Below are 230,686 nucleotides of genomic sequence, written 5' to 3' on the forward strand. Positions count from 1 at the left end.
TTATCTTATAATTCTTTCGTTTATCTGATCCGCGGTTTAAGGCTTGAAAATTACTATTCATTAAGTCAGTACCGATTGCAAAATACTTGGCCCCATATAACTCATCTAAATAATTGCCCATCGATTTATAACCAGCTAATGAAGCCGACGTTTTTTCGATATGCCCATTATGTCCGGAGAAGAATACCTTATCATTACCACGAGCCGCTTCCATTTCAACAATCCATTGCAAATTGTCTGCTAAGAACTGATCACGTAGTTGTTGGTAATCCCCCTCATTTAAAAATAGCTCTGTTCTTTGTTTCATTAGTTGGGCGTATTGGAAAGCAAAGGCAAACATATCCGGCGATGAATATTCGATATATGCAACTTTATTTGATTGCAGTTCTGAAATGATATGATCTAGTACTTCATCAATTTCTTTCAGTTGCTTCGTTGATAATGTTCTCATCGTATCATTTGAAGCAAATTCTAGTTGAGTTGTATATTGTTGTTTAGCATCCTTGTTGACAACTTCGTAAAAGTCAAGCAGACCTTTTTTACTGTAATCATATCGCTGCATATCATTTCCGTAAAAATATAGTTTTTCATCGCTACTAGCCGTAGCGTTATAATCATGCATCCATTGAACAAGATCAATCATTTGCTCCGTTTTATAAATGCTATAATCAAGTGCGTTCACGGCTTCTTCTGCAGAACCTATTCCCTCTAAAATGAACTGATTAATCTCCTGTCCGCCACCAAAGTCCCCTTCTATTACAAAAACACGAACTTGTTCATTTTTAATTAGTGCTTCAAATACATCCTTTTTCAACTTCTGAAGCTCTACATTTCCATGTGTTGCCTCTCCCAAGCCGATTATTGTTACATCATCTGGAATATTAATTTCTTTTACAGATGAAATATATTTTTCGGCTTCATCAAACACTTTATCGTTATTGCTGCACGCCGATAAAACAATCATGAGACAAATACTAGCCAATAAGAAAGGTTTCTTTTTAGAAAAATACATCTTCAAATCCCCTTGTTTATTATTATTCTTTTAACATGGAATACTTTCGATAAGCTTTATAGAAACTGCTAGCAAAGAAAACAACCATAAGAGCGGGAAGTAACCTCAAAAGAGCAAATGGAGTTTCAAATAAAAATGCTTTCCAAAATAAGGAGCCTTCCATACTCCAAAGTCCTTCCGCTAAATATAAACCTGAATCCTTGTAAAGCGTATAAGAAAAAAACAAGAACACTATAGCTAAACTAGCTGAATAACCCATCCATCTTTTATAATAATTACTCGTTGACTCTCGATCTGAGAAGATTTCATTTTGGTTATCCTCTTCTTTTTGCCAATAACGAATTCCTCCTAGCCAAGGGCCATCTATATAACTCCAACCGAAGTCTTCGTATATCCCTCTATAATCTTTAAACTTTTGCTTTGATAAATAATCTTGATAATCCAGTCGCATCACATATCTCTTGTCGGTTTTTTCAAAAGTGTATATACCTAATCCACTAATATTTGTACAACGATAGCCCTTTTGTAATTGCTCGTTCAGCCATTGCTCTTCTTTTTCAATATCAAAAAACGTCTTAAGCTTCTTCATTTGATTCACTTCCTTCGTACAAGGATAAAATATGCAATAACCTGTTTTGTTCCATTTTTAAAGTGGCACTTCCTTCCTCAGTTATCATATAAACTTTTCTCCGACCTGACTCTCCAACAGGTTCTATCCAACCATGCTTATTCAAGTTTTCTATCGCACCGTATAATGTGCCAGCTGCTAAAATAACAGTACCGTTACTTATCTCCTCAATCTTCTGCATTACAGCATAGCCATGGAGCGGCTCACGCAAGGCCAGCAAAATATAATGCATCGTTTCAGACAACGGCAATAATTTATGTTTCATCTTCTCACCCTCTATTCAGTTCGACTATATAGTTCAACTTAATAAAAAGATAATACAGTTCAACTGAATAGTCAACAATATTTTCATAATTCATAAAAGAACTATACGTAAAAAGTTTGATAACAAGGAAGAACAATCTAAAAAGCCGCTTCTCTTATGTAAGGGAAAACGACTTTTTGGGTATTCTTATTTAATTAAATTCAAATGAAATCCATTTTTGAAAAGTGTGACAGATAGGTTTTTAATTAATAGGTCAGCGTCACAAAATTTTAAGTGAAGAAAAAGTGATAAATCATTCCTACAATAAATCCTAGTAATCCAGTTATTATATATGTATTACCGCTGCTTTTCTGTTTTTCTTGTTCCGCATATAAAGGCCTGCCATGATAAATCCAAGGCAATACACCAGTAAAATAAATAGTAAAATAGGCTTCATATTCTCACCCTACCTCTAATTTTAAGCTTCTTTCAGCCGATTAAGACAGTTATTGTTTCAAACTTTTCTTACTAATATTTTAGAGATCCCCATCATTAAATCCCGTTGACAATACAACGTTTAGTGGAAATTTTGTAGGATTTTCATCTAAATACGTATTGGCAAAAATAATAGTTGATGAGATTGCTAAAAACAATCCCAATTCAAAGTCTATTTCTAAAAAGTTATAACAGCGTTTTGGTCATGATAAAGTCAATTTGTTCTTCATCCCCCATAAAAAAAGAATGGGTTCCAGTTTGAACAAAGCCCATTTTTTTATAAAAAGCAATGGCATTGTCATTTTTCTCCCATACACCTAGCCAGATCTTCTTTTTTGTACTTTCCTGCGCAATTTCCAACGCTTTATTGAACAGGTATTTACCAAGCCCGTGTTTTTGAAATTGGTTCTTTATATAAATCCTCTCGATTTCAATTGAATCGTCACCCATTTTTTCTGACTGAGCATCATTCATATTGACCTTTAAATATCCTGCGATTTCATTATTGAAATAAACAAAGAAGAATTGGGAAGAAGTATTAGATAATTCTTTTTCTAATTGACATAGATTAAATGCTTTTTGCAAATAGGTGTTCATATTTTCTGGTGAATTCTGATGCTTAAACGTTTCATTAAATGTTTCATAACTAACTTCTTGTAATTTGCTAGAATCTTTAATTGTACATTTTTTAATATGTATCGTCATATAACTCGAGTGCCCCTTTATATATTCAATAGTTTCTCTTATTTCCCTTTTTAACAAATTCCCAGTCTTTTTCTATATTTCTTCTCACCCTTTGAAGGAGATGGAAAATAATTTCTGCTTCACTCTCGGAAAATCCCTCTAAAGCAATGGTATTCGAATAATCGTTTTCACTTTTTATAAAAGGATAAACATTTTTCCCTTTTTCTGTTGGAAAGAGTTTTTTAATTTTTTTGTTATGTTGATCTTCTCTTTTTTCAATAAAACCATTAAATTCTAGTTTTTTTATCGAGCGAGCTGCTGTTGTTCGATCTACCTTTATCATCTCAGCTAACTTTTCTTGAATGATTCCTGGGGATTCACATATTCGCACAAGATATAAATATTGTCCTTTTGTAAGCTCATATTCTTTAAATTCTATATTGCTTACCGAATCCAATGCCCTTGCTATCATACCAATTTCACGAAGAATATCCTTCATAATAAACTCCTTGCTTTGCTTTTTATTGTAAATACAACATTTATTATAGATTAAATTTACCCTATTTTTGTTGCATTTGCAACAAATAGAATTGTATACAATTCTATTTCTAAAGAATCACCTGAGCCCCCTCTACTTCTTCAATAGGATGTTAAAAAGACTTTCCCTCTAGATATTTTAGAAGATTCAACAGCATCCACCGCTTGTTTAATATTGGCTAGATCGTATTGAGAATCAAGGGACATCAAATGCATTTTTTTGTCTTCTATTAGTCTTATCAAACAGTTAAAGGTTTCTTGCCATTTATTTGCGCAGACATTTTTATTCCAATTTCGTAAATGAAATATATTAGCATTCACCTTTGCTCTTTTTACAATATCCGCCCAGTTCACTTGTACTCCTGATAGAAGACCAATAGTTAGAAAATGACCATTTGGTTGCACACAAAAAGCTAAGTCGTTTCCAGATGAGCCTCCAATAGAATCAATAGCAGCATCTGCACCTATGCCATTTGTCAAATCCATAACCGTTTCATATAGCGGATTTTGAGATGTATCAATCACAAAAGAAGCACCTAAATCAAGTAATTCCGCAGTATGATTGTCATTTCTAGTAACAGCAATCAATCGAAAACCTAAAACTTTTGATAATTGAGCAAAAATACGACCAATAGAAGAACCACATGCATTAACCAATAAAACATCAGCTGGTTTTAACTTTAATACTTCATAACAAACTACCATTGCTGTAATTGGATTAATATACATCTGTGCTGCGGTAATATCATCAATAGAGTCAGGTATAGGAACTGCAAATTCTGAAGATGTTTTAACATATTCCTGCCATGTGCCTTCTCCTCGCAATGGCAAAATACGTTTACCAATTAGATGACGAGAGACTAATGGTCCTACATCTTCTACAATACCCACACCTTCATATCCCGGGATATTCGGTAGAGTAATTCGATGAGCATATGCTCCTCTAATCGGTATCAAGTCAGAAGGATTTATAGGCCGTGTTAACATTCGAACTAGTACTTCTTGTTCCATTGGTGATTCAATGATTTTATTTTCAACTTTTAAGACGTCTTTAGGTCTACCAAATTCATGAAACTTAATACATTTTGCATCCAAAACTTTACTTCTCCTTCAATTAAATTTATTTAAATATTTATCTTCAACTTAACTTCTAGGTAAAAGGAAACCATTTATTACTTCTATGATTCTTTCTACTCCCTATCATTTATATTGGATAACGAGTTTTATTATATTGTTTCACAAAGAAATTGTTATTGTTTCAAAAATATCTTGCCTAATATCCTACGTAGTAAGACGGTCATTCTCCTTTACGGATTTTATTTTATTTCCAATAACAAATTTGAAGTTTATTGTTATCTAGATCATAAACATCAAAAAAGTTGTTTACACCATCATTATGTAATTCACTAATATTGACGCCTAGGTCTTTTAGTTTTCTATATGTTTCATTTATATCTTTTGAAAAAATATAGGATATGTTCCATTATTAGTAGACATTACATCACCTTCTTCAATCGTGAAAGGTACCGCACTGTTTCCAATACTCAAAATTCGATAACCCTCACCTTTATAAGTCTCTTTAAACCCCATAATATTTTGATACCACTTACTTGATTCTTCAACATTCATTACCTTTATACATACGGTGTCAATTCTTTCAATCATTTATGTCACTACTTTCATTTATACTATTTGTTCTTGATCAGTATGGGAATTTACTTTTTTACTTAACTGCTGCATTGGTTGAATATCAAGTTATTGATATTTACATAAGGAATTCCAGCTTCTATATAGCTTCTAACTAACTTCCATTCGTTCTTACTATTTTTTTGGAACGTCTGAAAGAACAAATTGGCTGTCTCTAAACTTTTACCTTGATTAACTAAAGTAGCTGATATAATAACCATGGTTTCACCTTCTCTTAAAGGAAGCATTGAAATTACATCAATCTTCCACTCGGCATTATTTTCTTTAGCAAATTTAAAACCTTGCTCCCATCCTTTTATTGACTCTTCATAACCAAAGTCAACTATCTCTTCACCTGTTATTTCTCTTGCTTTATAATCTTTTGATAAGATATTTTTCAAGTCCGCTAAAGAAGAATTTCTCCATATTTCTAAATAATTATCTAAAAAACTTGAAAATGAATTTTGCATAAAAAACTCCTTAAATGTGTTTATAGTTACCATTCTACATAAAAAGACTAATTCCTTTATTAAATTGCGCAAGTTCAAAAAATGATTAATATGCGCTATTCATCACAGTGGTATTCTGCACGTCATGGCGTCTTTTCATATCTCTCAATGATAAAGTCAATAAAATACTTACTTGCTATTGGCAATACCTTTTTATCCTGGTATGCAAGGCTAATTGTACGAATGACAGATGGCGAAATTTCTTTCGTGACAATATTATACGGACATCTACTTAGCACAAGCTTTGGTAGAATTGATATGCCAAGCCCCTGCTCAATCATGGACATAATCGTATAATCATCATGTACGCGGTATTGTATATTCGGTTCTAAGTTATTTTGTTTAAAAATAGTTAATGGCTCATTAATCTCTCCTTCATCTAAAAGGATATAAGGCCCTTCCGTTAATTCTTTTAATGTAACCTTTTCTGCTGTAGCGAGAGGATGATTTGCCGACAACACAGCAAGCAGATCATCTTCCTCCAAGGCAATGGTAGTCAAATTGGATACAGAGTTCGGATTCACAAAGCCGAAATCTACGGATCCCTCTTTGATCCAATTCGAAATATCTGTGTATTCACCCTGATGTAATTCAAATTGAACTGCAGGATACTTTTTCTTAAAATCCTTCATCAATACAGGTAGCCAATGACATGACACACTAGAAAAAGTTCCGATTCGTATAAGACCTCTATGTAACCCCACCATCTCCTTGTGCTTTTCTACCAATTTTCTATGTGAGTTATAAATGTTCTTAATATATGGTAAAAATTCCTCGCCATCAGGTGTCAATGTAATACCTGTACGTGAACGTAAAATAAGCGTTGTGGAGAGTTCTTGCTCCAATGAATGGACCATTTGGCTAATGGCAGATTGAGTATAACCTAGCTCTTCAGCAGCTTTCGTAAAACTGCCTGTTTCAATGGCTTTAATAAAAGCATAATATGAATTCATTCAAATCGCCCCCTTACATTAGAGTTTCTAATAGTTCTATTATAATTATTCGTTTTATTAATGCAAATATGGATGATACGATATTGGTTAGATTTATAGAAATTGAAGAAAGGAGGAATGCTAATAATGACACAACGACAAGCAAACTGGTTGTTAGCGTTGGTTTCAGCGACTTGGGGAGCATCATATATTTTTATGAAAGTTCTTGTAGATGATATCCCTCCACTAACCATTGTTGCTTTACGATTTGGCATTGCATTTATCGTGATGATAGCGATATTCTTCCGTAAAATTGTCCTGCTCAATGCTAAAACGTTGAAATACAGTGCATTAGTTGGTGTACTGCTCTTTAACATTTTCTTTGCACTCATATATGGCATGAAAAATACGACTGCTTCTACTGCGGGATTTCTGACGAGTACAACAGTAATTCTCGTTCCCATTTTACAAATTTTCATTACACGGAGGCTGCCTAGTAAAAAAATTGTATGGGGTGTTGTTATTGTAACTACCGGTTTAATATTTCTACTAGTTCGGGAGGATTTCAATATCGCAACTGGTGCATTTCTATGTTTAGTAGCAGCCTTCCTATATGCAATTCATATAATTGTGACAAACCGCTTTGTGCGTGAAGTAGATGCCTTACTGCTAGGGATATTTCAATTGGGGTTCGCAACCCTTTTTGCGACGATCGGAACTTTTTTGTTCGAAACTCCTGTCTTGCCCAAAAGCACTGTTCATTGGTTATCCATACTTGGCCTAGCACTTCTTTGTTCTGCTTTTGGCTTTGTCATGCAGTCCATCGCACAAAAGTACACGACCGCTGAAAGTGCAGGTTTTCTCTTCTCTCTTGAACCTCTTTTTTCAGCTATACTTGCATACATCTTCCTTCATGAAATTATGGGTCTACAAGGTTATTTTGGGGCTACGCTTATTATAGCTGGCGTTCTTATAGCAAATACTACATTCAAAACAAAACTCACTTAAATTATAGGACAAAATTAAAGCCTAATTCCTGACCCAAGAGGAATTAGGCATTTTTACATTGAAGCTTGTAATTTCAGTTAGCACTTAGCCATGATTTCAGAAAATCAATGAACTTTTTTGTAGCTGGAGCAAGGGATTTAAAAGAAGTAGCAGCAATCCCAAGTGTACGATAATTTTCTCCCTCCAACGCAAGCATTCGTACATTGTTTGGAACTCGATGTAAAACCATTTCAGGAAGGATACTGATCCCCATCCCCTTTTCCACCATCGAAATTATAGCTTGGTCATCTGAAAGTTCAAATTTAATATGCGGTGTGACATTGTTTTCTTTTAGTATTCGGATCAAATCGTTGTCACTGCCCTTTTTCGATTTAATGAGAGGCTCCTCTTTGATCATTGCAAAACTGATTTCCTCTTGTTCCGCGAGCAGATGGTCTTCTGAAAGGATACAAAGCATTCTATCTTTTTTTAATGGCATCACTTCAAATTGTTGCAAGGTCGGTAGTGATACAAAGCCAAAATCAACCGAACCTGTGGAGATCCATTGCTCCACATCATCATAATCCCCTTCCATTAGTTTAATTTCGATAGAAGGGTGATGTTCATTAAATGTTTTCATAATTTCAGGTAACCAGTGGATAGAAACACTCGAAATGGTTCCAATCCGTACAGTTCCAACTTCAAGACCTTTTATATTCGCTATTTCTTGAAACATTTCTTCATTCCACTTAAGTATTTCACGTATGTACTTTAAGATCCGTTCACCGTTACTTGTTAGTTGGATACCCGAACGACTTCGATTGAGTATTGTAAATCCACATTCTGATTCTAAGCTTGCAATTGCGTGACTTACTGCGGACTGAGTTAAACCAAGAGTTTCGCCCGCCTTTGTGAGGCTCCCTAATTCTACAACCGTACTAAATATTTCAAACTTGGCAAGAGACAAGTTTATCCCCTCCATTTACATTAAATTATTTCATATAAGGACTTAAAAACATTCATTTTATTAATCTACAGTTTACATTTATACTTATCAATAATCAATTTTGAAGAAGGAAGGTGAGCTAAAAATGGATGGGAATAAATTGTTCGGGATGATAAATGGAAGAGGATTAAACACTCAACTAAAAGCAGACTTCATGATGTTAATGGTGACCATGTTATGGGGTTCGTCCTACTTATTTATGAAGATGGGCCTCGATTCTCTACAAGAATTTAACTTAATAGCTTTACGTTTTGGCATAGCCTTTGTTTTAGCCGGGGCAGTATTTTACAAGCGTTTAATTCGTATTGATTTTAAAACGTTTTTTTATGGATTTATATTAGGGACCATCTTGTTTTTAGTAATTACTGTTGTCACTATTGGATTAAAGTTCACGTCTATTTCAAATGCGGGATTTTTATTTAGTCTCTCCGTCGTATTTGTTCCGTTGTTATTAGCGATATTATTTAAAATAAAACCAGAAAAAAAAGTGATCTTTGGCGTGTGTATCGCAATACTAGGGATTGCACTTTTAACATTGAACAATGGATTAAAGATTAATTCTGGCGACTATTTAATTATCTTAGGTGCAGTATTTTATGCAACACAGATCATTGTTACGGATAAGTTGACGAAAAATGTGGACTCGATCACACTCGGGATTATACAACTTGGGGTTGCAGGGACTTGGGGACTGCTATTTTCATTGTTTTTGGAAAAGCCACATCTTCCTAACACAACTGAATCCTGGGTTTCCATCATGGCTTTAAGTATCCTATGCAGTGCAATTGGATTTATCGGCCAAGCTGTAGCACAAAAACATACCACTCCCACGCACACGGGTCTTATATTTTCATTAGAACCAGTTTTCGCAGCCGGTTTCGCTTTTATGTTCGTTGGAGAAACACTTCCAGCTAAGGGTTACATAGGAGCAATCCTCATTTTTATAGGTGTCATAGCTGCAGAAATGAAGTTCAAGAATCCTTATATGAGAAAAAGATTTCACAAAACTGCTGAAGGCTCTAAAGCCTAGCTTGTATGGGGTGTTTTAGTTGATCCAAAAGAGAGCTGTATTATCACCTCTCTTTCCTTGTTCAACTAAAGTACTTTACTGATATTTAAAAGGAAAATCCTTTATGAGATCATGGAATTTACTTTCCCATTGTAAAAAATCCGTTGTAGGTATTTTACCCCAAAACTGCAGTCCAGACGGTTCAAAAGAAACAGTGATAAAGTATTTATCTCCTTTTTCCTCATCACCGAACCAACTAGGAAGCGTGGTTTGGTTGCCTGTGTAAGAAGGCAACATTTCATACACTTTCCCTAAAGCCTCATACGTTTTATCATTAAATTGGTATTCATCCACCATATAGACTCTTTCAAACTGTATGAAATCGGTAACAACTTCATATCTATTATTGTAGTAATGTTCGTCTTCTATAATCCTATTCAAAATATATACACTCCTTGCCGAAAGTCAATTATGCTTACTAATTTGCCTATCTGTAATTTATAGAGAGTTTCAGTATTAACATTTCAATGATAATCACTTCATTTTTTAAACAAAAACTGCCAAATGATTAGCAAATGATAATAAAGAAGTGAAGCAATTATTCCCAATAATAAAAAACTAAATGTTTCTGTATTTGATATAATTTTTCCATTTGAAATAATAAATAAAAAAATCACTGTACTACCTAGACCTGCTATTATATATAAAATAAATTTTGTAAAATATCTTTTACTTCTTGTTAGATATTTCCTACTTATTTTATCAAAAATAAAAGACCAAATAATACCAGCAATTACGAAGACTGGACCCGAAAATAAAGCATAGATAGTAAAAAGTCCTAACAGAGAATTATAGGAAGAATCTGGTTCTCTATTAGAAGCGGGTGTGTACACAAATATTGCAAGCGAAATAGAAAATAATACTGTCGAAATAACAGCTATTAATATTCGTTTAACTATTTCATGTGTCATTTGTTAAATCCCTTCTGAACCTTATCTAAAAAAGTCGTACATCTCTAGGAGACATTAAAATAATAACTTTTTTATCACTAGGCAGTTGTTCAAGCTTCCTTAATACAATCGGTTTCCTTGTTTTTTTATAATCCCAAACCCATTTTAAGAAATTAAAATCCAGCCTTTCATTGACACCCTCCGCCATATCTGGTCTCGTTTTTCCACGAAATTGAATCATCCGCTTCAAAACTCTATATACGCATATTACTCTATTAATATCTACAAAGACAACGGTATCTGCGGCATTGAGTCTTATATCCATCGTACCATTATAATTTCCGTCAATAATCCACTCTTCTTTGATTACCAACTCGTTTTGAATTTTTATTTGCTCCTCTTTAGATGATGATGTCCAATTTGGCTTCCATAACAATGCATCTAGGTGATAAACATTTATATTCAACTTTTGCCCTAACTTACGTGCCAGGGTAGACTTTCCTGACCCTCCCGAACCAATTAATGCAATCTTTTTCAACGTCTGCCACCTCTTTATGTACTTTTTATAGTAGCTTTAGAAACAAGTAAGTAGTGTAGTTTTTCTAACCAGTCAAATGAACTACTAAATTAAGTACACATATCTAAGTATATAAAATAAATATATATATATATACGATTAAAAAGCGATTGTTTTCAAATGATAAAGCCTGTTTCTTGAACAGCTTTAGCTTGTAGCCGAATCAATCTAGTTTTATAACTTTAAAAATACCCCATCTAAAAAATAAGATGAGGTTAACATAAAGTAGTTTGTTTTTTGATAAAAATTCCTAATAAAGCTACAAGTTTATTTCTGCACTATTTGAATAAGGTTACCACTAGTATCATTCAAGACAGCTATAGTGACTTCGCCCATTTTTGTCGGCTCCATAGTAAACTTTACACCTTTTTCCAATAGTCGTTTGTATTCCATTTGAATATCTTCTACGCCAAACATTGTTGCTGGGATACCATCGTTAAATATTTTCTTTTGATACTCTTGGGCAGCAGGATGGTCATTTGGTTCTAGTAAAAGCTCGGTACCTTCCTGATTATTAGGTGAAACAAGCGTAATCCATCTAAATTTCCCCATTGGAACGTCCTGTTTTTTAACAAACCCTAGCTTTTCGGTATAAAACTCCAGTGCCTTGTCTTGATCTTGTACAAATATACTCGTAACTATGATGTTCATACTGTAATTGCCTCCCTTGTTAATGATGACATATGGCAGTGTTGTGCTCCTATTCGCCATTGTTACCACTTTGACTTTAACTATAACATATCTTTTTTAAAATAATCCTTCTGGTTTCCACTTGCTACTACTTTCCTGGCCACCAACGCTAATAAGCAAAAGCCAAATGATCCTATCAACCCAACCGGACGAATCGAAGTTAACTCAGCTGCTAAACCGATCAAAACCGTTAATACAACAATAAAACCTGCTTCCACAACACTGAAGATGCTTTCAAACCTCCCCATTATTTTCACAGGAACATGATTTTGATAGAAAGTTAAATACCCTGTGTTTGCAAAGGTTACAGCAAATCCGATTAAAAATACACCAAGTGCAGCACTAAAAAACCCATTCGAACTGTAAAACACTATATACCCAATAGCGGTAAAAATGGTACCATACCCCATTAAAATATTGACTGCAAGCCGTTTAGAAAATACTGCATTAATGATGGATCCCATAATAATCCCTGCTCCAAAAACACTTAATAAAAACCCATAATTGGTATCGGATATGGAAAGTACACCTTTAGCAAATGCAGCCTCGAGAGAATCAATTGCAGTCATGCATATAGTAGCTCCGCAAAATAATAAATAGATTTTTGTGATATAAGCATGGTCCTTACTGAAATGTAAAACAACCTGCAAGTCTTTTTTAATCATATCCCAAGTAAATCTTTGCCCCTTTATCTCTTCGAGTCTTAAATCAACATCAGGTAGCATCAAAATAATAAGTGCCGAAAAAACTAAAGCCCCTGCATTCACATGGATAGCAGTATAAGGCGTGCCCATCCAAAACAAAATCCCTGCAATGGCAGGGCCTATTAGTGATCCACATGAATTGATAAAACCACGTAATGCATTAAAGCGCTGCCGGTCTTTTTCAGGTATTAGTTTAGTCATATAAACCATCGATGTCGGCTGAAAAATAGCACTTCCCATATTAATGATAAACGCTAATATATACACATAAAAAAGGGACGGTAAAAATGGAATAAACGCAATACATAGTGCTCGAAAAAAGTCTAATACCATCATAAGTCGCCTTGTATTAACGCGATCAATTAAACTTCCTGCCCAAATATTCGAACATATCGTTGCAATGGGACCAAGTATATACAATAAAGCAATTGCAAGGGGAGAGCCCGACTCATTCAATATAATTAAGTTTAATGCAATTAGGTAAACCCAAGCTCCCACATTTGAGATGCCTATTCCTCCCAGTAGCATTAAAGGATACTTCCAACTAGACATATGCACCACTCCATTTTATTTTTTGTAAAACAAAAATAAAAAGACTCACCCCCAAGATTTTCATCTTGGGGGCGAGTCATATCGCGGTGCCACCCCAGTTCACTTCCATATTTCTACGGAAGCCTTATCAAGTACGGCTTAGTGAATAGATCCACTAGCGATACTCTATCTCGTTAACGTGAGAATACGTTGCATCATCATTGTTCCAAGCAAACAAATCCCCTGCACAGCTCCAAGCCTTGTTTCAACACATTTCCTATCCCTCTTTTTCAGCTAACAGAGGTCTCTGTAGATAGTACGCATGTTTACTCTTCTCTTCATCGCTTTTTATATAGATTTTGTATATCCTATAATATTTTGAACTAAAACGCAATAGAGAAAAGAAATAATAATTAGTGAAATTATTTTTTAAGGTTCTGTAGTAAAGTAAACAATTATCATTGTTCCACTGTCATTGTTTAATCAAAATAATTTCTTTAGCTACTATTTCTCTGCTTTCTTTACTTTTTGAATATATTGGGGATTATCTAAAACAACTCTAATATTTGAATTTCGAATAAAATCTTGAGCACTTAATTGCTCTCCACTTTCGTTGCGAAATATTGTTTTATTTGTAATTTGGACAAAACAAAGGATTAGTAAGCATTGCCCTTCTGCACAGCTTCACGATTTCGATTAATTAGGCATTAAATAAATTATATCCTAACATGCATAAAAAACGGCTACTAAATCATCTGCAATCTAGTAGCGTTTTTTATTAGATTATAAAAGCTAGTGAAAAGATTCTTGTAAGTATGAACAGCTCTCTGTTTAGACCGACAATAAAGTACGATCACTCGTTAATTTTTCACCGCGGATTCGTTGGAACTCCTCCATAAGTTTTGCAATCGTTAAATCTTTCTTTTCTTCTTCCCCTACTTCTAAGATGATTTGCCCTTTATCCATCATGATTAATCGATTTCCAAGATCTAATGCCTGTTGCATATTATGTGTCACCATTAGTGTCGTTAATTGATCTTTTTCTACAAGCTGCTTCGTTAGATTGGATATCAATTCTGCTCTAGACGGATCTAGTGCTGCAGTATGTTCATCTAGTAATAAGATGGATGGCTTTGTAAATGTTGCCATCAATAGCGAAAGTGCTTGTCTTTCCCCGCCAGACAAAAGTCCAACTTTTGCATTTAATCGATTTTCTAGATTTAAATGCAGCGTCTCGAGCGATTGCAGAAAAAACTCTTTTCGCTGTTTATCTACACCACTTTTTAAGCTCCGTTTTTTATTTCTAGAAAAAGCAATTGCTAAATTTTCTTCAATCGTCATTGTTGGAGCGGTGCCTGCCATAGGATCTTGAAAGACACGCCCTATTAGCTGGGAGCGCTTAAATTCTGGCAGTCTTGTTACATCTTTATTGTCAATTATTATTTCTCCAAAATCAGGGGTAAGTGCTCCTGATATCATATTTAACATCGTTGATTTTCCTGCACCATTACTACCAATAACCGTGACAAAATCTCCTGCTTTTAGCTCGAGGTTTATGTGATCTAGTGCAATCTTTTCATCCGCTGTCGCTTCATTAAAAATTTTATTGATCGCCTGTAATTTAAGCAAGGTTTTTCCCCTCCTGCTCTGTTACAATAGTCGAACTTGCCATTCTTTCAGCATGTCGTTTTGCTTTTCTGCTTTTCTCTCGACGTTTATCAAAATAATTTGGTAGCACTAACGCAATAATTACAATCAAAGCCGTAATTAGTTTCATATCTCCTGTATCCAGTAAATCGATACGAAGTGCAAACGCAAGTATGATTCGATAAATAATCGCTCCTGCAATGACAGCAAGTGTTGTACGCACGATTGATTTTGTGCCAAATATTGCTTCTCCAATAATAACAGACGCTAAACCAATAACAATCATCCCAATACCCATTCCGATATCCGCGAACTTCGAATACTGTGCGAGTAATGCACCAGAAAACGCGACGAGTGCATTGGAAATCCCAAGCCCAACGATAACTAGATTATCTGTATTCGCTGAAAAACTGCGAATCATCTTTTTGTTATCACCTGTTGCACGAATGGCCAGACCTACTTCTGTTTTTAAGAACCAATCGAAAATCAATTTAATCAGTACAACTAAAATAAATACGATGATAATTGTTCCCCAAGTCTGCGGTAATGACTTCACACCAATTCCGCTTAAAGCATTATTAATTGCTTCATTGACCCCTAAACTTCCCCACCAATTGTTAAATTGACTAAACAAAGTTTCTGAATTCAATAAAGGAATATTCGGCCGTCCAACGGAATTCTCCACGGTGAATCCCATGATCCGTAAGTTAATCGAATATAAAGCAATCATCATTAAAATCCCAGACAATAAAGGATTGATTTTCCCTTTTGTATGTAATAATCCAGTAATACATCCTGCAATAAAACCAGCTAAAATTGCAACAAGCGTTGCAATGACCGGATGATATCCTAACACAATCATCATCGCTGCTGTTCCTGCACCCGTAACGAAACTTCCATCTACGGTTAAATCAGGAAAATCTAACACTCGGAATGTTAAATACACTCCGAGTGCCATAATTGCATAGATGATTCCTTGCTCTACAGATCCAAAAATAGCTGTAAACATAAAGAATCAAACTCCTATCTATTCAGCAAATTCTGCTTTCCACTCATCTTTTACTTCCAATCCAAGGGCATCTACAGTGTCTTTGTTTAGCACAAAGCGTAAATTTTGTGGATATTGAACTGGTAAATCAGCTGGTGTACTTTCACCATTTAAAATCTTTACCGCCATTTCTCCTGCTTCATAACCGATATCAAAGTATTCAAAACCGTAAGCCCCTAATCCTCCACGTTTAACAGAGTCAAATTCGCCTACCATCATAGGAAGCTTATTGTCATTTGCAACAGAGATAACGGATTCAAGTGCAGAAACAACTGTGTTGTCCGTAATAATATATAAGGAATCTACTTTTCCAATTAACGATTCAGTAGCCTGTTTTACTTCAGCTGAAGTAGATACAGACGCTTCTACTACATTTAATCCAACAGCACTCATTTGCTCTTTTACTGCATCTACTTGTGCTCGTGAGTTTTGTTCTCCTGCGTTAAACACCATACCTACATTTTTTGCACCTAGCTCATCTTTTAAAAAGGTGATTGTACTTGGAATTGCCTCTGGCTGCGTATCAACAGTTCCAGTGACATTTCCACCTGGTTGTTCCATTGACTGTACTAATTCAGCGCTTACTGCATCTGTAACAGATGTGAAAACGATTGGAATATCTTTTGTCACACTTGCAACTGCTTGAGCACTTGGTGTGGAGTTTGCAAAAATAAGATCTACTCCTGCGCTTACTAGGTTGTTTGCTATAGTTGTATTTTGGCTATTATCATTTTGGGCGTTTTGAACTTCATACTCAACGTCCAAACCGGCATCCTCTAAAGCTTTTTGAAACCCGTCATATGCTGCATTTAACGATGGGTGTTCGACAATTTGTGTGACACCTATTTTAAATGTTTTCTTGTCTTCCTTTGCATTAGCAGTAGAGCTTTGTTCACTCTCTCCTCCACATGCAGCTAAAAATAAAACAGCTGCCAATAAAATAAATGCTATTTTCTTCATCTCTATTATCCCCCCTATATCAATGGTCCACATCAGTGATTCAACTCGTTAAAGTATGGATTTAAAGATATGTTACACTGCAATTGATTGATAGTCAATAACATTATGAATTTTTTAATATTTTCCAATTAATAAAGAGTAAGGCATACACCTATACTTGTTCGGTTTACTTTGGACAAAGAACCCCTTTGGTGCTATGACACTGACTACAGAGCAACACATTTTAGGTGATTGGAGTGCAAGGCGGCGACTCCTGTGGGATTAGCGAGACTGGTGAGACCCCGCACGTAGCGTTAGCGGAGGAGGAGGCTCACCGCTCGCCCCACGGAAAGCGTCCGCCTGGAGCGGAAAACATGGCGAACATCTTAAGATCTTTACCGCGCAGTTTCCCTATAAGGTGAAGTATCTTGGCATACTATCATCCAGATAATGGTTAAAGGTAATTAATTCTATTCAAAAGCAACCAATTTAACTGGTGAAAAAAAGGATTGCTCAATTTTCATTGAACAATCCCTTTTCTTCATTTTAATCGTTTCTTGACATACCTGTGTAGATTAATACTAATCGCAATAATTCAAGTACAGCGACTGCTGTAGCTGCAACATATGTTAATGCGGCAGCACTTAATACTTTCTTCGCATGGCGCTCTTCTTCGTTCCGAATAATTCCTAACGAAACCATCTGGTCCATTGCACGATTCGATGCATTAAACTCAACTGGCAGGGTTACAATTTGGAATACTACACCAGCAGCTAATAACAAGATACCAAGTAACAGCAATCCACTCATGGAAGCAAATATCCCAATCATAACGAAAATCCATGATGCGTTAGAAGAAATGTTCGCAATCGGTACTAGTTTATGGCGTAAAGTTAAGAAGGAATAAGCTTCTTTATGTTGAATCGCATGTCCAACTTCATGTGCAGCGATAGCAGAACCTGCAACGGAAGCTTCATGAAAGTTATGGGAAGACAATGCGACAATCTTAGTCATCGGATTGTAATGATCACTTAAAAAACCGCTACTTTCCACTACCTTCACTTCATATAAACCATTTGCATCTAAAATAGTTCTTGCTACTTGTGCACCTGTCATACCTGAAGTGGAGCGTACTTTTGAATACTTTTTATACGTACTTTTTACTTTCATTTGTGCATATATCGGCAATAACAAAATTATTGCAAAATATATGATATAAGAAATCACGAAGCATTTCCCCTTTCTTATCTATACTTATTATTTTAATAGGTTATCCATTCTCATTCAACTAATTCGCTTTGACCTTTTTTGATAAACAACAATCGCAATGCTAATACATGCAATCGATAGCCAGAAAGTAAAATAGCCAATTTGGCTAGCATATTCGCTTAAACTACGATATACGGGCATCTGACCGAACACATAGTCTATAACATCGTTATGCAATGTCCAAACTGCCGCAATAAAAATATGTACGAATGTAAATCGGTAAAAAGGGATATAAAGAATAGCCTGTAATGCCATCGCAAAATGAGAAACGACAAGCATCCATCCCATCCATCCAATGGAACCAGTCTCCATATATGTCCAAATGTTCATGACAACTGCCCATACTCCGTATTTAACCAATGTAATAATCGCAAGCGCCTCTATTAACTTCCAATTTTTCTTCATTAACCAACCAAGTAATGCAATTGTAAAAAATAAGCTAGCTGTTGGACTGTCGGGAACGAAAAGAAGAAATTTAGGTTCTGTTACAGAGAGCTGGCTTTCATACCAAATATACCCGTAAATGGTTCCTAACAAATTCACTATGAACAATAACCACATAAACGACTTATTAAAAAGCACTAACTTCCCATACGCTATCAGCTCTTTCATCAAAACGCTCCTTTATTGGGTAAGTAAAAAAAGAGAGCCAGTTACCTGACTCTCTTAACTTTTATTATATCTAGCTTGCATGAATTATTATTCCGATGGTTGAAGCGTTGTAATAAACTCCGCTAATTTATGAAGCTCTTCTTCCGTACCTTGGTAAGTGCCACCTGGCATCCCACCTAAACCTTCATGTGCAATGTTAACAATTTCATCAGGAGTATATTCTAAACCGATTAACGGCTTACCTAAACCACCTTCGAATGCATTACCATGACAGCCAATACAAGACGATGCTTGGTATAACTGATAGCCTTCCGAAGTTTCATCAATCTCAACTGCAACTTCTTCTCTAATCTCACCATATGCTTTAGCTTTTTCCCAGTCATGATTAACAACAGATTCCCATGTCAAGAAAATCATTGCAGCGATTGCTAAAAGCATAAAACCAGTTGGTAAAGGACGTTTAAATGGACGTCTTTCTTTACTTGTGTCTAGGAATGGTACTAATAGAAGTGCACCAAAAGCTAAACCTGGCATGATAATTGCTCCGATAACGTTAAACGGACCTGAAGCAAACTCATATTTTAATAACTGGTATAAGAACAAGAAATACCAGTCTGGTACTGGAATATAGCCAGTGTCCGCTGGATCAGCAGGACGTTCCAGTGGAGACGGATGTGCTACAGTTAGAACTAGATAACCTACTAAGAAAACAGCACCGACTAACCATTCCTTCAATAAAAAGTCTGGCCAGAAAGCTTCTGTTTTACCCGGATACTCAGAATAGTCTTTCGGAGTTTTCTTTGGTCTGCTAGCTGGATCTGTGACACGTGAGTCACCAACAAATTTCATACCTTTACCGCGATGCATAATGTCCCCTCCTTTTAAGAATTATCTGTGCCACTTACCCATTATAGTGGTCCAGAAATACCTTGACGACGAATCATGATAAAGTGTGCTGCTAGTAAACCAAATAATGCAGCTGGTAAGAAGAACACATGAATCGCAAAGAATCTTGTTAAAGTTTGTGCACCGATGATATGCTCATCACCAGCAAGTAATGTTTTGATTATTCCACCGATAAATGGAACTGATGCAGCAATTTCGATACCTACTTTTGTTGCGAACAATGCTTTCATGTCCCAAGGTAGTAAGTATCCTGTAAAACCTAAACCTAACATAACAGCGAAGATTAATACTCCAACCATCCAGTTAAGTTCACGAGGTTTTTTATAAGAACCAGTAAAGAATACACGTAATGTATGTAAGAACATCATAACAATAACAAGCGATGCTCCCCAGTGATGCATCCCACGCACGATTTCACCGAATGCTACTTCATTTTGAAGGTAGTAAACAGATTCCCATGCATTTTCAATATCTGGTACATAATACATAGTTAAGAACATACCGGATAGAATTTGGATTACTGTAATGAAGAATGTTAATCCCCCGAAACAATAAACAAATGCAGAGAAATGGTGTGCAGGGTTTACGTGTTCTGGTACTTCGTGGTCTGCGATATCACGCCATATAGGTGTAATATCAAGACGTTCATCCACCCAATCATAGATTTTATTAAGCACTGATGTCGTACCCCCTTACTTTTAAACTAATGTGTTAGGTATAGCTTTTCCAATTTCTAAGAAACCGTCATTTTCACGAATTTCAAATTGATCCAACGGACCTAGAGGTGGTGTTTTTGGAACGTTCTCTCCATTTTTCTCATAACGACCATTGTGACATGGACAGAAGAATTGATTTTTGTGAGCTGGGTCACCTTCCCAGTTTACAGTACAACCTAAATGCTTACATACTGGAGAAAGTGCAATAATTTGATCTCCTTCTTTATAAACCCATGCAGCATTTGTTATATCAGACTTGTACCATGCATCCACTTGTTCAAAAGTGAAATCTACACGCTCAGGAACCTCCGTAATATCGGCAATTTTCTTCTCCGTTAATACGAAATCTCCACCTTCTGATTTTTGCAATACAGGATCAATTGCAAAACGTACCATTGGCATTAGCATCCCTGCCGCCATGAAACCGCCAACACCTGTTAATGTATAACTTAGAAATTGACGTCTTGATACTTTATTGTTACTCATCCTTTTCCCCCCTCTTACTTAAAGGTCAGTCCAATGGACATACTTGCTTGAAATAATAATACTAGGACATATCCATGATATATCAATAAAAAAGGAAGGTCAATATTCCTTTGACATGAATTATGAACTTTGTGAACATTTCATGCAACAATTTGTCACTAATTCGCCCATTTTTTTGCGAAAATTGGGATGAGCTGTCGTAGTTGATCTTCCAACACAGAAATTCTCATTTTTTGATCCATCGAATCTAGTGGGACGGATGGAGTCCAAATTACGTCATGCCCATCCCCCATTGTACTCCACTCACGATCTGAAGTAATGAAAAATATGTATTTAAACTCTGCTTTTAATAGTTCCTCTTTCCAAATTTCTAACAATGACTGCTTGTCCTGCCCTGCTGTATAAGAGAAGGAAGGAAATAATACAATCCTTCCTTTAAACTGATTTTCAATTAAGTTAGCCAAAGACAATGTATAATCTGCTGCAGAAGCAGCAAAGCCAAATCCATGCTCCGAACCATCTATAACGATTAGTGGGATGACTGCTGTATCTATATATTCTTTTTGTGCTTGAAATACTGCACTATCTTTTCCATTCCAATGCATGGTTATCTCTCTCCTAATTTCCTCTTTGTTGTAGTTGTTTCCACAATGCTGAAAGCTCTAGAAACCTTTCCTTGTTATTTTCATCAATCGCTTTATCGATTTGTTTTTTTAATTGCTCCACTTGAAAGGAATGAAGACTCTCTGCTACCATATCCTCCGCTATTCTTTTATCCTTTTCGCTTATATGCAAATACTTTGGCATAAAAGGATTTTCTTCCAACACAGCTAAATACTCCGGGCTAGGTGGCAGTGTTTGAAAATTCAATTGAATGTACATATCTTCTTCTGGGTGTAGACGTAGATCATGAAATGACTTTTCCGCATCTGCTGTCATCACACTGCCCTTATAAAAGCGAAATGGGATACCAGAGGATGTTGTAACTGACATAATCATCGCTCTAGGACAATAGTGAGCTTCCTCTACAAAATGGACATTATTCAACAGTGTTTCGTGACTTATCAAGTAATTCAAAATCCAGACGCACTCTCTTCTTTTCATTTGATATTTCTTTAAAAACCAGCGAACAAATTCTTTTTTCTCCCCAACTGAAACAGAAGCAGTCACGTAACCTCTCCTTCCTTTTTTTATTCCACTAAGTCTAACCAAGTACTATTCTCAGGCTGTAATTTTTGCAGTATCGCTACTACTTCCATTGCTTCGTCTCTTTTCCCTTCTTCTAGCAGGAAATAGACGTATGTTTCCAAAAATGCAGCATCCTCTTTATGTTCATTATATGCTAGTTTATAAAATGCATATGCTTCATCGTACAATTCTAAACGCTCATAGCTTTTCGCGATAAATGGATACATAGAAGACCACTCAAAGTGTTGTTCCTTCAACGTTTCATACAGTTCGATTAACTCCTCATCCATCTCTTCTGTCGAAAATAAGGAAGAAAGAATAAAAATGGCATCCATGTATTCAGGATCCAGAACAATTGCTTCTCGTAAAAATGATTCTGCTTCTTTCACTCTACCCAATTTAAGCGCAATTTTACCCGCAAATAAATAATATTCTTTCTCAAATTCATCTCTTGCTATCCCATCTGTGATTGCTTTCAAAGCTTCTTCATTTTTCTCGAGCATTGCATAAGTTTCCGCAAGCAGCATATACCCTGAGAAATAGTCTGGATCGATTTCAAGTAGGCTTTCTAAATGCTTTATAGCAGTTTCATAATGCTGTACTTGGAAGGAAGCATATGCTGCATGAAATAGGATATCCGGAGCTACTTCCTTTTCTAACGCTTTCGCGTAGTAAGGAATCGCTTCCTCATAAGCTGCTCCTGCACTATAGATTTCCGCAAGCTTGAGCGATAAGTCCACTGCAGGAATTGCTCCTGGCTGCGGAATTAAATCTTCCATGATCCTTGCTGCTTCTAAATATCTACCAGTTTCGAATAATAGTTCTCCTTTTGCATAAAGAAGTAATGGCTCATTTGGCATAATGCCGATTGCTTCATTAATCTTTTGCTCAGCGACTTCGTATAATCCAATCATTTGATAATAATCAGCTAGTGTTAGAAGTGCTTGTGGATATGCTTCACTCGATTTATCTACTTTTGTAAGTAGTTCTAGGGCAGCATCCTCCTTATCCATTTCTAAATAAAGCTGTGCCTGGTCAATTTTCAGCTGATTTTCTTCAGGAAATAAATAATGTAGATGTTCTAATACATGTACCGCTTGCTGTAAAAAACCATACTGAGCTAATAAATCCGCAAGTTCGTATTGCTCATCTGGATTACCTTCCAATAAAAAAGCTTCCAGCAGCTCTCCTAATTTTTCTAAGTCTCCCTCTTCCATTGCACGGATAAAAGGCATCATTTTTTCCATATCATCACCATACTTTCTCTATGTCTTTATCGTACAAGAACTATCGAATATGAACAAGAAAAAAACTCTCCTAATTGATGGAGAGCTTTTAAAAATTTCTTTAAAGTTAAATCCTAGTTGAACATTCTCCCTTTTTATGTAAATACAAGTGTAATTTTGCTACGCTTACATTCGCAAGGGAGATATGCTTTGTTATTTAATCCATTTAACAATCAATTATAACTTGAATTGTCTTACGATGGCTTGTAAATCCTCCGCCATTTTGGAGAGACTAGTTGCAGAAGCTGTAATCTCTTCCATTGAAGCAAGTTGCTCTTCTGAAGCGGAAGCTACATTTTGTGTATTAGAAGCGGAATATTGGGCAATTTTGGCCATTTCTTCTATGGAAGCATTCACCTCTTCTACTCCTGCAGACATTTCTTCAGAAATAGCGGAAACTTCTTGGATTTGAGCGGTAACTTGTTCGATGGAAAGTAAAATTTTCTCAAAGCGCATGCCAGTTTCATCTACTATTACTTTACCGGTAGCAACTTCTTTCGTTCCTATTTCCATTACGTTTACTGCTTCGCTAGTATCTGCTTGAATTTGGTTGATGATCCCTGCTATTTGGTCTGCAGAGTCTCTGGATTGTTCTGCAAGCTTACGAACTTCATCCGCTACTACTGCAAATCCTTGTCCATGTTCTCCAGCACGAGCGGCTTCTATCGCTGCATTTAAAGCCAGTAAATTTGTTTGGTCAGCTATTCCGGTAATAACCGCAATAATATTGCCAATTTCCTGTGAGAGGTTTCCTAATTTTTTTATACTTAAAGCAGACTCTTCTACTGCATTGTGGATGGTGTCCATTTGGTGAATCATTTGGCGAAGTGATTCATTTCCAAGGTTAGCTTCTTTATTTGTTTCAATTGCCGATTCGGAAACGGTGGATGAAGTCTCTGCTACTCGTTGAATTCCAACAGCCATTTCTTTCATAGCTTCGGATGATTCATTGGCAGTCACCACCTGTGTTTCCGATCCACTCGCTATATCCTGAATAGATGTTGCAATTTGTTCGGTTGCTTGAGAGGTCTGTTCCGCACTTGCCGTTAGTTCCTCTGCAGATGCTGCTACATGATTTGAGTTCATACCAACCTGTTCGATTACCATACGAAGATTTTCAGCCATAAGATTAAAGGAACCGACTAAATCTCCTATTTCATCTTTGTTTTTCACTTTAACCATTTCACCAGAAAGGTCCCCTTCTGCCATTTTTCTAGCTGAGTTCGCTAATGCTACAACTGGGTTGGAAATAAGACGACCTATAACAATAGCGATGGCAATTCCAACTAAAACTGCAATGACTCCTATAGCTAAGACAAGCATGATTGTATTTTTGACCAATAAGGTGTTGTTAGCTCCACCTTCGTGTAGCAAATCATTTTGAAAGTCTGAAAGTTTAGCAACTGCCTCGTCAAGTTTGACTACTATTTCTTTTCCTTCCGTAGAAACAAGTGCCTCATATTCCTCGAATTTCTTCTGTTTTCTTAAATCGAATACCTTTTCTGAGAACTGCTCATAATCAGCTTGTATCTGATTGATATCTTCTAGCATCTCAATTGCTACAGGAATTTTAAATTTAGATAATAAGGCATTGTATGCTGTTTTATAATTAGATACAGCAGTAGTATGCTCTTGGAGGGACCGCTCGTCTCCTAAAATTAAATACCCTCTCATCGCAATTATTTCTTGTTTGACCGCTACCTGCAATTCCCTTATTTCAACAGCTTTCATTGCTTTATCGTCCAATAAATCAGTATATGAATTATTTACAGCAGTAATTTGGCTGTAGCTAATCCCAATCATAATGATTAATAATAGTAAAACTGCAGAAAATCCCCCAATCAGTTTTTTGTTAATCGTCCATTTCATAGTAAAACTCCTTAATACTTATATATTTTTTCAACTGATTCAAACCTAATGTACACAACTAAGTCTAAAGTCTTGAAAATACACCTTTATCAAGTTAGCACAAAGAACTACAAAAGGGAAGTTCATTTACGATTTTTTAGTAGATTAACCCGTAAACTAGTATGTATTTAGACACAATTGCAGTAAAATTAGTGGATTTTGCAGGTAAATAGATAAATACAAGACCTTAAGTGGCAACATTTTGGAGAGGGCCAAACTAGACTTGCAGATTCATTATAGCGAGTTCAATAGAAATCCAACACGGCATCTAGCTTCACTATTACCCAATTAATGGTTAAGGGCAATCAAACATTCATTGAAAGCAACTAATTCTGTTCTTAAAGCAATCAAATCAGCATAAGAGCAACCAAATTACTAGTGAAAGCAACCAATCCCCAAAATAACAAGTTTCTTTGAATGAAACTAACAGGACTATAGTCCATTATTTATAAACATTGCGAGTACCGACTGAAACGTTGCGCTTATTATCAGGCAGTCTTCTCCAAACAAATAAAGTGGCTATAATTACCGTAATTCATCGAGCCGCAGTCACGAGATTGACTCGTGTGTAATACGAGGGGGCCCTGATTGTAGCAAAAGTGTAGGCTAGCAATTTACTTAGTGGCATCTCTGTTACTTTTCCAAACTAAAAAACTCTCCTATTTGAGGGAGAGTTTTGAATGATCTTTCACGTGCAGGTCCTAGTAAATAGAATGCAAATAGACCAAGGACCTTTTCTAGGTTCCTTGGTCTGAAAAGATTATCGTTTAACTGTTTCGCACACTTTCCAATTGTTCAAAAAAGGTCGGGTAAGAAACGGCAATGCATGCTGGATCATCTAATGTAACAGCACTTGATGTTATTAAAGAAGCAATAGCCCCCATCATTCCAATACGATGATCTCCATAAGAAGTCAGGTCGCCTCCATGAAGAGGGGTTGGCCCTTCGATAATCATTCCGTCCTCTGTTGCAGTGATGTTCGCTCCGAGCTTTTTCAGTTCATTGACAACCGCATCGATTCGGTTTGTTTCTTTTACTTTTAACTCTTCTGCATTTTTAATGACCGTTTTTCCTTCTGCCTGCGTTGCGAGTAAGGCAATGACGGGAATTTCGTCAATAAGTCGAGGAATCAAGTCTCCGCCTATTTCTGTTCCTTTTAGGGAAGAGGCTTCGATTTCAATAGTCCCCATTTCTTCATGGCTATTATTTTCGGAATCATTAATCGACATTTTTGCTCCCATTGCTTGAAGCACATCAATAATACCTGTTCTTGTCCCGTTTAGCCCAACATTCGTTAACGTTAGCTTACTATTAGGTACGATGGCTCCCGCAACTAAAAAGAAGGCTGCAGACGAAATATCGCCTGGTACAACGACATGCGTGCCAGTAAGCTTCTGTCCGCCTCGTAGTCGAATCGTTTTGTTATCAACCGAAATTTCCGCTCCAAAATGTTGTAGCATCTTTTCTGTGTGATCACGAGAGGTTTCCATTTCTTCTACGACTGTTTCCCCTTCTGCATGTAATGCAGCGAGCAAAATCGCAGACTTCACCTGTGCGCTTGCAACGGGCATTTGGTAGTGGATTGCTTTCAATTTTGTTCCTTCCACCGCAATTGGTGTAAATTGAGCATCCTCTCTGCCGATAAAATGAGCGCCCATCTGCTTTAACGGAGCTGTTACCCGCTTCATCGGACGTTTTTGAATAGACTCATCTCCGATTAACACAGACGAAACATTGGAGCCTGCTAAAATACCGAGCATGAGTCTAGTAGTTGTTCCTGAGTTACCTGTATACAAAATCTCACTCGGCTCTTTCCATGCACCAATTCCATCACTTTTGACTTGAACGCTTTCTCCATCTACCGTTATTTCTACACCAAGCTTAGAGAAGCAATCAATTGTTGCTAAGCAATCGTCACTTTGTAAAAAGCCTTCGACAGTTGTTGTCCCTTCGGCGATAGCCCCAAACATAATGGAGCGATGAGATACAGACTTATCACCAGGAATTCGCAACGTACCTTGTAATGATGGCTGTGTATAATCTAATATTTTTCCCATAACGATTACCTCCCTAAGAAATATATGTTTCAAATGTTGTATTGTTCGCAATACATTCGACTGCTTTTGCACGATCTTCCATCGTCTGAAAACTAATGACCAAAATACCAAAAACGTCCACACGTGTTTCGACAATTCGAATGTTTGTAATACTAATACGATCTTTCGCTAAATATCCTGTGACTTCTGAAATAACCCCTGGATAGTCAGGTACGTCCACATACAAATCATATACAGTGAACATTGCACCTTGCTCATTAATCGGCAACTCATCTCGCACTTTTTTAGCCGTCCGAAAATAAGTTTCAATATCTTCCGCATCTGATTGTAAAAGTAGGTTTTGCAGTTTTATCATTTCATCGATCCACGCTTGAAGCTGATGACTTAACTCATATCGGTTTTGAAGCGTGATGTCTCTCCACATAATAGGGTTTGACGAAGCGATTCTTGTTAAATCGCGGAAGCCCCCTGCTGCAAGCTGCTTAGTGAACGGAAATTGTTCATTTTCAAAAGCAAGCTGATGTACAAGTGATGCTGCTACTAAATGCGGGAAATGACTTACTACTGCCGTCATATGATCATGCTCCTCTGCACTCACTTGCACAACTTTTGCTTTTGTTACTTCCAACAAGCTCGATAGTCTGTTTACTTTATCTGTGCTCTCATTTGGAAAAGGAGTTAGCAAATAATACGCATTTTCAAATAGATGCGCTCTTGCTGCTTCTACCCCACTTTTATGTGAACCAGCCATAGGGTGTCCACCGATAAAAGTGATGCCTTGCTCTTTTAAAGTTTTAGCAGCTTTCATGATTTCATTTTTTGTACTACCAGTATCTGTTACAATGACCTGTTCTTTTAGTGGCCAACCTGCCAACTCGTTCATCAAGCGAATGGTTTCATTTACAGGAGTTGCGAATATAATGATATCTGCAAACGCTGCAGCGTCTTTCATATAAACTGCCATCTCATCGATGACACCAATCCTTTTCGCTGTTCGAAGTGCATGCGTGTTGGCGTCATAACCAATAATTTTTACATCGTTATTTCTTTTTAAACCAAGCGCTAGTGATCCGCCTATTAAACCAAGTCCTATGATGAAAACCGTTTGTTTCATTATAAAATGCCTTCCTCGTGTAAAACTTCGTCTAATTTTTGCAATAACTCTGCGTTTTGCTCTTCCGTTCCAATCGTAATTCGAAGATATCCAGGTTTCCCAAGCGCATTTCCGCTACGAACGATAAATCCACGTTTCATCAATCCTTGGAACACAGCATCACTATCTGCCTTCACTTCCATGAATATAAAGTTTGTATGAGAAGGATAAAAATGGAGATTGCGTTCTGCACAGTATGCTTCATATTGTGCTTTACCAGCATTATTTTTTTCTCTACACGATTCGATAAATGCTTGGTCCTCTAACCCGATGATTGCGACTTCTTGACTTAATACGGTGTTATTAAATGGCTCGCGTGTTGGCTCTAATTGACTAATTACTTCTTCCGAACCAATTGCATAACCTACTCGGAAACTAGCTAAGCCGTAAGCTTTAGAGAAAGTGCGCATGATTAATACATTAGGGTGTTTGTCTAGTAATTGAATAGAGTCTTCATATGTTTCATCTGTTATGTATTCTGTATAAGCTTCGTCCAGCACGATTAATACATCATTCGGTACTTTTTCTACAAATGCTTTAATTTTATCGCTAGCAATAAGTGTTCCTGTTGGATTATTCGGATTACAAATCCATACAATAGCGGTATTTTCATCCACTGTCTCCGCCATTTTATCTAAATCATGCTCTCCATTTTCAAGTAAAGGAACCGTTCTAACTTCTGCTCCTTCTACAATCGCATTATGCTTGTATTGGCCAAATGTTAGATCTGCAACTACTGTATTTAGGCCTGGTTGTAGTAACGCTCTTGAAACGATTAAAATATTTTCATCTGAGCCATTTCCAAATAGTAATTGCTTTTCTGAAACGTTTAGATACTCTGCAACAGCCGTGCGTAATTTAGATGCATAACCATCCGGATAAATAGCGTAGTTGATATCAGCACTATCTAAGTATGCCTTAACTTTAGAAGATGCTCCGTATGGATTTTCATTCGATGCAAGTTTCGTTACCTTACTTAAGTTAAACATTTTTTTTACTTCATCTGTTGTTTTTCCCGGTTGGTATGCTTGTAATCCAGCAATTTGTTTTTTGAATTTCATCACATAGGTCCTCGTTTCTATAAGTTATTTCACTAGGTCTGGTCTTAATGCAACTGCATGGTTTAAATAGATATGCTCGATATCTTGTTGTTTTTTTTCAGTGTTTATATGCATTAAAAGCCTAACGCATTTTTCTAGCGCATTTGGTACATCCATTTCATGTGTGCACATTACTGGTACATAGGTCCATCCTTCTAGGCTTCTCACTGCTCTCGCAGGAAATGCGGATGTTATGTCTGTCGTCGTTGAAATAATGACCGATGCAATATCCTCGGGCTGTACATCATTTGCTTTAGCCATTTCTTGTACAAGACGGCTTGTTTCTAGCAATACTTCTTCATTTGAATCGGCTGTTACCGTTGTTGCACCTCTAACTCCCCTGATCATCTAATCACTCCTTGATCCACTTTCTCAGCTGCTCGTCGCAATGTTGTACATCGCTCATCGAAATTACTTGTACAAAAGGCTCTCCAATTACTTGAAGCAATGCAAAATGGAGCTCTCCATTCGTTGTTTTCTTATCCTTTAACATAAACCCTGCTAATTGCTCAAACGAACATTCAAGTACATGCTGAAAATTGTATCCTAGTCTAGTAGCAAGCTCATATACTGTTTTGGCATAGCCTGCTTCTACATTCCCGTGCATTTCGCTCAACATTAAAGCGGGAATCATACCAATCATCACTGCTTCACCATGTGTAATTTTACCGTACCCAACAGTTGCTTCGATCGCATGTCCATATGTATGACCAAAATTTAAATATTTGCGGTACGATTGTTCTTTTTCATCGAGTTCCACAATACGCGCTTTGACACGAATCCCTTTTTCTAGCCATTGTAATAATGTTTCATTGTCGATAGATTCGATATTAGGTAATGCAAAAAACTCATCCACCCACTCAGCATCGCTAATTAGTGCATGTTTAATCACTTCTGCGAGTCCCGAACGAACTTCTGCTTCTGGTAAAGTAGCTAGAAAATGAAAATCGTAAATGACCGCTTGTGGCTGATAAAAAGCACCGATCATATTCTTGCCATTCGGATGATTAATGGCTGTCTTTCCACCAACCGCACTATCATGCGCTAAAATAGTTGTAGGTATTTGATAAAATGGAATGCCGCGCATAAAAGTAGCCGCAACAAATCCCGTTAAATCTCCTACTGCTCCTCCACCTAACGCGAACAGCGCCGAGTTCCTCGAACAATTTTCTTGTAGTAAAAATGTTTGCACATCAAAATATGCCTCGAAATTTTTACACGCTTCTCCATTTGGCACAATATAAACTTTAAATGGGAATGAAAAATGCTTGCGAACATATTGTTCATGTAGACTCCAAACATGCTCGTCCGTAATAATCACTAACTGATCGGCTTTTTCTAAAGCAGCCTTATACCGTATACAAAAATCTTTTAATATATTTTCTCCTAAATGCACTTCATATGAAGCATCGGTTGTTTTTACCGGGATATTCACGACTTAAAACCCCTTTGTATAAGCTCGATGTCTTTCTATTTCCGCTTTTAATGAATCCATTTTATCGCCATTGAATGTATCTAATACCGCTTGCGCAATTTCCCATGCGATGACTGCTTCCGCAACTACAGACGATGCAGGTACCGCACAGCTATCAGATCTCTCAATACTCGCTTTAAACGGTTCTTTTGTATCTATATCAACGCTTTGTAATGGCTTATAAAGCGTCGGAATAGGTTTCATAACCCCTCTTACGACGATTGGCATTCCTGTCGACATACCGCCCTCTAAACCGCCTAAACGATTCGTATCACGTGTATATCCTTCTTCTTCACTCCAGGAAATCTGATCGTGAACTTGACTACCAAATAAATTCGCCATTTCAAACCCTAATCCAATTTCTACACCCTTAAATGCATTAATACTCATCATAGCCATTGCCAATTTCGCATCTAATTTGCGATCATAATGAACATAGCTTCCGACACCTGCTGGCATTCCTGAGATAATCACCTCTACAACACCACCGATTGTATCACCCGCTTTTTTCGCATTGTCGATTGCTTCCACCATTTTTTCAGAAGCTTCAGAATCCAAACAATAGACAGGATCTGCTTCGACAATTTCACGAATCTCTTCGATCGATTTGCCATTAGCTAATCCTAAGTCCGCTTCGATTCCACCAATTTTCGTTACATGAGCAACGATGGAGATGCCTAATTCGCTTAATAATTGTTTTGCCACTGCTCCTACTGCAACTCGTACAGTCGTTTCACGTGCCGAAGAACGCTCTAACACATTGCGCAAATCACGATGACCGTATTTCATTCCACCAACTAAATCGGCATGTCCTGGACGTGGTCTTGTAATTTGTCGTTTAATATCCTCTGGATCAATATCTTCACTTAATGGTTCAATGCCCATAATATTCGTCCAATGTTTCCAGTCATCGTTGTTTACGACTAGACACACCGGTGATCCTAATGATTTTCCGTGGCGTACACCTGCAGTAATGGCTACTGTATCCTTTTCAATCTGCATTCTTCTTCCACGACCGTGGCCGCCTTGGCGACGTTTCAATTCTTTATTTATCTGTTCACTTGTAATTTCTAATTGGGCTGGTAACCCTTCTATAATTGCTGTAAGTTGTGGTCCATGTGACTCACCTGCTGTTAAATAACGCACAACACTTTCCCCCTTCAACTCGCTAAAGTATTTATATTCCACTATAACATAGAATCTTTCTCAAAGTAAGAAGAAAACTGTCTATTTTTTTAGACAGTTCATTTCTTCCGATAAAAAAACGTGTCTTCCGTTTCAAATCCATAATTCCCTGGATTGAAAATTTGTTCAGTACTACCGACGAATAGAATGCCACCTGGTTTAAGAGAATTACTAAAGTTTTTATATATTTGATCCTTCGCTTCCTCTGTAAAATAAATCATGACGTTGCGACAAATAATTAAATCGAAATTCTTCTCATATGTATCCTTTAATAAATTGTGTTTTTTAAATGTGACAGTCCTTTTTATCGCATCGTCCACTTTATAAAAGGCTGCTTGTTTCTCAAAATATTTCGACTTCACATGAGCTGGAACTTCCGCAAGCGATCGCTCTGGATAAATCCCCACTTTCGCCCTTTGAATGGCATTTTCATCTAAGTCTGTTGCTAGTATAGAGATTTGAGAGAGCGGTTGGTGATGAGATAGCACCATTGCAGTAGTATAGGGCTCTTCTCCAGTTGAACAAGCGGCACTCCATATTTTTAATCGTTTGTTCTCTGCTAATAGTTTAGGAAATATCTTTTGTTCTAGGACATCCCAGCGTTTCGCATTTCGATAAAACTCAGACACATTTATTGTCATTCTATCTAAAAACTCATTCAATAGATTTCTGTCTTTGTCTAATGCTTGAAAGAAATCGACAAAGTTTTTATATCCTTTTTTTCATATAAAGAAGTAAGGCGTCGTTTCATTTGGGCTTCTTTATACGCAGCAAGATCAATTCCCGTTTTTCTTTTAACGGAATCTACAAATTTAATATAATCTGGCAACTGACATCGTTCCTTTCCAAAGACCTATGTATAGTATATCGCAATCAGTCCATTTCGAATATAGAAAAAGACAGACAAATGTGAACACTTGTCTGTCTTTTTAAAATTGGATTTAAGAATTGTCCAGCTGTACCTCCTAGCTTCTCGGGGTCAAATAACCTTCCCTCCATGAAGTCAAAGGGCGACTTCTTGGAGGAAAGAACATTTGCCTGTCGAAGCTGACACAGGCGGCTCCACTTTTCTTTTTAGTTAATCCAGTTGTTAGCGTCTTTAGCGTATGCTACTAATTCTTCTTGTTTGAAGAATAGACCGATTTCGCGTTCAGCGCTTTCTGGTGAGTCAGAACCGTGGATGATGTTTTTACCAACAGTTACTGCGAAATCTCCGCGGATAGTTCCTGGAGCTGATTCTTTAGGATTTGTAGCACCCATCATAAGACGAGCTGTTGAAATAACGTTTTCCCCTTCCCAAACCATAGCGAAAACTGGTCCAGAAGTGATGAATTCTACTAATTCACCAAAGAATGGGCGTTCTTTGTGCTCTCCGTAATGTTGTTCAGCTAATTCAGTTGGGATTTGCATTAATTTTGCTCCAACTAATTGATATCCTTTTTTCTCAAAACGACTTACGATTTCACCGATTAGGTTACGTTGTACGCCATCAGGTTTTACCATTAAAAATGTTTTTTCCATGATTAACACTCCTCAAATAAATATAATAAGCTTAAGTGAAACTTCCATCAGTCGGGGTTCTTTCCCCCTATTTATGGATAGTTGAACCAATCGTGGTTTTACAGGCTGTAAGTTTATGTAGGATCTTACAACTGTTAAACCGGGATAAAATTCTCCACCGTTAAAAATAGTATCACTATGAGCTATCTTTTTCAATTAAAACTTACGCTTACTCATAAACAATGCGATATTTTGCAATGATTTTTTAGCAGAGTTCGCAGGAAGTTGTTTCACTTCATTCAAAGCTTTTTGTAAATATAAATTACTTACTTGTTTTGCCTTCGTAATTCCTTCCGAATTGCGAATTTCTTTTAATAGATTTTGTTGATCGTCGGAAGAAATAGTTCCACTAAACATCGCATGAAGTAATGGAGCTACTGTAGGCTCATTTTTTGCGTAAAGAACTGGTAATGTAATATTCCCTTGTAATAAATCGCTTCCAGCCGGTTTCCCTAATTGCTCATCTGTTGAGACAATATCTAATATATCATCGATAATCTGGAATGACATCCCAACGTAATAACCAAAAAGCTTTAAATGTCTTACCGTTTTAGCATCCGTTCCAGAAGCAATGGCTCCAAGCTCACAACTTGCAGAGATTAAGATAGCGGTTTTGCGCTTTATTCTTCTTAAATAATCTCGCACCGTTTGGTCTAAGAAACGCTTATCTTCCACTTGAATAATCTCTCCGATGCAAAGTTCAATCATGGTGTGAGATAACACTTCATGTGCATATGTATTTTTTACTTCTGTTATGTATTCCATCGCCTTTGCAAAGAGAAAATCGCCTGTATACATAGCGACTCGATTATTCCACTGTGCTTTGACTGTTTCTCTACCTCTTCTTGTTTCTGCATCATCTATTACGTCATCATGCACAAGGGACGCCATATGTATGAGCTCTACTGGCACAGCAACATTTTTAATGGATTCAATCGAATAATTTCCGAACTTCGCTGCAAGTAGAACAAAGACGGGGCGAATTCGTTTTCCTCCAGCGAGAAGTAAATGAAGAGAGGCTTCATTCAATAAGTGAGAGGAAGAATTCACAGCTACTGCTAGCTCTTTTTCTATGACTTCTAAATCCGACTTTAAATCGGAATAAAGTAATTTCAACTTCATCTTATCCACAGATCCAAACCTTCTCCCACTTAAATATCTTTTTTGAAACCAATATGCCTTGCTGCAGCACCGCCACTATATGGTTTACTTGTTACATTCTTCATACCAACTTGTTCAAATAATTTCTTAAGCTCCGCTCTATTCGGAAAGTCTTTCGCTGACTCTTGTAACCAAGAATACTCTTTATAGCTTTTCGCAAATAGTTTACCGAACAGCGGCATTATATAGCGGAAATAAAAACGAAATCCTGCATTGAAAATTTTGGAATCTGGCTGTGATGTTTCTAAACAAACAATCATACCACCAGGTTTTGCCACACGATTCATCTCACTAAGTACTTGCTTGTAATCAGGTACATTTCGAAGACCGAAACCAATTGTGACATAGTCGAATGTGTTGTCCTCAAAAGGTAACTCCATGGCATTGCCTTGTAATAATTCAATTTGAGGAATATGCTTTACTTTTTCTTTTCCGACATTCAACATATTTTGACTGAAATCTAGTCCTTTTACATTGCCAGTCGGTCCAGTTGCATTTGCTAACGCAATCGTCCAGTCGGCAGTACCGCAGCATACATCTAATGCCGAGCTGCCTGGTTTCACTTGCATTGCTTTCATCGTGTCACTACGCCATATTTTATGTTGTTGAAAACTGATCACAGAGTTCATTGAATCATAGTTATCTGATATTTTTTCAAACACTTCATGTACATGTTGCTCTTTTGATTTTCCCACTGTTTAACCTTCTCTCAACTGCGTTTCCAGCGAACATTTCGTTACTCGTTCTACTATTGCATGTTTCACATGTTCTTTTAATAATTCCGAAGAACGAACATCTTGTATTAAACTGTTTTCTATTTTTTTTATCTCCGCCTGAAGCAAGTTTACATTCGATTTCAAAACGGATGACTTATCGATATAAAAAGTAGCTTCCATTCGTTCATAAGCAGCAATCTCTTTTTTCAATGAAGCTAGTAATAACGCTTCTTTCATAAAAAATACATAGTCATGGAAAGAATAGTATTCCATAAATTGTTCAATGGGTTTACTTTCTATCAGTTGAACGGACCCCATCAATTGTTCAAACGTATAATTTTGTTGATCATAGAATCTCGTTTTGTGCTCGGTAATAGAAGCGACACATTCTGACAATTGTCGAATTAAATCTATCTTTTTATCTTTTGCTAGCAACTGATAGTATTTCCCGCTGTAATAGTCTCCTGCCAGCACTTGTAATTGCTGTTCTCTCGACGTTGCATTTTGTTCTTTCACTAAATCATGTGCAGCAAGTGCTGAGAAGATAAGAGAAATGGCGATAACAGAAATTCGTTCTGACTCGTCCCAATCCTCTCCATTGAGTAGTGGTAAAAGTGTAAAAAACAAACGTTCTTCGTCAATGATTGGAGTCCCTGTATAATTTAACAAAGTACTTTGCCGAGTTTGCATGAGAATATCGCTTTTGTATTGATTTACCTGTTGTGTGATCATTGTTTCGTTCATACACTTTACTCCATTTCCCAACCGCGCTTACTTTACTTTAGTGTAGGTCTTTTATTTTTTTGATTCACTTTGAATGACACCGTTTGCAGTGTGAATCGATGCTTTTCCTCTTATTTTCATAGCGGAAGTGTGCTCTGTGAACTGGGCAATCATCACTTCACCAGTATCTAGTTTTTCAGAATGATGGAACTTTGTATCCGTGCCACGAGTAAGTCCAATAACATGCACACCATCTTCTTCTGCTTTTATCACGATAAAATCTGAACTAGACATTATTTATTCTCCTTTACAGAACAATCTTTTTTCATCATACCATATTCTAAAACATTCTCCAAAGCGGTTACTTCATCTGTATGAAAGATAATATTTCGGAGCGTTTAACTTCGTCTGTTTCTAAAATTCCTCTAGCTACTGCTGTTACCGTTTTTGCACCTGGTTTTTTAATGCCACGCATCGTCATACACATATGCTCCGCTTCAATGACAACATATACGCCGTGTGGATTTAGCATTTCCATAATATCTTCTGCAATGCTAGATGTAATTCTTTCTTGGAGCTGTGGTCGTCTTGCCGTTGTTTCTACAGCTCTTGCCAATTTGCTCAAGCCAGTTACCACTCCATCGCGTGGAATATATGCTACATGTGCTTTTCCGTAAAATGGGACGAGGTGATGCTCACACATGGAATAGAACGGAATATCCTTAACTAACACAAGTTCTTCATGATCTTCGTTAAATACCGTTTTAAAGTATTCTTTTGGATCTTGATGCAATCCTTCAAACATTTCTGCGTACATTTTAGAAACTCGCTTTGGTGTTTCAAGCAATCCTTCTCTTTCTGGATCTTCGCCAACAGCCTCTAGAATCATTTTTACTGCTTCTTCTATTTTTTTCAGATCGACATTCGTCATCTGTTAACCCCCTAGACCAAACTATATATACCATTAGCATCTTAGCATACGAATCGAATATAATAAATATTTTTAACTATGTATCGTCGTTATTTCTTTTTTCCCTACGCTATAATTGAAAAGAACGGCTACTATGAAGCAAGCTTCACAATAACCGTTCTATGTACTACAACATCAGTTATTTAACTGCGTCTTTAAGTGCTTTACCTGGTTTAAAAGCAGGCACCTTGCTAGCAGCGATGTCGATTTCTTCACCTGTTTGAGGGTTACGTCCTTTACGTGCTGCACGTTCACGAACCTCAAAGTTACCAAAGCCGATTAATTGAACTTTACCTCCATCTGCAAGAGCAGATTGAATTGATTCAAATACAGCTTCAACAGCTTTAGATGCGTCTTTCTTAGAAAGTTCTGCAGCTTCCGCAACAGCGTTTACTAATTCTGTTTTATTCATACCATTCACCTCCTCTCAAAGGAAGATAGCTTTAACTCTGTAAAAAGAGTATCACAACAGAAATGGCTTCGCAACACTATTTACACGTGTTTAGGGAAGATTCCTCAAAAAAAGGTGATTTTCATAAAATAACAGGACTTTTCGCTTAGTCGCGAAAAGCCCTGTATCATATTTACAGTATGAATGTTACCATTCCTCGGTCGCCTTCGTTTACCATTCGTTCGATTGTTTGACGCATTCTATTCTTCGCAACTGCCGAAACGCTTTCTGTTTTGTAACGCAAACTCTCTTTCATCACTTCGACTAAAGAGGTGCCAAAAACTTGTGTTTGCCATAATGCATCTCGGTCGTGCAAATACCCATGCTTTAAATCTTTTAATAATTGCTGACTATGGAACTCTGAGCCGATAAGCGGAGCAAATTCTGCCTCCATATCGACACGAATTATGTGTAGGGAAGCTGCTTTTGCCTTTAAACTAACCCCGTAGAAATTATTTTGTTTAATAATTTCTGGTGCAGAAGGCTGAAAATCTTGAATGGTCGGAAGAGATACCCCGTATCCATGGGTTTTAGCTGCTTCCAGCGCATCTGAAAATTTATTGTATGCTTTTTTCGCCGTAGATGCATCTTTGACAAATAAAAGCCAGTCTTTTTTAGATTGAATTGGTTCTTCTAACCACTCATCACACACTTCTTGGAACACTTCAGGCTTTAATCCAATTTGAATACAAGCCGATCCTCTTCCTGGATTTGCTTCTACTACTTCCGCCGATTGTATAAACGGAACTTGTTTGAATCGCGTAGCAAGCTCTTTTACATCCTTCATTTTAGACACAATTTGTAACCATTCATGTAAGGATGAAGTGATGGCATTGTTCACAAAATGATCCGGTTCCAGTACATCTGTCCAATCGGGCTTCACAACCTCGATATCGGTGATCGGAAATTCATAAAGTGCTTGTTGGAGTATGTACTGAATTTCCTCCGCGGTCATTCGGTCCACAGCCACTGCTATTACAGGCACTTCATGTTTTTTCTGTAGTTCTTCACTCAGGTGAATGGTATCAATATGACCAGGGGTTTTGCTATTTAAGACAATAACAAATGGTTTACCAATTTCTTTTAACTGGGAAATTATTTGCTCTTCTGCTTCTTCCGCTGCTTTTCGCGGAATATTATTTACTGTACCATCTGTAGTTACAACAATACCAATCGTTGAATGATCACGGATTACTTTGTCTGTACCAATTCGTGCCGCTTCTTCAAATGGAATTGCTTCACTATGCCAAGGAGTATGCACTAATTTCTGTCCATCTTCCCCCGAACCCGTGTTGATCCCATCAATCATGTAGCCGACACAGTCCACTAACCGAATCTGTAGTCGTAATTGGTCTTCTCCAAGATGAATATTCGTTCCATGTGCTGGGACAAATTTAGGTTCTGCGGTCATAATTACATTGCCTGGAGAACTTTGCGGAAGCTCATCTTGCGCTCGTATTCTTTCGGATTCTTCTTGGATGTTCGGTATGACTACGAGCTCCATTACACGTTTGACAAAAGTAGATTTCCCTACCCTAACTGGACCTACAACACCAATATACACATCTCCATTAGTTCGCTCTGCTATTTGTTCATAAAGTTGATTTGACATGGATAGTCTCCTTTCTTCGCAATCTAATATATGTACCGAAAAAACGTTTCATGCATAAAGCATAAAACGTTTTTCTGTGTACTGATTAGCGTATATACAAGATAGTATAGAGAAATTGCGTGTTAGTGAGTTGAAAGAAGTGTCAGCTAGGTTTCCCGCCGGGTGAGCGATGAGCCATTCTCGAATAGACTGTGTGAATCCAATAAATGGCTAAGGGCAACAGATTGTTCATTGAGAGCAATCAATTCAACCATGAGAGCAACCAGATTGATGGTGAAAGCAATCATCTCTTAAAATTGCATGATTATATGGAGCGTGACGTAGATAACTACTAACGGTATCCCCTATATTGTGAAGTATTTCGTTGCACTATCCAATTAATGGATAAGGGCAACCATTCGGTCATTGAAGGCAACCATTTCTATTCGGAAAGCAATTAAATCAGCACGAGAGCAACCAAATTGATGATGAAAGCAACCATTTCTCAAAATAGCAAGTTTACTTCCAGCGAGACGCCGATAACTACTAAGGGATCCCCCTTTTCTATGAAAATAGGGAGGTGACAAAGTCACCTCCCTAACTAGTATTAATATAACAATCATTTAGCTCTGAGCGTCCCGAAACCTACTTAGCAGGAGTGAGCATAAATACAGGTTCGTTATTCTCATCTACCGTATATGGTAGCGAATATGCAGGAACAATGGCAAAATTATCCGTTAGTAGAAAGCGAATGTCATCTCCTGGTTTCACTTCTACCTCCTTTTCTTGAAGCAGGCGGTTTAATTCGATGGAATAGTCCACATACACTTTCCCGTCTCCAGTCGCTACTAGAGGCAATTGCGTGTCGGAATAAGGGCTTTGTACGGATAACTCGTTTTTATATCCCATTTTCTTGTAGTCTAGTTTATATACACCTTCAGCAATAATTTCTGCTACAGGTCCATATCCATTGATTCCTTTTCGATAGTTAATGTCCCGTATTGCATCTGCAAGGCGCAAATCTACTAATTTAACTGTAGGATTTTCCTCCACGTCCATTAATACGTATTGGTAAATTCCTCCCGCTTCATAGGAGTTCGCTGGTACTTTCCCCATATATGCAGGTACTACTTTTTTAAAATCGATGGGGTATTTGATATATTGATCCGTTTCCATATCACGTGTTTTTATCGGTAATAATCCACCAGAATCTTCTTTAAAGCTATTGACTGCATTTTGGACAGCATTCAATTGATCTTCATATGGCAATAAATTCTCTGGCTCATACCCACTTTTATAACTACAACCTGCTAATACTAGTATTCCTATTGTAAGAATCACTAGTAAACGTAATTTTTTCATATGAATCTCCTTACTAAGCTTTTGTCGGATTAAAAATAATATAAATCATCGTGATGAAGCCTATAAATAACAATATGTATGCGATTAGACCAAAGATAAATTTCAAGAAAGCGTTTTTAAATTTTGTTTTCACAAAAAACATAAAAAGCATGGCTAAAAACATAGAACCCATGGAACCAAATGATATCCACATTTTATCCATTGACGACACTAACAATACAGGTAACACAAACTTTCCCACCTTTCTACAACTTTCAAATACGCATTGGCGTATTGGCATCTAGATTTTTACCGAGCTCAGGCCTGCAAAATGCTGGTCAGTTAGCCGTTGTCACACGATGTGACGTTCTTAGGCTAACTTCCTCTTTTAAAACTTCTCTTAAACATCTGGGACATTCAGCCAACAAGATGTTGGTCACTCAGGCGTTGAGACCCTCGCCAGAGTTCCTCAAAATTCAGCGGTGATACACAGACCACAGTTGAATTCAGTTAAATTATAACATTTCAAAAAAGAGTTGCTATTAAACAACTCTTTTCTTTGTGACAAATTTAGAACGATTTATAATCATCCAACTCATGCTTTTTCGTGCGATGCATCAAAATATCGACTGCTTCTTTCGGATGAATACCTTCAAACAACACAGAATACAAGGCTTCCGTGATCGGCATATCTACTTGTTGCTCTTTCGCTAGCTGATAAGCGGCTTTCGTCGTACGAACACCTTCTACGACCATTCCCATCTCATCTAATACCGTTTGGAGGCTTGCACCTTTACCGAGCATATTACCAGCTCGCCAGTTTCTAGAATGGACACTTGTGCATGTCACGATTAAATCGCCCATGCCAGTTAAGCCTGAAAACGTATAGGCATCTGCTCCTAAGCTGATGCCTAGTCTCGTGATCTCTGCTAGTCCTCTTGTAATGAGAGCAGCCTTTGCATTGTCTCCGTAACCAAGACCATCTACGATTCCAGCAGCTAAGGCAATTACATTTTTTAGCGCTCCCCCTATTTCTACACCTACCACATCATCATTTGTATAGACACGGAAAGAATTATTCATAAACAGATCTTGCACTTTTTCTGCGGCTTCCATTTTTTCACTTGCTACAGTAACCGTAGTAGGATGTTGTAAAACCACTTCCTCCGCATGACTAGGACCAGATAACACAACAATTGCATCTGTAAAATCAGCAGGAAGCTCCTCCTCTAGCATTTCTGAAATGCGCTTTAATGAATCGGGTTCAATCCCTTTAGAAACATGTACAAATAATTTTTTCTCCATTAAAAAAGTCTTCATATCATGACAAACTTCTCGAATCGCTTTTGTTGGTACTGCAATTACGATAGTAGATGCATGATGAATCGCTTCCTCAAAATGACTAGTAGCTTTTAAATTGCTTGGTAACAAAGTATTCGGTAAATACTTTTTATTTGTATGATGATCGTTAATTTCTCTTGCTTGATCTTCCCGATGTGACCATAAAAGACAATCATTATTGTTATGGGCGAGCACCATTGCTAGCGCCGTTCCCCAGCTACCTGCACCAAGTACAGTTACTTTCTCCATTTAATTACGCCCCTTTACACTCAAGTTCTTGCGCGAGTAATGATGCGTATTGGAGTCCCTTCAAAATCAAAGGATTCACGAATACGGTTTTCTAAAAAGCGCTCGTATGAGAAATGCATCAACTCTGGTTCGTTTACAAACACAACAAATGTTGGTGGTTTAATCGCCACTTGTGTTGCATAGTAAATACGTAATCTTTTCCCTTTATCAGTTGGCGCTGGATTACGAGCGACAGAATCCTCAATTACTTCATTTAATACAGAAGATTGAACACGAAGTGAATGGTTTTCGCTTACGGTATTTATAATTGGAAACAGGCTATTCACTCGTTGCTTTGTTTTTGCGGAAACAAAAACAATCGGCGCATAGTCTAAAAATTGGAAATGCTCGCGAATCGATTTCGTCATTTCATTCATTGTTTTATCGTCTTTTTCTATTGCATCCCATTTGTTCATCACGATGATAACTGCTTTACCGCCTTCATGGGCATATCCAGCAATTTTCTTATCTTGTTCTTGAATACCTTCTTCTGCGTTTAGTACGACTAACACAACGTCTGAGCGTTCGATTGCCTTTAAAGCACGAAGCACACTGTATTTCTCAGTCGTTTCATATACTTTTCCTTTTTTACGCATTCCAGCTGTATCGATCATGACATACTCTTGCCCATCAACCGAATACTCTGTATCAATTGCATCACGAGTCGTTCCAGCAATATCACTGACAATAACGCGTTCTTGTCCTAAAAATGAATTGATCAAAGATGATTTACCTACATTCGGTCTGCCGATTAAAGAGAACTTTATCACGTCTTCTCCGTATTCCTGCTCTTCTATATTAGGGAAGTTTTTCGCTACTTCGTCTAGTAAATCTCCTAGGCCTAATCCGTGAGATCCTGAAATAGGAAATGGCTCACCCATCCCTAATGTATAGAAATCATAAATCATTTCACGCATATCCGGATTATCAATTTTGTTTACTGCCAAAACAATTGGCTTTTTCGTTTTATACAAAATTTTAGCAACATACTCGTCTGCTGCTGTAACGCCTTCTCGTCCATTTGTTAAGAAGATAATTACATCCGCTTCATCCATTGCGATTTCTGCCTGTTGTTTAATCTGTTCTAAAAAAGGTTCATCGCTTAGTTCGATACCGCCTGTATCAATAATATTAAATTCATGTGTTAACCAATCGGCAGAACTATATATACGATCACGTGTTATACCTGGAATATCTTCCACGATAGATACACGTTCTCCTACGATACGATTAAATATAGTCGATTTGCCGACATTTGGCCTACCAACGATTGCTACTACTGGTTTTGTCATTACTTTTTCATCCTTCCAACTTCGTCTAAGTTGTATTATACAACAAAAAGACAAAAGCAGGCGACTTCTTTGTCGAAGTCACCTGCTTTGTGAATTATAAGACTATTTTATAAATATCAATAAATGATTATTTAGCCCAATAAAGGGCACAAAAAAGAAAGGAAGGAATAGGGGACTTTTTGTTCTTCGTTCAAGTTCATCTCACTTACTTCCTTCTAAATAAGGCTGTATACGGATGAAGAAACAATTGTTGCTCGTGTTGGAGAAGATATCATTTCTACTATCTGGTCGAGTACGAGTCATTAAATCATTAATTTTATCAAGTCGATAAGTTTCTTCTATTGCTAGTACTTCTATTTTTTATTAGAAATGCTATCACTCTTTCAGTCAAATTTTGACGTTATTGATATATTCCAAAATTGTCCGCTTCATACCAAATAACTGAGATTAGTATAAAGCGTTCCTTACTTGAGACGAATAAAATTAATAAAGGCCAGATGCACTTAAAGAGCATCTGGCCTTTATATATCTTATATTATTTCGTAAAGTCTTTTAGCTTGTCTCCAAGTACATCGCTGATAGAGAAGCCTCTGGATTCTTCAGGTAACTGATAATCCGACAAATCGAACGCTTCTTCATTTTCGATCAAATCTTTAATACTTAGAGAAAGTCTTTTTTCACTGCTATTAACATCTAGCACTTTAACTTGTACTTCATCGCCTTCTTTTAGCACTTCTTGAGGTGTGCCAATATGTTTGTGGGCGATTTGTGAAATATGAACGAGCCCTTCTACACCTGGAAGCACTTCTACAAATGCTCCGTAAGAAACAAGTCGTTTTACTTTACCAGTTAACACAGTTCCTTTTGCAGCTTTTTCTGCGATTTCATCCCATGGTCCAGGCAATGTATCTTTGATTGACAATGAAATTCTTTCCGAATCACGATCAATCGATAATACTTTAACTTTTACTTGCTGCCCTTCTTTTAAAACGTCCGCAACATTATCTAAATGCTCGTAGGAAACTTGTGAAATATGCACAAGACCGTCTACTCCACCGATATCCACAAACGCTCCAAAGGATGCCAAGCGTTGAACTGTACCATCTACTACATCTCCAGGTTGGATAGCATCTAATGTTTTTTGTTTGTTAACCGATTTTTCATCTTCCACCACTGCTTTATGGGAAAGGATTAAACGATTTTTATCTTTTTCTAATTCAACAATTTTAAAGGTTAAAACTCTTCCTTTATAATCATCAAATGATTCAACGAAATGGTCTTCTATTAGAGATGCAGGGATAAATCCACGCACACCTAGATCGACTACTAGTCCGCCTTTCACTACTTCTTTTACTTCTGTTTCAATAATTTCTCCAGATTGGAATTGCTTTTCAAGTTGATCCCATGCTTTCTCGGCATCCACTTTTCGTTTGGAAAGAACAAAATTAGTTTCTTCCACTTTTGTAATCATAAGTTCCAGTTCATCACCGATGGAAACGGCGTCGGATGCTTTTTCAATATGCAAGCTAGATAGTTCACTAATAGGAACGATACCATCTAAAGGTGCACCTTCGATTGATACAATCACTGATTTCTCATCTACCTGTGCAACCGATGCTTTTACTAGATCTCCCTCTTTAAACTCATGTGTGTCGTTTAAGTTCATTTCTTCTGACATATGATAATTCCTCCTTCACAACGTCTCTTATCTATTTTATGCGAACTAGCACAGAAATACAAAAAGAAGCACTTTTGAAATGGAAAAAATCTAATTATTTCGTTTATATTGCTCCAATAATTCCGCAATTCGAGCCATAATTACTTCCGTTACCTCTTCCGCAGACGCTTTTCTTTCACGGTATGGTTGCATATCAATCACATCCCCGTACACTACCTTTAAGCGTTTAAAAGGTTTATAAGGGCCAATAATTGCACAAGGTACAACATTGGCCTCTCCTCTTAAAGCAAAAAAGCCTGCTCCACTGAATCCTTTCCCTAGTTGTCCATCTTTACTTCTCGTTCCTTCCGGGAAAAGACCAACTACTTCACCGTCTTTTAATAGCTTAATAGCGCGTCGAAGCGCATCTCGGTCGCTCATCCCTCTTTTTACAGGAAATGCACGGACACCAGGTAATATACTTTTTAAAATAGGCAAATTGAATAACTCTTCTTTTGCCATAAAATTTACTGGTCTTGGAGCATTTATTCCAACAACGGGAGGATCTAAATTATCGATATGATTACTGCATAATAAAATGCCTCCCTCTTTAGGAAAGTTTTCTGCGCCAATCACTTCAAATCTGTAAATTGGTTTTAGAATGCCGTAAACAACTGTTTTTGCAAAGGAATAAAGATACATATTACACCATCCTTTCTTTTGCTAACTGCATGATTTGTGCAGATACTTCTTCAATTGAAAGAGAAGTCGTATCAATATAGATTGCATCCTTTGCTTGCGTTAAAGGCGATGCTTCTCGTTCACTATCGAGTTTGTCCCGAAGAGCGATCTCTTCTATCAATTCTTCTAAACTTGTAGGAATTCCTCTTTTTTGGTTTTCTAAATATCTTCTTTTTGCACGTTCTTCCACACTAGCAGACATGAAAACCTTTAGTTCCGCATTTGTTAATACATGCGTTCCAATATCACGGCCGTCCATGACGATACCACCGTTTTTTCCCATCTCCACTTGTCTTTTGACCATTTCTTCTCGCAAATCTGCATGCGCAGAAACTGCGGAAACGGAACTTGTAACTTCTTTGGAACGAATTTCATCTGTTACTTCCACATTGTCCAAAAATACTAGTTGTCCATTTTCAGAAGGTTTTAAGTCGATTTTAGTATCGTGTAATAAATTCGTTAATTTTTCCCCGTCTTGCAAATCTATGTTTAAGCGAATGGCTTTATACGTAATCGCGCGATACATTGCTCCAGTATCCACATATGTATACCCTAATAATTCTGCTGTTTTTTTAGCTATTGTGCTTTTTCCGGCAGCTGCCGGTCCATCGATTGCGACTTGAATTCTTTTTGTCATACTTTTGCCTCCACTCTATTCAAATCTATTTTACCATATAACTTAAAAAGCGTAAGCGCCTATGTCTGTATGAAGTGGCAAGAGGCTGTTGCTTGTTGAAATTAATGGGATGTCGCACGTAATAAAGATAATGTGTAATAGAGCGTGGAATGAAGTGTCCGCTGAGATTTTCTCGACAGGGCGGACGCTTTCCGCCGGGTGAGCGATGAGCCTTCACCTTTGTGAAGTCTCATTTTGCTCCCTCATCCGGCAGGAGTCGCCGCCTGCCTCGAAAATCAATGAAAATGCATTATCAATACCAACCCGCATTATTTGTCCATGTTGTGCAATGCTCCATTACGCTGTGCGTTTGAATAAAAACGTTGCGTATTTTTGTTGGGCCATCTTCTCCAGCTAAATAGCTCGGATATATTTGCCGTAGCGCGCCGGGCCGCATGAGCCGCAGTCATGAGACCGATTAGTGTGCAACACGAGTTGGCTCATGCAAGGTGCGGCAAGTGCGGAGGCTAGCGGTTACTTTACGACGCTTTCTCCCAATAATGCGTTCGATTTATTAAAATTACTTAACCTACTAATGTTAAAAAGTTTTACACTTCCCAAAGAAAAAAAGCCTGTTTATACAGACTTTTAATCCCTGCTTTTTTTCCTAAGCATTACTTGCCGTTCAAAGCAATAACGGACAATCAGTTGCTTATCCACTTCATCTGTATCAGAAAATTGCAATGATGCCAATGTGATCGAATCTCTTTGGAAAATTCGAATCGCCTTAGCTGTTGTCGATACATATTTAATATCTCCATTATTAAACGGAAGCGGTATCAATAAAGAAACCTCATCATCAGCGTTAAATTTCACCGGACGATTCAACACGACAGCAGTCCCACCGGCACTAATATCATCGGTCACAAATTGATACCTTTCGTCTTCAAATTGTACCGATATATCAAGCCTCGCTGCAACCCGGACAAAATCTCTACGTTGTATTTTGATAATTTCTGTATCTCCTGGATAAGAAAGCTTAATCATTGGGATTTGCCCTTTTTTCTTGCTTAAAACTTCTGTTTGAAATGCAAATGCGGCTTTTGACTCCTCTGTAAAAGAAACACGAAGCTGTGTTCCGTCCATAAGAAAAACGGTTCTACCTGTAATTGTATCTACTGGATAATCAACATAAATCGAGTGATCATCGCTGTCTATAATTTTGCATCGATATTTTTCTGCTTTTTCTGAAGTGGATGGCTCTAAAGTGAGTACAGTTCCAAGTTTAATATTCATAAGCAACCCTCATTAAGTGTCATAATATACTTATTATGACACTTAATAAGGCATATTTCTATCTAAAGTTATGTTTAAGGTAATTTTTCCGTGTGTAATATTTCATGTGTTTGGGCATCTATATACGTTCTATGTGTGCCTATTGAATCATTTCTTGTTAACACTTCATAGGCAAGACGTTGTTGTAGCTCCTTGTTCTCTACATATGCCAATCTTTCTTCTTCAATTGTGAAGTCACCTGAAAAGATCTCTTTGTAATCGATTGGCACAACCTTTTGATCTCCAATATTTTCTTTTTGAATATATTCCATTGCATTTAAACCTAAAAGTTCCCCATTATCTTTTGCGATTTTCAGATGCATGCCATCCGCATAGATGAGCGCATCATTTTTTGCATCCACACGGGCAAAAGCTAAATGCCAGGCAATATGGTTTTCTCGATACTCTACCATTTCTGTGTCTGTATAGCCGAAAGATTTCATATAAGTACTTGCTTTTTCTTTCATTGTTTCTGCACTTATCGTTGTCTTATCGAAAGGTCGCTCCAATAAATAAGAAAGTAAATGACCACCTTTTTTTGTGAAATCTGCATACCCTATTCTTATCCCTTTATGGAATTGAACGTGGTAGAAAGGATACGGCGCATCTTCTGCACTTTCTGTTATATGAATTGTCGCGTCTTTCAACTCCGGAAATAGCTTAGCGAAAGTTTGCTTTACTTGCTCCACTGTTACTTCCGAGTCTTTAATATGTTGCAAATCTTTCTTTTTTTGTTTGTCCGTTTCACTTGCTGTCATAGGAAAGTCACTTTCTGTGTAAGCTTTTACTGAATCTCCTAGTGCCTTCCAGTTTTTATCATTTTCTTTATTGGCTTTATTGTTTACAAAGGATGCAACGATATAATCCTTTTTGCCATCATTTCTATTAGTAAAAGCCCATTGGTCGGATAGAGATAGTAAATTACCTCTTGCATCCTTCATGCTTTTTTGCCATTCCTCGACCGGTATTTTACCTTCCTTTACTAGAGAAGCACTATTTCCGATTCGATTTAAATAATTCATCCAAACAGTAGAGGTCTCATGATCTATCGGCAAGGAGGATATTGAATCACGAACATCGGAAGATAGTCTCCACACGTCTTCCAAAGGCTGATCGAGTGCCTCTTTATCCTGAAAGAGTAAAGTTTGATCAATGGATTCACTCAATGTTACTAACTTCTCGGAAGCAGAGGTTAATTGATTGGAGTATTGACTTGCCAAGGCATTTTCTAGCCGAGTATTTTTAGATTGAACGTTAAAATGGTACACAAGGAATACGATTGCGGCAGTAGCGACGATTACCCATATAAATTTTTTCATATGATCTCCTTATGCACAGAAAATATGCTGTCCGATTGTTTTTATTTGTGGTCTTGACCAAATCCATTTACTCGTTGCTGTCTTTGGATTAAAGTAATAGATAGCATTTTCTGTTGGGTCCCATCCATTCAATGCATCGAGTACCGCTTCTTTTGCACGTTCATTTGGCTCTAGCCAGATTTGACCGTCTGCAACTGCAGTAAACGCTAGTGGCTGGAAAATTACCTCTGAAATTGTATTTGGAAAATCGGGATGTTCTACTCTATTTAATATTACGGCAGCAACTGCTACTTGCCCTTCATAGGGTTCTCCTCTTGCTTCCCCATACACAGCATTGGCAATAAGTTTTAAATCTTTTTCCGAATACTTCGGTGGAAGCTGCATATTGGAACTTTCCGCTTGCTGATTCTTCACTTGTTTTTCTAAATCCTGTCCACCATAAGTTGTAAAGCTATTTCCTTTTTTGATTTGTTCATGGACGAATTCTTTATTGAACTCAGATACACTTACTAACTTTTTCTTCGTATCCTCTCCTAGCAATCCATCGACCGGAAGGCCATACTTTTCTTGAAAGTTACGAAGCGCCCAATATGTGTTATAACCAAATTTCCCATCTATTTGACTTGTATAAAATCCCGTGTATTGAAGTCTAGACTGTAATTCAATTACATCGTCTCCATAGGCTCCACGTTCAACTATTTGCGTGGAGAAAGCCTGTGTAGGTTGTTCTTCCTGGAAGATCACATAGCTCGCCGTACAAAATATTAAGCTAATTAGGATATACTTTAGTTGTTTCAAACGACATCTCTCCTTTATATCTAGCTTGGATAAGATGTGCGCAAATATACAAAAAAAATCTAGCTAATCGCTAGATTTCTTCTCTAATAAAATATTCATGCTGCTCCATTCTTTTATGACGCGATAAAATATGAGCTTTTTTTGCTTTCGATAAACCAAATAACCATAAAAATAACATGAAAGGTACGATTAACAGTAATTCCAAACCTTTAATGATCAAAATGCTATTATAAATAGTATGTAATACAAAGGAGGCTATAAAAGCATACATAATTTCATTTTTAGCTTTTTTAGATGCAGCAAATTTTGCTCTTCCTAAATAATAGCCCATTACTACACCGAATAAGGCATGACTTGATACTGGTAGTAATGCACGCATAAATGCCGCATCCATGCCAAAGTTTAGTAAAAACAAAATATTTTCGACAGTCGCAAATCCGAGTGCAACACTAGCACCATACAAGATCCCATCATATGGGTCGTCGAACTCTATATGTTTGTATATAGCGATAACCAATATCAGCCATTTAAAAAATTCTTCCAAAGCACTAGTAATAAGTGCTTGATGAATAAATAAAGAACTAAATAGCTCTTCCTCTTCAATCACATGTTGAATAAATAAGATGGGAAATGTTAAGATGGCACCATATATAAAAGAATGTAATAATAATTTGGAAGGCTCTTTTGCGATTTCTTTTCGTAAATAAAAATAACTTAAAAGTGCAAGTGCTGGCGCAATTGCAACGGAAAGCAGTATGAACATATGCGTACTCCTTCCAATAGATTATCTTTATTATACATCTTTTTATCGATAAATTGTAAAAATTACGGAGGTTTTATTGTGAAATCTATTTTACTTATCCATACAGGCGGAACTATTTCTATGCAAGTACACGCGGATACCGGTGCTGTCGTTCCCGCGGAGAATAATCCTCTTATTTTAGAAGGCGAAAAACTGAAGCATTTTGCCAATATTATAGAAATAGAAGCTTTCAATTTGCCATCACCACATATTACGCCAAAAGAAATGTTCAAGCTGAAGCAAATAATAGAACAATATATGCGGGAACAATCGATTGACGGAGTAGTAATTACCCACGGAACGGACACATTGGAGGAAACTGCTTACTTTTTAGACTTAACTCTTAATACTTCTATACCAGTTGTCATTACAGGGGCAATGCGTTCTTCCAATGAAATAGGATCAGATGGCCTATATAATTTAGTTTCTGCTATCAAAGTTGCTTGTTCAGAAGAAGCGAAGGATAAAGGAGTTTTAGTAGTATTAAATGATGAAATACATACTGCGGAGAATGTCACAAAGACGCACGCCAGCAATGTAAGCACATTCCAGAGCCCTCAGTACGGTCCGATTGGCTTTATCTCGAAAAGTATTGTACATTTTCACCATACGCCTCTACATCGTACTGTATTGCCTATCGATGGTATTTCAAAGAGAGTTGGACTATTCAAAGTATACGCGGGTATGGAGCCGGATTTGTTGGCAGCATCCGTTGAATTAGGATATTCGGGTATTGTATTGGAGGGTTTGGGACAAGGAAATGTTCCTCCTAGTCTAACTCCAATCATTGATGAAATTCTTAAAAAAGAAATACCAATTGTTATTGTCTCAAGATGCTTTAATGGGATAGCCCAAGACGTATATGGTTACTTAGGTGGCGGGAAGGGATTAAAAGATTTAGGGGTTATGTTTGCCAATGGTCTAAATGGACAAAAGGCAAGACTAGCGCTCTCTCGTCGCGTTGCATAATACAGATCCCCGTGATGCTATGAGCAAAATTTTTTCTGTCTAATTAGTGTGAAAAATAACGGCATATTACATTCCCAATTCCACTTTTTTGCTGTAAAAGGCGCAAAGATTTTATCTTTCTTTGCGCTTTTTTTCTATTTCTTTTGCTATTTGGTTTCCGTGGAAACGACCATTTTCTATAAATATTTCATTGGCATTGTTACCTGCAGCAATAACCCCCGCTATAAAAATTCCTTCGATATTGGTTTCCATTGTTTCTGCATTATATGTAGGCCGGCCGGTAGTAGGATCAATTTGAATCCCCATTTGCTTTAAAAAACTATGATCGGGATGGTAGCCGGTCATTGCAAATACGAAATCATTTTCTATTTGAAATTCCCCGTTTGGCCCTTTTAAGGTGACTTCCTTTTCATCTATAGATATTACTTCTGTGTCAAAGTGCATGTCGATTTCACCACTTCGAACGAGCCCCTCAAACTCTGGCAACACCCATGGTTTTATACTTGGAGAATAAGTACTTCCACGATACACAACCGTTACATTCGCTCTTGCTTTATTTAACTCAAGCGCAGCATCAATTGCCGAGTTTTTTCCACCAATTACTAATACTCGGTGATCAAAAAATGGATGACCCTCCTTAAAATAATGGCTTACTTTCGGCAAATCCTCTCCTTGTATGCCTATAAAATTCGGATGATCATAATATCCGGTTGCAATAATGACGTACGTTGAATGATATGTGGCTTTCGAAGTTTGGACGATGAAATGATCCCTTTCTTTTTCCACCTGACTAACATATTCATATTTGTTCACTTGTATGTTTTTCAACTTTGCAACTTCTCTATAGTAGACCAATGCTTGATTGCGCTTTGGTTTCCGTTCTTCCACGATAAAAGGAACATCTCCAATTGCTAGCTTTTCACTTGTGCTAAAAAATGTTTGATGTGTTGGATACTTATAAATAGCCTCCACAATATTCCCTTTTTCAATTACTAGTGTATGTAAACCAATATTTTGCATGGAAATAGCAGCTGCTAGCCCACATGGTCCACCTCCAACGATAATGACATCCACATGTTGTACCACTTGTAAAAACTTCCTTCCCTTTCACACGGTGTTATTATTCACCGTACATTGTAATCACATGACACTCAGATTTTGCACCTAATCGAAGAGGCACGCCTGTCGTTCCAAAACCATTACTAATAAGCTCCGCACTAAAATCTTTTTCCTTAAAAGTACCATTTTCATAAATACCAAATGGCCCAAACCGAATTTGGCCACCATGAAGATGTCCCGCTAAGAACAAATGCGGTTTACTTACTTTTTTAGCGTTATTAAAATATGCTGGCGCATGAGTGATGAAGATAACTATATCCTCTTCTCTTACATCTTGAAACGCTTCATATATATTTACTTTACCACTAAATCCATCGTTGACTCCAACGAGGCGAATCGGTGTACCAGCAACAGTCAGTTCAACGGATCGGTTCACCAACAGCAGAACATCATTTTTTTCTAATATGCGAATTAAATTTTGCTCTCCCACTTCCCGGTCATTGTTGCCAAAGACGTAAAAAACATCTCCCATTTTTTTAAGCTGCTCGATATTATGCTCCGTTCGTTGTAAAGGAACCCCTTTTTCGGTGAGATCCCCTCCGATAATCACGATATCTACTTTACCCATAAGCGAGTCAATGAACTTACTATCTATTTTACGACGGTGAATATCTGAAATAAAAAAAAGATGCACCTGGGAACCTGGTCTCATTTCTTTCACATGAAGCTTATGGGTTTTTACATTAACTTGAAATGCCAAGTAAAGCATGTAAAGTAAAAGGCAGACTGCCAAACCGGCTACTAACAAAAGAAAATATACCAACGAAAAACCTCCTAATCATAAAGTGAAACTTCAAACAGTGGGGATTTTTAGACGCACAGGACGTGCTAATGGGGACGTTGCGACATGGACGTCGCGCTTATAGTCCCCTTATCCCCCACTGATTGTTAGTTGTGTCCCACACGATGTGGGTCACACAGACGTTGCAAACGCTCTTTTATTTTGCGACGAGCTTTGCGCAGGAGCAACACAATGTTGCGTACTTAGTCTGGAATCATTTCATCGGGCGCATGTCAGCAGTTGATCTCCCACTTATCTTTTCGCTTTTCTTAAATCTTGAAGTGGGAGTCTTTACTGTCCGTTAATGCGGGGTAAAGTACAAAAGGACAGGGAAGCCCCCCCTGTCCTTTCAAGTCTACACTACCTAAACTTATGAATCGTCTTTTGGAAAATAGAACCTTCTGTATCTATATATGCAACGAGGATTCTAAGTGACCTTCTTTCGATACATTTATTAAGGCAGGATTAACTTTTGACCTGCTGAAATAGCATTGGATGATAGACCATTAGCAGATTTAATTTTTTCAACTGCATTTGGGTCCTTGTAATAATTGACTGCAATACGGTATAGTGTTTCATTTTCTTTAACAATATGTGTTCTAGATGGAGTTTCCTTTTTTGGTTGTTCCACTTTCGGCTCTTCTACTTTAGGCTTTTCCACTTTAGATTGCTCTGTCTTTGGTTGTTCTACTTTAGGCTCTTCCACTTTTGGTTCTTCCTTTACGGGTGCCTCTTCTTCTTTTTTGTTTTCTTCTGAAGCTTCTTTTTCTTCTTCCTCTTCTTTAGGGCTATTCGTAATTGTCTTCGTTTCCACTTGAATAATGCCCGCTTCCTGTACCTCTTCGGTATCCTTCGGTGTGTAAATAAACTGCACATATAGAAAGATGCAAACCGGTATTAGAATAAAAATAAAAAATAAAGTCGGTAATAGGATGTTTTTCGATTTTCTCTTTGCTTTTTTTCCAGAATTTGATCTTCTACGACTTCTTAGCTCTACGTTTTCGTCCTCTACATGGATGGATTGTCTATGTTCATCTATTTTCTTTTGATAGTCGTCTTGGTTCATATTTTTCAAACTCCATTTCTGCCATTATATCTACTACTATTATGCCGAATTTTGTTGAAAAAGTAAACTTCTCGCCTGCATTACGAATGTAACAGTTCATCTAATTTAATCTTCCAATTCATTTCTTCCTTATGTTCGGGTGGGTGTTTTCTGTCAACTAGAATTTCTTGTAAAGGTATAGTACACTTAGAGCAGCAATACTTTGGCCGCTTCGTCAGCTCTTCATCGAAGTAACGTAATAGTTGCTCTCGTATGCATGTTTCATTTTGTAGCATCGTATATAAAGCGAGTATTTCAGCCCATTTTTTTTGTTTAATTGTTTGAAATAATTGAATTGTCTCTTGCTCCTTTAACTCCTCTTTCCAGTAATCCAATATTCTCGTGGTAGTTTCCGGTAGCTGCAATTGTATATTCTCGGATTCATAAGCAAGGCGAATATCCGCTTCTTCTGGGAAATCTTGCATCGCGACATAGAAAGCCTGCTCTACATCCGTAGCTGTAAATAGCAAGGAGGCAATAGACTGCGCTCCGTCCCGTGCTGCTCTACCCACTTCTTGCATATAGCTTGCTATGGACGTCGGAATATGGTCATGTATGATTTGTCGAATATTATCTTTATGTATCCCCATTCCAAAGGCATTTGTTGCGCAAATCCAATCTAGCTGTCCTTGTTGAAACTGTTGTTGGACTAAAATACGATCATCCTGCTCCATTTTGGCATGATAGTAAGCGACTCGAATCCCTCTTTTTTGTAACTCATGTGCGTACATCTCTGTTTTTTTACGGGACTGTGTATACAAAATACCAGGACCTTCGGTGGACGAAACTCTACCGATTATCCAGGCAAGCTTTTCTTGCGCATCTTTAACTTCAATCGCTTCATACGCAATGGCGGGTCGATCAAGGGAATGGATATACTCAAACGGCTCTCTCATTAATAAGGTCGTTTTAATATCTTCCACTACTTTACTAGTTGCCGTAGCAGTTAAAGCAAGGACGTTTGTTTGCCGGAATTGCTGCAGCCATTTGGCAATTCGTAAATAGTCCGGCCGAAAATCAAATCCCCATTGAGAAATACAATGGGCTTCATCCGCAACGATATAGGCTATACGGATAGCGGAAAGTGCATGATTAAAACGGTCGTTTTGCAGCATTTCCGGGGAAGTAAATATAAATTTGTAAGTAGACAAATTTCGAAAAACCATTTCCTTTTGCTCAAAGGATAAAAAAGAGTTAATCGCAACAACTCTTTTTTCACCTAACATTTTCAATTGCTCCACTTGGTCTTGCATTAAAGAAAGTAAGGGAGAAACAATGACGACTGAGCCTTCCATCAAATATCCTGGCAATTGATATAATAATGATTTACCCATACCAGTTGGTAATATGGCAACGACGTCTTGTCCTGCAATGACGTTTTCAATTATTTCTTTTTGCCCTTCCCTAAATGAATCGTAACCAAATTTACGCTTTAATACTTCAGTTAACTTATCCATTTATTTCTTCTCCTTTAGTTAGCGCTAATCTAATTTGAAAATAACTTAAATCAGGAAGTTCCTCGCGAATGATTTTTAACTTTTTTGTTTGTCGTTCCTGTGCAATATGTAATACTTTTTGAACTTGTTCTTTTGAAATAAAGGCTTGAAGAGGAAAAGTTGGATCTGCTGAAACAATTTCAATCACATGGTCTTCTATCGTATTTTCTTTTAAAAAACGCATCCGTGCTATTTCCTCGATCGTGTAGCCTTTCTCAAATAATTTACTCGTTTTGAATGCGGAATCTGTTAAAGGAGTTTGTACGTAAATACCCTTCGTCAATGCGTGTAAATCTGGATATTTCTCTTCTGTTATGTCGTTTAAAAGAATATGTAAGCATTCGATGAATAAAAACTTCACATCTAAAACAGTCATGTGATGGTGACTAGCAAGTTGCTCCCAAGTCAACCCACTATTTTTGTACCCACTTAAACGGTAAACAAACAAATTACGATGGATTTCTAGTAATAGAGGATTTTCAAGCAAATGAAACAACTGCTTTTTAAAATGAGCACCAAAAGAACTCGATTGAAAATCTCTTTCCTGCAAAAATACTTTAACAAAGTGATGAATCTCATTGCTTTTTTGAACAGGCACAAACTTCTTTTCATTTCCTTGAAACTGGGATAGGGTCTGAACGATCAATTCCACTCGTCCCCAAAAAATAAATTCTTTTCCCCGGAGAATCCATCCACTATAAAAAGGACGTCGTATAGAAACTATTTGATGCAAACCTTTTTCTGTAATAGCTACTCTGGATTCATTCATAACGATGAGGCCTTCTGCATGGAGATTCTTTATAGCTTCCTCATATGTTTCTTTTGCTAGTTTTGGATATAAACTAAAGTAAGAATGCAGTTGAAAGTACGTCACATCTTGAATGGTTTGACCTGATTTTTTCCCTTTTAATAAATAATAAGGTGCAGTAGATGACCTTTCTCCTTGAAATTTGTGTATAATTAATAACAGTAGTTGTTGAAAATACAATGGAAATCCCTCACATATGAAAGTATTTTGGTTGAAATGTAGCGAAAATATCTTTAGAATGAATAAGATAGCAGATTCGTGAAAGCAGATATAAAGGAGAGAATTAAGGAATGGCTAAATATACAATTGTTGATCAGGATACATGCATCGCATGTGGCGCATGTGGCGCTGCTGCACCAGATATATACGATTATGACGATGAAGGAATTGCTTTCGTTATTTTAGATGATAACACGGGTACTACAGAAGTTCCAGATGAACTACTAGAGGATATGGAAGATGCATTTGAGGGTTGCCCTACCGATTCTATTAAAGTAGCAGAGGAATCTTTTGAAGGCGACGCCTTAAAGTATGAATAGACTTTGAAACCCGTAAAGAATGTGTAAGGTGCTTAAAACCCTTGCATGTTCTTTTTTTCTTTTCTAAATTACTGCTCAAATCATCCTAAAACAAATATAACATATACGAACGTACATTTTCATTATTTGAAAAATGGAGAAGCAGCCTCTACGTATAAAACTGTTTATTCTTTAAAAAAGGTCGTCTCTCTTAAATAAGAGAAACGACCTTTTAACGTTAATTTATATTGGCTGTGCCAAATGAATGTGTCACTTTATCTAGTAATGGCTTCATTCGTTTAAATAAAACAATCATGACAATTGCTACTAAAATACCTTTTATAAGATTAAACGGTAAAATACCGAAAATGATAGAATTGAATAATGCTGTTCCTGTTTCCATTGGGAAATTTAAGAAATAAGCATACATCGGTAAAAATACATAATAGTTTAATACACTCATACCGATTGCCATGGAAATCGTCCCACAAGCTAATCCGAACGTAATTCCTTTAGATGATGTAGCTTTGCGATAAATAAGATAAACTGGCGTCAAAAACAAAATGCTTGTTACGAAGTTTGCCATATGTCCTACTGGAACACCAGTCGGGCTACCTGCAAACAACCAATCTAACACATTCTTCAAAAATGCTACAAGAATACCAGCAAGTGGTCCCATCGTGATTGCTGCAATTAGTGCAGGAATATCACTAAAATCCACTTTCAAATAAGCTGGTAACGCTGGTAATGGAAATGCAAGAAGCATTAATACAAAAGAAATACTACTTAACATAGCGATTGCGATCAGCATTCGCGTCTTACCTTTTAACATAAAATCCTCTCTCCTTTTGCGATTCACTCCACAAGAAGAAAGGTTCAGCACGTTTTTTTACTCAAAAAATCCCTTAAGCTATTGAATTTAGGCTTAAAGGAGTAAAAGGTACACTTAAATAAGCGTATCCGTATAAGAGCATACGAAAAACGACTGCACCTTCACCTTCTCCCATCCAGACTATACTGTCGGCTTTGGAATTTAACCAAATCAACCTTAACTTAACGGCTCGCGGGCTGAAGAAATAAATTTCTAATACCGCCGGTCGGGAATTTCACCCTGCCCCGAAGATGAATCAATATTTTATTATCCTTCAAGCTTTATCTTGAATTAAATACATCTTATCAAAGTTTCATATGTAATGCAATACAGTTGCTTAAAAACATTTAATACCTATCATTTTACTGTGTATTGTATAAATAAATAGAATATGAAGGCGTTCTAAGTTGCTATATAAGTGTATCCTTCTCCTTTAAACAACATCCAAGATAAAAGTTCAAGCATCGGCTCATGACCAGATATAGGAAGGGAAGACGAGTGATGGAATGATGTACATTATAGATTTGCACCAAGATTACCACTACCGTAATCACGAATATCTTTCTTATAAAATATTTTACCGATTACTAAACCAATAGAGATTGAGCCAATTAAATAACTTAGATCAAAAGTTAAAATGTTCAAAGTATTTTCTCTTTTGATAGTTTGTTAATTAAGTATTTCTATTTATTGCACATGTTTTCCTGCAATCCTTCTTTAGGTAAACTGCCCCTTTAGTTTAAGTGTAACATTTCAAATTGCATATCTGCGATCAACTTAATGTTTTGGACATAAAAATAGACCTTCGAAATGATGGCCATGTTTGCTAAAGTACCCGTTAGTTGAACAAGATAATTTCGATTTATGTAACTCTAATCCCAACAGTTAAATATTATCTCACCAATCCTTAAAGGCTTCCAATAAGCTATTTGTTCCAATTCATCACTATTCAATTCATTGTCATTTTGTAAAACGGTATTTTTAGAACCTAACCTTAGTATTACAGGTGCATTCAGTTCCTTAGTCTCCAGAACATTGTAAAAAGAGTTAAAGTGTTTAAATAACTCAGGTTCATTAATAAAAGTAATCTTTCCATATTCCACATCTAAAGCAAAAGCCATAAAAGGATAATGTACATTAAGCAATATATGTAAATGTTTATTAAAAACTTTAGCTTCAACATCAAAAAATTTAGTGGCTACCTGTGATTCTTTAAAATCTAACACTTCTCCGCCATTATTACTAATGAGATTAAAACATATCTGTTTAAATTGTTTTTCATCAATTTTTGGTGGTTTATTATGTTTTGCATTATAAAAACCAGTTACTCCATTAGGAAGTTTCATTAAGTAACCCTCCTTTATTTAAGTTTTCAAATCCTAATCCTTCTTCAACTAAACTGCCGCTTTAGTTCAATAACAACAATAAAAGCTGTCTCCTGACAGCCCTATTTTGCTAAAGCACCCGTTAGTTTAAGTACATTAGTTCACAAAGACTCTTTATAAGTAACAAGAAAAGGTGCCAACAAAGAACCAATTATTAAAATATAAATAGCTATGCCAAATGTCACAAGATCATTGTTAAAAGGAGACAGAAAATAACCAAAGGTGAGCACTGTAAGAATAGTATAAGATACAAAAATTAACCTGCTATTGTTATCTTATGTGTTGTATCGCATTCGTTTCTTTTTATAGGATAATAACTCCGCCAGAAGGATTCATAGATTTTACTCCAGCTAAAATGTGCATTGCATTTCTCGCATTTTTGCAAAGCTAATAACCTCCATTATAATTTTCGAATTTTCTAAGGCGTTGATTTATTAACCTGCTCACTTGAAATTTATGGTAATTAGCTAACCATTTTTCTATTTGTATAATTGATAAATTTGGTGCACCGTAAAATGCAGTTATTATTAGTTAGGGTCTTATACATTATTTTATTGATAGTCTCATGATAATTTCTTCGCCGATACGCCCTATTTGTCTCTCATTTGTATCTTCGAATCCTACTTTTAAATATAGTTTTTGAGCTGGAATATTATCTATATCTACTACTAATACAATTTCATCACATTCAGGGAATTCTGATTTAACAAATTCAATCAGTAATGACATCCCTTGTTTAGCGTAGCCTTTTCCTTGCTCTGTATTATTAATTGATAGTGCAGTTAATAACAAAGCGTTCAAATTAGTGGAGTATTTCTTAACTCGATCATTTGAATTTAGAAGAAAGAAACCAACAGGAGTTTTATCACTTAAAATAACAATACGATACTGTCCTTCTGTAACTTCCCCAAATTTGTTTGGTAATGCAGAAAATTGTTTTTGTTCTTCTGTAAGTACAAAAGAGTTCAATACTCTCATATGCTCACTTGAAAAATGCTTCAGTTCAACACCGCTATTTTCCATAATATAATTCTCCATTCATTTTTACTATATCCTACCACTCTTAATGTAGTGATTACATCACTAAAAATAATTTAATTAACTATCTTTGTTCAACTAACCTGCCCCGTTAGTTTAAGTGAAACCTTTCATAAACTTCCTCAATTCAATAAAAATGAGCACTTGTATTGCCCTGATTGAAAATTAGTAACTGGAACTGTTTCAGAAGATAGTACTGTTTGAAGAAATATATATTGAGAGTTTATCTTTTATCATAATCTTATTTGTCGGTTCTAAATTAATTCCCAACATCTCTTCTCATTACAATGCAAATATTTTTTCGAGCTTCTTTAGTGATTCATTACTACATACATTAGAAAAAAAGGATAAAAGATATTTTCTTGATTCCGCTTTGTCTATATTTATTGTTTCTATTTTATTTCTTTTAGCCCAAGAATCATATGTTTCAAAAGCTGTACTGCTCCACCCATTCTTTTCCCCGACTTCATTTCTTTTCTCCTCTATGCCTGAAATGACAATATCCATTGATCCTTGCAATTCTAATAACGCGTTTTCAAATAGCTTCTTTTTATCGCGTTCCTTTAGACCTGCTTTTATTCTTAAAGCCCTTGTATCTATCCCTTCCAACTGGGTAATGATTTTGTAAATTTCAAACGCTTCTTTTGATACATTCCCTTTAAAGTAGCGCTCCTCAACAGACTCATCATACCCTATGACCTTTTTCACATATGGAAGAAGCCGGATTGAAACTAAAATCGATTTTTTCTTTATGAATTTGCCGTATCCTGCAACTCCATCAGCTGAGAATTTTGTTCTCCAAATCCAAGGATCGAACTCTGTATCAGAATGCCAGTACTCTGGCTGAGTAATGGTATTTAATGAAGGGAAATCCGGTATTAAAGGGGCAAGGGGGAGTAATCCGATTTCTTCTATTACCTTTACCGCATCTTCATAGGTTTTTACTTTATATTCCACTTTTTTATCTCCTTTTTGAATAGACATATATCAAAGGCTTTGTTAAGTAGTATGGTTGTTTGGTTGTTTTAAGACATAAAATATGGGGACGTCCGAATCGAAAGTCCCCGTTTTCGAGCTTTTTAATAGCTACGTTTCCCTGCTCAAGCTCTTTGCATTTTACTTAGGAATACAATTTGCCCAATATGATATGCATCGTGCATTGCTAAACTCTTCATCTCCAGCACTAATGATCTTTCTCCAGGGATCTGTCTATACAAATCTTCCTGTTCTGATTTTGCTAGTATTTTTTCAAGTTCTCGATGAACATAAAAGTATTCTTGTTTTGTTTTCTTCCAATTTTCAGATGTCTCAGTTGGTATTCTAAATGTAGACTTATTATTTTCTGCTTGGGGTTCATTCGCTGTTTCACCAAGGAATCGCAAAAGAAGTCTCTTTTTATAGAAAAGCAAATGACAAACTAATTCCCAAATGGAATTCATCGCTCCGTCGGCTGGCTTCCAAAGTGCCTGCTCTAAACTGATATTCTCTAGCACTTTTTCAAGTGGTGGAAACCAGTCTTCTTCATCTAAGCAGCTTGCCCATTGTTGTAACAAAAGTGTCTTTACTTCCATTTCTTTTCCCTCCCATTTAATAACTTCCTCTATATACTTCGATTTTCTTATCTAAAGTCCTTTTGTTCAACTAAACTGCGATGTTAGTTTGAGTGTGCCAAAGCATTATTATTTTTTTCAGCGCACTGTTTCAATTCCTTCATTTGTTTCTCTAAGCCTTTTTTCATAAATACACGAAAAATGATACTTATTATCTTTCCTGAAACAGTCTTAGCTGTTAGTTCTTCTGTAATGTAAAGAATGCTAGAATTCGTACTAATTTCTTGAAGTTTATAAGAAAGATTGATCAAGAAAGAAGGATGATTCATTTGAATACTTAATCTATTATTTTTATTGTATTCCGTAACTTGTCCTTCATATTCTTGAATACGGTTTCCTTCTCTTAACCTTTGTTTGAACTTTATACCAACCGGATTATTACTATCAAACTCCGTTAAATACTCCGTTCCTTCTAATCCTGTCATCCATTCTTTTTGTTTCTCATTATCTTCTAAGTAAGAGAATACTACCTCCTTAGATGCTTGAATCTCCGTTTGGCTTGTTATTAACAATGTGTGGACCCTCCCTATATAAGTTTTTCCTTTTATGCGCTAACCCTTCTTGAAGTACTTACCTTCTTCTTAAATAATTTTTCATAAGCAAATAGGATAATGGCACAAATAACAGTTACACTCAAAATAGAATATAAAAAGAAATATGGGGAAATGATCATGCCGAACGCTACTTCATTTTGAAGCACGTCCACTGTTTCCCATCCTTTTGGTATATCTGGATTATAATATTTTGTTTTTATATAACCACCCATAATCGTATAAGCTGTATAAATTATATGAATGATGATCGAACCAATAAATGCTTGAAGAATTATCTTCATTTGAACATCCCTCCTCAATCCATAAAACATAAAAAGAAAGGACCAAAAAGTGGCCCATTCTTATTAAATCATCATATTTAGCTCTCAGTCGTTTACATTTAAGATAACTGCCATTTCCTTACCGAATCTATCGCCATGATCAATAAATCCTAAACTTGAGTATAAATTATGTGCTCCCAAATTTTCTAGATGATAACCTACGATAATTTTTTTCGCATCAGGTAATTTAGCCATTTCTAATATCATTAACTCAGTTGCAGCTTTACCTATACCCTTACCTTGAAATTTCTTATCTACCATTATTCGATAAATCCAATAACCATCCAGTTCTTCTTGAACAGAATTGTACATGAGAAAACCAACTATCTTCTCTTCTGCATAAATAGCATATGGCTTTAAAGTCGTCTCAAATTTGGATTGAGCTATTGATATAGCATTGGGCTCCATGTATTCTTTCTGTTCTGGTGATACCTCTAATTCACAACAATCGTACCAGTTCTCGGCATTTAATTCTGCTATTTTCACATTTTCTTTATTCATAATTTTCCCCTTCCATAATGTAGGGAAACGCTAAACAACCTTGTTAATTAATCGTTATCCCCATGTTATCATTCATAATATTTGTTTTAATATTTGTCATAATGAACGCCTCCTCTAACAACTATGTCTAATTAATTGCAATTAATTTTTAGACTATTTTAATTATACTATTTTTCTTCATTCAAATCCTCCCTAAAATCCGCCCGATATTCTAGACGTAAAAATAGACCATCGAAAAGATGGTCTAAGATATTATTAATAGTATCAACCTGAACTATCTAATCCTCTCTCAATCTTTGGGATGAAGAAATACTAGGATTTTTCCCTCATCCGCATCATTAGAATAGCGTTCGGCTTCCTCATCGGGAACTCCAATTTCCATTAGAGCATGCTTTAGTCCGCCAGCACCAGCGTTTGCCCCTATTACTGCTCCTCCAATTGTTGTAAGGATTGGACCTGCAGCCAACACAGCGCCAAATCCGGGAATCAACACAGTGGATAACCCTGCTATTACACCCGCTATACCAATGGCTCCGCCAGTTACAGCTCCTGCGATGGCTCCATCCCTAGTGGAAGGTTTTACTTCCTGTGTGATCTCCGATAGTTCTTCTGTATTTTTAGCAATAACTGAAATTTCCTCTGTTGTATAGCCTTTTTCTTTTAATTCCTCCACAACTTCAGCCGCTTGTTGTTCATTTTCGTATACACCAAAAATATGATTAGTCATTAATAATTACCTCCTGTTTACTCCAACTATGTATTCTATACCCGTTCTTTCGGTTTTCTAGACATCGTTTCACCTTCTCGCTACCTTTAACAATCTTTAGAATGTTTTTTTAACGTTAAAAAGCACGGCCCAACAATTTTGGGACGTGCTTTACTTCAACTTTTCTCATTTAGATGACCATCTAAATGATGATTTTGTTTAACTAAAGTATCAGTATGTTTAATAATAGCCAAGTACAGTACAAATCTATTTCACATAATGTTTTTTAAAATCTGGATGGATGGAAAATTTGCGACGTAAATTGACGAGGTTCTTCCCAAAGCTCTGCTCCAAAAGTTCTTTATGTTGTTCCATAATTTCCATAAGATATAAATCATGAATCATCACTTCTGTAATTGGCATGACTAAACCTACATGCATGGTCCATGCTGCACGGCTATCTTTACCCAGCGAGACAATACCCGCTACAACTTCTGTATCGTCTCCACTGATGACAATCCATCGTCCCCCATACTCTTCGGTAATTTCATGCCCCATATAATGGAGGTACACATTAGCAAAATCAGAGGCGATTTCCCCATAAGCAATAATCGTTACGTTTACTCCTCTTTTTGCTGCCTGTCTCAGTTCAGTCTCCATTTCTTCAAAATCCTCTTTCCAGACTTCTAAGAGAATTCTTTTTTGGGAAGATGTTATACAAGCTTTTACCTTATCAAGTATTTCATTGCGTCCCGTAATGTTCCAGATGTTTTCACGGTCATTTGCTGATTGTTTATACTCTGCTAATGATTTTTCTGCCAGTTCAAAATGCTCTTCTGCTTTCATTCGGCGATTTTTAATTAGTTCCTTTGCAGGAATAGGAGAGTAGAGTGGTGTGTTTCCGGGACTGATCAGAATATCTCCTCGCATGGCGAGACTTTCCAGAACTTCATAAATCTTCGATCGGGGCACACCTGAATGTTTTGCAACTGCATAGCCAGTTAATGGTGATTCTTGTAATAAGGTAAGATATGCTTTTGCTTCATATTCGGTAAAATTCAAATTTTTTAATGTATCTAAAATGTTTTCCTTCATATATCCTCCAAGACAAATTTAGTCGCTACCTTTGTAACTAATAGTTTAACAAAATCTATTGATTTTATCCAAAATATTCTGATATAATTATAAGTAGTTACTGCGGTAGTCACTAACAGAAAGAGAAGGGAGAAACAACATGGATAGCTTACTAATATATATTTCAATTGCTGCAATGATGGTTATCATACCTGGAGTAGATACGATGTTGCTAGTGAAAAATACGCTCGCTTATGGTCCAAAAGCTGGACGTTTTACGGTACTCGGTATGGCAGCGGGACTCTCTTTTTGGACGCTTATCGCCATTCTCGGTTTATCTGTTGTCATTGCAAAGTCTGTTGTTCTTTTCAGTATCATTAAATATTTGGGAGCCGCCTACTTAATTTATTTAGGGATAAGAAGTTTTTTTTACTAAAAGCATGTTTTCTTTAGAAGAGATTCAATCACAAGCAAACACACCTACAAAATATTCAAATCAACATAATAAAAGTTCCTTTATGCAAGCATTACTTAGTAATGTTCTCAATCCAAAGACTGTTTTGGTTTATATAACGATCATGCCTCAATTTATCGATTTGAATGAAAATGTAAATCAGCAATTGATTATGTTAGCCTTCATCCTTACTTTACTCGCTGTTTGTTGGTTTCTAACTCTTGTTTATGTGATTGATTATGCAAAAAAATGGTTGAACAACTCCAAATTCCAGAAGGCATTCCAAAAATCAACGGGATTAATTTTAATTGGGTTTGGCATAAAAACAGGCATATAAGAAAAAGAATTTCAGACAATAAAAAACCGGACTAACCCACGAAACTTTAATTTATTGTTTCGTCGTAGTTCGGCTTTTCTTTTTATCTTGTTTGGTTAAATCAAATATTATTCGGCTTTTGCAAAGGGAAATTAGATATGTACTAGGCACTGTATAACTAAATCCAAATTATTTTCTAGCCAAATCACCGAAGGCAGAAGTAAATATATCTATTCTAATAATGAATGTCATGTTGGCTTATTTATTCAACTACTCCCCCATTATCTGAAATAGGATCTTTAAATTCTACTTCGAGAAGTTGCTTTTTCATCACCAGATTATCTCTTCATGATTGCATAGTCCTAAGCATCAGTCACTACATAATCAAATAGCCATTGTCCCTCCTGTTTGATAAATCCAATGTTGATAGTACTATGTCCCTCAGAAAAATAATTTGCAAAGCCAATTGTCAGCTTATCGTTTTCCATTTGATAATAACGATACTCTAGGTTTTCTAATAGATAAGGCATATCATTCATTTTATAGCTATAGTCAGTAGAGTAGATCGTTCTTTCTTCTACATTCACTCGAATATTGGAGGAAGAAATGGATGTAATGTACTCATAATCTTTATTATTTATTGCAGTGAGAAGTTGGAATGCTAAATTCAACGTTGTCCTTAATGCTTCTTTTTCTTCCTCATCCTTCTTTTCCATATCAGATATTTGCTTTTTCATTTGCTCATTTGTCATTTCCAACTTTTCTATTTGGGTTATATTATTTACATCACTATTTTCCCATACTGAGCTTGATGGATCCTTACATCCTGCTAGTATTAAAATGAAAACAATTATAATAAACATCTGTCTTTTCATATTATCCTCCAAAATTTGATAGATACTGCCTGTTAGTTGAATTAGAAAGCATGTTCATTTCAGTTATTTTCGTAATTTTAAAGTTATTTGAATGGTAAGAAGGATGCTTAATAAAGGGATTAGCAGAAATAAAACCTGATCACCTTTAGTCAAATTAGGAATATCACTAACAATCAACCAAAGCAGACAACTAAATGTGTTTAACCCGAGGAGAACTCCCCAAACAACTTCTTTTACAATTTTATATAATCTATTACCAGTTAGATATCGTATTTACAAGAAAATAATCAAAGCCATCCCTAACACTATAAACAATGACTTCTCGAAGGAATAAGTTAAGGAAACGGCTCTTCCCAAGGCATATCTATATAGATTAAGTTAAAGAGACTAATTATATTATAGATAAAGACAAATAGCAGAGCATAAAGATATACAACCCATTCACATACATAAATAATTGGAATATTATCTTTCTCACCCTTTTCACCTACTCAGTTGATTATATTTTCTTTCATTCCTTCTCCATGAATAACTGATAGCAAATGAGGCTATAAAAAAAGCGGTCACAAAATAAAGGGACAACACGAAAATTTGAATAGCAAAGGAAGGTTCTAAAAAATTGTATGATCTATAAATACAAACAATATTAATAAAACTATCATATAGTATTTAAGAATATTACCTTTATAGAAAGTTGAATAACCGCCCGTTCTGATTCTTTTCCATTTTTCATGAAATTCAGTTTCCTTCGTTTCCATAAAAGAGCACCTCATTTAATCTTAATATTAATTATGAGATTACCTCATTTTAGATTCAATAATCTTTTTGTTCCAGTGGTGGACAACTTGCCTCGTTAATTTGACTCCAACAGCTATGTGACAAAGCCTGGTGCACTTAACTTCCTCTTAACGCAACTGCTTCCGAATTACCCCAGTTTTTCTCTTATGTATAAACCAAAAAAATATAGTTAGAAAAAGTAGAAAGAACGGAGTTAAACCAACGTATTTCCAAGCATTGTTTGCTCCTGAAAAATAATATGCTATCGGTATAAATGTAATCGTACTAATTAGTAAGAACACCCAAGACGTCTTAGCAACTCCAACAAATAAAGTTGCAATGGAAACAAATAATGAAAGTTGCCATAGTAATAACATTTTCCATCTCTACTTAACTTATTATTCTTAATGTAACATTCCCTCATAATATTTCCAGTACTTGCAGTATTAACTCCATATGAAAAAAGAGCTGCCTAAGCAACCCATGAACTTTAACGTAAGCATCTTTAACACAATAAAGATAAACAAACATGTACAATCGTTTTATACACTAATTTCCTCAATAATTGAATTCCCCTCAGTAGCTTCAGAATCAAGCCATTTCCAATTTTCATATAACCTTATTCGCCCATCGGGTAAAACTTTAGGAGTAGAAGTACATTGTCCACCTCTAATTTCATTTTTGTTATTAACGTGGTTATATCTAAATTCTAAGCAACCGTCTTCCTTTATTACTCCGATCAATGTCCCTTTTACAATTTCCCCTCCACCATATGTTGCTGAGATGATATGTCCCTCTTGTTTGTAATCAAAAATAGTCTTAGAAGAAACCTCACCGTTATCTGTATTTTCAATGGAAACAAAGCTACGACCATTATAATCTATCACTTTCTTTTCCCCCCGCTTAAGAGTTTTGTATAATCTTCTTCGTTAATGTTTTCAGCATTTCAACAGTTTAAGATATTCGCTTTTTTATCGGCACAAATAAATCAACTTTCATTTTCCCATCTGGGTCTTCCCAAGGGTTATTCAAACCAAATTCCAGATTATATCTAGCGTAATCTGCCTCATACTCACTATTTGGCAACCACTGTTCAAACATATATTTATAAGCTAAATTCAATAATTCTGGTTTATCATAAAATGGATACCAAGCATACTGCCCTCCATCTAACTTTTTGAATTGGATACTAGTATGTTTCTCTTTTTCAAATCCTGCAGGAATGGTAACACAGGCATCATGTCGACATTTATCACCTTCCACAAATTCAGGGTTATCTAAAGATATCCCTATAAATGATTGGTGAGGTGGAAAAATTCTATTTTCATTTGACCAGTGCATCAATTTTTCCCAATGATCCTGTGGTTCAAAATAGCTTCCAACTCGTCTTACAAACGCTACCTCATATTCAGGTAATTCCTTTATTACAATATCTATATTGATCATCTCCTAAAATAGCATAATCTCTTTATTCGCTATTTTTTGTATAAATCCTTTTCGGCCCTGTTGCTTAAGTTCAATTTTTCAATTCAATTTAAATTAAATTAACAGTAATTGGATCAAAATCAATTCGTTTATTATCTGTTTGTTTATTACTTACATAAGTGAAAGGATAAAATGTAATAGATGTTGCTTCTGGACATATACATACTTGGGTTCAGATTTACCTACAAAACAAATTAAATTGGCGGAAGAAATAAATGCACTGGCAAGATTATTAAACTGTCAGTTTATTATAACGACCCATTCTCCATTTATGTTGGGAACACTAGATGCTAAGATTTATAATCTTGATGCTCCTCTTTTGAGAACATATAAATGGACTGAACTCAATACCATATTGATTATCGTTACGTTTTGATCGTCTTTATACCTTTTTATTTTTATTTTGCAAATTCTCTTACCAATTATGTATCCACCCCACCAAATAGGAATAACAGTAAAATACAATGTATACAAAAATCTAAAAGTAAGTCCTTCTGTCCATTCTATTAAATAATTACCGTTAATCATATAAAATACGAAACCAATTATGGACGAAATAATTAAAAAATCCATCAGATTTGCTACCATTCTTATACCAAATCCTGTGGGTTTTATTGAGTTCATCTAATCCTCCGTATTTCCAATTTTCTATAAATTATACCATTATTTTAAACTACTAACCTACTGAATTTGTACAATAAAAAAGCTTTACTCCTTTTGAAGTAAAGCACCTGTAGCCCATTAAATTATTTCTTTATTAAGGTAAACTCTTCACTCTTTCCATCCCATTCTACTTTTATGACTAACTCATCTTTTATACTTGTAGAGGCACTATTAGAAATCGGGAAATCGCTTTGATATAAACCTTCGTTATCTAAAGAAACATTATTCTCACTAAAATCTATTACTCCGCCATTCTTTGCTTCAACATTGTAACTAAAATTAGGAATATCCTGTTTGCTGTATTCTTTGTAGTTAATCTGAAATTTATAGCTTTCATCTCCGTCAGTCTGACTAACAGTTACTTTGGAGGACCAATTTTCTCCCTCCCCACTAAATATTAGATCATTCTCCTTCGCCTGGCATGCAAACAGTAATAGGAGTATCAAAAATACCAATGCTAAAGTGATCTTCTTGATAGAAATCACCCCTCTCCATGAATTGTTTTTATCCCATTTCCCGATTTTTTTATTGAATTAAACTGCTTTGCTAATGATAAAAGCACCGTTCCTCAATTTTCGTAAAGAGAAATTGAATGACAAATTCCTTTCCATACTTAGACTCAACTTCGATTTCAATCTGCAATTCATCACATAATTTCCTAACAAGATATACTCCAATGCCAGTAGACTGCTTTCTATAAGGGTGATCTCCTGTAAACCCTTTATCGAAAATGAAAGGAAGATCAGAATTTAGCACTCCGATACCATTGTCAGTTATCCTTAGAAAATATCTATTTTTTACACTGTCAAAACCAGTTTTTAGCGAGATAAAGCTAGCCTTTTTTTCTTTAGAATATTTGTCTGCATTCATCAGGAGCTTCATCCTAGAGAAATAATTACATACAGAAACTTTCAACGTATACTAAATAGGAACTCCCTTCTCCAATAAAATTCTAAGTAATTTTATTTAAGAAATATTATTTCCTGTGTATACGGATTAAAAACTAACTCGATTTCTTTTGAATCTATAATGACATTCATACGGTAGACTTCTTTACCAGATTCTACTTGAGTGATTGTTGTAAAATGACTGTCTATCACCTCTGCGTCGTATCTTTGCTCTACTATTGCTTTTGCTTCAGCATAGGTATAACTAGGTTTGACGAATTTATATAATAGAGTGCTACTCCCAATTCCAATTATAAACCAAACGATTATTTTAAAGAGTATCTCTTTATCTTTTTTATCACCAAAAGCCATAAACAGAATATATCCACACGTTACTAAAAATAACGTTAGTATATTCGGTACAAAATAAGAAAGGGAATTTATCCGTTCGTATTCTTTCGAATCGTAAAAAAAGTAGAACAGGCAGAGACTTGTGACTATTAAATAAATGATAAATGTGATGATGTTCCTCTTCTCGATTAGATTTCCCCCTAATTTTTTCCTAGTGTCATGGAAATAATATTATAGTCTTTCATAACCATCTTCATTATCAGACCAAATTAAATTAGTGTTTGACTCTAACCCATCTGATGACGCTTTAACCCAATAATCTTTATAAGATTTTTGTTATTCAAACAATAGCTTTTGCTTATCCATAATATTCTTCCTCATATATTAGTAGAGCTCTTACGGATAGTATTTCCGGTTGATCCGTACGGTTGGAGAATCTATTGGATCTTTTCTAGTAAACTTTATGTATTTTTTGGACAAGGGAGAAATGCTGACCTCCTATGATTTAATCTTTGGCTATTGTTTAACTAAATTAAGTTTTACATTTTCCACTTCAACAATACCTTCATTTTCTATTTTTATCTCTGCTTCTTCTTCAATAATGTCCTTGAACTGTGTCAAAACTGTATTAAAGTCCGTATGCTTACCAAGCATAAAACTCATTTGATATTCTACATCTATCCAAGTGCTGATATCCGCCTCATTATGTTGAATTTGTGCTTCCAGCTTATCTAAGGCATTTGCTACTTTTGCCTCAAACGATTGTTTGTTTTCAAATTCGATCCAAAGATTGTATATATCTTCCCCTAATTTCCCTTTTAGAGTATCTTTAATATTCTCGATTGCTCTCATCTCATTCATTTCTTTTTCTTTCTTTTTTTCCATGTTGTTCATCGTTTCGAATGCTGGTATGTCTCTTGCTTCAGCTTCCACCAAATCATGGATTATGATCATTTTTAATAACTTTGCAATATCAACCTTTTTATCTAAATAAGGTTCGATCAGCATAGCCATTAATGATACTCTCCAAGTATGTTCCGCTACACTTTCTTGCCTACCAGTAGATAGCCAACTGTGCCGTAGTTCATATTTTAGTTTCTCTCCTAATTTAATTACTTTCAGTATATCTATCAAATTTTCTCTCATTATTTTTCCTCCAATTAGCATATTTTCATTTATCTATGTATGGTTTTCCTTACTATATTAATTTATTATGTTGTACAATAAGCCAGTCTTTAATGATCGTCTATTTAAGCACTATAAGAAAAGGCGATCGTTAATGATCACCTTTCCAGTCTCTAATCTAATTAGAAGAGTCGCTTAAAAAAACTTATAAGCGTTCTTTCCTGCTGTTTTTGCACGATATAAGGCATTGTCTGCATTTTTAAGAAGCGTTTTTAAATTGATGTTACTATCGACAGGATAGGATACTATTCCAATACTTGTGGAGAGTTGATATTTGTTATCCCATGTATTTAGACAGTTAAGCACATATTCCGCTCGCTCACTAAGTTCCTCTCTAGTAGATAGCTGAGCGAAATGGATGACAAACTCATCTCCCCCTAGTCTTACCGCAAATGCCTCATTGTGCTCATTTACAAATTGTTGAAGCCTTCGAGCAACTTCCTTTAACACCAGATCACCAGTATCGTGACCGTGTATATCATTTACCTCTTTAAACCCATCCATATCAAGAAAGAATAGTACTCCTCCAGTTTTAGAGTGATCCTCAAAATACCTGGAGAGATAATGCCTGTTGTATAGTCCTGTCAAAGAGTCTTTATAAGCAAAATGCTCTAGTTCCAGATAATAAGCAAACATCTTGGCTATTTTTTGAAGCAAATTTATGCTCTTTTTGTCAAAATGGCTTTCTTCATGATGCGCCACACACAATGTCCCAAACCTTTCCCCATTCACAAGCGAAATAGGAATTCCCAGATACGATTTAATATTGACTTCTTCGAGAATATTTCTCAAATCGACTGAACAAGTTCCATCTTTAATATCCTCATACATTAATGGTTGTTTATTTTTAAAATCAATTCGATTACAAACCGTTTCGTTAAGGTTTATAACCATTCCCTCAGTCAAGAGAATACTCGTATCTTCATTTGAAAGCTTTAGAATAATTTGCTGTTTATCACTAAAGGAGGTTAAATAAATCAATTTGTCAGGCAAAATTTCTTTTGCAAGATCAAGTACATCACTAGCAAGCTCATCAAATTTTCTATACATCTGTAATTCTTGTAACGTTATTACCATAAAGCAGCACCTCTATTACTATCAAAAATTATTTTTTATCGGAACATTAAGTGCAATAATTCCTTCACTATTTCTATTAAGGTTAACATAGATAACGATGTGGGTTCAAAAATCTGCCCACTTGTTCAATAACAGTTAAACAGTGAAAAAGTTATTTCTTTAAAATTTCAACTACTGGAGCAAATCACTATATTTACTGCCCGAAACAATTTCCTTGGCACCCTTTTTTGTCCATTCCAATATAGAAATATCAGGATTATTTTCAATGAAGCTTTCCGTGATTTGATAACCTATTTTATAATTCGAGAAACTCGGGATATCTTTACGTGAATTGCCGTAAGCCAATTTATCGTAAATAACAAAATTCATAGATTGGCCATTCAAGCTTAATTCTTCTAACACATTAGCCTCTTCCTCATTAGATAACTTTCCAAATGACTTTTGTTTCAGGATATACAATACTTGCAAAGTAATCTGCTTTGCCTTCTTGGATGGTCAAATCCAAGATGTTATACTCAATCGGTACACTATTATGCAAAATATTAACGGTGTGATGATATTCGTGAGCCACAATGTATTTTACTGTTTCTTCTGAAACGGATGGATCAATCATCAGTAATAAATCACTTTCAGAAAATGTCATACCACTCATTCCTCCCCCTGTATTAATGAGATGCCATTCCTCAGGATTAACCGGAAAAATATAAATATTAGTATCTTTACCTGGTAACAGTTCTGCCGATTCCGATATGGCTGCCTCTATCCATTTATTAATTTGTTCTTGATTTTCAAGTAGCTCACTCGTCTTTTTTTCTAAGTGCTCTATTTCCCAAGACGGTGAAAGAGGGTCGCCTAATGTGATATCATTAATGGAGGATTGCTCCTTAAATGGTTCTAATACATACTCTGTATAGATAGCTTTTTTATCAAGTTCAGTGTTCTCACTGATTGTTCTTGCGTATTCCAACGTTTCGTCGAAAAATGATATAATTTTAAATTCCTGTCCTTTATATGAAAAACGGTAAGTAGTTTCAGCAGAACTATTGTCATCCTCCATTATCTCATGAGCTTCTTCCTCTATTTCTTCATCCTGTTGTTTAACCTCTGTGCAGCCCCATATGAACAATACAAATAACAGTAAAATAGCTAACTTTTTCAAACGTCGCATTCTATCTCTCCATGTACTTTATTAGGATATAGAAAAGAATTATTTTATTTAAATCAATGATACTCTTATTTCACTATAATGCTTTGTTAATTGAATATGAAAAAATGCTTTACCCCTTCTTGAAGTAAAGCACTCGTTAGCTTAATAAGACATTCCAATTTCTATCAAAGCATATGGACAACTTAATCAACTAAGTTTGGTATTTATTCTCCAAGAATTATGCCAATCACCTGTAAAGAGTCCGGGTCAACAAATATTTCAGGTGCAGCGATAGCATCTTCTATAGTAACTGTAAAAACTTCTTTTCCTATATATGATTGATCTATACTTTTATTAGTGTCATCAATCGTTATTCTTTTAAATGTTGCCTTTTCCCAGTCACTTCTTGAGTATGTTTCAAAATTCCAATCTTGCTCTTCCATATAATTTAATACCGAATTTAAAATCTGAGTGTTTGTGTTTACACTTTCTACTATATTCTCCTCGGTTTCAGTATTTTTACAACCAGTTGCAATAAGGGAAGCTGAGGCAAGGATAAGGATAAAAATAAAGATTTGTTTTGTTTTCAAAAACATAATTCCCTTCCTAAAATAGGCCATTGGTCAGTATATGGGTATCTGCATGCAGCATGCAATATTAAAGAATCACTCCTGCAAAATTCCCTTTTAACACTTCTTTTTCATGCTGATTTTTACATATAAAAGAGGCTGTAATAGCTGTTCTATTATTCTTATTTTCCTGTATCTCGAATTGGTCAATTGTCACTTCACAAATGATTGTATCTCCCGTAAACACAGGTCTTAAAAACTCGAAATGCATGGAACGGGCTAATACATTATGATTTCCACCTACTTTTGTTGGCAGAGTAGCCGTAAGTAACCCTTGAACTACCAGTCTTCCCTGTTCATCTGGTGTCAGATGATGAATCCCCTCATCTCCCGAGATTTCTGTAAATAATTCTACATCTCTTGCGGTAAAATCCCGTTCAAACGTAATGATATCTCCCACTTTTAATGACATTTAAATTTCCCCTTTAAAATGAATTTAATAAAGCCTTCCATTCTTTCGGTTTTATGGTCTGATCCATCCATTCCTTTGCTGGTGCTTGATATGTAGCAGTGGCGATTAACTGATTGTCTTGCCATTTTGAAGCACCGGAACGAATCATTTCATCGAGCAGGATTTTAGTAAATTGTTCTGGCTGAACCTGAAAAGAGTAACGGGCAAAATCTTGAAACCAGCCGCACTGCAACAGATAGTCATCGATCTCTTCTTTGGCTAATCCATCTTTCATGATTAAGGTGAATGAAAAAATTCTTTTACATGCATGCCATGAAATCTTCTCAGGCATTGTGAGCCACTTTTCGAATCTGCTCCTTGCCGCCTCAATAGAGGCCATAGGATTCTCTATTGGGGGCCCATGTCCTGAGTAAGCTTTTTCTATTGGAAGCATCGACAACCGCTCCAAGCTCTCTAAAGATCTTTGGATAGACGAAACGCCCTCGCGAAAAATATTTAACCATCCAATATCATTGTTATGAAAGAGATCCCCACAGATTAAAATTTTTTTCTTCTGGTTCATATAAGGAAATATGTCCCAATGTATGTCCAGGTGTGTGTAAAACTTGTAATGTTCTACTTCCAGTATAGATTTCTTCATTATTAGAGAGCTTTCTATCAACTTGATAAGGTTCTACAGGATGATCAAGCCATTCGGCACTGCAGGCTTCCGAATCACCAACATGATCACTATGATAGTGCGTGTTCACGATAAGGTTTAATTCTTCCGGTGAAACACCCGCTTCTCTTATTAATCGCTCTGTTTCTTTCACATCACTACCGAAACCAGTGTCAATAAGAATCGATAGCTCATCCTTAACAAGAACCATATTTGCACTTTGAAATTTTCTTTCAAAGAAAACAATAGTTCATTTGTTCAAAAGCTATTCCCCCATTAAGGAACCATAATTTGAATTTGATTGAGCGTTCACTCAACTTTAATTACACATAATTTCGGAATATTTAAAATAAAATTATTTATTCTTTTTATTTTAAAAGAAAAACTGTTAATCAAAAAATTCCATATGATCTTTTTCTGATTTATAGTATTGTAATCTATCTAGCAATGTTCCAGTATGAAATTCAAACTTATGACCATCAGGATCAGTAAAATAAATAGAGTTCTTATCTCCTTCATCTCTTGGACGTCCCGCTAAAATATTTACATTCCATTTTTCCAGTTTTTTATGCATTTTTTCAAACTCAGCCTCATCAATGGAAAAAGCTATATGTGTATATGATTGACTTATTTCATTACGAGGAATATCTTTCTCTACATTTAGTGCAAGCCATATACCATTTAAATCGAAATAGGCAGTGGAGCTCCCTTTCACTAACAATTTGGCTCCCAATATATTTTTGTAAAAATCAATGGAATTTTCTAAATTGGAAACTGAAAATAATAAATGGTTAATACCTTTTATCGACATGTTTATCACCTCAAGATTAATATTTTTCAACCAACAAATACAGAAATTAGTAAACTGATTGCAAATAATAGATATGCAATCTGGATGATTACATACATAGTATACTCAAAAGTCGATAGTTTTCTTTGCTTCTTGGTTTTTGTTAGATGGCGAACATATAAAAAAGATGACATAATCATAACTACAACATAAATAGCCATTAAAATATCTGCGATGAGTGACAAGCACACCAGCTCCTTTACAATATCTACGAATAGTGGGAAATAAGGTTTCGGAAATTTCGAAATATATGTTGTACAATAGAAAAAGAGCTGCCTAAGCAACTCTTTTTCGTCAGTTGTCCATTCTTTTTTTATACCCTTTATGAGGGAGGTTCCAGTCAAAATAGACGGATAGTATCCTTAATATAACAATCATTATTAAGAGCAAAAATGTAGCAGACGATCCTCGTATAAAACCAAAACCAATGACAAGACCTACTAGTACGGCCCAAAAAGCATAAATACCAGAACTAAAAATCATCGGTTTTCTGCCTGCGAACACATCTCTTATCATTCCACCACCCGTTCCAGTCATGTAAGCCGCAATAATTACTACCATTAACGGTGCATCGATGGATACAGCATAATTTGCCCCTTGAATGGCGAACGCTGCTAAACCGATTGCATCAAAAAATACTACAGCATTTTTCCAATTAATAATCCATTTATTTGGCATTATATAAGCAATCGTAATAGTCAAAGATGCTATTTCAAACAAATGAGGTTGTAGCCAAAAGTTCTCAATTGGTATCCCAATCAATATATTACGAATAAGACCGCCACCGAATGCAGTCATAAATCCTAGCACATACATACCGAACAGATCATAATCCTCTTCTATAGCGATAAGCACACCACTTATTGCAAATGCAATGGTACCAATAATATTAAGAATGTCCCATGTCAAAGGCAACTCCTCCTTTCTTCATCGGTCTCATTCATCGCAAAAAGTCGTTCAAATTGAAAGTTTTGAACGACTCTACTGTTTATGCTTACATACTTAATTATCATACCCAAAAATAGTGTTGCTAAACTAATTTAAAGGTATAATTGGCTGGAGGAAGTACGATCAATTGGAGGTGGAAGAAATGCAAAAGAAATCCCTTACATTACTAGGAGTAATACTGGCTTGGATTGTTATTCTTGCCTTTTTGTTTGTACAATCACAAAACGATGAGAAGACATTAGCTGAAAGTATGGCGGAGACGAAAAAGGAACACCAGAAAGTGGAAGAATTTTTAATGGAATTAAATCAAACACTAGAGCACAAAGATTTCGGTGAAATAGGTACAACCTTCTCTTATGAAGGACGTCTACTCACCCTACAAGTTACCGATCAAGCGTTTATTGATCAAAACGAAAAGCTATTAAAAACACTTGTCCAAGATATTGCAAAAGAAAATAAGCTGAATGCCATTAATATTCAATTGGAAGTTTCGAATTGGTCCGGTTCGATGAGTGAGGAAGATAAAAAAATAAATGAATTAATCAATGAGGTTTCTACAATATCAGCTGAATTATTAAACGAAAAAGGATATTCATTCAATGCAATGATGGTTGATCCAAGAAAATCGAATCCATATGTAGATATAAGAATAGACGAAACGAAAACGTATGATGACGAAGCGAAGGGCGAAATTCAACAGCTCATTTCCAGTGCCATTTTTTCCAAGACAAACATGAACTTTGATGTGAAAATAACAAGAAAAAGTGAGAATGATATACGAGATGAAAAATGGCAACCAATTTTCGATGCAATAAGAGAAGAAACGGATAAAAAGTTTGACGAATATAAAGGATTTGCTTACTCATTCCACCCAGAACCTTTGCAGATTATTATTAAAACAGACATACCCAACTCGAAGTGGGCATGGATTTCCAATAAAAAAGTCGAGCAGATAGAAACATATGTACATGACATCATTGAGCTAAAAAGAGAAGAGTTAGCAGTAGAAGAATTGCCATATGAAGTTATTATAAGAGGAAAAGATCACAAGCGATTAAATTAAGGAAAATCTTGGGTGAACTGAGCTTTTTCTTTATCTAAACAGTAATATAGTGTACGAGCTTTATTCTTCTAACCTCCTCTTTTTAAAAAAGAGCAGATCAATCAGCAAAAAACTAACGGACATCCAATCGTGACATATAACTTTAATATAATACCGATTAATTCCATCCTAAAATGTACCTTTAAATTTCTCCGGTTTTTTCACATAGCTTTCCATGATAAATCCACAATCTGTACAAATAATGTATATAATATCTGATTGTTTTCCTCTATTTATATAGTATATTTTACCGCAATATAGAAGAATTTTATAGAATCGAGCTAGGATCTTTTAGAAATGCTTTACGTAAAAAAACCAATCAATCATATGTAATGACATAGATCGATTGGTGCTTATTAATGTCGTAAAAGTGGCATTGAACAACACCGGAACGAGCCTCCTGATTTAATGATTTCCGAAAAATCTACCTCCACCACTTTATATCCATGCTTTCTCAACTCATCATTAACATCCTGATTTATTGGCAAACTAAACACTCGATTTTGACCGATAGATAACACATTCGTACCCATTGAGAACTGCTCTTTCTCACTTACTTCGATTAAATGATACATACTCGCCAAGTGGTCCACTATCTCTGGATCGAGCGCATCGGGATAAATTAATGCATCTTCGGAGGACAAAATATTGAAAACACAGTCTAGATGTAAGTATTTTGAATTAAATGGAATAGGAAAAATCTCAAATTCCGGTAATATTTTTTGCAAAGCTTCTACAGCTTTCATACACGTACGTTCGCTAATTCCTATAAACACATGATTGCCATCTATGATTACATCTCCACCTTCTATGGAATGATTGGAAAACTCCATATAGGAAAGACCTTGTTCGTTCATCCACTGGGCTAATATTTCCTCCTCACCTTCACGAATCGGATTCGCCATTTTGGAAATAAAAAAGCGATTTCCTAAAGTAAAACCAATATCTCTAGTGAAGACCTGTTCAGGATGATTCTTACTTGGTTTTAGTTTAATCACTTCTACACCAGCATTTCTTAAAGTTTGTTCAAATAACTGATGCTGTGAGATGGCAAGTGAGCGGTCAATATTATCATGTTTATATTTTTTCTGCACATCATTAATCACTTCTTTAATTTCCATATATTGCGGTTCACATAGAACGACTTTTTGGAGCGTTCCATATTCATTTTGACAATGTATTTGAGCTTGCGTTTGACTTATTTTCACAATGATAATCCTCCAATTTCTTTATTCCTTCTTTTATATTCCCTCTTTTTTTCATTACATAACCTTTTTGTGCAATTTATTTTCATTTAACCTTGTTGTTTCAGGAAATTTATGATGGGGTAAAGAATAAACATATATATGTGAATAAAGATAGTGGAGGAGATTGTGTGATTACAAAAGAAAAAGCATTATTAACAAAAGAAGATTTTCATACGAGAACAGACTTACCTAGTTGGCTTTATAAGGAATATGAAACTTTTCATAATACAGTAACAGATAAAACATTCCCATGCTTTTTTGGAATGAGTGGCGAACTGAAAGGCGAGCTCCGCTATGCTTATATTACCCAAGACGACTGGAGTAATCTACCGTCTGCTGTAGCAGGCTTTCTAGATTTATTTAAATTACCAAACTACAAGAGACACGGTCTTTTTGTATTTGTAGAGCCTTTTGAACAAGAGGGTTCTATCGATGATTACCGAAAGCAGTTTTGGGAAATCCTCCAATACTTACACGAAGTCGATGAAGTAGAATGGCCGGAAGATAGTCCGCGAGACCCTGAGCATTACTTATGGGATTTCCGATTCAATGGAGAGCCAATCTTCGTATTCGGTAACACTCCTGCATACAAAAAACGAAAGACACGTGATTTAGGAAACGCAATGGTTCTTGGATTCCAGCCTCGTAAAATATTTAAAGGATTAGAAGGAACTGAAAAAGGTGGTATTATGTCACGCGAAAAAGTCCGAAAACGTGTAGAAGCTTGGGATCAGTTGCCGAAGCATCCAGATATCGGTCACTTTGGCGATCCTACGCATAATGAATGGAAGCAGTTCTTTATCGGTGATGATATTGAGCCAATTCAAGGAAAATGTCCATTTCAACATAAATCACAAGCATAAAGCAATTAAAAAGGTTTAGGAATGGTGTGTTCCGAAACCAACTGAAGTATAAAAAATAAGATAATTTTTTCTTGTCTGTTATCGATATTCTTCCTATATCTTCACATTAAAAAGCTCAGTGGATACTTGTACTGAGCTTTTTAGTGTGAATTTTATTATTATAAGGAAACAATTTTTTGGTCCTATTATAGTTTATCTCGAACAGCAGAAGGAATCTCCTTCTGCTGGACTTCTTCCCATGATTTCACATAAGTTCTTTTAGTATCTACTTTTAAATATGCTCCCTCTCGTAAATGTTTACTGGCGGTAAAAGCAATCTGAACTTTCTTACCATCTTCATTAATTCCTTCTAAGATATATTCGTATGTCTTTGAATCTATCCTTTCTCCAATTTGATCAATCCTTACGAAAACATCCTTATGTGAGATAAATGGGTTTAACATATCTGCCAGCTCGTTCTTAACTAAAAGAGACATAGATAATATTAGTATAACCGCCACAATCAGGGTTCCAATTGCTATCTTTACTGCTTTCATTCTTAAATTCCTCCTCCTTTTCCCCTTTTCGTACATTTTACAGGTAATAGAAAATATTAGCCTACGATTATGGTTACAAAATGATAAGAGAAGTGACGATTTTGTCACTTCTCACATAAGTACTAGCTAATACTTCCCGACTATCATACAAACAGGAAAATGAAGATGTTTCTTTTTAGCATGCATATTGGTTATTATTTACTTTTAATAAAAATGTGACTACTTCCGAGAAAATTCTCTACTAATCAATCAACCATACGCTTCCGATACACTACCACCGTCAATGCAAAGACCGCAACGATCCAAATTCCAATAATCCCTAAGTTCGGAAGCACTTGAACAAAACCTGCTCCTTGCTCTACTTCTTCTGCAAGCTCGATTAATTGGATGTTCGGTAAAAATTCCGCAACCTTCAATATCGGATACTTTTCCGTCAACGCAGTTACAAATGAACCCATTGTAAAAATCCCGATAACAGGTAGTACAATTACAGATGACTCCATAACAGATTTGGCAACAAGCCCTAATAATGTACCCATTCCGATATAAAATAATGTCGATAACAGAATCGCAATGGCTACAACCGCGACATTTGCTGGTCTATATTCTGATAAATATGCGCTAAAAAATACAACAATAATCGTTAATACAAATGTGAGCAAACTTTTCCCGCCGAGAATTTCTAGCGTACTTGCAGGTGATAGCATGAGTCCTCGTAACGTGTTCTTCTCTTTTTCTTCTGCTATTAAACAACATTGTACATAGGTTCCAACCATTGCAAACGCCATATTAATATTCATAAATTGGGTTTGAAGCGAATCGATTCCCATCCTTCCGTAAATTGCCGCCAAAATAATCGGAAAAAAAATGATGATGGAAACAGCCGAGTTTCTAGAAAAGTCTTTAAAATCTTTTTGAAGTATTGCGTTTACACGCTTCCATGAAATTGTCATACTAATTCCCCTCCCGTTACTTTCACAAAAATATCCCCTAATGTTGGTTCGTTGGAATGTACCGTTACCACTCGATTATCTTTCATTAATTGGTACATTTCTTCTGCTCCTGCTGCATCTCTACGGAGTTGTATTTTTTCATCATTCGTTAGTTCTACGATAATTGTAGCATCCGCATATTGCTTCTTTAACTTGTTTGGTTGATCGAGCAGACGGATCTTCCCTTTATTTAAAAAGGCAACGCGATTACACAATGTATCTGCTTCCTGCATATCATGCGTCGTTAAAAAAATGGTCGTTCCTTTTTTATTGAGCGCACGTAATCCCTCATATATATGAAGGGTATTCACCGGATCCAGTGCAGATGTTGGTTCATCTAAAAATAATAGCTCTGGTTCATGCAAAATTGCCCTTGCTAAAACGACACGCTGCGTCATCCCTTTTGATAATGTAGCCACTTTTTTCTTGCTTTCTTCTTTTAAATTAACGAATCCAAGGGCCTCATCAATTTTAGAAAGTGGGAGATCATATAGCTCGCAATACAATTTTAAATTCTCATAAATGGTCAATCTTCTATACAGGCCACTATTATCTGTTAGTACGCCGAAACGTTTGCGTGCTTTTGGATTTTTCAGATGGGAAACATTTTCCCCAAAAACAAATGCTTCTCCTTCTGTCGGATCTAGTTGACCAGTTAATATTTTAATGGTTGTTGTTTTTCCCGAGCCACTTGGTCCCAGAAAGCCAAAAATTTCTCCTTTTTTTACTTCAAAATCGACCCCTTCAATTGCTTTAAAATTAGCAAAATATTTTGCTAAACCTTTCACTTCAATTGCGTTTTCCATATTCATCCTCCTAAATGGTTAGTTGTCTGTTTCGTTTCTACACAACTAACATTAAGCGGTTTTTATATGGAAAACAGCATATTTCCGGTGAAAGGAGTCATTTCCTTGGTGAATGGAGCTTATTTGAGGCCCAACATTCCCTTTAAATCCGCCATTTTCGTTTTGGATAAGGGAACGGAAGATTTTAATGCATCATCGAGTACGAGGCTATAACTATTTCTCGTCCACGTAATTACTTCCCGAACTTTTTGTAAATTCACGATATAGGAACGGTGACATCGGAAAAATCCAAACGGATATAATCGCTCCTCTAATTCATTTAGCGTAAACGTACAAGGAAAGCTTTCTCCTTTTATATGTAAAAAAGTTTGCCCTTCAGTACTTTCAATATAGTCAATTTCTGGTGGATCAAATAGCACGATTTTTTCATTTACTTTCGTTGGGATTTTTTCAAATCGGATTGGTTGTACAATTTTTTCTTCGGTTTCACTTTCTATTACGTTTACGTTATGGAGTTCCTCTGGATGCTCTTCTTCGGTTTGGACTATTTGAAGTCCTTTGTCATCCAAGCGAACAATTTTATCTGCAACAGTTACTGCTGTTTCTAAGTGACTTGTTAAAACAAGCACTGTTTTATTCAATTTTCGAAGCTCGTTAAAAACGGCGATAAATATTCGTTTCGATTCAACGTCCAAATTTTGATCAGGTTCTTCCATTATGTAAGTTTCCGCATTTTGAATCAGTATGTAAGCTAACTGAGCACGTTTTTTTTCGGAATATGTAAGGTCTTTTATTTTTTTGTTTTTCTTCGAATCCAGCTGTACTAAACGAGTAATCTCTTCGATTGATTGTTTGGATTGATACAATTGATGGTAAAACTTGAGAAACTCCTGCACTGTAAGGCGTTCGTGCAATCCTTCATGCAGAAAAAAGAACGCTAACTTCTTTTCATCCGCATATTGAATTTCTCCATTGGATAAAAAATTTCTTCCTAGTATTATTTCGATTAACTGCTCCCTTATGTTCACATTCGAACAAATAGCGGTAACTTCCCCACCAGCAATCGTTAAATCAAAAGCAGGAAATACGATGGAATCATATACTTGCTTTTCTGCTTGTATAAATTTGAGTGACATCCAAAATCCTCTTTTCTATTATTCTTAACATTTTAATTATAACAGTTTTCTATATATGCCCATATAGAAAAAACACGAACCCATAAAGGCTCGTGTTTTCCAATTAAGCTACTATTGCTTGTTTCTTTTTATCTGTTTTTTCACGTGTCATATATTGGATCGTGACAAGAATAGCAAAAATGATTAAGCCTGCAATGTCAGAATAACCTTCCGGATAAATTAATAATAACCCTGCAACCACAGCGAAAATTCTTTCAATCCAATTTACTTTACGATACCAATAACCAATTACTCCTGCACCAATAGCAATCATTCCGATTAATGCTGTAACGAAAACCCATATAATTTCCCACAAGGTTGTATCGATCATTAATAACGTCGGTGAAAATACAACCATATATGGAATAATGAAAGCGGCTATCGCTAACTTGGAAGCTTCCACACCCGTTTTAATTGGATCTCCACCTGAAATTCCAGATGCTGCAAAGGCAGCAAGGGCGACAGGCGGCGTAATATCTGCAATAATCCCAAAATAGAACACGAAGAAATGCGCTGATAATAATACGACAATCGGCACAGCACTTTGCGGTACGTCAGGTGCCAATAATGCAATAATAGCCGGTGCTGCAATTGTAGAAGTAATAACATAGTTAGCAGTTGTTGGAGCACCCATTCCTAATATTAGAGATGCAATCATAACAAAGAACAATGTTAAAATAATACTTCCTCCAGCTAGTTTTACTAAACTCGTTGCCAAGCTTAGTCCTAATCCAGTTTTCACAACAACCCCTACAATTATTCCAGCACACGCAGTAGCAGCTATAACACCTAGAGCTGTACGAGCACCATCCACTAATGCATCTAAAATCTCACGAGGACCTGTTTTTGTATCTCTGTTGATCATCCCAACGATGATACAAGCAACAATACCGTACATTGCAGAGTGAATGACAGGAACCCCTACCATCATCAACACGATGATTAAGAAAATCGGCAATATTAAATATAACTTTTTAAAGATTTTTTTACGATCTGGCATTTGCTCGTCTGTTAAACCACGTAATCCTAATCGCTTTGCTTCAAAATGCGTCATAATCCAAATTCCAGTGAAATATAAAACAGCAGGAATTGCAGCGGCTTTCGCGATATCCCAATACGTCACGCCACGACCAATAAATTCAACCATTAAGAAAGCAGCCGCCCCCATAATCGGTGGCATCAATTGTCCTCCAGTTGAAGAAGACGCCTCTACCGCACCGGCAAATTCCTTTTTATAACCGAGTGATTTCATCATAGGTATTGTATAGGCACCTGAGGTAACAACGTTTGCTACAGAGCTACCTGAAATTGTTCCTTGCAGCGCAGATGAAAAGATCGCTACTTTTGCAGGACCGCCAACCAGCTTCCCAGCTACTGCTATGGATAAATCATTAAAGTATTCTCCTACTCCCGTTTTTACTAGAAACGCCCCAAATAATAGGAATGCAAAAATATACGTAGAAGAAACGGCAAGAGGAGTCCCTAAAATTCCGTCCGTCGTAAAGAACATTAAATTAACGATGTTATCCACACTTTGCCCGCGATGGGCCATGAAATCTGGGAAATACGGTCCGAAATACGCATACACTAAAAACAAAGAAGCAATAATGGTAATAGGCAAGCCTACAGCACGTCTAGAAGCTTCTAATACTAGTAATATGGAAAGTAAACCTATAAAAAAGTCCAATCCCTCTAACTGGCCTAAACTTTGTACTAAACGATTGTAGTTAATTGTCCAGTAACTTCCGATTAAAATTGCTCCCGCAGCTAATATAAAATCATAAAATGGCACTTTTGTTTTCGAAAACTTTCGTCGTGCCGGAAATAATAAAAAAATAAAAACAAGTCCAAAGCCTAAATGGACCGTACGCTGAATTTGTGCTGGAAACTGACCAAAAATAGCCGTATACAATTGAAATAATGAAAACGCCATTAACCCAAAGTAAATAACATACTTCAATATTCCACCTAAAGTACGTGTATTCGATTCAAGATCATACTTCTCTAAAATGGCCTGTTGCTCCTCAACAGACAATTCATCAAACTGATTGTCTTGTAATTTCGGATCCTTTTTACCCATTCAATTCGACTCCTTTCATCTTTTCATATAAAGACAGTTTCTTCACTTCAAATATATATGATTTACCCCTAACTAGCTCTTCTTTTAAATTAAATTCCTTCGTCCCATAGCTGAAGCTTAACTTATAGTCAACATCACCAATATGTAAGGTAAAATCCTTCAATATCGCTTCCTCGTATCGCAACGTATAAATTCCATTTTCATACTGTAACGTTTGACCTTTCTCCGCATAACCGGGCATACCGATTGCAACATCGCTATATTGCATAGATAATAATCGAATTGCATTAGAATCTAGTACTCTATAACTCTCAATTACATCCGTCAGATGAATAGAGTGTGTAAAAATAATTTGAAAATCGGTTTCTCTACTCATCGGTATGTAGTGTAGAACTGGGTCCTCACTGCGTGTTTCTGTATACGTAAAAGCAGTCCAAAAAGGAATAAAAAATATAATAGGCATTAAGATGATTAGCCCCACAAGTATTTTTTTCACTTGTTGATTAACCCCATTTAATTCAAAAAGAGGCTCGAAGCTATTCGCAACTGAGCCCCTTTTTTATTTTTCAATTATTTATTTACTTCATCAAAATATTTTTGTGCACCAGGATGAACTTCGATACCGATTCCATCTAAACCAGTTTCCGCTTTAATGAATTCACCTTTTGCATGACTGATTTTATCTGTATTATCATAAATTGCTTTTGTCATTTGATATACAAGATCTTCTGGAAGTTCTTTCTTAACTGCAAGCATTGCCAGTACAGATACAGCTGGTACTTCTTCTGCTAAATCATAAGTACCTTTAGGAATAGCATCTTTCGCATAATATGGATATTTTTCGATTAATGCTTCTGCTTTATCGTTACTTACCGGAATGATGGATACTTTATTTGTTGCATTCAATGCTTCTACCGCACCAGTTGGATAACCAGCTGTGATGAATGCTGCATCGATTTGTCCAGATTGGATACCATCAGTTGACTCACCAAAGTCTAAGTTTTGTGCTTGGATATCATCCATTGTTAACCCGTGTATTTCAAGTAATTGTTCTGCATTTGCGTAAGTACCAGAACCTGGTGCGCCCACAGAAACTTTTTTACCTTTTAAATCTTCGTAAGAAGTAATACCTGAATCAGCAAGTGTTACTAATTGAATTGTTTCTGGATACAAGGCACCTAATGCAGTTACTGAATCCGTTTTCTTTCCTTCAAACATTAGGGTTCCTTCCGTTCCATAATACGCAATATCGGTTTGTACGAAAGCGATATCACCTTCGCCATTTTGCAAAGCAGTCATATTTGCAGCGGATGCTTGAGAAACTTCTGCTGTAGTTTTAACACCAGTTTCCGTTGTTATCAATTCAGCGAATGTACCGCCAAGTGGATAATAAGTTCCTTGTGTTCCACCAGTTAACAAGCTTAAAAACTTAGGTGCTTCGCTTGATTTTTCAGTTTCTCCGCCAGCACTACCATCAGTAGTAGAATCGCTGTCTGAAGTACCGCTATCTGTAGAACCACAAGCTGCTAATACTAATAAAACAAATAAGCTTAGAAGTGCTAACAAATTCCATTGCTTTTTCTTCATTCAAATTTCTCCCCTTATCTATAAATTTCCCCTATGTTCGTTACAATTCTACCATAAGTCGCTACTTAATTGTCAACCTATTATGCCAATTCGCTATTTTTAGATTATTATATATAATATATTACCGACTTATTAACTGACAAAATAAAAAACGCACATATAATCTTTTCAGATTATATGTGCGTTTTTCTTCAATTATTAAGAACAGCTATCATATGTTGTATTTTTTACTTTGGAGCCAGTTTCGCCTCTTAGTAGATCGCCTTCAGTTGCTTCGATAATTTGGTTTGTTACATTGTTAGAAATTGAGTTTGCAACTAATTGTAAAAGGCTGTTTACATCACCTTGTGATTGTTTGAACTCTTGTACAATTGGCAGTTCATCGATTTCTGCTTCGATTGCTTCGATTTTACCTTCAATCATTTTGAGTGCTTTTTCTTTTCCTAGATGTTGAAAGTTTACTGCTTGTTTTTGCAAACTTTTCAAACTAGCAATTTTTTCACGCACTGTTTGGTTTTCGTTAATTTGTGCTTCTGCACGTTTAAAGAAATCCACTTCTTCTGTATTGGCAATCATTGTTGCGATTTCTTTTGCTTTTTCAATAATATCGTCTCTAGTATATTTAGTAGTCATTATATTCCCACCTCTTGTTCTTTTTGTACTTCGACTAGTTCTCCAGTAAGTGACCAAGTTTTAGCATCTGTAATTTTTACTTGCACTAGCTGACCAATGATTTCTTTTGGTCCAACAAAGTTAACTAGCTTACTCTTTGGTGTATATCCTGCAAGTACTTCCGGGTTATTTTTACTTTCCCCTTCTACTAGTACTTCTACAATTTGTCCCTCGTATTTTTTCATTGCTTCTGCAGACATATCATTTACTAATTTATTTAAACGTTGGAGACGCTCTTTTTTCACTTCCATCGGTACATTATCAACCATTTTGGCAGCTGGAGTACCTTCACGTGGAGAGTAAATATACGTATAAGCAATTTCAAATCCTACTTCTTTGTATAAAGACATCGTTTCTTCAAATTGCTCATCTGTTTCGTTCGGGAATCCAACGATAATATCCGTTGTTAAAGAGACATTGGGAATAGCAGTTTTAATCTTACGAACTAGCTCTAAATAATGTTCTCTTGAATATTTACGAGCCATTATTTTGAGTATATCAGATGAACCAGATTGAACTGGCAAATGAATGTGATCAACTAGGTTACCACCTTTTGCAAGTACCTCGATTAATGATCATCAAAGTCTCGAGGGTGACTTGTCATGAAACGAATACGTGCTACATCAATCTTTCGAAGATCATCCATTAAATCACCAAATCGATAATCTAGGTCTTCGAAGTCTTTTCCGTATGCATTAACGTTTTGACCAAGTAGTGTCACTTCTTTATAGCCTTGCGCTGCAAGATGTCTAATTTCTTGAATAATATCCTCAGGACGACGGCTACGTTCTTTTCCTCTTGTATAAGGAACGATACAATACGTACAGAACTTATCGCATCCGTACATAATATTTACCCAAGCTTTAATAGAACCTTTACGAACGCGAGGTAAGTTTTCAATTACATCGCCTTCTTTAGACCAAACTTCTACGACCATTTCTTTTGAAAGGTAAGCTTCGTTTAGAATATTAGGTAAGCGGTGAATATTATGTGTTCCAAAAATCATATCCACTTGATTATAGGTTTTTAATATTTTATTGACGACGGATTCTTCTTGGGACATACATCCACATACACCGATTAATACGTCTGGATTGTTTTGTTTTAAGTGTTTTAAATGGCCTAGTTCACCAAATACTTTGTTTTCCGCATTTTCACGAATGGCACATGTATTTAGTAAAATAACATTTGCATCATCCACCGTGTCAGTAGGCTCATATCCAAGTTGCATGAAAATACCAGCCATAACTTCTGTATCATGCTCATTCATTTGGCAGCCATACGTACGAATATAAAATTTACGGTTTTGCCCCATTCCTTTAAATTGCTCAGCAATAGAAAAGTCATTATGGTAAGCAACTTCTTCTTTTCCTCGTTTTTTTGCTTCTTTTAAGGATGGTGGAGTATAAACTGATTGAAAATATTGGCTATAATCCTTCACGGATTTTTTGTCCGGAGAATTAGGTTCCTTTACTTGTGTACTTTGTAAACGCGATTCTTCGTTCATTAAGAAGACGCTCCTTTCTTTCCTTCGTAACTAATACGAATACCCATCAACCTATTATACTGAATACTGCACTATAGCTACAAGGTATAAAGCTTAAAAGTACTTATTTGGACATAAGAAAATGGGTTTGGGGTGGAAACGTTGGAGTTTGTACTGTTTTATTTTGGTGGTTTCGGGGGATCTTACGATTTAGGGGGGCTATCTTGCGATTTTTGCACTCCATTTTGCGATTCTAAGATTGGATCTTGCGATTTAGGGGTCCTATCTTGCGATTCCACACACCTTTCTTGCCATTCCTAATTTATGGAGGCGGATCTTGCGATTTGCGGACTCTATTTTGCGATTCTAAGTCTGTATCTTGCGATTTAGGGGTCCTATCTTGTGATTCCACACAACTATCTCCCGTTTCCGGAACTCTATCTTCCTATTCTCCACACACTAAAAAAGCCACCCCTTAAAGGTAGCTTTTTTATCATCACATAAAATCTTGTAATAATGTATTAAATTCTTTCTCACTCATCTTCAAATTCTGGTCTGCAAGTGGTGTTGGTGCATAACCAGGAACTTGCTCTTGATAGGAAGGTGCTTCTTCATTTTGATAAATGATTCCTGTTACTAATCCTTCGTTCTCCATGACAACTTGCATTGCTTGTTCGCGATTTGTATGGTCGTAGCCTTCTACATCGGAAAGCTTTGTTAAGTTTTCTTTGAACCAGTCATAGGTATTTACTTTATTGTACGTTACACAAGGACTGAACACATTGATGAAAGAAAAACCTTTATGGTTAATACCAGCCTCAATAATGGCAGTTAGTTCTTTAATATCAGAAGAGAAACCTTGTGCTACAAAAGTAGCTCCTGATGTTAGTGCTAGTTCTAGTGGTTTAAGAGAAGGCTCGATTGCTCCACCTGGAGTGGATTTCGTTTTAAATCCTTCTGCTGAGCGTGGAGAAGTTTGCCCTTTTGTTAAACCGTAAATTTGGTTGTCCATGACTACGTATGTTAAGTCGATATTACGTCGAATGGAATGAATTGTATGGCCGATACCGATTGCAAACCCGTCTCCGTCTCCACCAGAAGCAATTACATGCAGATCTTTATTTGCCATTTTCAAGCCTTGTGCAATCGGAAGTGCACGTCCGTGAATACCATGGAAACCATATGAATGGATATAGCCGGAAATACGTCCTGAACAGCCGATTCCTGAAATTACCGCTAGGTCGTGGGGCTGAATGCCAACATTGGCTGCCGCACGTTGAATAGCTGCTTGAACGGAGAAGTCGCCACATCCTGGGCACCAGTTTGGTTTTACATTATTACGAAAGTCTTTAAATGTTACCATTATTTAAGCAACTCCTTTACTTGTTTTTCAAGCTGTAATGGTAAGAATGGGGTTCCATCATATTTCAATACATTGATTACTTTATCATGACCGCCAACATTCATTTTTAAAATGTTTGCTAATTGGCCTGTTGCGTTATTTTCCACAACGACTACTTTTTTCGCATTTGCTACTAGTGGTTGCACTTCTTTTGCTGGGAATGGGTGGATCAAGCGGATATGTGCATGATTCACTTTCATTCCTTGTGCAATTAGCGTTTGCTGTAATTCTTCTAATACACCTCTAGTAGAATTGAATCCTACGAATAGAATGTCAGCTTCTTCATAAGGTGCACTTACATAAACTGGGTCGCTGAAGTTCACATGTTGTAGCTTTTTCATTCGTTTATCCATTTGCGCTTTTCGGTTTGATGCTGCTTCTGAAGGTTTACCCGTTTCATCATGCTCAACGCCTGTAACGTGGTGAATGGCATGTTTCGTACCAGGTAATACACGAGGAGAAACACCATCTTCTGTTACTTCATAACGTTTGAAGTATGATTTATCTTCTGCTTCTGGTATTTCATCTGTATTTATTAGGTTACCACGGCGAATTTCGATTTTAGAATAATCAAATGGATCTACTGTTTGTTTACCGAGTGAAAGCTGTAAATCCGATAAAATAATAACTGGAAGCTGTAGTTCTTCTGCTATATTAAAAGCTTGAATCGTATCATAAAATGCTTCTTCACCCGTACTTGGTGCTATAACTACTTTTGGAATCTCCCCATGTGTACCATAAATCATTTGCATAAGGTCCGATTGCTCTTGTTTTGTTGGAAGTCCAGTAGATGGTCCCCCACGCTGCGTATCAACAATAACTAATGGCTGCTCTGTCATACCTGAAAGACCAATCGCTTCCATCATTAAAGATAAACCAGGGCCCGCCGATGCTGTAAATGCACGTACACCACCGTAGTTAGATCCAATCGCCATTGTAGCTGCCGCGATTTCGTCTTCTGTTTGAATAACTGCTCCTCCAAATAAAGGCAGCTTTTTAATCATATATTCCATAATTTCAGAAGCTGGCGTAATTGGATATGCTGCCATAAATCGAACTCCCGCAGCCAAAGCTCCTAGTGCGATTGCATCATTACCAATCATAAACAGTCGGTGTTTGCCGTCTGCAGGGACAAGTTCCCATTCACCTAAACGGTCTCCTAGCTGTTCAGCCATCGTATCGAAGCCTTGTTGGATCGCTTGCATATTCTTCTCAACAACTTCTTGTCCTTTTTTACCAAATATCTCATCTACAACTTCTTGGAAAACTGCTTTATCTAGATTTAATAAGGCAGATGTAGCTCCTATTGCTACCATGTTTTTCATAAGAGATGTACCTAATTCAGCAGCAACCTCTGTAAATGGAACAATATACATTGGGGCAACGCAATCTTCCGGTGCTACTGGTGAGAATTTAGCATCTGCTAGAATAATGCTCTTTTCGGTTAGTTCTTTGTAGTTCACATCTATTGTTTCTTGATCGAAGGCTACTAAAATATCTAAATCATCTGGGATTGTACGCACTTGTGTAGGACGTACACAGATTTTGTTGTTTGTGTGGCCACCTTTAATTCGAGAAGAGAAATGACGGTATCCGTACAAATAATATCCGAGGCGGTTCATCGCCATAGAGAAAATTTCCCCTGTACTTTCAATACCCTCTCCTTGCTGCCCTCCTACTTTCCAAGAAAGCTGTTGCAACATATATAAACATCTCCTTACTGTCTCGTTGAATACTATTTTCTATTATTAAATGTTTTTTTACCTTCATAAGTTTACCATGAAGTAGTACGATTCACTATGTATTCACAATGTTTTTCCTCAAAATCAGACCTTTGACGGAATCAAATCGTCACAATATATTCTAATAAATAAAATGAAGTCGCTACGTTTTACAGTAGCGACTTCACGGTTATTTTACCTTTTTCTCTACTAATAACTTCAAAGCAGTTCGATCTTCACCCGATATGATGATATCTGTGAAAGCAGGTGAACAAGTTAAGTCTGTACCACTAGGTGCAACAAATCCTCTTGCGATGGCAATTGCCTTAATTGCCTGATTTAGTGCGCCTGCCCCTACTGCTTGCATCTCTGCATACCCTTGTTCTCTAATTACTGCAACAAGTGCTCCAGCAACTGAATTGGGGTTAGAACGAGAAGATACTTTTAAAGAATCCACTATCATTTCTCCTTTTATAGCTAGATTATGAACTTGCTTTCGTCCATAACCTACCTTATGCTTCGGAGTGATTATTTAGACTCTATTAGCCTTGAAATGGATAATCATCATTAATATAAACTCGTTCTTGGTGAACAGCTTTCCCCGTAGCATTATCTACTTCTACGAAAAAACCACTTAATACGGAACGACCACTTTTCGGTACTTCAAAACGAGTCGGCAAATTCGTTTGAAAACGATATAATACATCCTCTTTTTTCATCCCTAATACTTCATCGTAAGGCCCGGTCATTCCAACGTCAGTTATATACGCTGTACCGCCTGGTAATATACGAGAGTCTGCTGTTTGCACATGTGTATGCGTTCCTACAACGACTGATGCTTTCCCATCTAGATGCCAACCAAAAGCAATTTTTTCACTTGTTGCTTCCGCATGAAAATCAACAAAAACAATTGGTGATAATTTCTTCGCTTCTTCTACTAGCTCTGTCGCTTTTTTAAATGGATCATCATGAGGTGGCAAGAATGTTCTACCATGCATATTAATTACCGAAATAGTTTGCCCATTTTTCGTTACAGACGTCATCCCTTTTCCTGGTGCTTCTTCTGAAAAATTGGCAGGACGAATCAAATAATCCGTATCATCAATAAAGTCCATAATTTCTTTTTGATCCCAAGTATGGTTACCCATCGTAACCACATCTACACCCATATATAGCAGGTCTTGAAAAATTTTCTTCGTAATGCCGCGACCAGCCGCAGCATTTTCACCATTTGCAATGACAACATCTGGATTATATTTTCTTTTTAATCTTGGTAAATAACTTTCTAGTGTATCCCTACCAATCGAACCAACGATATCTCCTATAAATAAAATCTTCATTATTTACCCACTTCCTTAACGAAAAAAAGGCTTCTTAGTAGAAGCCTTCCTTCTATTTTGCGTATTCTACAGCTCTTGTTTCTCGAATAACAGTTACTTTAATATGACCAGGATAATCTAGTTCTTCTTCGATTCGCTTACGGATATCTCTTGCCAAACGATGAGCAGTAATATCATCGATTTGATCTGGACGAACCATAATACGAATCTCTCTTCCTGCTTGAATCGCAAAAGATTTTTCCACGCCATCATAGGATTCCGAAATTTCTTCCAGTTTCTCTAAACGACGAATGTAGTTTTCTAATGTTTCACTTCTTGCACCAGGTCGTGCTGCGGATAATGCATCTGCAGCTGCAACTAATACGGCAATAACAGAAGTTGCTTCTGTGTCGCCATGGTGAGATGCAATACTATTGATAACAACTGGATGTTCTTTGTATTTCGTTGCAAGCTCTACACCAATTTCAACATGACTTCCTTCTACTTCATGGTCAATTGCTTTCCCGATGTCGTGAAGTAATCCTGCACGTCTTGCAAGTGTTACATCTTCTCCAAGCTCAGCAGCAAGTAAGCCAGCTAAAACCGCTACTTCTGTTGAATGCTTCAATACGTTTTGACCGTAGCTTGTACGGTAACGTAAACGACCAAGGATTTTGATCAAGTCAGGATGTAAATTATGAACGCCTACATCAAATGTAGTTTGTTCTCCGATTTCTCGAATCTGTTCATCTACTTCTCTTCTCGATTTTTCTACCATTTCCTCAATACGGGCTGGATGAATTCGTCCATCTTGCACTAATTTTTCTAGTGCTAGACGAGCAGTTTCTCTTCGTATCGGATCAAATCCTGATAGTATAACAGCTTCTGGTGTATCATCAATGATTAAATCGATGCCAGTTAAAGTTTCGAGCGTACGAATATTACGACCTTCACGGCCAATGATACGGCCTTTCATTTCGTCATTCGGTAGATTAACAACGGAAACGGTTGTTTCTGCTACATGATCAGCTGCAAATCGTTGCAACGCAAGTGAAAGAATTTCACGAGACTTCTTATCCGCCTCTTCTTTTGCTCTTGTCTCCGATTCTTTTGTCATAACAGCGATATCCGTAGCCAGCTCATTTTCTACTTCTTGAAGAATAACAGCTCTTGCTTCTTCACGTGTTAATGTAGAAATTCGTTCAAGTTCACTTTGTTGTTTATCAACAAGCTCGTCCACTTTACTTTCTTTTCGTTCGATATGCTGTTGTCTTTCGGTTAGAGCATCTTCTTTACGCTCAAGACCTACTTCTCTCTTGTTTAGAGCATCATCCTTACGATCAAGGTTCTCTTCTCTTTGTAATAACCGATTTTCCTGTTTTTGCAGTTCCATACGGCGTTCACGGATGTCAGATTCTGCTTCATTTCGTAATTGGTGAGTTTCATCTTTGGCTTCTAGTAATGCTTCTTTCTTTAATGCTTCTGCTTCTCGCTTTGCTTCATCTAAGATGAGTGCAGAAGATTGTTTTGCACCAGTCACTTTTGAATCGTTCACGTTTTTCAGATAAATATAACCAACAACGGCACCGACGAAAAGACCAAGCAAAGCGGAGATGATAATTTCATATGGCATTCGAACACCCCCTATTGCTATTCTTTTTAAGTTTCAGTCGGCTCATATATGAAAGTACATATATGTATTGCCTTTTCATTATTTTATAAAGAAATTATACAATTTTAATTGTATAGATGTAGAAATACTCTGTCAAGGAAACGATAGGAATATTATTGGTTTCTACCTGGTTTTTTATGAAAATGCGTAATTGCTTTAAAAGAAATACTGAAATCTTACTTCATTAAATAGGGATTACAAGTCTTAGTGAGTTTGAAGGGATTATTCGCTAGTATTTAGTATAAAGACATTTTGCTTTGCGTGGTCGTTCGACGTACAGTTTTGTCGCTAACGCCAGCGCGCTAAATCCCAAAAATAATATTGGATAATTAACCCCCAAAAAATGGATAAGAGCAATCAATTCTTATCTATGAGCAACTAAATTAACCTCGAAAGCAACCAACTTTTCATATAGCAAGTACAGTTAGAGTGAGACAGCAATGAATAGGGCATATGCTATAAGGATACTGTTCTATAGTTTGCTATAATCCACCTGCTAAGTAAAAAGAATTCGCTAGATTGGTTTTGTCGTGTTTGATGCTTACTATGTCGTGTAAAACCACATACTGGAATTTAAAGCAAGCGAATCTTGATTAAATTGGAATTTTGACCAGTGCTCCAGCTAGGCTATTAAAATGTAGCTCAGCGGTTCTGAATCCTAGTGCAAACTTATTATTGCGTATTATCCTTTAAAACGAATGCTAAAATATCAAAAAAAGTCCCTCAACAAGTTGAGAGACTTTGATTATTTTATTCTTCATCTAATAGTAATTCAAACTCTTCGTCTTCTTCTTCAGGTTCGTGACCTGCAATTGTATAAGAAGATGCAGCAAGTCCTAGAGATTCGCGGATTTTCAAAGCGATTTCGCTTTTAATAGTTGGATTTTCTTTTAGGAATTGTTTTGCATTTTCTCTACCTTGTCCTAAACGTTCTTCGTTGTATGCATACCAAGAACCGCTTTTTTGGATGATGTCCATTTCTGAACCAAGATCGATAATTTCTCCTTCTTGCGAAATTCCTTCTCCGTACATAATATCTACTTCAGCTGTTCTAAATGGTGGCGCTACTTTGTTTTTAACTACTTTAACTTTCGTTTTGTTCCCCATAATATCCGTGCCTTGCTTAATTGCTTCTGCGCGTCTTACTTCTAAACGTACGGAACTATAGAATTTAAGTGCGCGTCCACCTGGAGTGACTTCTGGATTTCCGAACATTACTCCAACTTTTTCACGAATTTGGTTGATGAAGATTGCAATCGTGTTAGATTTGTTAATAACACCTGAAAGTTTACGTAATGCTTGAGACATTAGTCGAGCTTGAAGACCAACGTGTGAATCTCCCATTTCCCCTTCAATCTCTGCTTTTGGAACAAGGGCAGCTACTGAGTCAATTACTAAAATTTCTACAGCACCGCTTCGAACTAATGCTTCTGCAATTTCAAGCGCCTGCTCTCCAGTATCTGGTTGTGATAAAAGTAATTCATCAATATTTACACCTAGTTTTTGAGCGTAAACTGGGTCTAATGCATGCTCTGCATCGATAAATGCTGCTTGACCGCCATTTTTTTGTACTTCTGCAATCGCGTGAAGTGCAACAGTTGTTTTACCCGAACTTTCTGGACCGTATATTTCGATAATACGGCCTCTTGGATATCCGCCTATTCCTAATGCTGCATCAAGTGCTAAAGAACCACTTGAAGAAGTAGATATTTCACGGTCCGTTTTTTCTCCTAATTTCATAATGGAACCTTTACCGAATTGCTTTTCTATTTGTTTTAACGCCATATCGAGCGCTGCTTTACGATCATTAGCCAACTATATTTCCTCCTTAGAAGATTCTCTGATTTTTATTTCTATCTCTACTATACTAGGTTTTTGAGAAATACACAAGAAAAAAGCGAACGTTTATTCGTTCATTTTTGCGTCTATTTCATTTTAGTTACTAAAAACAGCCCAAAATTCAATTTAGGGCTGTTTTCTATGTTCAAAATTCAATTTCTATAGTCCTCGATCATGCAGTAAGCGTATTAAATAATGGATGGTAAACTTTACAGCTCTTAATCTGTTTGTATTTCGCATACCTGATAGGCTTAACTTGTAAGAAACAGGTGCCGCATCGTCAAAAGCGATACCAATCCAAACTGTACCTGCCGGTTGACCACCGTGCCCGTCTGGACCAGCTGCTCCTGTAATGCCAACACCAATATTAGTATCAAACTTCTCTCTTACACGCATAGCCATTTCCTCTGCACATTGACTAGATACTACGGTGAATTCGTTAATCGTGTCTTCATTTACGCCTAATTGCTGTATCTTTATATCCTCTGTATACGTAATCATACCACCAACTAGTGCCTGCCCCATACCTGAAACTGCAGCAAGCTCCGCTTGAAAAAGTCCTGCTGTCATACTTTCTGCGGCAGAGATCGTTAAATTATTTTCAACCAAAATATCTCGAAGCTTTGATGCAAGGGAATCATTATTATAGCCATACACAAACTTTCCTACACGATTGTAAATCTCCGTTTGTAAGACATCAATAAGTTTCCAAGCCTCTTCCTCTGTTTCACTTTTAGCCGTTAATCGTAAGGTAACTTCTCCGTCAGACGCTAGTGGTGCAAGCGTTGGGTTCGTTTGATTGTACAATAAATCTTGGACTTCGGTTTCTAGCTCTGCTTCTCCAATGCCATAAAATCGCATAACATGTGACTTAATAATGGATTCATTATGTAGTAGCTTAGAAAGGATAGGTTTCGCTTCGAATTGGAACATTGGCTCCATTTCTTTCGGTGGGCCTGGTAGTAGAATATACGAATGCGTTTCCGTCGATAAAAACATTCCAGGTGCCATTCCGTGCTTATTTTCTAAAACAGTACAGCCTTCTAAAACAAGTGCTTGTTTTTTATTGTTTTCTGTCATATTTCGGTTCATGCGCTTGAAAAAATCTTCAATATAAATGAGAGCATGTTGATCTAATACAAGGTTTTTGTTTAGATGTTTCGAAATTGTCTCTTTCGTTAAATCATCTTTTGTAGGCCCCAATCCTCCTGTAAAAATAATCAGATCTGCTCGATTCTCCGCAATTTTAATAGATTCTACCAAGCGGTCGGGATTATCACCAACAACACTATGATAATAAACATCGATTCCTAACTCCGCTAGCTGAGAAGAGATGAACCGAGCATTTGTATTGGAAATTTGACCTAATAATAATTCGGAACCTACCGCAATAATTTCAGCTTTCATAAAAAACTTCCTTCCTACTTAGAATCCAGTAACACTCTACGATTTAGATAAAAATAATCAAAACCGGACCATACAGTAAAGAGTAAACAAACATACAGCATAATCATATCAAACGGAATATGGAACATTTCAAAAAACACATTTCCTAATAATAAAGAAGAAACTGCGATAATTTGTGTCCACATTTTAATCTTGCCAAGCTGGTTGGCAGCTACGACTTCTCCTTCGTTAGCAAGGATCAAACGTAGCCCTGTTACCGCAAACTCACGGCTAATGATTAAAATAACTACCCAAGCTGGAGCTGAACCCAGCTGCACTAAAATAATGAGAGCAGCAGACACTAGCAACTTATCTGCCAGTGGATCCAAAAATTTTCCCATATTCGTTACTAAGTTATGTTTTCTTGCATAGTAACCATCAATAAAGTCTGTAATCGATGCAACTATAAAAATTATCGCTCCGATTAAATGTCCCATCGGAATTGTTGCACCAAGAAAGCTAATATCACCCCAGTTAAAAGGGACAAGCATAAACAACATAAATACTGGTATTAAAAAAATTCGGAACATCGTTATTTGATTCGGTATATTCATTTATATGTAACTCCTTTCACTTTCAAACAAAATAGCCATCTATAAGATGACTATTTTTGAAACTGTATGACTAAGTTTTGCGTAACCATATCTGTTGGAAATTCAACTACTTGGTCATTGATAGACACGGTATTACCAGGAGTCGAACCGAGGCGTACTCGAACTTTTGATGAGTTAGTCACGTCTAATTCGAATGTCTCACCAGCGCTAACTGCTTGGTCTACCAAAATCTTATTGTCCTGATCTCTTATGTTCAACCAAGTTTTGTTCGTCGCAACTACTTTCAATACATAGTTTTCTCCACCAGTTAAATTATACGTAGACGTTTCCCCTTGTGTTTCCACAAAAGTAAGCTGCTCTTCGGCAACAGGCTCTTCTTCTACTACTTCTTCCTCCACCGGCTCTTCTGGCTCTTCTTTTTCCTGTTCTTCCACGACTGGATCTTTTGTATTGTGCTCTGATTGAGGTTTTTGTTCAATCACCACATTATCATTTGGTTCCACCACATCTTTGGAATCTTCGGGTTTATTTTGATATAAAATCCAAACAATTACAATAATTGCAATGATGAACAGTGCAACAACAATCATTGGGAAAGCTTCCATAAATTTATTCGACGTACGTCCACCTAAACTTCTTCTAGAGGGCGTCGCAGGAATACTTTTAGAAACGTCGTCATTTGTAGGAGAAGGGATATCAGTTTTATACGACTCCAAAAGCTCGTCTCCGTTCAAACCGACTGCCTCTGCGTATTGCTTTATAAATGCGCGCACATAAAATGCGCCAGGCATTGTGGCATAATTTCCTTCTTCTATACCAGTTAAATACCTTTTTGAATTTTTGTTATTTCTTGTAAATCATCAATACTATAACCTTTTGCTAATCTCGCTTCTTTTAAGCGAGCGCCAAGTTCCGTCAACTAAAACACCTGCCCGTTAAAAATTAAATCCACCAAATCCGCCGAATCCACTCATTCCTTTATCCGACATGCTGTGGTTTTTCTCCATCATTTCATACGAAATCTCTTCTTCGGGATTGTGACGAAGCTCAATAATATAATCAAAATCATCAATAGAATACTCGGAGTGTTGAATGAACATATCTGGATGCTCTACTACTTTAATCGTAGGCATTCGCATCATTTCCCTTACTAACATTTGATGTTTTTCATCATTTGAATTCCTTGTCACAATGCCATCGAGGATGAAAATATTGCGATCGCTAAACTCGTCCCCTATAAGTTGGCTTCTGATGGTTTGTTTAATCATGGTAGAAGAAAGAAAAATCCACTTTTTATTTGCACAAACGCTTGCAGCGACAACCGATTCTGTTTTACCGACACGTGGCATTCCCCTAATGCCAATCAACTTATGGCCTTCTTGTTTAAAAATTTCAGCCATGAAGTCCACTAAAATTCCCAACTCATTGCGGACAAATCGGAATGTTTTTTTGTCATCTGCATCTCGTTGAATATAGCGACCATGACGCACTGCCAACCGATCTCTTAACTTCGGTTCCCTATATTTAGTCAATTGGATCGTTTCCATTGTCGAAGCAATATGTTCAAAGCGTTCAATATTTTCCTTTTTTTCTGCTTTAATAAGCATACCACGTCTGCCTTCATCTACGCCATTAATCGTAACAATATTTACACGAAGCATCCCAAGTAATGAAGCAATATCCCCTAAAAGACCTGGACGATTTATTTGAATCTCGTATTCAAAAAACCACTCACTTGCCATACATATCTGTCCTCTCTCGTTAGATGACGTTATTTACCTATTATAAGTTCTATCATATATGAATTTCGAGGCGAATAAAAGAAAAAAGAAAAGAGCACGATTCTCTCTCTTCTCTCTAAAAATACTACTTAAATATACCATCCGCCGTTAATACGGATAATTTGGCCAGTAATATAGTTTGCTTTTTCGCTAGCTAAAAAAACGACCGCATCCGCAACGTTTTGTGTTGTACCAAAAACGCCTGCAGGTATTTCTTCTAATAATAACGTCCGAGCTTCGGTTTCCACATGCATATTCATCTTCGTATCGATAAAACCTGGTGCTACCGCATTTACCGTAATCTTAGAATGTGCGACTTCTTTTGCATAAGCTTTCACAAATGCATGCTGGGCTCCCTTTGCAGCAGAGTATGCCGCTTCATAGGAAGCCCCCGTCTCCCCCCAAATAGATCCAACGAAAATAATCGAGCTATGCAGATGTTTTCGAAGCTTCGGTGTCACTTTACCTAATAGAAACATCGGATGTTCCACATGGACTAGAAATAACTGACGTATATCTTCTAGCGGAGTTTCTTCCAACCCTTTATATAAGCTATGCCCATGAGCGAAAACAATAGAATGAAGGGAAAAGATTGAATTTGCTAGTTTTTCAATAGAGCCGGGTTCCCTCATATCCGCTTGTATAAGCATAAATTCTTGTGTCGGGTATAAACGCTCCAAATCTTCCATAAGCGTGCTTACACGCATTTTATTGCTTGAATAATGTAGATATAGGGACCACCCTGCTTCAGCTAGGCTACGACAAATGGTGTCCCCTATTTCTCCTGAAGCCCCTAACACTAATGCAAACTTTTTATTCATTACCGTTTTTCTCGAATGGAACGACCTTGAATACAGTGTGTGTCTGTTCATCCTTCAAAGATTCCAGTGCCTGCATCACTTGTTCCAGCTTAAGATTTTCAAGGGCTGGTACAACGTCAAATAAATTCATATCGTTAAAGGAGTATCTTGTAAATTGGTTTGCGATGTATTCGATTGAATTCAATGCACGTAAGAAAAAGCCAATTTTTTTACGTGTAACCCGCTTTAAATCCTCTTCCGTAAACTGTCCTTCTTTTGCTAATGATTGAATCGATTGTTTAATTTTCTCGACAAGTTGTTCCGGGTTAACGGTATCCGAGCCGATCATCGTAAATCCGTATCCTTTTTCCATTGAAAAGTCTGCTGAATACGATTCATCGATTAATCCTTTTTCATAAACGTCTTGATAAAATGCAGATGTTCTTCCGAATAAGAGTTCAATTGCCACTTGCATGGATAACTCATAATTCAGCATTTCTTCTCCAGAAATATCGGTATTCGTTGCCTTAATACCATAAATAACTTTTGGTTTTTGGACATCCATTTGCAAGCTGCGCTCTGAAAAAGCAACATTCGTTTGTTCAGTCGGGAAAAATCGTTTAATTTCCTGTGGCGCTTCAAAAGTTTTCGCCGCTTGGTCTTGTTTGATAAAATCCATCATTTCCAGTGGATTCACCGCACCTACAACAAATACTGTCATATTAGATGGATGATAAAACGTGTTGTAGCATTCATATAAATGATCTGCCGTAATTTTATCAATAGACTCTATCGTTCCTGCAATATCAATTTTCACGGGATGGTCCTTATACATATTTTCAATAGCTCCAAAGTATAAGCGCCAATCGGGCTGGTCATCATACATGGTGATTTCCTGCCCAATGATCCCTTTTTCTTTTTCGACGGTTTCTTCTGTGAAATAAGGCTGCTGCACAAAATCGAGTAAAGTCTTTGTATTATCTAATACATGATCAGTAGAAGAGAATAGATAAGTCGTTTTTGTAAAAGAAGTGAAAGCGTTGGCTGAAGCACCTTTTTCACTAAACTGTTGAAAAACGTCTCCTTCTTCTTTTTCAAACATTTTATGCTCTAGAAAGTGAGCTATACCATCAGGAACGATTACAGGTTCCGTTTTACCAAGGGGAATAAATTCACGGTCAATCGATCCATACTTCGTTGAAAAGGTTACAAATGTCTTGGAAAATCCCTTTTTCGGTAAAATATATACTTCTAAGCCATTCGGCAATTGCTCATGGTATAACGTTTCTTCTAATTGTTCAAAATAAGTTTCATTCATTGCCTGCACCTTCCTTACCAGATAGGAAATAGACGAATTCCTTTTCTATTTTCTGAGCCATTTGACTGATTTGTTCCTTTGTTACAGTGGACCATTTGGCAACCCAGTCTTCTACTGTAAACGACTCATTTAATTCTTTATATTGATCGTAAATTTCAATTTGCGCGCGAGCAGAATCCATTGCTTCTTTCAATTGATTTGATAGCATCGACTTTGTTTGATTTATTTCTAGGTCTGTAATATTTCCTTCTTGCATCGTTTTTAACTGTTCATCTATTAACTTTACCGCTTTTTCCTGTAAATTAGCATCGATTCCTGCTAGGACAAATATTAAGCCATATAAGGATGCATAACTACTAGACGCATAATAGGCCATGCTTTCTTTTTCTCGCACGTTCATGAATATTTTGGAATGTGAAAAGCCTCCTAAAATGCCGTTTGTCATCTGCATAACAGGAAACTCCTCCGAAAAGAAAGTAATAGGTGTACGATAGGCGATATGCAGTTTTCCTTGTTTCATATCTTGTATTTCATGTAAGAACCCATTTTCGGTAGATACCTTTGCTGCCTCTACGTCACGTGACAGTTCGGTGGATCGAGCTGTAAATGGAAAATGGCTAGCTATTTTTTCTTTGATTTCTTCTACATTTACATCTCCAACAACATATATGGACAAATTATCTTCTGTTAGAATGGTTTGGTGCATCGCTACAAGTTGTTCGTTTGTTACAGCTTTTACTGCCTTAACTGTACCATTTGCAGAAATAGAAGCAGGGTGATTTGGGCGAATATTCTCTAGCAAACGTTGCTGCGCATATCTTGTTTTGTCGTCATACATCGATTGTATACGTTCGACGACTTGATCTTTTTCTCTAGTGACAATTGAATCTACAAATTTTCCATCTACCAACCTTGGTTTAAATAAGACGGTATGTAATAAGTTGAAGACTTCATCTACTACTTTTTCGTTGGATAAATAAGCATCATTTACCGTTTCCGCATTCAGTGAAAAAATATGATGGGCGCCTTTTTTCCCTGTATCAAAATATAATACAGCACCATATAAATCATCTAAACGTTTACGAAAATCTGCATTAGTTTCATATTCGGCATTGCTATACTGCAATACATTCGCTAAAACAGCACGGATCGCTGCTTGTTCCTCGGTTAATTGTTGTTTCCATTTGAACGATATATTAATCGTTTTAAATTGTTCGGTCGGTCTTACATAAAGCTTAACGCCTTGGGCAAGTTCGAATTGTTGAAACATGTTGTGATCCCCCTTTTTCTTCTAGTTTATCTCTTATACCATTTTACTATACATGTAGTCCTTATAACTGTACAAACAAAAAGGGACCAAATTTAATTGGTCCCTCACGTTTTATCGTTTTCCTTTAATATATGGTACACCACTGGCTTTTGGTGCATGTGCTTTTCCGATAAATCCAGCTACCGCTAAAATCGTCAATACATATGGTAAGATATGCAAGTAATAGCTCGGTATTTGATCGATATATGGAATTTGCCCACCAATAATACTTAATGCCTGCGCAAAACCGAAGAATAATGCTGCTCCAAGCGCTCCTAGTGGATGCCATTTCCCGAAAATCATCGCAGCAAGTGCCATGAACCCTTGTCCATTAATCGTTGTATGACTAAATTCCCCAGAAATAGCTTGTGCATAAACTGCTCCACCGACTCCTGCAAGCATCCCCGATAAAATAACCGCAATATAGCGCATTTTCGTAACATTAACACCCATCGTGTCCGCAGCCATTGGGTGCTCCCCTACTGCGCGAAGACGTAAACCAAACGGTGTTTTATAAATAACAAACCACGCACCGATTGCTACGATAAAAGCTAAAATGGATGTCGAATAAACATCTTTAAAAAACATAGGTCCCAGAACTGGAATATCACTTAAAAAAGGAATATCGAATCGGACGAAACGTTCTTGAATATAATCTGTTTGCCCTTTACCATAAATCATTTTAACAGAGAACAATGCAATTGCGACACCTAGCATATTGATCGCTACACCGGAAATCGTTTGATCTGCACGGAAGGAAATAGTTGCTACCGCATGCATAATTGCAAATATACCAGAGACAATCATTGCTGCAACTATGGACACCCATGGAGTCATCGAACCGAAAGTATCGACAAATGTAAGGTTGAAAATAATGCCGATAAATGCCCCCATTACCATTAAACCTTCAAGTCCGATATTAACAACACCGGAACGTTCGGAGAAAACCCCACCGATTGCTGTAAAGACTAGCGGAGCGGCATAAAATATGGCCGACGGAATAATGAAATATAGAACCTCTAAAAAGCTCATGTTATTTCGCCTCCTTTTTCTTGTTCGTCTTTACAAGGAAATAGCGAATAATGTAACCACATGCTACAAAGAAAATAATAAGCGCGATAACAATCGAAACGATTTCAACCGGTATACCGGCCGCATTTGGCATATTTAATGAGCCAAATTTCAACGCACCGAATAAGGTTGCACCGAAGACTACCCCGAGCGGCGTATTTGCACCTAAAAGAGCTACTGCTATTCCGTCAAATCCGATTCCCGTAAAGCCACCTTTTACACTCGCATATTGGAATGTACCAAGCGCTTCCATCGCACCTGCTAAACCTGCAAATGCTCCGGAAATAACCATCGAAAGGATAATATTTTTATTTACATTCATACCAGCATACTCAGATGCATTCTTATTGAATCCAACTGCCTTCAATTCAAAACCAGTCGTCGTTTTTTCTAATATGAACCACATCACAAATACCATTGCCAGTGCAATGAAGATACCATAATGCAATCTCGAATAATCTGTTAAACTTTCAAAAAATACTGATTTCAAAGAAGCCGTTTCTTTAATAGTACCTGTCGTTTCTTTGCCATTGGCAACCATTCGTGTAAGTACATTTGTCGTATGAAGCGCAATGTAGTTCATCATAATCGTTACAATAACTTCATGCACTTGTAATTTGGCTTTTAAAAGACCAGGTATAAATGCCCACAAACCACCTGCTACTGCAGCAGCGATAATCGCTAATGGTAAATGGATATACATTGGTAGATCGAACGCAATTCCCACATATGCAGCTGCAAACCAACCGACTAACAATTGTCCTTCTACCCCGATATTAAATAGTCCTGTACGGAAAGCAAACGCAACTGCTAACCCTGATAATAAGTACGGAGTTATTTGGCGGATAGTTTCTCCTATTGTATAGGAATCTCCAAAAATACCATTCCAAAGTGCAGAATAACCTGCAATTGGATCGTATCCACTTACTACCATCACTACTGCTCCTACAAGTAAACCTAATATAACGGAAATAACAGGGACAAGTATATTAACTACTCTATTCGGCATGCTTATTATCCCCCTGTTTTGTCACTTTTTCTCTTGTGCTTTGACCTGCCATTAACAGACCTAATTCTTGCTCAGTTGTTTCTTTTGGCAATACAGTGTCGACTATATGTCCATCATGAATAACCGCGATACGATCCGATACATTCATTACTTCATCTAGTTCAAACGACAGTAATAGTACCGCTTTTCCTTTATCTCGTTGCTCGATTAATCGTTGATGGATAAATTCAATTGCACCAACATCTAATCCCCTAGTTGGAAGAGCTGCGATTAATAACTCTGGGTTACGTTCGATTTCTCGACCAATAATCGCTTTTTGTTGGTTACCCCCCGATAAAGCACGCGCCGGAGTATATTCTCCTTGCGTTCGCACATCATATTCTCTAATGATTTTCTGTGCTAATTCTGAAACTTTTCCATAATTCATAATTCCATTTTTAGAAATTGGATTTTCATAATAAGTTTGTAAAGCAATATTATGTCCAATTGGGAAATCCAATACTAGTCCATGTTTATGACGGTCCTGTGGTATATGTCCAATACCTGATTCCGTCACTTTACGAGGCTTCTTATTCGTTATATCTTGTCCATTGATCGAGATGGAGCCGCTTTTTGACTTTCTTAATCCGGCAATGGCTTCTATTAACTCGGATTGGCCATTTCCATCAATTCCAGCAATACCTAAAATCTCACCTTTACGCACTGTTAAACTCAAATCTTTTACTCTTTCCACACCACGATAATCGGTAACAACTAGATTTTTTATAACTAAAGCATCATCACTAGGATTCGCATCCACTTTAACAGTTGTAAAATCTACTTGTCTACCAACCATTAGAGAGGCAAGTTCATTAGGATTCGTTTCAGCCGTGATAACGGTTCCAATTCCTTCTCCTTTACGGATAACGGTTACTCTGTCTGAAACGTCCATAATCTCTTTTAGTTTGTGCGTGATGATAATAATTGATTTTCCTTCTTGAATGAGTCTTTTCATAATTTGAATGAGCTCAATTATTTCTTGGGGAGTAAGAGATGCAGTCGGTTCATCGAATATTAATATCTCTGCTCCTCGATATAGTGTTTTTAAAATTTCCACACGTTGTTGCATACCAACAGATATATCTTCAATTTTAGCGTAAGGATCAACCGCCAACCCATACATTTCTGATAGGGATTGGATTTTTTTCGCAGCATCTTTAATGTCGATAACACCGCTTTTCGTTAGTTCGTTCCCTAAAATAATGTTTTCTGTTACAGTGAAATTTTCTACAAGCATAAAATGCTGATGAACCATACCAATTCCAAGGTCGTTTGCTACGTTTGGATCCGTTATTTTCACAGTCTTCCCTTTTACTTTTATCTCGCCGGCTTCCGGTTGATATAGACCAAATAGCACATTCATGAGAGTGGATTTTCCAGCTCCATTTTCCCCTAGAAGAGCATGAATCTCTCCTTTTTTTAATTGGAGAGTAATATTATCATTCGCAACAAATGATCCAAACTCTTTTCGAATGCCTATCATCTCTATTACATATTCCAATGAATTCACTCCCTACTATACTAGTACAAAATTAATACAGGAAAGACTTTAAATTTTTAAAATCTTTCATCTATTAATTAAAATATCATAAAGACCGATTCACATCGATCTTTATGATGTTCGTATAACTAATTATTCAACTGTTTCAGGAACAGTAATTTCACCAGAAGCAACTTTATCGGAATACTCTTTGATTTGGTCTAAAATTTCTTGTGGAATAGCCCCACGTGAATCAGCAAGTTCAACGCCATTTTCAGCTAGTCCATAAGTTAAAGTAGTACCACCTGGGAAGTTTCCAGCCATTGCATCATTCGCAACATCTTGTACCGCAGTTCCAACTTTTTTCAACATGGAAGTAAGTGTTACGTTAGAATCACCAACAGCACCTTCTTCGTATTGGTCAGAGTCAACTCCGATTACCCATACATTTGCATTCAGATCTTTTGTTTTACGTTCTTTTGCTTCCGCAAATACACCGTTACCAGTACCACCAGCAGCGTGTGCAATAATATCTACACCTGAAGAATACATACGGTTAGCAGTTGTTTTACCAAGTGCAGCATCATCAAATTTACCAGTGTATTGTACATCTACTTTAATACTTGGATCTACTGCTTTAACACCTTCAACGAATCCTGCTTCGAAACGTTCGATAACTGGAATTTCCATTCCTCCAACGAAACCAACTTGTTTAGTTTCTGACATAAGTGCAGCTGCAACACCAGCAAGGTATGCTACCTCTTGTTCTTTAAACAATACAGAAACAACGTTTGGTCTATCCGCAACACCATCAAGAATAACGAATTTATTATCCGGTTTTTGGTCCGCAATTGTTGCAATCGGCTCTTCTAATAAGAAACCAATACCATAAACGATGTCGAAATCACGACGGACTAAGTTATTTAAGTTTGTTACGTAATCAGCGTCTCCTGCCGATTGAAGATAGTCAAAACCACCATCGCCTCTTTCAAGACCATGCTCTTCACCCCATGCTTGAAAACCTTCCCAAGCTGATTGGTTAAAAGATTTATCATCTACTCCACCAACATCCGTGATCATTGCAATAGAGAAATCTGTTGATTCTGTAGTACCTTTGTCTGTACCTTCAGAACCAGTTGATGCTTTCTCATCGTCTTTTGTACCACAAGCGCCAAGAATCGTACCAGCAGCTAGTACAAGTGAAAGACCTAAACCAAATTTACGTTTTGTCAAAATGAAAACCTCCATCTATTTTCTTATTAGCAGGAATTGAAACATTTTACAACCTTTTCCGAACAACATGAAAGCTAAATTTATCTGCTCGAAAATAATTTTTCGAATACAATACCACACAATCATTTTCATCGTAATGCAGTTGTTTTAATACAAGCAAAGACGTCTCCGGTGCACAATTTAGTGTAGGAGAAGCAACTTCATGGTATCCAACAGGATCGATGTATGCTACCGCATGAGATACACGAATTTCCCCAGATTCCTCTAGCGCTGAAAAAATAGAACCTTCTTCTCTTAGGAGAAAATCACCTGGCAAGTATTTTTTAGGAACTTTATCCACACAATACACAACCGGTTCGCCATTTGCAGTACGGACTCGCTCCATTGAAATAATCCAATGCTTGTCCTTACATTCAAAGCGATTCATATCTTCTTCAGTTGGAAGCGATTGCATCGAACTCAGATAAATTGTACCTGGTTCCATACCCGCGCTTCGAATCATAGAAGAAATACTCGAAAGCTGTTCAATACCCGACGTGAAGACAGGTTTTGAATTAACAAATGTCCCTACTCCATGTCGTCTGACAATTACATTTTCTTCTTCCAAAAGACGTAAAGCTTCTCTTAAGGTTGCACGACTGACACCTAATGATTTTGCTAATTCAAACTCAGAAGGAAGCTTTTCCTTTTCCTTGAATATGCCATTTTCAATGTCTTCTTTTATACGATCAATCACTTGAAGATATAAATGACGATGATCTACTTTTATTGTCATATAAAAACACCACCATTTTTAGAGATCAGACCTCTGATGTAAAACATTCCTACTAATCAGTCATACTATAACACTTTTAATTGGCGAAATAAATACTTTTATAAATTTTTTAACTATTAACTTAACAGAAACTTGATCTATTTGTAATCGTTTTGTCATATAGAATCAGTATCTAAGGCGTTTTTCATAACAAGTACTTGACGTGGCTTATTTCCTTTATGAGGTCCTACTATTTCATACAAACCGAGATGATCCATAATTCTGGCAGCTCGACAATAGCCCACTCTAAAGCATCTCTCGATTAGTGGATTCGAAGAAGTTCCCCTATTTTTACTAATAGTGTAGCCTCATCATACAATTCATCCCGATCTAATCGTTCTTATTACTCTTCTACTTCAAACGGAATCCCCAGTACAAAAATTAATACAGGAAAGATTTTAAATCTTGTAAGTTTAAGTTCTATACAATGCAATAAACACTTAAATTTTTTAAAATCTTTCTTCTATTAATTAAAACATCATAAAGACCGATAACCATCGGCCTTTATGATGTTAGAAAAGCAAATTATTCTACTGTTTCAGGAACAGTAATTTCACCATCAACAATTTTTTTAGAGTATTCTTCGATTTGGTCTAGAATATCTTGTGGAATAGCTCCACGTGAATCAGCAAGCTGTACCCCTTTTTCTGCTAAACCATAAGTTACTGTTTTCCCACCAGGGAAGTTTCCATCCATTGCTTCTTTTGCAATTGTTTGTACTGCAACATCTACACGTTTTTGCATAGATGTAAGTGTAATGTTCTTATCACCAACAGCACCTTCTTCGTATTGGTCAGAGTCAACTCCGATTACCCATACATTTGCATTTGGATCTTTTGTTTTACGTTCTTTAGCTTCTGCGAATACACCGTTACCAGTACCGCCAGCTGCGTGGAAAATAATATCAATGCCTGAAGAATACATACGGTTAGCAGTTGTTTTACCAAGAGCTGCATCATCGAATTTACCAGTGTATTGTACATCTACTTTAATACTTGGATCTACAGCTTTTACACCTTCAACGAATCCTGCTTCGAAACGTTCGATAACTGGAATTTCCATTCCTCCAACGAAACCAATTTGTTTGGATTCAGACATTAATGCAGCTGCCACACCCGCTAAGAAAGAACCTTCTTGCTCTTTGAACATTACAGAAGCAACATTTGGTTTATCAACAATAGCATCAATAATAGCAAGTTGTGCATCTGGTTGTTGATCTGCAATATTACCAATTGGTTCTTCCATTAAGAAACCGATTCCATAAACTACATCGAAATCACGACGTACTAAGCTATTTAAGTTTGTGATATAATCAGCGTCCGATGAAGATTGAAGGTAATCGTAGCCGCCGTCACCTTTTTCAAGGCCATTTTCTTTACCGAATGCTTCGATACCTTCCCATGCTAATTGGTTGAATGATTTATCATCTACTCCACCAACGTCCGTTACCATAGCGATTGAAAAGTCTTTTGTTTCTGAAGTTCCAGTATCTGTACCTTCTGAACCTGTTGAAGTTTTTGTTTCTTCGTCTTTTGCACCACAAGCTCCAAGGATTGTACCAGCAGCTAATACAAGTGATAGACCTAAACCAAATTTACGTTTTGTCAAAATGAAAACCCCCAATTATTTTCTTTTTTCTTATTAGCAGGAATTTAAAGCATTTTACACCCTTTTCCGAACAACATGAAAGCTAAATTTATCTGCCCGAAAATAATTTTTCGAATACAAAACCACACGATCGTTTTCATCATAATGAAGTTGTTTTAACACAAGCAAAGAAGTTTCCGGTTCACAATTCAAAGTTGGCGAAGCAACTTCATGGTATCCTACAGGGTCTATAAATGCGACCGCATGAGATACACGTATGTCTCCTGATTCCTCCAATGCAGTAAAAATAGAGCCTTCTTCTCTAATGAGAAAATCATTAGGCAAGTAATTCTTTGGAACTTTATCGACACAATACACAACTGGTTCTCCATTTGCAGTACGGACTCGTTCCATTGAAATAATCGATTGCTCTTCTTTACATTGGAATCGCTTTATGTCTTCTTCAGTTGGAAGCGATTGCATAGAACTCAAATAAATAGTACCGGGTTCCATACCAACTCTCCTAATCATGGAAGACACACTTGTAAGTTGTTCAATACCAGACGTGAAGACGGGTTTTGAATTAACAAAAGTCCCGACTCCATGTCGTCTGACAATGACATTTTCTTCTTCCAATAAACGTAGAGCTTCTCTTAATGTTGCACGACTAACACCTAGTGATTTGGCTAATTCAAATTCAGAAGGAAGCTTTTCCTTTTCCTTGAATATGCCATTTTCAATGTCTTCTTTGATACGATCAATCACTCGAAGATATAAAGGACGATGATCTACTTTTATTGTCATATAAAAACACCACCATTTTTAGAGAGCAGACCTCTGATGTAAAACATTCCTACTAATCAGTCATACTATAACACTTTAAAAGTTCAAAATAAATACTTTTATAAATATTTTTACTATTGACTTTACATAAAATTCATGTAGTCGTAATCCTTTTGTCATATATTGTCTTGATCTAAAGAGTTTTTAGTAATAAGTACTTGGCGAGGCTTACTTCCTTCATAAGGTCCTACTATACCACCCATTTCGAGTTGATCGATGATTCTTGCCGCTCTAGAATAGCCCACTCTAAACCTTCTTTGGATAAGGGAAACCGACGCTGTCTGCATTTCTGTCACCAATTGTGCAGCCTCATCATACAGCTCATCTCTATCTATTTGTTCCTGTGATTCTTCCACTTCATCAGGAATCATTTCTTCCTGATAATTTGCTTTTTGCTGTTCAATGACAAAGTCCACCATACGTTCAACTTCTGCATCTGACAAATAAGCACCTTGCACACGTACTGGTTTGGAGCTTCCGGCCGGTAAAAATAACATATCTCCTCGACCTAGCAGTTTTTCTGCTCCTCCCATATCTAATATGGTGCGTGAATCGATAGCAGAAGACACAGCAAATGCAATACGGGAAGGAATATTTGCTTTAATAATTCCGGTAATAACGTCCACACTCGGTCTTTGTGTCGCAATGATCAAATGGATACCGGCAGCACGTGCCATTTGAGCTAATCGTGTAATGGAATCTTCTACATCACTGGACGCTACCATCATTAAATCCGCTAACTCGTCTACGATGACAACAATGTAGGGAAGCTTTGGATGTTTTTCCTCATTTTCTTCGTTCCATTTATCAATATAATCATTATACCCTTCCATATTTCGTGTACCGGTATGAGAAAATAGATCATATCGTCGTTCCATTTCCGAAACAATTTTTTTCAATGCTTGTGATGCTTTTCTCGGATCAGTAACTACTGGTGCTAATAAATGCGGTATTCCATTGTATACATTTAACTCTACCATCTTGGGATCAATCATCATCATTTTTACTTCATGCGGTTTTGCTCGCATCATAATACTTGTGATGATTCCGTTGATGCATACACTTTTCCCACTACCTGTCGATCCTGCTACTAGTAAATGGGGCATTTTATTTAACTGTGCAAGCACGGCCTGTCCTGTTACGTCTCGGCCAAACCCTATGAGTAGTTTTAAATTTGGTTTGTTATTTTCTTCTGATTCTAGTACTTCTCGCAAGCTTACAATCGCTACTTCTGTGTTCGGCACTTCTATTCCAATAGCTGATTTACCAGGAATAGGTGCTTCAATACGAATATCTCTCGCCGCAAGTGCCAACGCTAAATCATCATGTAAACTGACAATCCGACTTACTTTTACCCCAACATCCGGCAGCACTTCATATTTTGTTACTGCTGGACCTAAATGCACCTGCGTAACTTTTGCTTTAACGCCGAAGCTTAAAAATGTCTTCTCTAATTTTTGTGCATTTGCTTGGAGCGCATTTAACTCACCACTTTGATCACTATGCTCAGGTGAATCTAACAAAGTAATTGGGGGCAACTGATAATCCTCATTTTCTAATTCTTCTGTATCCATATTAATCTCGATTGGTTCGCTTATCTCTTCTGGTGGTTCTACTTTTTCTTCTTTTCTCACGATTCGTTCTGTAAAGGCAGAAATAATCGGTGCTGTAACTTGTTCTACCTCCTCTTGGTCTCGAATTGTCAATACTTCCTCGTGAACAGTCACTGATTCTTCTTGGACCTGTTCTTTCTTAGATCGTCTGGAAGTCTTTTTAGCAGGTGCTGGCTTTTTCTTTTTCTTTCTATTCATTAACTTTTCTCTTACTTTCGGTACTAACTCAACAGCTAACGGTACAAGTGCTTTGTCACTCCATAAAATAATTCCTATTAATAGCAACAGCCAGCCGGCAATTCTCGCTCCGGCGGAATCAAATAAAACATGAAAAGAAGCAAATAAAATAGCACCTATTATGCCTCCTCCAAGTGAGCTCGTTTGGTTGGTAATACCCCCACTTTCCACTAGCACACGATAGCTTTCCCGTAAAACTGAATTTGTCATTAATCCTTTTCCTTCAAATAATTGTTGGAAAAGAGCTAAATGACTAAATAACAATAAACTACTTAAAATAAATCCACTTCCCAATAACAGTCGGTGATTCCATGCGGGAAAAGTTTGCTTCATCATAATGATAAGTGCATATACGATAAACATAAATGGTATGGCGATATGCCAGTTTCCAAATAGGAAATACCCCATATAAGCGAGTCCCCGACCTACTAATCCATATTCAAAAAAGGCAATGATGGCTAGTCCTATAATGAGCAATCCGATAATTTCAAACATGAGTGGATGCATAGACTTTTTTTTCGGTGCTGCTTTTTTTGCTGGTTTTCTCTTCTGTTGTGCCAACAATATCACCTGCTTTCTTTAAAAAATGTATAAGTACTTTGACAGAACCCCAAGTGGTACTGTTCCTCTGCGTCTTGGATTGATAAGCTTATATTCTCTTATCTCTTATAAAAAGGGATTTCCCTCCGTGATCGGAAAGGAAATCCCTCTATTATCCATATTAATATTCCATAATAATCGGGATGATCATTGGACGGCGTTTAGTTTGTTGGAATAAATATGAATTTAGCGTATCACGGATTTCTTGTTTTATGTTTGTCCATTCAAACGTTTCTTTATTCACATATTTCTCAACAATTGTTCGAACTAGTCGCGCCGATTCCTCCATTAGTTCCTCTGATTCTCGTACATAGACGAAACCTCTCGAAAGAATTTCTGGACCAGACGCTATTTTCTTTTGGGCGCGGTTCAATGTAACGACTACGATAAAAATACCATCTTGGGAAAGAAGTTTACGGTCACGTAAAACGATATTCCCAACATCCCCTATTCCAATTCCATCAATTAGTACATTACCGGCTTGCACTCTGCCACTCATTCGCATTTTACCATTTTTATATTCGACAATATCCCCTTTATCTGCGATAAATATTTCGGATTTTGTCATACCAATGTCTTGCGCTACTTTCGAGTGAGCCATTAACATGCGATACTCCCCTTGAATCGGGATAAAGTATTTTGGCTTCGTTAAGTTTAGCATCATTTTTAAATCTTCTTGGCTACCATGTCCAGATACATGAACATTTTTGCTAGCAGTTAAAACTTTTGCCCCTACTTTTGCGATTTGGTTCATCGTTTGGTACATGCCAACTTCCATTCCTGGTGAAGGAGTGAACGTGATTAATACAGTGTCTGTGTCTTTAATTCTGATATCTTTGTGGTGTTTACGAATCATTTTTTCAAGCGCCTCTAACGGTTCTCCTTGATTGCCAGAGACAATGACAACAACATTTTCATCTTCATGCTTTGAAATTTCTTTGATCGAAATAAGCGTGTCCTCTTGGACAGTGAAATAACCAAGATCCAATCCAATTTGGAACGTGTTTTCTAATGTTTTTCCAGCAATCGCTACTTTTTTACCTGTTTCAGCCGCTTTATCTAACACTTGTTGAATACGGATAAAATTAGATGCATATAAAGCTACTAGAATACGACCACGTGCTGCGTGGAATGTTTCGGATAACTGGTTTTCAATAACAGCTTCAGAAGTTGTATACCCTGGTCTTTCTGCTTCCGTAGAATCAGATAAAAGAATAAATACTCCTTCTTCTCCTAACCCGGCAATTTTAGCGATATCCGGACGATACTTTCCTTTGGCTGATTGATCAAATTTAAATTCGCCTGTATGGACGATTGCACCTTCCGACGTGTGAAAAACAATTCCAAGTGAATCTGGAATACTATGTGTTGTGTGGAAGAATGTAACATGCGTACTTTGGAAATTCATACGGCTTTTGTTTGTGACTTCAAAATATTTTACCGCTTGTTTCGTAGGTAATGCTTTAATATGCGTTTTTGCTAAAGCAATCGTCAATTTAGAGCCATAAACAGGTGCTTGTACTTTTTGCAATAAGTAGGAAATGGATCCAATTGCATCTTCATGTCCATGCGTTAAGAAGATTCCTTTTACACGGTCCTTGTTCTCTTCTAAATACGTAATATCTGGAATGACGATATCAATTCCAAGCATTTCATTTTCAGGGAACATAAGTCCACTATCTACTACGAATATTTCTTCATCTATTTCTACAACATACATTGCTTTTCCGATTTCTCCAACTCCACCGAGTGGGATAATACGAATAAGCTCATTTTTTACTTTAACCAAATCTTTTCCTCCTATTATTAACCCGACCAACATCCACTAGATTTTATTATATCGAACGACGACGATTCACACAAATAAAAAAAAGACGGAAAGAAAAATAAAATGCCCCGAGCGAAGGGTACACTTTAACTTTCCTCAGTCTTTTTAGTAAAAAATTATTTATTTTTCAAGTATTCTTCCCAAATAAGATCGTATGCTTTTTTCTCGTCCTCTGTCATTTCTACTAGTGGCAATCGAAGTGATCCTACTTCCACTCCCACTTTGGAAAGTGCATATTTGACTACTACTGGATTCGGATGTGCAAATAATCCATTTATAACTGGTAAAATAGCTTGATGAATTTTAGACGCTTTTTGGTGGTCTCCAGCATGAAACGCTTGTATCATTTCTTGCATATCGTCCCCAATTACGTGAGAAGCAACCGAAATAACTCCAACTCCCCCTAGTGCAAGTAGTGGTAGAGTTAATCCATCATCTCCACTATAAACCCTGAAATCATCCCCTGTACCAGCTAAAATTTTAGTCATCTGATCTAAATTCCCACTCGCCTCTTTTGCGATTTGAATGGATGGAATTTTACTTAGAGCGATCATGGAATCCGCATCTAAATTGACAACTGAACGCCCTGGAATATTATAGACAACAATCGGTAATGTTGTCGCATTTGCCACTGCTTCAAAATGCGCAATCATTCCTCGTTGATTTGGTTTATTGTAATATGGTACAACGAGCATCAGTGCATCTACACCAAGCGCTTCTGCTTTTTGCGACAAGTCAATCGATGCTGCTGTATTATTACTTCCCGTCCCTGCAATAATAGGAACACGTTTGTTTACTTTCTCTACTACGAACTTAAAGAGCTCTAACTTCTCATCCGTTGATAATGTTGGAGATTCTCCCGTTGTTCCACATACAACGAGTGATTCCGTTCCAGTAGCTAGTAAATGTTCGATTAACTTTTCAGTAGCGATAAAGTCAATGGAACCATCTTCTGAAAACGGTGTAACCATCGCTGTTGAAATATGACCTATATTCATTTTCTTACACCTCTTTTAAAATACGTTCCTCGATTAATGCTTCTGCGATTTGAATGGAGTTAAGTGCTGCTCCTTTTAATAGATTATCAGACACTATCCACATGTGGAAGCCTTTACTATTAGAAGGATCCTTTCTTATACGTCCAACAAACACATCGTCTTTGTCTGTTGCAAAATAAGGCATCGGATATTGCTGTTGTTCAGGCGCATCTTGCAAAGTAATCCCTTTTGTATTCGAAAGTAATTGTTTCAACTCATCCACTGTTACATTCTCATTATCTATCTCGATATAAACAGATTCAGAATGACCCGTTACGACAGGTACCCGTACACAAGTTGCCGCAATCGATAGATTTGGAAGTGTCATAATCTTCTTCGTTTCATTCATCATCTTATGCTCTTCAAAAGTAAATCCATCTTCCTCAAATACATCAATTTGTGGAATTACATTCCCAGCGATTGGGTAATGCTTCTCAGCGCTTTTTACAGGTAAAATGGCTGGATTCGGATTTTGTTCTTTAATCGCTTCACTTTGTGTTATTAACTCATCAATCGCTGCTGCTCCTGCACCTGAAACTGCTTGGTAAGTAGAGACAATGACTTTATTTAGACCGTATTCTTTTCGAATAGGCTCAAGTGCGGCAACCATCTGAATAGTAGAACAATTTGGATTAGCAATAATTCCTTGATGCTCATGTAACGCTTGTTTGTTTACTTCCGGAACGACAAGTGGTGTGTCTTTATCCATTCGAAAAGCACTTGTATTGTCTACAACGATTGCTCCGCGACTAACAGCTTCTTTTGCCAGGACTTTCGAAATAGAGCCACCTGCCGAGAAAAAGGCAATATCTACTCCTTCAAATGATGCTGGTGTTGCTTCCTCAAGCGTATATGTTAAACCATTAACTTCCACTTCTTTACCTGCAGAACGTTTGGAAGCTAAAAGCTTTAGCTTTGAATATGGAAAGCTTCTTTCTACTAACTTTTCGATAATTTTTTGACCGACAGCACCTGTCGCTCCTACTACTGCTACTGTGTAACCTTGTGACATAAAAGCTCTCCTCCTAAAATCAAAACATATTGGCGATATTGTATCATATTATACATGAAAATACATCTCTATTTATATTTATGATGAATACGTAATGAGTAAAGGCTGTAGCTGTTTTTTCTGAATAGCATGCTCCACAGTAGGGACAATCCTTGTGAAATCAGCAATTAGCGAGTTTGGTTTCGAGTGAGGATTGTCTTGACCGAAAGGTATAAAATAAATATTTTTTGTCGATAAAAGTTTCATAATGTTCATACCATTTAATCCTAATGCATCGTTTGTGGAGATACCAAGTACTACTGGTTTTCCATTTCGTAAGGTCGCTTTTGCCGCCATTAATACAGGCGAATCTGTTTGCGCATTTGCCAGTTTACTAATTGAATTTCCAGTCATCGGTGCAATGACCATGCAATCGAGCGGATTAGTTGGTCCAAAAGGCTCCGCTTCTACAATTTTAGAAATTACTTTACTGCCACTAGCAGCTTCAATTTTTTCAATCCATTCCTCTCCCGTTCCAAAACGGGTTGCCGCTGTTAACACAGAATACGTAATAATCGGCACGACTACCGCGCCCAAATCCGTAAACTGTTTAATCATTGGTATTACTTCCTCATACGTACAATGAGACGCAGTAATACCAAGACCTATCCTAAGATCCTTCAACACTAGATTTTTCCCCCTTCAAAAAAGCCAAATGATTTTGAACCGATTGGGCGATAAGTAAACCAGCATCTTGTGGAAAATACATGCCTGGTAAACTAGTCGCAAGCGCATAATTAGGCGGGATATTTTCCTCAGGATCGAGTAAACATCCAGGATTTGAGGCAAGATCAAAAACTTGTTTAAACAAGGATGCCTGCGTATTTTCTAACCATTTAGATGGTATGGTATTGATCAAATAGGCGGACTTACTTTTTTGTTTATCCAATACATTATCTAATGTCTCTATATCATAACCATAACTTTTTGCTTCAAATAATTGATGCTCGGAGCGCACTGAAATGACCACTTTTGCACCTAAGTGATGCAAAGCATGTGCAAGTCTTTTCCCTACTCTCCCGTAGCCTGTAATGATAAATTGCTTATTATAGATTGCTTGTTTTTCATGCGTATAAAAATAATTAATAAATCCTTCCGCAGTCAAATTCGCATTATCCCAAATATATTGCTCATCTTCTAAATAGGAAAAAACTTCGACGTCTTTTCGCTCTATTTCTTGATCGATTTCTTTATTTTTTTGCCAACAAATAGGACTTCACATGAGGCTGGTAGTATAAAGGGCATTCCATTTTAAGCGGGTGAATCGGCAGAAATACTATTTGTGGTTCAAATTGATCGATTGCATTTTTTAGTTCATCATCCCACGTCATCGTGGCAACTAATTTTGTATTTAAGTCTTTACTAATTGCAGTGTGAAAGTAGGATAAGCGTAGATCAGTTCCAATAATGACACACTTTTTTTTCATGAGTAATCACTTGCTTCACTGGAGGAATCTGTTTCATTGAATAAAATACGATCTTTTCCAATAAGGATAATTTCTTTCCAAGCAATAAATTCTTTTTTCTTATTTGTTTTATTAGCCTGGAAAAAAGATGTCGTCTTTTGAAATACTTCAAAGCCTTCTATTTTACCGGTTTTTGGATTAAAGAGTAGTTCTGTGTCCGCTAACTTTCCGTATCTCGCACCGTCTCTAACTTGTATCAACTCTTTTTCTGCCAGTTCCGAAAGTAACAATCATTTCCCTCCTTATTTCTTTCTATTTATGTATATGCGCATTTTTGAGCAAAGTGAATAAGAAATAAAGCAATCCCGCTTTAGTGGATCTTGGTGTCGAAAGTTTAGCTGGGGTGGATGGCGGTAAATGGGGTAGAGGAATTGCTTACTGATCAGATTCACTGAATAGTGTGATGCCATGCCTGTGGATAGTATCTGGCATAGCAAAAATTCTCGCGATTATATTTGAATATCCAGAAACTGGATTAGAGCAACCAACTAATCATTGAAAGCAATCAATTCTAGTCGGAAAGCAACTAAATTGCCGAGGAAAGCAACCAATTCTTACTATAACAAGTTTACTTAGATTGAAACGAAGGTAGAATGGGACTCTCTATTGTAAACGTTGTGCAAATGCCCCGTAATGTTGCGCGTTTGAAGGAGAACTTTGCGCAAATATACTCCAATGTTGCGAGTATGGCAATATATGTTGCGCATTTATAAAATGTCACCTTAAAAAAAAGCCGATCACGATTGATCGGCGTTTTTAGGCATGATAATGGAGATTGCAGGTTTGTGTGAAAAGATTTCTTTTGCTAAATCCATTACAGAAGTTAGCGTAACTTCATCTATTGTTTCACTCACTTCATCAAGTGAACGATGTTTTCCATATAATAACTCATTTTTACCATTGCGACTCATCCGTGCATTGGTACTTTCTAAGCCTAGTAATAGATTTCCTTTTAGCTGCTCTTTTGCACTGGATATTTCGGTTTCTGTTAATCCATTTTGAATAATGGTTTGAATGGTATCGTTAATAGAAGACTGCAATTCGTTTAACTGATTGCTAGAAGTACCACCATAAATCGCAAGTATCCCTGTATCCTCATAGGAAGAATGATAGGAGTAAATGGAGTATGCGAGCCCTTTGTCTTCTCGGATTTCTTGGAATAGTCTGGAGGACATACTTCCACCTAAAATATTGTTCAGGATGACTAAGCTATAAATATTGTCTGCCTTCACCCCTAGTCCAGGGTAAGCTAAACATAGATGCACTTGTTCTGTTTCTCTACTATTTTGTGTAAAAATGGGTTTCATCACTGGAGTAGCAAAGTCCGCTCTATCCTGTGATTTCTTATACGTGAATTGACCAAATAGCGATTCAATATATTCGGTGAGACCTTCTGGAATATTACCTGCTATGGAAATAACAACGTTTTCTGGAGTGTAGTGCTTTTCCATATAGGATAAAATCGTTTCTTTCGTAAAGCTATTCAGCGTTTCCTCTGTTCCTAAAATAGGTGCACCTAGTGGATGATCGCCGTACATTTCTTTCCATAAATACTCATGGACGATATCATCTGGTGTATCTTCTACCATGTTTATTTCTTCTAAAACGACTTGGCGTTCCTTTTCAATTTCGATTGGGTCAAATACCGAGTTAAAGAACATGTCTGCAAGTATTTCAACTGCATGTGATGCATGATGATCCAATACTTTTGCATAATAACAAGTATTTTCTTTTGAGGTAAATGCGTTAATATTTCCGCCAATACGATCGAATTCTTCCGCTATTTGTTTAGCGGTTCTTTTATTTGTTCCTTTAAACAACATATGTTCAATAAAATGTGTTAAACCGTTCTCTTCTGGAAGCTCGAACCTAGAACCGGCTTGCACCCATATTCCAACAGCTACGGAACGTACATGAGGAATCTGTTCTGCAACAATTCGAAGCCCGTTATTACAAGTAATTTTCTTTATCAATATTACACCTCTGTCTATGTTATTCATTAAGTTATTCATGTATTAAAAAAAGTTGCCGTAGTAATAAATGCTACGGTCAACCTATTTTATCACATTAAACTATTTATTTATTGCTGTTCTTTTTGCTCTTCACGTTCTTTTTCTTCTTTTAATACAACTTTACGTGATAAGTTTACGCGACCTTGATTGTCAATTTCGATTACTTTTACTAGAAGTTCGTCTCCTAGTTTAAGCACATCTTCTACATTTTTCGTACGTTCTTCTTGAATTTCTGAAATGTGTAGGAGACCATCTTTTCCGTTGAATATTTCTACGAAAGCACCGAATTTTTCAATTCGTTTTACTTTTCCTAAATAATATTCGCCTACTTGGGCTACGCGAACGATATCTTCAATGATTTGTTTTGCACGTGCAATCATTTCTTCATCTGGAGATGCAATATAAATTGTACCATCTTGTTCTGTATCAATTTTTACGCCAGTTTCATCAATGATTTTATTGATCTGTTTACCACCAGGTCCGATTACATCACGGATTTTGTCTGGATTAATTTTGATCATTGTAATTTTTGGTGCATATTTAGATAATTTCTCGCGTGGTTCTTGAATTGTTGCAAGCATGCTTTCTAAAATCTGCATACGACCAATTTTCGCTTGTTCTAATGCTTCTTCTAAAATGGCTTTAGATAATCCGTCGATTTTAATGTCCATTTGAAGTGCCGTAATCCCTTTAGAAGTACCTGCAACTTTAAAGTCCATATCTCCTAGATGATCTTCCATCCCTTGAATATCGGTTAAAATCGTGTAGTTTTCGCCTTTTTTCACTAGACCCATTGCAATACCTGCAACAGGAGCTTTTAGTGGAACGCCGGCATCCATCATCGCAAGTGTTGATGCACAAATACTAGCTTGAGATGTAGAACCATTCGATTCTAATACTTCTGCTACTAAACGAAGTGTATATGGGAAATCCGATTCGTTTGGAATTACTGCCTCTAATGCACGCTCACCAAGGGCACCATGTCCGATTTCACGACGACCTGGAGCACGAATTGGACCTGTTTCCCCAACGCTAAACTGAGGGAAATTGTAATGATGCATGAAACGTTTTGTTTCTTCTAAACCAAGACCGTCGATAATTTGTACATCGCCAAGTGGCCCTAAAGTACAAATACTCAATGCTTGTGTTTGTCCACGCGTAAATAAGCCTGAACCATGTGTTCTTGGTAAAATGCCAACTTCAGAAGAAAGCGGACGAATTTCTGCTACTCCACGACCATCTGGACGTACTTTTTCTTCTGTGATCAATCGGCGAACTTCTTCTTTCACCATTGCATCTAAAATTTCTTTTACTTGTTTTAACGTTGCTTCATCTGCTTCTTTTTCAGTATATTGCTCTAATACTTCATTTTTTACTTCCGTAATAGCATCTTCGCGTGCATGTTTTTCTTGTACTTGAATAGCTTGTACAAGTTTTGTTTCGCAAATGCCTTTTACTTCCTCAAAAAGCTCTTTGTCTAGCTCAAAAAGAGGAATTTCTTTTTTCTCTTTTCCAATTTCAGCGACTACTTGTTCTTGGAACTCAATCAATTTAATGATTTCGCTATGACCAAACATAATTGCTTCTAATACGACTTCCTCCGAAACTTCTTTCGCTCCAGCTTCCACCATATTAATCGCGTCTTTTGTTCCCGCAACCGTTAAATCGAGTGTACTTTTTTCCATTTGTTCAACAGTTGGGTTAATAATGAATTCTTCCCCTATTAATCCCACTTGAACACCTGCAATTGGTCCATCAAATGGAATGTCTGACACACTAAGTGCTAAAGAAGAACCTAGCATAGCTGCCATCTCAGATGAGCAGTTTTGATCCACGGACATTACGATGGAGATTACTTGTACTTCATTGCGGAAACCATCTGGAAATAATGGTCGAATAGGACGGTCGATTAAACGACTAGTTAAAATCGCTCTTTCAGAGGGACGTCCTTCTCGTTTAATAAATCCACCAGGAATTTTACCAACAGCGTATAATTTTTCTTCATAATTCACTGTTAATGGGAAGAAATCTAAATTTTTCGGTTGTTTAGAAGCAGTTGCAACAGATAATACACTTGTATCCCCGTATCTAACTAGTACTGCTCCATTTGCTTGCTTTGCAAGTTGTCCAATTTCTACTGATAGCGGACGCCCTGCCCATTCGTACGTAAACACTTTCTTTTCACTCATTTAATCTAAACTCCTCTCAACGTCAAAACTGCTTGAAATAGCGTATATAAAAGTTATATGTATCATAAGTAGTGTATCAAAAAAACTCAAACTATGCGAAGTATTTTACGCGCAAGCACCTATGTTAGCGGAATACAGTCTAAGCTATCGACATTTTGTCGTAACTGCTGTATAACTTACTTTCTATAGGAGCCTTTCACAAGTAAATAAGTGTAGATTTACCCATCCACGCAGCACAAGTTTATAGTTTCATAGACAAAAGAAAAAGCGGGATAAATCCCGCTTTCTTAGGTGGTATCTTATCGACGTAAACCAAGTTTTGCGATTAGCTCACGGTAACGTTGTACTTCGTTTTCACGTAAGTATTTTAACAAGTTACGGCGACGTCCAACCATTTTGAATAGACCACGACGTGAGTGGTGATCTTTCTTGTGTGTACGTAAATGTTCGTTTAAAGAATTGATTTCTTCAGTAAGGATTGCGATTTGAATATCTGCAGATCCAGTATCGCTTTCGTGAGTTCTGAACTCAGCGATCAATTCGTTTTTACGTTCTTGAGTAATTGCCATGTTTGTTTCCTCCTAAAATTCATAATATCCCCTGTTCCTGAGCAATCGTTGGAGAATCGAAAAAGCCAAGGAAAGGTTGAGTACAATTTTGTACTTTTACAGAATAACATATTATTTTATACGAAGCAACAAATTATGCTTGTCCGAAATAATCGATTGCTACTAATTTATCCTTTGTAATTTGTGCTTTTAATTCATCTATTCCATTGAATTTTTGCTCCGAGCGAATTCGCTTATACCAATGTACGACAACTTCTTCCCCGTAAATAGATTGATCAAAATCAAAAATATGTACTTCAATCGATAGCTTTTTTCATCGGGATTATTAAACGTCGGCTTATATCCAACATTACAAACTCCCTCATACCATTTTTCTTGAACTCGAATTTTCACGGCGTACACTCCAGTTGCGGGTGTGTATTGCCCTTCAGTCGGTTGGATATTGGCGGTTGGGAAGTCGATTGTTCTCCCTCGTTTATCTCCATGAACAACAACCCCGGATAACATGAAAGGTCGTCCTAGTAGTTCTTTTACGTTTTCCATATTTCCTGCTTTTAGCTCTTCTCTTATTCTAGTAGAGCTAATTTTCTCTCCGGATAGTTCTTGTTTACCAACGACAGTGACGGTATATTTACCCTCTGAAAGCTGTTCCATGTCTTCCATCGTTCCTTTCCCAAATGCTCCAAATGAAAAATCAAAGCCTGCAGTAACATGCTTCACATTTGCTTGTTTGAGAAACGATTCGATAAATTCGGCAGGAGTAAGTCTCGCAAAGTCAGATGTAAAACGCACAACAAAAACAGCATCTACTTGCAGCTCTTTTAATATTTCTATTTTTTGTTCAAGTGGAGTAATATAAAAAATTTGTTCTTTTCTGCCTCCAAGAACTAACGATGGATGCGGATCGAAAGTCATGACAGCCGTTTTAATATTTCGTTCTTTTCCTTTATTTAAAGCTTCTTGGATGACCGCTTGATGACCAGCATGTACTCCATCAAAGAAGCCAATTGCTAAAGCATAGGCATCATTTGTTTCGTTTTTAAATAAATGGTTCGGGTAAGATACGTGATATACTTCCATACTAATCTCCTTTTTTAAGCTGAAAACATTTTTTCTGGTTTCATCATACCATCTTTTGTTGGATGTTTAATATAAATAGCAATCGGATTGGAATTTATAACGTATACAATTTTATCATTCGATTCTAATAGTGGATGAGATTCTATTACCTGGCCGTTCAAGATACTCTTTTTGGTTTCTTCTGTTATTTCGATTGTTGGCCAATGGCCGAGCGCCTCTTTCAAGGGTAAAATAGCATCGATTAACTGATCATTCTCGACTGCTTGTTGTACTTCTTGTAATGTTAAGCATTGTTCTTTCGTAAAATTACCTGAGGTTGTTCGTACTAATGAAGCCATATGGGCAGGATAGCCAAGTAGCTCTCCAATTTGCACGGCAAGTGTACGAATATACGTCCCTTTGCTGCATCCTATTTCGATCGAGAACGTAACATTTTCTCCGGAAAATTCTTCTTGTTCATCAAGCAAGTTCAGCTTATAAATCATTACTTTTCTACTCGGACGTTCTACTTCTTTTCCTTCTCTTGCATATTCATATAGTTTTTTACCATTCACCTTCACAGCGGAAAACATCGGAGGGGTTTGAGTAATTTCACCAGTCAGTTGTTTAAGAACTTCTAAAATTTGTGCTTTTGAAAAGTGCTTTTCTTCCTTATTTTGTTCGATTACTTCTCCGTCTGCATCTTCTGTGGAAGTAGATGAACCTATCGAAACGGTTGCTATATATGTCTTACCTTCATTCATAATATATTCTGATACCTTTGTTGCTTGCCCTAAACAAATAGGAAGTACACCTTCTACACTCGGATCTAATGTTCCTGTGTGACCGATTCGTTTCATTTTTAACAATTTGCGTAGTTTAAATACGCAATCGTGAGAAGTCATTCCTTTTTCTTTCCATAATGGAAGTATACCTTCGTACATATCGTTCACCTCTTGGATCAATAATAATATCAAATTCGTTATAGTGCGTAACATAAAGTGACCACGAGCCTTCGCGCTTGCCGCACCTTGCATGAGCCAACTCGTGCTGCGCCCGAGTGGGTCTCATGACTTCGGCTCATGCGGCTCGGCGCGCTACGGCATAAGTTGCCATTTTCTAAAAAGGTGTCGTCTTATTTAGGCAATTGTAAGCTGCTACACAATTAATTAAACGCTTATTCACACTTATGTGTGCTAAGTTCGAGAGACGATACTAAATAGCTGGCGAGTTCTCGTGGATTGTAGCGAAAGGGCGGCGACTCCAGCGGGAATAGCGTTAGCCGAAGACCCCGCAGTGCAGCGAGGAGGCTAAGGCAACGCCAGCGGAAAGCGTCCGCACTGTAGTGGAAATCCCAATTATATCTAATTATGCTCAATAAAGAACAAAGAAGTCTGCTCATTTTGTTAAGCAGACTTCTTTGTTTTTTACTCTTCGGATGATTTGTTGATCTGTCTTAGTAAATCATCTATTCGATTACCGTAAGCTGCAGACTCGTCAAATTGAAATAACAGTTCAGGCGTGATACGTAATCTAATACGTTGTCCGATTTCCGAACGGATAAATCCTTTTGCTTTTTCTAAAGCTTTTAACGTATCTTCTTTGTTTCCATCAAGGACAGTTACATAAATTGTCGCTTGCTGTAAATCTCCTGTTACTGCAACATCTGTTACCGTAACAAAACCGATACGAGGATCTTTTAGTTTTCGGCCAATAATCTCGCCTAGCTCTTTTTTCATTTGTTCTGCAACTCGGTTAGCGCGCATCGACATGATGGCTACACCTCATTTTCTATCATAAATGTTCTTGTCTTATATCAATGCATTCCCATTCCGGAAAAGATTCTAAATGGTTGATCGCATGAGTAAGCTCCCGCTTTGCAGCATCCTTCCCAGATGCAACACATACAATCCCAATAGTCGTCCGCTGCCATACATCTTGATGATCAATTTCCGAAATGGAAACATTGAACTTTTGTTTCGTGCGAGAGAGCGTTCGTTGAAGAACTGCTCTTTTTTCTTTCAAGGAATGTGCAGTAGGAATGAGAAAATCACACTCTGCATATACAATCATTATCGTTTAATCTCTTCCATAATGTATGCTTCGATAATGTCGCCTTCTTTTATATCATTGAAGTTTTTAATCGTAATACCACATTCGTATCCTTTAGCCACTTCTTTTGCATCATCCTTGAAACGTTTTAATGTATCTAATTCGCCTTCAAAAATAACGATAGAGTCACGGATAATACGAACACCGCTGTCTCTTGTTATTTTACCTTCGATTACATAAGAACCAGCAATCGTTCCCACTTTCGATACTTTAAATGTTTCACGAACTTCCGCTTGACCAATAATTTTCTCTTGGAATTCAGGATCAAGTAATCCTTTCATCGCAGATTCAATTTCTTCGATTACTTTATAAATAACGCGGTGTAAGCGAATGTCTACGCCTTCTTGGTCCGCTGCACGTTTAGCATTTGTATCTGGACGTACATTGAATCCGATTACGATTGCGTTAGAAGCAGCAGCAAGCGTAATATCTGATTCAGTAATAGCTCCTGCACCAGTGTGAATGATTCGAACATTTACACCTTCTACTTCAATTTTCATAAGAGAAGCAGCCATTGCTTCCACTGTACCTTGTACGTCTGCTTTTACGATTAAGTTAAGTTCTTTCATTTCCCCTTGTTTCATTTGATCAAATAAATTGTCTAATGTCACACGAGCTTTTTCAGAGCGTTGGTTAACTTGCGCATGAGAAGCACGTGTTTCCCCAACTTGTCGAGCAGTTTTCTCGTCTTCAAACACGACGAAACGGTCACCCGCTTGTGGTACTTCATTTAACCCCGTAATTTCTACTGGTGTGGATGGTCCTGCTGATTTAACACGACGTCCTAAATCATTCACCATTGCACGTACACGCCCATATGCATGACCTACAACAATCGGATCTCCGACATTTAGTGTTCCATCCTGTACTAATAGTGTTGCAACTGACCCTCTTCCTTTATCAAGTTGAGCTTCAATTACTGAACCTATTGCAAGACGTTTTGGATTTGCAGTTAGTTCTCCAACTTCCGATACTAACAATACCATTTCCAGCAGGTTATCAATTCCTTCACCTTTTAATGCAGAAATCGGAACGAAAATCGTTTCCCCTCCCCATGCTTCAGGAACTAAACCATGTTCAGTTAGCTCTTGCATTACACGGTCTGGGTTTGCAGCTGGTTTATCCATTTTGTTTACTGCAACGATAATTGGTACTTCCGCAGCTTTTGCGTGATTGATCGCTTCAACTGTTTGTGGCATTACACCGTCATCTGCTGCAACTACAAGAATCGTAATATCCGTTATTTTAGCTCCACGTGCACGCATTGTTGTAAACGCAGCATGTCCTGGTGTGTCTAGGAATGTAATCTTTTTGCCGTTTTCTACAACTTGGTAAGCACCGATATGTTGTGTAATCCCACCTGCTTCACCAGCCGTAACTTTCGTATGACGGATGGAGTCTAGTAAAGTTGTTTTACCGTGGTCAACATGTCCCATAATGGTTACAACTGGTGGACGTTCTGTTAAGTTCGCTGTGTCTTCTTCAGAGTTTTCGAAGTGTACTTCTAAATCGGTAATATCGATTTTTATTTCCTCTTCTACTTCTACCCCGTAGTCTGCACAAATTAACTCGATTGCATCCTTATCCAATTCTTGGTTAATCGTTGCCATTACACCAAGTAAAAATAATTTTTTAATAATTTCTGCTGGTTCACGACCAAGTTTCTTCGCTAATTCCATTACTGTTAATGACTCAGTAAATGTAATTTTTTCAGGAAGCTCTCTTTCTTTTCTTGGTACTGGCGGTTGAACAGGCGTTGTTGGGCCTTTTCTTCTTTTTTGGAATTTTTGACCTGGTCTGTTTTGTCCACCTGGTCTATTTTGGCCGCCTGGTCGGTTATTTCCGCCTGGGCGATTATTGTTATTAAAAGGCTTTTTATCTTTTGATTGGTTGTTTGAACCTTGGCTAGCATTCCCTTGAGACGGTCTTGCTGCTCCTTGGTTTGCCGGTCTTGATTGGTTTTGGTTTACTGGTCTTGATTGTGAATGGCCAGCTGGTTTTGCTTGTGATTGATTTTGAGCTGGTTTGCTAGGTTTAGCGGTAGACTTTTTATAAATACCGTCTAGTTTTTGGACAGCATCTCCTTCAAGCATCGCCATATGATTCTTCACTTGAATATTAAGTTTTCCTAGTTGCTCTATAACTTCTTTACTCGATTTATCTATTTGTTTCGCGTATTCATGAACTCTGATTTTAGTCATTCGCTCACCCCCGGTTATATTCGTTGAGAAGGCCGGACAGTTTTTTAGCGAAACCGTCATCCATAATGGCTATTGCCACCCTGGCCTCTTTTCCCGTCGCATGTCCGAGATCGTGCCGGTCTCCAAAGACATGCAGCTCAACGTTAAAAGATGCACATTTATCATTCAATTTTTTCGCTGTATTGTCAGAAGCATCGGATGCTAAAATGACAAGTTTTGCTTTTTTGCTTCTAATTTCTTTGACGACTAGCTCTTCACCAGATATCGTCTTTCTTGCGCGTGTTGCAAGTCCAAGTAGTTGGGTAATCTGCTGCTCTATCGTCATTTCAGTTTTTCTCTTTCAATGATCACGATCAATTCATCATATATTTCATTTGGAATTGAAGCTTCTAAATGATTGGCTAGCGAATTTTTCTTTTTCGCTTGGTTTACCGCTTCGATCGTTTTAGATACGTATGCGCCACGACCTGATTTTTTTCCAGTCAAATCGACCGTAACTTCGCCTTCTTTTGAACGAACGATGCGAATCATTTCCTTTTTCGGGAACATTTCACCAGTAGCAACACATTTACGTAATGGTATTTTCTTTTGAATCGCCATACAAGCTCACCATCCTTGCTTATTCTTACTCTTCGTCTTTATAAAAATCGAAATCATCCATCTCATCATCGAAGCTTTCTAAAACAACTTCGGGAGAGTTTTCATTCGGATAAATCCCTAATTCTCTTGCATCTGTTTCGCTTTTAATATCAATTTTCCAGCCTGTTAGTTTTGCTGCAAGTCTAGCATTTTGGCCTCTTTTTCCAATTGCAAGAGAAAGTTGGTAATCTGGAACAACGACTGTAGTAGATTTCTCTTCTTCGTTCACTTGTACATCCAATACTTTAGAAGGACTAAGTGCATTCGCAACGAAAACTACTGGATCTTCTGACCATTCTACAATGTCGATTTTTTCTCCACTTAACTCATTTACAATCGTTTGTACTCGAGCACCTTTTGCACCAACACAAGAACCTACTGGATCGATTTCTTCGTTATGCGCATAAACGGAAATTTTAGAGCGATCTCCTGCTTCACGAGCAATCGATTTAATCTCAACGATTCCTTCGAAGATTTCTGGAACTTCCATTTCAAACAAGCGGCGAAGGAAGCCTGGATGTGTTCTTGAAACAAACACTTGAGGTCCTCTAGAAGTTCGTTCCACTTTCGTGATATACACTTTAATACGATCATGTGGACGATATGTTTCCGTTTGAATTTGTTCATTCGCAGGAAGCACTGCTTCTACTTTACCTAACCCAACATAAATATTACGTGCATCTAAACGTTCAACGATACCATTTACAATATCGTCTTCACGATCTACATATTCTTCGTAAATAAGTCCTCGTTCTGCTTCACGTACGCGTTGTGTTACAACTTGTTTCGCAGTTTGTGCAGCAATACGACCGAAATTACGTGGAGTCACTTCTTCTTCCACTACATCTCCAACAGCATAATGTGGATTAATCGCTTTTGCGTCTTCTAGTGAAATTTGTAAGCGATCATCTGTTACTTCTTCCACTACATCTTTACGAGAATAAACAAGCATAGTTCCCACTGCCAAATTAATATCTACACGCACATTTTGCGCTTGGTTAAAGTTTCGTTTATATGCAGTTACTAATGCTGCTTCGATTGCTTCAATCAGCACATCTCTTGCAATTCCTTTTTGTTTTTCGAGCGCTGTTAACGCATCTAATAGATCACTACTCATAGCTATCACTCCTCAATATACATTATGCAGAGAAATCGATTGCTAAACGAGCAAGCGCAATTTTCTCTTTATCAATTTGAATTTTTACTCTTCTAGTTTTCACACGAACTTCTATTAATGCGCCTTCTTCTACAGAGAAGGAAAGTAATGTCCCTTCAAATTCCTTAGCGCCATTTATAGGTTCATACGTTTTAATGAAAACATATTTTCCGACTGCTGCGATAAAATCAGCGTCTTTTTTAAGCGGTCTCTCTGCTCCGGGTGAAGAAACTTCTAAGAAATAGTTTTCCTTAATCGGGTCGACAACATCTAATTTTTCGCTTAGTTTTTCACTAACTTGAGCACATTGTTCAATATCTATACCACCAGCCGGTGTATCTATATAGATTCGTAAAAACCAATCGCGACCTTCTTTTACATATTCAATGTCAATAAGCTCTAAGTTTAACTCTTGTAAAATAGGCGTTACAAGGTTCTCAATTTCACTGGTAATATTACTCATATAAGCCTCCTACACCACAATGATTTTCTATATAACAACAGAAAAGAGCGGGAAATCCCACTCTTTCGTCACAGAACTATGAAACATTGGTAGTTTTATATTACCATACATCCTGCTTTCATGCAAATTGTGAAGAAATGCGCAAGCGCCTATGTCTGCTCCGACGAGCAAATGGAGATGTGGTAGGTCTGCAAAGTGCGCCACATCCTGTGGCAAAGCAGACATGACCCGCATCGTGCGGGCCCAGGAGGCAGCTCGTCAGCCACCACAAGCAATCTTGTTTGCGACGAGCTGTGCGCATGAGCAAGGCGCGGAAGCTAGACAATAACCATATAAGATAAGCTTATGCTATTAACTCAAAACAACGATAACTGATTGGCTTCTGGAAGGCCTTCTAAACAGCCCATTGAATCCATATATTCAATAATCGTTTTCGAAACTCGTCCTCTTTGCTGCAAGTCCTCTTTCGACAAAAATTCACCATCTAGTCTTGCTTTTGTAATTTGTATCGCAACGTTTGTTCCAAGACCAGGAATCGCATTAAAAGGCGGAATAAGCGTATTACCTTCAATTGTAAACTCTGCTGCTTTAGATTTGTACAAATCTACTTTTTGCATTTTAATTCCACGCTCGGACATTTCCAGTGCAATTTCAAGTACAGTAAGTAAACTTTTTTCCTTTGGAGCGGCATCGAGTCCCTTAGCATTGATTTCATCTAATTTTGCCCGCATTGTGTGCGAACCATTCACCATGGAGATTAAGTCGAAATCAGAAGCTCGAACCGTAAAGTACGCTGCATAATATAGTATCGGAAAATGTACTTTAAAATATGCGATACGAACTGCCATTAATACATAAGCAGCGGCATGGGCTTTCGGGAACATATATTTGATCTTTTTACAGGATTCAATATACCAGTTAGCTACACCTTTTGCTTTCATTTCCGATTCGAACTCGGGTGTTAACCCTTTCCCTTTTCGGACAGACTCCATTATTTTAAATGCTAATGAAGGTTCCAGACCTTGATAGATCAAATAAACCATAATGTCATCCCGACAACCAATTACATCGGATAATTGACATGTTCCATCTTGGATAAGCTCCTGTGCATTTCCAAGCCATACATCGGTACCATGAGAAAGCCCTGATATTTGGACAAGTTCTGAGAATGTCGATGGTTTCGTCTCTTCTAACATTTGACGTACAAATCGCGTACCAAATTCCGGAATACCCAGTGTTCCCGTTTTACAATCGATTTGCTCTTCAGTAACACCTAACGATTCGGTTCCACTAAATATTTTCATCACTTCCGGATCATCCGTAGGAATCGTTTTCGGATCAATTCCAGATAAATCTTGAAGCATCCGAATAACCGTTGGATCATCGTGCCCCAGAATATCGAGTTTCAACAAATTATCATGAATCGAATGGAAGTCGAAATGGGTTGTTTTCCATTCAGAATCTTGCGCATCTGCTGGGAATTGAATTGGTGAGAAATCAAAAATATCCATATAATCGGGAACTACTATAATTCCTCCTGGATGCTGACCAGTCGTCCGTTTCACTCCAGTACAGCCTTGCACCAACCGATCGATTTCTGCTCCTCGCATCGTTAAATTATTGTCATTCATATACCCTCGAACATATCCGTAAGCCGTTTTTTCAGCTACTGTTCCAATTGTACCTGCCCGGAATACATAGTCTTCTCCGAAAAGCTCTTTCGTATAGTTATGAGCTACTGGTTGATACTCACCGCTGAAGTTCAAATCGATATCTGGAACTTTATCTCCTTTAAATCCAAGGAATGTTTCGAACGGAATATCCTGTCCATCTTTCACATACGGTGTATTACATTTTTCGCAAGACTTATTCGGCAAGTCAAACCCAGAACCGACGGAACCATCTTGGAAAAACTCCGAATGCTGACATTTCGGACATACATAATGCGGTGGTAATGGATTTACTTCCGTAATTTCAGTCAATGTAGCAACCAATGAAGATCCGACCGATCCACGAGAACCAACCAAGTATCCATCATCAAGCGATTTTTTCACCAGTTTATGTGAAATTAAATAAATAACCGCAAATCCATGCCCAATAATAGAGGTTAACTCTTTTTCTATTCTAGCCTCCACTATTTCAGGGAGTTGTTCTCCGTATATTTCTTTTGCTTTCGAATAAGTTAAAGACCTAACTTCGTCGTCTGCTCCTTCAATTTTTGGAGTATATAAATCGTCTTTTATCGGTTTAATCTCTTCTATCGAATCTGCAATTTTATTTGGGTTTGTAATGACAATTTCTTTCGCCAATTCTTCCCCAAGAAATGAAAATGCATCTAACATTTCATTTGTCGTACGGAAATGCACTTTAGGCAACCCATGACGATTCAGTGGATTCGCCCCGCCCTGGGAGTTTATTAATATCTTTCTGAAAATCGCATCATTTTCATGCAAGTAATGGACATTTCCCGTCGCTACTACTGGGAGGTTTAGTTTTTTCCCTAGTTTGATCATCTTGCGGATAATATCTTCCAAATTCCATTCATCTCGCACGAGCTCAAGTTCTAATAAGTGACTATATACTTCTTTTGGATGAATTTCTAAATAGTCATAGAACTTCGCAATTTCCTCGACTTGCTCCAGCGGTTTTTGCATAAGCCCTTCAAAAACTTCTCCTTTATCACAGCCCGAGCCAATGATTAATCCTGCTCGATGCTTTTGTAATACGGATCGTTTAATTCTTGGTACACGATAAAATGTCGTTGTATGTGAAAGAGAAACTAATTTAAATAAGTTTTTAAGCCCTTCGTCATTCACCGCTAAAATCGTACAGTGAGACGGTCTTGCTCTTTTATAGGAATCCCCTTGTCCAATATGTTTATTAAAATCATCATGGTATTCAATATCTTTTTCTTCTGCTTCCTTCAATAAATGAAGGAGTAAATAACCCGTTGCTTCACAGTCGAATATAGCTCGGTGGGCTTGTGTTAACTCAATGTTAAACTTCTTCGCGAGAGAACCAAGTCGATGGGTTTTCAGCTCCGGATGCAAAAATCTTGCCAGTTCCAGCGTATCAATAACTGGATGTGTGAAATGATCAATGCCGCAACGGCGATAGCCCTCATATAAGAATCCCATATCGAAGGATGCATTATGGGCAACGATAATTCCGTCTCCAATGAATTCATAAAAGTCTTTAATAACTTCTTCAATCTCCGGTGCATTTTGAACCATCTCATCCGTTATTCCGGTTAACTCAATAGTTGTAGCGGAAAGGGCGTGATGTGGATTGGCAAAGCGTTCAAATTTATCAATGATATTACCGTCTTTCATTTTGACTGCAGCTAGCTCGATTATTTTATCGTATGTTGCCGATAAACCGGTCGTCTCCACGTCAAAAACAATATAAGTGGCATCTTCAAGTCGGGTATGTTGTTCATCATAAGCAATCGGAACACCGTCATGCACTAGATTGGCTTCTAGTCCATATAAAATTTTGATGCCATTCTTTTTACCAGCTGCATATGCTTCCGGAAACGATTGAACATTTGCATGGTCAGTAATAGCAATTGCCTTATGTCCCCATTTTGCTGCTTGGGACACGAGAGAAGAAACAGAGGACACTGCATCCATTGCACTCATTGGAGAGTGCATATGTAATTCCACTCGTTTTTCAGCTGCTGTATCATGTCGCACTGCAGCATTTATCTCTGACATATCCTGAGCCATAATGATTAGATCCCGTACGAATGTGTCGTTTTGAACAGATCCTCTTACTTTTATCCACATTCCTTTTTGAAGGCGAGCCATCATTTGTGCATCTTCTTTATCACGAGAAAACATCTTCACAAGAATTGAATCTGTATAGTCCGTTACTTTTGCCGTTAGAAGCGAGCGCCCACTTCGTAACTCTTTTACTTCAACGTCAAATACAAATCCTTCGATCGTTACTCTTCTCTCTTCGTCTTGAATCGTTCTTATTTCTAAAATTGGTTCTTCCTTCTTCAGCGGAATACCTAGTTGGAAAGGTCCATCTGCAACATCGTCTCCAGCCTCTTGACGATTTTGTTCTCGGTTTTGCAAGTCTAACAATGCTTTTTTCCCGAGTGCTTCTTCTTCTAATCGGCGCTGCTCCAAAAATGCCATTTGTGCTTCAGCTACCGCTTCCGTGTTTTCTACTACTCGAAAATCAATCGCTACTTTCGGAAATCCAAAACTCTCGTAAATAGAACTGATCATCTCTATATATTTCTTTTTGAATGTACGTAACTCTAAATCATTCCCACATGTTAGTTGAATCATTTGGCCATTCCACACTGGCTCTTGCTTTTCTAGACAATCTTTTAGTGGTGGTGACATGTCACTTAATTCTTTTAGCACGCTTGACCAATATTGTTTTACTAACTCATCGGTTAAGTCTGTATGATCACTCGAAATCGTTAAAATAACATTCGCTATGCCCGCAAACTTTTCTTGCAAGCGAGTTTGTAAAATAGTGTATATATTAATTGGTAAAATAGTTGGTAATTGAATTTGGAATTGCCACTTTCTTATTTTTTTATGCACTGTAAATCTATTAATCGATGCATGTTCAAAATATTTGACGAAAGAATCCTCTGTTAACTCGAGTTGTTGCAGCAATAAGTGCATTCTCATCTTACCATCTTGCATAGTGATTCCCTCCTTCATAAGAAAAGCGCAAGCGCCTATGTCTTCCCCGAGGGCAACGTTCTTCTGCGACGAGCTGTGCGCAGGAGCAACGTTCTTCTGCGACGAGCTGTGCGCAGGAGCAAGGCGCTGGAGCTAGATCAATATCGAGTAAGTAAGTTTATACTTTCACTCGAAAAAAGAAAGGAAAGTTCATTGGTGCGAACTTTCCCTTCTTCCAGTTCTTCTTTAGAAGAAAAACTTTTGTATATCATTCCACGTGACGACTACCATTAATACCATTAGAAGCATGATTCCCACAAAGTGAACCATTCCTTCTTTTTGTTTATCGACTGGTTTTCCTCGAATTGCTTCAAATAGGAAAAATAATAATCGTCCACCATCTAATGCTGGGAGTGGCAATAAGTTCATGATCCCTAAGTTAATACTTAGTAACGCTGCCCAATACATTAAATTAAACACGCCATATTGCGCAACTTCCTCTGTTGCTTTATATATACCAACTGGACCTGATAAATCATCGATGGAGAAGTTACCAGAAATTAATGTACCTAATAAAATAAATATTCGTTTGGTCGTTTCATATGTTTGCTCCGCACCATATGGTATAGCTTTCAATGGATTTTTTTCAAGTGGGCTAACGTATTGAACGCCAATTTGTCCAACTTTTTCTTTGCCCACCCCCACTTCATTTGGAGTCATAGACAATTCTAATGTTTCGCCATTTCGATCAATCGTAAAGTTCATCTTCTCATTTGGACTAACCTTTACTTCTTCTGAGAACTCATCCCATGTGCTAATAGGTGTTCCGTTAATCGCTGTTACTAAATCCCCGTCTTTCATCCCTGCCTGTGCTGCTGGGCTATCTGCTACTACTGTAGTTATAACAGGTTCGTACGTCGGTACCCCTTGAAATAAACCAAGCAATAAAAATATGAAAAACGCCAATATAAAGTTAAAGAGTGGACCAGCAAAAATAGCCATTGATCTTTGTCCTACTGTTTTGGATCCAAATTGTCGATCATATGGAGCAATGAACGTTTCTTTCCCATTCTCATTGATCACAGCATTTCTAGCTACTTTATATCTAACTAATCGTTCCTCTTCATCATACCCTTCGATGAACATTTCCTTCATCAAATCCGACTTCTCTACTTCTAAAAAAAGCATGTCCGGAAACTGTTTATTTTGATTGAGAACGATTTGATCGATTTCATTGTCATCATTTACTCGAATCCCTAATCTATACCCGGGTTGAAGTTCGACAGAGTCCAAATCTTCTCCTGCCATCCGAACATACCCGCCTATAGGTAATAGACGAATCGTATAAAGTGTTTCACCTTTTGTCATAGCAAAAATCTTCGGACCCATTCCAATCGCAAACTCACGCACCATTATTCCTGCTTTTTTGGCAAAAATAAAATGCCCTAGCTCATGAAAAAATACAATACTACCAAAAATTATTATAAACGCAATGGCTGTCTCCATTATATCCCACCTTCATTGTGTTCCAGCATTTCATGCATTATTTTAACATGTTTCGTATGTTTTTTCTTGTTTGGGCGTCTACATGTAAGATAGTTTCTAAATCTGGACTTGAAATGTTCACATGTGCATCCATTGCTCGCTCGATTAGCTCATCAATCGTTAAAAAGCCAATTTTCTCCTGCAAAAATAAAGCTACCGCTGCTTCATTTGCCGCATTTAAAACAGTTGTCATCGTTCCACCTGCTCTTCCCGCTTCAATTGCAAGCTTTAATGCATAATAACGATTATAATCCATTTCTTCAAAATGCAGTTTACCTATTTCCGCTAAATTCAATCGCTTTGCATGAGGACGTGGCAATCTGTCCGGGTAAGACAAGGCATATTGAATTGGAACTCTCATATCAGGAGTTCCTAGTTGAGCGATTACACTCGTATCTTCAAATTCAACCATGGAATGGATAATACTTTCTCTATGTAACAATACTTCTATATCATCATAAGAAATATCAAATAGAACACGCGCTTCGATGACTTCTAACCCTTTATTCATCATCGTGGCTGAGTCTATCGTAATTTTAGAGCCCATTGACCAGTTTGGATGATTTAAAGCATCTTTTACCGTGACATGTTGCAGCTCTTCTCTTGTCCGATCTCTAAAGCTACCCCCAGAGGCCGTAATGATTAACTTGGCAATCTCTGATCTTTTTTCTCCGTTCATCGCTTGAAAAAGAGCAGAATGTTCACTATCTACAGGTAAGATAGGTACATTATATTCTTTTGCAGCTTGCATCACGAGATGTCCAGCTGTCACTAGTGTTTCTTTGTTCGCAATTGCAATCGTTATTCCTTTTTTGATAGCTTCCAGTGTCGGATTCAACCCAACACTTCCAAGGACAGCATTCACTAACACATCGGCATTTGTATGAGCAGCAACTTGTACTAATCCAGCGTCTCCGTATACGAATTCGACGTGAGGAAATTCACTTTGTAATTGACGCGCATCTTCTTCACTTATAACAGATACTAATTGCACAGGAAATTCACCCAAGATTTTTCTTGTCTCTTCTATATTTTTTCCGACTGAAAATGCAACCAGCTGAAACTGCTCCGAATGCTCTCTTATAATATCTAATGTTTGAATACCTATTGAACCGGTAGCTCCTAATAAACTTATTCTTTTTCGCATGAAATTATGTCTCCTTAGATGAAATGTAAAAAGTGTAGTAATGGTAAGACGAATAATAGACTATCAAAACGGTCTAAAATACCGCCATGACCAGGTAAAATCTTACCAGAATCTTTTACATTATAATGCCTTTTGATTGCTGACTCTACTAAATCACCTAGCTGCCCAAAAATAGATGCAGCAATCGTAATTCCAATTAATATAAGATAAGAATTCGTAAGCGGGCTTATAAAGTGCATGATAAATGCTGCTATTATGGCCCATATAATACCGCCGATAAACCCTTCTATCGTTTTATTTGGTGAGATCTCTGGCCATAATTTACGCTTTCCAAGTTTTCTACCTGTAAAATAGGCACCAGAATCTGTTGCCCAAACTACAATAAGTGCAAATATTAAATAAGCTAATCCAGCATCTCTTGTCTCTATAAAATAGTAAAATCCAATTCCTACGTATAAAGTTCCTAATAACATAAATGCCGCATCATCGAACGTAAATCGATTTTTCACGAGTACTGTATAGATTAGGAGCAGAAAAACAACGACAAAAACCCATTCAATTTTTGAGTGCCCCGTCATAGCAAACACATCATCCGCAATAGACGATGGCAATAAAAGCACAAATAAAAGGAGCAAAGAAATAGCCCCCGCAAATGAAAATATTGGTAACTCTTTCATTCGTAACAACTCATACACGCCTATTGCAGCCAAAATATATATAAGTGCAGTAAAAATAGATCCACCTAACCAAACAATAGGAAGAAAAAGTGCCGCTGCAATAACACCCGTAATTATACGTACCTTCAATTCCCTTCTCCCTCCTTCAATCCACCATATCTCCTATTTCGATTTTGATAATTTTCAATCGCATCCATTAAACACGATTCATCAAAATCCGGCCATAAAGTGTCTGTAAACCAAAATTCCGTGTAAGCAAGCTGCCAGAGCATAAAATTACTTAGACGTACTTCTCCGCTCGTACGAATAAGCAAATCTGGATCACTTAAATTCTTTGTCATTAAATGATTGCTTAATAATTCCTCAGAAATTTCTTCTAGCGCCACATTACCTTCTTGTACATCACGAGCAATTTTACTGACCGCTTGAACAATTTCATCTCTGCTTCCATAATTTAAAGCAAAGTTTAATATTAACCCATCATTAGCCGCAGTTTGATCGATTGCTTTTTGTACAGCTCTTTTCGTATGCTCAGGCAATGATTCCATATTTCCCATCATTTTTACTTGTACATTTTGCTCAATTAACTCCGGTAAATACGTGCCTAAAAATTCCTCTGGCAGGCGCATTAAAAACTCTACTTCCATTTTAGGCCTTTTCCAATTTTCTGTAGAAAAAGCGTATAAAGTTAACTCTTTTATACCAACTTCATTCGCAAACCTAGTTATTTTCTTTACAGTCTTCATGCCCTCGTGATGACCAGCTATGCGGGGTAGCGCTCGCTTTTTAGCCCATCTACCATTTCCGTCCATAATAATCGCAATATGGCCTGGCAATTGTTCTTGTTGGGCATTTTCTTTTCGTTTCTCTAACGGAATACTTATCGATTTTTCATTTTTACGGATAAGTTTATTTAACATTCAAAAAACCCCCACCTTACTAACATAGGAACATATATGACCTATCATATCAAATATATCGCAATATAAAAAGGCGTCCCTACTCTAAAGGACGCCTTTTCCAAACAAAAAGTTCAAACAATTATTTGGATGCACTACTAAATTTGCTTATACTTCTAGAATTTCTTTTTCTTTATCTTTCGTAATTGCATCGATTTTATCAATATTTGAATCCGTAAGTTTTTGGATTTCTTCTGTGTAGTTTCTTAAGTCGTCTTCTGTAATGTCCCCAGATTTTTCGAGTTTTTTAAGATCATCGTTTCCATCACGGCGAACATTACGAATATTCACTTTTGCTTCTTCTGCTTCTTTTTTCACTTGTTTTACTAATTCTTTACGGCGTTCTTCTGTAAGAGCAGGAATCGCAAGACGAATTATGGAACCGTCATTCGTAGGTGTAATACCTATATCTGACTTTAAAATTGCCTTTTCAATCTCTCCAAGAATTGACTTATCATAAGGCTGAATCGTGATTAATCGAGCCTCTGGAGTCGAAATACCTGCCATTTGATTAATAGGTGTTGGTGCACCATAGTAATCAATTGAAATTTTGTCAAGCAAAGATGCATTTGCACGACCAGCTCGGATAGAAGCAAGTTCTCTCGTGTATACTTGAATCGTTTTTGCCATTTTATCTTTCGTTTGCTCAATTACTTGTTTCGGCATTATGAATTCCTCCTAACGACTGTACCGATCGTTTCCCCAAGTACAGCCCTTTTAATATTTCCATTTTCCATTACTGAAAATACAATAAGTGCGATATCATTGTCCATACATAATGTAGATGCAGTAGAATCCATCACTTGTAAACCTTGTTGAATTACTTCGATAAAGGATAACTCATCGTATTTAATAGCTGTAGTATCGGTTTTTGGATCTGCAGAATATACACCGTCCACATTATTTTTAGCCATTAGGATAACATCCGCTTCTATTTCTGCTGCACGTAAAGCAGCAGTTGTATCAGTAGAGAAGTATGGATTTCCTGTTCCAGCTGCGAATATAACTACACGCTTTTTTTCTAAATGACGAATTGCTCGTCGTCGTATGTACGGCTCTGCAACTTGACGCATTTCGATGGAAGTTTGAACACGAGTCTCAATCCCGCATTTTTCAAGTGAATCTTGTAGTGCAAGTGAATTCATAACCGTAGCAAGCATACCCATATAATCTGCAGTTGCACGATCCATGCCCATTTCGCTTCCTACTTTTCCACGCCAAATGTTGCCTCCACCTACTACAACAGCAACTTCGACGCCTAATTCTACTACTTCTTTTACTTGCTCTGCTACAGACTTGATAATTTCAGGTGATAGTCCGAAACCTTGCTCTCCAGCTAATGCTTCGCCACTCAATTTTAAAACGATTCTTTTGTATTGTGGTGTGCTCATAGGTATCCTCCATCTCTTTTCTTGAAAAATAGGGAACACTAATTGCGTGTTCCCTAAAAGTATTGTCTATTTAGTGAAAATACTCATCGTATTTTCCGCTTTTCTTATTAGTTACCTTTTACTTGGTTCATTACTTCTTCCGCGAAGTTATCTTCACGTTTTTCGATTCCTTCACCAACAGCATAGCGAGTGAATGAAACTAGTTTACCACCAGTTGATTCAACGAATACGCCTACTTTTTGGTCAGGGTTTTTAACGAAAGATTGATCTAATAAACAAACTTCTTCGAAATATTTACCAAGGCGGCCTTCTACCATTTTCGCAACGATATTTTCAGGTTTACCTTCGTTTAAAGCTTGTTCAGTTAATACTTTTCGCTCACGCTCTACTTCATCAGCAGATACTTCGTCACGAGAGATGTATGCAGGGTTTAGTGCTGCAATGTGCATTGCAACATCTTTAGCTGCTTGCTCGTCAGTTGAACCTTCAAGAACAGTTAGAACACCAATGCGTCCACCCATGTGTAGGTAAGGACCGAATGCATCTGCATCTGTTTTAGTTTCTACTACAAAACGACGAAGTGTAATTTTCTCTCCGATTTTTGCAACTGCGTTAGAAATAGCGTTTTCTACTGTTACACCTTCTTCAAGTGTAGAAGCTAAAGCTTCCTCTACTGAAGCTGGTTCAGTTGCTAATAAATGTGTAGCAACTTGTTGTACTAATTGTTGGAAAGCTTCGTTTTTTGCAACGAAATCTGTTTCTGCATTCATTTCTAAAAGTACAGCTTTGTTTCCATCAATTTGGATGTAAGTAGTACCTTCAGCTGCAATACGGTCAGCTTTTTTAGCTGCAGAAGAAAGACCTTTTTCACGTAAAAAGTCGATTGCTGCTTCTAAATTACCTTCTGTTTGTACTAAAGCTTTTTTACAATCCATCATACCTGCGCCAGTTTTTTCACGCAATTCTTTTACCATTTGTGCTGTAACTGCCATTTTAAATTCCTCCTAGTACGAATAAATTCATCTTCTCAAAAAAAGGTGATAAGAGGTTTGGCCGCTTATCACCTGTTAACTACATGTGTCTTACTCAGCAGCAACTTCAGCTGGAGTTACTTCTTCGTCTTCACCTTGTCTTGCTTCAAGTAATGCATCCGCCATTTTAGCTGTTAATAATTTAACCGCACGAATTGCGTCGTCATTTGCAGGAATTACATAGTCGATTTCGTCTGGATCACAGTTTGTATCAACGATTCCTACTAATGGAATGTTCAGTTTACGAGCTTCCGCAACAGCAATACGCTCTTTGCGTGGGTCAACTACGAACATTACATCTGGAATAGCTTTCATATCACGGATACCGCCTAAGAATTTAACAAGACGTTCGTGTTCTTTTTTAAGTTGAACTACTTCTTTTTTAGGAAGTACATCGAATGTACCATCTTCTTCCATTTTTTCAATCGCTTTTAGACGAGCTACACGTTTTTGAATAGTACCGAAGTTTGTTAAAGTACCACCTAACCAACGTTGGTTGATGTAGTAGTTACCTGAACGTTCAGCTTCTTCTTTAATAGCTTCTTGCGCTTGTTTTTTAGTTCCAACGAATAGAACTTTTCCACCGTCTTGACCTACTTGACGCATGAAATCGTAAGCTTCTTCTAATTTTTTCACCGTTTTTTGAAGATCGATGATGTAGATTCCGTTACGCTCAACAAAAATGTATTTTTTCATTTTTGGGTTCCAACGGCGAGTTTGGTGTCCAAAGTGTACACCAGCCTCAAGTAATTGTTTCATTGAGATTACTGACATGATAATTCCTCCTGGTTTGGTTTAGTCTTCCGCAGTCATCATTTTTCTTTAGCTACTCTTTTATTTTATAAAAGAGCACCTGCTAAATCCATCCGAACTGCGTGTGTATTCATACCGTATTGTAATATACCATACATATTTCATACTTTCAACTATTTTAATGCTTAAACTTTAAGAAAAGCTCTACTTCTGTTTTGCCAATTTGTAGCTTTTGGGCAATTTCATCGACGCTTTTCCCCTCGTCAGCATAAAAAAGACTTTTTCTTTTATCGTAACTGGTTCTTTTTTTTCTGTTACCGATGCTGTTTTTAAATAGCTATTTGCGGCAAGTTGTTTGGATACAAATGCTTTTGGGACCTCAAAAACTGGAGTTGTTTCTATTGTATCCTCTTTTTCCTCCACCTGCTCCGTTGTCGCTGCTACAACGCGATCGGTATGGTTTAATTCTCGTAACAGACGATCGTTTTCGTCTTTGATCTCGGCAATATATGCACTGAAGGAGTCTTCAATTTCGGCTAATATTTGCTCTTGCTTTTGCTCCATATTGTTGAATTTAGTTAATTTTGCATTTAATAAAGCAATGAAGTAAAAGCTAATTAATTGAAGTAAAAATAATATGACTAGAATAATTGACGTCATTGCCTGCTCCTATCCACTAAAATCCACAAAATTTCCTTTAAAAGGATGTTTTGCCTCTTTCATTTCTTGTTCTGTTTTTTCTCGTTTTTTTCTTTCTTGCTCTGCTTGTTCTTTTTCTTTGTTTTCTAAATCCGCTTCTGCTGTCTTGTTCGATTCTAAAACAGTTTCTCTGTTTTTTTCAAGTTGTCTTTCAGAAGCAGCTTGGGCATTCGCCTGGTTTACTGCACTTTGCTGTTGCATTTGCTCTGCAACTTTCCCAGCATCAAATGTTTTCGGAATAGCAATTTGGAGCTCTACACCTTTTAAACTCAACGGACTGCCTCCTTCAACGACTTAAGATAAAGTATTTAGTTGATCAATTAGTAGCCTTCTAAATTATACAGTTATATCATTAGAGACTGCTAGATAATCAGCATCGTCCTGAATCTCCATTGCGTCGCATTTTAGGGAAACTACGCGGAAAGAGATACGGCAAATGCAATTGATTTCCGCTCCAGGAGGACGCTTACCGCGGGGCGGGAGGTGAGCCTCCTCGTCGCACGCTCCTGCGGGGTCTCACCTGTCCCGCTGATCCCGCAGGTGTCGCCGCCTTACGCTTCCATCAATAGAACTTGCTGACTAATCCATAATTAAATGCAAAAAAGCTCTTTAATTTATTTACCACTGTTAAGCAGTTTCTAATTGAAAATCATTTTATGTACAGTATAAATTCTATTAGCCATTCAAACAATGGGTCCCAACAATCGCTAGATAGTATATCTTTTCAACTAATAAAAGGTTTTCACCCACAGAAAATGCAACATAGTACTAAATTTAGTGTCTCCTTAGGGAGTAAATAGCAAACTCTATTGGATTGTAGCGAAGGGGTGGCGACTCCGACGGGAACAGTACGAGCTGAAAGCCCCGAGGAGATTGAAGCCGTGCCCGCGGAAAGCGTCCACCCGGTAGCGGAAATCCAAGCGTCCACTTCATTTAACTCACTACCGCACAGTATCCCTAAACTGTAACCAATCATCTTTTCATTTTTTCTTATACATTCGTCATTTCGTTTGCGAGTAGCCTTCTTAACTTAAACAGTGCTTTTGAATGGATTTGTGAGATTCTGGATGTCGATAGTCCAAGCATTTCGCCAATCACAGTTAAAGTTAACTCTTCTGTATAGAATAGGCTCAGCACTAATTGCTCATTTTCGTTTAATTGCTGAATTTGTCCGGCAAGATCACGAAGTAATTCTTCTTTCACCATCTGTTGCTCTGGTGTTTTTTGGGCATCATCTCTAATCACAAAAGACTTTGAATCCGCTTCTTCATTATCTTGTAATTGCTCATCAATAGACAATACGTTAGAAAAAAAATGTTCTTGAACGGTTTGATAAACATCGTCTACCGGCATTTCGACATAATCTGCTATTTCTTCTGCAGATGCATGCCTTAATAATCGTTGTTCGAGCTCTTCAATTTTAGATTCTAACTTCTTCGCCTTTTCACGAGAAGATCTTGGAAGCCAATCTTCTTTTCTTAGACCGTCAATAATTGCTCCGCGCACCCGAAAAGAAGCATACGTATCAAATTTTAACTCTCTTGAATAGTCGAATTTGTTAAGCGCATCAAATAAGCCCATCATACCTAGGCTTTTCAGTTCGTCTCTTGATATATTTTTAGGGATGCTTGCACCAATACGTTGAACATGATAGGTAACTAGGGGCGTATACTTGCGTATAAGTAAATCTCCGGCCTCTGAATCTTTAGATTCTATCCATCTTTTCCAAAGGAGTTCTTCCTCTGTCGAATTTTCTTTTGCCACTATTACACCCCTTTTCAATATATCTGATGAATATGTATATTATAGCAAATTTCTACACAAAAAGGGGAGTCGAAAACATCGACATCCCCTACTTTCATTGAATGTTTAACATAGATTTGACATTTTTCGTGCATTCCTTAGGAGAAAGCTCTGAATCATCTAAATATCTCTAACACCTTGGTTTACCGTTCGAATATTTAATAGTTTCGTCATAGGATTAAATTCAATCGTTCTCCCGCTACTTCCACCTGTATCTTCTGCAACAATCGGTATGGAAAACTTTTTTAAATATTCCTTCACCGCTTCCACATTGCGAGGACCAATTCGCATGGTGTCTTTACCAGAAGAGAATTGGAACATTTGCGCACCACCCGCTATTTTAGCGCGTAATCTAAAAGGTTGTACCCCTTCTAATTTAAGCTGCTCAATCATAGCAGGTATACCAGTATCAGCAAATTTGGCAATATTAATCGTTTCAGTTCTACCTAAACTAGAATCTGGTAGCATCACATGAACTAATCCAGCTATTTGTGACCTTTCATCATATAATACGACCCCTACACATGAGCCCAGACCAGAAGTGCGTATCGTGTCTGGAGCTTTAGCTGTATTCATATCCGCAATCCCAACTTTAACTACTTGACCTTGTCCAATCATATTACTGTACTCCTAAAGCAGTGAAAATAGCTTCAAATGAATCAGGGTCAGGCAACAAGAAGAAATGTCCTTTCACACTTCCACCATTCGGTGTATTTTCCTCAGTAATCGCGGTATCAATCACAATAACGTAATCACTAATATGAGAAACTTCTACTAATCCAAAACTAACAATAGCTCCAACCATATCTACACTTAAAGCAGGTACGGACGGATAAATTCGAAGACTCGTAAAATCAGATAATGCAGATAGATAGGACCCAGAAAGAATATTACCCAATTCTTGCATAGCTGAGGCTCCTAACTCAGAAACTTCACCGGTCTGAAAATCCACACTACTATCTTGCACTAACGATTGAATGAAGTGGTTAGCCTGCTCTACAGGTAACACAAAAAACATACTCCCAGTCACATCGCCATCAATTCGAAGATAGATACCTGCGACTACGTTTTCAGCCCCCCCGGCTAAATCCATCATATCGTCGAAAGATACCATCTCCACCTTAGGAACAGTCATCTCAATTTTTTTATTCAACAATGTCGATAGTGCGGTTGCTGCATGGGCAGCGCCAATATTACCTATTTCCTTTAAAACATCTAAATGGATCGATGTTATATTTTTTTATACATGTATTAAACACCTGACTTTATCGGATTTAATACGAGGTGCATATGCAACAATATTAATAAACGACTGTCCAGTTTAGCGACACCAGCTATATAATCTTCTTCGAATCCGCCTACTACTTCTGGTTGTGGTTCTATTGAATCTGTCGGAATGTCTAACACATCATTTGCGGAATCTACAATTACACCTACGTTCATATCTTCTAAGGTGATAATGATGATTCTAGAAGCTTCATTTAAGTTACTTTCTCCTAGTCCAAGACGATTTCTTAGATCTATGATTGGTGTAACTACACCTCTTAAGTTTATTACCCCTTTTACATAAGAGGGTGTTTTAGGTACTCTCGTAATATGCGTCAGTTTTTCGATTCCTTGCACATGTGTGACCGGAATGACATATTCCTTATCTGCCAATTGAAAAACAACTACTTTTACATTTTGAACATCTACAGCTTCTGTCATATAGTTTCGCATCCTTCCTGAAAGATAAACTCTTATATAATCAATGCATTACAATCTACGATTAATGCCACTTTACCGTTCCCTAAAATAGTTGCTCCAGAAATAGCAAAAACACTCGTTAAGTACGCTCCTAGCGATTTCAAGACAACTTCTTGCTGTCCAATAAACGAATCTACAACAAGTCCAGCCATTTTGTCCCCTTTTCGAACTAGGACAACTGAATGGAATTCCTCTTTTGTGCTTTCTCTTGGTACATCAAACACATCTTCTAAAAATACTAAAGGCACTACTTTTCCTCGGAAATCAATTACTTTCTGATTGTGTGCATTTAAAATATCAGATGAACGTATAATGGCTGTTTCAATAATCGAGGAGAGAGGAATTGCATAAATCTCTTCCCCAAGTTCCACTAACATGACAGAAATAATAGACAATGTTAATGGTAATTGGATTGAAAATAAGGATCCTTTTCCTTCTGTTGAAGAGATCTCTATCGTTCCACCAAGTGATTCAATCGTTGTTTTAACGACGTCTAATCCCACGCCTCGTCCTGATACATCTGAAATGACATCAGCTGTAGAAAAACCAGAAGACAAAATAAGCTCCGCAACCTGTTTATCTGTTAAAGTCAAAGCAACTTCTTCGCTTACAATACCTCTAGAAATAGCTTTTTTCAGCACTTTTTCCCGATTAATCCCTGCTCCATCATCCTCGATTTCGATAAAGACATGATTCCCACTATGGTAAGCACGGAGAACAACTGTACCTTCTTCAGGCTTGCCTTTCGATTTTCTCACTTCCGGGCTTTCAATCCCATGATCGAGGGAATTCCGAATAAGATGAACAAGTGGATCGCCAATTTCGTCAATCACCGTACGGTCTAATTCTGTTTCTGCTCCAATAACTTCTAAGTTAATCTTCTTATTTAAATCTCTTGCCAATTGTCTTACCATTCGTGGGAAACGGTTAAATACTGTTTCCACTGGTACCATGCGCATATTCAAAATGATATTTTGTAAATCTCCTGTGATTCTAGACATCCGCTCAACAGTCTCATCTAATTCAGCATTTCGAAGATCCTCTGAAATGGACTGTAATCGACCACGATCAATCACTAACTCTTCAAATAAATTCATCAGAACATCTAAACGTTCAATGTTTACCCGTATTGTTTTACTGCTAGTAGGAGTATTACCTTTTGGAGCAGATGATTTTTCTTTTTTCTCTGGCTGCAATTCGGTAGTCTCACTCGTTTGTTCGGGAGTTTGAACAGCTACTTGCTTTTCTTCCTCAACTTTGCTTAATTCATCCTGTTGGCGAGTTTTTAGTTGCTCTAAAGTTACAGCTTGGACAACTACTTCTGTGACTTCGGAAACTTTCATTAATTTCTTTTGTACATCATCTTTTGGTTCATTAGTCACTAAGGCAATATAGAAAACTTCATCAAAATCTTCCTCTTCCAACTTTTCAACGGACGGAGAGGACTTTATAACATCTCCCATTTTCTCCAATAGTTCAAAAACCATATAAACACGTGCTGCTTTTAACAAACAATCTTCTCGTAGTTTAACGTAAATTTCATATGTATGATAATCCTGCTCCAACGACTGTTGGATGACCGTTAATTCATAATCATCATAGTTCAACCAATTTTGCACGTTAGAAGAGTCTACAGTTACAGTTTCTTCAACAGTAGTTGCTGCAACTGGTACTTCTTCTCCTGTTTCGATTGCATGCAGTTTTTGTACTGTATCTGCCACGTCTAATTTCCCGTTACCACCTGCCGCAATATCTAAAACCATTTCTTCTAACTGGTCAACTGCTGTAAATACAACATCCAGTAAATCAGCTGTTACATGCAAACGATTATTTCTTATTTCGTCTAGTACGTTTTCCATTTTATGTGTTAAATTTGCAATATCCTCGTATCCCATCGTAGCAGACATACCTTTTAACGTATGTGCTGAACGAAAGACTTCATTTACAATGGCAATATCTTCTGGATTTTTTTCCAATTCTAATAAGTGTTCATTACAAGCTTGTAAATGTTCTTTGCTCTCTTCAATAAACATTTCTAAATATTGACTTGTATCCATTTATTAACACCCCTTTAAGGTAAATATTGTATGATTGCTTTTGCGATATTTTCTAAATCGACTACTTCGTTTACGACCTTCGTTTCCACTGCGGCTTTTGGCATACCATAGACGATGCATGAGTCCGCCGATTCAGCAATGGCTACGACATGGCCGTTTTTCTTCAGCTGCACAAGACCCTTGGAACCATCTGATCCCATCCCTGTCATAATAACAGCAATTTTATCGAAATCATTATAATGGCTATTATCTTCGAATAAGACATCTACTGAGGGTCTATGTCCTGCTCTAGGCGCCTCTTCGTTATCTAAAACAATGCAATATGAACTACCAACTTTTTGGATTTTCATATGATAGCCACCGGGAGCAATATAGGCATGACCATTACGAATGATATCTCCATTTTCCGCTTCTTTTACTTCTATTTCAGCTAATTGATTGAGTCTTTCAGCTAAAGATTTCGTAAATCCAGCAGGCATATGCTGAACAATAAGCACGGGAGCTTGCATGTTTTTGGGAAGCTTTGTAATCACTTCCTGCAATGCTCTAGGACCTCCTGTAGAGGTGCCGATCAATACCATTTTTTTAGACGTTTTACTCCAAATGGACACTCTTTTTGTACTAACTACGTTGCTTGCTACTGGTTTTCTATCTAGTAGTTTAGGTGTAGTCGTCGAAAGTTTAGTAGTAACTTTATTCAATTTACTAATGGTGACGTGTGCAGCATTCTCAACCTTCGCCACTAGTTCGTCTTTAATCTTATGTAAATCTAATGAAATCGTTCCACTCGGTTTTGCGACAAAATCTACTGCCCCATATGCCATAGCCTGTAATGTAATTTCGGTCCCTCTTTGCGTAGTGCTAGATAACATGATAACTGCAACCGGAGTTTCTGCCATAATTTGTTTTAACGCGTCTAGCCCATTCATTTCTGGCATCTCTACGTCTAGCGTAACAACGTCAGGTTTTAATGCTTTTATTTTTTGAATGGCATCCTTACCGTTGCGTGCAATCCCAACCACTTCTATTACATTACTATCTTTGAAAAAGTCACCTATCAACTTTCGCATAAACGCAGAGTCATCAACAATCAATAATTTCTTTTTTGGTAAAAGAACCATCAGCTCATGACCTCCTTGAAAATAGATTTTTCAACCGAGAGATGAATGTACTTTGGTGTGGAATATCTGTTTCCTCTACTTCAATATTAGTAAAACTACTAACCATTTGTTTAAGCTTTTTGGTAATGGCGGCATTTGGATATAAAATAGAAAAAGGGACTTGTTCTTTCACGGACATACGTACGACTGGGTCTTCTGGCAGTGAACCCAGCACAATGATTTCTTTTGATAAGAATTTAGACATCGCAAGTTTTAACCTAGCTGTTGTATCAAACCCTTCTTCTTCCGAGAATGCACGATTGCAAAGCAAAAAGAAGTTTTTATCTGGATCTTTGAAATAGATAAATTTCATCATCGAATAGGCATCAGTTATGGAAGTAGGTTCTGCAGTAGTAATGACAATAATATCATCCACAGAGACTAGTAAATCTAGGGTTTGACTTGTTGCACCAGCACCCATATCAAAGACGATGTAATCATAATTTTTTTGCAAATATTCAAACGCTTCAATTAGGCGAGTGAACATTTTATCATTCCACTCCATAACTCCCGAAAGGCCAGACCCCCCTGAAATGTATTGTAGGTTATTCGGCCCTTCAAACATGACTTCTTCAAGCGTTTTTTCTCCGACTAAATAGTCCTTCAAATTAGTTGGAACTGTTTTTCCAAGCAAAATATGAATATTTCCCATACCGATGTCCATATCAATTAGTACTACTTTTTTCCCTACCTCACTTAAGGTGGTCGTGAAATTCATCGAAAAATTACTTTTCCCGACGCCACCTTTTCCACTGACAACCGCAATAGATCGACCTAGCTTTTGCTGACTTCGAAGCATTCGCAGCCGTAACTCTTCAGCTTGATCTCTCATAATGAGTCCCCTTTAAAGAATAAATTAAGTAATTCATCTAGACTAGTTTCCCTAATATCCTCAGGGACTTCTTGACCATCCGTATAGTAAGCAAGTCCCTTCTTATATTTAACCATTAAATTAATAATGGAGCCAATAGAATTTGTTTCATCTACTTTAGTAAAAATAAATTTTTCAATCGGGAATTCCTTGAATTGCTCAATAATCACTTCCATATCCCTCTGTTTAGAAGTAGAAGATAGTACAAGAAATGTTTCCGTATTCTCTTTTAAGTCAATTAGCTCTTGCAAGTCTTCTACAAATTTAACTTCTTTGTAATTTCTTCCCGCTGTATCGATAAATACTACATCTAATGCTTCGAATTTCTGCATTGCTTGTTGTAAGTCCTGTTCGTTATAGACAATTTCAATTGGCGCTTGTAATAGTCCTGCATACGTCTTTAATTGTTCAATTGCTGCAATTCGATATGTATCCGTCGTAATAAATCCAACTTTTTTCTTTTTTTCTAATACAGCACGAGCAGCCATTTTCGCTATAGTCGTCGTTTTTCCTACTCCAGTTGGCCCAAGTACGTTGATATATTTCTTGTCATAGGAAATACCGCCAAATGGAAATGTTTCAAGCTGAGATTTCAAGTAATCTTTCGCTAATTTTTGCTGCATTTCTATAGAAATATGGTCTTCGTTTTTTTTCATATGCACGAAAAGCTCATCACTAATCGATGTGATAAGCTCCTCTGCTAATTCTTGCTCCTTCAAATGATGAATAAGAGCTTCCAGTTCATCCGGATAAGTCCTATTCGGTTTTTGGCGCCCTATCGATTTAACCATTTGTTTTAAGTCTTCTAATTCCTTTTTGATGGCAATTGAATTAGGGTCTTCTTGGACCTGTTGAATGGTTGGCTTTTCTAGGATGGGCGCTGGACTTTCCATTGAATCCATTCCAGCTAATACTTCAATCGATTTCTTTTTAAACAAACCTAAAAAGCCTTTCGAATAGACAGCCTTCGAACTTAAAATGACTGCCTCTTCTCCTAATTCTTTTCGGATTAATTTCATCGCCTCAGGCATCGTATCAGCCGTATATTTTTTCATTTTCACTCTACATTCACCACCCCAACACTTTGTACCTCAATAGATGACTCTAGTTCGTTGTAAGAAAGAATCGGAATTTGAGGGAAATATCGTTCTGTCATTTGTCTTACGTACATGCGTACCGCAGGAGAACATAGAACAATTGGCGATTGCTCCATTAAAGAAGCTCGTTCTATTTCCCTTGCCATGGATTCTAAAATGGCTTGTGAATCATTTGGATCTATAGATAGATAGTTCCCATGTTCTGTTTGCTGAATACTATCTGCTATTAACTTTTCTACTCTTCCTGAAACGGTTAACACTTTTAAAACATGATTATTGCCTGCATATTGCGTTGTTATTTGTTTTGCTAATGACTGTCTCGCATACTCGGTTAATATATCGACATCGGACGTCATTTTTGAATAATCGGCAAGTGTTTCAAAAATAATAGGCAAATTTCGAATGGACACATGTTCACGCAGTAGATTCCCTAAAACTTTTTGAATTTCCCCAACCGTTAAAGGTGTAGGCGTAAGTTCATCTACAAGGATTGGGTATGTTTCTCTAATATGATCGATTAACTGTTTCGTCTCTTGACGACCCAGCAATTCATGCGCATTGTTTCGGATAATCTCCGTCATATGTGTGGATACAACACTTGGTGGATCCACAACTGTATAACCAAGTATTTCGGCGTCTTCTTTTACAGACTCTGTTATCCATTTTGCAGGTAATCCAAAAGAAGGTTCAATTGTATCAATACCCTCAATCGAATCATCATCTCCAGGACTCATGGCTAAATAGTGATCAAGTAATAGTTCTCCTCTTGCCATCTCGTTTCCTTTAATTTTAATTCGATATTCATTTGGCTGTAGCTGAATGTTATCTCGAATACGAACGACCGGAATGACCACTCCAAGTTCAAGTGCTAACTGCCTACGAATCATGACCACCCGATCGAGTAAATCACCGCCCTGTGCCGTATCTACTAACGGGATCAATCCATAACCAAATTCAAATTCGATTGGATCCACATTTAATAGATTAATAACATTTTCAGGACTTTTCATCGTATCAGTTGCAACTTCCTCTTCATATTCTTCGATTTCATCCGGACTTTCTTTCGTACTTTTCGACATCATATAAGCCCCTATTGCAAGTGCAATCGAAATTGGGAATGTGAGTAGTATTCCAATTGGAGTAACAATACCAAGTAAAGCTATCGTACCAGCCGCAACATATAAAAGTTTTGGTTGGTTAAATAATTGACTTGTAATGTCTCCACCTAGATTACCTTTAGATGCTGCTCTTGTAACAACGATACCAGTTGCAGTAGAGATTAATAACGCCGGAATTTGAGAAACAAGCCCATCCCCTACAGTTAGTGTGGAAAATAGGGACGCTGCTTCAGCAAAAGGAAGGCCAAATTGAACGACACCAATAACAATCCCAAATAATAGGTTAATAATAACAATAATTATACCAGCGATCGCATCCCCTTTTACGAATTTGGTAGCACCATCCATAGCCCCGTAAAAGTCTGCTTCTCCACTAACTTTTTCACGTCTTTCTCTTGCCTCTTTTTCAGAAATCATCCCAGCATTTAAATCCGCATCTATACTCATTTGTTTACCAGGCATAGCGTCCAATGTAAAACGAGCGGCAACTTCCGATACACGTTCTGCCCCTTTAGTAATTACAATGAAATTGATAATAACTAAAATAGCAAATACTACTAAACCAACTAACAGATTTCCACCTGTTACAAATGTACCGAAAGTTTCTACTACTGTCCCCGCGTCCCCTTCCGCTAAAATTGCTCTAGTAGTCGAGACGTTCAAGGCAAGTCTAAACAAAGTGACAAGTAATACGACTGTGGGAAAAACGGAAAACTGTAAAGCTTCCTGCATATTCATAGCCGTCATTAATATCAATAAAGCTATGGTAATATTAACTATTATCAGAAAACTTAACAACCAATGAGGAAGAGGTATTACTAGCATAGCCACAATGGAAATGACAGCTGCTAAAACGGATATATCGCGGATTTGCATACACTTCCACCTCAATCTTTGCCTTTAAATTTTTTGTTTAATTCGATATACATAAGCTAGCACTTCAGCGATCGCCTTGAAAAATTCATCGGGAATTCGTTGACCAATTTCTACTTGGTCAAACATCGCTCTGGCAAGTGGCCTATTTTCTACCATTACTACATCGTTTTCTTTTGCAATCAGCTTGATCTTTTGAGCAACAAGATCTGCTCCTTTAGCTACAACTATAGGGGCATCCATCAATTCATCATCGTACTTTAGTGCAATGGCAAAATGCGTTGGGTTTGTTATAACCACATCCGCTGTAGGGACTTCTTGCATCATACGTCGCATAGCCATTTCCCTTTGCCTTTGTCTTATACGGGATTTAATGATCGGATCTCCCTCTGAGTTTTTATGTTCATCTTTAATGTCCTGCTTCGACATTTTTAAGTTTTTTTCATAGTCAAATCGTTGATAAAAGAAATCTAATATCGATATAAATAACAACACTACAGATGCCGATATCCCCATCATCCCCGTCAACCATCCAACGGTCGATAATGTATCCCAAGCTGTTTTAAAGGACAAGGACAAGACTTGTTCTAAATTCATCCATAAAATAAGTGTTGTTACCGAACCGATAAACGAAATTTTCAATATCGATTTCAATAGCTCGATAATTGCTTTAAGTGAAAAAATACGTTTTAACCCTTTAATCGGATCAATCTTTTTAAGATCAAACTTGAGTGGTTCCGTTGTAAAAAGCAATCCAAATTGAAAAAAGTTGGCAGCGATTGCAGCTACTACAGCTACTAGCATAATCGGCAGTAAGATGACTGCCATTTCCATCAATAAATCTTTATAAATTTCAATGGATGTCTCAATGGTCAATGTTTCCACTAACATATATTTGGTGAACGTCACATCAAAAAGAAAAATTTCAGATCGTAAAAATCCAGAAAAGAAAATAAAATAAAAACGGAAAGTAATACGATGGCACTTGTAAATCATGATTGACGTCAACAATCAAAAAAAGAAAAAATTTCAAGATCGATAAAAATCCAGAAAAGAAAAATAAAAATAAAAAAACGGAAAGTAATACGATGGCACTTGTAACATCTTGGCTTTTTAATACTTGTCCTTTTTTACGTGAATCTTGCCTCTTTTTAGGGGTCGCTTTTTCTGTTTTTTCTCCAGCAAAAAACTGTAAATCTAATTGGAGTCTGAACATATTAGCCACCTCCTAAAATAATCATTAAATCGCGCATACTGACGATCATAATTTCAAACATTTTCTGTACAACTGCCATTAAAACACCGATCATAATGAGCAGCACTAAGAAACTAACACCTATTTTAATAGGAAACCCTATGACAAAAATATTTAACTGAGGAACGGTTCTTGCCGTAATACCTAAAGCAATATCTACTAAAAAAAGGGTTGCAACAATTGGTATTGACATTTGAAAGGCTACAGCAAAAATACCCGCAAACGTTCTCATAATAAACTCCACATAATTTTCTTGTCCAAATGCTGGCCACGTAAGCTCCATCGGAATAAATTGATAGCTATAAAAAACACCATCTAACAACAAATGATGACCATTTAGAGCAAGCAACAAAAGGAGTGCTAATGTATTCAAAAATTGACCGACTAAAGGACTTTGCGCGCCAGTTTGTGGATCAATAACATTTGCAATAGCAAACCCCATCTGAAAGTCTATAAACCCTCCAGCGATTTGTACAGCGGACATAATGATATAAGCAAGTAATCCAATAAACAAGCCAACCATTACTTCTTTGATAATTAATAAAAGATAATCCCCATTCACTTCAAAAGGTTCTACATCCATCGTGTAATACATCATCCATGATAGGACGACCGCAAGAGCAATCCTGTGAGATGCAGGTATCGTACGATGCGAAAAAAGAGGCAAAATGACGAAAAAAGCAGAAACCCTTGCAATTATTAATAATAATACTGTTAAACTAGGTATAATTTCTTCCATGTTCTCAACCAATGTATCGTATTAAATTTTCAAATATATCTGCAGCATAAGATGTCACCTGCGATAACATCCAAGGCCCGAAAAAAACGATGGCAACTAAAACAGCTACAATTTTCGGAACAAATGCAAGTGTTTGTTCTTGAATTTGTGTAGTTGCCTGAAAAATACTTACCGCAAGACCAGTTATTAAAGCGACCAAAAGAAGAGGACCTGATGCCAGAAGAATGACCCAAATTGCTCTTTCTGCAATTGAAATTACCATTTCATTATTCATAACAATCAGCTCCTAAAAACTTTGTAATATGGATTTCATGACTAAATACCAACCATCCACTAATACAAACAATAATATTTTAAACGGCAATGAGATCATAACAGGTGGTAACATCATCATACCCATCGACATTAATACACTGGCAACGATCATATCGATTACTAAGAAAGGAATAAATATCATAAACCCTATTTGAAAGGCAGTTTTAATCTCACTTAGGGCAAATGCAGGAACCATAACCGTTAGCGGGATATCTTCAATTGTTTCTGGTCGTTCTGCCTCTGTATAACGTAAAAATAATTCTAAATCTTTTTGCCTCGTATGCTTGCTCATAAACGCTTTAAATGGCCCACTTGCATTTTCATACGCTTGCTCTAATGTTATCTCTTCATTGAAAAGAGGAGTTAATGCCTCTTCATTTACTTGCTGGAATGTAGGCGCCATGATAAAAAACGTTAAAAATAACGCCAGACCAACAATCACCTGGTTCGGAGGCATTTGCTGTGTGGCAAGTGCCGTCCGGACAAAGGATAGAATAATAACGATTCGAGCAAAGCTTGTCATTAATATTAAAATGCTTGGTGCCAAAGATAAAACCGTCAGCAATAGCATTAACTTGATTGAAGTAGAGACATTTGACGGATCACTGTCCGAAAAGAACTGGACAAAATCATTCATTTTTTTCGCTCTCCTTTGTCTTCCAATCCTTTAATACATCACTACGGTCTTTTTTTATTTCTCGCAACTTTTTTTGAAACGTTTCGTTAATGATGGTTTTTTTGCTCATTATTTTTTGACTTAGTAGATACATTTTCTCTCATACGATGAACTAGCTCGGATATGTATGGAACTGTTTTCCCGATATCTTGTTTTTCTTCGTATATTTTCGTTAGCTTCTCTATTTCTTCTGGATCCTCTATTTCTTTTAATAAAGTAATATCTTCTCCAATACCAACTAAAAATAGAGAATTGCCAACTTGTAATAACTGAACAGATTTACCTTGACTGACGCCAACTCCACCTAGATTTTGTATTAGCTGGTTATGTTGAAACGTTTTATTTCTACTATTTACAAACTTTAATAGGCCAAACAGCAATAACACGACGAATAATAAAGCGAAAATCATTTTTACATAATCCCAGACGGTAACAGACACTGGACTCGTTGAAGCTTCTTCATTTACTTCTTGGTCTTCGTTTGAAGCAGGCTTTTCCTCTTTGCTCTCTGTCTTGGATTTGTTGTTATAAAACTCCTCTATACTTTCATTCGGATCTACCGCTGCATACGCACCTTGATCGTATAGTAAAAATAATGTGGAGATGATACAAAATACGAGGGTGAATTTCCTCATCATTGTATTACCCGATTGCTTTGGAAATTGCTTCAATTACTCTATCTGCTTGGAAAGGTTTTACGATAAAATCTTTTGCACCAGCTTGAATAGCATCAATAACCATTGCTTGTTGTCCCATAGCAGAACACATAATAATAACTGCATTTGGATCTTTTGCTTTAATTTCTTTTAATGCAGCAATTCCATCCATTTCAGGCATTGTAATATCCATCGTTACTAAATCTGGTTTAAGTTCGGCGTATTTCTCAATAGCTTGTACCCCGTCTCCAGCTTCTCCAACTACTTCAAACCCGTTTTTAGATAAAATATCTTTGATCATCATGCGCATAAATGCAGCATCGTCTACTACTAAAATTCTTTTTGACATAGTATGTCTCCCCCATTACTTATTGTAAATTGTTAATACGATCTGCTTGGCTTAGAATATCCGTAATTCGAACACCGAAGTTTTCATCAATTACTACGACTTCCCCTTTAGCAATATGTCTATTATTTACTAAAATATCAACTGGTTCTCCAGCCAATTTGTCTAGTTCAATAATAGAGCCACTTGTCAGTTCCAGTATATCCTTCACTGTTCTTTTAGTACGACCTAATTCTACTGTTACTTGTAGCGGTATATCAAGTAGTAAATTTAAATTTCTCGATTCATTTTGTGTCAGACTTGGTGCTTCAAAACTAGTAAATTGTGCTTGCTGCACTTCCACTTGTGGCTGCGCTTGACGTGGTTGAGTAAATTGCATTGGCGCTTGCTCTTGTACTTGCTGGCGAGTTTGCCCTGTTTGCGCCACCGGATTTTGTGTTTGTACTGGAGTAGTTTCTACTCTTTCTTCCATGATTGTTGCAGCGGCTTCTTGCTCTTCTTCTCCCATTAATGATTGTACTATGTTCAATCCGAATTCAAGCGGAAGTAATTGCATAATATTCGAATCGATTAAGTCGCCAATTTTTAAACGGAACGATACTTTTATCAACATTTCATCGTCTGGAATGGCATCCGTTCCTTCATCAGCTAATAAGTTCATCAGGTCAATAGAAGGTGGTGAAATATCCACTTTTTTATTAAACACAGTCGACATGGATGTCGCTGCGGAGCCCATCATTTGATTCATCGCTTCTTGCACTGCACTTAACTGAATTTCACTCAGCTCTGGCTTTGGATCAATTCCATCTCCACCAAGCATTAAATCTGCAATTATAGTAGCATCTGATTGTTTAATGACAAGAAGATTCATCCCAGTGAGCCCAGCTGTATAATGAACTTGAACTGCTACGTATGGTTGTGGAAATTCCTCTTTAAGTCTCGAACGATTAATCATGCTAATATTTGGTGTCGTTATCTCTACTTTTTGACCTAAAAGAGCAGACAATGCAGTAGCAGAACTACCAAAAGATATATTTCCGATTTCTCCTAAAGTGTCTTGAGCAAAATCATCCAAATAATCTCCTATTTGAATATCATTCGTTGCTTGTTTACTTTTTTTCTCTTCTTCCAATGTTGTTCCCCTTAGGAGGGCCTCAATTTCTTCTTGGGAGAGCATATCATCACTCATCATCTTCCTCTCCTCCTTTCAAAGTTTCCATGACTTGTACAGCCATCCGATTTTTAAGTTTACCCGGTTGTGCTTTAAACTTCGGCATATCCCCAACTTTTACTGTTAAGGATCATCTATTTTTGCATTTAACTGAATTACATCTCCTAATTGTAAGTACAACAAGTCTTCAATAGAAATATTAGTGGACCCTATTTCTGCTACTATTGGTATTTCTGCTGATTTAACACGTTTTTCGAGTACTTTTAACTGCTCAGGAGATACTTCTTTTTTATTTGTTTGCATCCAATAACGCACCGATAAGTTAGGTACGATTGGTTCTAAAACAACGTGTGGTATACAAATATTAATCATTCCACTTGTTTCTCCAATAATCGTATTAAAGGATATAACAACTACTGTTTCGTTCGGCGAAATCATCTGTAAAAATTGTGGGTTGACTTCTAGCTCTGTAAGAATTGGATCAATATCTGCAATATTAGCCCAAGCTTCTCTTAAATTATCAAACGAACGCTCAAATAGATTCGTCATTATTTTCGTTTCAATCTCTGTTAAATTATATGTCTTTGTATGAGTTTCCCCTCGACCACCCATTAAAAGATCCAGCATCGTGTAGGCGATATTTGGATTAATCTCCATTAGAATATTTCCTTCTAATGGGGGAACTTCAAACACATTGATCAACGTCATATGTGGCACCGAACGAATAAATTCTTCAAACGGAATTTGATCCACGGATACGACAGAAATTTGTACGTACGATCTTAATTGGGCAGAAAAAAATGTTGTTAATAAACGAGCAAAATTTTCATGAATTCGTGTTAAACTACGAATTTGATCTTTTGAGAAACGAAGTGCTCGCTTAAAGTCATATACTCTAACTTTTTTAGCTTCCTGCTCACTTTTCATCTCATCTGCTGTCATTTCGCCTGTTGAAAGAGCACTTAACAACGCATCTATTTCTGATTGAGATAATATATCCCCTGCCAATCTGCCCACCTCCATTCAAAAAAATAGTACATTACTGAATTATATAAGAAGTTATATAAACTTGCTGCACTTCCCCTTCATCCATTAACTCATTAATTTTCGTTTTCAAGGATGATTGAAAATTTGCTTTTCCTGTCTTTCCTTCTAAATCTTCTGGCGTCATTTCAGAAAGCTCTGTAATAACAATATTTTTCACTTGGAAATCCCGTTTCGTTAACTCTTCAGCAGCTTTTGGATTATCCGTTTGCACTTTTAACGAAATACGAATGAATTTATTCGCTGCAAGATTCGTCGTGATTTCCGGTATATCGACCGAGGATTCAACTATTTCATCGATAGTCGGTCCTGTTTCTTCTTCACCTTTATTAAGTTGAAAAATAATGAGCACTGCAATGACACCTACTAAAGTGATGGAAACTAAAATGATCAGCATAATGGTTAGCAGTTTATTTTTATTCTTCATGATCTTCACCTCTTATATGGGGGTTCGCTAATATATGTATATCCTTGTAAAACTGGGAAATTTGAGCGTGTACTTCTTCTCTGGATTCCAACGCAACATATTTATGACCATTTGTAAGTGTAATCGTTGTATCCGGAAAAGCTTCCACTGTCTCTATGTATAGAGCATTCAACGAAAACTCTTTGCCATTTAATCGTGTTAAGTTAATCATATATAAAGGGCCGGGCCATTCAAGGAACGGCCCACCCCTCCCTTACAAATATACTAGTTTAATAGATTAATAGATTAACGTTTTAAATTGATAAGCTCTTCTAAAATGGAATCAGAAGTTGTAATAATACGAGTGTTCGCTTGGAACCCACGTTGTGCTACGATCATGTCTGTGAATTCTTCGGATAAATCAACGTTGGACATTTCTAGGAAACCTGAGTTGATAGATCCACGACCTTCCTCTAAAGGATTACCTGCTAATGGAGCACCAGAAGCTGGAGATTCTTTAAAATAGTTTGAACCTGCTTTTGTTAATCCGCCGCTATTAGGGAATTTTGCCATTTGAATTACACCCGCAGTTTGTAGAGCTCCCGCATTATCAACATAAGTAACTGTACCATCTTGTCCAATTGACATACTTTGTGAGTCTACTGGAATATTTAAAGGTGTAGTATCACCTACTAAATACATACCATCTCCATTTACTAAATCACCGTTGCTGTCTAGATAGAAGTTCCCGGCTCTAGTATAAGAGATATCAGTAGAACCATTTTCGCTCACCTGAAAATATCCTTCTCCCGATATACCTAAATCCAATGTATTACCAGTAGTCTGTAAAGAACCCCCGGAGTGAATAGTATCAATGCTTGCCGATTGAGATCCTAATCCAACTTGTTTAGCATTAACTCCTCCGCGTGTAGCTGTCGCAGCTGTTGCTCCTGCAGTAGTTTGTGAGATCAAATCTTTAAAAACTGTACGTCCCTTTTTAAATCCATAAGTATTAACATTGGCAATATTGTTACCAATCACGTCTAGTTTTGTTTGAAAGTTTTTTAAACCTGAAATTCCTGAGTACATTGAGCGAATCATTTAATTTTTTCTCCCTTCAATTTGTGTGCTAGCTTCAATCAGTCCGCTGCACATAGCATCCTTTTCAAGGTCCTGCTATTTATTAGTTGAGCACGATCGTGCCGTCGATATTTGTAAATAATTGATTGTTTGCTTCCGTGCGATCCATAGCAGTAATCACTGTTGCATTTTTTGCACTGACGATTAAAGCTGCTTGATCCGTCAAGACTAGAGAGTCTTTTACACCTTTTGAACGTGCTTCTGCTACTTTGTCATTAATCATTTGCCATTGTGCTTCTGAGATGTGAATATTTCTATCTATCAATCGTTGATTAGCATGTTTACTAACTTTCAGCTCTGTTTTTACGGTAGCCTCATGTAAATGCTGTAAGAACGATTGTTTTGGCGTTGTGACTTGTTTGGATGTATAAGCTTGATGGATTGTTGGTTGCAGCGGAACTCGATTCATCTTCATGTTGTCCATTGCAAGTCCCCGTTCTATTTAACTAATCGAATTTATTTGATCAGCTGTAATTGTCGTGTTGTCACTTAAGTTATAAACGATTGAACCGTCTTTTTTGGTTACAGAAACAACCTGTCCGGTTCCTGCTGTTTCACCGTTCATATAGCCTACTGTTTTACCTATCATCATACTTGCTTCTACTAAGCTATTTGTACCTGCTCCGTTTGCTACAATTTCCGAAATATTTCCTGGTGAAATCACTTTACCGTCCGCGAGTGTAAATTCTACATTACCATTAACAAATTTAATCGCTTTTATTTGACCAGTACCTTCATTTACAATAGGCTTGCCCGCTTCATCTAGCTTGTCTGTTAACTCATGCCATTTCACTTCTTTTCCTACGAAACTACTATACTCGATCATTTGGCTTTGCTCTTGTACTTGTGCAAAGTTCTCAAATGCTTTCGTTAAGTTAGACATTTGTTCTAAAGAAGAGAATTGCGCCATTTGAGCGATGAACTCGGTGTCTTTCATTGGGTTTGTTGGATCTTGGTTTTGTAGTTGCGCCATTAATATTTTTAAAAACGCATCTTTTCCAAGTGCACTGTTCCCCGTTTGCTTTTCTACCTTTTTTTGATTTGCCAAGTACATATTACTTGTAATTGGGTTCATGTCAGCCACTTGCTATACCTCCATTTCCTTTAAAAACTCTTCAAATGAAGATTGATCTTCCAGTTGCTCATTAGATTGCTCCTGCTCCTGCTGCTGTTGTTGTTGTTGTTTAAATGACTCTTGGAAAGATTGGTTTCTTTCTTGTCTATTTGGATCTTGTAGAGCTTGTGTTATTTCTAGCTTGTCGATTTGAATATTTTGATTAACTAAGCTTTGCTTTAAATGATTTGAGTTTGAATCTAACAGCTCTTTTCCTAGTGCAGTAGATGCCAACATTTTTGCAGTTAATATACCATCTTTTTGGACCAATTCAATACGAATTGTACCAAGCTGCTCCGGATACACTTTAATAACTAACCTATTCGCTCCGCCTGTTTGTCCAAACTGTACACGATTCATGACCTTTTGAAGCTCTTTCAAAAATTCTTCTGATTGTGCAGGTTTTTCAGTCGGTAATGTGATCGATACTGTTTCTACTTTTGTTTGTACCATTGTAGAAGTTTGCGATTGTATATTGGTCGTTTCTTCTTTCATTTCAACAATCGTTTCATTTGGAACCTGGTTTGTAACTTGTCGAACGATTACTTGGTGGGTAACGTGCTTTAATCCTTGCATCATATCCGGCTTTTGATTTCCAGTTACAGTAACTTCCGTTGTACTTTCTTTAACATTTTCAAGCAATTGTTTTAGGTCAAATAATGTGGATTCTTGTTTTAAATTAAGATCCGATTTATTGCCAATTAGCTGTGCTATTTTAAGTAATTGTACAGCTTGCTTTGCTTCTGCTGGTGATGCTGGTCCTTGCCCACTAAGCGATAAGGTAATCGCATCTGTTAGCTTATTTGCCTGTTGTTGAACGCCTGCTAGAATGTCCCATACATTGGATTCTGTCATCTCTTCTACCGGATCAATATCTTCTCCTAGTAGCTTGGATAGTAACTCTTTTAACTGTTTCGGATTTACCTCTAATTCCTTCGATCCAAGTAACACTTCTAGTTCTTCTAGCGATGCTGTATTAAGAATGGATAATATGTCTTGAGTTACATCCTGTTCAGGCATTTTAAGTATCGTATCAACGGTTGGTTGAAGTTGTTGATTGGATAATATTTGTCCAAAAACATTGCCAAAAATTTGATTGCTTTGAGGAGATAACTGCTGCCCCTTTGCTGGTAGTGCTATATTATTTCCCATATTGACAATTGTTGCGAGATTCACGTACTATCTCACCTCCCTTCAATTAGAGCTGTTATTACTCTGCCATTAGCTCTGTATATTTTGCCGCGTCTTCAGGCGTCATTTTTTCATAAATTTTCGCTACTGTATCTGGTTTCAAACTAGTTAGTATGCGCAGCGCTTCTGCATCACTCATTTTCGTTATGACGGGAGCAGCCGCTTTAGCAGACATTTTTTCAAACGTCGAAACTATTTCGCTATATGCTTGTTTCGTGCTTGTTTGTTCTCTTTTAAGTGTTTCTATTTCATCCAGTAGTCGTTCCTGTTCTACTAGCAGCGCTTCATTTGATTTTACAGAGTCTTCTATCTGCTGTTGCAGTTGACCTATTTCTGCCTCTTTTTGTTGAATTTCTGCTTGTAAAGAAACAACTCTTTGTTCAAGATTATCCGTTTTTAAGTCTTCTGTTACTACTTCAGTTTGTCCAACACCGGTTAACTCTTTTGCTTTCTCAAAAACATTCACATTCAATATTTGAGCAATGATTAGTAGGAGAGCTAAAGCAAATAACAAAGGAATGATAAACCAATAAAAAAACATTTTCATTTTGCTTATACCTTTTGCATTATTTTCTTCTTGTAGAATGCTTTTCTTCGATTTGTTCCGGTTAGCCATGCTTTTACTCACCTAATCTCTTTGTTTTGAAACTTTAAAGAAGAAATCTCATCTAACTGTATCGTTTCTAGTCGTTGTTGTTCTTGCCTGAATTGTTCAAAGTCTTTTTCTTTCATCTTTTCGAACTTTCGTACTTCTAACGATTTTTCTACTAGCTTCTCTTCAAACCAGTTCATCTTCGTACGTGCTTGTATGACTTCTTTTTGAACTACATCAATTCTTTTTTGAAGTCCATCTATATATTTGGAATAATGATGGACTTGATCGACAGACAACCCTGATGATAAACGGTCATTCTGCGCATCCACTGTATCTTCTTGCTTTTTCAATAGCTCATATAATTCCGTCGCTACTTTTTCAAAGGAATGGACAGATTCTTTATACGCGATTTCCGTTTCTGACTTTTCCTGTTCTCGAATGTTTAACACTTTTGCAAATTTATATTGATAGGCAACCATTTTACGAACCACCACCTGCTAGTTTCACTAATTCATCTACACTCGACTGTAATGTTACTTTGTCTAAATAGCCTTGTTTTAAAAATGCTGTGATTAAAGGCTCATACTGTATTGCTTCATCAATTTCTCTGGATGTTCCTCGTTTATAAGCACCTATATTGATCAAATCCTCTGATTTGTTATACGTAAAATATAAATCTCGTAAACGTTCCGCTGCTTTTTTATGTTTTTCATCCGATATATGATTCATCAGCCGGCTAATACTTTTCAGTACATTGATCGCTGGATACTGCCCTTTGTTAGCAAGTGACCGATCGAGTACGATATGGCCATCTAAAATACCTCGGACAGTGTCTGCAATCGGTTCGTTCATGTCGTCACCGTCTACAAGCACGGTATAAAACGCAGTAATTGTTCCATTTTCATTGGTACCCGTCCGCTCTAATAGCTTCGGTAAGATAGAGAACACAGAAGGAGTATACCCTCTTGTAGCAGGAGGCTCCCCAACTGCAAGTCCAATTTCACGTTGAGCCATCGCAACACGGGTCACAGAGTCCATCATCAGCATAACGTTGAGCCCTTTATCTCGAAAATATTCGGCAATCGCTGTAGCGGTAAACGCACCTTTAATACGCATTAATGCTGGAGAATCTGATGTAGCGGCCACAACAATTGATCTTGCTAAACCTTCTTGCCCTAAATCTCGCTCGATAAACTCACGTACTTCTCTTCCACGTTCTCCAATAAGGGCAATAACGTTTAAGTCAGCATTTGTATTTCTTGCAATCATTCCAAGCAATGTACTTTTACCAACACCAGACCCTGCGAAGATCCCAACCCTTTGACCTTTTCCGATCGTTAACATTCCATCAATCGCTTTTACACCAACTTCAATGCGTTCGTCAATCGGTGGACGGGTAAGGGGATTTGGTGGATCTTGTTCTGTGCCAACAGTCATCAAGCCTTTTGGCAACATAGTTCCATCTATCGGATTCCCCATCGAATCGAGCACTTTCCCTATTAAATCAGGACCAACCTTTATCTCTAAGGTGCTACCCGTACCTTCGACTAAACATCCTGTTGATATTTCTCGAATATTGGTATATGGCATTAAAATAACGATTTCTTCTTTAAACCCGACTACTTCAGCAAAAATGACAGAATGACCGTTTTTAGAAGAGTTGATATGAATTTTACATACATCGCCGATTGAGCTTTCAGGACCTTGAGATTCAATCATTAATCCAACAACTCTATTTACACGGCCATATTTTTTAAATGTAGGCACATTGGAAATTTGTTGAACTAAATCGACTGCTTTCATCACATTCACTCCATGCTTTCTAGTATGCCAACTAGTTTTTGTCTTAACTCCTGTAGTTGCTCATCAATGCTTACTACGATTCTTCCATGATTTGTTTCGATAAAACAATCCGTGGCATCCATTTCTTCATCTACAAAAATCATAAAAGGCACATCTACCGGAAACAAAGAGGCAAGTTCATCCCGATTGCTTGACACTAAGGAAAAATAAGTGGAAGAGACATACAGCTTAATCTCTTTCATTTCTCTCGCTTCTTTTAATCCTCTTTTCACGATGGACAAAAAAACTTCGTCGCTTTCTTCTAATTTGGTTCCTATTATTCGTTCAGCTGTTCGAAGGCCTAGTTCTAATATAACTTGTTCTTGCTGCTGTAAATATTTCGCCGCGTTTTCTTGCGCTATTTGTACAGTTTCATTCGCAATTTGTATGGCGTTTTGCATATCAGAGAATGCCTTTTCGCGACCTTCCTCCACTCCTTGAGTAAAGGCTTCGTCATATGCTTGTTGTTGAAAAGCCAGTTTCTGTTCATCCCAAGCTTTTCGCTCGTTTTCAATCGACTGGTTGAATGCTTCTCTTTCTTCTGCTAAAGCAGCTTTCTTTTGCGAAATTTCCTGCTCTACTTCCTGCATCATTTTTTCTCTTTCTTTTAATAAAATATCCAAAGAAAGCGGTCGCTCGCTATCTAGCTCTTCTTTTACATGAAGATTTCTGATTCCAATAGGCTTTAATTTTTCACTATTTTCATTTACCTGTACGCCACGGAAAATCCTAGACAATAATGTCATCTCCTCCACCACGTGCAATGATGATTTCGCCTGCATCTTCTAATCTTCGAATAACTGTGACGATACGAGATTGTGCTTCTTCGACATCACGTAAACGAACCGGCCCCATAAATTCCATTTCTTCTTTAAAAGTTTCAGCCATACGTGTTGACATATTTCGGAAAATCACATCTTTTACTTCTTCGCTCGATACTTTCATCGATAGAAGTAAGTCTTCGTTTTCACAATCACGAATAACGCGCTGAATCGAACGATTGTCCAATGTAACAATATCTTCGAATACAAACATCCGTTTTTTGATTTCTTCTGCAAGTTCTGGATCTTGAATTTCTAAAGCATCCAAAATCGTTTTTTCTGTAGTTCGATCTACGCCGTTCAACACTTCGACTACTGCATCGACTCCACCAGTTTCGGTATAATCTTGCGTAACTGTAGAAGAAAGTTTCCGTTCTAACACGGATTCAATTTCACTTATTACTTCCGGTGACGTAGAATCCATCGTCGCAATACGTTTTGCAATATCTGCCTGCATTTCTTGTGGCAATGAAGAGAGAATAATACCCGCTTGCTGTGCCTCTAAGTAAGATAAAATCAGTGCAATTGTTTGCGGATGCTCATTTTGGATAAAATTAAATAATTGAGTTGGCTCCGCTCTTCTTGCAAAGTCAAAAGGTCGCACCTGAAGGGAAGAAGTTAATCGATTAATGATCGCTTGTGCATGTTCTGCACCCAGTGCTTTTTCAAGCACCGTCTTTGCATAGCCGATACCGCCTTGTGAGATATAATCTTGCGCGAGAGCAATATTATGAAATTCTTCAATAATATCTTCCTTTATTTCAGGTTCTACTTTTTTCACACCTGAAATTTCTAATGTCAAGCGCTCAATTTCCTCTTCATTCAAATGCTTATAAATAGAAGCCGAAACTTCTGGCCCAAGAGAGATTAATAAGAGCGCTGCTTTTTGCTTACCACTAAGTTCTTTTTCTTTTTTATTCATAGCGGTCCTCCTAATCAATTACCCCACAGCGTAATTGCGTCCTGATTTTGAATTGCGCGAGCAATTAACTCCTTACAAAATCTGTGACATCCGCCGGAGGCTTTAACTTTATTCAGCAGAATAAAGTTAATCTTCGGCTATCCAAGTACGTAACAATTTCGCGAAATCTTCTGGCTTGTCTTTCGCCATTTTTTCTAGTTGTTTTCGTCTTAAGCTAGCTTCCGTTTCTTTTTCATCATTAATATCATCAATTCTCAATTCTTCTCTTTGCTCTTCAAGTATCACTTGTTCTTCCTCTTCTTTTCTTCTAGAACGAACGAGCAAGATTAATAGGAGAATAATTGCTGCAAGTGAAATTCCACCTATAACGTACACCCACCAAGGAATTTTAGAGGTAGTTTCTGTAGCTGCTACAGATTTACCATTAAATGGTTGAACAGATACTACAATTTTTTCTTCTAGCTGGGCTTCCGTTAATTCTCCTGCTTCTTCTTTATCAATCGAAGTTCGAATAATCGTTGCAAGAATTTGTTCAATATCTCCTTCGACACCAGTAGGCATAGAGGCAGCATCCTCAGGATTAGGCGGTTCCACCATTACTTGAATACCGATATCTCTAATTTTATAAGGACTTTCAACAATTTCTTTTCGAATTCTGTTTACTTCACTATTGATCATGTCTTCGGTTCTTTCGTAGTCACCATTAGCATTAGAGCCTTCTACATAGTTTGTGAAATTATCTGTAGCATCTTCTGCTTGTGGCGTCCCTCCTGCAACCGGATTGTTTCCTGTGAATGTTTCCGAAATACGCTGCGCACTGATTTCAATACCAGCCATATTTTCTTCATCTACAGGTAGTACTAAATTTTCTTCTCTGTTTTCTTGTTGGAAATCGATATCTGTTGTGACAGAAACGACTACTTTGTCTTGGCCCATTAAAGTGCCTAGCATCGTCTGTACTTGTCTTTGTAAGTCGCGCTCAACGGTCTTTTTAATCGTCATTTGATCCGTTACAGTTGTCCCACCTGCGCCACTACCTGCTTGTTTCATATCAAAATACTCTAAATACTGATTTCTGATCGTAATATCTTCTGTAGATAAATTCGGAACGGATTTGGAAACTAAGTTATATAAAGACGTGATTTGTGATTCTGTAAATTGATATCCAGGTTCCGTATTTAATATGATTGCAGCACTTGCAGCTTCATTGCTTTGTGTTAAAAACACACTTTCCTCTGGTAATGTAATCATTACTTGGGCATCTTTGATTCCTTTTACACCTTTTATCAGATTAGCTAGTTCCGTTTGCATAGACGCTAATTTTAATACATTAAATTCATTGTCTGTCATACCAAAACCAGCATTTTGAGAAAAGAAACTATAGTCAATCATTCCTGATTGAGGAAATCCTTCTGCTGCTAGTTGAACTAATAATCCATCTACTTGTTCAGCAGGAACGGAAATCGAAGTTCCACCCGCTGCAATCTGATTTGGCACTCCTTGTGCATCCAATGTTTCTTTTATGCGCCCTATTTCAGCAGGTGAAACGTCGGAATAAAGTGGAACGAATTCTGTTCTTGTTAAAAAGTAGGTAAGTATAGCAGCCATTAAAATAACCCCAATTACACTACCTATCATGATCCCCTTTTGTGTCTTCGTTCGACTTTTCCAAAAGAGGGTTATATCACTTGTCATTTTTTTCATACGCTCATTCATTTGTATCCTCCGGTTATGGTGAATATTTTGCTCGATATTTAGCGATAACCGAGAGTTTATACTGGCATTCGCATGATTTCTTGATACGCTTCAATCACTTTGTTTCGAATTTCTAAAGTTGCGTTCAATGTAATACTTGCTTTTTGTGAAGCAATCATTACATCATGCAATTCTATATTCTCTCCACGGATTAATTTTTCTGTTGCAACATCAGAAGCTTTTTGATTTGCATTTACAGAGTCAATTGCGCTTTTCAAAAAATCGCCAAATTTTTCTTGTGCTTCTGCGGAGCTTATCTTTGAAGTTGTAGAAACAGGATTTATTTGGGAAGGATTAAATAATGAAATAGATTCAATCGCCATATTCGTTCAGACCTTCTTTCTTTTTATTTTCCAATTTCTAATGCTTTTGACAACATTGCTTTGTTCGCATTAAAAACAGTGACATTCGCTTCATATGAGCGGGTGGCTGATATTAAGTCAACCATTTCTTTTAAAGGGTCTACATTAGGCATTTCTACATACCCTTCCTCATTCGCGTCGATATGCGTCGGATCAAATACTAATTTGAGTGGAGTTTCTGTATCTTCGTTGATTTTTGATACTTTTACCCCATGTCCAACACCATCTTTATTTGCCGTCCCCATCGCTACGTTTAAGAAATTCGAAAATTTCCCTTCTTGCGGTTGTAGTGTGACTGTCTTTCTTCTATATGCTTGCCACTCACCATCGACAAATTTCGCCCTTGTGGTGTCAACGTTTGCAATATTAGAAGAAATCACATCCATACGTAGGCGTTGAGCCGTTAAAGCGGAAGCAGTTGTATTCATTCCATGAAAAATCGACATTATCTGCTTCCTCCTTTAATAACTGTTTGGAGCGTGTTCATTTTCCCGCTCACACGGTCTACAAGCGCATTATAGTAAAGCTGATTGGTCGCAAGGTTCGCTTGTTCTTTGTCCATGTCGACTCCATTTCCATTGTTGCTGTATCTAAAATTTTTATAGTCAAACACTCCAGAAGTACTAGTTTCCATGCTAAAATTCATATGCTTCTGTTCTGTTCGATTGGCAGAAATAGTACTTTTTTTGGCTTCTGATAAAAATTCATTAAAGCTCACACTTTTCGCTTTGTAATTCGGTGTGTCAACATTTGCTATATTTTGCGCAATTGTTTTTTGTTTCGCAGCAGAGAAAGCTAATCCTCTTTCCAAATTTGATATTGTTCCGCCAAATATACCCAACTATTTCACCTCATTTTGCTCTTGTATTTTTTTATAATAAGAATCTATGAAAATCATAATAATCTAATTGTAATGAAAACGTTACATTGTGTCTATTCAATTTACGCCGTTTTAATAGGTCATTTGTCCTTTTTTTCGCTAACTTTCGACTTTTTATTGTCGGTTCTTCACAATTGTTAATTTTTGCATAGATTACCTCCAAAAATCAATCAAAAAGTATCATTTTTCACAAAAACTTAACGTTTGATTTAATAGAATAGTCGAAATAATGTATCTTATTGTCTACCCTATTAGAGAATAAAAAAACTAATTATTAAAAAGATAGTTCTTAATACGGAGATGCCGATCGTAGTGAAGTCTCACTATAATGAGAAGAATCTCGTTAAACTAGTATCCAAATAATGGCTAAGAGCAATCAACCAGTCATGGAAAGCAACAAAATTATTAGTGAGAGCAACCAATTTACTCCTGAAAGCAACCATTTCTAAAAATAGCAAGTTTACTTGGATTGAGACACTGATAACTACCCTACAGAATGCTAAACTGTATAAGCTCATTGTATTTTACGAAACTTATAAACCTCCACAAAAAAAGCCTCTCCTACCTATTAAGTAGAAGAGGCTGATTTGTCTTATTTTATTATTTCATTTTTAATTGAGCTAATTCAGCAAGGAATTTATCATTAAGAACTTTGATATAAGTTCCTTTCATTCCTAATGATCTAGATTCGATTACACCAGCACTTTCAAGTTTACGTAGTGCATTTACGATTACAGAACGAGTGATACCTACGCGGTCTGCAATTTTAGAAGCAACTAGTAATCCTTCGTTGCCATCTAGTTCTTCAAAAATATGCTCAATAGCTTCTAATTCGCTATAAGATAATGAATTAATCGCCATTTGAACGACTGCTTTACTACGTGCTTCTTCTTCAATTTCTTCCGATTTTTCACGTAGGATTTCCATACCAACAACAGTAGCGCCATATTCTCCAAGGATTAAATCATCATCATGGAATTCTTGTTTTAAACGACCTAAGATCAATGTCCCTAGACGCTCTCCTCCACCGATGATTGGAACGATCGTTGTTAACCCGTCTTTAAATAGGTCACGATTTTCCTCTGGGAATACAGAATGTTGACTGTATACATCTAAATTTGATGATGTTTCGTTAACAGAAAATAAGTTCTTTGTATAATCTTCAGGGAATTGACGTTCTTCCATCATTTTAATCATGCGCTCATTCTCAATTTGTTGATGTACTTCAAATCCAAGTAATTTACCTTTTCTGCTTACGATGAATGCGTTACATTCAATTACATCACTTAATGTTGCTGCCATTTCTTTAAAGTTAACTGGTTTCCCAGCAGATGCTTGTAGCATCGAGTTAATCTTTCTTGTTTTGTCTAATAAATTCATTTTTGTATCCTCCATTGTAGTTCCATTATTTATTTTAATATTCTAAAGTTTTTCAATTGTTCCGTTGAAAACACCCAGTATTCCATTCTACAGTATAAACTGCGATAAATCTTTATTTTTCACAATATTGTCAAGTTTTTGGTCGATATAAGCTGGTGTTATTTGAATATGGGCTGGTGAAATGTCAGAAGCTTCATAAGAAAGCTCCTCTAAAATTTTCTCCAAAATGGTATGAAGTCTTCTAGCTCCTATATTATCAGTTTCCTGATTTACTTCATAAGCGATTTCACCAATACGTTCAATCGATTCGTCTGAAAACGTAATTGTTACTCCTTCTGTTTGAAGTAATGCCTCGTACTGCTTCACTAAAGAATGTTGAGGCTCTTTTAAGATTCGTACGAAATCATCTTTTGTCAGCTTCTCTAGCTCTACACGAATCGGAAAACGACCTTGCAATTCTGGAATAAGATCCGATGGCTTCGACATATGGAAAGCACCTGCAGCGATGAACAAAATATAATCTGTTTTCACAGCTCCGTATTTAGTCGTCACAGTGGAACCTTCAACAATAGGTAAAATATCTCGTTGAACACCCTCTCTAGAAACATCCACGGAAGAGTTGCTTCCATTTTTACTCGCAATCTTATCCATCTCGTCGATAAAGATTATCCCGGATTGTTCCGTTTTTTCAATTGCAATTTGAGAAATCTCGTCGTTATCAATTAGCTTACCCGCTTCTTCCTGAACTAAAACTTTCCTTGCATCTTTGACTTTCATTTTTCTTTTCTTCTTTTTCTTAGGCATTAAGCTCGAAAACGCATCTTGCATATTCATACCCATGCTTTCCATTCCGCCGCCCTGTAATGCATCAAAAATAGAAGGAGCTGTTTCTGTTACCTCGACTGTTACAATTTCCTCTTCAAGTTTACCGTCTCTTAAATCTTCGGCAATTTGAGAGCGTTTTAAACGTATATCTGTATCTTCTACATCAGAATTTTCATCTTCTGCTTTTCCACCAAAAAGAGCTTCAAATGGATTTTGGTTCCCATTCTTTTTCTTTAAGGAAGGAACTAATAGTTTAACAATTGCATCATTTGCCAAGCGGACTGCTTGATCTTTTACTTCTTCCATCTTTTCTTCTTTTACAATTCGTATAGCTGCTTCAACTAAATCCCTGACCATCGATTCTACGTCTCTTCCGACATATCCGACTTCTGTAAATTTAGTTGCTTCCACTTTTACGAAAGGAGCTTTTGTCAGTTTGGCGATCCTTCTAGCAATTTCTGTTTTCCCTACACCTGTAGGTCCAATCATTAATATGTTTTTAGGAATTACTTCATTTCTCATCTCTTCGCCAAGCAATTGTCTTCTATAACGATTTCTAAGTGCAACTGCCACCGCTTTTTTGGCAGTTTCTTGACCAACAATGTATTTATTTAAATGCTCTGTGATTTGTTTTGGGGTTAAGTTTGTTTCTTTCATTCACCTAATACCTCCACAATAATTTGATGATTCGTAAATACACAAATGTCAGCTGCAGTGGTTAAAGAAGCAACTGCAATTTCTTTTGCAGTCATTTTATCCCCAGCGTACTGTTTTAATGCTCTACCGGCAGCAAGTGCATAATTTCCACCAGATCCAATTGCAAGAATACCATCATCTGGTTCTATAACTTCCCCAGTACCAGACACTAGCAATAGATTTTTACTATCCATCACTAATAGCATTGCCTCTAGTTGTCTTAGCATTTTGTCTCCTCGCCACTGCTTGGCAAGCTCAACAGCTGCTCGTTGAAGGTTCCCATTATACTCCATTAATTTTCCTTCAAACATTTCAAATAGTGTAAATGCATCCGCTACAGATCCAGCAAATCCAGCTACAACCTGACCGTTAAATAATCTTCTTACTTTTTTCGCTGTATGTTTCATTACTACTTGATTGCCTAATGTAACTTGCCCGTCTCCTGCCATTGCATGACTACCGTTATGACTAACCGCAAAAATCGTTGTTGCATGAATACTAGACATTTATCATTACCTCCAATATATCAAATTCACCTTAATATTGTTGCATTTACGCTCGCGGGTGAGCATTCATATACGTTTTTCGTAAATGTTCTTTCGTTACGTGGGTGTATACTTGAGTAGAAGAAAGATGTGCGTGGCCTAATAACTCTTGAACACTTCTTAAATCGGCCCCATTGTTCAATAAATGAGTGGCAAATGTATGGCGCAGCATATGTGGATAAATCGTTGAATGCATGGATGCTTTCTCCATCATTCCATTTAAAATATACCTAACTCCCTCTGCTGTTAAGTGCTCTCCCCTGCTATTAACAAATAAAAAGGAATGAGACGTATGCTTCATCAGTTTGGGCCTACTATTTAACACATAGTCTTCTACAGCAGAAAGCGCAAAGTCTCCTACAGGCACATACCGCTCTTTTCTACCCTTTCCCATTATGCGGACGACCCCGTAACTACTATCTACATGACGTAATTCTATAGATATAAGTTCACTTACCCTTATTCCAGTCGCATATAACAGTTCAAGTATGGCAATATTGCGAACAGATAATGGATCAGAAGCCTTGTTTGCTTCGAATAATTTCTCCATTTCTTCTTCGTAAAAGAAATGGGGCAGCTTTGTTTCTTTCTTCGGATGGTATAACGATTGGAAAGCATCATCTCGAATATTGTACTCTCTATGCAAAAATTTATAGAACGATCTTATAGCGGATATTTTCCGTGAAATGGTGGTTCTTGCCAGCTGCTCTTCATATAATTTCGTCACATACAATCTTGTATGAACATACTCCACAGCATTTAAATTATTTACTCCTTCTATTTCAAGAAATTGGATGAATTGTTTTATATCATTTTCATATTCGCGGATGGTTAGATTGGAATAATTTTTCTCTAATTGGATGTACGCTATAAAAGTATGTAATTTATCAGGTTCAATCATACAAAACAACTCCATTACTTTTCCATAATAAAAGCCTCTAAAAGTATACAACTTTTAAGAGGCTTAAAGCAATTATATTGCAGTATTTTTCATAAAATTTTGAATTGTCGTAAGCGCTCTGTTCGCTAATTGTTCCGTTCTAGCTTTTTTATCTCTTACTTTTGGCTGTAATTCTGGGAACAAGCCAAAGTTTATATTCATAGGTTGGAAGTTTTTCGAGTCCGCCTCCGTAATATATCTAGCCATACTACCGAGCGCTGTTTCGCTTGGGAACACTACTAGTTCTTCCCCTTTTGCAAGTTTCGCAGCATTGATACCAGCGAGTAACCCGCTACCAGCTGACTCTACATATCCTTCTACACCTGTCATTTGACCAGCAAAGAAAATATTTTGATTTGCTTTTAATTGATATGTTGGTTGCAAAACAAATGGCGAATTGATGAACGTATTCCGGTGCATGACACCGTATCGAACGATTTCTACATTTTCAAGACCAGGTATTAACTTAAGTACTTCTTTTTGAGGTCCCCATTTTAAATGCGTTTGGAAGCCGACGATATTATAAAGCGTACCAGCAGCATCATCTTGTCTAAGCTGAACAACCGCATATGGTCGTTTGCCTGTTTTCGGATCTTCTAGACCTACTGGTTTCATCGGCCCGAATAACAATGTTTTACGACCACGCCCTGCCATTACCTCTACTGGCATACAGCCTTCAAAATAAATTTCTTTTTCGAATTCTTTTAAAGGAACTACTTCTGCTGCTACTAATGCATCATAAAAGCGATTGAACTCCTCTTCTGTCATCGGGCAGTTTAAATAGGCTGCCTCCCCTTTATCATAACGAGATTTCAAGTATACTTTGTCCATATCAATGCTGTCTTTTTCCACGATCGGAGCAGCAGCATCGTAGAAGTATAAATATTCTTGCCCTGTCATTTCTTTCACTTTTTCTGCAAGTGCAGGGGAAGTTAAAGGACCGGTTGCTATAACAGTAATACCTTCAGGAATTTCTGTTACTTCCTCATTGACTACCTCGATCAATGGATGATTGCGAATTGCGTCTGTTACTCTTCCAGCAAAATCATGGCGATCAACTGCAAGTGCACCACCAGCTGGTACGCTGCTATTATCAGCAGAATCAATAATAAGTGAATCTAACATACGCATTTCTTCTTTAATAACGCCTACAGCATTCGTTAAATTATTTGCTCTTAGAGAATTAGAGCATACTAGCTCTGCGAATTTATCCGTATGATGGGCTGGTGTTTGTTTAACAGGGCGCATTTCATAAAGACGTACTTTTACGCCTCTTTTTGCAATTTGCCAAGCTGCTTCACTTCCAGCAAGTCCTCCACCAATAACGTTTACAATTTCAGTCATGTTGTATCCTTCTTTCTTTTAACTCTGTGGATCTTCTTTATAATCACAAGAAACACATTGTATTTGTATACCTTTTTTCAATTTCTTCTCTACTAGCATAGCATTACATTTAGGACATGGTCGATTGATTGGCTTGTCCCAAGAAACAAACTCACATGTCGGGTACTGGTTGCAGCCGTAGAATAATCGTTTTGTCTTACTTTTACGTTCAACGATTTGTCCTGTTTCACAGGACGGACATGGCACTCCAATTTCCTTAATAATCGCTTTTGTATTTCTACAATCCGGGAAATTGCTACAAGCCATAAATTTTCCGTAACGTCCTAATTTGTATACCATTGGAGATCCACACTCTTCACAGTCTTCTCCAGTAGGTTCATCTTTAATGACGATCTTTTCCATTTCAGCATCTGCATGCTCTACGTGCTTTGCAAAGTCCTTGTAAAAACCATCGATTACTTCTACCCATTTCACTTGCCCATCTTCTATACTATCTAAATCTTGTTCCATTTGAACGGTAAATTCGATATTTAAAATGTTTGGGAAGAATTCTAGTACAAGCTGATGCACAATTGTTCCAAGCTCGGTAGGCACGAAACGTTTGGTTTCTAATGCAACATATCCTCTTTTTTGAATCGTATCAAGTGTCGGTGCATAAGTGGATGGTCTACCTATACCTAGCTCTTCTAAAGTTTTTACGAGACGTGCTTCCGAATATCGTGGAGGTGGTTGAGTGAAATGCTGTATTGGTTCGATGGATAAGGCACTTACTTTATCCCCAACAACTAGAACAGGTAAGAGTTTGTCTTTGTCGTCTGTTTGATCATCTGAACCTTCTACATACACTTTCATAAAACCAGGGAACTTTATTTGAGAACCATTTGCACGGAATACGGCCTCTCCATTTTTCAAGTCTACCGCAACTGTATCTAAAATAGCAGGTGCCATTTGACTAGCGATGAATCGTTCCCAAATTAGTTTATACAAACGAAATAAGTCTCGAGATAAAATCGCTTTCAACTCATTTGGTGTTCTTAAAACACTTGTGGGACGCACTGCTTCATGGGCATCTTGTGCTTTTTTCGATTGTTTTTCTGCTTTTTTCGGTGCTATGAACTCTGAACCATATTCTTTTGTAATGAATTCCCCAGCATCTGCTTTAGCAGTATCCGAAATTCGCGTAGAGTCTGTTCTCATGTAAGTAATTAAACCAACAGTACCCTCTTTTTTACCAAGGTCAATACCTTCGTATAATTGCTGCGCAAGCATCATCGTTTTTCTAGCTCTAAAGTTTAACTTACGAGCAGCTTCTTGTTGAAGCGATGAAGTTGTAAACGAAGGTGCAGGATTTCTTTTTCGTTCTTTTTTCACAACGTTTGTTACTGTGAACTTTTTGCCTTTCATGACACTTAGAACTTCTTTTACTTCTTGTTCATTTGATAGCTTTACTTTTTCTTTTTCCGTACCATAGTAAAGGGCATCAAATGCCTTTTTATCCTTTTCAAATTGCCCTTCGATCGTCCAGTACTCTTCTGGGACAAAGTTATTTATTTCGTTTTCACGGTCAATAATCAATCGAAGTGCAACGGATTGAACTCGGCCGGCCGAAAGACCTTTTTTCACTTTCTTCCATAGTATAGGACTTATATTGTAACCTACAAGGCGATCCAAGATTCTTCTCGCTTGTTGCGCATCTACTAAATCCATATTAATCGGTCTAGGATGCTTAAAGGATTCTAGAATTGCATCTTTAGTAATTTCGTTAAAAACAACGCGACAGTCTGACTCTATATCAACATTTAAGGAGTTAGCTAAATGCCATGCAATCGCTTCTCCTTCTCTATCGGGGTCAGCTGCGAGATATACTTTCTTCGCTTTTTTTGCTGCTTTTTTTAAATCTTGTAATACAGGACCTTTGCCTCGTATCGTAATATATTTTGGTTCATAGTCATTTTCCACGTCGACTCCCATTTGACTTCTAGGTAAATCGCGGACATGACCGACCGATGCTTTTACTTTATATTTTTTTCCAAGGTATCGCTCAATCGTTTTTGCTTTGGCTGGCGATTCTACTATAACTAAATAATCCGACATAAATGTGCCTCCTTATAGAAGGTAACTCGCTTTATTCTTCAAAACAAATACCTGTTGCAAAATGTATAACAGTTTCATAAATAATGCAAGACTTTTCATTTTTAAATTATTTTATTCGTTTGTTATTTGAGCAATTCTTCGAGTATTTGATGGCCATCCCAAACAGGCTTCGCCCCTTCTAGTATAAGGTGATGAGGGCCTGCGGAAAGGGGAGAAAAGATAGACCCTGGGATCGCAAATATTTCTTTTCCGTTTTCAAGTGCATGTTCCATTGTCGAAACTGTACCACTTTTTTCTTTTGCTTCTGTAATAACGACACCTTGTGACAATCCACTAATAATTCGATTTCTCATAGGGAAATTCCACTTTTTTGGCGTTATATACGGAGGATATTCCGTTACTAACAGCTGATTTTTCGACATTTTATGCGCTAGATTTTCGTTTTGTTTCGGATACACATGAAAAAAGCCAGTGCCTAATACAGCAATTGTATTCCCTCCATATTGCATTGTAATTTCATGTGCTAATGTATCTGCGCCTTTTGCTAGTCCACTAACGATGACAAAATTCTTTTGTATTAACGGAGGTAGAATTTTTTCAATACTACTTTTAGAGTATTCGGATGCCTCTCTTGAACCGATAATTGCAAGTTTCTTATCATTAAAAGCAAATTTATATCACCTTTTATATATAAAACAGCTGGTGGATCATACAAGTTTAATAGATTTGATGGATAATTGGGATTAGTGTAAATAATAGGGGATATAGAATGTTTTTCATATATTTGTAGAAGTGGGATTTCTACATATTTCAAGTACATTTCTCGCAATTTTATTGCTCGATTCTGCGAAATTTTACCTATACTTGCCAGTAAAGAAGGCTTCATAGTTTCTAATTGAGTGAGTTCGGGGTCATACTCAAGCAGAAGTTTTATCTTGTTTAAAGGAACTGGAAATACATAATGCAAAGCTAAAAATCGTTGTATGAATTGTTCATCTTTCATTGCTTCCCTCCTATAAGAAAAGCGCCAGCGCCTATGTCTGCCCGACAGGTAAATGGGGATGGGGTAGGTCTGCAAAGTGCGCCACATCGTGTGGCAAAGCTGACACAACCCGCATCGTGCGGGCCAAGGAGGCAGCTCTTCAGCCACCACAAGCGATTTTGTTTGCGACGAGCTTGCGCAGGAGCAGCTTTTTCACATTTGACCCCGAGGGGCAACGTCTTCTGCGACGAGCTGTGCGCAGGAGCAAGGCGCTAGAGCTAGATCGATACTGAGTAAAAAGTAGATACTTTTTCATTTAAAAAATAGTACGGCAACACCAAAAGATGTGCCGTACTACTATCCTAATGTGTTTTACAAGCGTCGTAAAGACCTGCTTCTTTAATTGCTTCTATTAAAGTATCACCAATAACAGATGGAGTTGCAGCAACTTTCATTCCTGCATCTTTCATCGCTTGGATTTTTCCTTCAGCCGTACCTTGACCACCAGAGATAATTGCTCCAGCATGTCCCATACGTTTACCTTCAGGAGCAGTTTGACCACCAATAAATCCTACTACTGGTTTTTTCATATTAGCTTTAATCCATGCTGCTGCTTCTTCTTCAGCAGTACCACCGATCTCACCAATCATTACTACTGCATACGTTTCTTCATCTTCATTGAATGCAGTTAATGCATCTATAAAGTTTGTTCCGTTTACAGGGTCTCCACCAATACCTACAGCTGTCGTTTGACCGATACCAGCTTGAGTTAATTGATGAACTGCTTCATAAGTAAGTGTACCAGAACGTGATACAACGCCTACATGACCTTTTGTATGAATATATCCTGGCATAATACCAATTTTACATTCATCTGCTGTAATAACACCAGGGCAGTTTGGTCCTACTAAACGAGTTTTCTTTCCTTCCATGTAACGTTTTACGTTAACCATGTCTAGTACTGGAATATGTTCAGTAATACAAATTGTCATATCTAGTTCAGCATCTACTGCTTCCAGAATCGCGTCAGCAGCAAATGGAGCTGGTACATAGATTACTGAAACGTTCGCACCAGTAGCTTTTACAGCGTCTTCTACTGTATTGAAAACTGGAACGCCTTCTACTTCTGTACCACCTTTACCAGGTGTAACCCCGGCAACGATTTTCGTACCGTATTCAAGCATTTGTTTTGTATGGAAAAGAGCAGTTGAGCCCGTAATTCCTTGAACGATTACTTTCGTATCTTTATTAATATATACGCCCACAATATGTCCCTGCCTTTCTTATCCTACAAGATTAACGATTTTTTGAGCACCGTCTGCCATTGAGTCAGCAGCGATAATATTTAAGCCAGATTCATTTAATAATTTTTTACCTAAATCAACATTCGTACCTTCTAAACGTACTACTAACGGTACTGAAAGACCTACTTCTTTCGCAGCAATAATAACACCTTCTGCGATAACGTCACATTTCATAATACCACCGAAGATATTAACGAAAATACCTTTAACGTTTGCATCAGAAAGGATGATCTTAAATGCTTCCGTTACTTTTTCAGCTGTAGCACCGCCCCCAACGTCCAGGAAGTTTGCGGGTGAACCGCCGTAATAGCTAATTGTATCCATTGTAGCCATTGCAAGTCCTGCTCCGTTAACCATACAACCGATGTTTCCATCTAATGAAATATAGCTTAGGTCATATTTAGAAGCTTCGATTTCTTTTGGATCTTCTTCATCAAAGTCGCGCATTTCTAAAATATCGCTATGGCGATATAAAGCATTTGCGTCGAAGTTAAATTTTGCATCTAGCGCTAAAACATTATCATCCGCAGTTACTACTAATGGATTGATCTCAACGATAGAAGCATCTTTTTCTTTATACACTTGGTATAGGCCAAGCATAAATTTAGCTGCTTTATTAACAAGTTTTGCTGGAATGTTCATATTAAAAGCCATGCGACGAGCTTGGAAGCCTGTCAAACCTACAACAGGGTCAATCTCTTCATAGAAAAGCTTTTCTGGTGTATTTGCAGCTACTTCCTCGATGTCCATTCCGCCCTCTTCAGAGCCCATTAATGTTACACGAGAAGTTGCACGGTCTAGTACTAAACCTACATAATACTCCTTCTTAATATCGCTACCTTCTTCGATTAGTAAACGTTTAATTTCTTTACCTTCTGGACCTGTTTGGTGTGTTACTAACACTTTCCCTAAAAGTTCCTTCGCGTATTCACGTACTTCATCTAAACTTTTTGCGATTTTTACTCCGCCTGCTTTACCTCGTCCACCTGCGTGGATTTGAGCTTTAACAACAATAACGCTAGAGCCTAACTCTTTTGCCGCTTTTACTGCCTCTTCAGGTGAAAAAGCAACAATTCCGTTTGAAACTGCTACGCCATATTGTCTGAGGAGTTGTTTCCCTTGATATTCATGGATATTCATCTTGCATCCTCCAATCAAACTTGTGTCAAGTAATTTACTACCTTATTCATTGTATTAAAACCGACACAACTTGTCCACAAAAGTCTAGCATTTATAAAATTATCAAAAATTCAGATTTTAAGTCGAAAAATTAGAGTAGTAGATTATTGCTCCCTTTTTCCTGATCCACCTTATATATAAAAGCGAATACCTCTGCAACCGCTTGATATAACTCTTCCGGAATGGATTGATTGATATCCAGCTGACCAAGAAGTTCTACTAAACTAGCATCTTGCTGGATAGGGACATTATGCTCTTTTGCTTTCGCTAATATATTTTCCGCAATTTTTCCTTTCCCTTTTGCCACTACTGTCGGAACATCTACTACACTAGGTTTATAATTTAATGCAATTGCTTCTTTTCGGATTTGTTTATCTTCTGTCATATTCGTATATCAACTCCTTGCGATTGTTTCGAAGCCACTTTTGACTGGAGCTTTGATGCAAGTTGTTGTTCTTCGAAAGTTTTCATAAATACACCAGATAATGTGTATCCAACGGATGAGAGCCCGTCTTTTAAAGAGGTTTTAAATACATCGGCAAGCTTCTGTAACTGTGCATCGCTGTTAAACACGTTAATTGTGACAATCCTATTTTGTACTTGCATATCTACTACCGTCTCATCCAATGTTTCCAATTTTAAATAAAACATAATCCTCGCAAAATCGGAATCTATTTTGCCATCTTCTTTCATTCGACCATTCCACTCGAGCGTTGCATCCATTTTCTTCCCCAAAAATTCTAATGGGACTTGCATGAGCAGTTGATGCTGAGGGCCATTTTCTCCCGACAAAATTTGCAAACCGTTCATTCGGCCTAGTAACATTTCCGCGCTCTCTTTTAAGGACGCAGTGATTGTGTGATTTTGCAGCAATTCGACTAATTGAGGTTTTAACTGATGCGCTATATTTCTTATTTCTTCGCTGTTAGTTCCTAGTTTTGCTTCATAGCTAAACCCAATTGATTTTAACACTTCTTTCATCGCATGCTCAAAAGCTTTTCCATCCAATTGGTTTAATACGGCTTGCTCAGACTCCATTATCCATTGCGAGCTAAAACTATTTGAGTTACTTTTTATCAGCGTATTTACTTGTTGTAAAATTTGATTAACTGTTTCCATCGTTTGTCGTTTGCTGAGCAGTGTAACTAAATGGTCTTTTGCAGTTAAACCATTTGTATCTTCTCGAAAAATCGCCTGACCGCTTTGTTCCGCAAATACTTTGACAAGCGCATTTTGGATTGGTTGAGCTTCGCTATTATCTTTCATCAGAGATAATACTTGTTCTTTTTGCCCCGCCGTCAATAATGGCTGTGCAGTTATCCAATTACGGAGCTGCTCCATAACTACCCCTTTTTCAGTTGGAGTCGTCTCTACTAATTGAGTCATCCATTGACCCGCTGAATTTGATAAAGAAGGCTGGCTAAGTAAAGGTGTTGGATTCGATAAAGAAGCAACTGCTGGTAAAATTCCCGCTTCTTTTAACGCTTGTAAAATCGGTAATCTCATCGAATTACTTGTTTGCTGATCTTGAAGTATCTCTAATTGCTTTCCGATAATCGCACCTGCTACTGGCATGCGAAAAGGCTCTGCGATTTTCTGCAAGCTTTGCTGCATATCCGTTTTTGCAACCTGTGAAATATTCGTATCTTGTTGTAAGGAGAGTTTAAAGCTTTCGATAGAGGACTGCAACCCACTCGTGGATTTCCCACTTAAAACAGCCTCTAACATGCTTGGGGTGATAGGCAGCTTTAACTCTGTCATTTTTTGAATACCTTCTAGTGCTGCCTTTATCGACGTCCCTGGGGGCAGTTGCTTTAATAGCTGCTCCGCTTGTATTAATATTTCTTTGGAGATAGGTAACTGCTCTTTCAAGAAAAATTGAGTTACCGCTTGCATCTCATTCGTTTTCGTTAAATTCATTGCCTGCATTAACTGGGTTGCTTGTTGGGCTAAAGTATTACCTCCAGTTAATGGACCCGTCACTACTTTTAGCTGTACTTCTGGAGATGCTTTCGATACTTGAAAAAAATGGGCATCTCCTGCTTTTAAAGGTGTTTCTAGCTTTGCAATGATTTTTTGATTGCCTATTTGTACCTCTGCCGTTTGATTGGGATATAGTTTTTTTATCACTCCGTGTACAACTTGCCCTTCTTTCATCGGCATTTGTTTACCAGCTGTAACGGCTTGGGTTGACTGTGCTCCAATAGTTGAAAAAGATGGAGATGTCATATATTCACCTCATTTTTAAAATGGACTTGATCGGTTCAAACGTTTTTCGATGATGCTCAGTGGGCCCGTATTGTTCAATCATCTCCACATGTTCTTTCGTCCCATATCCTGCATGTTTGTTAAACAAATAAAGCGGAAACTTTTCATGTAGCTGATCCATATACTCGTCTCTGGCAGTCTTAGCAAGTATCGATGCCGCTGCAATTGCTAAACTTTGTGCATCTCCCTTTATAATGGAGTGTGTCTCTATATCAATTGGTAGCTTCATAGCGTCAACAAGCACTACAGAGGGACGTTTATGTAAATGGAGGACCGACTCCGTCATCGACTGTTTTGTTGCCTCGTAAATATTTAATTCATCAATTTTATCAACCGATTGAAAATGAATAAAATAACTAATCGCATTGTTTTTTATAATATTTGCTAGTTCATTGCGTTTTGCTCTGGAAAGTTGCTTGGAATCGTTTAAGCCGATCAATTCTTCAGCCTGTGTATTTAATATTACCGCCGCTGTAACTACAGGTCCCGCTAATGGTCCTCTACCTGCTTCGTCTACTCCAGCTACTAAATCATGTTCGTTTACGCAAAAACTACGATCAAATAATATCTTTTCTTCATGCGCTTGTTTTTCTAACAGTAACTTTTGCTGCTTTCTTTTCCAGCTACTAATTAATTTCTGTGCACCTACTCTAGTATCACTTTCTAGCTCCGTAAACCAAGTCTCTGAACCGGTTACATGCTCTAATTTCTCTTTTATCTCTTTCAAACTTAACATTTTCACATCTACTTTCTCTTGCTTACTATTATGTATCGGTTAGTTTATCGTTTAATTAAAAGGTGCTAATCTATTTTCATTTTTTCTATTTATCACATTGTAAGGAAACTGCGTCGTAAAGAGATACGGCAAAGGCAATTGATTTCCGCTCCAGGCGGACGCTTACCGCGGGGCGGGCGGTGAGCCTCCTCGTCGCACACTCCTGCGGGGTCTCACCTGTCCCGCTGATCCCGCAGGTGTCGCCGCCTTGCGCTTCAATCAAGAGAACTTGCTGACTAATCCATAATCAAAGGCAAAAAGCTATTTAATTTATTTACAACTGTCAAGCAGTTTCTTACTTTAGAATCATTATATGTACAGTATAAATTATAGGAAAGGTTTCTATTAGCCATTCAAGCAATGGCAGCTCCCAATAATTGATAAAAATGGCTAGATAGTATATCTTATTCCATTAATCAAAGGTTTTCACCCATAGAAAATGCAACATAGTACTAAATTTAGTGTCTCATTATGGAGTAAATAGCAAACTCTACTGGATTGTAGCGAAAGGGTGGCGACTCCAGCGGGAAAAGCACGAGCTGAAAGCCCCGCAGGAAAGACATTGGTCGAACTTTGTTTGACCAATGTCTTTGCGACGAGTAACCGCAGGAGCATTTGTTTTCGGAGCGACGAGGAGATTGAAGCCGTGCCCGCGGAAATCGTCCACCCTGTAGCGAAAATCACGACGGACACCCAATGAAGCCTTACCGCACAGTTTCCCTAAACTGTGCTTATATCATAAATTTTATTTCGTCCCCAAAAACAAGAAAACCCTTTTTACCATATGGCAAGAAGGGCATATTTTCACATTAATATTCTTCTACAAAATCGAAAGTCAATCGACCAAGATGGAGACTGCGAACATCACGAACAATTAACTCTGCTACTTGATCGTAATCTATTTCTCCGCCACCTGCGTAACATCTCCGCAGTTTTCCTATGTGGTCGAACGTTTCGACTAAATCTTCGCTAACCTCTGATAGCTGATATCGTTCTTCCATACGCTTTGGATAATGCTCCTGTAGGAAACGAAGTCCGTAAACAGCTAGATCTTCCATGTTGATGACCGCATCTTTTATGGCACCTGTGAGCGCTAGCTTATATCCAACTTCTTGATCCTCAAACTTAGGCCAAAGAATACCTGGTGTATCGAGTAATTCAATTTCTCTTTCCACTTTGATCCATTGTTGTTTTTTCGTTACGCCTGGTGTATTACCTGTTCTAGCAATATTTTTCTTAGCAAATCGGTTAATAAGTGTCGATTTCCCTACGTTCGGAATTCCGACAATCATCGCTCTAATTGCCCGAGGTTTAATGCCACGCTCTTTCATACGATCCCATTTCGGCTTTAAAAGCTCTTTAGCGGCTTTGAAAACTGTTTGGAGTCCTTTTCCCTCTAAAGAGTTTATCGCGACAGCAGGGTGCCCTTTTGACTCAAAATAAGCTATCCATTTTTTTGTTTGCGCTTCATCTGCCATGTCCATTTTGTTAAGGATAAGCAATCTTGTTTTTTGATGAACTACTTCATCAATCATCGGATTTCTTGAAGACAACGGTAAACGTGCATCTATTAATTCAAAAATGATATCCACTAGTTTTAAGTTTTCCGTTACTTCTCTTCTCGCCTTGGCCATATGACCAGGAAACCATTGAATCGTCATTTTTGTACCACCTTCTTTACTTCACAAAACCAATATCATCCATAGGCCAAAATACAAAATTTGTACTTCCGATTACCTCGTCTGTCTTAACGAGACCAATATGTCGGCTATCCTTACTATACAAACGATTATCTCCCATTACGAATATGTATCCTTCGGGGATTTTATTTTCTTGTGTAATATCTTCCAAAGTGAAGTCACCAGTTAACGTTCCTTCAGTAAGTTCGCTTTTATATTCCTCTAAATATGGTTCTGGTAATTCTTTTCCATTGATAAATAATTGATCATTTTTAAATTCTACATGATCACCTGGTAAACCAATAACTCGTTTAATATAATTCTTTTGTTCTGGTGCATGAAATACTACTATATCGTAACGATCTGGTCCGCCAACCATATATCCAATTTTGTTAACAACCATACGATCGCCATTTTTTAAAGTAGGCATCATCGATTCTCCGTCTACCACAATTGGTGTAAATAAAAAGAAACGAATTATTGCTGCGAGTCCAAAAGCTATCAAAAGAGCTTTCGACCATTCCCATAATTCATTCTTTTCTTTTTTTACTTGTTCCATCAATTTGCCTCCTTTATTCACTCTCTATATTGTACAAGGAAAATTAGTTTCAAGCAAAAAGAATGACATCATTTCTTTTAAAAAGCAAAAATGTTGTAGCAAAAGTGGCATCACCTTCACTACAACATTTACTTTTACTATTAGCGACGTTCTTTAATACGAGCTGCTTTACCGCGTAGTTCACGTAAGTAGTACAATTTAGCACGACGAACTTTACCACGACGAACAACTTCTAAGTTTGCAATTTTTGGTGTGTGTACAGGGAATGTACGTTCAACACCAACGCCAGAAGAAATTTTACGAACTGTGAAAGTTTCGCTGATTCCGCCTCCACGACGTTTAATTACAACACCTTCGTACATTTGAATACGTTCACGAGTTCCCTCTACTACCTTAACGTGTACACGAACTGTGTCACCAGGACGGAAAGTTGGAAGATCTGTACGTAATTGTTCTTTAGTGATTTCTGCAATAATGTTTTGCATCATTTTCTCTCCTTCTCTAGAATGCTCTTACACACATTAACTGTTGCAGCGGAACACCCAAAATCAGTACTTCACATAAAAGTACATAATAGAATATATCATAACTAGTTGTTACATGCAATTATAATTTGCTTTTTAATTCATTAATTAATTGTTTTTCTTTATCACTTAATTCAACCTGGTCTAACAAATCAGGTCGTCTTTCCACCGTTCGTTTCAGCGACTGTTCTCTTCTCCATTTATCAATGGCCGCATGATTACCTGACAATAAAACATCCGGCACTTTATAGCCGCGATATTCTACCGGACGAGTATAATGCGGATGCTCTAATAGTCCAGTCGAAAAAGAATCTTGTTCATGTGAGGCAGCTTTTCCAAGTACATTTGGTAATAGTCTTACAACACTATCCACCACAGTCATTGCAGCCAGCTCTCCACCGGTAAGCACAAAGTCTCCAATGGAAATCTCATCTGTCACTAAATGCTCTCGTATGCGCTCATCATAGCCTTCGTAATGACCACAAATGAAGATAAGTTCCTCTTCTTTTGCAAGTTCTTCTGCTTTTTTCTGCGTAAATCGCTCGCCTTGAGGGCAAAGAAGAATAATACGACGTTTATGCTCCGAATGCTGAACAAGCGACTCTACTGCATTAAAAATGGGTTCTGGCTTCAACACCATCCCGGCTCCTCCACCGTATGGATAATCATCTACTTGGTGATGTTTATTCCCAGCAAACTCTCGAAAATTAACTACATTTATCGCAACTTCTTCTTTTTCCTGCGCTTTTTTCAAAATAGAGGAATTAAAAACCCCCGTAAACATTTCCGGAAAAAGCGAAAGAATATGAATGTTCATCATGATAATAAACCATCCAACACGTCAATCGTAATTTTCTTATTTGCAATATCGACCGATTTCACAACATCCTCGATATACGGAATATAATGGGTTTTCCCTTTTACGGGTTGAACTGCCCAAACGTCATTAGCACCGGTTTGAATGATTTCTGTAACTGTTCCGATTGCCTCACCTTCCAATGATTCAACCGAGCAGCCAATAATCTCATGGTAATAAAATTCATTCTCTTCTAAATCCGAAAGATACTTCTCCGATACTTTCAATACAGCATCTCTAAAAGCTTCTACATCTTTTAATAATGTATATCCTTCAAATGTCAATAAATCAAAGTTTTTGTGCTTACGATGACTAGCCACTTTGACGATAATCGGTTTAGATCTATCCGCTTTATAAAGTCCAAGCTCGCTTCCTACTTCATAACGTTCATCTGCAAAGTCAGTAGTTGAAATAACACGAACTTCTCCCCAAATACCATGCGTGTTGACAATTTTACCAACATTAAACCATTCCATCTATCATTACCTCCTATCATAAAAGCGCAAGTGCCTATGTCTGCCCCGACAGGCAAATGGGGATGGGGTAGGTCTGCAAAGTCCGCCACATCGTGTGGCAAAGCAGACATAACCCGCATCGTGCGGGCCAAGGAGACAGCTCCTCAGCCACCACAGCTTTTTCACATTTGACCCCGAGGGGCAAGGCGCTAGAGCTGGATCTATCAAAAAAGGAAGAACAAAGTGTTCTCCCTTAATCTTGAATGTCGACATATGTTTTTTTCTTTTGGTGACTGCCTGCTGCTGAGTAAACAATAGTGCGAATGGCTTTTGCTACTCGCCCTTGTTTGCCAATTACTTTCCCCATATCTTCAGGATGAACAGAAAGTTTATAAACTATACGGTTTACATTTTCCTCTTCTTCAACTTGAACTTTATCAGGATAATCAACTAATGGTTTAACGATTGTTTCGATCAGCTGCTTCACATTGTCCCCTCCGATTATTTGCCGATTTTTGCGTTATGGAATTTTTCCATAATTCCTTGTTCTGAGAACAAGTTACGTACTGTATCAGATGGTTTCGCACCGTCTTGAAGCCATTTTAACGCTAATTCTTCGTTAATTTTAACTTCAGCTGGTTTTGTAAGTGGGTTGTAAGTACCTACTGTTTCAATTTGACGACCATCACGTGGTGAGCGAGAGTCTGCTACTACAATACGATAGAAAGGAGATTTTTTTGCTCCCATACGTTTTAAACGAATTTTAACTGCCATTTTTATTGCACCTCCGAATAGTTTCACACAAGATAGTATATTATCAAGCTTTTATTTGTTTGTAAAGTGTTTTTTCTTAACACCTTATTTTTTCTAGAAATTTCACTTAAAAAGTGAGTCTAAACCAGGCATTCTCATCTTTTTCTTTCCTTTTTGTTGCATGTTCGTCATTTGTTTCATCATTTTTTCATGTCTTCAAATTGCTTCAATAATCTGTTTACGTCTTGAATCGATGTTCCAGATCCTTTGGCAATTCGTTTTTTTCTTGGACCGTTGATAATTTCAGGGGTTGTTTTTTCTTTTGCAGTCATCGAGTAAATAATGGCTTCTACACGATCCATTTGCTTTTCATCGACTTTTGCATTTTCCAACCCTTTAATCTTACCTGCCCCTGGAAGCATCTTCAAAATTTCATCCAATGGTCCCATTTGTTTAACTTGGCTAAGTTGCTCCAAAAAGTCATCAAATGTAAAAGACTGTGTACGGAATTTTTCTTCTAATTCCTTCGCTTTTTCTTCGTCTACATTTGCTTGTGCTTTTTCGATTAGAGACATCATATCTCCCATACCTAAAATACGAGAAGCCATACGCTCTGGGTGGAAAGCTTCTAAAGCATCCATCTTTTCGCCCATCCCGACAAATTTAATAGGCTTTTGCGTTACAGAACGAATAGATAAAGCCGCCCCACCACGAGTGTCCCCGTCTAGTTTCGTTAAGAGAACACCTGTGATACCTAGAGTTTCGTTAAAATTATTCGCAACATTGACCGCATCTTGCCCCGTCATCGCATCGACAACCAAGAAGATTTCGTCTGGTTCTTTAATGGCACGAATGTCTTTTAGCTCCTGCATAAGTGTTTCGTCAATATGAAGTCGACCTGCTGTATCGATCATTACAACATCATGATGCTCTTCTTTTGCATGTTCAAGTGCCTGTTTGACAATTTCAACAGGTGAAACATCTGTCCCTAATGCAAAGACCGGTAAAGATAACTGCTTTCCGAGCGTTTCTAGCTGTTTTATTGCCGCAGGGCGATAAATATCTGCGGCAACAAGTAAAGGCTTTTTGTTGTATTTTTTGCGCAATACGTTTGCTAACTTCCCGGTAGTAGTCGTTTTACCTGCACCTTGAAGCCCAACCATCATAATGACAGTCGGAGGTCTCGTTGCAAAAGAAATCTGACTTTGCTCCCCACCCATTAACTCCGTTAATTCATCTTTAACGATTTTAATGACATGCTGGCCAGGAGTTAAACTTTTCATCACTTCTTGACCAACTGCTCGTTCGGATACATTTTTGACGAATTCTTTCACGACTTTCAAGTTAACATCCGCTTCAATTAACGCACGTCTTACATCTTTCATCATTTCTTTTACATCTGCTTCAGAAATTTTTCCTTTACCTTTGATTTTCTGAAGCGTCCCTTGGAGTCGCTCAGCTAATCCTTCAAATGCCATGCACGCCGCCTCCTAATCCCATTCTTTTAATTGATTAATGAGTTGAATCAGTGTTTCTTCAGATGATTGATCTTTTACTACTAGCAATAGCTCATCAATCGTTTCTTGTCGTTTTTCAAATTTCGTAAACAGATTAAGCTTCTCTTCATATTCTTCTAGCATTGCCTCTGTTCGCCGAATATTATCATAAACTGCTTGTCTCGAAATATCATATTCTTCTGCTATTTCTCCAAGTGATAAATCATCTAAATAATAAAGCTGCATATAGCTTCTTTGTTTATCGGTTAATAGAGCTTGATAGAAATCGAATAAAAAATTCATACGAGTTGTTTTTTCAATCATTTCCATCTCTCCTATTCAATTGTCATTCTCTAGTTTAGTAACTGCCGATGCATCTGTCAAGTAAAATTACTTGTCTGATTCATTTTCACTTTCATGCTCTAGACCTTCTGCAAAAAGTCCATATACATATTTCTCCGCATCAAACGGTTGTAAGTCATCCATTTGCTCGCCAAGCCCAACGAATTTAACCGGTATATGCAACTTCGAACGAATAGCTAACACAATACCACCTTTTGCAGTACCATCTAACTTAGTTAATACGATACCCGTAACATTTGTAGCTTCTTTAAAAGTTTGCGCTTGCACTAATGCATTTTGTCCTGTCGTAGCGTCTAAAGCAAGTAATACCTCATGCGGAGCGTTCGGTATTTCCCGAGAAATAACGCGATGAATTTTCTCTAATTCATTCATTAAGTTAACTTTGTTTTGCAGTCGACCAGCAGTATCACATATCAACACATCTGCATTTCTATTTTTTGCTGCTCTAATAGCGTCGTACATAACTGCAGCTGGGTCAGAGCCTTCAGCTTGTTTAATCACTTCTACGCCTACTCGGTCTCCCCAAACTTGAAGTTGGTCAATAGCTCCTGCACGGAATGTATCTCCGGCAGCAAGCATCACTTTTTTTCCTTCTCCTTTTAGACGATGTGCAAGTTTTCCAATTGTAGTAGTTTTTCCTACACCATTAACTCCGACGAATAAAATAACAGATAATCCCTCGTTTTCCAATTGGAGTTCTGTTATATTCTCTTCGCCAGCTTCATAAATTTCTACTAGCTTTTCGGAAATAACTGACTGAATTCCCGCTGTGTCTTTTATATTTTTACGCTGTACTTCAAAGCGTAATGCTTCCATTAGCTCGTCTACAGTTTCAAAACCAACGTCCGCTTGCAGTAAAATTTCTTCTAATTCCTCGAAAAACTCTTCATCTACTTTGCGATACTTTGCAACAAGGTCATTTACTTTAGAAGTAAACTGGTTTCTCGTTTTAGCCAAACCTTCTTTAAACTTGTTCGTTATCGTAACCGTTTCTTGGACTTCTTCCGTTGTACCAAGCATTTTATCCTTTAGCTTTTTAAAAAAACTCATCCGTATAAACTCCTTTACGTCACTAATTGTTCTTCTAGTTTAACAGAAACTAATTTAGAAATTCCGGATTCTTGCATCGTAATACCATACAAAACATCCGCGCCTTCCATCGTTCCTTTTCGATGGGTAATCACGATAAACTGTGTATCATGACTGAATTTTTTCAAGTATTCACTATAACGAGTGACATTTGCTTCATCTAGCGCCGCTTCGACCTCATCCAAAATACAGAATGGTACTGGTCTTGTATGGAGAATAGCAAACAACAAAGCAATCGCTGTAAGTGCCCGCTCCCCACCTGACAACAAGGAAAGGTTTTGCAATTTCTTGCCTGGAGGCTGAGCGATAATATCAATACCAGTATCCAGTAATGAAGTTGGATCAGTAAGGATAAGGTCAGCCTGCCCACCGCCGAATAATTCACGGAATACTACTTTAAAATGTTTCTGTATTTCCTGGAAGGTAGTTTCAAAACGAATCGTCATTTCTTCGTCCATCTCTTTTATCACTTCATGCAATGTTTCTTGAGCAGAGAGCAAGTCTTCCCTTTGTTCAGTCAAAAATGCATGACGTTCACTGACCTGTTCGAATTCTTGAATAGAGCCTAAATTAATCGGGCCAAGCTCTTCAATAGAAAGTTTTAATAGCTTCACTTTTTTGCGAGCCAAATCTTCTTCAAGATCAAACGGAAAATCGCGTTCAGCCTCTTCTAAAGTCATTTCATACGTATCTTCTAGATGATTTTGTAAAGTATGCATCTCTACTTCTAACTTACTTAGCTTAATCTCCAGTTCTCGTTCTACGTTTGCATGAAGATTTGCTTCGTTTTGTACAGATTTCAAGGTATGCTCGAGTTTACTTATTTGATGCACAAGGTCTAGCCTATTTGTTTTGCCAGACTGAATTTGTTCGACCAACTGATCCTTTTTCTCTTTCAATTGCCCGATCAGTAAAACAAGCTCTTCTGCAGAAGTACCACCTTGTTCATCATTTTCATACCATGCAATTTCTTTTTGTAATGACTCTACTTTTTGGGTACTCGTTAAAATGAAGCTTTCCAGCTGCGCTTTTTCTTTTTCTTGCTGGGAAACTTGTTCGTTTACGACAGCGATATGAGATAGTAGCTCTCCAAGTTCATTTTGAAACTTATCTTTTTCTTCAATCGATTGTTGTTTCAACAATTGTAATTGGTCGATTGTTTGAGAAATAGTAGCTAATGATTCCTTAATCTCCGCATTTCTAATTGCAGTTTGTTCTTTTTTACGAACTAGGTTCTCTTGTAAATGATTTTTTTCCGTTTTTTCCTCATCATATTCTAGTAATTGATGTGTAATTCTAGAAATGATTGCGGCACATTCTCTCGTTTCGGAAAGCAGTCGATGCTCCTCTCCCCGCAAGGTTTCGCCTGCAAGTCGAGTTTCCTCTAACTCAATTCTTAGCTGCTGAACTTCTTGTTTCCTTGAAGAAACGGCTTTTTCTGCCTGATAAACAGATTTCTCTAGTTCAACAAGCTTGTCATTTAATTGATCCAACTCTGCTTTACGTGTAAACAGCGATGATTGCTGTTTAACCGAACCACCGGTCAGTGAACCACCTGCGTTGACTACATCCCCATCTAAAGTGACAAATCGATACTTATACTGCAAACGAGACGCCATTTCATTTGCGCCTTTTAAATCTTTTGCAATGATAATATTGCCAAGTAAATTTTCCACAATAATTTGATAGCCATCCTTATAGTTTACAAGCTTGTCTGCTGTATTGACAAATGATGGGTGTCCACTAATCGAAGCTAAAGTATGCTCGTTTAATTTACGAGACTTCATCACTTGGAGTGGTAAAAATGTTGCTCTACCAACCCTTTTCTTTTTCAGCCATTCAATCGCCATTCGTGCATCTTGGCTCGTATCTGTAATAATATGCTGAGATTGTTGGCCAATAGCCGTATCGATTGCATTCATGTATTCATGTGGTATTTGGATCAGCTCTGCTACAGCTCCGTGAATTCCTTGTAATTCCTTTTTGTCTCTAGCCTTTAATACTTCTTTTACTCCTTGGAAAAATCCGGAGAACTCAGATTCTAGCTCCTCTAGCGAGTCTTTTCTTGCCTGCATTTGATGCTTCATTTGATACGCTTTTTGAAGCATGGTTTGCTGCTCTTCAAATGTCGTCTCTAGTTGTTCTGATGCTTTTCTCTTCTGCCCAAAGTCATTTAGTTTTTGTTCTAATTCTTTTTGACAGGTTGCTAGTAATTTGTCTAATTCCTGTTTACGGGCAGTAAGCTTCTCTAACTCTTCTTTTATGTCGCGATAGTCTTCAATCATTTTTTCAGAAGAAACATGTTCAAAATGCAATTGCTGCTCCATATGCTTCATTTCATTTTTCATCGTTGCTTCTTCGTTCAATAGATCAATATACGTGCTTTTCAATTCTTCTATTTCATCTTCTACTTCCGAGGCAGATTTACTTAATACAAGATCAATTTGATGCTTTTTAGCACGAAGCTCTTTTAACAGAAGTTGTTTTTCTGATTTAGAAGCATTATTTTCTTTTAATTGGCGCTCAAAAGAAACAAGCTTTTCTTGTTCCTCTTCTAATGCCTTTCTTAGCTGAGAAATTTGCTGACTTGCATTATGCTGCTTTTCTGCGAGTAAAAGCTTACGACCTTCTAAACGTTCTAGTTCAGAGCTTGTCTCTACTAGTTCACTTTGTTCAGCATCTAGCTTTTCGTCTATTTGGGACATTGTTTTTCGATCTTTTTGGATGGAAGTTTCCATCTTATGAATTTGTTCTAAAAGTGATTGTTTTGTTTCTTCCATCGCTTGTAATTTACTATGTAATGTAGCATTTTCTTGAACATATAATCGTAAATCATGTGCAATTACAGCAATCTCAATACCTTTTAACTCCTCGGACATTCGTAAATAGTCAGATGCAAGAGAAGACTGAATTTGTAAAGGCTCCATTCGACCATCTAATTCATGTAATATATCTAGTACACGATTTAAATTATCATCTGTTTCGATCAGTTTAAATTCCGCTTTCTTTTTACGTTGCTTGTATTTTAGTACTCCAGCAGTTTCCTCAAAAATAGTTCTTCTATCTTCCGGACGGCTATTTAAAATCTCATCGACCCGCCCCTGCGAAATAATGGAAAAAGCTTCTTTTCCAAGACCAGAATCCATAAACAAATCGGTAATATCCTTCAACCTGCATGATTGTTTGTTCAATAAATATTCGCTATCGCCGGATCTAAAAACCCTTCTAGTTACGCTAATTTCTGCAAAATCAAGCGGAACTAAATTGTCCGAGTTATCTAGTATCAATGTAACTTCTGCAAAGTTTAGGGCTTTTCTAGAATCACTTCCTGCAAAAATAACATCTTCCATTTTCGCACCACGTAATGATTTAGCAGATTGTTCCCCTAGTACCCAACGTATTGCATCGGTCACATTACTTTTTCCACTACCATTTGGACCTACAACCGCTGTAACTCCCGGTACAAAATCTATACCAATTCGGTCTGCAAATGACTTAAAACCAATAATTTCTAATCTCTTAAGGAACAATGATTATTCCCCCTGTTCTTGATCCTTTATTGCAAGTATTGCTAGTCTTGCTGCTTGTTGCTCTGCTTCTTTTTTGGAACGACCTTTACCAATACCTAATTCTTTTGCGTTTAGTAAAACACGCGAAACGAACGTACGATTATGCGCCGGACCTTTTTCCTCAACAATTTCATAGCTAAGTGTTCCATTATTATGCTGTTGAACAACCTCTTGTAACTGACTTTTGTAATCCATCACATGCGAAAAAGCACCGAGTTCTATTTTCGGAAAAACAATTTTTTGTAAGAAGGAGACGACTTCATCTAACCCCTGATCCAAATATAATGCGCCAACAAACGCCTCAAACACGTCTGCAAGTAACGCCGGTCTTTCTCGTCCGCCTGTTAGTTCCTCTCCTTTTCCAAGCAATACATATTTACCAAAGTTTAACTCATTAGCAAATAATACAAGTGAAGGCTCACAAACGATTGCCGCACGGAGCTTTGTTAACTCCCCTTCACTCATCATTGTATATTGTTGAAACAAATATTGGGAAACAGATAATTCTAATACGGCGTCACCAAGAAATTCTAAGCGTTCATTATCGGCAAAAAATTTCCGTCGATGCTCATTCACATAGGATGAATGGGTAAAGGCTTGATACAATAGTGCTGGATTATTAAATTGAATTTGAAAATGCTGTTGAAACTGTTCAAACTTTTCTTTTACATTTTCAGAGAATACTGCTTTTCTGATTTGATTATTTTTGCGATTTACTTTCATGAATAATCTGCCTTCCTCACTTTTTTCACTTTTTCACGTATGCTTTTAAGTTTACCTGTTTATAAAGCATTGTGCAAAAAGAAATAGAGACGTCCTACTTATTCACCCGGAATAATAGAACGTCTCTTTTCGCTATTTGTCATTAGCTTTGTTTACTTTCAATATAGCTAACTGCACTACCTACAGTTGAAATGTTTTCAGCATCTTCATCTGAAATTTCCATATCGAACTCATCTTCCAGTTCCATTACTAATTCAACTACATCTAGGGAGTCAGCACCTAGATCATCACGGAAAGATGCTTCTAGTTTCACTTCGCTTTCGTCTACACCTAGACGATCCACGATTACTTTTGTTACGCGTTCTAATACTGTTGACACATTAGTCACCCCCCCTCAATGATTATACAAAATTCTCTCGTCTAATGAAAGAGGAGATTACATGAACATTCCACCGTTTACATGAAGCGTTTGTCCAGTTATATAGTTTGCATCATCGGAAGCTAAAAAAGCAACTGCTTTTGCAACATCTTCAGTGTTACCAAACTTAGCAAGCGGGATTTGACTCAGCATTTGAGCTTTCACTTCTTCCGGAAGTGCATCCGTCATATCTGTTGTGATAAATCCTGGCGCTACAGAGTTCACTGTTATATTACGACTTGCTAGCTCTAATGCCGACGTTTTGTTAATCCAATTACACCGGCTTTAGCCGCTACATAATTCGCTTGCCCTGGATTACCTGTTACACCAACAATGGACGTAATATTAATAATACGGCCAGCACGTTGCTTCATCATTTGTCTTGTGACAGCTTTCGTGCATAAAAATACGCCTTTTAAGTTCGTATTAAGTACATCGTCCCATTCTTGCTCTTTCATACGCATTAGTAGATTATCGCGTGTAATACCTGCATTATTTACTAGAATATCAATCGAACCGAATTGTTCAATTGTAGCACTCACCAATTCTTTAATATCTTCTGATTGATCTACATTTGCTTGAATCGCAAATGCTTCACCACCAAGTGCTTTGATTTCTTCTACTACCGCTTCTGCTTTTTCTTTGCTTCCGCTATAGTTAACCGCAACTTTTGCACCTTCTTTTGCTAGGTATAGCGCAATATCTTTTCCAATCCCGCGAGATGCTCCTGTAACGATTGCTGATTTTCCGTCTAATTTACCCATTTACATTCTCTCCTAACAAGTCCATTACTTGCTGCAATGATTCTTCATCATGTACACAATACGTCGTAACAGAACGATCGATTTTTTTCACTAATCCACTTAATACTTTTCCTGGACCACATTCGATAAATGTAGTGACACCAAGCTCGATCATTTTTCCGATGGATTCTTCCCATCGTACAGGTGAATAAAGCTGCTCCACTAATAGGTTTTTAATAGTCGCGCTTTCAGTCACCGGAAGTGCGGTTACATTCGAAATAACTGGAATTTCCGCTTCTTTTAAGTCAAGCGAAGAGATGGCATCATCTAATTTAGCTGCTGCTGGTCGCATTAACTCAGAATGGAATGGCCCACTTACTACTAATGGGATTGCTCTTTTCGCACCAGCTTCTTTTGCTTTAGCAGAAGCTTCTTCCACTCCAGTAGCAGTTCCAGAAATAACGATTTGCCCTGGGCAATTTAGGTTGGCTACTTGTACAGTTTCGCCATTTGCGGATACTTCTTTCGTTACGTCGATTAACGAGTCTTTGTCTAGCCCTAAAATAGCAGCCATTGCCCCTTCTCCAGCAGGTACTGCTTCATTCATAAAAAGTCCTCTTTTATGAACCAATAAAACAGCATCTTCAAAGCTCAGTACACCTGAAGCTACAAGTGCGGAATACTCTCCTAGACTGTGCCCAGCTGTATAATCTGGAGAAATACCTGCGTCAAACAACTTTTTCGCCACCATCGTACTAGTTGTCAGTAGAGCAGGTTGTGCATTATAAGTTTTCGTTAATTCCTCCGCTGGACCTTCTAGCATAATGTTCGATAAAGAAAATCCTAATACTTCATCCGCTTGCTCATAATATTTTTTACTATCTTCGTTACTTTCAATCAGTTGCTGACCCATCCCAACAGATTGTGAGCCTTGTCCTGGAAAAATAAATGCAATTTTAGTCATTGGATAATTCCTTTCTTAATGTACTATGAATAATTCCACACACGTCGTACTCCACCATCGTTCTTGCTTGGCGGATTGCATGGAAAATAGCGTTCGCATTGGAAGAACCATGCGCTTTAATAACAGGCGCTTTTAAACCAAATAATCCCGCACCACCATACTCCGTATAGTCTAGCTTGTTTTTCAATCCACGAAGCTGGTCTTTTACTAGTAAAGCAGAGAGTTTTGTTTTGGTAGAAGTATTAAACGCTTCTTTCAGCAGAGTAAAAATGCTTGATGCTGTACCTTCAATTGTTTTTAACACCATATTACCTGTAAAACCATCTGTTACGACTACATCCGCAACGCCATTTAACAAATCCCGAGACTCCACATTGCCGATAAAGTTAATCGGTGCATTTTCCAATAATTCGAATGCAGCTTTTGTTAGATCGTTTCCTTTTATATCTTCTGTACCGATATTTAATAGTCCTACACGAGGGTTTGCAATGCCGCGTACTTTTTCCGCGTAGACGCTCCCCATAACCGCGAATTGCTCTAAGTGCTCCGGCTTCGCATCTGAATTTGCTCCTAAATCCAGCATAACAAATCCTTTTCCATCGAGCGTCGGCAAAGTAGGGGCAAGCGCCGGACGATCTACTTGATCAATACGTCCAACAACAAACAAACCAGCAGCCATTAATGCACCTGTGTTCCCAGCTGACACACAAGCATCTGATTCACCGTTTTTCACAGATTCAGCCATTTTGACTAAGGAAGAATTTTTCTTTCTTCGAATGGCACGTACAGGTTCATCCGTACCTTCAATCACTTCCTCGGTATGGATTACTTTTAATCGGTCATGTACTTTAAGGAGGGGATTTAACTGTTGTTCATTTCCATACAATTGGATTTCAATATCATCAAAAGCTTGTAGCGCTTCATATACACCTTTTACAATTTCACGTGGGGCATTATCTCCCCCCATTGCATCAATGGAAATTTTCATTTGTCATCACCTTTATTTAAGACTTTGTTACTCGGTACATACTAAATTGACCGATAAAAACGGTATCATTTTCTACTTTACTAGTCACTTCGATTAACGTGCTATTTTTTTCTGTATCGCTAGATAGAACGACTGCTTTTGCAATTACTCTATCTCCTGCTTTAACAGGTTTCACAAACGTAATCGTAGATTTTCGAGTAAGTGCTAATTCATCATTTATAACAGCTACAGCTAAGGAATTTGCTTGTGCAAACAAGTGATGCCCCCTTGCAATGCCATTTCTTGCAAATACATGGTCTTGGGTAATATCCAATATAGAGATAGCTTGTTTATCTAAATCGATATCGATAATTTCTCCAATTACCTCATTTAGCGGAAGTGACTTAACTTCTTCTCCAAAATTATGTGCCGCTACTGATTTTATTCGTTCACGTAATTCAGGGATAGATAACTCCATTCGATCAAGACGAATCGTTTGAACGCTTACGTTAAAGGTCGAAGCCAATTGTTCATCTGTGATAAATGGATTTTTCTCTAATGTCTCTAGAAGTAGTTGCTGTCTGTCTCTTTTAGTGTATTTCATCCAATCACCACCATTTTAGCACTTGGTACTAATATCAGTATATAAATATTAAAAAAAGAATGCAAGAATAGATTCACATCCATCTCGCATTCTTTTTAATCGATACGTTCTCCATCTAGCGCTTTTGAATGGATAAGAAGGGTTCGGAGAGCTTCCATTTCCTCGGACTCCCAAAATTCATCCGAGCTTAAAAGCTTCTCAGCATCCACCTTTGCCGTATTAAGCGCTCGATAATCATGCACAAGATCTGCCATTTTAAATTCGGGCAAACCGCTTTGCTTTCGACCGAAAAAGTCTCCAGGTCCTCTTAGTTCTAAATCTTTTTCTGCTAAAACAAATCCATCATTTGTTTCGGTCATGGACATCATGCGCTCTTTTCCTTCTTCTGATTTCGGATCAGCTAGTAATATACAATACGATTGATGCTCCCCACGGCCTACACGACCTCTGAGCTGATGAAGCTGTGCAAGGCCAAAACGCTCCGCATCAAAAATAATCATAAATGTCGCATTGGGCACATTCACCCCAACTTCCACAACTGTGGTAGAAACGAGTACTTTCACTTCTCCATCTGAGAAGCTACGCATCACTTCATCTTTCTCATCCGGGTGCAAGCGACCATGCATGAGGCCAACTGAATAATCAGTGCCCAGTTCTGCTGCCATCATATTATATACATCCACTGCATTTTGAACATCTAACTTTTCCGATTCCTCGATAAGCGGACAAATAATATAGGCTTGTCTTCCTTTTGCCAATTCCGCTTTTAAGCGAACGATCAATTTGTGAAGTTGCTCTTGCTTCATCCAATATGTATCTATTTTTTTACGGCCAGCGGGCATTTCATCGATAATAGAGACATCCATTTCTCCAAAAGCAGTAATGGCTAAAGTTCTTGGAATAGGAGTTGCCGTCATAAACAATACATCTGGATTTTCGCCTTTTTCTTTTAATACTCTTCTTTGCTCGACACCAAAACGATGCTGTTCATCCGTAATTACTAAGCCAAGCTGTTTAAATACCACATCTGGCTGTATTAAAGCATGTGTTCCGATCAATAAATCGATGTTTCCTGCTTCTAAGTTTTCAAGTACCGTTCGACGAGCTTTCGTTTTGGTCGAACCTGTAAGCAAAGCAATTTTGACACCAATTGGTGCTAGCCACTCATCTAAAGAGCTGGCATGTTGTTCAGCCAAAATCTCTGTAGGCGCCATCAGTGCACCTTGATACCCAGCTGTAATTGTTGCATACAAACAAATCGCCGCCACAATCGTTTTCCCGGAACCTACATCTCCCTGAAGTAATCGATTCATCCGATGTGGTTCTTTCAAATCACGGCAAATCTCATTTACGACTCTTTTTTGTGCGTTTGTTAGTTCATACGGCAATGTTTCTATTAACTTTTTCAGTTTTTCATTATCGAATGCTATACTATTTCCTACATTTTGTTCTTTGCGAGCTTTTTTTATTGCTTGCATTTTCAACTGAAAAATGAGCAATTCTTCATACACAAAGCGTCTTCGTGCATTTTTCGAATGCTCTACATTTTGAGGGAAATGTATCCCTTCCAATGCTTCCGATATATCCGGCAGTCGATAAGGACCCTTTATCGATTCTGGTAAAGGGTCTATTAAATGACCATTCACTTCATCTAACGCTTGACGCATAAATTTACGGAAGACCTTTTGGCTTATTAAACCTTTTAACGAATAAACCGGTTCAAAGTCTTGTTGATCTGTTTTAGGACCTGCTGAAAAAGTAGACACATTAATAACCTGTCTACCTCGATCCCATTTACCAGTTACGGTAACGATGGATCCTGGAATTATTTTATTTTTTAAATATGCTTGATTGAAAAATACTGCTTTAATCAGATGCTGTCCCGCCAATAAACGAACTTGCATTCTAGATTTTTTCTGCCCTAAAAAAGTAAGGAAGGCTCACTTTCGACCCTTCCTTCTACAGTAACACGCTCATTATGTGGTGTTTCTGCTATATTTTTTAATCGAAAATCCTCGTGTCGGTAAGGAAAAGTCATCACTAAATCTTCTAAAGTCTCAATACCGAGTTCTCGCAATGCGTTAGCAGATCCACTTCCCACTCCTTTTAAGGAAGTTACTAACTCATCTTTTTTAGTTACCACTAGTGACAACTGCTCCGCCGAAAATTTTCGCCTCTAACCATTTTCCAGTAGGAGTTGCCGCTAAACCGCCTTGAGCTGTTTCCTTTAAAGCAGTTGGCATTGTTTGTCCAATTTTATACATTGCGTCAATTACTTCATCACAAGGAATACGACTAGTGACACCAGCTAGCGCCATATCAGCTGCCACCAATGAATTCGAAGCACCCATTGCATTTCGCTTCACACAAGGAACTTCTACTAATCCCGCTACAGGATCGCAAACTAAACCAAGCATATTTTTTAACGTGATCGCAAATGCAGTAGAGCTTTGTTCCGGTGTTCCACCAGCCATTTCTACAATTGCTGCCGCTGCCATTCCCGCCGCTGACCCTACTTCTGCTTGACAGCCACCAGCTGCTCCAGAAATCGAAGCATTGTTCGCAACAACAAACCCGAATGCTCCCGCATTAAACAAATAACGAATCATTTGCTCTCTTGTCGGATTTAATTTATTTTTCACGGCAAATAAAGTACCTGGTACAACTCCCGCAGAACCTGCAGTTGGAGTAGCGCAAATAGTTCCCATCGCCGCATTTACTTCATTTGTAGCTACCGCTTTACTGACAGCATCTAGCATTAACTCCCCAGATAAAGTGTTCCCTTTTTTCATATAAGCTTGAAGAAGTACTGCGTCTCCTCCAGTTAAACCGGAAGTAGAGCGAACACCCTTCAATCCTTTTTCAACCGCTTCTTCCATGACAGTCAAATTACGATCCATTTGAGCCATAATTTCTTCACGGGAACGACCTGTGATTAACATTTCTTGTTCTATCATAATTTCTGAAATGAGCTTTTGCTCACTATTCGCTCTATCTACTAACTCACGAACATTATGAAATAACACATCCATCTGACATCCCCCTTAATCTGCTATTCTCGTTACTTGTGTAATATTCGGTAGTTTACCAATTTCCTCAAGTATTTGCTCATCCACTGTTTGATCCACTTCTATAACCATTAACGCCATATTTCCTTTTTCTTTTCGAGAAACTTCCATATGACCAATATTTATATCGTACTTCGCTAAACAATTAGCTACATTTGCAATACAACCAGATCTGTCTTCGTGCACTACTAAAATGGCTGCTAAATTACCAGAAAGTCGTAATGGAAATCCATTTAACTCGGTAATTTCAGTTTTCCCACCACCAATAGAGATACCAACCATGGACATTTCCTGCTGGCCATCGCCAATAACAATGCGCGCGGTATTTGGATGCTCTGTATTTGCCGTCTCCGGTATAAACTCAAAAGTAAGCCCTAATTTTTCCGCATCTTCAAAAGCCGTTTTAATGCGCTCATCAAATGTATCATAATCGAGCAATCCGCCAATTATGGCCACATCTGTACCATGTCCTTTATACGTTTCTGCAAAAGATCCATATAAATGTATTTTCGCCCATGTAGGCTGTTTTCCAAATAAATCCCTTGCCACTCGACCAATTCGTGCTGCTCCTGCCGTATGGGAAGAGGATGGTCCAATCATAACGGGTCCAATTATGTCAAAAACGGATTTGAATTTCAATGCATAGACCTCCAGTTGACTATTATATTTATCTTCTATTTTACACCTAAAATACTAAATTAACAAAAGGATTAAACTAGAGTAACCTCTCTGGATTCTTTCCTTGGTACTTACTTGAAAAAATATGAAACAACATACGCTGTGATTTAGCGCGCCGGTATTCGCTTTCAAGCGCAAACAGTGCCTCCAACCGCTACATTACGTTCCAACATTTACTAATCTGATATAGCATATAGGAATAATTCATGGAAATCGCTAACTTATCAGTGTTGAAAGATACAACTCAACCAATGAACGCTACCAAAACAATCTAACGGGCTCTAACATTTTTAAATTCCTCGTGCATAAAAATACCACGGGAACTTCTTTTTCCCGTGGCATCGTATTATTCGACAGATAAAATATATGGATAAAGAGGTTGTTTACCGTTATAAACTTCCACTTCAACATCTTCATACTGTTCCTCGATGAATGTAGCAAAAGCATTTGCTTCTTCTTCTGAAACTTCTTCCCCGTAAATGATCGTAACGATTTCTGCATCTTCATCGATCAATGCTTTTGCTAAGCTTGTTGCAGATTCTTCTCGAGAAGGGTTTGATAAAATAATTTTCCCTTCTGCAAGTGCCATGAAGTCATCTTTTTTAATTTCCACACCATCAATTGACGTGTCACGAACCGCAAAAGTAACTTGTCCTGTTTTGACATGCGCAAACGCGTTTGTCATATTTTTTTGATTTTCTTCTACAGTTGCCTGCGGATTGAATGCTAAGATAGCTGCCATTCCTTGTGGGATTGTTTTTGTTGGTACAACAGCAGCTTCGATTCCTAACACTTCTGCCGCCTGTTCAGCAGCCATCACGATATTTTTGTTATTAGGTAATATTAATACGCGCTCTGCTCCAACAGCTTCAATTGCTTTCACGATATCTTCTGTGGAAGGATTCATTGTTTGCCCACCTTCGATGACAGCAGATGCCCCTAAGCTTTTAAGCAGATCCGAAACGCCGCTTCCCATTGCAACAGTAACTACAGCGTATGGATGTACCTCTTGTTTTTTCGAAGGCGCTTCTTTAGCGAAATCATCGCCTACGATTTCCGAGTGTTGCTCGCGCATATTTTCAATTTTAATTTTGATCAAATCACCATATTGCTGACCATATGTTAATACGTCACCTGGTGTTTCCGAGTGAATATGGATTTTCGCTACTTCTTCATCTGAAATAACTAATAAAGAATCTCCGAAGGCACTTAAATCATTACGAAACTGTGTCTCGTCAAATGCTTTTTTACCTTCTTCTAAACGAACCATAAATTCGGTACAGAAACCAAATTCAATGTCTGCCGTATCCATAAATCCTTGCACACTTTTATGATGCTCTGCACTTACTAAATCGTCCATCGAATTAGCAACCGTTTTTTCGGGAAGCGCTTCCCCTCTCAAGCTAGCCAAAAAGCCCTCATAGACGAAAACAAGCCCTTGCCCACCACTATCTACTACACCTACTTCTTTTAACACTGGTAATAAATCAGGAGTTCTGTTTAACGATTGTTTCGCTTCTTCCACAACTTCTGCCATTAACGTACGAATGTCATCCTCTGTTTCACTTACTTCAACAGCTTTTTTAGCAGCATCTTTTGCCACTGTTAGGATAGTACCTTCGACAGGCTTCATCACTGCTTTATATGCAGTTTCTACCCCATAGTTCAATGCTTGTGCAAATTGTTTGGCATTTAAAGTGTCATAACTCTCCACCGATTTTCCAAAACCTCTAAACAATTGCGATAAAATTACACCTGAATTACCACGTGCCCCCATAAGTAATCCTTTAGATAGGGCTTGTGCCGTTTTCCCAACATGCTCTCCTGTATGCGCAGCAGTTTCTTTTGCACCCGAAGTCATGGAAAGATTCATATTTGTACCTGTATCCCCGTCCGGTACTGGAAACACATTTAGTGCGTCTACATAATCAGCGTTTTGAAAAAGATGATGCGCTCCCATCTTGACCATATCCGCAAATTGAATTCCATTAATTAATTTCATTATGTTCTCTCCTTATTTCACACGTTTGCCACGCGGACTCCTTGTACATATACATTTACGGATTCCACTGACATTCCAAGAGATTTGTTAAGTGTGTATTTCACTTTCGATTGTATTTGATAAGCTATCTCAGAAATCTTCGTTCCGTAACTTACAATAATATACATATCAATATGTAGATTCTCTTTCTCTTGTCTCACAACTACACCTTTTGTGAAGTTTTCTTTTCTCAATATATCTGTTAGTCCGTCTCTTATTTGGTGCTTTGAGGCCATACCAACGATCCCATAGCACTCAATCGCAGCCCCACCAGCAATTTGAGCAACTGCATCTTGCGATATATCAATTTGTCCGAATTCATTTTTCAATTCAATTGACATGTTGAAACCTCCCAAGTCTTTTTGACTACCCATAATTGTACTACATCCATTGAAATTATAAAAGAAACGTTTCTTTTAGTCTATAGATTCAATGTTTGGGGAAACTGCGTGGTAGTGAGTTGAATGAAGTGTCCGCTAGGATTTCAGCTACAGGGCGGACGCTTTCCGCGGGCACGGCTTCCATCTCCTCGGAGCTCCGAAAACAAATGCTCCTGCGATTACTCGTCGCAAAGACATTGTTCAAACAAAGTTCGACCAATGTCTTTCCTGCGGGGCTTTCAGCTCGTACTGTTCCCGCCGGAGTCACCACCCCTTCGCTACAATTCAATAGAGTTTGCTATTTACTCCATAATGAGACACTAATTTAGTACTATGTTGCATTTTCTATGGGTGAAAACCTTCGATTAGTGGAATTTATACTATCTAGCGATTGTTATCAATTATCGGGAACTGCCATTGCTTGAATGGCTGATACCAACCTTTCCTATAATCTATACTGTACATAAAATGATTCTAAATAAGAAATTGCTTACCAGTTGTAAATAAATTAAATAGCTTTTTTGCATTTAAAATTATGGATTAGTCAGCAAGTTCTATTGATGGAAGCGCAAGGCGGCGACACCTGCGGGATCAGCGGGAAAGGTGAGACCCCGCAGGAGCGTGCGACGAGGAGGCTCACAGCCCGCCCCGCGATAAGCGTACGCCTGGAGCGGAAATCCATTACCTTTGCCGTATCTCTTTACGACGCAGTTTCCCTAAACGGATCACCATTGGTCGACTATGTTACGCATTTATTACAGGCTTAATCTCTATGATTCCCTTATCAGTCCCAAGTGCAACATGAGGAAACTCATGCAAAGTACAGCAAGCGCGAAGGCTAGTGGAAACTCCATAAAACGCACTCTTCTTAAAGTGTACAGTTTTTGTCTGTAAAGGTTTTTTCTTGATAAGGCTTGCGCATAGCAAAAGTCTGTGGTAAATTATTAAAGTATGTGAAATATCGAACTGAAAAATCTTTCAGCTTCTTTTAAGAGGAGGAAAATATAATGCCAAAAGTATGTGCAATCACTGGGCGTAAAGCTCGTACTGGTAATGCTCGTTCACACGCTATGAACGCTAACAAACGTACGTGGGGAGCAAACCTTCAAAAGGTACGTATCCTTGTTGATGGTAAACCTAAACGTGTATGGGTTTCTGCTAGAGCTTTAAAATCAGGAAAAGTTGAGCGCGTTTAATCGCACTCGTAATTAACACCAAGCTGACAATTGTCGGTTTGGTGTTATTTTATTTTCCCTCAATTTATTTAGACTAAAACGATCCATTCACTTAATGAGCAGCCAGATCCTCTTTCAAAGCATCTAATTCCCGCATAGTTATTAAATACACAGACGAAAGTTCAAAAAAAGACCCCAAATATATTTGGAGTCCACTAAGTATTTCACTTCTTTACTTCTTCTTTTTTAAACAAACGAATACAAACTTTCATCAAACTACTGACGGATTTAGGCAATCTAAATGTGTAGACCTTCACACAATTCCTCCCCTTTTAGTCACTGCTTCTTATCATTAAACATATGCCAGCTATAAAAGAGATAGTACTTGTTCGTCCTTTTAGTTCATTACTAGTAAATTTTGCTGTACCCGCTGTAATATTTTCATCCGTGACATTGTAGAGAAACCCATTTAAAGAAATTTTCTCTACTTTTTCACCGAAAGAAAAAAAAGAAATGTATTTGTAATGGTCGTCTTGCTCGATTGCATGGCTTCCCGGCAACAAAAATCGGATGATGTTTTGATTGTTTTGAATGGAGAAATGAATATTCGAATGGTCTATTTGAAAGCAGCATATATCATGCAAGCTCGCTTCGTAGTGATCTAATCGACCACCAGTAACTCCAGTTAATATAATCTCGTCCGGTTCATATGTAAGTGCTTTTTGAATGGCTAGATGGGTATCCGTCTCATCTTTTTCTACTTGGAACACTGTGACCTCACTTACTTGTTGCTTTATGAACTTTAATTCTTCCTCTGTAAGCGAATCGAAGTCACCGATAATTTCAGTAGGTGTGATTCCTCTTTCTAATAAATGAAGGGCGCCTCGATCAGCGCCGATAAAAACAGTCTCTTCTTCTAAAAGAGGAAGCTGTTCAAAATCAACAACTTCCTCGACTGGACCCCCAGAACAAACTATTACCCGTTTCATTTCGCTAATACGCTTATACCAGCTTCTTTAATCGCTTGTAAAGCTTTTCCTTTATCAGGTGCGTTATAAATAGCAGATCCCGCCACCAAAATAGTTGCTCCTGCCTCGACACAAGGTTTTATCGTTTCTTCATTGATCCCACCATCGATTTCAATCTCAATAGACAGATTTCGTTCTCGAATAATATCTGCTAACTGCTTCACTTTTGGAACAACCGAATGAATAAATTTTTGTCCTCCAAAGCCTGGGTTAACAGTCATAAAGAGCACCATATCAATATCTTCCAGCACATGTTGAATGGTTTCAATTGGTGTATGTGGATTTAGTACTACACCTGGTTTAACACCAAATGACCGGATCAGCTGAATCGTTCGATGTAAATGAGGACAAGCTTCCACATGAACCGTAATATAGTCAGCACCTGCTTTTGCAAATGCTTCGATATATTGGTCTGCATTTTCTATCATTAAATGCACATCGAGCGGCAATTTTGTAAGCGGACGTAATGCGTCCACAACGATTGGTCCCATCGTAATGTTTGGTACAAAATGACCATCCATAACATCGATATGAATCAATTCTGCTCCTGCTTTTTCAACTTCTAATACTTCTTCTCCCAGTTTTGCGAAATTCGCTGCTAAAATGGATGGAGCTATTTTTACCATAATTAGTACCTCGGCTTTCTTTCTACTATTTCATCGAAAAACTGTAAATAGTGCTTGTATCGATATTCCTTTATTTCGCCTGATTCCACAGCCTCTTTTACTGCACATTTCGGTTCCTTTACATGCAGGCATTCTCTAAATTTACAGGCATCTTGTTTTTCTACAAATTCAGGAAAACATTTAGACAGTTCTTCTTTTTCCATCAGGTCAAATTCAAAAGAGCTAAAACCTGGTGTGTCGGCAAGTAATCCACCACAAACTTCAATCAGCTCTACATGTCTGGTTGTGTGTTTTCCTCGGCCTAATGCATTGGAAATAACACCTGTTTTTAAATCCAAAGAAGGTAAAATGGTATTTAAAAGTGTAGATTTGCCGACACCTGATTGTCCTGCAAGTACGGTCGTTTTATCTTTTAGTAGCGGTGCTATTTTTTCATCAAAAGCTGGATCATCCTTGTATGTCATCAATACTTGATAACCGATTTGTTCATAGTCTTTTATATAAGCATCCATCGTTTTTTTCATTTGTTCATCCATTAAATCACTTTTCGTTAAACAAATGATTGGTTCGATATAGAATGACTCAAGCACTACTAAAAAGCGATCCAATAAGATCGTATTGAAATCTGGTTCTTTTATCGAAAATACTAAAATCGCTTGATCTATGTTGGCAATTGGTGGGCGAACCAAGTTATTTTTGCGTTCATGAATGACGGTAATCGTACCGTCATTTTCTCCCTCCACCGTATAATCTACGAAATCACCTACTAAAGGAGATTCCCCTCTGTTTCTGAAAACTCCTCTAGCACGGCATTGAATCATCTTACCATCATCATATACATAATAAAATCCGCTTAATGCTTTTCTAATCTGACCTTGTGGCATCCGAAGCCTCCTTTAAATATCGTCATAAGCAATCGTTTCATCTACGATTACATTTGAATTCACCATAATACGATAGACTGCTTTTTGTCCCTCACTAATTTCAAATTTAAGTTGTTTTTGAGTTGTTTCGGTTAAAACAAACTCCTCTGCCGGTTCTTCAAGCGTTCTTGTTTTATCTTGTATATAAATACGAACAACTTGTGGCTGTACTTCTATTTCTTCTTCCTGCTGTTCATCCTCTGATTCTTCTTCATTTGGATTTGGTTGCGTGTATGGAATTGTGACTGTTTTCGCATAGAATTTAGTCGGCTTAGCTTTCGGTCCGTCCGAAATGACGACTTTAATTGTACTGCCGGGCGCTACTTTGGCATTCGGTTTTGGATCTTGGCTAATAACATTTCCTTTTTGAATAGTATCAGAGTTTTCTTTCCCAGCTATTTGAATTTTAAAACCTGAAGTCTTTTCCGTATCCTTCAATGCTTTATCATTGTAATTCGTAAGATCATTTACCGTTCTTAAGTCAGGACCTTTACTCACGACAAAAACAAGATCTGTTTCTGCCGGTATAATTTCAGTACCACCGGCCGGATTTTGCTCTAAAATAGTCCCTACAGGTTCTGAATCGAATCTTTCTTCTACGTCGATATTACGTAATCCTTGATTTTGTAGTAAAGTTTTCACTTGATCTATATCGTGACCTGTATAATCACTAATCGCAGAGGTTTCTTTACCTGATGAGACAAACAAATGTATTTCTGTATCTTTGTCCCGCATTTTACCTGCTTCGGGTGTTGTCCGAATGACGTGATCCTCTTCAATATCTTCCGAAAATTCTAGTGTTTGTTCACCGATTTTGAACCCTTCAGCTTCTAGCTGTTCAATGGCTAGGTCAACCTCTAGCTTAGATACATCCGGCACTTCAATTTTTTTCGGTTTAAACAATCCAGGGAATACGATAATAACTAGCAATGCAAGCACTACGATGCTTGCTATTATAGCGCCAATTATCTTTCTTTTTTTCCCCTTTTTTTTCGGCTTTACTTCTTCTACTACTCCTGTTTCAGATGCAACAGGAATCTTTTTCGTTTCCGAAACTTCTTCAAAAGAAACAGGTTCTTTAATAACGGGTAAAACTTTTGTAGCATCATCATCCATCGCTACAACAAATTTTGGTTCTCCCGCTCTTTCAGGTGATAGAGCAGTTGCTAAATCCGCTTCCATATCTTCTGCTGTACGATATCGATACTTTGGATCTTTTGCAGTTGCTTTTAAAACCACATTTTCTAAGCTTTGTGGGATTGCAGGATTAATCGCACGAATAGAAGGCGTTTCCGACTGCAAGTGCTTTAGTGCAATAGATACGGCCGATTCTCCAGAAAAAGGTAGTCGACCGGTAAGTAGTTCAAACAATACAATCCCTAATGCATAGATATCAGATTGGTTTGTAGCCGTTCCCCCACGTGCTTGTTCGGGAGATAAATAATGGACCGTTCCTAACACAGAATTTGTTTGCGTAAAAGAAGTTGCACTAAGAGCCATTGCAATTCCAAAGTCTGTAATTTTAATATTTTCCTCTTCATCCAACAATATATTTTGAGGTTTAACATCTCGGTGAATTATATGATTATTATGTGCATTAGCAATAGCGGAAGTAAGCTGTCTCATAATCGTTACTGATTTTATAGGTGAAACCGGAGCATTCCGTTGTATGTATTGTTTTAATGTTTCTCCTTTGACATACTCCATGACAATATAATGTATATCTCCATCTTCCCCTACATCGTATATATTCACTATATTGGGGTGTGTAAGGCTTGTTGCAGATAATGCTTCGCGTTGAAAACGACGGTGTAATTCTTCTTCATTGGAAAAATCGTAGCGTAAAATCTTGATTGCCACATCGCGGTCCAAAATCATGTCATGCGCCAAATATACATTGGACATGCCGCCTCCACCTATCATATCAAGCAACTTGTATCTGCCGCTAATTCGTTTGCCTATTAACATCCTTACACCTCCTCTTCATTGTTTGATAATAAGACTAATGAAATATTATCTTCCCCACCAGATTGTATAGCTTCCTTTACTAATTGACTCGCCTTTTCTTGGAGCGTTTTATCCGAGTAGAGGAGAGATTGCATAAAGTCTTCGGTTAATTTATTGCTTAATCCATCCGAACAAAAAAGAAAATAAGAGTTAGGAACAAATTCTACTTCGTAAAAATCAGGTTGAATGGTTGGTTCTGTACCAACTGCTTTCATCAATACATTTTTCTTTGGATGTGTTTTTGCCTGTTCCTCACTAATTTCTCCTGAATCGATTAATACATTTACATAAGAATGGTCTCGCGTAATTTGATTTACTTTTTCCTTAGTAATTTGATAAACTCGACTATCCCCGACATGTGCAACGATTCCTTTTTGCTTTTCAAATAAGCCAGCAATTAATGTAGTTCCCATTCCTTCGCAACCTGCATTCATTGCCGAATGTCTAGCAATGGATTGGTTAATCGATTGGAATGTATAAGTGAGCCAATCTTTTGCTTTTATTACAGCGGGATTATAGGTCGTAAAATACTTTTTGAACTCAGATATTGCTAACTCACTTGCCACATCACCCGCATTATGACCACCCATACCGTCAGCAACAACGGCAAGTATTCGATGATCATCGCGGACGAACACATCCACCCGGTCCTCATTGACCGTCCTCTTCAAGCCAACATCAGTTTCAACAACGAACTTCATTTCTTCCATCACCTCTTTTAGATTAAGAAAAGTGTAAGCGCCTATGTCTGCCCCTACAGGCAAATGGGGATGGGGTAGTTCTGCAAAGTACGCCACATCGTGTGGCAAAGCAGACATAACCCGCATCGTGCGGGCCAAGGAGGCAGCTCCCCAGCCACCACAAGCGATTTTGTTTGCGACGAGCTTTGCGCAGGAGCAGCTTTTTCACATTTGACCCCGAGGGGCACCGTTCTTCTGCGACGAGCTTTGCGCAGGAGCAAGGCGTTGCAACTGGATCGATACTTAGTAAATTTTTTTCCTTTAAGAATCTTACTTCTTCTTGAAAATTGCAACAAAAAATCCATCACTTCTTAAATCTTGCGGGAAAAGTTGGAGCATTCCTTCCTGTTCTTGCTCTTTAATACTTGAAATAACATTAGGGAAAGGCTGAAGTTCCATTTCAGGATGAGCCTCTAAAAATAGCTTGGCTGTTCCTTCATTTTCTTCCCGGTCTACCGTACAAGTGCTATATACCAAAAGTCCATCTCGTTTTAACAGCGTGTATGCCTCATCTAGTAGTTTTAACTGAATTGGTTTAAGCGTTGCAAAATCTTTTTCATTTTTCGTATATTTTATATCCGGTTTACGCTTCATTACCCCTAAACCACTACATGGAGCATCAACCAATATACGATCAAATGATTCTTTTGGGAATGCCTCTGATGATTTACGACCATCCATTTGCATCGTTTCTATAAAATTGAATCCGAGTCTAGCAGCATTTTCTTTCACAAGCTTTAACTTGTGCTCATGAATATCCATCGCTACAAGTTTACCAGTATTTCGCATTTTCTCTGCTATATGCGTCGTTTTTCCACCAGGAGCTGAACACATATCGAGCACTGTCATACCAGGTTCTGCTTGAAGTGCATAAGCAGGAATCATCGAACTTTCATCTTGAATTGTGACGAAACCTTTCTCAAAAGCAGTCGTTTTCGCCGCTTGCGCATTAAACAAATAAATACATTCAGGGATTACTTCACTACGAGCCACGACATATCCTTCTTGAGTATATAAATGCAGCACTTGATCTACTGTACGTTTAAATAAATTCACACGAAGCGTAGTGACAGGTTGCTCATTATTTTCTTTTAACATGTTCGCAGTTGTCTCAAACCCATATTCGGAGACGAAACGTTTTACCATCCAAAGTGGATGACTTGTTTCAATCGAAAGCCGCTCCAATTCATCTTTTATCTCTTCTGTTGAACGGACACCTTCTCTTAAAATAGAACGAAGAATACCATTTACGGCTCCTGAAATTCCTTTATGACCCCTTCTTTTCGCGATATTCACTGCTTCGTTTACCGCCGCATGATCTGGAATTCGAGATAAGTAATGAATCTGATATAAAGAAAGGCGCAGTAATTGCTTGACCCAATCATCTAATTTCCCTTTAATGAATGGCTCCAAATAATAGTCTAATGTCATTTTATATTGGAGTGTTCCATAGGTTAACTCGGTTAATAATGCGCGGTCTTTGTCATCGATTTTATATTTTTCAATCGTTTGATGTAGTAATAAGTTACTATACGCTTGTTGTTTTTCAACTGCCATTAGTATGTTCAGTGCAGCGTCCCGGACATTACCTGTCCAAATTTTTTCTTGTTTTTTTGTCATTCAAAAGTATCCCCTATTCGCAATTTCGAACCAACGCCACGCAAATAATCTTCTGCGGACATTTTCTTCTTTCCAGCTGGCTGTAATTCATTTATTCGAATTGCTTCTTCCAAGCCTGTTTGTACAACAAAATAATCCGATTCAATTTTCACAACCGTTCCTGGTAATTCTTTTGTCTTTACCTGTATCGTGTCTGCTTTCCACACTTTTACTGTTTGTCCTTCAAGCGTTGTATACGCTACAGGCCATGGATGTAAACCACGGATTTGGTTGTGTATAGCAAGAGCCGATTTGTTCCAATCGATTCTCTCTTGCTCACGTGATATATTTCTCGCAAATGTTACTTGGGACTCATCTTGCTTTAGTCGATTATTAGTTCTCGAAATGATGGATGGTAAAGTTTCTTTCAATAAATCTGAGCCAACCTTACTTAACTTTTCAAAAAGTAATCCAGTATCATCTGTATGAGCAATTGGGATTTCGCTTTGTGAAATAATATCCCCAGCGTCTAGTTTTTCTTCCATGTACATAATCGTTACGCCGGTTTTCTCTTGCCCATCAATAATTGCTTGATGGATCGGTGCCCCTCCTCGGTATGCTGGTAATAGTGAAGCATGTACATTAATACAACCAAGTTCTGGTGCATCGAGTAGCTCTTTCGGTAATAGTTGTCCAAAAGCAGCTGTGACGATTAAATCAGGGTTAAGTGCAATAATTTCTTCCAGTTCTGCTGAGCCTTTTAACTTAGTCGGCTGGATCACCGGTAATCCTAGTTTTAAAGCTTCTTCTTTAACAGGAGGAGCAGTTAACACTTTTTTTCTGCCGACTGGTCGATCCGGCTGTGTCACCACCGATAGAACGTTATAGCCTTCTTCGACAAGCATTCTTAGTATTGGCGCTGAAAATGCAGGTGTCCCCATGAAAACAATATTTGTCATGCTTCTTCCTCCTCTTTCTCCAATTCCTCTAAATCTACATATCGAATAACTTTAGATGTAAATAAAACCCCATGTAGGTGATCGATTTCGTGTAAAATAGCTCTTGCTTCATAATCCTCTGCCTCTAACTCATACAAAGCACCATCTCGATCTTGTGCTTCCACTTTTACGTAAAAAGGACGCTCAACTTCACCATAAAGATCTGGAAAACTTAAACAACCTTCCACTTCTATTTCAGATCCACCGACTTCTACGACTTCCGGGTTAATCATTTCGATTACTTCTTGCCCTTCTCCAAGGTCAACAATTGCTACTTGAATCGTCTCTCCAACTTGTGGTGCTGCGATTCCTATTCCGTCAGAAGCAATCATAGTGTCATACATATCATCTAATAATGTCGCTAACTTTTGGTCAAAAACTTCTACTTCGCGACATTTCGTCGTCAATATTTCATTTGGGTGTGTAACTATTGGTAAAATTGCCATGTCATTTCCTCATTTCAAACTTAATCAATATCGCCTCGGCGTAATTGCGTCCAAATTTTGAATTGAGCTACGGGCTCAATTCAGTCCTGTCAAAATTTGTGACATCCGCCGGAGGCATTATGCCTACAGGATGTAGGTCACTCAGGCGTTGCCGCAGGACGCGGCGCTCTTAGCCAGAGTTCCTTTATTCAGTGTTTTGTTTGCGGAAGTAAAATTAAATAATAGTGGAAGGGTCTAAATCAATCGTCATAATAACGCCTTTTTTTATCCAATCCGTACGGTACATTTTTATTAATTGCTGTAGTTTTTCGATTAATAATGGTTCTTTTTTGTATTTTATCAAACATTGGTAACGATATCTATTTTGTATTTTACTAATCGCACTTGCGGTAGGTCCAACGACCATTGTCGTGGACGATAAATTTGCTCTTAGCCAATCCGTCGCAAGCTTTGCATATTCAGAAGCAAGCAGGACATTCTCATGTGTTACTTGCACTAATGTTAAATAGTAGAAAGGTGGATATCCATACTGTTTTCGAGTGAGCATTTCCGTATGGTAAAAAGGTTCATAAAGTTGAGATTTAGATAATTCAATCGCATAATGCTCTGGCGTATACGTTTGGATATATACTTGTCCTTCTTTATCATGCCTACCAGCTCTCCCGCTTACTTGGGTCATTAATTGAAACGTTTTTTCCGCTGCTCGGAAATCCGCTAAATGTAGCGTTGTATCAGCATTTAACACACCTACTAGTGTGATATTTGGGAAATCGAGTCCCTTGGCAATCATTTGTGTGCCAAGTAATATATTGGCTTCCCCGTCCCCGAACTGCTTCAGAATTCGCTCATGCGCTCCCTTAGCTCTAGTCGTGTCCACATCCATTCGCAGTACTCTTGCATACGGAAATAACTTTGCAATTTCTTCTTCTACTTTTTGCGTACCAGTGCCAAAGAAGCGGATATGCTCACTATTACATTCTGGACACTTAGTTGGAACCGGCTCTTCATGTCCGCAATAGTGACATTTTAGTTGTTCTCCTGCACGGTGGTACGTTAAGGAAATATCACATTGTTTACACTCTACTACCGTTCCGCAGTCTCGACATAAGACGAAGGAAGAAAACCCTCGTTTATTTAAAAACAGCACGATTTGTTCTTTTTTCTCTAGCTTGTCTCTTACAGCATCTGCAAGATCCACGCTGAACATAGATCGATTGCCGTTTTTCAGCTCTGCACGCATATCGATTACATTGACAGTTGGTAGTGCCTGTTCTTTTGCACGCATTTTCAATGTTAGTAAAGAATAAACACCTTTAGATGCCCGTGCATATGATTCAAGAGAAGGCGTAGCACTTCCTAAAATAACCGGGCATTGATGATATTCCCCTCGCCAAATCGCTACATCTCTCGCATGATACCTTGGATTGTCGTCCTGTTTATAAGTCGACTCATGTTCCTCATCTAAAATAATGATACCTAGATTTTTGAACGGAGCAAAAATAGCAGATCTAGCACCGACCACCACTTTTACTTCTCCACGCCATATTTTCCGCCATTCATCGTATTTTTCACCGATGGATAAACCGCTATGCATCACCGCAACCTGGTCACCAAAACGCAGCATGAAACGACGTGTCATTTGAGGTGTTAACGAAATTTCAGGTACAAGCATGATTGCTTGCTTTCCATTTAAAATAGAATGTTCGATGGCGTTTAGATAGATTTCTGTTTTTCCACTACCGGTAATACCATGTAAAAGAAATGTTGTGTTTTCGGCATGCTCCTGTGCATGGTTTATCTTCGTTAGCGCTTCTGTCTGTTCCTCTGTAAGCTTAAATCGCTTGTCTACATCCTGATAGTCTAAGGAAGTAATTTCACGGTAAATTTCTTCAGTTTCTTTTTCTAAAATGCCTTTTTCGAGTATAGCTTTAACCGTACTATTTGTGGCATTTGCTAGTTCAGTCAATTGTTTCATTGTAAAAGAGGTTTGTTCTTGCTTTAAGAGCCATTCGATCAATTCTTTTTGCTTCACTGCTTGTTTCGTTAAACCGTTTAACTGCTCCACGATAAATTCTTTATCTGCAGTTACTTTGTACTTCGCAATAGTTTTTGCCTTGGCATGCTGTTTAATAACCGTTTCTAATTGAACTGCTCCATCGGCCAAATACTTTTTCATGGCACGTAGTAAACCAGCTTTTTCAATAACTTCATAAGAAACGACTTCTTTTTTACCAAAAAGCGCTAAAAAATCATCATCTAATGCAGAAGGGTCAACTAATCTAATATTTTTCTTATAAGTAGCACGCAATGCCGCTGGAAGCATAACCTGCAGAGCATCGATTTCATAGCAAAGTGTTTTATTTGTCAGCCATTTAGATAGCTGCAACAGCTCTTCAGTCATAACAGGCTCAACATCAATAATAGAGTGAATCGCCTTTAACTTCGATATATCCAAATCCGTTTGTTCTTTTATATTAGTTATAAAACCTTGCACTTTTCGAGGACCAAAAGGAACATGCACACGGCTTCCTCGTTCTACAAGGGTCTCTAATTCTTCAGGTACAATATAGTCAAAGGGACGATCAATTGGATAGGCAGAGACATCAACAATTACTTCAACGATCATTTTGACTCAGCTGTTTCTAATTTCATAATCGTTTGTAGTAATTGAATAGCAAGTTCCTTTTTAGGTAAATGAGCAAAATGTATTTCCACATCATTTTTACCGACTAATGTAACGGAATTCGTATCCGTACCAAATCCTGAACCAGCCTCTGTAACGTCATTTGCGACAATATAATCCGCATTTTTCTTCTCCAGTTTCCCTTTTGCATAATGGGTGACGTCATTCGTTTCTGCAGCAAACCCTATTAATAACTGAGTTGTTTTTCTTTCACCAAGCGCTGCTAGAATATCTGTTGTGCGCTCTAGAACAATCGTCGCTTCCCCCGGTTGCTTTTTCATCTTTCGGTCATGTACTTCTTTCGGTTTATAATCCGCAACTGCTGCTGTTTTAATAACAATCGAAGTGTTATCAAATTGCTCTACAACCGCTTCATACATTTCTTTCGCACTTTCTACCGAAACAAGTTTGACATTTGACGGTGGATTAATGCTTACAGGGCCAGAAATAAGAATCGTTTCTGCACCCAAATCAGCCGCTGCTTCTGCCATCGCATAGCCCATTTTCCCGCTTGAAAAGTTCGTCAAAAAGCGAACAGGGTCTATTCTTTCTCTCGTAGGACCAGCAGTTACAACGACTTTTTTCCCTTTAAGCGGTAAATCCTTCGGCGAGAAATAATCTTCCACAAGCTGTACAATTTTTTCTGGCTCCTCTAAACGGCCTTTTCCAACATAACCACATGCTAAAAAACCTTCAGAAGGCTCTACGAATGAATATCCGTCTTTTGAAAGTTGATCGATATTTCGTATAACCGCTGCATTTTCATACATATGTACATTCATCGCCGGTGCAATCCAAACCCTTGCAGTAGTCGCAAGTAACGTAGTCGTCACCATATCGTCTGCTATTCCATTCGCAAGCTTACCGATAACATTCGCAGTTGCAGGTGCCACAATAACTAAATCCGCCCAATCTGCTAAATCTATATGTGCAATTACACTAGAATCTTTCTCATCAAATGTATCGAAGTACACATCATTTCTAGACATCGCTTGAAAAGCTAAAGGTTGTACAAATTCCATTGCGGATTTCGTCATGATTACTTTAACATTGGCACCAGCCTGTGAAAGCTTACTTACGAGTGCAACCGCTTTATATACCGCAATCCCACCAGTGACACATACGACTATTTTTTTAGAAGTTAACATCTTAATTTCTCCCCTCTAAATAACAACCTCCCAAAGATTAGATTCTTTGGGAGGTGTTTCATACATCTCTTATTACACTTCGTCTTCGTAAATAACATTTTCGTTAGATGACTCAATTGCCAGTTCGCCTGCTGCAACTTCCTCTAACGCTTTCCCAACTTGTTTCGCAGATACGTATGAAGTTAAACGCTCGCCGCCTTCTTCTTGTAACTGTCGTGCTCTTTTAGAAGCTACACTCACTAATGAGTATTTAGAATCGATTTGATTTTTTAATTGGTCTACTGATGGATATAACATTTAAAATTCCCCTTCCAACATTGCTAAATATCTTTTTTCCACACGTTCACGTCTACAATGCTCAGCAGCAACGATGGAATTAATTTTTGCACAAGCTCTTGCAACTTCATCATTTTCCACGACATAATCGTATAGATGCATCATTTCAAGCTCTTGTCTCGCAGCTTGGATTCTTGAATTGATCACATCTTCGGTTTCTGTTCCTCTGCCTATTAGTCGTTGCTCTAACTCAGACAAGCTAGGCGGCGCAAGGAATATAAAAAGTGCATCAGGTGCTTTTTCTCGTACAAGTGCTGCTCCTTGTACTTCGATTTCTAAAAATACATCGCGCCCAGAATCGAGCGTTTCATTTACATAATCAATGGGAGTACCATAATAATTGCCGACATAAGAGGCATACTCTAATAACTTCCCTTGTCCGATCAACTGTTCAAATTCCTCTTTCTGTTTAAAGAAATAATCCACTCCATCTACTTCTCCCTCTCTTGGAAGTCTCGTAGTCATAGAAATGGAATATTCGTAATTTGTGCCAGGCTCGGAAAACAGTTCTTTTCTCACTGTCCCTTTACCAACTCCGGACGGACCTGATAAAACGATTAATATACCTTTTTCTCTTCGCATAACGTCTCCTTCAAATATATGCTTACTCCGTTTCGTTGTTGCAATATATACTTAACTGATTATAACACAAGTTTCCATTAAAATGATATCATATTAGAAAAGCGTTATTGCCGAAGGTGTGGCAATTGGCTAGTTCGACGATAAAGATTTGAAAGAGGATACAATTATGGCTTTTGATGGTTTATTTACTATAGCAATGACAACAGAACTGCAGCAATTAGTTACAGGACGTATTTCTAAAATACATCAACCAAATGCGCAAGAAATTTTAATGCATATCCGAGCACAAGGACAAAACTTTAAATTATTGTTTTCTGTACACCCTTCTTATTCACGTGTACAAATTACAAATGAAACAATCGATAATCCAGCTCAACCACCACTTTTTTGCATGGTATTACGCAAGCATTTAGAAGGTGGCATCATTCAATCCGTTAAACAACATGAAACAGATCGAATTATCATTTTCAAAATTCAAAGTAAAAATGAGATCGGAGACGACATTACACGAGAAATTCATATGGAAGTAATGGGTCGTCACAGTAACCTACTATTAATAGATCCAACGCGCAATCTGATCTTGGAGAGTATTAAGCATCTATCTCCTTCCATGAATAGTTACCGAACGATTTTACCTGGGCAACCTTACATTGCACCACCTGCCCAAAATAAGCACCATCCTTTAGAATATTCAGAGGCATTGCTTAATGTTATTCAATCAGCCAATGAATCAAAAGAAATTGTAGAGCAAATTTCTGGATTCTCTCCCCTGCATGCAAAAGAATTACTACATCGATTTCAAAGCGGTGCGAACCGTGTCGAAATTTACAAAGAATATATGAAGGAATTTGAGCAAGGTGGAGCCGCAATACAAATTGTCGAATCTGGCGGAAAAACGTATTATTCGCCAAACGAATTAACTCATCTAGAAGGCGACAAATTTCGCGAAAAAACACTAGGAGATTTACTAGACCGAGTATATTTCGCAAAAGCGGAACGCGACCGCGTAAAACAACAAGCAGGAGATTTAGAAAGATGGCTTCAAAACGAATTAAATAAATTGAAGCTGAAAATGAAAAAACTCCAAAAAGATTTTGAACAAGCCGAAAAACTAGATACATTCCAATTGTACGGAGAGCTATTGATGGCAAATTCCTATGCAATTGAAAAAGGACTAAAAGAAGTGGAGCTCGTCAACTACTACGATGAAGATGGTAAAACAGTCATCATCCCATTAGACACACGAAAAACAGCAACACAAAATGCACAAAGCTATTACAATCGATACACTAAAGCAAAAACAGCATTACTCAAAATTGAACAGCAGTTTGAAATAACAAAAGAAGATATTGCCTATTTCGAATTACTGCTACAACAAGTCATGCAAGCATCTCCAACCGACATCGAAGAAATTCGAGAAGAACTAATGGAACAAGGCTTACTAAAAGCTAGAGCATCCAAAAAGAAGAAAAAACCATTGAAGCCAACACCAGAAAAATTCATCGCCTCAGATGGCACTGAAATCTCTGTTGGTAAAAACAATAAACAAAATGATTTCGTGACATTCAAGCTAGCGAAGAAGTCAGACACATGGCTTCATACAAAGGATATCCCAGGATCCCATGTTGTTATACATTCAGACGCTCCGTCTGAAGTGGCTTTGCTTGAAGCAGCGAATCTTGCCGCTTATTTTAGTAAAGCTCGAGAGTCAGCTTCTGTGCCGGTTGATTATACGGTGATCAAGCAGGTTAAAAAGCCTAGTGGGGCTAAGCCGGGGTTTGTTATTTATTTTGAGCAGACTACGCTGTTTGTTACGCCGGATGAGGAGAAGATTCGGTTGATGAAGAGATAAGAAAAGGTTATCAGAGCGGCTTTGTTAGTCGTTTTGATAACCTTTTTTGTTTTACTTTTCACCTATGATTGCAAGAACATTCTTTAAAGATATAACAGATACTTTAGTAGAAATACCAAATAGGTCGCTCATGCGAATGAGCCTGTTTTTCCATGTATGGTTATTAAAAGTTCCTTAAGCTCATTTATGAACAAGTTCCTAAATTTTTTTAAAAGATGTCACATCTATTTACCCTTTGTCGTCTTGAGTAATGAAATAACTTTTAGGAGGTTATCTTATGACTGAAAAATGGGATATTGTTATAGTTGGTGGTGGATTAGCAGGTTATGTTGCAGTTAATTATTTAACTAAAGCAAATTTATCTATATTACTAGTAGAAAAAGGAAAAAGTATTGGCGGCAGGGCTAGAACAAACAAGGTCAACCAACAGTATTTGAATCTAGGCCCGCATGCTCTTTATAAAAAAGGAAAAGCAAAGTCTATTCTTAATGAATTAGGTATTAGTCTTAGTGGAAAATCACCCAAATTAGGCGGTATATTAATTGAAAACGATAACGAATATGCTGCCCCTCTTTCTCTTTTTGAACTATTTACAACAAGCCTTTTGAATGGGAAAGAACGTATGGAATGGATTGCGGTTTTGTTAAAAGTAATGAGTATAAATCCTGAAATTTTGACAGAGCAAACATTCCAACAATGGGTTATGCAAGTAGGCAATTCTGAAAAAGTTAAATCATTACTATATGTACTTGGCAGACTTGCAACATATTGTCATGCACCTGAAATGGCGAGCGCCAAAGTAGTAGTATCGAATATAAAAAGTGCTATTGGAGGCGTTCTTTATCTAGATGGTGGCTGGCAAACTATTATTGACCAACTTCACAATAAAGCAATCATCTCGGGTGTTCAGGTTCAATCACATACTTTTGTTAAACAGATTGATCCCGTCCAACAGGATCAATTTAAATTAATTCTGTCTAATGACAAAGAAATTTACGCGAAGTATGTAATTTGTACAACCGGCCCTCATGAACTTAATGAAATGTTAAACAAAAAGGTTAATCTTTATCAAAATAGCTTTTTTAACCAGATAACAGCTGTAAGAGGGGCAACGTTAGATTTGGCTTTAACACAGCTTCCTAACCCAAGGCGATTATTCGCCATGGGCATCACAGATCCCCTATACTATTCGGTACATTCAAATTATGCCCGCCTTTCTGATGACACAGAAAGCACAGTTCTTCATGTATTTAAATATCATCACCCAGATGATCACATTGATAGAACAAGTATCAAAAACGAGCTTGAACAATTCTTAGATAGACTACAGCCAGGTTGGCAGCAATATGTGATTACAAAACGATTTATTCCTAACATTACGGTGAACCAGCGCTTACCCCAAATAGGAGATGAGCAAAAGCTACAGCGTTCTAAAACAGAAATTCCGGGATTATATATAGCAGGAGACTGGGCTTCCCCCAACTCCATTTTGGCAGATGGAGCAGTCAGCAGTGGAAAACAAGCTGCTGAAGAAATCATTTTAAACGAGAAGGAGAAAAATAGTGAAAGTTACGAAAGAAGATTACCATCTTTTTAAACCATTGTTGTTTTCAATAGGTTATCGGATGCTAGGTTCAGTAGTAGATGCAGAAGATATTGTCCAAGAAACTTTTCTAAGAGCTTACCAATCAAGTGAAGAAAATATAAAATTTAAGAAAGCATATCTCTGTAAAATAATGACAAACCTCTGTCTTGATGTATTAAAGTCTACACGGTACAGACGAGAACAATATGTGGGACAATGGAATCCTGAACCATTATTATTAGAAAAATTACAGACCTTTGATCCATCTGAAACGCTTATAGAAAAAGAAGGATTAAGTATTGCCTATTTACGAATGATGGAGCATTTGGGAGCAGATGAACGAGCAATTCTCCTTTTAAGAGAGGTATTTGATTTCCCATACTCAGAGATTGCTAACATAATAGGAAAGAAAGAAGAAAACTGTAGAAAAATTTTTAGCAGGGCTAAGCAAAAGATCTCACGTGTAGAAGGCGAAAGCTTAAACTATGAAAAGAATACGTTAATAATTAATCGCTTTATAGAAGCATTTCAAAAGCAAAATATGGATGCCTTATTAGAGCTTATATCAGAAAATGTCACACTATTTTCTGATGGTGGCGGAAAAGTAACGGCTGCTATACGTCCAATCGTATCCTTCTCTAATGTTTTATCCTTATTATACGGAGTCATAAAAAAGGCGCCTGAAGACTTTTATTTTGAAATTAAAAATGTCAATTGTCAACCAGCAGTCGTGATATATATGAATGGTAAAATTCAAAGTATCCTTAGTTTTTATATTAATAATGAGAAAATAGTCGAAATGTATATAACAATGAATCCTGATAAATTACCTATTCATTAAAAGCTATAGAGAAGAGGGAGAAAAGATCATGCTTGCAACAGCTTTTTATCGGGATTCGAATAAGTAAATCTAATCTACATGTCAAAGTTTTCAATTGTAAAACTTGTATTTAAGTATTCAAACAAAACAGTCCCTAAAACTCAATTAATGAGATCCTTTAGGGACAATCGCTTTTTTCCTTTTCTAGTAGAAAAACCTTATTTACTTATGATACGGTTCCCCACTACTAATATAAATTCAGTTTTACCAGTTATTTAGAAGGTGTGATACGTGTGCTAACAAATAGGCTAGCCTTATTAGGTGCGCGTGAAGTGGACTTAGTGGATATAAAAAATATTGACCTAAGGATTCTCACTTTTGTAAGAGAAATTTTCATCCTTCCTATATAAAAAGCTTCCCTGTGTTAGACACAACCCAAAACAATTCAGAATAGTCACCACTTTATCTGACATAGGGACACATCCCATGCACAATCAAAACACGAGGTCCTGCCTAAACCTATAGACAGGACCTTGTATATTTATTTCAAAATAGTAGTCTTTAAAAACTCCTGAGTTCGCTCCTCTTTCGGATTGCTGAAAAACTGCTCGGGATTGCCTCGTTCGACAA

General features: G+C 37.4%; 234 protein-coding genes, 10 pseudogenes, 1 riboswitch and 1 other annotated feature (2 of these 246 only partly in view). Of the genes and pseudogenes, 11 read left to right on the forward strand and 233 right to left on the reverse strand.

The features are described 5' to 3' along the window. From OR571_RS18860 to OR571_RS18900, 9 genes are all read right to left on the reverse strand, one after another. Window positions 1–1,012, reverse strand: partial view of an erythromycin esterase family protein gene (locus tag OR571_RS18860; RefSeq protein ID WP_282245091.1) — the 5' portion only. 257 nt of this gene lie to the left of the window's left edge; the window shows 1,012 of its 1,269 coding nt (coding positions 1–1,012); the start codon lies at window positions 1,010–1,012; its stop codon lies off the left edge, out of view. Window positions 1,013–1,034: 22 nt separating this feature from the next. Next, window positions 1,035–1,601: a DUF2812 domain-containing protein gene (locus tag OR571_RS18865; RefSeq protein ID WP_282245092.1), complete on the reverse strand. Its 567-nt coding sequence runs from the start codon at window positions 1,599–1,601 to the stop codon at window positions 1,035–1,037. Beyond that, the gene (locus tag OR571_RS18870) at window positions 1,588–1,905 is read right to left on the reverse strand and encodes a PadR family transcriptional regulator (protein ID WP_282245093.1); all 318 of its coding nucleotides are present in this window, start codon (window positions 1,903–1,905) and stop codon (window positions 1,588–1,590) included. The genes OR571_RS18865 and OR571_RS18870 overlap by 14 nt, the downstream gene beginning before the upstream one ends. 660 nt (window positions 1,906–2,565) lie before the next feature. Next, window positions 2,566–3,084, reverse strand: coding sequence for a spermidine/spermine N(1)-acetyltransferase (paiA, locus tag OR571_RS18875; protein ID WP_282245094.1), 519 nt, complete (start codon window positions 3,082–3,084; stop codon window positions 2,566–2,568). A gap of 25 nt (window positions 3,085–3,109) precedes the next feature. After that, window positions 3,110–3,562, reverse strand: a complete 453-nt coding sequence (locus OR571_RS18880; RefSeq protein WP_282245095.1) for a MarR family winged helix-turn-helix transcriptional regulator — start codon at window positions 3,560–3,562, stop codon at window positions 3,110–3,112. Between the two features lie 140 nt (window positions 3,563–3,702). Continuing rightward, on the reverse strand, window positions 3,703–4,695 hold the full coding sequence (locus tag OR571_RS18885) for a zinc-dependent alcohol dehydrogenase family protein (protein ID WP_282245096.1): 993 nt from the start codon (window positions 4,693–4,695) through the stop codon (window positions 3,703–3,705). A 354-nt stretch (window positions 4,696–5,049) separates the two neighbouring features. Next, window positions 5,050–5,265 (reverse strand): VOC family protein, encoded by a 216-nt coding sequence (locus OR571_RS18890; protein WP_348775061.1) that lies wholly within the window; start codon window positions 5,263–5,265, stop codon window positions 5,050–5,052. A 62-nt stretch (window positions 5,266–5,327) separates the two neighbouring features. Further along, the gene (locus OR571_RS18895; RefSeq protein ID WP_282245098.1) at window positions 5,328–5,756 is read right to left on the reverse strand and encodes a flavoprotein; all 429 of its coding nucleotides are present in this window, start codon (window positions 5,754–5,756) and stop codon (window positions 5,328–5,330) included. A gap of 122 nt (window positions 5,757–5,878) precedes the next feature. Next, window positions 5,879–6,748, reverse strand: coding sequence for a LysR family transcriptional regulator (locus OR571_RS18900; protein ID WP_282245099.1), 870 nt, complete (start codon window positions 6,746–6,748; stop codon window positions 5,879–5,881). A gap of 126 nt (window positions 6,749–6,874) precedes the next feature. Here OR571_RS18900 and OR571_RS18905 point away from each other — a divergent pair, with 126 nt between their 5' ends. Next, window positions 6,875–7,735, forward strand: a complete 861-nt coding sequence (locus tag OR571_RS18905; protein WP_282245101.1) for a DMT family transporter — start codon at window positions 6,875–6,877, stop codon at window positions 7,733–7,735. A 73-nt stretch (window positions 7,736–7,808) separates the two neighbouring features. On the opposite strand, the gene OR571_RS18910 is transcribed toward OR571_RS18905, so the two are convergent. Next, window positions 7,809–8,681, reverse strand: coding sequence for a LysR family transcriptional regulator (locus OR571_RS18910; protein WP_282245103.1), 873 nt, complete (start codon window positions 8,679–8,681; stop codon window positions 7,809–7,811). A 124-nt stretch (window positions 8,682–8,805) separates the two neighbouring features. Between OR571_RS18910 and OR571_RS18915 the strand changes: the two genes are divergently transcribed. After that, on the forward strand, window positions 8,806–9,750 hold the full coding sequence (locus OR571_RS18915) for a DMT family transporter (protein WP_282245105.1): 945 nt from the start codon (window positions 8,806–8,808) through the stop codon (window positions 9,748–9,750). Between the two features lie 75 nt (window positions 9,751–9,825). Here the strand turns inward: OR571_RS18915 and OR571_RS18920 are convergent, their stop codons facing one another. The 43 genes and pseudogenes from OR571_RS18920 to prsW form a co-directional block, all read right to left on the reverse strand. Further along, window positions 9,826–10,170: a hypothetical protein gene (locus OR571_RS18920; protein WP_282245106.1), complete on the reverse strand. Its 345-nt coding sequence runs from the start codon at window positions 10,168–10,170 to the stop codon at window positions 9,826–9,828. Between the two features lie 98 nt (window positions 10,171–10,268). Next, window positions 10,269–10,700: a hypothetical protein gene (locus OR571_RS18925; RefSeq protein ID WP_282245107.1), complete on the reverse strand. Its 432-nt coding sequence runs from the start codon at window positions 10,698–10,700 to the stop codon at window positions 10,269–10,271. A 25-nt stretch (window positions 10,701–10,725) separates the two neighbouring features. Continuing rightward, the gene (locus OR571_RS18930; protein WP_282245108.1) at window positions 10,726–11,217 is read right to left on the reverse strand and encodes a DNA topology modulation protein; all 492 of its coding nucleotides are present in this window, start codon (window positions 11,215–11,217) and stop codon (window positions 10,726–10,728) included. A 306-nt stretch (window positions 11,218–11,523) separates the two neighbouring features. After that, entirely contained in the window at window positions 11,524–11,907 is a 384-nt protein-coding gene (locus OR571_RS18935; protein WP_282245109.1) for a VOC family protein, read from the reverse strand. A gap of 80 nt (window positions 11,908–11,987) precedes the next feature. Further along, window positions 11,988–13,202: an MFS transporter gene (locus OR571_RS18940; protein ID WP_282245110.1), complete on the reverse strand. Its 1,215-nt coding sequence runs from the start codon at window positions 13,200–13,202 to the stop codon at window positions 11,988–11,990. A 64-nt stretch (window positions 13,203–13,266) separates the two neighbouring features. Further along, window positions 13,267–13,532 (reverse strand) — a binding site (T-box leader). Window positions 13,533–14,012: 480 nt separating this feature from the next. After that, the gene (locus tag OR571_RS18945; RefSeq protein WP_282245111.1) at window positions 14,013–14,810 is read right to left on the reverse strand and encodes an ABC transporter ATP-binding protein; all 798 of its coding nucleotides are present in this window, start codon (window positions 14,808–14,810) and stop codon (window positions 14,013–14,015) included. Then, the gene (locus OR571_RS18950) at window positions 14,803–15,837 is read right to left on the reverse strand and encodes an ABC transporter permease (protein WP_282245112.1); all 1,035 of its coding nucleotides are present in this window, start codon (window positions 15,835–15,837) and stop codon (window positions 14,803–14,805) included. The genes OR571_RS18945 and OR571_RS18950 overlap by 8 nt, the downstream gene beginning before the upstream one ends. An 18-nt stretch (window positions 15,838–15,855) precedes the next feature. Then, on the reverse strand, window positions 15,856–16,836 hold the full coding sequence (locus OR571_RS18955) for an ABC transporter substrate-binding protein (protein WP_282245113.1): 981 nt from the start codon (window positions 16,834–16,836) through the stop codon (window positions 15,856–15,858). A gap of 525 nt (window positions 16,837–17,361) precedes the next feature. Beyond that, a complete protein-coding gene (locus OR571_RS18960; RefSeq protein WP_282246294.1) occupies window positions 17,362–18,039 on the reverse strand; it encodes a zinc metallopeptidase in 678 nt (225 codons plus the stop codon). 60 nt (window positions 18,040–18,099) lie between these two features. Further along, window positions 18,100–18,696 (reverse strand): lipoprotein heptaprenylglyceryl N-acetyltransferase LhaT, encoded by a 597-nt coding sequence (gene lhaT, locus OR571_RS18965; RefSeq protein ID WP_282245114.1) that lies wholly within the window; start codon window positions 18,694–18,696, stop codon window positions 18,100–18,102. Between the two features lie 87 nt (window positions 18,697–18,783). Then, on the reverse strand, window positions 18,784–19,563 hold the full coding sequence (locus OR571_RS18970; RefSeq protein WP_282245115.1) for a menaquinol-cytochrome c reductase cytochrome b/c subunit: 780 nt from the start codon (window positions 19,561–19,563) through the stop codon (window positions 18,784–18,786). A gap of 41 nt (window positions 19,564–19,604) precedes the next feature. Beyond that, complete coding sequence (gene qcrB, locus OR571_RS18975; RefSeq protein ID WP_282245117.1) at window positions 19,605–20,279, reverse strand: menaquinol-cytochrome c reductase cytochrome b subunit; 675 nt, start codon at window positions 20,277–20,279, stop codon at window positions 19,605–19,607. A gap of 21 nt (window positions 20,280–20,300) precedes the next feature. Then, window positions 20,301–20,804: a QcrA and Rieske domain-containing protein gene (locus OR571_RS18980; RefSeq protein ID WP_282245119.1), complete on the reverse strand. Its 504-nt coding sequence runs from the start codon at window positions 20,802–20,804 to the stop codon at window positions 20,301–20,303. Between the two features lie 158 nt (window positions 20,805–20,962). Beyond that, the gene (locus OR571_RS18985) at window positions 20,963–21,409 is read right to left on the reverse strand and encodes a DUF2487 family protein (protein WP_282245120.1); all 447 of its coding nucleotides are present in this window, start codon (window positions 21,407–21,409) and stop codon (window positions 20,963–20,965) included. Between the two features lie 13 nt (window positions 21,410–21,422). Next, a complete protein-coding gene (locus OR571_RS18990; RefSeq protein WP_282245122.1) occupies window positions 21,423–21,974 on the reverse strand; it encodes a ReoY family proteolytic degradation factor in 552 nt (183 codons plus the stop codon). Between the two features lie 20 nt (window positions 21,975–21,994). Further along, window positions 21,995–23,239 carry a tetratricopeptide repeat protein gene (locus tag OR571_RS18995; RefSeq protein ID WP_348775063.1) on the reverse strand — a complete coding sequence of 415 codons (1,245 nt, stop codon included), beginning with the start codon at window positions 23,237–23,239 and terminating at the stop codon, window positions 21,995–21,997. 216 nt (window positions 23,240–23,455) lie between these two features. Next, window positions 23,456–25,147 (reverse strand): methyl-accepting chemotaxis protein, encoded by a 1,692-nt coding sequence (locus OR571_RS19000; RefSeq protein ID WP_282245124.1) that lies wholly within the window; start codon window positions 25,145–25,147, stop codon window positions 23,456–23,458. A gap of 806 nt (window positions 25,148–25,953) precedes the next feature. Then, window positions 25,954–27,243: a 3-phosphoshikimate 1-carboxyvinyltransferase gene (gene aroA, locus OR571_RS19005; protein WP_282245126.1), complete on the reverse strand. Its 1,290-nt coding sequence runs from the start codon at window positions 27,241–27,243 to the stop codon at window positions 25,954–25,956. Window positions 27,244–27,256: 13 nt separating this feature from the next. Further along, a complete protein-coding gene (locus OR571_RS19010; RefSeq protein WP_282245128.1) occupies window positions 27,257–28,357 on the reverse strand; it encodes a prephenate dehydrogenase in 1,101 nt (366 codons plus the stop codon). Further along, the gene (hisC, locus tag OR571_RS19015) at window positions 28,357–29,457 is read right to left on the reverse strand and encodes a histidinol-phosphate transaminase (protein ID WP_282245130.1); all 1,101 of its coding nucleotides are present in this window, start codon (window positions 29,455–29,457) and stop codon (window positions 28,357–28,359) included. The genes OR571_RS19010 and hisC overlap by 1 nt, the downstream gene beginning before the upstream one ends. Before the next feature lie 24 nt (window positions 29,458–29,481). Continuing rightward, entirely contained in the window at window positions 29,482–29,844 is a 363-nt protein-coding gene (gene aroH, locus OR571_RS19020; protein WP_282245132.1) for a chorismate mutase, read from the reverse strand. Window positions 29,845–29,848: 4 nt separating this feature from the next. Continuing rightward, window positions 29,849–30,931: a 3-dehydroquinate synthase gene (gene aroB / locus OR571_RS19025; protein WP_282245134.1), complete on the reverse strand. Its 1,083-nt coding sequence runs from the start codon at window positions 30,929–30,931 to the stop codon at window positions 29,849–29,851. Between the two features lie 3 nt (window positions 30,932–30,934). Next, window positions 30,935–32,116: a chorismate synthase gene (gene aroC / locus OR571_RS19030; RefSeq protein WP_282245135.1), complete on the reverse strand. Its 1,182-nt coding sequence runs from the start codon at window positions 32,114–32,116 to the stop codon at window positions 30,935–30,937. Between the two features lie 98 nt (window positions 32,117–32,214). Further along, window positions 32,215–32,984: pseudogene (locus OR571_RS19035) on the reverse strand (CheR family methyltransferase). Window positions 32,985–33,229: 245 nt separating this feature from the next. After that, the gene (gene ndk, locus OR571_RS19040; RefSeq protein ID WP_142537214.1) at window positions 33,230–33,676 is read right to left on the reverse strand and encodes a nucleoside-diphosphate kinase; all 447 of its coding nucleotides are present in this window, start codon (window positions 33,674–33,676) and stop codon (window positions 33,230–33,232) included. A 195-nt stretch (window positions 33,677–33,871) separates the two neighbouring features. Continuing rightward, a complete protein-coding gene (hepT, locus tag OR571_RS19045; protein WP_282245140.1) occupies window positions 33,872–34,846 on the reverse strand; it encodes a heptaprenyl diphosphate synthase component II in 975 nt (324 codons plus the stop codon). A 20-nt stretch (window positions 34,847–34,866) separates the two neighbouring features. Then, window positions 34,867–35,571 (reverse strand): demethylmenaquinone methyltransferase, encoded by a 705-nt coding sequence (locus OR571_RS19050; protein WP_282245142.1) that lies wholly within the window; start codon window positions 35,569–35,571, stop codon window positions 34,867–34,869. Between the two features lie 3 nt (window positions 35,572–35,574). Beyond that, window positions 35,575–36,336, reverse strand: a complete 762-nt coding sequence (locus tag OR571_RS19055) for a heptaprenyl diphosphate synthase component 1 (protein ID WP_282245144.1) — start codon at window positions 36,334–36,336, stop codon at window positions 35,575–35,577. Between the two features lie 51 nt (window positions 36,337–36,387). Next, a complete protein-coding gene (mtrB, locus tag OR571_RS19060; RefSeq protein WP_282245146.1) occupies window positions 36,388–36,609 on the reverse strand; it encodes a trp RNA-binding attenuation protein MtrB in 222 nt (73 codons plus the stop codon). 67 nt (window positions 36,610–36,676) lie between these two features. Next, window positions 36,677–37,246 (reverse strand): GTP cyclohydrolase I FolE, encoded by a 570-nt coding sequence (gene folE, locus OR571_RS19065; protein ID WP_282245148.1) that lies wholly within the window; start codon window positions 37,244–37,246, stop codon window positions 36,677–36,679. A gap of 178 nt (window positions 37,247–37,424) precedes the next feature. Then, on the reverse strand, window positions 37,425–37,697 hold the full coding sequence (locus OR571_RS19070; protein ID WP_282245153.1) for an HU family DNA-binding protein: 273 nt from the start codon (window positions 37,695–37,697) through the stop codon (window positions 37,425–37,427). Window positions 37,698–37,869: 172 nt separating this feature from the next. Continuing rightward, complete coding sequence (spoIVA, locus tag OR571_RS19075) at window positions 37,870–39,348, reverse strand: stage IV sporulation protein A (RefSeq protein WP_282245155.1); 1,479 nt, start codon at window positions 39,346–39,348, stop codon at window positions 37,870–37,872. A 624-nt stretch (window positions 39,349–39,972) separates the two neighbouring features. Then, window positions 39,973–40,689: a hypothetical protein gene (locus OR571_RS19080; protein ID WP_282245157.1), complete on the reverse strand. Its 717-nt coding sequence runs from the start codon at window positions 40,687–40,689 to the stop codon at window positions 39,973–39,975. 13 nt (window positions 40,690–40,702) lie between these two features. Continuing rightward, entirely contained in the window at window positions 40,703–40,918 is a 216-nt protein-coding gene (locus OR571_RS19085; protein WP_229677319.1) for a DUF2768 domain-containing protein, read from the reverse strand. A gap of 320 nt (window positions 40,919–41,238) precedes the next feature. Next, window positions 41,239–42,258: an NAD(P)H-dependent glycerol-3-phosphate dehydrogenase gene (locus tag OR571_RS19090; protein ID WP_282245161.1), complete on the reverse strand. Its 1,020-nt coding sequence runs from the start codon at window positions 42,256–42,258 to the stop codon at window positions 41,239–41,241. Between the two features lie 20 nt (window positions 42,259–42,278). After that, window positions 42,279–43,589 carry a ribosome biogenesis GTPase Der gene (der, locus tag OR571_RS19095; RefSeq protein WP_282245162.1) on the reverse strand — a complete coding sequence of 437 codons (1,311 nt, stop codon included), beginning with the start codon at window positions 43,587–43,589 and terminating at the stop codon, window positions 42,279–42,281. A gap of 535 nt (window positions 43,590–44,124) precedes the next feature. Beyond that, window positions 44,125–45,267, reverse strand: a complete 1,143-nt coding sequence (gene rpsA, locus OR571_RS19100; protein ID WP_282245164.1) for a 30S ribosomal protein S1 — start codon at window positions 45,265–45,267, stop codon at window positions 44,125–44,127. 90 nt (window positions 45,268–45,357) lie between these two features. Then, window positions 45,358–45,948, reverse strand: coding sequence for a lysophospholipid acyltransferase family protein (locus OR571_RS19105; protein ID WP_282245166.1), 591 nt, complete (start codon window positions 45,946–45,948; stop codon window positions 45,358–45,360). 1 nt (window position 45,949) lies between these two features. Continuing rightward, complete coding sequence (cmk, locus tag OR571_RS19110) at window positions 45,950–46,624, reverse strand: (d)CMP kinase (protein ID WP_282245167.1); 675 nt, start codon at window positions 46,622–46,624, stop codon at window positions 45,950–45,952. Between the two features lie 627 nt (window positions 46,625–47,251). Beyond that, window positions 47,252–47,899: a flagellar brake protein gene (locus tag OR571_RS19115; RefSeq protein ID WP_282245169.1), complete on the reverse strand. Its 648-nt coding sequence runs from the start codon at window positions 47,897–47,899 to the stop codon at window positions 47,252–47,254. Window positions 47,900–47,973: 74 nt separating this feature from the next. Further along, window positions 47,974–49,257 (reverse strand): PepSY1/2 domain-containing protein, encoded by a 1,284-nt coding sequence (locus tag OR571_RS19120; RefSeq protein ID WP_282245171.1) that lies wholly within the window; start codon window positions 49,255–49,257, stop codon window positions 47,974–47,976. A 9-nt stretch (window positions 49,258–49,266) separates the two neighbouring features. Continuing rightward, entirely contained in the window at window positions 49,267–50,031 is a 765-nt protein-coding gene (gene sleB / locus OR571_RS19125) for a spore cortex-lytic enzyme (protein WP_282246298.1), read from the reverse strand. A 94-nt stretch (window positions 50,032–50,125) separates the two neighbouring features. Next, window positions 50,126–50,818: a glutamic-type intramembrane protease PrsW gene (prsW, locus tag OR571_RS19130; RefSeq protein ID WP_282245173.1), complete on the reverse strand. Its 693-nt coding sequence runs from the start codon at window positions 50,816–50,818 to the stop codon at window positions 50,126–50,128. Window positions 50,819–50,893: 75 nt separating this feature from the next. On the opposite strand from prsW, the gene OR571_RS19135 reads away from it, so the two are divergent. Next, window positions 50,894–51,826 carry an asparaginase gene (locus OR571_RS19135; RefSeq protein ID WP_348775087.1) on the forward strand — a complete coding sequence of 311 codons (933 nt, stop codon included), beginning with the start codon at window positions 50,894–50,896 and terminating at the stop codon, window positions 51,824–51,826. A 111-nt stretch (window positions 51,827–51,937) separates the two neighbouring features. Here OR571_RS19135 and OR571_RS19140 read toward each other — a convergent pair whose 3' ends face one another. From OR571_RS19140 to OR571_RS19165, 6 genes are all read right to left on the reverse strand, one after another. Beyond that, window positions 51,938–52,912: a YpdA family putative bacillithiol disulfide reductase gene (locus OR571_RS19140; RefSeq protein ID WP_282245175.1), complete on the reverse strand. Its 975-nt coding sequence runs from the start codon at window positions 52,910–52,912 to the stop codon at window positions 51,938–51,940. Between the two features lie 34 nt (window positions 52,913–52,946). Continuing rightward, complete coding sequence (locus OR571_RS19145) at window positions 52,947–53,708, reverse strand: metallophosphoesterase (RefSeq protein ID WP_282245176.1); 762 nt, start codon at window positions 53,706–53,708, stop codon at window positions 52,947–52,949. A 472-nt stretch (window positions 53,709–54,180) separates the two neighbouring features. After that, window positions 54,181–54,792, reverse strand: coding sequence for a LysM peptidoglycan-binding domain-containing protein (locus OR571_RS19150; RefSeq protein ID WP_282245177.1), 612 nt, complete (start codon window positions 54,790–54,792; stop codon window positions 54,181–54,183). After that, window positions 54,758–54,892 (reverse strand): hypothetical protein, encoded by a 135-nt coding sequence (locus OR571_RS19155; RefSeq protein ID WP_282245178.1) that lies wholly within the window; start codon window positions 54,890–54,892, stop codon window positions 54,758–54,760. Before OR571_RS19155 ends, OR571_RS19150 begins: the two co-directional genes overlap by 35 nt. Further along, window positions 54,873–56,288, reverse strand: coding sequence for a RecQ family ATP-dependent DNA helicase (locus OR571_RS19160; protein ID WP_282245180.1), 1,416 nt, complete (start codon window positions 56,286–56,288; stop codon window positions 54,873–54,875). Before OR571_RS19160 ends, OR571_RS19155 begins: the two co-directional genes overlap by 20 nt. Further along, on the reverse strand, window positions 56,281–57,315 hold the full coding sequence (locus OR571_RS19165; RefSeq protein ID WP_282245182.1) for a YpbB family protein: 1,035 nt from the start codon (window positions 57,313–57,315) through the stop codon (window positions 56,281–56,283). Before OR571_RS19165 ends, OR571_RS19160 begins: the two co-directional genes overlap by 8 nt. 110 nt (window positions 57,316–57,425) lie before the next feature. Between OR571_RS19165 and OR571_RS19170 the strand changes: the two genes are divergently transcribed. Beyond that, entirely contained in the window at window positions 57,426–57,674 is a 249-nt protein-coding gene (locus tag OR571_RS19170) for a ferredoxin (protein WP_282245184.1), read from the forward strand. A 217-nt stretch (window positions 57,675–57,891) separates the two neighbouring features. On the opposite strand, the gene OR571_RS19175 is transcribed toward OR571_RS19170, so the two are convergent. The 11 genes and pseudogenes from OR571_RS19175 to OR571_RS19225 form a co-directional block, all read right to left on the reverse strand. After that, on the reverse strand, window positions 57,892–58,485 hold the full coding sequence (locus OR571_RS19175) for an ECF transporter S component (protein WP_282245186.1): 594 nt from the start codon (window positions 58,483–58,485) through the stop codon (window positions 57,892–57,894). A 159-nt stretch (window positions 58,486–58,644) separates the two neighbouring features. Beyond that, a riboswitch (FMN riboswitch) is annotated at window positions 58,645–58,781 on the reverse strand. 268 nt (window positions 58,782–59,049) lie between these two features. Beyond that, window positions 59,050–59,169 (reverse strand): annotated as a pseudogene (locus OR571_RS19180) (glycerol-3-phosphate acyltransferase); the annotation flags it as partial. Between the two features lie 227 nt (window positions 59,170–59,396). Then, complete coding sequence (locus OR571_RS19185) at window positions 59,397–59,870, reverse strand: hypothetical protein (RefSeq protein WP_282245187.1); 474 nt, start codon at window positions 59,868–59,870, stop codon at window positions 59,397–59,399. A gap of 585 nt (window positions 59,871–60,455) precedes the next feature. Next, entirely contained in the window at window positions 60,456–60,932 is a 477-nt protein-coding gene (locus OR571_RS19190; RefSeq protein WP_282245189.1) for a GNAT family N-acetyltransferase, read from the reverse strand. A gap of 297 nt (window positions 60,933–61,229) precedes the next feature. Further along, window positions 61,230–61,904 (reverse strand): AlkZ-related protein, encoded by a 675-nt coding sequence (locus OR571_RS19195; protein ID WP_282245191.1) that lies wholly within the window; start codon window positions 61,902–61,904, stop codon window positions 61,230–61,232. Between the two features lie 143 nt (window positions 61,905–62,047). After that, window positions 62,048–62,518 (reverse strand): DinB family protein, encoded by a 471-nt coding sequence (locus OR571_RS19200; protein ID WP_282245193.1) that lies wholly within the window; start codon window positions 62,516–62,518, stop codon window positions 62,048–62,050. Between the two features lie 83 nt (window positions 62,519–62,601). Next, window positions 62,602–63,069, reverse strand: a complete 468-nt coding sequence (locus tag OR571_RS19205; protein ID WP_282245195.1) for an SRPBCC family protein — start codon at window positions 63,067–63,069, stop codon at window positions 62,602–62,604. Window positions 63,070–63,101: 32 nt separating this feature from the next. Beyond that, complete coding sequence (locus OR571_RS19210) at window positions 63,102–63,392, reverse strand: hypothetical protein (protein WP_282245196.1); 291 nt, start codon at window positions 63,390–63,392, stop codon at window positions 63,102–63,104. An 84-nt stretch (window positions 63,393–63,476) separates the two neighbouring features. Further along, window positions 63,477–63,932, reverse strand: a complete 456-nt coding sequence (locus tag OR571_RS19215; RefSeq protein WP_282245197.1) for a GNAT family N-acetyltransferase — start codon at window positions 63,930–63,932, stop codon at window positions 63,477–63,479. 289 nt (window positions 63,933–64,221) lie between these two features. Then, complete coding sequence (locus tag OR571_RS19220) at window positions 64,222–64,659, reverse strand: YflT domain-containing protein (RefSeq protein ID WP_282245199.1); 438 nt, start codon at window positions 64,657–64,659, stop codon at window positions 64,222–64,224. A gap of 246 nt (window positions 64,660–64,905) precedes the next feature. Then, window positions 64,906–65,733 (reverse strand): TrmB family transcriptional regulator, encoded by an 828-nt coding sequence (locus OR571_RS19225; protein WP_282245201.1) that lies wholly within the window; start codon window positions 65,731–65,733, stop codon window positions 64,906–64,908. A gap of 139 nt (window positions 65,734–65,872) precedes the next feature. Here OR571_RS19225 and OR571_RS19230 point away from each other — a divergent pair. Continuing rightward, window positions 65,873–66,503 (forward strand): annotated as a pseudogene (locus OR571_RS19230) (homoserine/threonine efflux transporter). Between the two features lie 341 nt (window positions 66,504–66,844). On the opposite strand, the gene OR571_RS19235 reads toward OR571_RS19230, so the two are convergent. From OR571_RS19235 to OR571_RS19325, 19 genes are all read right to left on the reverse strand, one after another. Beyond that, window positions 66,845–67,357: a hypothetical protein gene (locus tag OR571_RS19235; protein WP_282245202.1), complete on the reverse strand. Its 513-nt coding sequence runs from the start codon at window positions 67,355–67,357 to the stop codon at window positions 66,845–66,847. Window positions 67,358–68,262: 905 nt separating this feature from the next. After that, window positions 68,263–68,511 carry a hypothetical protein gene (locus tag OR571_RS19240; RefSeq protein ID WP_282245204.1) on the reverse strand — a complete coding sequence of 83 codons (249 nt, stop codon included), beginning with the start codon at window positions 68,509–68,511 and terminating at the stop codon, window positions 68,263–68,265. Between the two features lie 165 nt (window positions 68,512–68,676). Beyond that, window positions 68,677–69,021: an avidin-fold protein gene (locus tag OR571_RS19245; RefSeq protein WP_282245205.1), complete on the reverse strand. Its 345-nt coding sequence runs from the start codon at window positions 69,019–69,021 to the stop codon at window positions 68,677–68,679. 67 nt (window positions 69,022–69,088) lie between these two features. Then, complete coding sequence (locus OR571_RS19250) at window positions 69,089–69,580, reverse strand: AraC family transcriptional regulator (RefSeq protein WP_481900415.1); 492 nt, start codon at window positions 69,578–69,580, stop codon at window positions 69,089–69,091. Between the two features lie 336 nt (window positions 69,581–69,916). Next, window positions 69,917–70,207 carry an RDD family protein gene (locus OR571_RS19255; RefSeq protein ID WP_282245206.1) on the reverse strand — a complete coding sequence of 97 codons (291 nt, stop codon included), beginning with the start codon at window positions 70,205–70,207 and terminating at the stop codon, window positions 69,917–69,919. Between the two features lie 158 nt (window positions 70,208–70,365). Continuing rightward, entirely contained in the window at window positions 70,366–70,767 is a 402-nt protein-coding gene (locus OR571_RS19260) for a hypothetical protein (RefSeq protein ID WP_282245207.1), read from the reverse strand. 61 nt (window positions 70,768–70,828) lie between these two features. Next, window positions 70,829–71,152 carry an ATP-binding protein gene (locus tag OR571_RS19265; RefSeq protein WP_282245208.1) on the reverse strand — a complete coding sequence of 108 codons (324 nt, stop codon included), beginning with the start codon at window positions 71,150–71,152 and terminating at the stop codon, window positions 70,829–70,831. A gap of 92 nt (window positions 71,153–71,244) precedes the next feature. Continuing rightward, window positions 71,245–71,541: a PepSY domain-containing protein gene (locus OR571_RS19270; protein ID WP_282245210.1), complete on the reverse strand. Its 297-nt coding sequence runs from the start codon at window positions 71,539–71,541 to the stop codon at window positions 71,245–71,247. A 495-nt stretch (window positions 71,542–72,036) separates the two neighbouring features. After that, window positions 72,037–72,666 carry an HD domain-containing protein gene (locus tag OR571_RS19275; RefSeq protein ID WP_282245212.1) on the reverse strand — a complete coding sequence of 210 codons (630 nt, stop codon included), beginning with the start codon at window positions 72,664–72,666 and terminating at the stop codon, window positions 72,037–72,039. Between the two features lie 174 nt (window positions 72,667–72,840). Beyond that, complete coding sequence (locus OR571_RS19280; protein WP_282245213.1) at window positions 72,841–73,782, reverse strand: sensor domain-containing diguanylate cyclase; 942 nt, start codon at window positions 73,780–73,782, stop codon at window positions 72,841–72,843. Window positions 73,783–73,953: 171 nt separating this feature from the next. Next, window positions 73,954–74,184 carry a DUF2268 domain-containing putative Zn-dependent protease gene (locus OR571_RS19285; protein WP_282245215.1) on the reverse strand — a complete coding sequence of 77 codons (231 nt, stop codon included), beginning with the start codon at window positions 74,182–74,184 and terminating at the stop codon, window positions 73,954–73,956. A 16-nt stretch (window positions 74,185–74,200) separates the two neighbouring features. Beyond that, on the reverse strand, window positions 74,201–74,950 hold the full coding sequence (locus OR571_RS19290) for a DUF2268 domain-containing putative Zn-dependent protease (RefSeq protein WP_282245216.1): 750 nt from the start codon (window positions 74,948–74,950) through the stop codon (window positions 74,201–74,203). A 203-nt stretch (window positions 74,951–75,153) separates the two neighbouring features. Continuing rightward, a complete protein-coding gene (locus OR571_RS19295) occupies window positions 75,154–75,519 on the reverse strand; it encodes a hypothetical protein (protein ID WP_282245217.1) in 366 nt (121 codons plus the stop codon). Window positions 75,520–75,586: 67 nt separating this feature from the next. Beyond that, complete coding sequence (locus tag OR571_RS19300; RefSeq protein WP_282245218.1) at window positions 75,587–75,970, reverse strand: hotdog family protein; 384 nt, start codon at window positions 75,968–75,970, stop codon at window positions 75,587–75,589. 13 nt (window positions 75,971–75,983) lie between these two features. Next, the gene (locus OR571_RS19305) at window positions 75,984–76,403 is read right to left on the reverse strand and encodes a hypothetical protein (protein ID WP_282245220.1); all 420 of its coding nucleotides are present in this window, start codon (window positions 76,401–76,403) and stop codon (window positions 75,984–75,986) included. Between the two features lie 82 nt (window positions 76,404–76,485). After that, window positions 76,486–76,839 carry an MBL fold metallo-hydrolase gene (locus OR571_RS19310; protein ID WP_282245222.1) on the reverse strand — a complete coding sequence of 118 codons (354 nt, stop codon included), beginning with the start codon at window positions 76,837–76,839 and terminating at the stop codon, window positions 76,486–76,488. A 177-nt stretch (window positions 76,840–77,016) separates the two neighbouring features. Then, complete coding sequence (gene fosM, locus OR571_RS19315) at window positions 77,017–77,439, reverse strand: FosM family fosfomycin resistance protein (protein WP_282245224.1); 423 nt, start codon at window positions 77,437–77,439, stop codon at window positions 77,017–77,019. A 26-nt stretch (window positions 77,440–77,465) separates the two neighbouring features. Continuing rightward, entirely contained in the window at window positions 77,466–77,663 is a 198-nt protein-coding gene (locus tag OR571_RS19320; RefSeq protein WP_282245226.1) for a hypothetical protein, read from the reverse strand. A 109-nt stretch (window positions 77,664–77,772) separates the two neighbouring features. Further along, window positions 77,773–78,387, reverse strand: a complete 615-nt coding sequence (locus OR571_RS19325; RefSeq protein WP_282245228.1) for a trimeric intracellular cation channel family protein — start codon at window positions 78,385–78,387, stop codon at window positions 77,773–77,775. A gap of 181 nt (window positions 78,388–78,568) precedes the next feature. Here OR571_RS19325 and OR571_RS19330 point away from each other — a divergent pair, with 181 nt between their 5' ends. Then, window positions 78,569–79,489, forward strand: a complete 921-nt coding sequence (locus OR571_RS19330; protein ID WP_282245230.1) for a hypothetical protein — start codon at window positions 78,569–78,571, stop codon at window positions 79,487–79,489. A 395-nt stretch (window positions 79,490–79,884) separates the two neighbouring features. Here OR571_RS19330 and OR571_RS19335 read toward each other — a convergent pair whose 3' ends face one another. Then, window positions 79,885–80,739 (reverse strand): dimethylarginine dimethylaminohydrolase family protein, encoded by an 855-nt coding sequence (locus tag OR571_RS19335; protein WP_282246300.1) that lies wholly within the window; start codon window positions 80,737–80,739, stop codon window positions 79,885–79,887. Window positions 80,740–80,903: 164 nt separating this feature from the next. On the opposite strand from OR571_RS19335, the gene OR571_RS19340 reads away from it, so the two are divergent. Further along, window positions 80,904–81,638 (forward strand): YqcI/YcgG family protein, encoded by a 735-nt coding sequence (locus tag OR571_RS19340; RefSeq protein WP_282245232.1) that lies wholly within the window; start codon window positions 80,904–80,906, stop codon window positions 81,636–81,638. A 185-nt stretch (window positions 81,639–81,823) separates the two neighbouring features. Here OR571_RS19340 and OR571_RS19345 read toward each other — a convergent pair whose 3' ends face one another. From OR571_RS19345 to OR571_RS19975, 129 genes and pseudogenes are all read right to left on the reverse strand, one after another. After that, entirely contained in the window at window positions 81,824–82,174 is a 351-nt protein-coding gene (locus OR571_RS19345; RefSeq protein ID WP_282245234.1) for a YxeA family protein, read from the reverse strand. A gap of 245 nt (window positions 82,175–82,419) precedes the next feature. Beyond that, window positions 82,420–83,127 carry an ABC transporter permease gene (locus OR571_RS19350; RefSeq protein WP_282245236.1) on the reverse strand — a complete coding sequence of 236 codons (708 nt, stop codon included), beginning with the start codon at window positions 83,125–83,127 and terminating at the stop codon, window positions 82,420–82,422. Then, window positions 83,124–83,972, reverse strand: coding sequence for an ABC transporter ATP-binding protein (locus OR571_RS19355; RefSeq protein ID WP_282245238.1), 849 nt, complete (start codon window positions 83,970–83,972; stop codon window positions 83,124–83,126). Before OR571_RS19355 ends, OR571_RS19350 begins: the two co-directional genes overlap by 4 nt. A 119-nt stretch (window positions 83,973–84,091) precedes the next feature. Continuing rightward, a complete protein-coding gene (locus OR571_RS19360; RefSeq protein WP_282245240.1) occupies window positions 84,092–85,108 on the reverse strand; it encodes a LytTR family transcriptional regulator DNA-binding domain-containing protein in 1,017 nt (338 codons plus the stop codon). Window positions 85,109–85,211: 103 nt separating this feature from the next. Beyond that, window positions 85,212–87,227: a TRAP transporter permease gene (locus tag OR571_RS19365; RefSeq protein ID WP_282245242.1), complete on the reverse strand. Its 2,016-nt coding sequence runs from the start codon at window positions 87,225–87,227 to the stop codon at window positions 85,212–85,214. After that, complete coding sequence (locus OR571_RS19370) at window positions 87,220–87,723, reverse strand: DUF1850 domain-containing protein (protein ID WP_282245244.1); 504 nt, start codon at window positions 87,721–87,723, stop codon at window positions 87,220–87,222. Before OR571_RS19370 ends, OR571_RS19365 begins: the two co-directional genes overlap by 8 nt. A gap of 74 nt (window positions 87,724–87,797) precedes the next feature. Further along, complete coding sequence (locus tag OR571_RS19375) at window positions 87,798–88,814, reverse strand: TAXI family TRAP transporter solute-binding subunit (RefSeq protein WP_282245245.1); 1,017 nt, start codon at window positions 88,812–88,814, stop codon at window positions 87,798–87,800. A 198-nt stretch (window positions 88,815–89,012) separates the two neighbouring features. After that, on the reverse strand, window positions 89,013–89,447 hold the full coding sequence (locus OR571_RS19380) for a YlbF/YmcA family competence regulator (protein ID WP_282245247.1): 435 nt from the start codon (window positions 89,445–89,447) through the stop codon (window positions 89,013–89,015). Next, a pseudogene (gene miaB, locus OR571_RS19385) lies at window positions 89,447–90,993 on the reverse strand (tRNA (N6-isopentenyl adenosine(37)-C2)-methylthiotransferase MiaB). Before miaB ends, OR571_RS19380 begins: the two are co-directional and overlap by 1 nt. 475 nt (window positions 90,994–91,468) lie before the next feature. After that, a complete protein-coding gene (locus OR571_RS19390; protein WP_282245248.1) occupies window positions 91,469–92,335 on the reverse strand; it encodes a 2-oxoacid:ferredoxin oxidoreductase subunit beta in 867 nt (288 codons plus the stop codon). Beyond that, the gene (locus OR571_RS19395; protein ID WP_282245250.1) at window positions 92,335–94,077 is read right to left on the reverse strand and encodes a 2-oxoacid:acceptor oxidoreductase subunit alpha; all 1,743 of its coding nucleotides are present in this window, start codon (window positions 94,075–94,077) and stop codon (window positions 92,335–92,337) included. The genes OR571_RS19390 and OR571_RS19395 overlap by 1 nt, the downstream gene beginning before the upstream one ends. Before the next feature lie 208 nt (window positions 94,078–94,285). Then, complete coding sequence (locus tag OR571_RS19400) at window positions 94,286–94,552, reverse strand: stage V sporulation protein S (protein WP_093060206.1); 267 nt, start codon at window positions 94,550–94,552, stop codon at window positions 94,286–94,288. A gap of 85 nt (window positions 94,553–94,637) precedes the next feature. After that, a complete protein-coding gene (locus OR571_RS19405) occupies window positions 94,638–95,435 on the reverse strand; it encodes a TIGR00282 family metallophosphoesterase (RefSeq protein WP_282245262.1) in 798 nt (265 codons plus the stop codon). Window positions 95,436–95,487: 52 nt separating this feature from the next. After that, window positions 95,488–97,047 carry a ribonuclease Y gene (gene rny, locus OR571_RS19410; RefSeq protein ID WP_282245264.1) on the reverse strand — a complete coding sequence of 520 codons (1,560 nt, stop codon included), beginning with the start codon at window positions 97,045–97,047 and terminating at the stop codon, window positions 95,488–95,490. Window positions 97,048–97,836: 789 nt separating this feature from the next. Beyond that, window positions 97,837–98,901, reverse strand: a complete 1,065-nt coding sequence (recA, locus tag OR571_RS19415; RefSeq protein WP_142540850.1) for a recombinase RecA — start codon at window positions 98,899–98,901, stop codon at window positions 97,837–97,839. Between the two features lie 183 nt (window positions 98,902–99,084). Continuing rightward, a complete protein-coding gene (locus OR571_RS19420; RefSeq protein ID WP_282245266.1) occupies window positions 99,085–100,332 on the reverse strand; it encodes a competence/damage-inducible protein A in 1,248 nt (415 codons plus the stop codon). A 14-nt stretch (window positions 100,333–100,346) separates the two neighbouring features. Further along, the gene (pgsA, locus tag OR571_RS19425; RefSeq protein WP_282245268.1) at window positions 100,347–100,925 is read right to left on the reverse strand and encodes a CDP-diacylglycerol--glycerol-3-phosphate 3-phosphatidyltransferase; all 579 of its coding nucleotides are present in this window, start codon (window positions 100,923–100,925) and stop codon (window positions 100,347–100,349) included. A gap of 50 nt (window positions 100,926–100,975) precedes the next feature. Further along, window positions 100,976–101,716, reverse strand: coding sequence for a helix-turn-helix domain-containing protein (locus tag OR571_RS19430; RefSeq protein ID WP_282245269.1), 741 nt, complete (start codon window positions 101,714–101,716; stop codon window positions 100,976–100,978). 29 nt (window positions 101,717–101,745) lie between these two features. Continuing rightward, window positions 101,746–101,844, reverse strand: a complete 99-nt coding sequence (locus OR571_RS22835; protein ID WP_348775064.1) for a helix-turn-helix domain-containing protein — start codon at window positions 101,842–101,844, stop codon at window positions 101,746–101,748. Window positions 101,845–101,860: 16 nt separating this feature from the next. After that, window positions 101,861–102,667 (reverse strand): DUF3388 domain-containing protein, encoded by an 807-nt coding sequence (locus OR571_RS19435; RefSeq protein ID WP_282245270.1) that lies wholly within the window; start codon window positions 102,665–102,667, stop codon window positions 101,861–101,863. Between the two features lie 128 nt (window positions 102,668–102,795). Further along, the gene (gene ymfI, locus OR571_RS19440) at window positions 102,796–103,527 is read right to left on the reverse strand and encodes an elongation factor P 5-aminopentanone reductase (RefSeq protein ID WP_282245272.1); all 732 of its coding nucleotides are present in this window, start codon (window positions 103,525–103,527) and stop codon (window positions 102,796–102,798) included. Further along, window positions 103,520–104,824 (reverse strand): EF-P 5-aminopentanol modification-associated protein YfmH, encoded by a 1,305-nt coding sequence (gene yfmH, locus OR571_RS19445; protein ID WP_282245274.1) that lies wholly within the window; start codon window positions 104,822–104,824, stop codon window positions 103,520–103,522. The genes ymfI and yfmH overlap by 8 nt, the downstream gene beginning before the upstream one ends. Next, the gene (gene yfmF / locus OR571_RS19450; RefSeq protein ID WP_282245276.1) at window positions 104,817–106,094 is read right to left on the reverse strand and encodes an EF-P 5-aminopentanol modification-associated protein YfmF; all 1,278 of its coding nucleotides are present in this window, start codon (window positions 106,092–106,094) and stop codon (window positions 104,817–104,819) included. The genes yfmH and yfmF overlap by 8 nt, the downstream gene beginning before the upstream one ends. Window positions 106,095–106,205: 111 nt before the next feature. After that, entirely contained in the window at window positions 106,206–107,165 is a 960-nt protein-coding gene (locus tag OR571_RS19455) for an ABC transporter permease (protein WP_282245278.1), read from the reverse strand. A gap of 1 nt (window position 107,166) precedes the next feature. After that, entirely contained in the window at window positions 107,167–108,213 is a 1,047-nt protein-coding gene (locus OR571_RS19460; protein WP_282245280.1) for an ABC transporter permease, read from the reverse strand. Further along, complete coding sequence (locus OR571_RS19465; RefSeq protein WP_282245283.1) at window positions 108,203–109,753, reverse strand: ABC transporter ATP-binding protein; 1,551 nt, start codon at window positions 109,751–109,753, stop codon at window positions 108,203–108,205. Before OR571_RS19465 ends, OR571_RS19460 begins: the two co-directional genes overlap by 11 nt. 132 nt (window positions 109,754–109,885) lie before the next feature. Next, window positions 109,886–110,965, reverse strand: a complete 1,080-nt coding sequence (locus OR571_RS19470; protein ID WP_282245286.1) for a BMP family lipoprotein — start codon at window positions 110,963–110,965, stop codon at window positions 109,886–109,888. A gap of 46 nt (window positions 110,966–111,011) precedes the next feature. Then, window positions 111,012–111,740, reverse strand: coding sequence for a GntR family transcriptional regulator (locus tag OR571_RS19475; RefSeq protein WP_282245288.1), 729 nt, complete (start codon window positions 111,738–111,740; stop codon window positions 111,012–111,014). 155 nt (window positions 111,741–111,895) lie between these two features. Continuing rightward, entirely contained in the window at window positions 111,896–112,078 is a 183-nt protein-coding gene (locus OR571_RS23020; RefSeq protein ID WP_481900425.1) for a DNA translocase FtsK, read from the reverse strand. Between the two features lie 226 nt (window positions 112,079–112,304). Further along, window positions 112,305–113,387 carry a BMP family lipoprotein gene (locus OR571_RS19480; protein WP_282245290.1) on the reverse strand — a complete coding sequence of 361 codons (1,083 nt, stop codon included), beginning with the start codon at window positions 113,385–113,387 and terminating at the stop codon, window positions 112,305–112,307. Between the two features lie 54 nt (window positions 113,388–113,441). After that, entirely contained in the window at window positions 113,442–114,170 is a 729-nt protein-coding gene (locus OR571_RS19485; RefSeq protein ID WP_282245292.1) for a GntR family transcriptional regulator, read from the reverse strand. Window positions 114,171–114,325: 155 nt separating this feature from the next. Then, complete coding sequence (locus tag OR571_RS19490; RefSeq protein ID WP_282246301.1) at window positions 114,326–116,566, reverse strand: DNA translocase FtsK; 2,241 nt, start codon at window positions 116,564–116,566, stop codon at window positions 114,326–114,328. 214 nt (window positions 116,567–116,780) lie between these two features. After that, entirely contained in the window at window positions 116,781–118,448 is a 1,668-nt protein-coding gene (locus OR571_RS19495; protein WP_282245294.1) for a ribonuclease J, read from the reverse strand. 155 nt (window positions 118,449–118,603) lie between these two features. Next, a complete protein-coding gene (gene dapA / locus OR571_RS19500) occupies window positions 118,604–119,485 on the reverse strand; it encodes a 4-hydroxy-tetrahydrodipicolinate synthase (protein WP_282245296.1) in 882 nt (293 codons plus the stop codon). Window positions 119,486–119,489: 4 nt separating this feature from the next. Continuing rightward, window positions 119,490–120,536, reverse strand: coding sequence for an aspartate-semialdehyde dehydrogenase (locus OR571_RS19505; RefSeq protein ID WP_282245298.1), 1,047 nt, complete (start codon window positions 120,534–120,536; stop codon window positions 119,490–119,492). A gap of 78 nt (window positions 120,537–120,614) precedes the next feature. Next, window positions 120,615–121,202, reverse strand: a complete 588-nt coding sequence (locus tag OR571_RS19510) for a dipicolinate synthase subunit B (protein WP_282245300.1) — start codon at window positions 121,200–121,202, stop codon at window positions 120,615–120,617. Next, window positions 121,186–121,680 (reverse strand): NAD(P)-dependent oxidoreductase, encoded by a 495-nt coding sequence (locus OR571_RS19515; RefSeq protein ID WP_282245302.1) that lies wholly within the window; start codon window positions 121,678–121,680, stop codon window positions 121,186–121,188. The genes OR571_RS19510 and OR571_RS19515 overlap by 17 nt, the downstream gene beginning before the upstream one ends. 85 nt (window positions 121,681–121,765) lie before the next feature. After that, on the reverse strand, window positions 121,766–122,002 hold the full coding sequence (locus OR571_RS19520; RefSeq protein WP_282245304.1) for a hypothetical protein: 237 nt from the start codon (window positions 122,000–122,002) through the stop codon (window positions 121,766–121,768). Next, complete coding sequence (locus tag OR571_RS19525) at window positions 121,999–122,271, reverse strand: YlmC/YmxH family sporulation protein (protein WP_282245306.1); 273 nt, start codon at window positions 122,269–122,271, stop codon at window positions 121,999–122,001. Before OR571_RS19525 ends, OR571_RS19520 begins: the two co-directional genes overlap by 4 nt. A 507-nt stretch (window positions 122,272–122,778) precedes the next feature. Next, window positions 122,779–124,014, reverse strand: coding sequence for a M16 family metallopeptidase (locus tag OR571_RS19530; RefSeq protein ID WP_282245308.1), 1,236 nt, complete (start codon window positions 124,012–124,014; stop codon window positions 122,779–122,781). A gap of 107 nt (window positions 124,015–124,121) precedes the next feature. Next, on the reverse strand, window positions 124,122–126,242 hold the full coding sequence (pnp, locus tag OR571_RS19535) for a polyribonucleotide nucleotidyltransferase (protein WP_282245309.1): 2,121 nt from the start codon (window positions 126,240–126,242) through the stop codon (window positions 124,122–124,124). 299 nt (window positions 126,243–126,541) lie between these two features. After that, window positions 126,542–126,811, reverse strand: a complete 270-nt coding sequence (rpsO, locus tag OR571_RS19540; RefSeq protein ID WP_053589935.1) for a 30S ribosomal protein S15 — start codon at window positions 126,809–126,811, stop codon at window positions 126,542–126,544. A 133-nt stretch (window positions 126,812–126,944) separates the two neighbouring features. Next, window positions 126,945–127,891, reverse strand: a pseudogene (gene ribF, locus OR571_RS19545) (riboflavin biosynthesis protein RibF). Between the two features lie 14 nt (window positions 127,892–127,905). Further along, a complete protein-coding gene (truB, locus tag OR571_RS19550; protein WP_282245317.1) occupies window positions 127,906–128,814 on the reverse strand; it encodes a tRNA pseudouridine(55) synthase TruB in 909 nt (302 codons plus the stop codon). 483 nt (window positions 128,815–129,297) lie between these two features. Continuing rightward, window positions 129,298–129,642 carry a 30S ribosome-binding factor RbfA gene (gene rbfA, locus OR571_RS19555; protein WP_282245319.1) on the reverse strand — a complete coding sequence of 115 codons (345 nt, stop codon included), beginning with the start codon at window positions 129,640–129,642 and terminating at the stop codon, window positions 129,298–129,300. Window positions 129,643–129,664: 22 nt separating this feature from the next. Further along, complete coding sequence (locus OR571_RS19560; protein ID WP_142537799.1) at window positions 129,665–129,943, reverse strand: DUF503 domain-containing protein; 279 nt, start codon at window positions 129,941–129,943, stop codon at window positions 129,665–129,667. Continuing rightward, window positions 129,943–132,183 (reverse strand): translation initiation factor IF-2, encoded by a 2,241-nt coding sequence (infB, locus tag OR571_RS19565; protein WP_282245323.1) that lies wholly within the window; start codon window positions 132,181–132,183, stop codon window positions 129,943–129,945. The genes OR571_RS19560 and infB overlap by 1 nt, the downstream gene beginning before the upstream one ends. A 4-nt stretch (window positions 132,184–132,187) precedes the next feature. Beyond that, window positions 132,188–132,508: a YlxQ family RNA-binding protein gene (locus OR571_RS19570; protein ID WP_093263075.1), complete on the reverse strand. Its 321-nt coding sequence runs from the start codon at window positions 132,506–132,508 to the stop codon at window positions 132,188–132,190. After that, entirely contained in the window at window positions 132,505–132,783 is a 279-nt protein-coding gene (gene rnpM / locus OR571_RS19575; RefSeq protein WP_093263079.1) for an RNase P modulator RnpM, read from the reverse strand. The genes OR571_RS19570 and rnpM overlap by 4 nt, the downstream gene beginning before the upstream one ends. A 25-nt stretch (window positions 132,784–132,808) precedes the next feature. Then, window positions 132,809–133,939 carry a transcription termination factor NusA gene (nusA, locus tag OR571_RS19580; RefSeq protein ID WP_282245332.1) on the reverse strand — a complete coding sequence of 377 codons (1,131 nt, stop codon included), beginning with the start codon at window positions 133,937–133,939 and terminating at the stop codon, window positions 132,809–132,811. Between the two features lie 22 nt (window positions 133,940–133,961). Further along, complete coding sequence (gene rimP / locus OR571_RS19585) at window positions 133,962–134,441, reverse strand: ribosome maturation factor RimP (protein ID WP_282245334.1); 480 nt, start codon at window positions 134,439–134,441, stop codon at window positions 133,962–133,964. Between the two features lie 356 nt (window positions 134,442–134,797). After that, window positions 134,798–139,111, reverse strand: a complete 4,314-nt coding sequence (locus tag OR571_RS19590) for a PolC-type DNA polymerase III (protein WP_481900416.1) — start codon at window positions 139,109–139,111, stop codon at window positions 134,798–134,800. 225 nt (window positions 139,112–139,336) lie between these two features. Continuing rightward, the gene (gene rseP, locus OR571_RS19595; RefSeq protein WP_282245338.1) at window positions 139,337–140,596 is read right to left on the reverse strand and encodes an RIP metalloprotease RseP; all 1,260 of its coding nucleotides are present in this window, start codon (window positions 140,594–140,596) and stop codon (window positions 139,337–139,339) included. Between the two features lie 37 nt (window positions 140,597–140,633). Further along, window positions 140,634–141,782, reverse strand: coding sequence for a 1-deoxy-D-xylulose-5-phosphate reductoisomerase (gene dxr / locus OR571_RS19600; protein ID WP_282245340.1), 1,149 nt, complete (start codon window positions 141,780–141,782; stop codon window positions 140,634–140,636). Window positions 141,783–141,796: 14 nt separating this feature from the next. After that, window positions 141,797–142,588 carry a phosphatidate cytidylyltransferase gene (locus OR571_RS19605; protein WP_282245342.1) on the reverse strand — a complete coding sequence of 264 codons (792 nt, stop codon included), beginning with the start codon at window positions 142,586–142,588 and terminating at the stop codon, window positions 141,797–141,799. Next, entirely contained in the window at window positions 142,585–143,379 is a 795-nt protein-coding gene (locus OR571_RS19610; RefSeq protein ID WP_282245343.1) for an isoprenyl transferase, read from the reverse strand. The genes OR571_RS19605 and OR571_RS19610 overlap by 4 nt, the downstream gene beginning before the upstream one ends. 147 nt (window positions 143,380–143,526) lie before the next feature. Beyond that, the gene (frr, locus tag OR571_RS19615; protein ID WP_142537788.1) at window positions 143,527–144,084 is read right to left on the reverse strand and encodes a ribosome recycling factor; all 558 of its coding nucleotides are present in this window, start codon (window positions 144,082–144,084) and stop codon (window positions 143,527–143,529) included. Continuing rightward, window positions 144,084–144,809: a UMP kinase gene (gene pyrH / locus OR571_RS19620; RefSeq protein WP_282245345.1), complete on the reverse strand. Its 726-nt coding sequence runs from the start codon at window positions 144,807–144,809 to the stop codon at window positions 144,084–144,086. The genes frr and pyrH overlap by 1 nt, the downstream gene beginning before the upstream one ends. A 107-nt stretch (window positions 144,810–144,916) precedes the next feature. Continuing rightward, on the reverse strand, window positions 144,917–145,801 hold the full coding sequence (gene tsf / locus OR571_RS19625) for a translation elongation factor Ts (protein ID WP_282245347.1): 885 nt from the start codon (window positions 145,799–145,801) through the stop codon (window positions 144,917–144,919). Window positions 145,802–145,891: 90 nt separating this feature from the next. Then, entirely contained in the window at window positions 145,892–146,614 is a 723-nt protein-coding gene (gene rpsB / locus OR571_RS19630; RefSeq protein ID WP_093263113.1) for a 30S ribosomal protein S2, read from the reverse strand. A 183-nt stretch (window positions 146,615–146,797) separates the two neighbouring features. Further along, on the reverse strand, window positions 146,798–147,253 hold the full coding sequence (locus tag OR571_RS19635) for a hypothetical protein (protein WP_282245350.1): 456 nt from the start codon (window positions 147,251–147,253) through the stop codon (window positions 146,798–146,800). Window positions 147,254–147,262: 9 nt separating this feature from the next. Continuing rightward, entirely contained in the window at window positions 147,263–147,565 is a 303-nt protein-coding gene (locus OR571_RS19640; RefSeq protein ID WP_282245352.1) for an RNA polymerase subunit sigma, read from the reverse strand. A gap of 717 nt (window positions 147,566–148,282) precedes the next feature. Further along, a complete protein-coding gene (locus OR571_RS19645) occupies window positions 148,283–149,056 on the reverse strand; it encodes a FliA/WhiG family RNA polymerase sigma factor (protein ID WP_282245354.1) in 774 nt (257 codons plus the stop codon). Between the two features lie 159 nt (window positions 149,057–149,215). Beyond that, a complete protein-coding gene (locus OR571_RS19650; protein ID WP_282245356.1) occupies window positions 149,216–149,713 on the reverse strand; it encodes a chemotaxis protein CheD in 498 nt (165 codons plus the stop codon). A gap of 1 nt (window position 149,714) precedes the next feature. Then, window positions 149,715–150,329 (reverse strand): chemotaxis protein CheC, encoded by a 615-nt coding sequence (locus OR571_RS19655; RefSeq protein WP_282246302.1) that lies wholly within the window; start codon window positions 150,327–150,329, stop codon window positions 149,715–149,717. Window positions 150,330–150,346: 17 nt separating this feature from the next. Next, the gene (locus tag OR571_RS19660) at window positions 150,347–150,802 is read right to left on the reverse strand and encodes a chemotaxis protein CheW (protein ID WP_282245358.1); all 456 of its coding nucleotides are present in this window, start codon (window positions 150,800–150,802) and stop codon (window positions 150,347–150,349) included. Window positions 150,803–150,834: 32 nt separating this feature from the next. Continuing rightward, the gene (locus OR571_RS19665; protein ID WP_282245360.1) at window positions 150,835–152,898 is read right to left on the reverse strand and encodes a chemotaxis protein CheA; all 2,064 of its coding nucleotides are present in this window, start codon (window positions 152,896–152,898) and stop codon (window positions 150,835–150,837) included. A gap of 14 nt (window positions 152,899–152,912) precedes the next feature. Then, entirely contained in the window at window positions 152,913–154,019 is a 1,107-nt protein-coding gene (locus tag OR571_RS19670) for a protein-glutamate methylesterase/protein-glutamine glutaminase (protein ID WP_282245362.1), read from the reverse strand. Window positions 154,020–154,023: 4 nt separating this feature from the next. Continuing rightward, on the reverse strand, window positions 154,024–154,890 hold the full coding sequence (locus OR571_RS19675; protein ID WP_282245363.1) for a MinD/ParA family protein: 867 nt from the start codon (window positions 154,888–154,890) through the stop codon (window positions 154,024–154,026). Beyond that, window positions 154,887–155,990 (reverse strand): flagellar biosynthesis GTPase FlhF, encoded by a 1,104-nt coding sequence (gene flhF, locus OR571_RS19680; protein WP_282245364.1) that lies wholly within the window; start codon window positions 155,988–155,990, stop codon window positions 154,887–154,889. The genes OR571_RS19675 and flhF overlap by 4 nt, the downstream gene beginning before the upstream one ends. Beyond that, entirely contained in the window at window positions 155,987–158,020 is a 2,034-nt protein-coding gene (flhA, locus tag OR571_RS19685) for a flagellar biosynthesis protein FlhA (RefSeq protein ID WP_282245365.1), read from the reverse strand. Before flhA ends, flhF begins: the two co-directional genes overlap by 4 nt. 24 nt (window positions 158,021–158,044) lie before the next feature. Then, window positions 158,045–159,233, reverse strand: a pseudogene (gene flhB, locus OR571_RS19690) (flagellar biosynthesis protein FlhB). A gap of 1 nt (window position 159,234) precedes the next feature. Then, window positions 159,235–160,011, reverse strand: a complete 777-nt coding sequence (gene fliR / locus OR571_RS19700; RefSeq protein WP_282245366.1) for a flagellar biosynthetic protein FliR — start codon at window positions 160,009–160,011, stop codon at window positions 159,235–159,237. A 4-nt stretch (window positions 160,012–160,015) separates the two neighbouring features. Beyond that, a complete protein-coding gene (fliQ, locus tag OR571_RS19705) occupies window positions 160,016–160,285 on the reverse strand; it encodes a flagellar biosynthesis protein FliQ (protein ID WP_093263173.1) in 270 nt (89 codons plus the stop codon). A gap of 12 nt (window positions 160,286–160,297) precedes the next feature. Next, complete coding sequence (gene fliP / locus OR571_RS19710; protein ID WP_142537773.1) at window positions 160,298–160,963, reverse strand: flagellar type III secretion system pore protein FliP; 666 nt, start codon at window positions 160,961–160,963, stop codon at window positions 160,298–160,300. An 86-nt stretch (window positions 160,964–161,049) separates the two neighbouring features. After that, on the reverse strand, window positions 161,050–161,640 hold the full coding sequence (locus OR571_RS19715) for a flagellar biosynthetic protein FliO (protein ID WP_282245378.1): 591 nt from the start codon (window positions 161,638–161,640) through the stop codon (window positions 161,050–161,052). Between the two features lie 4 nt (window positions 161,641–161,644). Beyond that, window positions 161,645–162,007: a response regulator gene (locus tag OR571_RS19720; protein ID WP_142537771.1), complete on the reverse strand. Its 363-nt coding sequence runs from the start codon at window positions 162,005–162,007 to the stop codon at window positions 161,645–161,647. A gap of 19 nt (window positions 162,008–162,026) precedes the next feature. After that, complete coding sequence (gene fliY, locus OR571_RS19725) at window positions 162,027–163,193, reverse strand: flagellar motor switch phosphatase FliY (protein WP_282246303.1); 1,167 nt, start codon at window positions 163,191–163,193, stop codon at window positions 162,027–162,029. Beyond that, a pseudogene (gene fliM / locus OR571_RS19730) lies at window positions 163,186–164,183 on the reverse strand (flagellar motor switch protein FliM). Before fliM ends, fliY begins: the two are co-directional and overlap by 8 nt. A 31-nt stretch (window positions 164,184–164,214) precedes the next feature. Next, window positions 164,215–164,646: a flagellar basal body-associated protein FliL gene (gene fliL / locus OR571_RS19735; protein WP_282245380.1), complete on the reverse strand. Its 432-nt coding sequence runs from the start codon at window positions 164,644–164,646 to the stop codon at window positions 164,215–164,217. Next, complete coding sequence (locus tag OR571_RS19740) at window positions 164,636–164,857, reverse strand: flagellar FlbD family protein (protein WP_282245381.1); 222 nt, start codon at window positions 164,855–164,857, stop codon at window positions 164,636–164,638. Before OR571_RS19740 ends, fliL begins: the two co-directional genes overlap by 11 nt. Before the next feature lie 74 nt (window positions 164,858–164,931). Continuing rightward, complete coding sequence (flgG, locus tag OR571_RS19745; protein ID WP_282245382.1) at window positions 164,932–165,726, reverse strand: flagellar basal body rod protein FlgG; 795 nt, start codon at window positions 165,724–165,726, stop codon at window positions 164,932–164,934. Window positions 165,727–165,808: 82 nt separating this feature from the next. Continuing rightward, on the reverse strand, window positions 165,809–166,189 hold the full coding sequence (locus OR571_RS19750) for a TIGR02530 family flagellar biosynthesis protein (RefSeq protein ID WP_282245383.1): 381 nt from the start codon (window positions 166,187–166,189) through the stop codon (window positions 165,809–165,811). A gap of 18 nt (window positions 166,190–166,207) precedes the next feature. After that, entirely contained in the window at window positions 166,208–166,840 is a 633-nt protein-coding gene (flgD, locus tag OR571_RS19755; protein ID WP_282246305.1) for a flagellar hook assembly protein FlgD, read from the reverse strand. 12 nt (window positions 166,841–166,852) lie between these two features. Beyond that, window positions 166,853–168,055: a flagellar hook-length control protein FliK gene (locus OR571_RS19760; protein WP_282245384.1), complete on the reverse strand. Its 1,203-nt coding sequence runs from the start codon at window positions 168,053–168,055 to the stop codon at window positions 166,853–166,855. Window positions 168,056–168,089: 34 nt separating this feature from the next. Then, entirely contained in the window at window positions 168,090–168,686 is a 597-nt protein-coding gene (locus OR571_RS19765; RefSeq protein WP_282245385.1) for a MotE family protein, read from the reverse strand. Between the two features lie 8 nt (window positions 168,687–168,694). Further along, window positions 168,695–169,144, reverse strand: coding sequence for a flagellar export protein FliJ (gene fliJ / locus OR571_RS19770; protein ID WP_282245387.1), 450 nt, complete (start codon window positions 169,142–169,144; stop codon window positions 168,695–168,697). A 1-nt stretch (window position 169,145) separates the two neighbouring features. Next, on the reverse strand, window positions 169,146–170,468 hold the full coding sequence (gene fliI, locus OR571_RS19775) for a flagellar protein export ATPase FliI (RefSeq protein WP_282245389.1): 1,323 nt from the start codon (window positions 170,466–170,468) through the stop codon (window positions 169,146–169,148). A gap of 5 nt (window positions 170,469–170,473) precedes the next feature. Next, entirely contained in the window at window positions 170,474–171,253 is a 780-nt protein-coding gene (gene fliH / locus OR571_RS19780; protein ID WP_282245392.1) for a flagellar assembly protein FliH, read from the reverse strand. After that, the gene (gene fliG, locus OR571_RS19785; RefSeq protein ID WP_142537760.1) at window positions 171,237–172,250 is read right to left on the reverse strand and encodes a flagellar motor switch protein FliG; all 1,014 of its coding nucleotides are present in this window, start codon (window positions 172,248–172,250) and stop codon (window positions 171,237–171,239) included. The genes fliH and fliG overlap by 17 nt, the downstream gene beginning before the upstream one ends. Before the next feature lie 126 nt (window positions 172,251–172,376). Further along, on the reverse strand, window positions 172,377–173,966 hold the full coding sequence (fliF, locus tag OR571_RS19790) for a flagellar basal-body MS-ring/collar protein FliF (protein ID WP_282245394.1): 1,590 nt from the start codon (window positions 173,964–173,966) through the stop codon (window positions 172,377–172,379). 56 nt (window positions 173,967–174,022) lie between these two features. Beyond that, window positions 174,023–174,328, reverse strand: coding sequence for a flagellar hook-basal body complex protein FliE (gene fliE, locus OR571_RS19795; protein ID WP_282245396.1), 306 nt, complete (start codon window positions 174,326–174,328; stop codon window positions 174,023–174,025). 23 nt (window positions 174,329–174,351) lie between these two features. Continuing rightward, entirely contained in the window at window positions 174,352–174,813 is a 462-nt protein-coding gene (gene flgC / locus OR571_RS19800; RefSeq protein WP_282245398.1) for a flagellar basal body rod protein FlgC, read from the reverse strand. Next, window positions 174,813–175,208, reverse strand: a complete 396-nt coding sequence (flgB, locus tag OR571_RS19805) for a flagellar basal body rod protein FlgB (RefSeq protein ID WP_282245400.1) — start codon at window positions 175,206–175,208, stop codon at window positions 174,813–174,815. The genes flgC and flgB overlap by 1 nt, the downstream gene beginning before the upstream one ends. Before the next feature lie 639 nt (window positions 175,209–175,847). Next, complete coding sequence (gene codY / locus OR571_RS19810) at window positions 175,848–176,627, reverse strand: GTP-sensing pleiotropic transcriptional regulator CodY (protein ID WP_282245402.1); 780 nt, start codon at window positions 176,625–176,627, stop codon at window positions 175,848–175,850. 87 nt (window positions 176,628–176,714) lie between these two features. Then, a complete protein-coding gene (hslU, locus tag OR571_RS19815; protein WP_282245405.1) occupies window positions 176,715–178,109 on the reverse strand; it encodes an ATP-dependent protease ATPase subunit HslU in 1,395 nt (464 codons plus the stop codon). Then, window positions 178,106–178,654 carry an ATP-dependent protease subunit HslV gene (gene hslV / locus OR571_RS19820; RefSeq protein ID WP_282245408.1) on the reverse strand — a complete coding sequence of 183 codons (549 nt, stop codon included), beginning with the start codon at window positions 178,652–178,654 and terminating at the stop codon, window positions 178,106–178,108. Before hslV ends, hslU begins: the two co-directional genes overlap by 4 nt. Window positions 178,655–178,700: 46 nt before the next feature. Next, complete coding sequence (gene xerC / locus OR571_RS19825) at window positions 178,701–179,594, reverse strand: tyrosine recombinase XerC (RefSeq protein WP_282245410.1); 894 nt, start codon at window positions 179,592–179,594, stop codon at window positions 178,701–178,703. Window positions 179,595–179,666: 72 nt separating this feature from the next. Beyond that, window positions 179,667–180,977, reverse strand: a complete 1,311-nt coding sequence (gene trmFO / locus OR571_RS19830; RefSeq protein ID WP_282245412.1) for an FADH(2)-oxidizing methylenetetrahydrofolate--tRNA-(uracil(54)-C(5))-methyltransferase TrmFO — start codon at window positions 180,975–180,977, stop codon at window positions 179,667–179,669. An 18-nt stretch (window positions 180,978–180,995) separates the two neighbouring features. Continuing rightward, window positions 180,996–183,071 (reverse strand): type I DNA topoisomerase, encoded by a 2,076-nt coding sequence (gene topA, locus OR571_RS19835; RefSeq protein ID WP_282245414.1) that lies wholly within the window; start codon window positions 183,069–183,071, stop codon window positions 180,996–180,998. 122 nt (window positions 183,072–183,193) lie between these two features. Then, window positions 183,194–183,715 (reverse strand): DNA-processing protein DprA, encoded by a 522-nt coding sequence (locus tag OR571_RS22840; protein WP_348775088.1) that lies wholly within the window; start codon window positions 183,713–183,715, stop codon window positions 183,194–183,196. Further along, window positions 183,649–184,074 (reverse strand): hypothetical protein, encoded by a 426-nt coding sequence (locus OR571_RS22845; protein WP_348775066.1) that lies wholly within the window; start codon window positions 184,072–184,074, stop codon window positions 183,649–183,651. Before OR571_RS22845 ends, OR571_RS22840 begins: the two co-directional genes overlap by 67 nt. A 341-nt stretch (window positions 184,075–184,415) precedes the next feature. Then, window positions 184,416–185,318: a succinate--CoA ligase subunit alpha gene (gene sucD, locus OR571_RS19845; protein WP_142537748.1), complete on the reverse strand. Its 903-nt coding sequence runs from the start codon at window positions 185,316–185,318 to the stop codon at window positions 184,416–184,418. An 18-nt stretch (window positions 185,319–185,336) separates the two neighbouring features. Then, window positions 185,337–186,497 (reverse strand): ADP-forming succinate--CoA ligase subunit beta, encoded by a 1,161-nt coding sequence (sucC, locus tag OR571_RS19850; protein ID WP_282245419.1) that lies wholly within the window; start codon window positions 186,495–186,497, stop codon window positions 185,337–185,339. A gap of 130 nt (window positions 186,498–186,627) precedes the next feature. Beyond that, window positions 186,628–186,921: an EscU/YscU/HrcU family type III secretion system export apparatus switch protein gene (locus OR571_RS19855; RefSeq protein WP_282245421.1), complete on the reverse strand. Its 294-nt coding sequence runs from the start codon at window positions 186,919–186,921 to the stop codon at window positions 186,628–186,630. Then, window positions 186,918–188,765, reverse strand: coding sequence for a hypothetical protein (locus OR571_RS19860; protein WP_282245423.1), 1,848 nt, complete (start codon window positions 188,763–188,765; stop codon window positions 186,918–186,920). The genes OR571_RS19855 and OR571_RS19860 overlap by 4 nt, the downstream gene beginning before the upstream one ends. Window positions 188,766–188,769: 4 nt before the next feature. Beyond that, on the reverse strand, window positions 188,770–189,540 hold the full coding sequence (locus OR571_RS19865) for a ribonuclease HII (protein ID WP_282246307.1): 771 nt from the start codon (window positions 189,538–189,540) through the stop codon (window positions 188,770–188,772). Between the two features lie 848 nt (window positions 189,541–190,388). Then, complete coding sequence (gene ylqF, locus OR571_RS19870) at window positions 190,389–191,240, reverse strand: ribosome biogenesis GTPase YlqF (RefSeq protein ID WP_282245425.1); 852 nt, start codon at window positions 191,238–191,240, stop codon at window positions 190,389–190,391. A gap of 16 nt (window positions 191,241–191,256) precedes the next feature. After that, a complete protein-coding gene (gene lepB / locus OR571_RS19875; RefSeq protein ID WP_282245427.1) occupies window positions 191,257–191,817 on the reverse strand; it encodes a signal peptidase I in 561 nt (186 codons plus the stop codon). A 140-nt stretch (window positions 191,818–191,957) separates the two neighbouring features. Next, window positions 191,958–192,302, reverse strand: coding sequence for a 50S ribosomal protein L19 (rplS, locus tag OR571_RS19880; RefSeq protein ID WP_142537742.1), 345 nt, complete (start codon window positions 192,300–192,302; stop codon window positions 191,958–191,960). Between the two features lie 121 nt (window positions 192,303–192,423). Next, on the reverse strand, window positions 192,424–193,158 hold the full coding sequence (trmD, locus tag OR571_RS19885) for a tRNA (guanosine(37)-N1)-methyltransferase TrmD (protein WP_282246309.1): 735 nt from the start codon (window positions 193,156–193,158) through the stop codon (window positions 192,424–192,426). Then, window positions 193,158–193,673, reverse strand: a complete 516-nt coding sequence (gene rimM, locus OR571_RS19890) for a ribosome maturation factor RimM (RefSeq protein WP_282245430.1) — start codon at window positions 193,671–193,673, stop codon at window positions 193,158–193,160. Before rimM ends, trmD begins: the two co-directional genes overlap by 1 nt. A 232-nt stretch (window positions 193,674–193,905) precedes the next feature. Beyond that, on the reverse strand, window positions 193,906–194,139 hold the full coding sequence (locus tag OR571_RS19895; RefSeq protein WP_282245432.1) for a KH domain-containing protein: 234 nt from the start codon (window positions 194,137–194,139) through the stop codon (window positions 193,906–193,908). A 14-nt stretch (window positions 194,140–194,153) separates the two neighbouring features. Next, entirely contained in the window at window positions 194,154–194,426 is a 273-nt protein-coding gene (gene rpsP / locus OR571_RS19900; protein ID WP_142537740.1) for a 30S ribosomal protein S16, read from the reverse strand. Between the two features lie 102 nt (window positions 194,427–194,528). Beyond that, window positions 194,529–195,883 (reverse strand): annotated as a pseudogene (gene ffh / locus OR571_RS19905) (signal recognition particle protein). Between the two features lie 12 nt (window positions 195,884–195,895). After that, window positions 195,896–196,225, reverse strand: a complete 330-nt coding sequence (locus OR571_RS19910) for a putative DNA-binding protein (RefSeq protein WP_229677260.1) — start codon at window positions 196,223–196,225, stop codon at window positions 195,896–195,898. 66 nt (window positions 196,226–196,291) lie between these two features. After that, a complete protein-coding gene (ftsY, locus tag OR571_RS19915) occupies window positions 196,292–197,314 on the reverse strand; it encodes a signal recognition particle-docking protein FtsY (protein ID WP_282245437.1) in 1,023 nt (340 codons plus the stop codon). A gap of 14 nt (window positions 197,315–197,328) precedes the next feature. Next, window positions 197,329–200,883, reverse strand: coding sequence for a chromosome segregation protein SMC (smc, locus tag OR571_RS19920; RefSeq protein WP_282245438.1), 3,555 nt, complete (start codon window positions 200,881–200,883; stop codon window positions 197,329–197,331). A 3-nt stretch (window positions 200,884–200,886) separates the two neighbouring features. After that, window positions 200,887–201,645 carry a ribonuclease III gene (rnc, locus tag OR571_RS19925; protein WP_142537735.1) on the reverse strand — a complete coding sequence of 253 codons (759 nt, stop codon included), beginning with the start codon at window positions 201,643–201,645 and terminating at the stop codon, window positions 200,887–200,889. A gap of 142 nt (window positions 201,646–201,787) precedes the next feature. After that, complete coding sequence (acpP, locus tag OR571_RS19930) at window positions 201,788–202,024, reverse strand: acyl carrier protein (RefSeq protein WP_142537734.1); 237 nt, start codon at window positions 202,022–202,024, stop codon at window positions 201,788–201,790. A 57-nt stretch (window positions 202,025–202,081) separates the two neighbouring features. Further along, window positions 202,082–202,827: pseudogene (gene fabG, locus OR571_RS19935) on the reverse strand (3-oxoacyl-[acyl-carrier-protein] reductase). Next, on the reverse strand, window positions 202,820–203,770 hold the full coding sequence (fabD, locus tag OR571_RS19940; RefSeq protein ID WP_282245440.1) for an ACP S-malonyltransferase: 951 nt from the start codon (window positions 203,768–203,770) through the stop codon (window positions 202,820–202,822). The pseudogene fabG and the gene fabD overlap by 8 nt, the downstream one beginning before the upstream one ends. Beyond that, window positions 203,763–204,758, reverse strand: a complete 996-nt coding sequence (plsX, locus tag OR571_RS19945; protein ID WP_282245442.1) for a phosphate acyltransferase PlsX — start codon at window positions 204,756–204,758, stop codon at window positions 203,763–203,765. Before plsX ends, fabD begins: the two co-directional genes overlap by 8 nt. 16 nt (window positions 204,759–204,774) lie before the next feature. Further along, window positions 204,775–205,341 (reverse strand): transcription factor FapR, encoded by a 567-nt coding sequence (gene fapR, locus OR571_RS19950; RefSeq protein WP_282245443.1) that lies wholly within the window; start codon window positions 205,339–205,341, stop codon window positions 204,775–204,777. A 95-nt stretch (window positions 205,342–205,436) separates the two neighbouring features. Then, window positions 205,437–207,484 (reverse strand): annotated as a pseudogene (recG, locus tag OR571_RS19955) (ATP-dependent DNA helicase RecG). Beyond that, window positions 207,474–208,373, reverse strand: coding sequence for an L-serine ammonia-lyase, iron-sulfur-dependent, subunit alpha (sdaAA, locus tag OR571_RS19960; protein WP_282245444.1), 900 nt, complete (start codon window positions 208,371–208,373; stop codon window positions 207,474–207,476). The pseudogene recG and the gene sdaAA overlap by 11 nt, the downstream one beginning before the upstream one ends. A 12-nt stretch (window positions 208,374–208,385) precedes the next feature. After that, the gene (gene sdaAB / locus OR571_RS19965) at window positions 208,386–209,048 is read right to left on the reverse strand and encodes an L-serine ammonia-lyase, iron-sulfur-dependent subunit beta (RefSeq protein ID WP_282245445.1); all 663 of its coding nucleotides are present in this window, start codon (window positions 209,046–209,048) and stop codon (window positions 208,386–208,388) included. 385 nt (window positions 209,049–209,433) lie between these two features. Beyond that, complete coding sequence (locus OR571_RS19970; RefSeq protein WP_282245446.1) at window positions 209,434–211,089, reverse strand: DAK2 domain-containing protein; 1,656 nt, start codon at window positions 211,087–211,089, stop codon at window positions 209,434–209,436. Between the two features lie 17 nt (window positions 211,090–211,106). Continuing rightward, complete coding sequence (locus tag OR571_RS19975) at window positions 211,107–211,469, reverse strand: Asp23/Gls24 family envelope stress response protein (RefSeq protein ID WP_142537725.1); 363 nt, start codon at window positions 211,467–211,469, stop codon at window positions 211,107–211,109. A gap of 1,046 nt (window positions 211,470–212,515) precedes the next feature. Here OR571_RS19975 and rpmB point away from each other — a divergent pair. Beyond that, entirely contained in the window at window positions 212,516–212,704 is a 189-nt protein-coding gene (rpmB, locus tag OR571_RS19980) for a 50S ribosomal protein L28 (protein ID WP_142537723.1), read from the forward strand. A gap of 203 nt (window positions 212,705–212,907) precedes the next feature. On the opposite strand, the gene spoVM is transcribed toward rpmB, so the two are convergent. The 13 genes from spoVM to gmk form a co-directional block, all read right to left on the reverse strand. After that, window positions 212,908–213,000, reverse strand: coding sequence for a stage V sporulation protein SpoVM (gene spoVM, locus OR571_RS22850; RefSeq protein WP_142537722.1), 93 nt, complete (start codon window positions 212,998–213,000; stop codon window positions 212,908–212,910). A 15-nt stretch (window positions 213,001–213,015) separates the two neighbouring features. Further along, window positions 213,016–213,672 carry a thiamine diphosphokinase gene (locus tag OR571_RS19985; RefSeq protein ID WP_282245452.1) on the reverse strand — a complete coding sequence of 219 codons (657 nt, stop codon included), beginning with the start codon at window positions 213,670–213,672 and terminating at the stop codon, window positions 213,016–213,018. Next, a complete protein-coding gene (gene rpe / locus OR571_RS19990; RefSeq protein WP_282245454.1) occupies window positions 213,669–214,337 on the reverse strand; it encodes a ribulose-phosphate 3-epimerase in 669 nt (222 codons plus the stop codon). The genes OR571_RS19985 and rpe overlap by 4 nt, the downstream gene beginning before the upstream one ends. Window positions 214,338–214,339: 2 nt before the next feature. After that, complete coding sequence (rsgA, locus tag OR571_RS19995; protein WP_282245455.1) at window positions 214,340–215,221, reverse strand: ribosome small subunit-dependent GTPase A; 882 nt, start codon at window positions 215,219–215,221, stop codon at window positions 214,340–214,342. 12 nt (window positions 215,222–215,233) lie between these two features. Next, the gene (gene pknB, locus OR571_RS20000) at window positions 215,234–217,228 is read right to left on the reverse strand and encodes a Stk1 family PASTA domain-containing Ser/Thr kinase (RefSeq protein ID WP_282245456.1); all 1,995 of its coding nucleotides are present in this window, start codon (window positions 217,226–217,228) and stop codon (window positions 215,234–215,236) included. 2 nt (window positions 217,229–217,230) lie between these two features. Next, the gene (locus tag OR571_RS20005; protein WP_348775067.1) at window positions 217,231–218,106 is read right to left on the reverse strand and encodes a Stp1/IreP family PP2C-type Ser/Thr phosphatase; all 876 of its coding nucleotides are present in this window, start codon (window positions 218,104–218,106) and stop codon (window positions 217,231–217,233) included. A gap of 171 nt (window positions 218,107–218,277) precedes the next feature. Then, window positions 218,278–219,627 carry a 16S rRNA (cytosine(967)-C(5))-methyltransferase RsmB gene (rsmB, locus tag OR571_RS20010; RefSeq protein WP_282245458.1) on the reverse strand — a complete coding sequence of 450 codons (1,350 nt, stop codon included), beginning with the start codon at window positions 219,625–219,627 and terminating at the stop codon, window positions 218,278–218,280. After that, the gene (fmt, locus tag OR571_RS20015; RefSeq protein ID WP_282245460.1) at window positions 219,624–220,565 is read right to left on the reverse strand and encodes a methionyl-tRNA formyltransferase; all 942 of its coding nucleotides are present in this window, start codon (window positions 220,563–220,565) and stop codon (window positions 219,624–219,626) included. Before fmt ends, rsmB begins: the two co-directional genes overlap by 4 nt. Then, window positions 220,562–221,050, reverse strand: a complete 489-nt coding sequence (gene def / locus OR571_RS20020) for a peptide deformylase (RefSeq protein WP_282245462.1) — start codon at window positions 221,048–221,050, stop codon at window positions 220,562–220,564. The genes fmt and def overlap by 4 nt, the downstream gene beginning before the upstream one ends. Before the next feature lie 214 nt (window positions 221,051–221,264). Then, window positions 221,265–223,676, reverse strand: a complete 2,412-nt coding sequence (gene priA / locus OR571_RS20025) for a primosomal protein N' (RefSeq protein WP_282245464.1) — start codon at window positions 223,674–223,676, stop codon at window positions 221,265–221,267. Then, window positions 223,673–224,881: a bifunctional phosphopantothenoylcysteine decarboxylase/phosphopantothenate--cysteine ligase CoaBC gene (gene coaBC, locus OR571_RS20030; RefSeq protein WP_282245467.1), complete on the reverse strand. Its 1,209-nt coding sequence runs from the start codon at window positions 224,879–224,881 to the stop codon at window positions 223,673–223,675. The genes priA and coaBC overlap by 4 nt, the downstream gene beginning before the upstream one ends. A 72-nt stretch (window positions 224,882–224,953) precedes the next feature. After that, entirely contained in the window at window positions 224,954–225,178 is a 225-nt protein-coding gene (gene rpoZ / locus OR571_RS20035) for a DNA-directed RNA polymerase subunit omega (protein WP_142537712.1), read from the reverse strand. Continuing rightward, a complete protein-coding gene (gmk, locus tag OR571_RS20040; RefSeq protein WP_282245470.1) occupies window positions 225,179–225,799 on the reverse strand; it encodes a guanylate kinase in 621 nt (206 codons plus the stop codon). Between the two features lie 166 nt (window positions 225,800–225,965). Between gmk and OR571_RS20045 the strand changes: the two genes are divergently transcribed. The 3 genes from OR571_RS20045 to OR571_RS20055 all read left to right on the forward strand — a co-directional run bounded on the left by OR571_RS20045 (window position 225,966) and on the right by OR571_RS20055 (window position 230,077). Beyond that, window positions 225,966–227,651 carry an Rqc2 family fibronectin-binding protein gene (locus tag OR571_RS20045; protein WP_282245472.1) on the forward strand — a complete coding sequence of 562 codons (1,686 nt, stop codon included), beginning with the start codon at window positions 225,966–225,968 and terminating at the stop codon, window positions 227,649–227,651. Between the two features lie 277 nt (window positions 227,652–227,928). After that, window positions 227,929–229,248 (forward strand): phytoene desaturase family protein, encoded by a 1,320-nt coding sequence (locus OR571_RS20050; RefSeq protein ID WP_282245474.1) that lies wholly within the window; start codon window positions 227,929–227,931, stop codon window positions 229,246–229,248. Further along, window positions 229,214–230,077, forward strand: a complete 864-nt coding sequence (locus tag OR571_RS20055) for an RNA polymerase sigma-70 factor (RefSeq protein ID WP_282245476.1) — start codon at window positions 229,214–229,216, stop codon at window positions 230,075–230,077. Before OR571_RS20050 ends, OR571_RS20055 begins: the two co-directional genes overlap by 35 nt. 520 nt (window positions 230,078–230,597) lie before the next feature. On the opposite strand, the gene OR571_RS20060 is transcribed toward OR571_RS20055, so the two are convergent. Further along, on the reverse strand, window positions 230,598–230,686 hold the 3' end of the coding sequence (locus tag OR571_RS20060; protein ID WP_481900426.1) for an amino acid ABC transporter ATP-binding protein. It continues 640 nt past the right edge of the window; only the last 89 of its 729 coding nucleotides appear in the window; its start codon lies beyond the right edge, outside the window; it ends in the stop codon at window positions 230,598–230,600.

This window comes from Psychrobacillus sp. NEAU-3TGS (assembly GCF_029955155.1).
Lineage (GTDB): Bacteria > Bacillota > Bacilli > Bacillales_A > Planococcaceae > Psychrobacillus.

Coding starts and splice junctions, on each gene's coding strand:
- OR571_RS19250 (WP_481900415.1), bottom strand. CDS start 69,580: ATGATCAATATAGATATTGTAATAAAGGAATTACCTGAATATGAGGTA.
- OR571_RS19430 (WP_282245269.1), bottom strand. CDS start 101,716: ATGCCTGGCGCATTTTATGTGCGCGCATTTATAAAGCAATACGCAGAG.
- OR571_RS19275 (WP_282245212.1), bottom strand. CDS start 72,666: ATGAGAGAAAATTTGATAGATATACTGAAAGTAATTAAATTAGGAGAG.
- ftsY (WP_282245437.1), bottom strand. CDS start 197,314: ATGAGTTTTTTTAAAAAGCTAAAGGATAAAATGCTTGGTACAACGGAA.
- OR571_RS19610 (WP_282245343.1), bottom strand. CDS start 143,379: ATGTTAAATAAACTTATCCGTAAAAATGAAAAATCGATAAGTATTCCG.
- rplS (WP_142537742.1), bottom strand. CDS start 192,302: ATGCAAAACATTATTGCAGAAATCACTAAAGAACAATTACGTACAGAT.
- OR571_RS19215 (WP_282245197.1), bottom strand. CDS start 63,932: ATGAATAAAGAAAATGTGAAAATAGCAGAATTAAATGCCGAGAACTGG.
- OR571_RS18915 (WP_282245105.1), top strand. CDS start 8,806: ATGGATGGGAATAAATTGTTCGGGATGATAAATGGAAGAGGATTAAAC.
- flgG (WP_282245382.1), bottom strand. CDS start 165,726: ATGATTCGCTCAATGTACTCAGGAATTTCAGGTTTAAAAAACTTTCAA.
- OR571_RS19765 (WP_282245385.1), bottom strand. CDS start 168,686: ATGGCTAACCGGAACAAATCGAAGAAAAGCATTCTACAAGAAGAAAAT.
- OR571_RS19150 (WP_282245177.1), bottom strand. CDS start 54,792: ATGAACCAAGACGACTATCAAAAGAAAATAGATGAACATAGACAATCC.
- OR571_RS19235 (WP_282245202.1), bottom strand. CDS start 67,357: ATGAAAAGACAGATGTTTATTATAATTGTTTTCATTTTAATACTAGCA.
- OR571_RS19290 (WP_282245216.1), bottom strand. CDS start 74,950: ATGCGACGTTTGAAAAAGTTAGCTATTTTACTGTTATTTGTATTGTTC.
- OR571_RS19070 (WP_282245153.1), bottom strand. CDS start 37,697: ATGAATAAAACAGAATTAGTAAACGCTGTTGCGGAAGCTGCAGAACTT.
- OR571_RS19395 (WP_282245250.1), bottom strand. CDS start 94,077: ATGTTGCAACAGCTTTCTTGGAAAGTAGGAGGGCAGCAAGGAGAGGGT.
- yfmH (WP_282245274.1), bottom strand. CDS start 104,824: ATGAATGAAACTTATTTTGAACAATTAGAAGAAACGTTATACCATGAG.
- rnpM (WP_093263079.1), bottom strand. CDS start 132,783: ATGGCGATTCAAAAGAAAATACCATTACGTAAATGTGTTGCTACTGGT.
- trmD (WP_282246309.1), bottom strand. CDS start 193,158: ATGAACATTCATATTCTTTCGCTTTTTCCGGAAATGTTTACGGGGGTT.
- OR571_RS19475 (WP_282245288.1), bottom strand. CDS start 111,740: ATGACAATAAAAGTAGATCATCGTCATTTATATCTTCAAGTGATTGAT.
- OR571_RS18870 (WP_282245093.1), bottom strand. CDS start 1,905: ATGAAACATAAATTATTGCCGTTGTCTGAAACGATGCATTATATTTTG.
- OR571_RS19255 (WP_282245206.1), bottom strand. CDS start 70,207: ATGGTAGCAAATCTGATGGATTTTTTAATTATTTCGTCCATAATTGGT.
- priA (WP_282245464.1), bottom strand. CDS start 223,676: ATGATCGTTGAAGTAATTGTTGATGTCTCTGCCTATCCAATTGATCGT.
- fliG (WP_142537760.1), bottom strand. CDS start 172,250: ATGAATAAAAAAGAAAAAGAACTTAGTGGTAAGCAAAAAGCAGCGCTC.
- fliL (WP_282245380.1), bottom strand. CDS start 164,646: ATGAAGAATAAAAATAAACTGCTAACCATTATGCTGATCATTTTAGTT.
- pknB (WP_282245456.1), bottom strand. CDS start 217,228: ATGTTAATAGGCAAACGAATTAGCGGCAGATACAAGTTGCTTGATATG.
- rseP (WP_282245338.1), bottom strand. CDS start 140,596: ATGGAGACAGCCATTGCGTTTATAATAATTTTTGGTAGTATTGTATTT.
- OR571_RS19420 (WP_282245266.1), bottom strand. CDS start 100,332: ATGAAAGCTGAAATTATTGCGGTAGGTTCCGAATTATTATTAGGTCAA.
- fmt (WP_282245460.1), bottom strand. CDS start 220,565: ATGACAAATATTGTTTTCATGGGGACACCTGCATTTTCAGCGCCAATA.
- flgC (WP_282245398.1), bottom strand. CDS start 174,813: ATGTCGATTTTTCATGGAATGAATACAACTGCTTCCGCTTTAACGGCT.
- OR571_RS19740 (WP_282245381.1), bottom strand. CDS start 164,857: ATGATTAACTTAACACGATTAAATGGCAAAGAGTTTTCGTTGAATGCT.
- hslU (WP_282245405.1), bottom strand. CDS start 178,109: ATGAAAGAAACAAACTTAACCCCAAAACAAATCACAGAGCATTTAAAT.
- OR571_RS19720 (WP_142537771.1), bottom strand. CDS start 162,007: ATGTCAAAAAGAATTTTAGTAGTAGACGATGCTGCATTTATGCGCATG.
- flhA (WP_282245365.1), bottom strand. CDS start 158,020: ATGCAAATCCGCGATATATCCGTTTTAGCAGCTGTCATTTCCATTGTG.
- OR571_RS19120 (WP_282245171.1), bottom strand. CDS start 49,257: ATGAAAAAATTTATATGGGTAATCGTCGCTACTGCCGCAATCGTATTC.
- OR571_RS19220 (WP_282245199.1), bottom strand. CDS start 64,659: ATGACTAATCATATTTTTGGTGTATACGAAAATGAACAACAAGCGGCT.
- flgD (WP_282246305.1), bottom strand. CDS start 166,840: ATGAACCCAATTACAAGTAATATGTACTTGGCAAATCAAAAAAAGGTA.
- OR571_RS18970 (WP_282245115.1), bottom strand. CDS start 19,563: ATGCATCGCGGTAAAGGTATGAAATTTGTTGGTGACTCACGTGTCACA.
- OR571_RS19360 (WP_282245240.1), bottom strand. CDS start 85,108: ATGTCACTCAAATTTATACAAGCAGAAAAGCAAGTATATGATTCCATC.
- OR571_RS19210 (WP_282245196.1), bottom strand. CDS start 63,392: ATGAAGATAATTCTTCAAGCATTTATTGGTTCGATCATCATTCATATA.
- OR571_RS20045 (WP_282245472.1), top strand. CDS start 225,966: ATGGCTTTTGATGGTTTATTTACTATAGCAATGACAACAGAACTGCAG.
- OR571_RS18940 (WP_282245110.1), bottom strand. CDS start 13,202: ATGTCTAGTTGGAAGTATCCTTTAATGCTACTGGGAGGAATAGGCATC.
- OR571_RS18865 (WP_282245092.1), bottom strand. CDS start 1,601: ATGAAGAAGCTTAAGACGTTTTTTGATATTGAAAAAGAAGAGCAATGG.
- OR571_RS19270 (WP_282245210.1), bottom strand. CDS start 71,541: ATGGCTTTTGGTGATAAAAAAGATAAAGAGATACTCTTTAAAATAATC.
- OR571_RS19080 (WP_282245157.1), bottom strand. CDS start 40,689: ATGAAAAAATTACGTTTACTAGTGATTCTTACAATAGGAATACTAGTA.
- rsgA (WP_282245455.1), bottom strand. CDS start 215,221: ATGCCACAAGGTCAGATTAGAAAAGCATTAAGCGGATTTTATTATGTA.
- OR571_RS19910 (WP_229677260.1), bottom strand. CDS start 196,225: ATGATTGAAAAAACAACTCGTATGAATTTTTTATTCGATTTCTATCAA.
- OR571_RS19310 (WP_282245222.1), bottom strand. CDS start 76,839: ATGGTTCTTGTTAAGGATGAGCTATCGATTCTTATTGACACTGGTTTC.
- folE (WP_282245148.1), bottom strand. CDS start 37,246: ATGACGAATGTCGATCTGAAAAAAATAGAAGAAGCAGTAAAAATGATT.
- OR571_RS18880 (WP_282245095.1), bottom strand. CDS start 3,562: ATGAAGGATATTCTTCGTGAAATTGGTATGATAGCAAGGGCATTGGAT.
- pnp (WP_282245309.1), bottom strand. CDS start 126,242: ATGAGTGAAAAGAAAGTGTTTACGTACGAATGGGCAGGGCGTCCGCTA.
- fliE (WP_282245396.1), bottom strand. CDS start 174,328: ATGGCGATTGAATCTATTTCATTATTTAATCCTTCCCAAATAAATCCT.
- yfmF (WP_282245276.1), bottom strand. CDS start 106,094: ATGTTTCAACAATTCGAACTTGCCCAAGGCGTTAAGCTTTATGTAAGA.
- OR571_RS19590 (WP_481900416.1), bottom strand. CDS start 139,111: ATGCAAGATGGTAAGATGAGAATGCACTTATTGCTGCAACAACTCGAG.
- OR571_RS19520 (WP_282245304.1), bottom strand. CDS start 122,002: ATGAAAAAAAAGTGTGTCATTATTGGAACTGATCTACGCTTATCCTAC.
- OR571_RS19265 (WP_282245208.1), bottom strand. CDS start 71,152: ATGAATGCAGACAAATATTCTAAAGAAAAAAAGGCTAGCTTTATCTCG.
- sucC (WP_282245419.1), bottom strand. CDS start 186,497: ATGAATATCCATGAATATCAAGGGAAACAACTCCTCAGACAATATGGC.
- OR571_RS18985 (WP_282245120.1), bottom strand. CDS start 21,409: ATGCATTGGAATGGAAAAGATAGTGCAGTATTTCAAGCACAAAAAGAA.
- OR571_RS19380 (WP_282245247.1), bottom strand. CDS start 89,447: ATGACTACTAAATATACTAGAGACGATATTATTGAAAAAGCAAAAGAA.
- OR571_RS19345 (WP_282245234.1), bottom strand. CDS start 82,174: ATGAAAGCAGTAAAGATAGCAATTGGAACCCTGATTGTGGCGGTTATA.
- coaBC (WP_282245467.1), bottom strand. CDS start 224,881: ATGTTAACTTCTAAAAAAATAGTCGTATGTGTCACTGGTGGGATTGCG.
- OR571_RS18895 (WP_282245098.1), bottom strand. CDS start 5,756: ATGCAAAATTCATTTTCAAGTTTTTTAGATAATTATTTAGAAATATGG.
- OR571_RS19350 (WP_282245236.1), bottom strand. CDS start 83,127: ATGACAATTTCATGGAAGCGTGTAAACGCAATACTTCAAAAAGATTTT.
- fliI (WP_282245389.1), bottom strand. CDS start 170,468: ATGAAAGCAGTCGATTTAGTTCAACAAATTTCCAATGTGCCTACATTT.
- OR571_RS18925 (WP_282245107.1), bottom strand. CDS start 10,700: ATGACACATGAAATAGTTAAACGAATATTAATAGCTGTTATTTCGACA.
- OR571_RS19665 (WP_282245360.1), bottom strand. CDS start 152,898: ATGGATACAAGTCAATATTTAGAAATGTTTATTGAAGAGAGCAAAGAA.
- cmk (WP_282245167.1), bottom strand. CDS start 46,624: ATGACAAAAAGAATTCAAGTCGCAATCGATGGACCGGCAGCTGCCGGA.
- nusA (WP_282245332.1), bottom strand. CDS start 133,939: ATGAGTAGTGATCTATTAGATGCGTTAACAGCGCTCGAAAAACAAAAA.
- ndk (WP_142537214.1), bottom strand. CDS start 33,676: ATGGAAAAAACATTTTTAATGGTAAAACCTGATGGCGTACAACGTAAC.
- OR571_RS18935 (WP_282245109.1), bottom strand. CDS start 11,907: ATGAACATCATAGTTACGAGTATATTTGTACAAGATCAAGACAAGGCA.
- OR571_RS19175 (WP_282245186.1), bottom strand. CDS start 58,485: ATGTTAAAAGGTAAGACGCGAATGCTGATCGCAATCGCTATGTTAAGT.
- rpsO (WP_053589935.1), bottom strand. CDS start 126,811: ATGGCAATTACTCAAGAACGTAAAAACGAATTGATCGCTGAGTTCAGA.
- trmFO (WP_282245412.1), bottom strand. CDS start 180,977: ATGACTGAAATTGTAAACGTTATTGGTGGAGGACTTGCTGGAAGTGAA.
- rpe (WP_282245454.1), bottom strand. CDS start 214,337: ATGGTAAAAATAGCTCCATCCATTTTAGCAGCGAATTTCGCAAAACTG.
- infB (WP_282245323.1), bottom strand. CDS start 132,183: ATGACTAAAATCAGAGTTCATGAATACGCGAAACAAATAGATAAATCG.
- gmk (WP_282245470.1), bottom strand. CDS start 225,799: ATGCGAAGAGAAAAAGGTATATTAATCGTTTTATCAGGTCCGTCCGGA.
- fliR (WP_282245366.1), bottom strand. CDS start 160,011: ATGGAAGAAATTATACCTAGTTTAACAGTATTATTATTAATAATTGCA.
- OR571_RS19330 (WP_282245230.1), top strand. CDS start 78,569: ATGCAAAAGAAATCCCTTACATTACTAGGAGTAATACTGGCTTGGATT.
- OR571_RS19280 (WP_282245213.1), bottom strand. CDS start 73,782: ATGGTAATAACGTTACAAGAATTACAGATGTATAGAAAATTTGATGAG.
- OR571_RS19225 (WP_282245201.1), bottom strand. CDS start 65,733: ATGAAGGAAAACATTTTAGATACATTAAAAAATTTGAATTTTACCGAA.
- OR571_RS19455 (WP_282245278.1), bottom strand. CDS start 107,165: ATGAGCTTTTTAGAGGTTCTATATTTCATTATTCCGTCGGCCATATTT.
- OR571_RS18950 (WP_282245112.1), bottom strand. CDS start 15,837: ATGTTTACAGCTATTTTTGGATCTGTAGAGCAAGGAATCATCTATGCA.
- rbfA (WP_282245319.1), bottom strand. CDS start 129,642: ATGTCGATGCGCGCTAACCGAGTTGCAGAACAAATGAAAAAAGAGCTA.
- OR571_RS18980 (WP_282245119.1), bottom strand. CDS start 20,804: ATGAGTAACAATAAAGTATCAAGACGTCAATTTCTAAGTTATACATTA.
- OR571_RS18905 (WP_282245101.1), top strand. CDS start 6,875: ATGACACAACGACAAGCAAACTGGTTGTTAGCGTTGGTTTCAGCGACT.
- rpsA (WP_282245164.1), bottom strand. CDS start 45,267: ATGTCAGAAGAAATGAACTTAAACGACACACATGAGTTTAAAGAGGGA.
- dapA (WP_282245296.1), bottom strand. CDS start 119,485: ATGAATATAGGTCATATTTCAACAGCGATGGTTACACCGTTTTCAGAA.
- def (WP_282245462.1), bottom strand. CDS start 221,050: ATGGCAATTTTACCAATAGTTACACACCCAAATGAAATATTGACGACG.
- frr (WP_142537788.1), bottom strand. CDS start 144,084: ATGCCGAAACAAGTAATTGAGCAAACGAAAGATAAAATGGCAAAAACG.
- OR571_RS19660 (WP_282245358.1), bottom strand. CDS start 150,802: ATGACAGAAGCTGTAGATGTTCAAAATGTAAAAGTAGTTGTTTTTCAA.
- OR571_RS19355 (WP_282245238.1), bottom strand. CDS start 83,972: ATGGAAAACGCAATTGAAGTGAAAGGTTTAGCAAAATATTTTGCTAAT.
- tsf (WP_282245347.1), bottom strand. CDS start 145,801: ATGGCAGTTACAGCACAAATGGTAAAAGAATTGCGTGAAAAAACTGGC.
- aroH (WP_282245132.1), bottom strand. CDS start 29,844: ATGATCAGGGGAGTTAGAGGTGCAACAACGGTAACAGCCGATTCAAAT.
- OR571_RS19505 (WP_282245298.1), bottom strand. CDS start 120,536: ATGTCACAAGGTTACACAGTAGCAGTAGTAGGAGCGACAGGTGCTGTC.
- fliF (WP_282245394.1), bottom strand. CDS start 173,966: ATGAATGAGCGTATGAAAAAAATGACAAGTGATATAACCCTCTTTTGG.
- prsW (WP_282245173.1), bottom strand. CDS start 50,818: ATGTTCATACTGCTTTCCGTTGCAATTGCGCCAGCACTTGCACTTTTA.
- OR571_RS19485 (WP_282245292.1), bottom strand. CDS start 114,170: ATGACAATAAAAGTAGATCATCGTCCTTTATATCTTCGAGTGATTGAT.
- OR571_RS18900 (WP_282245099.1), bottom strand. CDS start 6,748: ATGAATTCATATTATGCTTTTATTAAAGCCATTGAAACAGGCAGTTTT.
- plsX (WP_282245442.1), bottom strand. CDS start 204,758: ATGAAAATTTCCATTGATGCAATGGGGGGAGATAATGCCCCACGTGAA.
- OR571_RS20050 (WP_282245474.1), top strand. CDS start 227,929: ATGACTGAAAAATGGGATATTGTTATAGTTGGTGGTGGATTAGCAGGT.
- OR571_RS19375 (WP_282245245.1), bottom strand. CDS start 88,814: ATGAAGAAAAAGCAATGGAATTTGTTAGCACTTCTAAGCTTATTTGTT.
- OR571_RS18955 (WP_282245113.1), bottom strand. CDS start 16,836: ATGAAGAAAATAGCATTTATTTTATTGGCAGCTGTTTTATTTTTAGCT.
- OR571_RS19390 (WP_282245248.1), bottom strand. CDS start 92,335: ATGGTAACATTTAAAGACTTTCGTAATAATGTAAAACCAAACTGGTGC.
- OR571_RS19010 (WP_282245128.1), bottom strand. CDS start 28,357: ATGAAACAAACGGTTTTCATCATAGGACTTGGTTTAATAGGCGGATCA.
- rpoZ (WP_142537712.1), bottom strand. CDS start 225,178: ATGTTATATCCATCAGTAGACCAATTAAAAAATCAAATCGATTCTAAA.
- codY (WP_282245402.1), bottom strand. CDS start 176,627: ATGAATTTATTAGACAAAACAAGAAAGATTAACTCGATGCTACAAGCA.
- OR571_RS19860 (WP_282245423.1), bottom strand. CDS start 188,765: ATGACATCTCCATCTTTTTCAACTATTGGAGCACAGTCAACCCAAGCC.
- OR571_RS19985 (WP_282245452.1), bottom strand. CDS start 213,672: ATGAAACGGGTAATAGTTTGTTCTGGGGGTCCAGTCGAGGAAGTTGTT.
- rpsB (WP_093263113.1), bottom strand. CDS start 146,614: ATGTCAGTAATCTCAATGAAACAATTACTTGAGGCTGGTGTACACTTT.
- OR571_RS19190 (WP_282245189.1), bottom strand. CDS start 60,932: ATGGAAAATAGCGGTGTTGAACTGAAGCATTTTTCAAGTGAGCATATG.
- der (WP_282245162.1), bottom strand. CDS start 43,589: ATGACAAAACCAGTAGTAGCAATCGTTGGTAGGCCAAATGTCGGCAAA.
- OR571_RS19675 (WP_282245363.1), bottom strand. CDS start 154,890: ATGAGAGATCAAGCTGAAGAGTTACGGCTGCGAATGCTTCGAAGTCAG.
- OR571_RS19460 (WP_282245280.1), bottom strand. CDS start 108,213: ATGCCGAATAGAGTAGTTAATATACTTGTCCCTGTTATTTCCGTTATA.
- OR571_RS19490 (WP_282246301.1), bottom strand. CDS start 116,566: ATGCATCCACTCATGTTTGAAATTATCGGATTGCTCATTATAGGACTA.
- rpmB (WP_142537723.1), top strand. CDS start 212,516: ATGCCAAAAGTATGTGCAATCACTGGGCGTAAAGCTCGTACTGGTAAT.
- OR571_RS19240 (WP_282245204.1), bottom strand. CDS start 68,511: ATGTTATTACTATGGCAACTTTCATTATTTGTTTCCATTGCAACTTTA.
- OR571_RS22845 (WP_348775066.1), bottom strand. CDS start 184,074: ATGAAAGATGAACAATTCATACAACGATTTTTAGCTTTGCATTATGTA.
- OR571_RS19185 (WP_282245187.1), bottom strand. CDS start 59,870: ATGAAACTTCCTAATGGAGTAACTGGTTTTTATAATGCAAAACATAAT.
- rpsP (WP_142537740.1), bottom strand. CDS start 194,426: ATGGCAGTTAAAATTCGTTTAAAACGTATGGGAGCAAAAAAATCTCCT.
- OR571_RS19975 (WP_142537725.1), bottom strand. CDS start 211,469: ATGTCAATTGAATTGAAAAATGAATTCGGACAAATTGATATATCGCAA.
- OR571_RS19560 (WP_142537799.1), bottom strand. CDS start 129,943: ATGATTGTATATGCAGAGTGTGATTTTCTCATTCCTACTGCACATTCC.
- OR571_RS19090 (WP_282245161.1), bottom strand. CDS start 42,258: ATGGAGAAAGTAACTGTACTTGGTGCAGGTAGCTGGGGAACGGCGCTA.
- pyrH (WP_282245345.1), bottom strand. CDS start 144,809: ATGAGCACACCACAATACAAAAGAATCGTTTTAAAATTGAGTGGCGAA.
- OR571_RS18995 (WP_348775063.1), bottom strand. CDS start 23,239: ATGGAAAAAATGATGCCTTTTATCCGTGCAATGGAAGAGGGAGACTTA.
- rnc (WP_142537735.1), bottom strand. CDS start 201,645: ATGAAAGTAAATCGCAAAAATAATCAAATCAGAAAAGCAGTATTCTCT.
- ylqF (WP_282245425.1), bottom strand. CDS start 191,240: ATGACGATTCAATGGTTTCCTGGTCATATGGCCAAGGCGAGAAGAGAA.
- fapR (WP_282245443.1), bottom strand. CDS start 205,341: ATGAAATACACTAAAAGAGACAGACAGCAACTACTTCTAGAGACATTA.
- OR571_RS19865 (WP_282246307.1), bottom strand. CDS start 189,540: ATGTTAAGTTTGAAAGAGATAAAAGAGAAATTAGAGCATGTAACCGGT.
- ymfI (WP_282245272.1), bottom strand. CDS start 103,527: ATGAATAAAAAGTTTGCATTAGTGTTAGGGGCTTCAGGAGAAATAGGG.
- OR571_RS18890 (WP_348775061.1), bottom strand. CDS start 5,265: ATGATTGAAAGAATTGACACCGTATGTATAAAGGTAATGAATGTTGAA.
- fliY (WP_282246303.1), bottom strand. CDS start 163,193: ATGAGTGATGATATGCTCTCCCAAGAAGAAATTGAGGCCCTCCTAAGG.
- rimP (WP_282245334.1), bottom strand. CDS start 134,441: ATGAGTAATATTACCAGTGAAATTGAGAACCTTGTAACGCCTATTTTA.
- OR571_RS19170 (WP_282245184.1), top strand. CDS start 57,426: ATGGCTAAATATACAATTGTTGATCAGGATACATGCATCGCATGTGGC.
- rny (WP_282245264.1), bottom strand. CDS start 97,047: ATGCCATATGAAATTATCATCTCCGCTTTGCTTGGTCTTTTCGTCGGT.
- OR571_RS19650 (WP_282245356.1), bottom strand. CDS start 149,713: ATGATTGGACAAGGTCAAGTAGTTAAAGTTGGGATTGCGGATATGAAT.
- hslV (WP_282245408.1), bottom strand. CDS start 178,654: ATGTCTAGTATTCATGCAACAACGATTTTTGCGGTTAGTCATAACGGT.
- mtrB (WP_282245146.1), bottom strand. CDS start 36,609: ATGTCTAGTTCAGATTTTATCGTGATAAAAGCAGAAGAAGATGGTGTG.
- OR571_RS19405 (WP_282245262.1), bottom strand. CDS start 95,435: ATGAAGATTTTATTTATAGGAGATATCGTTGGTTCGATTGGTAGGGAT.
- fliH (WP_282245392.1), bottom strand. CDS start 171,253: ATGACATTATTGTCTAGGATTTTCCGTGGCGTACAGGTAAATGAAAAT.
- dxr (WP_282245340.1), bottom strand. CDS start 141,782: ATGCGAAAAAGAATAAGTTTATTAGGAGCTACCGGTTCAATAGGTATT.
- fliQ (WP_093263173.1), bottom strand. CDS start 160,285: ATGAATAATGAAATGGTAATTTCAATTGCAGAAAGAGCAATTTGGGTC.
- fabD (WP_282245440.1), bottom strand. CDS start 203,770: ATGACTAAAATTGCATTTATTTTTCCAGGACAAGGCTCACAATCTGTT.
- OR571_RS19055 (WP_282245144.1), bottom strand. CDS start 36,336: ATGAACGAAACAATGATCACACAACAGGTAAATCAATACAAAAGCGAT.
- fliP (WP_142537773.1), bottom strand. CDS start 160,963: ATGAATGATTTTGTCCAGTTCTTTTCGGACAGTGATCCGTCAAATGTC.
- hisC (WP_282245130.1), bottom strand. CDS start 29,457: ATGAAATTCAAAAAACAAATTGCTGGATTACAAGCATACCAACCGGGA.
- xerC (WP_282245410.1), bottom strand. CDS start 179,594: ATGATTGAACCTGATAAATTACATACTTTTATAGCGTACATCCAATTA.
- OR571_RS19155 (WP_282245178.1), bottom strand. CDS start 54,892: ATGAACTGTTACATTCGTAATGCAGGCGAGAAGTTTACTTTTTCAACA.
- topA (WP_282245414.1), bottom strand. CDS start 183,071: ATGTCGGATTATTTAGTTATAGTAGAATCGCCAGCCAAAGCAAAAACG.
- sdaAA (WP_282245444.1), bottom strand. CDS start 208,373: ATGGATGTGTTATTTCATAATGTTCGTGAGTTAGTAGATAGAGCGAAT.
- OR571_RS19855 (WP_282245421.1), bottom strand. CDS start 186,921: ATGACAGAAGATAAACAAATCCGAAAAGAAGCAATTGCATTAAATTAT.
- OR571_RS19115 (WP_282245169.1), bottom strand. CDS start 47,899: ATGAATATTAAACTTGGAACTGTACTCACTTTAGAGCCATCCACTTCA.
- OR571_RS19715 (WP_282245378.1), bottom strand. CDS start 161,640: ATGATGAGGAAATTCACCCTCGTATTTTGTATCATCTCCACATTATTT.
- spoIVA (WP_282245155.1), bottom strand. CDS start 39,348: ATGTCAAATCAACTTTATGAACAAATAGCAGAGCGAACTAATGGAGAT.
- paiA (WP_282245094.1), bottom strand. CDS start 3,084: ATGACGATACATATTAAAAAATGTACAATTAAAGATTCTAGCAAATTA.
- lhaT (WP_282245114.1), bottom strand. CDS start 18,696: ATGAAAGAGCTGATAGCGTATGGGAAGTTAGTGCTTTTTAATAAGTCG.
- OR571_RS19300 (WP_282245218.1), bottom strand. CDS start 75,970: ATGTCATTAAAAGTGGGAGATATCATTACGTTTGAACGGGATTTTACC.
- OR571_RS19365 (WP_282245242.1), bottom strand. CDS start 87,227: ATGGGTAAAAAGGATCCGAAATTACAAGACAATCAGTTTGATGAATTG.
- OR571_RS19000 (WP_282245124.1), bottom strand. CDS start 25,147: ATGAAATGGACGATTAACAAAAAACTGATTGGGGGATTTTCTGCAGTT.
- rsmB (WP_282245458.1), bottom strand. CDS start 219,627: ATGACAAAAAAACAAGAAAAAATTTGGACAGGTAATGTCCGGGACGCT.
- OR571_RS19670 (WP_282245362.1), bottom strand. CDS start 154,019: ATGGTTCTTTTACCAAAAAAGAAATTATTGATTGTTGATGACTCTGCG.
- OR571_RS19970 (WP_282245446.1), bottom strand. CDS start 211,089: ATGAAATTAATTAATGGAATTCAATTTGCGGATATGGTCAAGATGGGA.
- OR571_RS19200 (WP_282245193.1), bottom strand. CDS start 62,518: ATGGAAGTAAAGACACTTTTGTTACAACAATGGGCAAGCTGCTTAGAT.
- rimM (WP_282245430.1), bottom strand. CDS start 193,673: ATGGAATGGTTTAATGTTGGTAAAATTGTCAACACGCATGGTATTTGG.
- aroA (WP_282245126.1), bottom strand. CDS start 27,243: ATGGGAAAAATATTAGATTATACACAGCCATCATTACAAGGTACGTTG.
- truB (WP_282245317.1), bottom strand. CDS start 128,814: ATGTACGAAGGTATACTTCCATTATGGAAAGAAAAAGGAATGACTTCT.
- fosM (WP_282245224.1), bottom strand. CDS start 77,439: ATGTCGATAAAAGGTATTAACCATTTATTATTTTCAGTTTCCAATTTA.
- OR571_RS19305 (WP_282245220.1), bottom strand. CDS start 76,403: ATGCTTCCAATAGAAAAAGCTTACTCAGGACATGGGCCCCCAATAGAG.
- pgsA (WP_282245268.1), bottom strand. CDS start 100,925: ATGAATATACCGAATCAAATAACGATGTTCCGAATTTTTTTAATACCA.
- OR571_RS19635 (WP_282245350.1), bottom strand. CDS start 147,253: ATGACGTCAATTATTCTAGTCATATTATTTTTACTTCAATTAATTAGC.
- OR571_RS19105 (WP_282245166.1), bottom strand. CDS start 45,948: ATGTATCTTTATTCCTTTGCAAAAACAGTTGTTTACGGCATTCTAAAA.
- OR571_RS19750 (WP_282245383.1), bottom strand. CDS start 166,189: ATGGACAACATGAAGATGAATCGAGTTCCGCTGCAACCAACAATCCAT.
- OR571_RS19570 (WP_093263075.1), bottom strand. CDS start 132,508: ATGACGATAGAGCAGCAGATTACCCAACTACTTGGACTTGCAACACGC.
- OR571_RS19435 (WP_282245270.1), bottom strand. CDS start 102,667: ATGGCAAGTGAGTGGTTTTTTGAATACGAGATTCAAATAAATCGTCCA.
- lepB (WP_282245427.1), bottom strand. CDS start 191,817: ATGGAACAAGTAAAAAAAGAAAAGAATGAATTATGGGAATGGTCGAAA.
- fliJ (WP_282245387.1), bottom strand. CDS start 169,144: ATGGTTGCCTATCAATATAAATTTGCAAAAGTGTTAAACATTCGAGAA.
- OR571_RS19160 (WP_282245180.1), bottom strand. CDS start 56,288: ATGGATAAGTTAACTGAAGTATTAAAGCGTAAATTTGGTTACGATTCA.